This window comes from Chelatococcus reniformis (assembly GCF_014640075.1).
Classification (GTDB): domain Bacteria; phylum Pseudomonadota; class Alphaproteobacteria; order Rhizobiales; family Beijerinckiaceae; genus Camelimonas; species Camelimonas reniformis.
The window spans coordinates 1-224,425 of record NZ_BMGG01000007.1 but is presented as its reverse complement, the minus strand read 5'-3'; the positions used below and the strand labels follow the sequence as shown (position 1 = coordinate 224,425).

Here is a 224,425-nt window from a genome sequence, read left to right as displayed (position 1 = left end):
CCAGCCGGTGTCGTGGATGGCGCGAATGATCTGGGCGCCGAACTTCGGCGTGGCGTGAAAGAAGAACACCTTGGCGCCAGACGCCTTCAGACGGACGATCTGGGAATCGACCGTGGGGTCAGACGTCTCATAGGTGGCTTCGCTCACAAGCAGCCCGATCTTGTCGCCCAGTGCCGCCTTGAAACCGTCGGCGAAATCCTTGCCCGAGTCATCCTTGGCGTACATCAGGGCGATGGGCTGGCCCGGCTGCTTCTCCATGATACGGCGGGCGTAGGCAGCGGCCTCGTCGCGATAATTCGGCTGCCAGCCCATGGTCCACGGAAAACCGGCCGGATCATCGAAGATGCTGGCGCCGGTGCCCATGACGATCTGGGGCATCTTTTTCGTGTTCAGGTATTTGCGCACCGCAATCCCGGTGGGCGTGCCAAGACTGCCGAAGACAACCGCCACCTCATCCTGCTCGACGAGACGCCGGGTCTGCTCAACCGTCTTGGGCGGGCTGTAGGCGTCGTCAAGCGAGATGAAATTGATCTTGCGGCCGTTGACGCCGCCGTTGGCGTTGATCATCTCGAAATAAGCGGCGTGCGCCCGGCCTATGACGCCATAGGGCGACACCGGCCCCGAATAGGGCATGGTCTGGCCGATCTTGATTTCGGTTGCAGTGACGCCCTTTGACGGGCTCGCCAGCGCCGCACTGCACGCCAGCAGTGCGATTGCGGACAACGCTGATAACGCCTTGTGCGCCATCGGATTTCCTCCCTGTCAGTAGAATTTTTGCTGCCGTGTCCCGGCCGGCTCCGAATGGGCCCCAGCGGCGCGCGGCAACAACTAAAGCGCTATTCAATAATGTCAACGACAGTCCGGACGACAGCCGCTTCCGCTGCCGCTCTTCACGGCCGCTTCGCTGCCGAGGCGATCCAGCGGCGGAAGTTGTTCTCGGCCATGGTGCGGATGATGAGGACGACAGCGAGCGAGGCGCCCGGCTTTCATTTGCGAAGAGCTGGCTACTTCACGAGCGGGCAGGGGCTGCCTGCAAGCGGCGCGAAGGCGTCGGCCGCCGGAATGGAGCCTGTTATGTTGTAGACATCGAAGGGGTCCGAGGACTGCGATGGCTTCTTCACGGTCGTAACCAGGACATCGTAGAGGAAGCGCCCGTCCTCCCGGACCGTGCCTTTCATGGCAAAATCCGAGACCGGAACTTCCTTCATTCTTCTGACTACGGCCTTGCCATCGACCGGACCGCCGACCGCAGAAACCGCCTTCAGGTAGTGGGTGATGGCACTGTAGGCGAGAACTTGGCCGCCGGTAGGTGGCTTTTTCGTGGTTTCGCGAAATCGCCTGGCGAAGGCCCGGGTTTCATCGTTGAGATCCCAGTAGCTAGGTTCCGCGACGAGCATGCCCTGCGCCAAGTCGAGACCAAGCGACAACACGGTGTGAAAGCCGTTCGCCGGGGCCACGAGCTGCATAGATTTATCCAGACCAAACTCTCGCGCTTGCTTCAGAGATTGCGCGAGATCACCCTGACTGTTGGCGAAAGCAAGTACGTCCGCTCCACTGCTCTGAGCCCGAAGCAGAAAAGAAGAATAGTCACTTGCCGCCAGCGGATGGCGCACGGCGCCGACGACTGTCGCGCCGTTGGCTTGAACAGTCTCTGTGATCAGCGCCTGCAGGCCGTGGCCAAAGGCATAGTCCGTGACGATGAGAAACCACTTCTTTCGGCCCTTGAGAAGGACTTGCTTGGGGATGTCGTGGCCAAAGATGTAATTGTCCATCGACCACATGACGGAGTTGGGAGAGCATTGCTCGCGGTAAAGCGCCGTGGTCGCTGCCCCGGTGTTGAGCACGACCTTGTTGCGCTCTAGCGATATGTCCCGGGCGGCCAGGGCTATCGCCGATGTCGTGAGATCGACGACTGCGTCAACACCGCCGACGTCGTACCATTTGCGCAGAATGGAGATCGCGACGTCAGGCTTCAGCTGATGATCGGCAAAGACGATTTCGATCGGCTTGCCGTTTACCTTGCCGCCGAAATCCGCGACTGCCATTTTCGCCGCTTGCACTGCGCCCGGCCCAGAATAATCCGACATCTGACCACTCATGTCAGTCAGTACGCCGATCCGGACTGTATCCTTATCTGCCGACGCCGGACCGGCACCCAGGGCCATCATTGCAGCCGCTATCAAGGTATAACGCATCATCGCTCCTCCCTTTAGTTTGCGCCGGCTTTTCGTCTGGCCTCTTGGAGCCGGTCGTGATGACGGAAATCTCTTCTCTGTTTGGAATGGGCCGGCCAATCAGCGCTGGCCTCACTTGCCCAGCCAGACCGGTTGCCGCTTCTGGCTGAAGGCGCTCGCCCCCTCTTTGACATCTTGGGAGGCGAGGACCGGCGCCATGAGAGCGTCCTGCTCGCGGAACATCGAAGTGGACGGCCAGTCCTGGGAACGGGCAATGATGGCCTTGCTTGCCTCTACGGCCAGGGGAGCGTTTTCGATGATTGTCCGGGCAAGCACAGCGGCTTCTGCGAGGGCGTTGCCCGCGGGCACGACGCGGTTTATCAACCCGTACTGCAGCGATGTGGCAGCCGTCATGATGCTGCCGGTGAGCGCGAGCTCCATAGCGAGGCGGCGCGGCATTTGCCGCGGCAGGCGCAGCAGCGCCCCACCACCGGCGACGAGGCCACGTTTGACCTCGGGAATGCCAAATCGGGCATCGCTACCGGCGACGATCAAATCGCACGCGAGCGCAATTTCCAGGCCGCCGGCCAGCGCGAAACCCTCGACGGCAGCGATCAGGGGCTTACGCACGCTGGCTTCGGCAAGGCCGCCGAAGCCGAAGCCCTCGATCACCACTTCGTTCATCACATCCTCGCCGGCGGCCAGGGCCTTCAGGTCCATACCGGCGCAGAAATTTCCGCCCGCGCCGGTGATGATGGCGACGCGCAGAGCAGGGTCGGAATCGAGCCGCTGCATCGCATCGCGGATGCCGCGGGCGACTGGTCCGTTGATCGCGTTGCGGGCTTCGGGGCGGTTGATGGTGACAACAAGGAGGCCGTCGGTCGCCTCGGTCAGGACGGGATGACTGCTCATGGTTTCCTCCGGCTGAGACGTGCTGACGTCGCGACGGCCATGCTGGATCAGCGGGGCAGCGCAACGCGTGCCAGGGGGCTGCGCTTCCCTGGCACTTCGACGCGTGCGCGCCAGACACCGGCACCGTGATCGGTATCAAGTCCTTCCGAACCAGAGACTATGTAGAGGTCCTTGAGATCGGCCCCCCCGAAGCAGAGGCTCGTGACCATCGGAACGGGAATACTGACACTGGAAACTGGCCGGCCGTCGGGCGCATAGGCTCGGACGGTGCCGCTGTGTGGCTCAGCCACCCAAACATTGCCCCCAGAATCGACCGCGAGGCCATCGGGCATGGCACCGTCGAGCGTCACGAAGTTCCGCCTGTTGCGCACGTCGCCGTTCGGTTCGACGTCGTAGACGTACACGGTGCTCCTCAACGTATCGGAGTGGTAGAGGCGCGTTCCGTCGGGTGAGAAGTCGAGCCCGTTGGTCAGCATGACATCGTCGGCGACGGAACGGACGCTTCCGTCAAGATCGATCACGTGTAACCGCCCGGCCTTGCCGCCGCGATCGGCATGCATGGCGACGAAGGCGAGCGAGCCCACGTAGATGCGGCCCGCGGCATCGGTGGTGAAGTCGTTGTAGCCGATGACGTCGGCGGCAGGATCGTTGTCGAGCAGCACGACGGTCTCGTCGCGGCCTTCGCCAGCCGGCCACTTCAACGCGATATTGCGGCCGCCGATGACCACCGCGCCGTTCTCGTGCAGGGCGAGGCCGCCTATTCCGCGCCGATGCGGCACGACAACGGTTGGCGTACCAGAGCCGAGGCGCCACACCCCGCCCACGGCGGCGTCGGCGACTAGTAAGCCAAGGCGCTCGTCCCACACTGGCCCTTCTAATAATCCGTGGCCGGTCGAGATCGTCTCCACGGGTCCTACGCTCGGCATGTCGGCTCCTATTGATTAGGTCGTGATCTGTAGGGGGCGGGGGTGGCGCTCAGAGAGCCTCGCCAAACAGCCGATCGCGCAACACCCGCTTGAGGATTTTGCCGGTCGGGCCGCGCGGCAGATCGTCAACGACGATGAACTCTTGTGGCACCTTGTAGGAAGCGAGGTTCTTTTCGCAGTAAGCGCGAAGAACAGATAGGTCCAACTTTTTGCCCTCTCGGGCAGTCACGAAAGCGACAATGCGTTCCCCGAAGCGTATATCTGGACCGCCGACGATCGCCGATTCTAGAATATCTTCGCTACGCATTACAATTTCCTCTACCTCTGCCGGGTAGATCTTGGCACCGCCTCGGATAATCATGTCTTTCTTGCGGCCAGAGATGTATAGGTAGCCATCCTGGTCGCGCCAGCCGAGGTCGCCGCTATGGATCCAGCCGTCGCGCAGCGTCTCCGCCGTTTCCGCGGGCCTTTTGAGATAGCCAGTCATGTTCTTGGGGCTGAGATAGACCAACTCTCCCACCTCGTGCAGCCCGACCTCGTTGCCGGCGTTGTCGAGCACGCGCACCACGCAACCCTCTAGCGGTTTTCCGATCGATTCCGGCCGGCCCGAGCCTGACGGGTCGAAGCCCGTGACAGGCGTGCCCTCCGACATGCCCCAGCCGCTCAGGACGTGCTTGCCGAACAGAGCATGGAACCGCTCCGCCACCGCCCAGGGCAGCGGCGCGCCGGCCGAGATGCAGATCCGTAGCGAAGACAGGTCGATTAGGTTCTTTTCGGCGAATTCGCAGGCCATGACATACATGGTCGGCACCCAGAAAATGACGGTGCCGCGATAGCGCAATATCGCGGTCAGAGCATTTTGGGGATGGAAGCGCTCCTGTATGACCAGCGTCCCGCCAGCGCCCAGGTGACTGCCGGCGGCCAAGGTGGAATGGAGGATGAAGGCGAACGAGCCGGTGATCACCACCGTGTCCGCTGGCGACAGGCCCAGCCACCGCGCCGTGCTCTCATACGTGGACAAGGTCGATCGGTGTGGCATGACCGCGCCCTTCGGCCGGCCAGTCGTGCCGGAGGTGTAGTAGATAATGGAGGGGTCCTCCGGTGCCACCGCGACTGGCGCGAAATCTTGGGCGGGAGGACCGGCGTAGCGGTCCCAGTCCGACGCAGCTCTGGAATCGGACGGGAGACTGACGACCTTCGGGTGGTGGGACGCAGCAGCAAGATTTTGCCTCAACGCGTCGTCAACGAAGATCACCGCCGGTGCGCTGTCATCGACGATGTAAGCGATCTCATTGGGTGTGAGCGCCGGGTTGATCGGTACAATCACGGCGCCGACCGCAAGAATCGCGAAATAGCACGCGAGCCATTCCGGCTTGTTACCCGCGAGGATGGCCACTCGATCGCCGGGCGCCACACCGGCGTCTGCCAAGATGGCGACCCCCTTTCGGGCGAGCAAATCAAACGCCACGCGGCCCATGGGTCGGTCGCGGAAATACAACACGGGCCGATCATCATACAGGCGCGCGGAACGGCGAAGGATGTCGGCGGCATTCATGAGCTGTCTCCCCGGAACCGTAGCAATGTGTTCGTTCGGTCCGCCGTCGCGCCCAGCCGAAATTGCGAAGCTGACGCGATCAGCCGCTGTGGATGCACCCCTAGCAAAAAAAAATCGGCTTGCAAACAATTATGATTGATGGCTCATCCCTCATATTAGGTCGTTGCCGAGCGCTCTCCGACGCTTCGCCCTTGATAAGAGCTGACCAAGCGCTCGGTTCATTAGTGTCGGAGCGATTGACGTCGATGCCGACCTTAACATAGATGATTTATGAACCAGTCGTCATTTATATGGAGACAGCCTATGGCCGAACTTTCCGCCTTGCGGGGCGGGTTAACGCGCTCCGTCGATGCGCCCCGACCTCCGGATACCCTGAGCAGCCGGCCCCGGTTCACAGAGGATCAACTGGCTATTCGTGACCTGACCCGGCGTTTTGTCCGCAATGAAATTGTCCCTCACGCGGTGGCCTGGGATCAGGCGGAAGCGGCGCCAGCGCACATTTGGCGAAAACTCGGCGAACTCGGGTTACATGGCGTTTGTGCGCCTGCGGAGTTGGGCGGATCCGATATGGGAGTCGTTGCTTGGGCGTTGGTGGTCGAGGAGCTCGCCTACGGCGACTGTGCAATTGCCAACCAGATCGGAGGAGTCTCCTTTCCCTTCGTTGCCAAGCTCGTGCAGCATGGGACCGAGCGACAGAAACAAGAGTTTCTGCGGCCGGTGGTGGAGGGACGTCACTACATCGCGCTCCTGCTGAGTGAACCGGATGTAGGCTCCGACCTTTCCAACCTGAAGACGCGAGCGGTCCGCAAGGGCGACCGCTGGGTGGTCGACGGACACAAGATCTTCATTTCGGGCGGCAGCTCGGCTGGCGCGGCGATTCTTCTGGCAAGCACCGACCCATCCGCCGGCAAACGCGGCCTGACGGCATTCCTCATAAAGCCCCACATGCCAGGTTACACCGTACTTCGGCGCGAAAAAAAGCTCGGCCATCGCATTATGGACATCTGCCAAATTGCTCTGGAGGGGCTGGAGCTCACCGACGAGGACGTGCTCGGCCCCGTCGGTGACGGCTACCGCATCATCCTTGAGGGTCTCGACACCAACCGGATTGGCGTCGCGGCCCAGGCGGTGGGCGTCGCTCAAGCCGGGTACGACCAAGCGCTTGGCCACGCGCGGACGCGGAAGAGCTTCGGCAAATTTCTGATCGAGCATCAGGCGATCGGCTTCTTGCTTGCCGACATGGGCACACGCATCGAGGCGGCACGCCAACTCTATCACCACGCGGCGCGCCTGAAAGAGGAAGGGTTTAGCCGCGTTAAGGAGGCGTCGATGGCCAAACTTTTTGCCGCCGAAACCGCGGAATTCGTGTGCAGCTCGGCTCTACAGATTTTTGGCGGTGCCGGCTATCTGCAGGGCTCAGTCGTCGAGAAGCTATACCGAGACCAGCGGGTGCTGCAGATCTACGAGGGCACCAACGAGGTGCTCAAGATGATCATTCAGCGCGACCTGATCGCGAACGGTTCGGCTCTCAGCTGAATTCGTGGACGCTACAGAAGGGGCCCGCGCCTTGCAATGCGTTGCCAGCAGGTGTGTCCGCCATGGTAGAAGTGCGCTATCGGGAATCGACAGGCGAGCTTCAAATGGCGGGCGGACGTGCGGGCGTGAGGACGGGGACGAGGCCAAGGCGCCTCTCCAGGGAAGAGAAAGCTGTCCGAACCGAGCAACTGCTGATCGAAGCCGCGGCTGAGATGGTCGGCAAATACGGTTATGCCGAGGCTTCGATCTCGCGAATTACTGAGGCCGCCAACGTCGCCCAGGGCACATTCTACAACTACTTCGAAACGCGCCAAGCCATCCTCGATCTGTTGCCCCCGCGCTATGCCCAGAAAATGAACGAGTATATCGCCTCGCGCATGGAGCCGGGTCTCTGCGGGGTGGATCGAGAAGTGCGGCGGCTCGAGGCGTTTTTCGATTTTTTTCGCGAGACAAAGGAAAGCGCCCGACTGGTCAACGAGGCCACCGTGATGGCACCCGAAGGCTTCGCTCGCTTCGGGGTGATCGTGCGTAAGGGCTACATCCGCGCCCTAGAGCGCAGCATGGAGCGCGGAGAGATCGAGCGCATGGATCCCAAGGAATTGGGGGACGTGGCCGACCTCCTGATCTCGATCCGTAACGGATTGTCGCATATGATGTTGAGCGCCGAAGGCAATCGCAAGCGTGTGCCGAAGCGATTTTTTGACAGCTATCGAAAGTTCGTAGCCAAAGCCCTGTTTCGATAGCGCGGCATAGGCTGATTGCCGCCTTACTCCTCCCGTTCGTGCGCCACGTCCTACGGCCGACGCTTACGACAATGAATAGTGAGCCGTAAGTCATTTTTTGTTGACCCTCGAGACTTCCTAACTTAATGTGCGCATTAATTGTATAACTCCGGGTCTCGTGAGGTCGCAATTCGCTAAAGCGCTTCGGGACGACCCAGACAACCTCAACGATTGGAACAGTCGCGCCAATGGGCCGGCCGGGCGAGCCCGACGAGATCGCGAGGGCTGCAGCTTTCCCGGCATACGAGCCTCCAACTTCATGGCCGGACAAGTGGTAGTGATCGACGGCCGCATGACCGTGACCTGATCGGCCGTTGGACGATAACTGTTTTGGAGAGAGTCATGCGTGGATTGAAGGGGCGGGCCGCCATCGTGACGGGCGGCGGCAGCGGCATTGGCGAGGCGATCTGCCATCGCCTCGTCGATGAAGGCGTAAAGATCTCGATTCTTGATCGGAACGTCGAGGGCGCCGATCGCGTGGCTGGCGCGCTCAGGGCGGCCGGTGGCGATGCCCGTTTCGATGGCGTCGACATTTCTGACTATGCCGCCGTGCAACGCTGCGTCGCTCGGGCCGAGGCGGCCCTAGGGCCGACCGAGATCCTCATCAACTGCGCCGGCTGGGACAAGGTGGTGAACTTCGCCAGCTCGACCGTTGAGTTGCACGATCAGGTAATTGCTATCAACCTCAAAGGTCCGGTCAATGTCATGCATCAGGTCGCGCCGGGCATGGCCGAGCGGAAGTATGGCCGGGTGGTGTCCATATCGTCTGACGCCGGGCGTGTCGGTTCTTCGGGCCAAGCTGTGTATTCTGCCTGCAAAGCCGGTGTTATTGCCATGTCGAAGACTTTGGCGCGCGAGTTCGCCCGAAGCGGCGTGACCTTTAATGCCGTCGCGCCCGGCCCGACCAAGACACCTATGATGGATGCGGCGCTCGACGACGGCGACAGCGCCGAGGCGCAGACGATTCTCAACCGGATGATCGCGGCTGTCCCCCTGAAGCGCATCGGTCTGCCTGAGGACGTGGCCGGGATCGTGGCCTTCCTGGCCAGCGACGAAGCAAGCTTCATCACCGGCCAGGTCGTCAGCGTGTCCGGTGGCCTGACGATGCATGGCTGAAGCGCTTTCGAGCGAAGTGGACGCCGGTTCGCGTGAAGAAGAAAGCGCGACAAGTCAAACAGATAGAGCATTTCAGCGATTCGAAGAAACGCGGAAATGCGCTAGAGCATGATTCCGGTCTGAAGGGACACGCTCGCCAAATACGGGATCCGCTTTGCCCACAAGATTGCGCTCCATGCTTTGGATCCAGGCGCGACCTCTTATCCGCGATATGTGTCTGTCTTACGGAAACGCGGTCGAGCGCAACGAGGCAGCCTGGTCCGCAACCGAATTGGTTTGTTCATGATCCACGAGGAAGCTCATGCCATCGTCGGCAGCGAATAAAGGGGTCGTCGACGCCACGTTGAGCGGTCGCGTCTATACAGTCGTGCTCAATTGGCCCGAGAAGCGAAACGCCATGTGCCTCGACATGTGGCTGTCGCTACCGGCAATCATGGAACGCGCCCGAGCCGACCGGCGAATCGCCGCCATTGTGATTCGCGGCGCCGGCGAGCAGGCGTTTGCCGCAGGTGCGGATTTGGACGAGTTGCGGGATTGCCTCGGCGTACACGAGAGGGCGGAAGCCTTCATGGCGGCCGTCGAGGCGGCGACCGAATCGATCGCCTCTTGTGCCGTACCGACGATCTCGCGCATCCGCGGTTTTTGCATCGGGGCGGGCGTCGAGATCGCTCTGGCCTGCGACATTCGCATCGCGTCGAACGACAGCGTGTTTGCGGCCCCGCCTGCCAAGCTTGGAGCCAACTACAGCTATTCATCCACGCGCCGGCTGGTCCAGCTGGTCGGCCCGGGGCAGGCTCGAGATATGTTGTTCACCGGCCGTAGATTGATCGCCGAGGACGCCTTACGTATTGGCTTACTGGACAGGCTTGTTTCGCCAGACGATCTCGATCGAGAAGTCGAGCTATATCTAGAAACGCTACTGACGAATTCAGCATACTCCATCTGGTTGGCCAAGCAGAGCCTGCGCGCCGTTGCAGATGGCGAGATGCGCGAAAGCGAAGTCATTCGCGCACTGCGAGTGGACGGCTTTATGCATCCGGATCTGCGCGAGGGAGTGACCTCGTTCTTCCAGCGGCGACCGCCAAATTTCGCTGCGCGAAGATAGAGAAGAGCAAGACGCTGGAGGTGGATCGGCTGAAGCTGCAACAAGACATCGATCCCGTGCGCAACGCGAAGGCAGCACAGTTGCGCGCGAAGCGTTGAGATCAGCGCGGCAGGGCCGGCCCGCCGCGATAGCCGAGCATCTGATCGTAGAGATCGATGCGGCGATCCCGCAGGAGATCGTTGAGCTGGTTCCAAATGGGCGCCGTCCGCGCCTGGACGAGGTCGATGTCGGCGTAGAGGATCACGTCCTCGTCGGGCCCGGCGATCCGGCCGATCGGCCAGCCCGTCGTGTTGGCGATCAGCGAGTTGCCCATGAAGCCGGCCCCGCGCTCGATGCCAATCCGGTCAGCGGTGGCGATGAAGACGTTGTTCGAGTGGGCGGCTGCCATGGTGAGATAGGCGGCCATGCAAACGCCACTCGCATCATAGAGCGGCGGCGGGGTCCAGACCCAGCCCGTCGGGACGCAGATGATGTCGGCGCCCTGCTGCGCAACAAGACGCGCCGTCTCAGGGAACCAGATATCCCAGCACACCAGCAGGCCAATCCGTCCGATCGGGGTCTCGAACACGGGAAAGCCCAGGTCGCCAGGCGTGAAGAACAGCTTCTCCTCGTTCCAAAGATGCGTCTTGCGATACTTGCCAATGACGCCGTCCGGGCCGATGAGGATCGCCGTGTCGAACAGCCGGACGCCGTCGCGTTCGGGCAGGCAGCCCACGATATAGACGCCGCGCTCGCGGGCGAAGGCCTCCCAGCGCTCGACCGTCGGGCCAGGCAGTTCTTCGGCATGGGCGAAGGCCTCCGCGCGGTTCTTGAAGCAGTAGCCGGTGGTCGCAAGTTCCGGCAGCACGATCAGATTCGCGCCAGCGTCGGCAGCCTGGGCGAGGCGCACATCCACCGCGGCCGCATTCGCAGCGAGGTTCTTCACCCCAACCTGGGGATCGAACTGAATCACGGCGACGCGGGCGGGACTTCGGCGAACGTCGGGATCGGAGGTGGCGACAGGCTCACGGATCATTTTGCATCTCGGATTGGAACTAAGTTCGATAATCGAACCATTTGCGTCGCGGCATGTCTAGTCTTATTTTAGAACCATGAAGAGGCACCGCCTGGCATGGCGGGGCAGCACGAGAGGGAGCGATGAAGAGAACGCGCCTGGAGGAGGAGGAATGCCCGGTGGCGCGGGCGCTCGATGCCATAGGCGACTGGTGGTCGCTGCTCATCATCCGCGACGCGTTCGACGGCATGACGCGCTTTGGCCAATTCCAGAAGAGCCTCGACATCTCGCGCGGGATCCTCGCGACGCGCTTGAAGCACCTGGTGTCGGTCGGCGTGCTCGCGACGACACCGGTCGGTGGCTTCAAGGAGTACCGGCTGACCGAGAAGGGACGAAAGCTCTTCCTCGTCGTGGTGAGCCTGCGGCAATGGGGCGAGGATCACTGCTTCCGCAAGGGCGAGAAGCGGTCGGCGCTGGTCGAGACCGGGAGTGGACGGCCGATCCGGCGACTCGAGCTCCATGCCCATGACGGCGATGTTCTGGCACCGGACGCAACGACCGTGCGCAAGGTCGCAGAATAGGAGACAGAGGCCGGACGATACTTTGCCGGCGACGGTTCACGCACGGCGGTCCGTCCCGCGCGGTCGGTCCACATGGGACAAGCATCCATGCTGCCTGCCTGCCGCGCGTGACGACCGATGGGACCCGGCCGGGTTCCGCCGTGCGCCTCCAGCAAGGATTGGAACTCGACGGATCAGTGACGACCAGACCCCATCACCGCGGGCAACATTTCCCATGTGCGGATCAGCTCACCGATGGAGGTGATCTGCATTTTGCGCATGCCATTGCTGCGATGCAGCTTGACGGTTACCTCGCTGATGCCAAGCTGGAAGGCAATCTGCTTGTTGAGCTGCCCGCGCACCACTTCGTGCAGAACCTCATGCTCGCGTGGCGTCAGCTTCTCAAGGCGTTCGACATGGCGTCTGACGACCAAGGCTTGCGCCCGCCGCGCGGCATCCATCGCAAGAGCTCCCGCCACGGCGTCGAGGAGCGTCTGGTCCCGCACCGGCTTGGTGAGGAAATCCACGGCGCCGGCCTTCATCGCCTGCACCGTCATGGGGATATCACCGTGCCCGGTCAGAAAGATGATCGGCTTGGGGTTGGCGTTCTCAGCCAGATGATGCTGCAGGTCGAGACCGCTCGCTCCGGGCATGCGCACATCGAGGATCAAGCAGCCGGGGCTGTCCAACACTCCCGCGTCGAGCAGTTCCTGCGTCGAGCCGAAGCAGATCGGCTGCAGGCTTGCAGACAGGATCAGCTCCGACAGCGCCTCCCGAACCGAGGCGTCGTCATCAACAATGATGACGAGCGGCTCGTCCGTCTCTCTCCTTCGCCCATCCGCAAGCGGCGCCGGCTTCCGCAGGAACGGTCCGTCAACTCTCATGCCGCCCATCCGCGTCTCGCTCAAGCAAGGCCTCACCAATGGCTGCAAGGAGGGCCTGCGCGTCGAAGGGTTTGCGAAAAAACCCGCTGATCCCCTGCGCCCGCCCCTGATCGGCGATCTCGTGGCGGCCGGTGATCAGGAACACCGGCAGCTCCGGATGCGCTTTCCTCACAAGGTCACGCAGTTCAAAGCCGTCGGTGCCCGGCATTCCGATATCGGTGATGAGCACATCCAGGCCCGACAGCCCGCTCATGAGCAACGATTGCGCTGACGAGAAGCTGCGCGTGGCAAATCCGGCGGAATCCAGAAGATCCTCCAGCGACTCCAGGAGCCTTGGATCATCATCGACGATCGCCACCACGGGTCTGTCCCTGCTCACGTTGCACTCCCTCCCGCTCGGCGCGAGTGGGTGATTGGTATGTCCAGTCTTTCCGCGATGCGCACGAGATCGGCTAACGATGCTGCCGCCATCTTGTGCATCACGTTTCTTCTGTGGATCTGAAGCGTGACCTCGCTGATGCCCAGCTCCCCTGCGGCCTGCTTGTTGAGCAGGCCGCTCACCACCAGCGGCAGCACCTCACGTTCGCGTGGCGTCAGCTCGAGATAGCGCTGCCTCAATGCCACCCGCTCAGCCCGTTCCGACCTCCTTTCGCGATCCTGCGCGATCGCCGCGTGGATCGCGGCCATCAGGTCGGCATCACTGAACGGCTTTGTGAGGAAATCCAGGGCGCCGCGCTTGATCGCACGTACCGAGGAGGGGATATCGCCATGGCCGGTTATGAAGACGATCGGCGGATGGTCGCCGTCCGCGATCTGCTTCTGCAGATCAAGGCCGTTGATGTCCGGCAGCTCGACATCGAGGATGAGGCAAGCAGGAGTGTCCGGCCTGTCAGCGCGGATATAGTCGCCGGCCGAGCCATAGGTGGCAACGCGCGTTCCATTTGCCTCCAACAACTCGCTCAGTGCTTCGCGGATCCGTTCATCATCATCTACGATGTAGACAATGTAGCTGTCGTTGCTCATGGCGTGGCTTTCACTTCGATCGGAAGCGTGAAGATGAGCTTCGCCCCATGAGGTTCATTTTTCTCCGCCCACAACCGCCCTGCGTGGGATTCGACAATAGAACGGCAGATTGCGAGGCCCATGCCCATCCCGTTCGGCTTCGTCGTAAAGAAAGGCTCGAACATTCCTTCCGGACGTTCGATTCCTCCGCCGCGATCGCTGATCTCCATCCGGATCGCCTTCCCTAGGCTGGACGCGCACAACCCGAGAACTCTGTCGCCGGCAGTCGCGTCCATCGCCTCCATGCCGTTGCGAAGGAGGTTGATCAGAACCTGCTGGATCTGGACGCGATCGAGCGCAACCGGCGGAAGGCCGCTCTCCACCTGGACGTCCAGACGCACGCCCCTTCGCGATGCCTCCTCGGCGACGAGGTCACGCACCTCGGCGATGACGTCGTCGAGCGGCGTGCAGATCCTGGCGCCCATGGACTGCCTGAACAGGGCGCGGATGCGACTGACGACGTCCGCGGCCGCATTCGCATCGCGTGTGATGCGTTCCACCGTTTTACGGGCCCGCTGAACGTTTGGGGGGTCCGCCGCGAGCCACCGCTGACAGGCGTGCGAGTTCGCTACGACGGCCGCTAGGGGCTGGTTGACTTCGTGAGCGATCGAGGCCGAGAGCTCGGCAAGGCTGGCCGCCTGGCTCTGGCGCGCCAGATTTTCCTGAGCGAGACGCAGGTCCTCCTGCGCACGCACGCCGTCGTCGATATCGATGGAGACGTGGTACCAATGCACGATCGTTCCATCCTGATCGCGCAGAGGCTCGCACCGGCCTTCCATCCAACGATAGGCGCCATCTAGGCAACGTCGGCGATACCGCATCACGAAGGGGGCGCCCGTCTGGAGGCAGCGCGCCGCCGTGCGCTGGACCTCGGCGCCGTCTTCGGGATGAACCAGCGCTTGCACCACTCTTGTGAAATCTTCGAAGTTGACTTCGGAGAGACCGAGATGCTCCAGGTAGCGCCTGCTGACGTAGGACAGCTTGCCCTCAGGCGTCCAGCTCCAGATGTGGACCGGTAACGCGTCGATCAGCTGTTGCAGTTCTCGTTCGCTTCGTCGTACCGCCTCTTCGGCGTGTAGTTGATCGTCTATGTCGTGAAAAAGTCCGTACCAATGGACGATGCATCCGCCTTGATCCCGCATGGGTTCCGCGCTGCCCGACATCCAGCGAAAAACCCCATCGCCGCGGCGCAGCCGCAACCTCATGGCGAAGCACTCGCCGGTGACGAGGCAACGCTGGAGCGCCTCCTCCACCCTGGCTGCATCATCGGGATGAACGACGGCCTCTACGAGGGCCGCCAGCCGGCTCATGCCCGGCCTGTCCGCATCCGCTACGCCCAGGCCAAGGAAGTCGATCAGACGCTTGTTGAAGAAGTTCGGCTCGCCGTCGCGAGACAGGCGCCAGAGATAGCTCGGAACCATGTCGACGAGTTGCGAGAGTTCCTGCTCCCGCTCGGCCAGCGCCTCCTGCGCGGACACCACGTCGTCGATATCGACACTCACGCCGTACCACCGGAGGATGCCGCCACGTCCGTCGTGCAGCGGCTCCGCTCGCGTCTCCGTCCAGCGATAGGCGCCGCCGCTCCGCAGCTGGCGGTATTTCATGGTGTAAGGGACACCCGTCGCGAGGGACCGGGCAAACGCCCGCGCTGCTGCTGGCCTGTCCTCCGAATGGACGACGCTCAGGCACAGGGTCCCGTCGGGCGCGGTGATGTCCGCAAGCGTCGCGCCGATGACGTCGGTGAACCGCTTGTTGACGTACGTCGGCGTGCCCTCACGCGTCGTGCTCCAGATCAGTGCGGGCACGGCGTCGATCAGTTGCCGGAGGTCCTGTTCCCGGTTGTCCGGCCCCCCAACCCTCAGGGACAGCCGGCCCTCGGACTCAGCGGCGCTGAGCGGTGTGGGCGCGGTGGCCGCGACGACGGCTCCGATGCAAAGCGCCACCGCGGAAAGTGCTGCCCACGATACGGCAAGATCACGCGTGTCGCCCGCATAGAGGAGGGCTGCAACGATCGACCCGGCACAGGCGATCGCCAGGGTGGCACTGAGAAGCCGAACCGCACGTCCTCGGGCATGGAGGTACAAGGCAGCGACCACGGCCAGGAGACCAAACGCGGCGCCCGTCAGGCAGACCGCAGCGATGCCGGCGACCGATGCCAGGATCCCGAGGGCCAACCGGTGCCGGGGAAGCGCGGCTATCATGCTGGGATGCTCCTGGTCGGAGGAAGAAAGCTTGGAGCGCTTGCCGCCCGGGCCAGGCCACCCGGGCGGCATGCGCTCCTGACCCGCGCCTTGAAGGGCTGCTACGTGATCGGATGATCCCCTGCGATCGGGAGACGCTCCAGGCACGGTCGGCTCTCCGTTCAGCGCCTCGACATGTGAATCTGTAGTTACGGCCTATCGTTTATCCCGTCATGGGTCCGGCCGCACCCTATGGAAATCCATGCATTGCTTGCCGCCCCGCGGCAGTCCCAAGGCCTCCGACGCGATCGAGAAAACAAAAGCCCGCACGTGACGCCTCGGCGACGCGCAGGCAGCATCGCTTCGCCATCGCGACGGATATCATCCTCCGGATCGGCAGCGACAAGTACGATCGATCCCGCTCATCGAGCAGGACCTTGCTCGTCACCACGGATAACATCGTCGGATAGGATAGCTCTTCCCGATATGGCTATGAGCCCGTTCGTCGCCGCACCGGCTGCTCGTCCGTAGGGGCGGCGGCCGCATAGTCAACCGGGTTCCTGACCCCCTGCGCCTATCCGAGCCATCGGCCCACCCGCGGGACGTCGCCGGACCTCAAAAGAACGGCCGCAAGGCCATCTCGGTGCCGAGCAGCAGCAGGCAGACAAGGAACCCGCGGCGGAAAGCCGCCGGGCTGATGCGCTCGCGGACATATTGGCCGGCCCACATGCCCGCAAGCGCGGGAACCACCGCCAGGACGGATAGCACGAGGTTGTCGGCCTGGATGGCGCCGCGCCCGGCGAGGCCGGCGGCCAAGGCGATGGTGGACACGGTGAAGGACAGCCCCAGCGCCTGCACCAGGTCGTCCTTCTCGAGCCCCAGCGCCTGGAGGTAGGGCACGGCGGGAATAACGAACACGCCGGTGCCGCCGGTGACCACGCCCGTCACCGCGCCGACGAGGGGCGACAGCCATGGCTCCCACCGGGCCGGTACGGCGAGCTGGCGTGCCAGCAGCGTGTAGCCGGCATAGATGATCAGCGCGCCGCCGAGAGCGGCGGTGGTGAGACCCGTATCACCGCTCGCGAGCCAGGAGGAGCCGAGCACCGTGCCCACGACGATCGCCAGCATCATCGGGAACAGCCTGCGGATGAGCGCGCCGAAGCTCGGACCGGCGAGAAGCTGCCAGACATTGGTCACGAACGACGGGACGATCAGCAGCCCGGCTGCGGCCAGCGGCGAGATGAGCGCGCCGAGCACGCCCATGGCCACCGTCGGCAGCCCCATGCCGGTCACGCCCTTGACGATGCCGGCGCCGAAGAAGGTCACAGCGACCGCGACGATGAGTTGCAGCGAGGAACCATACATGAGCCTCTGGTACGCCCTTCGTCGCCTGGCACAATGCGGATGATCCGTAGTCAGCCTTCGCCGCGGTCGAAGGCCGATTCACGAGCCCCGGCGCAAGCCGGTCGCCATGCCCAGCGTGACGAGAGCGAGGCCGACGAGGGTGACCGAGGTCGGGACCTCGCCAAGCAGAAGAAAGCCGCCCAGCGTCGTCAGCGCCGGCACGGCTGCGGTGGACATCGCCACATCCGAAGCGCCGAGCAGCACGATCGCGCGCGTATAGACGAAAACCGACAGGGCGCCGATCAGCACGCCCTGAAAGACGGCCTGAACCAGGAGATCGCGCCACTCGGCCTGGAACAGCATCTTCCCCGGCATCACGGCGTAGAGCGGCAGGAACACGATCGCCGACAAGCCGGCGACGATGGCGGCGGCGCGGACCGCCGGAAGCGCGAGCCGCTTCACGTAGAGCCCGTAGCCGGACCAGCACGCGGACGCGAGCAGCAGGCAGAGATCGCCGGCCAGCAGCGGGATCGACGCCTGGCGCAGCCCATCCCAGACCATCACGACGATGCCGGCGGCAATAGCCGTGAGGGCCATCCTCTGCCGCCGCTCGATCCGGCCGCCGAAGACCAGCCAGAGCAGCAAGGCGGTCGTCAGCGACAGCGTGCCGTGGATGAGGATCGCGCCGTGCGCCGCCGGCGCCAGGGCGAAGCCGGCATAGGCGAACAGCGCAAAGCCCAGCCCGCCCAGGACGGCGAGAACGGCAGCTTCACGCAGTTGCAGGCCGCTCAAGCCGTGCTTCAGCAGGATCGGGCAGAGCAGCAGACCCCCTACGCTAAAGCGCAGCGCGGCAATGTCCGGCAGGGTCAGCGCACTCGACAGCCCGAGCCGCGACACGAGAACGAAGCTCGCGAACAGGGCGACGACCGCGCAGGCATAGGCGATGCCGCGCGCGGATCGCCTTGCGGGCGTTACAGAGGCCAGGATCAATGCGCGAAACCTTCCTGCGGGAGCACCGGCAGCTCGGCCGAGTTCCCTGCCCACAGCAAGGCCGGAGCCCGGTCCCCGTCGTCAGCAAGCCTCCGCCGAGCACTTGATCGAGACGCGGCACGGATCCTCCGGACGGGAAAAGCCGGGCGACGATAGGTGCCGCCGTGCGTTGCGTATATTCACTGGTCGGTATACATCGCGACGTGACCAGTACGCCCCTTCCCACGCGCGAGCGTATCCTCCAGGCCGCCGGCAAGCTCTTTCACGGCGAGGGGATCAGGGCGGTGAGCGTCGATGCGGTGGCGGCGACCGCCGGCGTGACCAAGCGGACGCTCTACTACCATTTCCGCAGCAAGGACGACCTGATCGCCGCCTACCTGGAAACGCGCGACCAGCCGAACCTCCTGCTGTTCCAGCGATGGTTCGCCGAGAGCAAAGGGGATGTGGCCGACAAGCTCCAGGGCATCTTCCACAACCTCGCCCGCTCGGCGCGTCATCCCAAATGGAAGGGTTGCGGCTTCCAGCGCACGTCGGTCGAGTTGTTCAACCTGCCCGGCCACCCCGCCATCCTCGCCGGGCGGACGCACAAGAAGCGGATCGAGGACTGGCTTTGCGCGGTCTTCGACGCGGACGGCGCCGGCAAGGACGGCCGTGAGTTGGCGCGCCAGATCATGCTGCTGCTCGAGGGCGCCTTCGCGGTCGTCCTGCTCCACCGCGACGCCGCCTATATGGACACCGCCGGAGAGGCGGCGGCGACGCTGGTGCGTGCCGCGCGCGCCCCACGAGGCTGAGCACGCAACCGTCGCGCGGGCACCCCGGGCTCGGGAACGCCGCAGCCGCCGCGGGCGCGGCTCGTCGCCGATGATCAACGCGCGAAGGCGCGCGCTCCAGCCACGCAGGCGACGACGCCGAGGGTGACCGCCAGCATCGTTCCGCTCACCGCCTCGCCCAGCAGCATTGCCGCCAGGGCGAGGCCGAGGAAGGGCTGGAGCAGTTGCAACTGCCCGACCGCGGCGATGCCGCCGAGTGCCAGCCCCCGATACCAGAACACGAAGCCGAGCAGCATGCTGAACAGCGAGACGTAGGCGAGCCCGGTCCAGGCGCCCCGCCCCACGGCGTCGAACGACGCCGGCATGGTGAGCAGGGCGAGCGGCAGCATGACCGGCAGCGACAGCACGAGCGCCCACGAGATCACCTGCCAGCCGCCGAGCCGTCGCGACAGCCGCGCGCCGTCCGCGTAACCCAGCCCGCAGACGACGACAGCGGCCAGCATCAGGAGATTGCCGCGCGGCGTGGCCGCCACCCCCTGTGCGGCGGCATAGGCGACGACGAGGGCGCTGCCGAGGACCGAGAACAGCCAGAAGGCCGGGCGCGGCCGCTCGCCGCCACGCAGCACGCCGAAGGTCGCGGTCGACAATGGCAGCAGGCCGATGAAGACCACCGAATGGGCGGCGGGGACGTGCTGGAGGGCGAGCGCCGTCAGCAGCGGAAAGCCCACCACGACACCGAACGCGACGATGGCGAGCGACACGAGATCGCCTGCCGCCGGGAGCCGCTGACGCGCGACGGCGAGCAGCGCCAGCCCGAGAAGTCCGGCGATGGCCGCCCTGGCCCCGGTGAGGAACAGCGGCTCGAAGCCCATCACGGCGGCGCGGGTCGCGGGCAGCGAGCCCGAAAAGATCGCCATGCCGATGAAGCCGTTGATCCAGCCGCCCGCCGCCTTGTCCATCACGCACCTCCGCTCGTCCTGCCTCCTCTTGCGCGCGGCGACATGGCGCCTCTAGGGACAATCCAATACAATCTGAACGAACTGTTATGGTCACGTGAGCATTACGGATGAGAGATCATATCGCCTCCGGCCGGGCTGGGAGCCGAATCGACGCGGTGATGACCGCGATCACGGCGCGGATCGCGGCGCGCGCGCTCCTGCCGGGGGCGCGTCTGCCGTCGGTGCGCGCGCAGGCCAAGGCCATGGCGGTTTCGGTGTCGACCGTCGTGGAGGCCTACGAACGTCTGGCGGCGGAGGGGGCCATCCGTTCGCGGCCCGGCTCAGGCTTCTATGTGTCGGGGGCGGCCGTGCCCCTGGCCCTCGCCGAGATCGGCCCGAAGCGCGAGCGGGAGATCGACCCTCTGTGGATCTCCCGCCAGTCGCTGGAAGCGGGCGAGGAGGTGCTCAAGCCGGGCTGCGGCTGGCTGCCTGCCTCGTGGATGCACGAGGCGGGCCTGCGCCGCGGGCTGCGGGCGCTGGCACGGGCCGAGACCGCGACGATCACGGACTATGCGACGCCGCTCGGCCTGCCGGCGCTGCGCCGGCTGCTCGCGCGGCGCATGGCGGCATGTGGCATCGAGGCCGGCCCCGGCCAGATCATGCTGACCGACTGCGGCACCCAGGCGATCGACCTGATCTGCCGCTTCCTGCTCGAGCCGGGCGACACCGTGCTGCTCGACGATCCCTGCTACTTCAACTTCCACGCCCTCCTGAAGGCGCATCGTGCCAAGGTCGTGGGCGTGCCCTACACGCCGAGCGGGCCTGACGTCGACGCCTTCGAGGCGGCCCTGGCGGCCCATTCGCCCCGCCTCTACATCACCAATTCGGCGATCCACAATCCGACCGGCGCCGTGCTCTCCCCGGCGGTGGCGCACCGGCTGCTGACGCTCGCCGAGCGCGCGGGACTGGTGGTCGTCGAGGACGACATCTTTGCCGATTTCGAGCCGGCTCCGGCACCGCGCCTCGCGGCGTTCGACGGGCTGACGCGGGTCATCCACATCGGCAGCTTCTCGAAGACCCTGTCGGCATCGGTCCGTTGCGGCTACATCGCCGCGCCGCGCGAGTGGATCGACAGCCTCGCCGATCTCAAGATCGCGACGAGCTTCGGCGGCGGGCGGCTGGCGGCCGATCTCCTGTTGGCGGCGCTGACCGACGGCGGTTACCGCAAGCACATGGAAGCAGTCCGCCGCCGGCTGGCCGCCGCGCTGGACGAGACCGTCGGCCGGCTCGGGGCCCTCGGCATCACGCCCTGGCTTCTGCCGCGGGCCGGCATGTTCCTCTGGTGCCGGCTCCCCGACGGCGTCGACGCCGCGCGCCTCGCTCGCGCCTGCCTGCAGGAGGGCGTGGTGCTGGCACCCGGCAACGCCTTCAGCCAGTCGCAGACAGCAAGCGGCTTCCTGCGCTTCAACGTCGCCCAGTCCACGGATGCCAGGATCTTCGACGTCATCGGCCGCGCCTTGCGCGGCGGCACATCCGCGCCACCCGCCGGCCGTCAGTCCGACCGCCCAGCCAGCCGGGCGATCAGCCCGCGATAGGGAGCGATCAGCCGGCCCTCGTCGAGCGCGCCGTCACCGTTCCACGTCGCGACCACGCAGTGGACCCGGCCGTCCCGGCCGACGAGCCGGCTCGACAGGTTGAGCACGCCGACGTCGGATCCGCCCTTGTAGGCGACGGCCCGCCACTCGCCGCGGTCGGCAGGGCCGCTGTTGATGCCCACGCTCGGCAGATCGGCCGTCGCCTCGAGGAGGGCGCAGACCTCCCCCGCGGTCATGACCCAGGCGACCTCCGGCGTGGGCGCCGGGCTGAGCGCCTCCGGCCGCGGCAGCGGCGCAGCCGCGATGGCCTCCAGCAGCGCGCGGCGCCCGGCCCCATCGCCGTCCCGCCACTCCCTGCGCAGCCCCGCATGCTCCCCCGCCTTCAGGATGAAGAGCTCCCGCGTCGTCGCAAAGGGCGCATTGCGGGGCGACAAAGCCTCGACCGCTTCACGTCCGACCAGGCGGATCAGCGTGTCCGTCGCGGTGTTGTCGCTGATCGAAACCATCAGATGCGCGAGCGTCGCGACGGTGAGGGGCGTGCCCTCGGGCCAATCCTGCAGCTGGCCCGTCGGCAGCGACCGCCAGCCCGGATCGAGCTTCACCACCGCGTCCCAGGCAAGCCGCGCCTGCGCGACCGCGCGCTGGACGGCCGCCAGGATGGCGAGCTTGGCGGCCGAGCCGACGGCCAGGGGCGTCGATGCCTCGTGGGTCACGAGTTCGCGCCCGTCGGTGATGACCAGCACCGACGTGCGGCCAGGCAGCGCCCTGATCGCAGCCGCGAGGCTGTCGAGATCGCCCTCCGCCTCGGCCGCGCCGAACCAGAGACCGGCGATGCGCCCGTCGGCGTCAAGGCTGATACGCGCCGGTATGCGGGCGCGCGCGAAACGCAGGGTGAAGCCGTCGGCAGCGGCCTCGACCCCGCCGAGCGACCCGTGCTCGCGCCGCAAGGCGGCGACGATCTGTGTCACCTGCCCCGCCGGCAGGCGGGCCAGAAAGCCGGGCGCGAAGGCGGCTGCATCGGCCGCGGGCGCGGCGAAGAGCGCCGCGAGCGCCTGTTCCGGCCTCACCGCCTCCGCTCGCGCGGCCTGGCCGAACAGCAGAGCGACAGCCATCGCCACTGCCGCCGCAGCCCGCAGCATCCGCCGCAACGCGCTTCCATTGCTCATCTTGCTCCCATCACCGCGCCAGGCGCCAGAGCGCAGCGCCGGCGATCGACGCCGGCACGGCGGCGACGACCAAGAGTATCGGCAGTTCGTCGCGCACCGAATAGCCCGCGCGGTTCACCCCCACCCACATATTGGCGAGCGCCATGGCGAGCCAGACCGGAATGAAGGCCCCGGCGGCGACCGCCAGGCCCACATCCCACAGCCTGCCGAACAGCAGAAACAGGCCAAGCAGCACGATGCCGCCGCCGATCACCAAGGCCATGTGCATGCCGAGCCCCTCCCCGAAGACCCCCGCGTCGGGGGTAAGTCACTTGGTGGTGTAGCCGCCGTTGACGAGGATGGTCTGGCCGGTCATCCACCAGCCGTCCGAGACCAGCATGCGGATCCAAGGCACGATGTCCTCAATGTCGGTGAGACCGGTCTTGGAGGAGCTCGACAGCGCCGCCGCCGTCTTGTGATAGGCGACCGCGTCGGCCCCTTCGGCCGGATAGAAGAAGGGCGTGTCCATCGGGCCCGGGCCGATCGCCGTCACCGAGATGCCGCGCGCGCCCAGCTCCTTGGAGGCCGCCCTGGTGAAATGCTCCACCGGCGCCTTGGTGCCGGCGTAGGACGAATAGAACGGCGTGTAAGCGCCGAGCAGCGACGTGACCAGCGTCACGATCTTGCCGTTGTCGTTGATGTGCCTGCCCGCCTCCTTGAGGAAGAAGAAGGCGGCCTTGGCGTTGACCGCGCTCATCTCGTCGTAGTCGGCCTCGGAGATCTCGGCCATCGGCTTCTTCAGCACCTTGCCGACGGTGTTGACGGCAATGTCGGGGCGGCCGAGCGTCGCGACGGCATCGGCGAACAGCCTCTCCATGGCGCCGGCACTGGTAAGGTCGGCCTGGAACATCGCCGCTTCCGCGCCGGCCGCCTTGACGGCGGCCACGGTCTGCTCTGCATCCGCCCTGGTCGCCGCGCTGTTGTAGTGGACGGCGATCGCTTTGGCGCCATGGGCGGCGAGGTCGCGGGCGATCAGCCCGCCGAGATTCTTCGCGCCGCCAGCGATGATCGCGGTCTTGCCCTTGATGCTGTGATCGGCCATGGCGTCAGCCTCCTGTCCCGTCAGGCGGGCCGCTCCATGCGACCACGCTCGCGGCATTCCATAGCGCCTGGATTTGGCTGATAAAGACGAACATTCTGACATCACCTGTCAGATTTCCCGCATAATCCCAGGCGCTCGCTTCCCTTGGACCGTATCGACCTGTTCCGCATCTTCGTCCGCGTCGTCGATTGCGCGAGCTTCACCCGCGCCGCGGACACGCTCGGCCTGCCGCGCTCCTCGGTGTCGGCGGCCGTGCGGGAGTTGGAGGGCCGGGTCGGCGCGCGGCTGCTGCACCGCACGACCCGGAAGGTCTCGTGCACCCAGGACGGCGCGGCCTTCTACGAGCGCTGCCTTCGCCTCGTGGCCGAAGTGGAGGAGGCGGAAGGCCTGTTCCGCGAGGCCGCCGCCAAGCCCTCCGGGCGGCTGCGCATCGACGTTCCCGGCCGCATCGGCCGGCTGATCATTGCGCCGGCGCTGCCCGCGTTCTTGGAACTCTATCCCGAACTCGACATCGATCTGGGCGTCACCGACCGGGCAGTCAATCTCGTCGAGGACAGTGTCGACTGCGTGTTACGCGTGGGGCCGCTGGGCGATTCCGGGCTGATCGGCAGGCCCATCGGCCAGCTCACGCTCATCAACGTAGCGAGCCCCGCCTATCTGGAGCGCCATGGGGTGCCCGAGGCTCCCGAGGACCTCGGGAGCCACTGGGCCGTCAACTATGCCTCGCCCTCGAACGGCCGCGTCGAGGACTGGGAGTGGATCGAGGACGGCGTGGTCCGCACCGTCGCGCTACGCGGCCGTGTCACCGTCAACGGCGCCGAGACCTATATCGCCTGTTGCCGGGCTCGGCCTCATCCAGATTCCGGCCTACGACGTGCGGCAGCACCTGGCGGCGGGGGAGCTGATGGAGGTGTTGCCGGGCCACCGTGCGGCGCCGATGCCGATGACCCTGCTCTATCCGCACCGCCAGCACCTGTCCCGCCGACTTCAGGTCTTTGCCGACTGGCTCGAGGGCTTGCTGGGACGGGAGCTTCTCACCGACGGCACCACGTCGCCCGATGGTCCTGGCGTCTCCCCCGCCGACCCTGGCTAACCGACCGTCCTCCGTTGCGTCACGATGAGTCTCGCGACACCGCACCGCCCGACGATCACGCCAGAACAAACAGCGTAGATTTGAACTATTCTATTTATCTTGTGGCGCCGATGACTTGAGACGATCACGAGGAAAGCGTATCTGTGCTTGCGGATCGGCCGGGCTCCACGGTCGCGGGGCGCTGCAGATGGCTGAAATTTCGAAGCGCGAGGTCGTGGCGGCCATTGGGCCGGTGGACGATCTGATCGTCCGGGAGGCGTTGCGCACCGGAGCGAGCCAGATCGAGCTGCGCGACGCGCTGGCGTTCGCCGAGGGACCGTCGAACGCCGACGCCGACGCCTATCAGGCGCTCAGCGGCCGCATGCGGCGGCTCGTCGACCTGCTCAGCGTCGCCATCCACCTGCGCGGGACGCGGGCTCCGGGCCGCGCCTGAGGCCGCGATGGCAGGCTCCGGCGACGCTCGGCGCATACTCAGACTGGCCGCCTGGTGCGCGGCGGCCCTCGCCGTCCTCGCCGGCCACGTGGCGCTAGCGCTGGTCGTCGGGGCGCCGAGCGGCTCAAGACGTCCACGGGCGAGCCGCCCGCCGCCGTGATGGTCGATCTCGCTCCGCTTCCGACGGCCACCGCGCCCGGGCTGGAAGCCGCGGCAATGGACAGTCATTCGCACAGCGCCGCCCTCGACCGCCCCGTCGAGGCTGCGGCCACGGCGGTGTCCGCCTCCCATCCGAAGCAGGAGGGGGGCGGCGAGCCGGAGGCCGTGCCGCGCTCGGGGCAGGCGCAAGCCGCGGTTGTCACCTTGCATCCCGCGCAGCGCGCCAAGCGCCGCGCCGCTCGGCCAGCGCGCGCGGCCGGCGCGCGACGGGCGGATCGCACCGCACGCAAACCGATGCCGGCACCGGTTCACGACGTGGCGAGCGCCTCCGCCGCGCCGACACGGACCGCGCCGTCCGCCACCTTCGGCGCGGGCGTCAAGGCCGCCGACATTCCGTCTACCTGGAAGAGCCGGCTGCTCGCCCATCTCGATCGGCATAAGGGCTATCCTGCCGGCGCCGCGGGGGCCGAGGGCATCTCGCAGCTGACCTTCACCATGGATCGTGCCGGCCGGCTGCTCGACTTCTTCATCGCGCGGTCCTCGGGCTCAGCGGCGCTCGACGAGGCGGCCCTGGCCATGATCCGCCGCGCCGAGCCGCTTCCGGCCGTGCCGGTCGAAGTCTCCGGCGGCGTGCTGCGGCTGACCGTGCCGGTGCGCTTCAGCCTGCGGGGCTAGACGTCTTCGAGCGAAGTGGACGCCGGTTCGCGTGAAGAAAACGCGACAAATCAAACAGATAGAGCATTTCGGCGATTCGAAGAAACGCGGAAATGCTCTAAAACGTTTAGCTGCGAGCCCTTCCCGCGACCCGATAGGCTCATCGAGGCGACGGTCCAACGTCTGGGAGGACGATCCCGGCCAAATCGGGAGGAGCCTGTCACGCACGGACAAGTTATGCTGCGTGTCGATCAAAAAAGACGAAATCCATCTAATTGACGTTTCTTTGCAAGCGGTAAAACTTAGCAGCACTGATCCGTCATTTGGACAATTCGTGTCATAGATTTGTCTACCATACGGATTTCCTATCTTCACGAATCTCCTGCCGGCGGCGCCGCGAGCAGCCTGCCGGGTGTTGCTGCCACCCGTGCCGTGGCTCCGATGTCGATCGACCCTCCCTCGATCGGCCCTGGCGCCGCGGGCGCGTGGATGCCGCCGGCAGGGGAACTCTCAGCGCGATCACGCATCCAGGCGGGCCCGCGGAACGGCGGTCGCCGGTCGTCGGCCCTGCACTGGCATACCACTTCGAGATCACCGAGGCGCCCGTCATGTTCAAACGTCCGTCGGGCCGCTTGGCCGCTGCCCTCGTCGCGGCCACCGTCGCCGGGCTGATGGTGCTCCGTCCGGCGGCCGCCGAGACCGCGGCCCTGAAGATCGGGCTCGCCGCCTCCGCCAACAACAAGGCGATCGAGGCCGTGCTGGACCGCGCCAGGGCCCAGGGCCTCGACGTCAAGCTCGTCGAGTTCACGGACTGGAACGCGCCGAATGTGGCGCTGGCCGAAGGCGCCGTGGACGTCAATTTCTATCAGCACATCCCCTTCCTGGAGGCGGCCAAAAAGGGGAATGGCTACGATTTCGTCCCCGTCGGCATCGGCTTCATCTCGGTCTCCGGCATCTATTCGAAGAGGATCAAGGATCTCGCCGAGCTGAAGGATGGCGCCACAGTCACCATATCCAACGATCCGACGAACCTCGGCCGCGCGCTTCTATTGCTGCGTGACGCCAAGCTCATCAAGCTGCGGGACGGAGCCGACTACAGGGCGACGCTGAGCGATATTGTCGGCAACCCGAAGCGGCTGAAGGTGGTGCCGCTCGAGGCCCAGCAGGTGGTGCGCTCGATCGACGATGCCGATATCGCCGTCACCTTTCCGAGCTTTCTGCGCCTGGTCGGCGTCGATCCGAACGGAGCGCTCCTCTACGAGAAGCCCCAGAAGATATGGGCCATTCGCTTCGTCACGCGGCCGCAGCAGCAGGCCGACGAGCGAATTCAACGCTTCATCCAAATCTATCAGGACGCTCCGGAAACCAAGGCCGTGCTCAAGGGCCTCTACGGTGATCTCGTGAGCTTCGGCTGGGAGCAGTGAGCGCAAGGCCGCGGCCCGGCGAGAACAGGCCGGAAAGCCCTGCGATCGACCTCCTCATCCGCAACGCCGAGTGGCTCGTCACACTCGACGAGGAGCGGCGGATCATACGCGACGGCGCCGTGGCCATCGACGGCGCCGAGATCGTCGCCGTCGGCAAGTCGGACGAGATCGCGGGATCCTATCACCCGCGCAAGATCATCGATGCGGGCGACAAGCTGGTCCTGCCGGGCCTCATCGACACCCACGTGCACAACTCCCAGCAGCTCGGGCGGGGCTTGGCCGACGGCTGCGATATTCCCATCCACCTGCTTCAGCGGCTCTACGGCTACGAGGCGCAGCTGTTGAGCGATGACGCCTATTGGGCGGCCACGAACTGCCACCTGGAGATGATCCGCGCGGGCACGACCTGCTTTCTGGATCCTGGAAACTACTTCCCTGACGAGATGGCGCGGACGCTGGGCGAAAGCGGCCTGCGCGGCGTCATCGCCCGGATCGCCTTCGACGTCCACACGACCGCCATCGGCGACTTGGCACGCCACGTGGTCAGAGAGACGGCAGACGAGGCGCTTGCCAGGGCGCAGGAGACGATCGACGCCTATCACGGGGCTCATGACGGACGCACCCGCGTCTGGATCGGCCTGCGGATACCCGCGGTCTGTTCCGACGAGTTGATCCGCAAGGCCAAGCAAACCGCGGACGCCAACGGCGTCGGCCTCGTACTGCATGCATCCGAAGCGCGTGACGAGGTGGTCGCCTCGCGCGTCAAGTTCGGGATGCCCGACGTTGAGCGGCTGGCCGAGCTCGGCGCGCTCGGACCGAACGTGCTGCTGATCCACATGGGCTGGGCCAGCCCGCGAGAGCTGGCCCTGACGCTCCGGCACGGCGCCTGTGTCTGCTGCACGCCATCCACCGGTTTCCGCGCCGGGATGGGCAGCATGGAATTCGGGCGGTTTCCGGAATTGCTCGAGCTGGGTGCGACCGTTGCGCTTGGATCCGACAGCGCCATGTCGAGCAACTATGTCGACATCGTCCGGCAGATGACGCTCGCCTCCGGAGCCGCCAAATCGCAGCGCCTGGATCCGATGGTGCTGCCGCCTGAAACGGTGATCGAGATGGCGACCCTCCACGGCGCGCGGGCGCTCCTGTGGGACGAGCAGATCGGCTCGATCGAGACGGGCAAGAAAGCCGACATCAGCCTGTTCGACACGAACAAGCCGGAGTGGCAGCCCGTGCTCAACCCCCTGGCCAATCTCGTCTACGCATCACGCGGCGGCGCCGACACGGTCGTCTGCAACGGCCAGGTGCTAATGGAGAAAGGCGTCGTCCTGAGCATCGACGAGGAGCGCGCGCTCTTCGAGGCAAAGACCCGTGGCCGGCGCATTGCCGAGCGATCCGGCCTGCTGGGGGCGATCCAGCCGCGCTGGCCGATCATCTAGAGCGTTTTCGAGCGAAGTGGACGCCGGTTCGCGTGAAGAAAACGCGACAAATCAAACAGAGGGCATTTCGGCGATTCGAAGAAACGCGGAAATGCACTAGCAGCTGGCCGCGCCGTCGTCAGCGCAAGCCGAACCCCAGCGCGATCAGCGCCTCCTTGAGCCGGTCGCGGCCGCTGAGCGACTGCGGGCCGCGCACCCGTTGCAGGGCCGCGTCGATCCAGCCGGCCGGCGGCAGGTTCTGCCCGCGCTGAAACTCCGCGAGGGTCCTGTCATAGCCGTCGATCGCGTCCGGCGGCTGGCTCGCGTCGTAGCGCTCGCGGTGCAGCACGACGCGCTGCGGCAACCGTGGCTTGACCGCGGCGGGGCGCGCCGGATCAGGGTGGCCGACGACGAGGCCGACGACGGCAACGACGTTGGGCGGCAGGTGCAGCAGCTCGGCCACCTCGACCGGCCGATTGCGGATGGCACCGAGATAGACCGTGCCGAGGCCGAGCGATTCGAGCGCAACCACCGCATTCTGCGCGGCCAGGGCCGCATCGATGAAACCGATCAACAGGGTCTCCAGAAAAGCCAGCGCATCCGTCGGGTGGTCGCGGCGGCGGCCGATCTCCTCGAGCCGCGCCAGGTCGGCGAGGAACGCAAGCACCAGCGGCGCCTCGGCCACGTGTGTCTGGCCGTTGGCGTACTCGGCGAGCTTGGCCTTGGTGGCAGGATCTTCGATGGCGACCACGCTCCACGTTTGCAGGTTGGAGGACGAGGGCGCCGACTGCGCCGCCGCGACCGCGGCCTCGACCGTCCCCTGCGGAAGCGGGCCGGGCAGGAAGGCGCGGACCGAGCGATGGGACAGGAGAGCCGCGATCGTATCGTTCCAGAGCGGCGCCAGGCCGGCGGCGGCGTCCCCATAACGTGAAGTCAGGGCGGCCTCGATGGGCGAAACCACAGGGTGCGTCATGGCTTGAACTCGGTGACCGGTGCGGAGCGGAGCGGGGTTTCAGGAATTGGTATGGGCGAAACCGCCCGACTAGGCGCTATCCAACGCGGCGCGGAGCCGGGCGAGGAGCCTGCCGAGCGGCAGGGGCCGCACATCGCCTATAGCACGAACCGAAGCTGCTGACGCCGACGGAGCTTGTCCGCGGGACCGGTACAGAAGGAACCGCCCATCCCGTGCCCTCTCGAGCTCGGCCGCGGCCATGGCGCAAGCCCCATTGGCCGGCATCCGCATTTCTCGTCATGCGCGAACGAGCGTCAGGCTGAGCGACGCCATGGCCAAGCCGATCCAGAAGGTTCCCCACCAGTAGTTCGCGGCCACGAGCGGATGCGAGCCGCGGCACAGGGCACGGGCGAGCGAACAGGCCCCGGTCTGGCCCACGAGGCAGACGGCCGCGTCGCGGGCCGGAAGATAGGCGTAGTGGATGACGTCGCGATAGGTGACCCACCACCAGAGTACCGCGAAGGCCAGGATCAGCAAGCCGAAGGACAGGAGATGGACCGCTCGCATTCGCCGTCACCTCACGTGGCGAAGCCCAGCGCGCCCAGGATGCGGCGGCGCATCGCCACCAGATCGGGGGCGTCGCGGTGACGGGGATAGGGCTTGTCGAAGCGGAACTCCGCATTGATCCGCGCTGGCCGGTCGCTGAATACGACGATGCGCGAGGCGAGCAGAAGTGCCTCCTCCACGTCGTGGGTGACCAGCAGCGCGGTGAAGCCGTTGCGCTGCCAGAGCCCCACGAGCTCGGTCTGCAACGTCAGCCGCGTCAGCGAATCCAGCTTGCCCAACGGCTCGTCGAGCAGCAGCAGCGCGGGATCGTTGACCAGCGCCCGGGCCAATGCCACTCGCTGCGCCATGCCGCCCGAGAGCTGGTGGGGATAGGCGTCGGCGAAGCCGGCCAGGCCGACCAGGGCCAGCGCCTCGCCCACGCGCCCGCGCTCCTGCTTCAGCACCCCCCGGGCCTCCAGGCCCGTCGTGACGTTCTGGCGCACGCTCGCCCACGGAAACAGGGTAGGGTCCTGAAACACGAGGATGCGCGACGGGTCCGGCCGATCGACCGGGCGGCCCCCGACGGCGATCTCGCCGGCCGTCGGCCGCTCGAGCCCGGCGATGAGGCGCAGCAACGTCGACTTCCCGCACCCGGACGGGCCGAGCAGCGCCACGAACTCGCCGGGCTCGGCGCTGAACTCGATGCCGTCGAGCACCGGCAGCCGCGCGCCGGAGAGGCGGAACTGATGGCTCACCGCACGGACGTCGACCGCCGTGCCGCCCCCCGCGAGAGAATCCGTGTCCGCCGCCAGCGGCAGCGGCGCCGCCTCGGCCATCAGATGAACCCCTCTTGCCAGCGCAGCAGGCGGTCTCGCACCACGAACAACAGCCGGACGATCCCGGCGCACAGCACCGCCATGATGATGATGGCTGCATAGACATTGGCGTATCCGGAGTAAGCCGTCTGGAACTGGATGTACCAGCCGAGCCCATACTTGGCACCGAGCATCTCGGCCACCACCAGAACTGCAAACGAATAGTACAGAGCCATGAACAGACCGACGAATACGTGCGGCATCGCCGCCGGGATCGCGACACGGCGGATCAGGTACCAGCTCCTCGCCCCCAGAATGCGGCCGACGTCGTAGTAGGCGCGGCTGACCGAGCCGACACCGGAGGCGGTGAGGATGGCGACCGGGATGCCCGAAGCGAGCGCCACGATGAAGATGCTGGCGCCGAACGTGGTCGGGAAGAAATAGAAAGTGACGGGGATCCAGGCGGTGGCCGGTACCGGCCCGATCAGCTTCAGCAACGGCATGCCCCAATAGGCGAAGGGCTTCGACCAGCCGAGCGCCACGCCCGCCCCGTAGCCGACGACGATGCCCGACAGGAAACCGAGCGACCACAAACGGAGCGTGTAGACGATGCACAGCAGCAGCCGCGGCCCGTCGGTCACGTAGACGTTGAGAATGCCGTGCGGCGGCGAGAAGAACGGCTTGGGCAGCCAGCCGAACTTGGCCGTGGCGAGCTCCCACAGGGCGAGCCAGACGCCGACGGCGACGAACCACGGGCCGTAGTGGCGAAGGACCTCGCCCGCACGCCCCAGGCGCTGCACGACGAAGGACAGGACGAGGAAGACGGCCGCCGCGCCCGCGGTGAGCCCGGCGAACAGCTTGGCGCTGCCCCACGGCACGACGTCCGGCAGGCCCACGGTGATCAGCGCGGCAGCGGCCCAGGACAGGGCGGCGAGGACGCCGCTGCGCCAAATGCCGCCGAACGTCGAGGTCGGATCGGCAATGGCCAGGTCGTCGAATGTCTGGGCCGCATCGGTCATTCTGCGGTCTCAGGCGAGCAGGTTGACCGTGACCCGCTCCGCAAACGCCTTGGGATCCGTCGTGGCCTCGAGCACCTTCACGAGCTTCAGGTCCTCGGCACTCTTCTGGATCTGGTCGACGAGCGGCTGTCCGATCGGATGGTTGTGATAGACCAACGTGCCGAGGATCTCGGTCAGCTCCGCCTGGGTGAGGTCCGCTGGCTTGAGCGTCTCGAAGTACCACCGCGCCACCTCGTCGGGATGGTTTGCCGTGTATTCGTGCAGCTCGATGTTTGCCTCGGCGAGGCGGCGCACCGCATCCTTGTTGGCCGTCAGAAACGGGCCGTTGGCGCCGAGCACGCAACAGGTGTGCCCCTCGTAGACGCCGGTCTGCGTGTCCGCGAGCTTGAGGAACCCGAACTTCTTCTCGATGGAGAATGCCCAGGGATCGAGGTGGGCCGCGACGTCCGCGTCGCCGCGGTTGACCGCCTCGCCCACCAGGTCGAACGGCACCACCTTCCACGTCACGTCGGTTTCCGGGTCGATGCCGGCCTTGGCCAGCGTGACCTGGAAGGCCACCTTCGGCGGCGACACCACGTCATAGCTTGCGATCGTCTTGCCCTTGAGGCCGGCGACGTCCTTGATGCCGGACGCCTGGGAGGCGAGCAACCGCTGGCAGCCGCCGTGCGAGCCGACGAACAGCTTGACGTCGAAGCCCTGCTCGAGCGGCTTCAGCCAGTCGCCGATGAGGCCCGCGCCCGCATCGGCCTTGCCCGTGGCCAACGCCTGGATCAGCGTCTGGCCGCTGGCGCCCTGATAGAACAGCTCGACGTCGAGGTTGTGCTTGGCGTAGATGCCCTTGGCGATGCCGAAGCCGAGAGGCGAATGGCACGCCGCCACCTCGGTCCAGGCGAGGCGGATCTTCGGCGCCGGCCCGGCAACGGCGGGAGCATAGATGTTGCCGGCCAGCACGCCGGTCGAAGCGGCCAACCCCGCGGCGCCGGCCGCCCGGAGAAGCGTGCGACGGGAGACCCCGTTGGACGGGACGGATCGCGACATCGAATACTCCTGCGTCGTCGGCGAAGCGCTGTGTGGTCGCGGCGATGTATGAGATGCAATGAGACGTGAACAACTTGCCGACCGGGCCGCTCGCGCCGGATCGTTACTCGGATCATTGGCAAAGTATGACAGTTGACGGGAAATTTGCTTCCATATTTTGCCCGCAGGCAAAGCAAATTTTATTGACGCGGCACGAAGCCCGTCATGGCCGCGCCGAGCCGGCCGTCCCCGGCGCAGGCGCTTGGGGCGCGCACGATGAACGAAGGGGCGCGTCGAGCACCACGACGATACCGGGGCCGCTCGACGATGCCTCGATCAGCCGCCACCCGGCCGCGGCCGCAGGCCATCGAAGGCAAAGCGCAGGAAGATGTCGGTCAGCTCCGCCGCCGTATAACCGAGCTCGGGCTTGTACCAGCGGGGCAGCCAGTTGAGTGATCCCATGAGAAAAAACTCGGTTATCTTGGGATCGATGGCGGAGATGCTGCCATCGTCGATGCCCTCCTGGATGAACGCCCGCACCAGTCCGTCGACGATGCGCGAGCGCTTCTTCACCTCCTCGCGCTGCTCCACGCTCAGGACGGACAAGTCGCTCAGGATCCACGCCGCGCCCTCCTTGCGGACGAGAGCATCGAACTGGTTGCGGATGTAGGTCTCGAGCTTCTCAAGGCCGGTTCCGCCATGGGCCGCGGCCGACTCGGCAAGGTGCCGCCCATTGTCGACCGCGTGCAGGTAGCAGTTGAACAAGAGGTCCGTCTTGTCAGCGAAATAATAATAGAGAGCGGCCTTGGAGACGCCGAGCTCCCTGACGATCTCGGCGATCGACGTCGCGTGAAATCCGGCCCGGTTGAAGAGGTAGACGGCGGTCTGCACCATGGCCAGGCGCCGACGCTGATACTCCTCCGAGCGGTCGAAGGCGGGATGCATGGGCTTGGCCGTCGGGGGTGCGGCTTTCGCCGCCGATTTCCGTTGCAAAATGTCACCGTGTGCTCATACGCGCTGGCGGTGTCTGCCTGCGGTTCGCCGCGCAGGCAAGCGGGGTCATGTCCGCCGTGCGGCTTCCCGTTCGCGCAGGGCCCGGCGGATCACCTTGCCGTTGGTGGTCATGGGCAGTTCGTCGACGAACTCAATGTCCCGTGGACATTCGTGCCGCGCCAGCCGCTCGCCGACGAAGGCGCGGATCTCGTCCGCGAGTCCCGGCGATGCCCGGGTGTCGGCCTTCAATACGACAAACGCCTTGATGGTCTCGGTGCGCACGGGATCGGGCACGCCGATGGCGGCGGCGATGACCACGGCCGGATGGCGCGTCATCGCGTCTTCGATCTCCGCCGGTCCGATGCGGTAGCCTGAGCTGGTGATGACGTCGTCGGCGCGGCCCTGGAACCAGACATAGCCGTCCTCGTCCATGTGGCCGAGGTCGCCGGTGATGAGCCAGTCGCCAGCGAATTTGTCCCGCGTCGCGTCCGGCTTGCGCCAGTATTCCAGCAGCATCACGGGATCGGGCCGGCGCAGCGCGATGTTGCCGACCGCGCCCGCCGGCAGCGGCGTGCCGTCGTCGTCGACGATGGCCGCCACGTGGCCCGGCACGGCGCGCCCGAGGGAACCTGGCTTGACAGGCATGACGCTGGCACAGTTGCCGAGCACCAGGTTGCATTCGGTCTGGCCGTAGGCCTCGTTCACCTGTGTGCGCAGCTCGCGCGAGGCCCAGTCCAGCAGCTCCGCGCCCACCGATTCGCCGCCGCTCAGCACGCAGCGGAGCTTCGTGCCGCTCCTGGCCACCCCGTTCGGCACCTGCCGCATGAGCTTCAGGGCCGTCGGCGTCAGCAGCGCGGTGCGCACGCCGTGGCGGCCCATCAGCGCGAAGGCCTCTTCCGGATCGAACTTCTTCTGCCGCGAGGCGACCACCGGCACGCCATGGAACCAAGCCGGCATCAGCACATCCATCAGGCCCGCGAGCCACGACCAGTCGGCCGGCGACCACATGCAGTCCCCCGGCTGCGGGAAGAAATCGAAGCCGAACTCGGCCCCCGGCATATGCCCGAGCATGGTCCGGTGGGCGTGCAGGGCGCCCTTCGGCCAGCCGGTGGTGCCGGAGGTGTAGTTGAGAAACGCGGGTTCGTCGGCCCGTGTCGTCACCGTGACGAAGTGCTCGGACGCGCGCGCCATGGCCGCTTCGATCGACGTTGCCCCCGGGACGGCGCCGTCGACCAGGAAGATCGTGCGGGGCAAGCCTGCCTGCGTGCGGGCGTCCGCGAGCTTGGGCAAATTCTCGAGGTCGGTGAGGGCGATGATCGCCCCGCTGTCGGTGAGCCGGTAGGCCACGGCGTCGACGCCGAACAGCACCGAGGTCGGCAGCGACACCAGGCCCGCCTTCCAGCACGCCACGTGGGCGACGGCGGCCAAGGGGTCCTGCCCGAGCAGGATCATCACCCGATCGCCCCGCTGCGCGCCGGCCGCCAGGAAGACATGGGCCATCCGGTTGGCCAGCCGCTGGATCTGGCCGAAGCTGAAGCGCTGCACACCGCCGGGGCCGTCGGCGATCAAGGCGGTGCCGTCCGCGCCCGCGGCGTGCCTGTCGCAGACGTCGGTGGCGATATTGTAGTATTCCGGGACGAACCAGCGAAACCGTCCGTAGATGTCGTCGTAAGAAGAAGCGGATTCAATGAGCCTCATGACGACGCCTCCACTTGCGGATGACGAGCCTGCCTTCGGCTTGTTTGACCAAGGCGCACGACACCGCCGGATCTCGGCTCGACTCAGTGGGGTCCGGCGCGTTGCCCCGTCTAGAGCGCGCCGGACGCCGTCAGCGGGTCGACGCCGAACACCCCGCCTTGGATCGTCTCGGCGTTCCGCATCGCGTCCCGCGCCAGAACGTGACGATGGACCTCGGACGGGCCGTCGTAGATGCGGAAGCAGCGGATGTCGCGATAGGTCCGCTCGACGACGGTGTCGGCCGTGATGCCCAGTCCGCCGAGCACCTGCATCGAGCGGTCGACGACGCGCCCGAGCGCTTCCGAGCAGAAGACCTTGCAGCGGCTGGTCTCGGTCCGCGCCCGCTCGCCCTGATCCAGCATCCAGGCGCAATGCAGGATCGCCAGGCGGGCGAGGTGCAGGTCGATGTCGTTGTCGGCGAGCTGGAAGCCGACGCCCTGGTGCTCGCCGATCGGCCGGCCGAAGGAGCGCCGCCGGCCGGCGTAGGCCGCCGCGATGTCGTGGCAGCGCCGCGCCTGCCCGAGCCAGCGCATGCAATGGGTCAGCCGGGCGGGGCCGAGGCGCACCTGGGCATGGCGAAAGCCGTGGCCGACCTCGCCCAGCACATCCTCGCGGCCAACCCGAAGCCCCTCCAGCGCCATCACCGCGTGGCCCCCCGGCGAATTGCTGTCGATCGAATCGAGCATGCGCACCATGCGGATGCCCGGCGTGCCCGTCGGCACCAGGAACATGGTGGCGCCGAGGTCGGCACCGTCCTCGTCCAGCGCCCGCGCCAGGATGATGGTGAGCGCCGAGTCGGGGTAGCCGGTGATCAGCCACTTCAGGCCGTCGATGACGAAATGATCGCCGTGCCGCCGCGCCACCGTCGACAGCAGCGACGGGTCGGAGCCGGCGCCGTTGTTCGGCTCGGTCATCATGAAGACGGTGCGGATCTCGCCGGCCACCAGGGGGCCGAGCCACCTCTTCTTCTGGGCGGGCGTGGCCACCACGTTGAGGAGATTGACGTTGCCCTCGTCGGGCGCCTGGATGTTGAGCGCGAGGGGGCCGAGCGGCGAATAGCCGGCCTGCTCGAAGGCGATGGCGATGCCGACGTGATCGAGGCCCAGCCCGCCCCACTCCGCAGGTCCGTGCGGCGAAAGAAGTCCGGCCCGGCGCGACCGGCCAACCAGCTCCCGCCGCAACTCCTCGCTCGGGCCGTGCGGGCCCTGCCGCGGATCGGCCTCGAACGGGATCACCTCGTCCCGAATGAAGGCGGCGATGCGCTCGCCGACGGATGCCAGTTCAGGTGGTACCGAGAAGTCGATCATCGCCGCTGCCCCTCCTCTCGAGCATTTCCGCGTTTCTCCGAATCGCGGAATGCTCTACTTGCCTGTTTTGTCGCATTTTTTTCACGCGAACCGGCGTCCACTTCGCTCGAAAATGCTCTATCCGGCGTCCGCCGCCGCGAGTTCCAGGCCCCGTTCGAACAACACGTCGATGCTGGAGACGAAGCGCTCCCAGAGTTCGTCGACGCGCCGTCCGGTCCGGTGCAGCCGCACGTTGAGGCAGGCGATCGACCCCAGGCGGTAGCAGGCGAGCGCCTGGAACCAGCCGAGGTGGCTCACCTCGAAGCCGCCCGCCGCCGCATACGCCTGCGCCACGTCCTCGCGCCCGAAGGTCGACACCGGCTGCCAGTCGGCGTGCCAGCAGGCACGATCGGCCATCATGGCAAGCCAGCCGAGGTCGAGCATCTGGGCGCCGATGCTGGCCAGTTCCCAGTCGATCACTCCGGTCAAACGGCCGTCGCGATAGAGCACGTTGCCGGGCTGGTAGTCGCCGTGGACGATACCGATCGGTCCCGGCGGCGGCACCGTGCGCGCCAGCAGAGCGCCTAGCCGCCGCCCTTTGGCCCGCCACGTCTCCTCCTGTGCCTTCTCCAGGATGGGCGCCCAGTAGCCGACCTCGTCCGCCAGGGGACGGGGCGCCTCCCAGGCCGCGAGCGCGGTGCGCCAGTCGAAGGCGTGCAGGCCGGCCAGGGCCGCGACCGCCGAGCGCCAGACGCGGTCGACCTCGGCGGGCTCGCGGGAAAAGCTGGCGTGCGGCTCCCAGACCACGAAGCTGCGCCCGGGCAGCCGCTCCATGACGATATACGGCGTGCCGAGTTCGTCCTCCTCGGCCGAGGCGAAGGGCACATCCGGAACGGGCAGGCCCGCGCGGTGCAACGCGCGCAGCAGCGGCGCCTGGCGATAGACGTCGGTGTTGCCGCGACGGGTCACGCCGATGGGGGCGATCTTCAGGACGTAGTGGCGTTCGCCGCCCGGGCCGGCGACGCCGAACTCGAAGGTCAGCCCGGCGTGCCCGTCGGCGAGCACGCCGAAATAGGCGAGCGCGTCGGCGCCGCCGCTGTCGCGGCCGACCTTGTTCCTCAACCGTCCTTCGATCGCCGCCCCAGACATCAAGTCCTCCCCTTGGCTTGCCAGGATGCGGGGACCTGAACCTCATGTCAATCAACTGAACTTATTTTCAGTTCAGTATGCTTGACATGGGTCCGGCGAAGCGAACATGCTGGTGCAAAGCCGGCTCAAGCCGTCGTTGTCCCCACTCACCGGGGGCACGGTGGAGCAGATGGACCGGCGCGGTATCCCGCGAGGGCCAGCCGCAGACGATCGCCGCGCGACGGCGACAGGGAGGCGACGTGGATGCAGGTGTCATTCGCCCACGCCCGAGGTGCCGCGCCGCCCGCTGCGGTGAGCGCTCGCCCCATGCCGCGTCAGCGACTCCTATGACCGATCCGCGATCCGTTCGGCCGACGAGGTGCGCGACGCGATGATGAAGATCCGGCTCTCCCAACAGGTCATCGTCTTCATCCTGTTCGTTGTCCTGTTCGTCGGATTTTCTGCGTTTCTCCCGGGCTTCTTCAGATCCAACAATCTGCTGACGCTGCTCCAGAACGTCGCCATTCTCGGCATCCTGGGCCTGGCCATGTCGATCGTGGTCATCGGCCGCGGCGTCGATCTGTCCCTGGTCGCCTCGCTCTCGGTCCCGGCGGGCCTGGTGCTCCAGATGGTGCAGTACGGCCATTCGGTCCCGGCCGCGCTCGCCGCCGGCCTCGCGCTGGCTCTGGCGTTCGGGCTGGTCAATGGCTGGCTGATCGCCTACGCGGACGTGCCGTCGCTGTTCACCACGCTCGCTTCCGGGCTCTTCCTGGCGGGCCTCGGCCAGGTCGCCTTCTTCAAGATCGACGTGGTGCAGTGGAGCGCGGCACTCGACGGCCTGGCGGTAATCGGCCGTGGCACGCTCTTCGGCATCCCGACGCCGGTGATCATGTTCGGGCTGGCGAGCCTGGCGGTCGCGCTGTTCCTCAAGTCGACACGCCTCGGCGCCTACATCTATGCCATGGGCGACAACCCCAATGCGGCCCGGGTCGGCGGCGTGCCGGTGCGCCCGCTCATCGTGCTGCAATACGTGCTCGCCGCCCTGATCGGCGCATTTGCCGGCCTGGTGCTCGCGGCCTCCATCAACAGCATGCCGACGCGCATCTTCAACTCCACCCTGATCTACGACGTGATCCTGGTGGTCGTGCTGGGCGGCATCGGCCTGTCCGGCGGCCGCGGCGGGGTGCTCAACACGATCGTCGGCACGCTGTTGATCGGCACCATGCTCAACGCCATGACCATCCTCAACCTGTCCTATTCGGCACAGAACCTGGTGAAGGGGCTTGTGCTCCTCGTCGCCATCCTCGCCGACTCCTTCGTCAATCCACGCAACGAGGAGACAGCCCAGCAAGGCGACATCTGAACACCCGCGCCTCGTGCCGGTCGCACCGGGTGAAAAACCAACGAATACGGGAGGACGACATGGGTCTGAAGCTGTTGTTGCCGCGCCTGGCGAACGCCGTGGCCGGATTGGTTTTCGCCGGCGTGGTGGCCGGACCGGCCCTGGCGCAGAAGGGGCTCGACGAGCCGTTCCAGGGCCCGTTCCGGCAGGCGCTCCAAGGCAAGGTGGTGGCGATCGTCCCCGTCGCCATGAACTTCGACCTGGCCCAGGGCTGGGTCGCCGGCATCAAGAAGGAGCTCGAGCCCTGGGGCGTGAAGGTGGAGGTGCGCGACCCCAACTGGAGCACGACGGCGGGGGCCCAGGCCGTCACCACGCTGCTGTCGGAGAAGCCCGCGGCGATCATCGTCCATAATCCCGATGTGCAGACCTATGCCAAGCTTTTGCAGCGGGCCGAGAACAGCGGCACCTACGTCATCCAGATCAACATGGGATCGGCCTACCGCACCACCGGCTTCGTCGGCGCCAACTGGGTGGAGATCGGCGAGCGCGGGGCCCAGGCGGTCGTCGATGCCTGCAAGGGCAAGTCCAACAAGATCGCCATCGTCCAGGGCGCGCTGTCGGCCGCCGCCAGCGCCTATACGCTGAAGGGCGTCGAGAACGTTCTCGCCAAGCATCCCGAGATCAAGGTGGTGTCGAGCCAGGCGGCGGACTGGGACGCGACCAAGGCCAAGGCCATCACCCAGACGGTGCTCCAGCAAAATCCCGACCTGTGCGGCATCGTCGGCTTCTGGGACGGCATGGACATCGGCACGGCGGCCGCCGTGAGGGAGGCCGGGCTCACCGGCAAGGTGTTTGTCGCCACCTCCGGCGGCGGCGAACAGAAGGGCGCCTGCGACCAGGTGAAGGCCGGCGCCTTCGACCTCGATCTCAGCTACGACGTGCCCACCCAGGCCTCCAACATGGCCAGCATGATCAAGTGGCTGCTCGCCAGCGACCTGAAGGCGGGCCAGGCCAAGAGCTCCGTCTATTCGACGCTGATCCCGATCACCAAGGCGAACGCCGCGATCGACGGCACCTGCTGGAGCCTCGACAAGCTCACCAGCTCCCATTGAGCCCATCGCGCGGCGGGCCGGCGGCCCGCCGCTCCCTCGGCGCCTGGCGCACGGACCATGGCCCGCAGCCGGGCGGTCGTGCTTCCAGGCACGCCCCCTGCCCTTTTCGCCGGATGGCCGATGAGCGACACCCTCCTCAAGCTGCGCTACCGCTACTGGCCCGATCACCTGCTGGGCGAGATCCTCTCCAAGCGCTGGACCGAGACGGCAATTCCGGTCTTCGTTCTCATCGTGGTCGCCCTCGTGTTCAGCCGGGCCATCCCCGGCTTCCTGGCGCCCGCCAGCCTCGGCGATACGGCGCGCCAGTTCGGCGAAATCGGCTTCGTCACCTTCGGCATGGCGCTCGTCATCCTGGTCGGCGGCATCGACCTCTCGGTCGGCTCGATGTTCGCACTGACCAACTTCTGCGCGCTGTTCTGCCTCAACATCCTCAACTGGCCCGTGCCGCTGGTGATCGTCGCGACGCTCGTTGCGGGGGCCCTGCTCGGCGCCGTCAACGGCATCCTGATCGGCTATCTGCGGCTGCGCGCCTTCATCACCACGCTGATCACGCTGATCATCTACCGGGCGCTCTACGACATCCTCATCCTGGAGCATTCCAACCAGATCGCAGCGGCCTTTCCCGACACGCCGCTGTGGAACTTCATGGGCGGCGGCGACGTCTTCGGCGTCCCGAGCGATGCCCTGCTCTATGCCGCCCTCGCCATCTTCGGCCACATCTTCCTGACGCGGCTGCGGCCGGGCTGGCACATCAGCGCCATCGGCGGCTCGCGCCGCTCGGCCTACAACTCGGGCATCCCGGTGCGCTCGGTGATCGCCCGCTGCTACGTGGCGAGTGGCGTGCTGACCGCCATCGGCGCCCTCTTCTTCGCCGCCCGGCTCGGCACCGTCGGCGGCGACATCGGCACCGGCCTGGAGGTCACGGTGCTGACCGCCGCCATCCTCGGCGGCATCAGCCTGGGCGGCGGCAAGGGCTCGGTGGTCAAGGCCATGGTCGGCACGCTGATCGTGCTGCTGATCACCAACGGGCTCACCACGCTCTCGGCACCCGGCGGCGTCACCCGCATGGTGCTCGCCACGATCCTCGTCCTCGCCGCGGTGATCGACATCCGCTGGCTCAAGAACCGCCATCGCATCATCAGCAAGGTCTACGTCAGCCCGACCTACCACGGCATGCCGGCGCTGCCGTCGACGGCGGCCGACAGCGGCACGCCGTTCGCCCAGAACGACAGGCTGCGCCGGGCGACGGCCATCGGTGTCGGCCGCATCGAAGCGCCCGAGGACGTCATCCTCGACCGCAACGACTACCTCTATGCCGGCTCGCGGCAGGGCGACATCATCCGCTTCTTCCCGCCCGATTACGAGCGCATGGAGGTCTACGCCCACATCGGCGGCAGCCCGCTCGGCATGGCCTTCGACCGCAAGGACAATCTCTACGTCTGCGTCGGCGGCATGGGGCTTTACCGGATCACCCCGGACCGGCACGTCGAGAAGGCGACCGACGAGACCAACCGCAGCCTGACCTCGGTCACCGACGACAGCCGGCTCAGGCTCGCCGACGATCTCGACATCGCCGACGACGGGCGCATCTTCTTCTCAGAGGCGACCGTGCGCTACGAGATGCACGAGTGGCCGGTGGACGGCCTCGAGGCGCGCGGCAACGGGCGCATCATCTGCTACGACCCCGCCACCAAGACCACGCATACGGCCCTGAAGGGGCTGAAATTTCCCAACGGCATCTGCATTGCGAAGAACGGCCAGTCGCTGTTCTTCGCCGAGACGTGGGGCTGCACCGTCAAGCGCTACTGGTTCGCCGGCCCCAAGAAGGGGCAAGTGGAGACGGTGCTCGACAACCTGCCGGGCTATCCCGACAACATCAATTTGGCCTCCGACGGCAACTACTGGCTGGCCATGGTGGGCATGCGCTGCCCGGCCCTGGACCTTGCCTGGCGCATGCCCGGCTTCCGCCGCCGCATGGCCAAGCGGCTCCCCGTCGACGAATGGCTGTTCCCCAACATCAACACCGGCTGCGTCATCAAGTTCGACGACGAGGGGCGCGTGCTGGACTCGCTGTGGGATCTCGGCGGCGTCAACCACCCGATGATCACGTCGATGCGTGAGCATCGCGGCCATCTCTACCTGGGCGGCATCCTGAACAACCGCATCGGCCGTTACGCCTTGCCCGATGCCGATCCGACATTCGTGCAATACGACGTGCGCTGGGGGAAGCAGCATTGACCGGAATGCTCGCCCGGATCACCGATCGCCTGCTCGGGCGCGGCGAGGCGGCGGTCACCGTGCCGCCCTTCGACGGCGCACTGAAGCCCAACCAGCACCTGGAGGACGCGGCCGTCTTCGCCGAGCTGCCGGATCTGGAGGATCTCGCCAGCGACGGCCGCGAGCTGTTCGCCGCGCAGCGGACGCAGATCCTGCGATTGACGGGCGGCCCGCCCACGATGCATGCGCGCTTCGATCAGCCCATCACGGCCTTTTGCCTCCTCGCGGACGGTGGCATGGCGGTCGCGCTCGGCGGCCGCCGAGTCGAGATCGTCGGCGGCGCGGGGGACGGCTACGTGTGCGAGGCGGCCAACGGCGTCCCCTTCAACGCCATCAATGCCCTCGCGGCGACGGCTGCGGGCACGGTGCTCGCCACCGACGGGTCGCGCACGCAGCCGTATGCAAACTGGTGCCACGACCTGATGCTGCGGGGCCGAAGCGGTCGCGTGATCGCGCTCGACCCGGGCCGCGGCCAGCCGCGCGAACTCGCCAGGGGGCTCGCCTACGCCTTCGGCGCCTGTCAAAGCGCCGAAGGCGACATCTGGGTCTGCGAGAGCTGGCGTCACCGGCTCGTCACCGTCGAGCGCGAGGCGGCCGGCAAGGCGGTGCTCGACGCCCTGCCGGTGTATCCCTCTCGGCTCGCGCCCGCGACCGGGGGCGGCTTCTGGTTGACCGCCTTCACCGCGCGCACCCAGCTCGTCGAGTTCGTGCTGCGCGAAACCGCCTACCGGCGTCGCATGATGAAGGAGATCGAACCGCAATACTGGATCGCCCCCAAGTTGAGCTCCGGCCACACCTTCCTGGAGCCGATGCAGGGCGCGCACATCAAGACCATGGGCATCCTCAAGCCCTGGGCACCCCCCGTCTCCTACGGCCTGGTGATCCGGCTCGCGGCGGACGGCAGCCCCCTCTACTCGCTGCACAGCCGCACCGGCGGCCGCAATCACGGTGTCGTCGCGGCGGTCGAATGCGCCGGTCACCTCTACGTCCTCACCAAGGGCAACGAGCGCATCCTGCGGCTGCCCATTGCCGAGATCGAAGCGGAGCTCAACCAGTGACCGGACCCGTGCTCGAGCTGCGCCAGGCGACCAAGGCCTACGGCGGCGTCCCGGCCATCGACGGCGTCGACTTCGCCCTCGAGCGCGGCGAGATTCACGCCCTCGTCGGCGAGAACGGCGCCGGCAAGTCCACCCTCACCAAAGTCATGGCCGGCGTCGTCTCGCTGACGTCGGGGCAGATGCTGGTCGACGGCCGCGAAATCCAGCCGCGCACGCCGCTGGAGGCACGCCATCTCGGCGTCGCAATGGTGTTCCAGGAGAACAGCCTGGTGCCGTCGATGACCGTCGCCCAGAACCTCTTTCTCGGCCAGGAGAAATACTTCAACCGCCTGCGCGGGATCTACATCGCTGCACAGCAATTCCTGCAATCGCTCAATTTCGATGTGTCGCCGACGGCGACGGTCAGCCTGCTCGGCGCGGCCAAGAAGCAGATGGTCGAGATCGCCCGCGCTGTCCTGCACAACGCCCAGGTCATCATCTTCGACGAACCGACCGCCAGCCTGACGCCGGAGGAGAAGAAATATTTCTTCGACCTCGTGCTGGAGCTCAAGCGCCGCGGCGTCTCGGTGATCTTCATCTCGCACGCGCTGGAGGAGGCGCTGCTGATCTCCGACCGCATCACCGTGCTGCGCGACGGCAAGCATGTGGTGACCGATATGACGGCCAACTTCGACCGCGCCCGCATCGTGCAGGCGATGGTGGGCCGCGACCTGTCGCAGACCGTCTACGGCCGCCACAAGGAGACGGTTCGGCCCCGCGGCCCGCGCGTGCTCTCGGTGCAGAATCTGCGCATGGCGCCGATGGTCAAGAACAACTCGTTCTCGATCTTCGCCGGGCAGATCACCGGCGTCTTCGGGCTCGTCGGCGCCGGCCGCACCGAGACGTTCAAGGTGGTCTCGGGCGTGCTGAAGCGGGATTTCTTCCACGGCGGCGAGATCGTCCTCAACGGGCGGCCGGTGCGGTTCGCCGTGCCCGCGGCGGCCGTGCGCTCCGGCGTCGCCTACGTCACGGAGGACCGCAAGGTCGAAGGCTTTTTCGAGACCATGTCGATCGCCCGCAACGTCTACATGGGCTTTCTCGCCAAGATGGGAGGCAAGCGGCCCTTCATGCTGCGCCGCGAGGCCGCCAGCATCGGCGAGAGCTGGATCAAGAACCTCAACGTCCGTGCCATCAGCAAGGACGTGAAGGTCATCGAGCTCTCCGGTGGCAACCAGCAGAAGGTGGTCGTCGCCAAGTCGCTGGTGCAGGAGCCGGAGCTGATCATCTTCGACGAGCCGACGCGGGGCGTCGACGTCGGCGCCATCGCCGAGATCCACCAGCTGCTGAACCGCCTCGCCGACGAGGGCCGGGCCGTGGTGATGATCTCCTCCTACCTGCCGGAGATCCTGGCGCTGTCCGACCGCGTCCTGGTGTGCCGGCAGGGCAAGGTGGTCGAGGAGTTCTCGGCGCTCGAGGCGACCGAGGAAAAGATCATGTATGCGGCGATCCATTAAAACAGGGCTAGAGAGCGTTTTCGAGCGAAGTGGACGCCGGTTCGCGTGAAGAAAACACGACAGATCAATCAGATAGAGCATTTCGGCGATTCGAAGAAACGCGGAAATGCACTAGTGGTGCCGCGCGCCTGCGAGCCCAGTCACCCGGGTTCGTGCGCAGTCCCGTTCACGTGGAGCGCGAAGCCGGTGGTGCCGGGCGCGTCCAGCCCCGGGCGCAGGTGCAGGCTCGGAATCAGATAATCGCCGCCATTCTGACGCCGATAGGGAATGGGCGGGGTCGTCGCCAGCGTCCGCATCCTCGCCCGCAGGCGCTCGGCAACGTGCGCGAAGCCCCCGTCGTCGAGGCGGTCGGCCCGATAGGCCACGAACGCAGGCAGCACCTCGTAGCCGGGATAGTAGAGGATGCCGTGGTTGATCGGGAACAACAGGTCGTCGATCGGCCCGTTGACGCCGCGGGGGGCGTAGTGCTCGCCCCAGCCGCCAGCGGTCACGATCAGCATGGCGCGCTTGCCTGCCAGCGTGCCCTCGCCGAAGCGGTCGCCCCAGTGGCGTTCGCTGTGCTCGCCCACGCCATAGGCGAAACCGTAGGCGAACACCCGGTCGACCCAGCCCTTGAGGATCGCCGGCATGGTGTACCACCACAGCGGAAACTGCAGGATCAGGACGTCGGCCCAGAGCAGCTTGGCCTGCTCGGCCTTGACGTCCTCGGTCAGCCCGCCCCCGGCGAACGCCTGGCCCGACGCCGGCGCCGGCATGAGCCGCGCCCCGGGTGCCAGGGCCGGGAAGTCGGCCCGGTCGACAACGGATTTCCAGCCTTGAGCGTAGAGATCGGAGACGCGCACCGCGTGGCCCTGGCCGGCGAGCTCGGCGACGGCGACATCGCGAAGCGCACCGTTGAGCGAGCGTGGCTCGGGGTGGGCAAAGACGAGCAGAATATTCATGGACCGGCTCCGTCAAGGGGGCGACGCCCCCCAGGTAGCCACAGGCCGAAATTGCCGCTAGCTTGCGTTGATGCATATGATTATGCCGATATATGGATAAGTCTGACGTCACGCTCGAACGCATGCGTACCTTCGTCCGCGTCGCCGAGCGCGGCAGCCTGTCGGCAGTGGCGCGCGAGCTGGGCGTGGGGCAGTCCACGGTGACGCGGCAGCTGCGCGAGCTGGAGGAAGCGGTCGGCGTGCCGCTGATCAGCCGCACCACCCGGCGCGTGACGCCGACCGAAGAAGGGGCCCGCTACTACACCGACAGCGTCCAGATCCTGCGCCTCGTCGAGCAGGCCGGTGACGAGGCGCGGGTCACACGCGGTGCGCCCGCCGGCACCATCCGCATCTCCTGCACGGCGGCGATCGGCGTCCTGCACGTGAGCCGGCTCATCTTCGCCTTTCAAGACCGCTATCCCGGCATCGCGATCGACCTGAGCCTGACGGACGAGCGCATCGATCTGGTGCGCGAAGGCGTCGACATCGCCCTGCGTCTTGGCCCGCTGAGCGACAGCTCCATGCGGCTCAGGGCGCTCGGCCACTCGCGCCGTCTCATGGTGGCGGCGCCGGACTACCTGGCGCGGCGAGGACGGCCCGTGGCGCCGCAAGACCTCTCGGGTCACGACGGCATCCGCATGTCGAATGTGGCGGGCAGCGACACGCTGGCTCTGCTGGGGCCGGACGGCGCCCGCCATGCGGTGCCCTTCGGCGGGCGGCTGCGTGTCGACCACGGGCTTGCCGCGCGCGAGGCGCTCGTCGCCGGCCGCGGCATCGCGCCGGCCCATCGTTGGCTTGTCGACGATCTGCTGCGTACCGACCGGCTGGAGGCGATCTTGCCGGCTTACGCCCTTCCCTCCGTCCCCCTGAGCCTGCTCATCGTGCCGGAGCGGGCGGGGATCGCGCGGGTGCGACTGCTGGTCGACTTCCTCGCCGCGGAGATCGGCGCCATCCCCGGGGTGGCGCCGCTGTGACGGAGCGCCTACTCGTCCGCCCCCGACGCTTTGCTGCAATAGATCTGTGCGAAGCCCGGCCCGAAGTCGGACTCGTTGTCCCAGACGATCTCCTTGCCGGCGTATCGGCTCCGCCACCGGGCGATCAGCGTGTCGCTGGACGAAGTCACCACGCCGAAGACATCGGCCGGCCCGGTGCCGCGGCTGCGCACGAACGGAAATTGGCCGCTGTCGTCAAAACCGAAGACGCCGACGACCCGAAGGCCTTCGACCATCAGCGGCCGCTTGAGCTTGAAGTAGTTGAGACGATTGGTGACCCACACCGGTTTGGCGTCAATGAGGTTGGCGCGCTTGAGATCGAGCAGCGCGGCCCCCGGCGGCGAGGGCGCGCGACAGGCGACCTGGCGGGCGATCAGTTCCTCCATCTTCGGCTCGCCCGCCGTCGCCACGCCCCCCAACGTCAGGGCCCCGACCACGGCGAGGATTGCGCGCCTCATGATTCGCCCCCCGCCAAAGGCGCCGGCTGAAGACTGTCGTCGTGGTGAGAGCAGGTCGTCGCTGTCATGGTCGTCCGCAAGCACTGTCGATCGGGCGCCACGTCATAGCCCATGCACGAGTCTTTGAAACCAGCCGGAGGTCGTGGCGACCGCACGGCATGACGCGCGGCGCCCGCCCACGGGACCGTCACCGATCGAGATGCGGGCCGACGGGGCTGAGCTCGGCTCGTCCTGCTCACGAGCGCTAGAGTATCCGCTTTCGAGCGATGTGGACGCCGGTTCGCGTGAAGAAAACGCGACAAAACAAACAGATAGAGCATTTCCGCGATTCGAAGAAACGCGGAAATGCTCTAACGGGCTGCGCTGCCCTGCGCCGCCCGATAAGCTCGGCGAGGCTCCGAGCCGAAACAGGAGCCGTCAGGAACGAGGCGCGGGGAACCGCTCGGCAGCGGCCGGGTCGAGGCCGGCCACGACGACGGAGCGGGAGGGGTCATGGTCGGTCGAGCGATCGGTGAGCGCAGGCACGGCAGCGAGGCGGGAGCCCCTGGAGCCGCGGCGAGCGCCTGTGCCATCGTGGGCGCCGGTCCCGCCGGGTTGATGCTGGGCCTGCTGCTCGCGCGCGCCGGCGTGGAGGTCACCGTCGTCGAGAAGCACGCCGATTTCCTCCGCGATTTCCGGGGCGACACCATCCATCCCTCGACGCTCGAGGTGATGTACGAGCTCGGCCTCCTGGAGGGGCTGCTGGCGTTGCCACATACCCAGGCTCCACGGCTCAACGCCGAGATCGGCGGGGCCGACGTCACCATCGCCGATTTCTCGCGCCTGCCGACCCGCTGCCGCTTCATTGCCTTCATGCCGCAATGGGACTTTCTCGACTACATCGCGCGGCAAGCCGGACGGTACCCGAACTTCCGCATGCTCCTCGAGGCCGAGGTGACCAGCCTGGCCGAGGAAGCCGGCCGCGTGGTCGGGCTCAAGGCCCGCACGCGCGACAGCGAACTGGCGCTGCGCGCCGCCCTCGTGGTCGGCGCCGACGGCCGCAACTCCGTCGTCCGCGCCCAGGCGGGCCTCGCCGTCGAGAGCTTCGGTAGCCCGAGCGACGTGCTGTGGATGAAGCTCTCCCACCAGCCGGCCGATCCCCCCTACACCATGGGCCACGGCGGCCCGCGCCAAGGCTTCGTCATGATCGACCGCGGCGCCAGCTGGCAATGCGGCTACGTGGTCCGCAGGGGCAGCTTCGCCGACGTGAAGAGCCAAGGTATCGAGGCGTTCCGCGCTGCCGTCGCGGCCGTCTCGCCGCTGCCCGCCGAGCGCCTCGAGGAGGTGCGCTCCTGGGACGACGTGCACCTGCTCAGCGTGCGCATCGACCGGCTGACGCGCTGGTGGAAGCCCGGCCTGATCTGCATCGGCGATGCCGCGCACGCCATGTCGCCGATCGGCGGGGTCGGCGTGAACCTGGCGATCCAGGATGCGGTGGCGGCCGCCAACATCCTCGCCCGGCCGCTGAAAGACGGTACGCTGGTCGACCGGCACCTCGCCGCCGTCCAGGCCCGGCGGGCCTTTCCGACCAAAGCGACGCAGAGACTGCAACTGATGATGCGGCGCGACCGGCGCCAGCGCGAGGCGGACGGCGCCAAGCGCACCGGGCCCCCCGCCTTCATGCGCGCCATCGCGCGACAACCCTGGCTCGCTCATCTCGCCGGCCGGCTGATCGGCCTCGGCTTCCGGCCGGAGCACGTCCGCCCGCTGTAGCCGGACCGAAGCCGCGCCGCTCGGCCGTCAGCGCCAGGGCTCGACCATGATCTTGGCATGCGCCTCGGGATTGGCGAGGTCCTGGAAGGCCTGCTTCACGCCCTCGACGCCGACCTTGCCGGTGACCAGCGGCGCGCCGTCGATCTTGCCTTCGGCCAGGTGGTGCAGCGCCAGCGCGAACTCCTGCGGCGTGTAGCCCAGCACGAACTGGAGGTCGATTTCCTTGGTGATGCCGAAGAACGGCTCGATGGTGTCGCTCTCCATGTTGACGCCCACCACCACGACGCGGGTGTTGCGCATGGCGCCCTCGAAGATCTGCTGGATGATGCCGGGAACGCCGACACATTCGAAGACGACGCCCGGCCGCCGCTGCGGCCCGACGCCCAGCCGGGCGAGGGGATTTTCGGGATCGAAGCCCTCCGGCGTCGCCTCGTCCTGCCAGCGCGTGTAGGGGGAATGCTCGGCCGGATCGAGGACGATGTCGGCGCCCATGGTCTCGGCCAGCCGCCGCCGCGCCGGCGAGAAATCGGCCGCCAGGATGGGATGCACGCCCTTGATCCGGAGTCCGGCGATGACGGCCAGCCCGACAGGGCCGCAGCCGATGACGAGGGGCACGTCGTTCGGCGTCAGACGCGCGCGCTCGACCGCGTGCCAGCCCACCGCCATCGGCTCGGTCAGCGCCGCCTGCTCGTCGGACAAGCCGTTCGGCACCTCGATCATCAGCCCTTCGCTCAGCACCATGCGCTCGGCGTAGCCGCCCGGCGCGATGTTCGAATAGCCGACCGTCGCAGACCCGGCCGCCGTGAAGGTCACCGGCACCGAGCAGACGCGCGTGCCGACCTTGTGGCGCTTGTCGGTGCCGGGGCCGTGCTCGATCACCTCGGCGCAGAACTCGTGGCCGAACACGATGTCCTGCGCGAGGTCCATGCCCGGCCGTCCGCTCACGCGGCGGGAGGCTTCGACCATGCGCGGCGCATAGTGCAGCGCGTGCAGGTCCGAGCCACAAATCCCGCAGGCCAACGTCTTGACCAGCACCTGGCCTTTGCCGGGAACAGGCTCCGCCACATCGTCGACGACCAGCTCGCCGCCGCGGAAAACCGCTGCACGCATCGTTTCCTCCCGGCGCCCTCTGCCTGGAGCGCCTCTTGCCGATTCAACCGGCGGGGATGATGGCGTGAACGGCTTGGCCGCGTCGAGCCCAAGCCGGCGCAAATCTGCGCCGGCCTGGGCGCAACGCGTCAGCGCCCCTGGAAGTTGGCCGCGCGACGCTCGACGAAGGAGCGGATGCCCTCCGCCGCATCGGCGCTCTGCATCACCCGGTCGCGGATCGTGGGGATGGCGGCGATGGCCGCCTGCTCGCCTGCCGCGATGAACGTGCGGCCGGCCTCCTTGGTGACCTGGATACCGAGCGGCGCATTGGCGTTGATGAGCCGCGCGATCTCCATCGCCCGCTCCACCTGGCGGCCCGCAGGCACCACCTCCTGCACCAGCCCGATGCGGTAGGCCTCGGCGGCGCCGAACTCGTCGCAGAGCATCAGGTGATACATGGCGTTGCCCCAGCCGGCACGGGTGAGGAAGCGGAAGTGCGCGCCGCCCAACGGGGCAATGCCGCGCTTGGCCTCCATCTGGCAGAAGCGGCAATCGTCGGCGGCCACGACGATGTCGCCGGCCAGCATGATCTCGATGCCGACGGTGAAGCAGATGCCCTGCACCGCCGTCACGATCGGCTTGCGGCACTGGTTGCGCAGGCCGAAGGGATCGATGTTGGTGGGCGGGCTCTCAATCCGCTTCGCCGTCGGGCCGAAGAACTTCGGCATGTCGAGCCCGGCGGTGAAGTTGTCGCCGGCGGCGCAGAGCACGCCGATCCACAGTTCGTCGTCGGTGTCGAGCAGGGTCAGCGCGTCCGACAGCTCGGCCATCATCTCCGGCTGGAAGGAGTTCTTCTTGGCCGGATTGTCGATGATGATCTTCAGGATGTGGTCGTGGCGCTCGTGACGCACGCGGCCGGGGGTGCTCGTCTCGGACATGGTCGTTCCCTCTCCCGCTTCTGGTGCGCCGGCGGCCCGATGGCGACTCGTCACCGTGCGGCCCGGGGCGGCGTAGCCCATCTGCATGATATTCGTCATTCAGAACGATGATGGATATAATGCTGATGGTCAAGGGACCGAACTGGAGGGGACAAGGACATGGGTCATTCGCAGGCCGAGAAGGCACAGAACCGCGAGCGCATCCTGGCCGCCGCCGCCGAGCAGATCCGCGCGGACGGCCTGGAATCGGTCAGCGTCGGCAAGCTGATGCAGGCCGTGAACCTCACCCATGGCGGCTTCTACGGGCATTTCGAGTCGCGCTCCGACCTGTTGGCGCAGGCACTTGAGCGAGCGCTGGCGGAGGGCCAGCACAACGCCCGGGCCGCGGTGCCGGCGGGCCGCCCCGGCCGTCTCGCGGGCTTCGTGCGCAGCTATCTCAGCCGCGCACACCGCGATGCGCGCCAGTCCGGATGCGCAATCGGGGCGCTGGCCTCCGACGTGGGCCGCGCCGACCGGCGCTCGCGTGTGATCATGACCGATTACATCGAGCGCTACATCACCAGCGTCGCCGACGATCTCGGCGGCGACGACGCCAAGGCCATCGCCGCGGTCAGCGCCATGGTGGGCGCCCTGGCGATCGCGCGCGTGATCACCGATCCCGCCCGCTCCGACGCCATCCTGAAGGCGGTCAAGGACCACGTCACCGCCATGCAGCCCGACGGGCCGGCTTAGCGGTGCAGCGCAAGTCTCAGCGGCGCTGCCGCAACCGAGACCAGCGCAGGACCGTCAAAACGTCTCCGCCCAGGGTCGCAAGTCGAGCTCGAGGGTCCAGGCACTGCGATGCTGGTGGTGCAGCGTCCAATAGGCCTCGGCGATGGCGGCGATGTTCAGCAGGCCGTCGGGGCCCTGCTGGTCCTTGAGCCCCGGCCGGAGCGACAGCAGCCGGTCGCCTTCGATGCCGCCGTCGACGACCACGTGCCCGACATGCACGCCCTGCGGCCCGAACTCGCGGGCGATGCTCTGGGCGGTGGCCCGCAGCGCCGCCTTGGCGGCGGCGAAGGGCGCGTAGTGGGCCTTGCCGCGCAGGCTGCCGCTGGCGCCGGTGAAGATCAGGCTGCCGCCGCCGCGCGTCACCAGCACGGGCAGCACGGCCTGGGCCACATGGAAACCGCCGAGCGCGTGCTCGCGCCAATGACCCTCGAAACGTTGCTCGCTGACCTCCAGGAACGGCGCCGGGCGGTTGCTGCCGGCGTTGTGGACGGCAATGGCGAGCGGCGCCAATTCCTGGGCCGCCGCCACAAAGCGCCGGGCATCGTCGGCCGTCGACGCATCGCCGACGACGCTGACCACGCTGGCGCCCGCTTCGCGCAGCTCGGCGGCCGTCGCCTCGAGCTTGGGCGCGTTGCGCCCGGCGACGGCGACGGGATAGCCGCCGGCGGCGAAGCGCCGCGCGATGGCGGCGCCGAGGCCATGGGAGGCGCCGACGCCGACGACGAGCAGGCTGCCGCGAGGCGCGGGCGGATCGAGTGGCGGAAGGGTCAACGACGAGGTCATGGGAGGGCTCCGAAGGAGGGCGATGGAAGCGGGCGGCGATCAGGCCGGCGCCGGCGCCGAACGCTGCTCGAGCTTATCGAGGTAGGCCGCCATGTCCGGCGCGAAGGCTGGATGACGGCGCAGGCGCGAAAAATGCGCGAAGGCGCGGGGATGGGCCGCCTCCACCGCGCCGTCCCAGGCCTGCGCCAGGCCCTCGCGCGCGAGGACGTCCTGCTGGATCCGCTCGTTGGCGAACAGCGCCAGCTCGGTCGCGAAGCAGATGTCGGCGAGCGTCAGCGTGTCGCCGACGATCGCCTCGCGCGCTGGTGCCAGTGCCCGCTCGATGCCGGCGAGGTAGATCTGGAAGGCGTCGCGTGCCCGCGCATGCGTCTCCGCCGACACCGCTTGGCCACGCAGCGCCAGCAGATAGTGCTGGCCGTCGCGGGCGAAGACGAGGCCGGCGTCGAGGAAGCTGTCGATGCGCGAGGCCTCGTAGGGATCGCGCCCGTAGAGCGTGCTTTGCGGACCGCCGAGCCGCGCCACGGCGCGCATGATGCTGTTCGACTCGAAGATGCCGACATCGCCGTCGGGCCCGAAGGCGGCCGGCACCGTGCCGAAGGGATGGGCGTCGAGAAAGGCCTCCGTCTTCAGGATCGACGTGCCGCGGAAGCCGACCCGCCCGACGCGCGCCAGATCGCCGCGCTCCACGCGCTCCGCCTCGGAGAGCGGCCGGGCCTCGAAATCCCAGAGCCACTGCGCCAGCTCCGCCGACTTTGCGCCGCGGACCTCGACCTCGACGCCAACGAGGCGGGCCGCGATGGTGGCCTTCCAGATCCGCGGGTTGGGCAGATAGGAGAAGATCCTGAGCACGGCCATCATCGCCTCCCGCTCCCACCGCGACCGTCCATGACGATGCCCTACGCACCGGCCCCGGTCGTCGGATATCTACATGATAATCATCATCCAGATCGCCGACGTCAAGCCGAACCGGAGTGGGAGCCACGCGAGCTCCCCGCATCCCCGGCCTGCGGCGATCGCAACCACACCGCGGACCCGACCCCCAGGATGGATGGCTAGAGGAAGAAACGGAGCGGGCTGCTACGTTCCGGCAGGTGGCCGGGCGGCCATTCCAGAGGTGAACAGCCTGGTGAACGTCTCGATGATCTCGTCCGGCGACCGGGCCCCCGTCGGCCGGTACCAGACGGACATCCAGTTCACGGCGCCGAAGGCAAAGAAAGTGGCCAATGTGGGATCGCAATCGACGATGCTGCCGTCGGCGATGCCCGCATCGATGAACTCCTGCACCGCTCGGGTCACACCGTCCCGGCGGCGCACGATCTCGTCCACGTGTTCGCCGGACAGCGAATAGACGTCGAGCAGAACCGCACAGCTGCCGAGGTCGTCGAAATAACCGCGCAGATAGCGGCGCACATAGGTCAGAAACTTGGCCAAGCCGGACCCGCTCGTCGCCTGGGCCTCGACGACGCCCGCCTCGCCGTGCTCGACCGCGAGCAGATGGCACTGGTAGAGTATTTCCTGCTTGCTTTTGAAATACTGATAAAGCGACGGCTTCGAGATGCCGAGCGTCGCGGCGACCTCATCCATCGATGTATTGGCGAAGCCGCGCCGGTTGAACGCCGTCGCCGCCGCCTTGAGCACCGCCGCCTTCTTGCGGAGACGCTGCTGCGCGCGATCGAACGGGTCGGTGCCGGCCGCTCGCATGTCCTCGGTCAGGCTCATCCCGTCTCCATACACGATCCCCCGTCAGCCCCTTGCATGCGACCGCGGAGGCGGATACGTTACTTGAAAATCAATCTACCCTACTCATGAGTAAAGGTCTAGGGATGAATCTCGCATCTTTGCTGTTCGCGGTGGCCCGGACGCTGCCCGACCGGCCGGCGGTCACCGACGGGCGCGGCACCCTCTCCTACGGCCAGTGGATCGATCGCGTCGCCCGCATCGCCTTCACCATGGCGGCACGCGGCGCCCGGCCGGGCGACCGGGTCGCGCTCTACATGGAGAATTGCGGCGAGTTCCTGGAGGTGCTGGCCGCGGCGTGGACGGCAGGGCTGGTCGCCGTGCCCATCAATGCCAAGCTGCACGTGCGCGAGGTCGCCTTCATCATCGAGAATTGCGCGGCCAGGCTGCTGTTCACGACGCCCGGGTTGCTCGACGATCCGACCCCGCTCGCCGGCAGCGTCGCAGACCTGCGCGTCATTCAGACGGGCACCGACGACTACCGGGCGCTGCTCGGCGCAGACCGCCTGACACCCCGCGAGCGCGCCGGCGACGACCCTGCCTGGATCTTCTACACCAGCGGTACGACGGGCCGGCCCAAGGGCGCCGTGCTCACCCACCGCAACCTCATCTTCATGAGCAACGTTTATTACGCCGACATCGACCAGATCGACGCGCGCGATACCAAGCTGCACGCGGCGCCCATGTCGCACGGCTCGGGGCTCTACGGCCTGCCCCACCTGCTCAAGGGCAGCCATCAGGTGATTCAGGCGGGGTTCGACGTCGAGCGGATCTTCGAGGCCCTGGAACAACATCGGAACCTGACGTTCTTCGCCGCTCCGACCATGCTGACGCGGCTCATCAATCACGCCGACATCGGCCGCGCCAAGATCCAGAACCTGAAGACGATCTACTACGGCGGAGGCCCTACCTACAGGGCAGATCTGCGCAAGGCGGTCGAGATCTTCGGCCCACGGCTGTTTCAACTGTTCGGTCAAGGCGAATCGCCGATGACCATCACCGGCCTCGCCAAGACCCTGCACGGCGATGACGAGCTGCTCGCCACGTGCGGCGTCGCGCGATCCGGCGTCGAGGTGCGCGTTGCGGACGACGACGGGAACGAACTGCCGGTTGGCGAAGTTGGCGAGGTGCTGACCCGCAGCGACTGCGTGATGAAGGAATACCTCGGCAATGCCGAGGCCACCGCATCGGCATTGCAGCGGGGCTGGCTGCACACCGGCGATCTCGGCTCGCTCGACGAGCGCGGCTTCCTCACCCTGCGCGACCGCTCGAAGGACATGATCATCTCCGGCGGCACCAACATCTATCCCCGCGAGGTGGAGGAGGTTCTGCTGCTCCACCCGGCGGTCCTGGAGGTCTCGGTGATCGGCCGGCCGCACGCCGACTGGGGCGAGGAGGTGGTCGCCGTCATCGCCTGCGTGCCCGGACAGTCGGCGACCGAGGGCGAACTCGATGCGCTGTGCCTGGCGCACATCGCCCGGTTCAAGCGGCCCAAACTCTACCGCTTCGTCGCGCAGCTGCCGAAGAACAACTACGGCAAGATCCTCAAGACCGAGCTCAGGCAGCAGCTTCTCGGGGAGGAGGCGATCCCATGAGACGCGTCCTTGTCGCCGGCATCGGGTCCACCCCGTTCGGTCGCCACGGCGATGCCACCATCACCTCCCTCGCCCTGCACGCGGCCGGCGCCGCCATCGCCGAGTCCGGGCTCGATCGCGCGCGCATCGGCTCCCTCTACCTCGGCAACTTCATCGCCGGGCCGCTGACCGGGCAGGAGGTGCTCGCGGGTCTGGTCGCCGACGGGCTCGGCCTGGCGCAGATCCCATGCACCAAGGTGGAAGGCGCCTGCGCCTCCGGCGGCATCGCCTTCCGCCATGCCTATCTCGCGATCGCGACGGGGCTCTGCGACGTCGCCATCGCGGTCGGTGCTGAGAAGATGTCCCACGCCGACACGGCGAGCGTCACGGCCGCCTTGAACTGTGCCATGGACAACGCGGCCGACGGCGTGAGCGGCCTCACCTTTCCGGGCCTGTTCGGTCTCGCCGCGCGCCTCTACGGCGAACGCTACGGCGTCGGCCGCGCCGAGCTGTCGGCCGTCGTGCGCAAGAACAAAGGTAACGGTCTCCGCAATCCGCTGGCGCAGATGGGGGCCACGCTCCGGGATGAGGAGATCGAGGCCTCGCCGCAGATCTGCGATCCCCTGCGGCTCTATGATTGCTGTCCGGTCAGCGACGGCGCCGCGGCGGTGGTGCTCGCCGCCGCGGACTTGCACGCCGAGCTCACGGCCCAGCCGGTGGAGGTCGCCGCATCGGTGCAGACGCGCGGCAGTCCGCGCATTGGGGGTCACCGCGACCTTTGCAGCTTCGACGCGACGGTGAGCGCCGCCCGCCAGGCCTTCGCCACGGCGGGGATCGAGCCGCGGATGGTCGATCTGGTCGAGCTGCACGACTGCTTCTCCATCGCCGAGATCATCGATGCGGAGGACCTCGGCCTCATCCCGCGCGGCGAGAGCGCGGCCTGGGCGCGCGAAGGGCGCACGGGCGTCGGCGGCGACCGGCCGATCAACCCGAGTGGCGGGCTGCTGGCCAAGGGCCACCCGGTCGGCGCCACCGGCATCGGACAGATCTACGAGACGGTGCTGCAGCTGCGCGGCGCGCATCCCAACCAGGTGCGCGACGCAGCCTTCGGCCTGACCCACAACCTGGGCGGCACCGGCGTCGCCTGCACCGTCAACATCCTGAAGCGCCTGGACGCCTGAGCCGATGGCAGCGCTCAGCATCCTGACGTGCAGTGCCTGCGGGCGCCTCGACGCGGGCCCGCGGGACATGTGCCCGGCCTGTGCCGGCGCGCTCACATCGATGCCGGTGGAGGGCGCCGGCACGCTGGTCTCCTGGACGGTCATCCGGCGCCCGCCCAAGAGCTTCCGCGAGCACGGCGCCTATTGCATCGCCATCGTCGATCTGGACGCGGGCGTGCGCATCACCGGCCGGCTGCGGAACACGCCCGCCCACGCTGCGCTGGGCGAGCGCGTGAGCCTGGTCGGGTGCCAGGACCGGATCCCGGTCTTCGCGCTCGACCGGTGATCGAAACCGGCCGCCAGAGTGTTTTCGCGCGAAGGGGACGCCGGTTCGCGTGAAGGAAAACACGACAAGTCAAGCGATAGAGCATTTCGGCGATTCGAAGAAACGCGGAAATTCTCTAGCGCAACAGCGCTGAATGAACAGTCACCACAAGCATAAACGAAACGGGAGGCAGACCATGAGCAAGCATAGATGGCAGCGGTTCGGGATGGCCGCGGCGGCACTGGGCCTGGCGCTACTGCACGGGGGCGGGACCGCCGTGGCCGGTCCCGACGGCATCACGATCGGCGTCCTCAACGACCAGTCGGGCCCCTACGCGGACATCACGGGGCAGGGCTCGGTGATCGCCGCCCGCATGGCGGTCGAGGATTTCGGCGGTCGGGTCCTGGGCAAGCCGGTCAAGCTCATTTTCGCCGACCACCAGCAGAAGCCCGACGTGGCCAACACCATCGCCCGCAAGTGGCTCGATGCGGACAAGGTCGACCTCATCGTCGATGTGCCGAACTCGGGCATTCTGCTCGCCGTGCAGGAGATCGTGCGCAACACGTCCGGCATCCTCATCGCCGCCGGCGGCGGCACCTCCCGCTTCACCTCGGAGGCGTGCTCGCCCTACGGCTTCATGTGGGTCTACGACAGCTATGCGCTCGCGAACAGCATGGGCCGGGCCGTCACGGCGCAGGGCGGCAAAAGCTGGTTCTTCCTGCCCGTCGACTACGCCTGGGGCGAAGCCCTGTCCGCCGACCTCTCTGCCGCGGTCCAGGCGAGCGGTGGCACGGTCACGGGTTCCGTCAAGACGCCGCTGAATACCGCCGACTACTCGTCGTTCCTGCTGCGAGCGCAAGCCTCGAAAGCCGACGTGGTGGCGCTGCTGAACGCGGGCGCCGACACCATCAACTCGGTCAAGCAGGCCAACGAATTCGGCATCGTCAGCGGCGGCCAGCGGCTGGCGACCGGGCTGTTCTACCTGAACGACGCCCGTTCCGTCGGCCTCGACACGGCGCAGGGCCTGCTCGTCGCGGACGGCTACTACTGGGATCAGACGTCCGAAACGCGCGCCTGGGCCGAGCGCTTCCAGAAGCGCCACAACGGTCGCATGCCGAGCTCGATCCAGATGGGCGTCTACTCCGCCGTGCTGCACTACCTGAAGAGCGTCGCCGCCGCGGGCTCGGACAACCGCGACGACATCGCCAGGAAGATCCGCGAGCTGCCGGTGCGTGACGCCATCGTGCCGGACGGGCGCGTGCGCGAGGACGGCATCATGCTGCACGACATCCTGCTGCTGCAGGTCAAGACGCCCGCGGAATCCACGGGCGAATGGGACCTGTTCAAGATCGTCAAGACGACGCCGGGATCGCAGGCCTTTCGTCCGCTCGAGCAAAGCAAATGCCCGATGATCAAGAGGCCGTGAGCCGGCCGATGCACCTGTCGACAGCAGAGGGTTGCACATGAGTTCCGATATTCAATACGACAAGCATGACGCGGTTCGGTTGATCACGATCAACCGGCCCGACAAGATGAACTCCCTCGACTTCGCTGCCAACGATGCCCTGGTCGAGGCATTCCGCACGTTTGCCGAGGACCCCGATGCACGGGTCGCGGTGGTGACGGGGTCGGGAAGCAAGAGCTTCTGTGCCGGCGCCGACCTGAAGACCTATACGATGGACTTCGCCAACCGTCCGGCACCGGAATTCCGGCGCCGCTACACCGATGGGCCCGGCTTCGGCGGCGTGACCCGCAACATGGACATCCTGAAGCCCATCGTCGCGGCCGTGAACGGCTACGCCATCTCGGGCGGCTTCGAGCTGGCGCTCGCCTGCGACATCCGCTTCTGCTCGCCCGATGCGGAGTTTGCCTTGCAGGACGTGCGATGGGGCTTCCACGCCTGCGACGGCGGGCTGATCCGGCTGCCCCAGATCGTCGGCCTCGGCCACGCCATGGAGATCGTCCTGTCGGGGGAGCGGGTCGGCGCCGAGCACGCCCTGCGCATCGGGCTGGTCAACCGCATCTATGCGCAGGCCGAGCTGCTCGAGCAAACGCTCGCTTATGCTCAGATGCTGGCCAAGCGTTCTCCGTTGGCTCAGGGCCTCGCCAAGGATGTGATGAAGCGCGCGGTCGGACTGCCGCTGGACGAGGCGCTCCGCCTCGAATCCCGCTCGTTCTACGATCTGGGCCGCACCGACGATCTGAAGGAGGGCACCGCCGCCTTCCGGGAGAAGCGCGAGGCGCGCTTCGTCGGACGGTAGCGACCAACTTCTGTTGATCAGATGTCGGTTTGGGGCACCTTTTCGGGATCTTTCGGCCGGTTGACGGCTGCGTCCTGGCGTCGAAATCGAATACACCTTCGTCATGGCTGGCCTTGCCCCGGCCAGTCATCCCATTCAAACGGCCGCGTTTGCTGCGCATGGCAAAAAATTTCTCAAGATGAACAGATGAGATGATCCAGAATATCTATGACGATCCGGTCTTCTTCATGGGTTACAGCCAGCTGCCTCGCTCGCTGGACGGATTGGCTGCCGCGCCCGAATGGCCCATGCTACGGGCGCTCCTGCCAAGCATGGCAGGCCTGCGGGTGGTCGACCTCGGCTGCGGCTTCGGCTGGTTCTGCCGCTGGGCTCGCCAGGCGGGGGCAGCCCACGTGCTCGGCCTCGACGTGTCCGAGAACATGCTGGCGCGCGCTCGGGCCGAACCGCAAGACGAGGCGCTAATCTACCGCCGGGCGGATCTGGAGCAGCTCGACCTGCCGCCCGCCGCGTTCGACCTCGCCTACAGCTCGCTCGCCCTGCACTACATCGACGATCTGGAGCGGCTGTTGGCGACCGTGCGCCGCGCGCTGGCGCCCGGCGCCAGCTTTGTCTTCTCGATCGAGCATCCCATCTTCATGGCGCCGCGCCAGCCCGCCTGGATCACCGACGCGCAAGGCCGCCGGAGTTGGCCCGTGGACAGCTATCAGGCGGAGGGACCGCGCCGGACCTCCTGGCTCACCGATGGGGTGCTCAAGTATCACCGGACCTTGGGCACGACGCTGAACCTCCTCATCCGTCAGGGCTTCATCATTCGGCATGTGGAGGAATTCGGCCCGAGCGAAGCGCAGATCGCACAGCAGCCGGAGCTCGGTCAGGAGCGCGAGCGTCCCATGTTCCTGCTGGTCGCGGCGGAGCCGACTTGAGGCGCCGGGCCCGCCGGCTATCCGTCCGCCACCGCGACCTCGACCTCCGCCTCGATCGGCCCGCCGCGGCGCAGCGTGTTGTAGATCGGACAGGTGCCGGTGAAGTGGCCGACGAGCTCGCGAGCGGTCGCCAATTCGACGCCGCCCAGGACGAAGCGAAGGCGGATGTAGGCATACGCGTGGGGTCGCCCGCGTCGCGCTTGAACGAGACTGAGACGCCGGACGAGCTGAGGGCGACGCCCAGCACCCTCGCGTGCTTGTGAACCAGCGCCAGGCCGCACGAGGCGAGCGCCCCGAGCAGCAGTTCGCCGGCCTGGAGCGCCTCGCCCGGACCGCCGGCCGAGACGCGCGCATCCGACACGAAATGGTTGTGCCCGGCGCTGATGAGGAAGCGGCCGGCAAGGCCGATGGAGCGGCCGGTGACGGTGACGAGATCCTCGCTCGCCGGGGGCGCCGTGGCGATGGGGCCCGATGTCATGCGCGCTTCCTCTGCTCGCGCCGGGTGATGCGGGCACGCCAGGCGCCGGCCGGGGGCCGTTCGAGCCCGAGGTTCTCCCGCAGCGTCGGGCCCGCATAGGCGGTGTGAGACGTCGGTCAGATAAATCTGGGCGATTGATCTCGAAGAGATGGATCGATCGGTTGGACGATTACCATATTCATGCGCGCCGGGTACGCGTCGCCGCAAGCGAATATTGTTCCGAAGGCGATGCAGCGAAGGGACGAACATCCTATGGCCCGGGCGGAGGCCGCCGCGCCCGGCGTTGACGCGCTCCGGGGACGCCGTCCTATATTCTCCGATACCAACTGCGCCCGGCCCGGATCCATGCCCACCTTCAGCTCATCGGCCGTCACGCGAGCCGAATACGACCCCGAGACCCGCGTCCTCCGGATCTGGTTCACCGGGTCGGAGGGGCGCTACGACTATGCCGACGTGCCGCCACAGGTCTTCGAGGAGCTGTGCCGGGCGCCGTCGAAGGGACGCTATGTCAACGAGGAGATCCGGGATCTGTACGCCACGGAACGACACGCGAGTGCGCCTGCGCGAACGGACGAGGCCAGCCGCGGCCCGGCGTCGCCGTCGCTGCTCGATCAGCTGCGCGGCTCGATCACCGTGCCCGTGCCGCGGCAGCGCAGCGGATCGCGCAAGCCGCCGGATTCCCGCCGACCGCGGCGCCCACGAAGATGATATGGCGACAGGACGGGCCGGGTGGTGGAGATCCCCGGCCGGAGCGCGGGCGGCCTCGCCCCGAGGAACGATGAGCCGATGACAACGACGAGCAACGGCGTAGCTTCCATGCTGATCGTGCAACTCTCCGACCTGCATCTCTGCGACGAGGGCGCGCTCTACAACGGCGTGGTGTCGACGAACGACATGGCCCGCCGCGCCGTCGCCCAGGTCAACGCCCTGGCGCCGGCCCCCGATCTGGTGCTGCTCACGGGCGACGTGACAGAGCACGGCACGCCGTCGCAATACGCGGTCGCCCACCGCATCCTGGGCGAGTTGCGAGCCCCGCTCTACGTCATGCCCGGCAATCACGACGATCGCGACGCGCTGCGGACGGCCTTCGCCGCGCATCGCTACATGCCGGCCGAGGGGCCGATCAACTTCGCCGTCGAGGGCACCCCGGTGCGCATCGTCGCCATCGATGTCACCGTCCCCGGCGCCCACCACGGCCACGCGGACGACGCGACCCTGGCCTGGCTGTCGGCGACGTTGGCGAAAGCCCCGGTGGCGCCCACGATCATCGCCATGCACCAGCCGCCGTTCGCCTGCGGCATCCCCTATCTCGATCCGTACCGATGCATGAACCCGGACGCCCTGGCCGCGGTGATCCAGCGCCACGGACATATCGAGCGCGTGGTCTGCGGACACGTACATCGTTCCATGCAGCGACGCTGGGCCGGCACGCTCGCGCTCACCGCCCCGAGCACCGCGACGCAGATCGCCCTGGACCTCGGCGCCGGGGCCAAGCCAGCGTCCTATCTGGAGCCTCCCGGATACCTGCTGCATCGCTGGTCGGCAGAGACCGGCCTGATGACGCATCTGGTGCCGATCGGCGAATTCGCCGGGCCCTTTCCCTTCGCCTGAGGCGGTCGCCTGCGCCGGCGCCCCCGGCTCAGGAGATCAGATGGCCGCCCTTGCCGTCGCTCGCGCGCGGCGCCGGCGCCTCGCCGTCCCCCTTGCTCGCCGTCCCCTTGGCGGCACGGGCGACGCTGCGCTCGCGCTCGTGCTTCTCCACCATCAGCTTGGCGGCCTCGCTGCGCAGCTCCGAGAAGGTCTGGGTGTTGCGGGTGACCCAGGCGTAGGAATCGCGGCGGGCCTGGTTGCTGCGGTTGAAGTGCGGGACGACGTAACGCCGGTAGAGCTCGAAGGATTTCTTCAGCGGCTCGAAGTCGACGATGTTGGACACCATGGTGAGCATCACGCCGAAATCGCCCTGCTGCGCCTTAAGCTTCTCGATCAGCGCGATGGCATCGTCGGGCGTGCCGGCGACGCCCATGTTGGTCTCGATCCACCAGTCCACCACGTCCTTGCCCGGCGGCACGTGCAGGCGCGGCATGTTGTTGTTCACGTAGTCGACATATTTCTGCAGCCCCCAGCGCACGTCCTTGCGCGCCTGCTCGCGCGTTTCGGCGATGTGGATGGGGGCCACCAGGCGCAGGCGCTGCGGATCCATGGTGCGGCCGTGCTCGGCGGCGATCTCGCAGGCCGCCTCCCAGTTGCTCCTGAGCACCTTGAAGCCCGGCCCTTCGGCCGCCGCCACGCACAGCATGCCCAGATCGTAGCGGCCCGCGAGCCGGCCGCCCGACGGCGTCACCGCGCTCGCCACCACCACTTCGGGGTAGGGCTCGGTGAAGGGCAGCAGATGGGCCCGCGCCTCCTTGAGCGAATACCAATCGGTCTTCTCGGTGATCACCTCGCCCTTGAACAGGCGCAGGATCACGTCGAGGCTCTGCTCCATGCGGTCGCGCTGCACGCGCGGATCGATGTCGAGCATGATCGCGTCGGAGGCGAGCAGGCCGGGCCCGGCACCGAACATGATGCGGCCGCGGGTCTGGTGGTCGAGCTGGATGATGCGGTTCGCGACCATCAGCGGGTTGTGGTAGGGCAGCGAGATCACCCCGGTGCCGAAGCGGATGTGCTTGGTGCGCTCCGCCGCGGTGGCGATGAACAGCTCGGGCGAGGCAATCGTCTCGTAGCCGGCGGAGTGATGCTCGCCGATCCAGGCCTCCTCGAAGCCGAGCTTGTCGAGGAACTCCATCAGTGCGAAGTCGCGGTCGAGTGCCGCCGCGGGGTTCTCCTCCACCGCGTGGAACGGCGGCAAAAAGATCCCGTGCCTCATCGAGCGCGCCATCGCCATCCTCCCCGTGCATTGCCCGCGCTACCGGTCCACGCAAGGCTTTCCAAGCCGGGTAGGCCATTCCGCGAAATGGGACAAGGCGTCCGGCCGCAAGCGGGGCCTGCCGCGGCAGCATGCGTTGGCCATCCGCCGCCCGGCCAACGCCATCGCGATCATTGACGCGTGCCTGCCGGGCGGACGACAAAGGTCATCACCGCCGGGCAGGCCGTACCGGCGCGAAGGGGAGGTGAGCCATGAGGCCCGAAGTGCTCGAGCGTTGGCATGCCTACGTCGCCGATCCGGCTCCGGACAAGCTGGAGGCGCTGTTGGCGGACGACGCGGTCTTCCAGTCGCCCGCCGTCCATACGCCCCAGGCGGGCAAGGCGCTGGTGGCCAAATACCTCGGCGCGGCAATGGTCGTGCTCAACAACCCCAGCTTCACCTATGTCGGGGAATGGCTGGGCGAGCGCTCCGCCGTGCTGGAGTTCGAGTTGACGCTCGACGACCTCCACGTCAACGGCGTCGACCTCATCCACTGGAACGACGACGGCCGCATAACTCTCTTCAAGGTGATGCTGCGACCGCTGAAGGCCCTGAACACGGTGATCCCGCTGATGGGAAAGGAGCTCGCCGGCGGGTAGCCGGTCCAAACGGGCGGCCGCCTCCGAGCCGGCGAGATTGACGTTCGCCCTCGGCTCCCGCCGCCGCTCTGCTGCCGACGGCATGGGCTCGCGCGCAATGGTCGATGCGTCCGGCGCACCACGGCCGGCGACGATGGCTCCGGCAACGACCATTTTGGTAAGCTGCGGGATGGTGCTTGATGACAGTTGCGGGGGGTGAATTGTAGTCTGGTGCATGGCGACCGAGATCGAACGAAAATTCCTGCTGGCAAACGATGAGTGGCGAGCGCTCCAGGCGGACAGGCTCGGCATTCGCGACGGCCTGATTGCTGTGGAGAATGGCCGCAAGGTACGCGTGCGCATCACGGACCACCACGCGACCATTGCCGTCAAGGGTGCCCGCGACGGGCTGCGCAGGGCGGAATTCGAATACGGCATACCGCTCGCCGACGCGAATGAACTCCTCGCCAATCACTGCCATGGCAGGGTTGTCGAGAAGACGCGCTACTTCGTCTCGTATGCCGGCTTCGCCTGGGAGGTCGATGAGTATGGCGGCCAGCTTGCGGGGATAGTGATTGCCGAATTGGAGCTGCCGACAAGCGAGACCGAATTCCCGCGCCCGCCGTGGCTTGGCGTCGAGGTCACACATGATGAGCGCTATCGAAAGAGCAATCTTTTCAGGGGCAGAATGCCTTGAGGAACGGTGCACGTCGATCGGAGGGTGACGGTGGCCGGGTCGACACGACCTTCCCCGAGAGCCGGTGTCCATTTTCCGGGATCACGCGCCACGAGAACAACGCGTCGATGCGAACCTCATCGCGTGAAGTCGTTTGATGCGATGGATGGCCGGGTCAAGCCCGGCCATGACGACTGAGGTCACGTCGCAAAATTGGTTTAGGCGCCGTCGCCCGCCTCAGCGGCGCAGCGCCGCCAACCGGTCAATCTCGCGCCAGAAGCCGGCCACGGTGTCCTCGACGATGTCGCGGACCGACTTGATCTCGTGGATCAGGCCGGCGCTCTCGCCGGCCGCCCCGGAGGTGTTGTCGACGTCGCCGCCCACATAGAGCTTTTCGAGGATGGCCATGGGGGGCAGAGGCTCGCGTTCGCCCCCGCTCACGCCCTCCGCGTAGGGGGTGCGCAGGCCCCGCGCCCGGGCGCGGGGCGGATTGTCGAGCATGAGCGTGCCGGTAATCGGCGCCGCCACGATGGCGTTCTTGTAGTTGAGGTGCACCGGGCTCTCGGTGGACGCAACGAAGCGCGTGCCCATGGTGACGCCCTCGGCCCCGAGCGCGAAGGCTGCGGCCATGCCGCGGCCGTCGACGATGCCGCCGGCGGCGACGAGCGGCACCGTCGTCTTCTCGCGCACCGCTTGCAGCAAAGCGAAGCTGTGCACCTCGTCGGGATTGCGGACGCCCGCGCTCTCCGCTCCCTCGACGATCAGGCCGTCGACGCCGACGTCGACGGCCTTCTGCGCCCCGTAGAGGGTGGCGGTGGCGTGGTAGACGGTGACGCCCGCGTCCTTCAGCGTGCGCACGTAGCGGCCGGGATCGCCCGCCGACGTGGTGACGAAGTGGATGTTCTGGGCGAGCAGCCAGTCGATGATCGCCTTCTCCTCCTTGGGATCATCCTTGAGGTAGCGCACCGGCAGGTTGACGCCGAAGGGCTGGTTGGTGGCGGCGCGGATGGCATTGAACTCGCGCGTCGTCATGGCGAGGTCGCGGGAGGTGCTCTCGAGCAGGCCGAACGCCCCCGCGGCCGACACGGCCGACACCAGCGGTGCCCGGGCGATCCAGGTCATCGGTGACTGGAAGATCGGATAGCGGGCGCGCGTATGCGCCACGACGCGATTGCCTTCGAACATGTCGGTTTCCACCCTTGTAGTCTCGCTTGCCGCTGCCTCCCACATTCCGCGAGGCGAGGCCAGAGGCTTTCGCGCCCGGGCACGGGCCTCGGCGCGCCCGCATTCGCCGCGCCCCGCGGGCAGCAGCGATCGCCTGCTTGACCGCGCGCAGATCACGAGGCTAAATAACGGTGTTATTAACACAAGAGGACAGCGCAATGCCTAAGCTGCTGATCGAGCGCCGAGGAAACGTCACGCTGTTCACGTTGAACCGGGTAGAGGTTCACAACAACGTGGACGACGAGCTGGCCATGGAGCTGGCCGATGCCATCATCGCCTTCGGCGCGGACGAGGCGTCCAACGTGCTGGTGATCACGGGGGCCGGCGACAAGACGTTCTGCGCCGGTGCCAACCTCAAGGGCATGCGCGAGCTCTTCGAGCACCGTCACACCCACACGGCGGGGCCCATGGGCTTCGCCCGGCTCGACCCCGGCAAGCCGGTGATCGCCGCCATCAACGGCAATTGCTACGCGGGCGGCGTCGAGCTGGCGGTGTGGTGCGATTTCCGGATCGTCGACGAGCGGGCCAAGTTCGGTCTGCTCAACAAGCGTTGGGGGTTGTCGCTGGCGGACGGCGGCACCCAGCGCCTGCCCCGCGTCGTCGGCATCGGCAATGCACTCTACATGATCGAGACGGGCATGGAGATCGACGCGCAGCATGCTTTGCGCATGGGTCTCGCCCAGGAGGTCGTGCCTGCCGGCACGGCGCTGGAGCGGTCGTTGCAGCTCGCGCAGCATATCGCCGACTACTCGCAGGGCGGCATTCGCGCCGACCGGCAAGCGGCGCTGGCGACCATCGGCCTGTCGCTCGAGCAGGGGCTCGATCTGGAGGCGGAGCTCTGCCACTCCCCGGCACTGAGCGAGGAGGCCATGGCCGGCATGCGGCGCTTCGCCGACGGCAGCCGCCCGGCGCCGCCGCGCCCGGGCGCGGCAAACCGCCAAAGCTGAAGCCATCGCCCCGGCCGCGGGGCCCTTCGCCGGAGCGTTGCCCCGCGGGATGTGTTCATCCACGCGCGGGACCGCTCCAAGCTCGTCGATCTGGAACGCCTCGCGATAACCGGGTGATCCCGCCCACCGCGATGCGCCGGGACGGAAAGGAGGCGGCAGTGGCACCCATCGAGGCGATGTCCGAGCCGTCACGGGCGAGCAAGATCAAGCTCGACCTGGATGAGGCGCCACGCTGGCGCAGCCTGGCGCTGCCCGACCTGTTCGAGCGCGGCGGCCATGAGCCGAACGCGCCCGCCGTCGTCTTCAAGGGGAGCCGGCGGACCTACCGTGACATGCGCCGCCAAATGCGGCGCGTCGGCAATGGCCTGATCCGGCTCGGCATCGAGCCCGCCGATCGCGTCGCCGTACTGTCGACCAACCGGCTCGAATATCTGGAGATCGAGGCCGGGATCGCCGCCACCTGCGCCATCATGGTGCCGATCAACTGGCGGCTCAGGCCGCCCGAGATCGGCACCATCCTGAAGCGCTCGGGCGCCCGCGCCATCTTCGTCGAGGCCAAGACGGCGGCAGCGGTGGTGGAACTGCGCCAGCAGGGTGCCCTTCCCGACCTCGAGGTCATCGTCGATCTCGACGACGTGGTCGGCGACGTCGGCTACGCAAACCTGATCACCGCCTCCGACGGGCCCGTTCCGCGGGAACCACGCTTCGACGATCCTCACGAGATCATCTTCACGTCGGGCACGACCGGCCGGCCGAAGGGCGTGGTGTGGACCAACGGCGGACTGCTGTTCAACTCACTCCAGCAGGTGGTCGACTATCGCATAGGGCCGGAGAGCTCGACCTATGCGATGATCGACCTGCACTACATCGGTGGCCGCCACGACTTCACTTGGCCGGTGCTGCACGCCGGCGGCACGGTCCATATCAAGGAGTCCAGCGGCTTCGATGCGGAGGCTGCGGTGCGCTACGTCTGCGACCACGCCATCAGCCATGTCCTGTGGGTGCCGACGATGGTCTACGAGATCCTCCGCATCGACGACATGGCGCCCTTCGATTCCAGCGCGCTCCGCATGATCATGTGCGGCGGCCAGCCGCTGTCGGCCAGCACCGTCGACGCCATGCAGGCACGCTTTCCGCAAAGCGCCTTCATTCAGGTCTACGGCCTCACGGAGGGCGGCGGCAGCGTGACGTGCATGCCGCCCCATATGTCGTCGCGCAAGCCGGCCTCGGCCGGACGCCCCTCGCTGCACGTCGCGATCCGCATCGTCGACGACCTCGGCGGCGACCTGCCCTCCGGCAGCGACGGCGAGATCTGGGTCCGCGCCCCGTCGATGAGCGCCGGCTATTGGGACGAACCCGAGTTGACGCGCGAGGTCCTGGGGGGCGACTGGCTGCGCACCGGCGACGTCGGCCATCTCGACGACGACGGCTATCTGTTCGTCACCGGGCGCAAGAAGGACATGATCATCAGCGGCGGCATGAACATCTATCCCTCCGAGATCGAGGACGTCCTGCGGCGGCACCCCGGCGTCGCCGACGTCTCTGTCATCGGCGTCCCGCATGAGAAATGGGGCGAGCAGGTGTGCGCCGTGGTCGAGGCGCTGGTCGACCGACAGGTCACGGCGGTCGAGCTCATCGCCTTCTGCGCGGATCATCTAGCCGGCTTCAAGAAACCGGCCATCGTCCATTTCGTCGACGCCATGCCGCGTACATCGAGCGGCAAGCCGCAGAAGTTCGTGCTGCGCGAACGCTTTGGCGGCGCCCATGTACCCGGCCGAGCGAGCTGAGGCGGCGAGCGGCACCGCTCTCGGCGTGCACGCGCTGCCGTCCGCCGTAGCGGTGCCGCTTGGGCGGGATCCGAAGCCGGCGCTGCCATCCGCGATCCGCGGCGGCGCGGGGCAGATCGCTGCCCCGCGCCGCGCTACCCCTCAGTTCGCGACCAGCGGACAGGCACCCTCGCTCTCGGGCCGGTAGACGTCCGCGCCGGGCAGCGTCTGGCGAATGGTGAGCAGATCGTAGGGGCCTTTCGACTCCTGCGGTGACTTCGCCTGCCACAGCATCATGTTCTGCAGCACGCGCCCGTCCGCGCGGATGCGGACATCCTTGTCGTAGAAGTCGTTGACCGGCATCTGGCGCATCGTCTTGCCGACGATCGCCGCATCGTCGGACCCTGCCGTCGTGACGGCCTTGAGGTAATGATTGATCGCCGCATAGGCACCCGCGTGGGTCATGTTCGGAATGTTGCCGCCCGGGAAGCGCTCCATATAGCGCTTGGTCCAGGCACGGGTCGCATCGTTCAGGTCGTGGTAGAAGGACGCTACTCCGAGGATACCGTCAGCGGTCGGCAAGCCGAGGGCCTGGATGTCATTGACGTAGAGCAGGAGGCCGACCAGCCGCTGTCCGCCCTGCCCGATGCCGAATTCGCGGGCCTGCTTGATCGAGTTCACCATGTCGCCGCCGGCGTTGGCGAAGCCGACGACCTGGGCGCCCGACGCCTTCGCCTGGAGCAGGTAGGAGGCGAAATCCGGCGAGTTCAGGGGATGCTTGGCGTCGCCCAGCAGCTTGCCGCCGCCCGCTTGGATGAAGCGGGCCGTGTCTCGCTCGAGCGCCAGACCGAAGGAATAGTCGGCCGTCACGAAGAACCAGGACTTGCCGCCCTGTGCGACGACTGCCTTGCCCACGCTGGCGGCAAGCCCGTAGGTATCGAACACCCAGTGCGTCACGTTGGGCGCACACAATTTGCCCGTGATGTCCGATGATCCCGCACCGGCGACGAGGATCGTCTTGTTCTTTTCCTTGGCGACGGTGATGGCGGCCACGGTCGTCGCGCTGCCGCCGCCCGCCAGGATGACGTTGACGCCGTCGACATCCATCCATTTGCGCACGATCGCCGCGGCAATGTCGGGCTTGTTCTGGTCGTCGCCGACGAGGACTTCGATGCGCTTGCCCAGGACCTTGCCACCCGCGTCTTCGACGGCGAGACGCGTGGCTTCGACGCTGCCGCGCCCGGTCACATAGGAATAGACGCCGCTCTGATCGTTGATGACCCCGATCTTGAAGACGCCGTCTGAGCCCTGCGCCACGACGCAGGAACTCCAGACGACACAGGCTGCGGCCATCGTGGCAAGCAGTCGCATGCGAACCTCCCGTGATATTATTTGAGAGGTCGATTGTGCAACAATAACGATGTTATGTACATAGCCTTATCGCGCAAAACCATCGAACGCTCGCCGCAACGCAGCAAGTTGCTCCATGCGCGCCCGGCCAGCGGCCCGCGGCGTTTCCCGGTCGGAGAAGAGCGATCCAGACTTGGAGCGATGGGATCAATTGCGCCGGGCCCGACCGGTGGTTCGCACAATGCTCCGACGTCTCGCAACCGGATCGGGCGATCACGTGCGAGCAGGAAAGGCCCACGGTAGGCGCCGGCGGCGTCCGGTACGTCAGAAGCCGTATGGCCTGTAGGCACCAAATACGTGCTGCTCGAAGTGCACCATGCCGGTCTCGCCATCCGGGCCGGTCATGACACAAGGAAACTCGGTGGGGCCCAGCCGCTTCGACTCGGGCAACGACAGCAGCCCCGTCTTGCCCAGGTGCGCCGCCGATGGGTAGCGGTCCGTCTCGACGACGGGCCCGGCGCCGCGATAGACGCCGGCGCTGCCGCCGTCGCGCCAGCCGCCGTAATAGCCGAGGCCCTGGACATCCGCCGGGGTGCCGGCCGCCTCGATGCGATAGGCGCGCCAGCGGCCGTGTTCGTCGCAGAGCTCGAATGTGCCGCCCACCACGTTCTTGGTCCCCGGCGCATAGTCGAGCTTGTGGCGCAGTCCGGTGAGCCTGAGGCGGCTGCCGTCCGGCATGTCGAGGCAGCCCTCGAAGTCGAGCGGCCTGCCGTCCTCATCCTCATGCGTATTGAAGAAACCGGTGTAGCGGTCGAGCGAGAACGGGGCCCAGACGCGGAAGCGCCGGCGGTCGATCTCCTCCTCCTCCCGCTCGATGCCGCCATGGGAGGTCACCGGCCCCATGCCCGCGCGCACGCCCCAGGAGTGATCGCGGATTGCGTGCCACTGCTGGGGCGCGACGGTCTCGTCGCCGCGGCGGACGGTGCCCGTCGCGCTGCAGATCTGTGTGTAGCGAACGAGATCGTGAATGAGGTGGCCGTATTTGCGGAACTGATAGGGCGCCTCGAGGAACGGCGACGCCTTGGCCTCGAAGGTCAGATCGAAAGCGAAATCCGCCTCGTTGTCGGCCAGCGAGATCGTCACCTTGCGCATCGGCTCCCTGATGTCGATGCGCAAGGGTCCCACGGCCAGCTCGGCCGCGTTCGGCCGCAGCACACGGGACGCGCGCAGCACGCGCTGCTCGCCCCGGCGCGCGATGCCGGCAAAGCCGTCGATCACGTTCATGTTCGGGTGCAGGCGCACGCCCGCCACGACGTACCAATCGTCGGCGAAGGCGGCGCAGAAGTAGCCGTCGTTGAAGTGAACGTCTGAAGTAGCCGGGATGTGGAACGGCGTCGGATGCTGGTGGAACGGGAATTCGTCGTATGCCGTCAGCCTCACAGCCGTCTCCATTCCGGGCGGGGGACGCGGCAGCCCAGGATCAGCGCCGTCGTCCTGCAGAACGTTTCTTTACCGTCCGTAACACTGTTATAACTGAATATCCATTGTCAAGAGCCGGCCGTCAGACGTTCGACGGAGCGGCGGATGTGCAGCTTCAATAGGGCGCGCGGATCGATCTTGAAGACGCGAGTCCGCTTCGTGTGCAGCAGGGTCAGCAGGCCGAAGAGCATCGAGAAATGGAGGCCCACTTCGATCTCCGCATCCCGCGCGCTGCAATTCACCATGGAGCGCAGGCAATCCTTGAAGATGGTCAAGATCGAGATCAGCTGCTCGTTGAGCCGAGCATCGAGCTCCCTCGTCAAGCCTTGCGGCTTCAAGCCATTGAACAGGTACAGGGCGAGCGACATGTCGCTCGGCCGCGTCTCGTAGAACCTGAAGTGCGACCACAGCGCCGCCTCGAAGCGCGCTTCCGGGGTCTTTGCGGCGTCGACATCGGCCACGAGGCGCGCCTTGTAGTCGTCGAGCGACAGCGACAGCACCTCGGCGTAGATCTCCTCCTTGCCCTTGAAGTAGGGATAGATGGAACCTGTGGTGCAGCCGGCCTCCTTGGCGATGAGCCTGATCGAGGCTCCATCGAGGCCTCTCATCTCGAACACCTTTCGCGCCGCCGCCAGCACGGCCTCCCGTCGCAACTGGCGGGAAGCGCCGTCGCCTGCAAACGGAACCCCAGTGTCCATGGGCATGACCTCGCTCGTCGATGCTGGCCCGTTGGGAGCCCGCGGGCCGGCAAGCGACCGACGGCCTGATGCAACGGGCCGATCGACGATAGTTAGGCCATAAAACGCGCCTTCGCCAGCCGGGCGCGGCCGGGCTCCGGCGCGGACGGCAGGAGCCTATCTGGCGGCGCGCCGCGACGGCGGCACGACGACATGGGCCGGGTTGGGCTTGGAGCCCTGGCTGTAGTCGCCGAACGGGCGATCGCGCTCCGCCACCGCGGCCTGCACGCTTTCCCGCTTGGCCTTGTCGATGAATTGCAGCGCCTCGGGCGTGTTGCGCATCATGCTGTCCATCACCGAGCCGAGCAGCTGCGTCGTTCCCAGCCCCATGTTGTCGTAGGCCTGGTTGACGACGAGCTTCATCGACGCGAGCTGCGAGGAGGGGATGGTGGCGAGCTGGTCGGCCAGCGACCGCACCTCCGCTTCCAGCTGGTCGAACGGCACCGCCTTGTTGATGAGACCGATCTGCTCGGCCTCCCGTCCCGACACCGCGCGCCCGGTCAGCGCCAGTTCCTTGGCCTTCGCCAATCCCAGACGGTAGACCCACATGCCGGCGTGGTGGCACCCCCACATGCGCGCGTACGGCGTGCCGATCTGCGCATCCTCGGAGGCGATGACGATGTCGGCGCACAGGGCCATCTCGCTGCCGCCGCCCACGCACCAGCCATGGACCTGCGCAATGACCGGCTTGGGGCTGCGCCACAGCGACATGAAGCGAGGCACCCAGCCGAGCTCCTGCGACGTCACCATCATCAGGTCGCGCCCGGCATCCCATTGGCCGTCCGTGGCGATCTTGTCGTCCCACTGGCTGAAGCCGCCCGAGAAATTGAACCCGGCGCAGAACGACCGCCCGGCGCCCTGCAGGATGATGACCTTTACGGCCCGGTCGCGGATGGCCCGGCCGACCGCGCTCTCCAGCTCGTCGAGCATGGGCGGAACGATCGTGTTCAGATCGTCGGGCCGGTTGAGCGTAATGAAGCACGACGCGCCGTCCACGTGATAGTCAATCGCTTCATAATTCATAGTTGAGGGCCTCCTCCCTCGAGCATGCGGCGACCGCGCCGCAGCATTCGGCCGCTGCGATGAGCTGCTTGCGTATCTGCCTCGAATTGGCGCGTCAGCGGACGGGAACGGCAGTGCGCCCCGCGCCGACGCGGCCGATGCGGTCCATCAGCAGCGCCGAGGCGCGTGCGACCATGAAGGGAAACGAATCCGCAAAGACGTCCCACGCCGGGTTGGGGCGCTTGCCGCTGCGATGCAGCTCGACGTAGTAAGCCGTCAGACAGGCCAGTCGGTAGGCGGCAAGAGCCCGGTAGAACGGCAGATCGCCGAGGTTGGCGCTGGACAGCCCCGCGTAGACCTCGATGAACTGCTCGGGCCCCGGCTGCCAATGCATGCTGGCGCGCCGCACCGGTCCCCAGCCGTGGGGATCGTACATCATGCAGACCCAGCCAAGGTCGAGGAGCACCGGGCCCACCGAGGTCCCTTCCCAATCGACTATGCCGGCCAGATGACCGCTGTCGAACAACCAGTTGTTCGAGTAGAAGTCACCATGCACGAGCCCGATGGAGCACGCCTCCGGCGCCGCGCGATGGAGCAGCTCGCGCAGCGCCATGCCCTGCGCGATCCAGGCGGCGTTGCTCGATTTGTGCAGGACAGCCACCCAATACTCGATCTCCGCCGGCGGCAGCCGAGGAGCGCTCCAATCTCCGAGTTCGCCCAAGGCGTCGATGGCGTGGATCTTGACCAGCGCCTCGATTGCCTCGCGGAACAGCTGCTCGGGCTGATCGACACCCCGACCAGCCTCCTCGGGCCGAAACAGATCCGGCGGCGAGGCGCCGCTGAGACGCGACATCATCAGATAAGGCCCACCGAGAAGGCTCTCATCGTCGGACGACCAGCGAACCGCCGGCGCGGGCACGCCATGCTCCTCCAAGACGCGCAGCAGCGGCACCTGCCGCAGCACGTCGTAGCTGCCTTTGCGGCTGACGCCGGCCGGGGGCATCTTGAGGACGAGGCGGTCGATCGGTTGCCCCGCTTCCAGCACATCGAAGCCGATGGTGACGCCGGAGTGGCCGCCGAGGGAACGGACGTGGTCGACATGCACGCCGCCGCCGTAGTGGGACCGGGCCCAGGTCAGCAGGCGGGGGGCGAGTTCGTCGGCTGTCACGGGGCTGCATTCTCCTGATCACCCATCGAAATAACAGTGTTACGCCGCGTTGTCAAAGAACGGCGTCCATCCTCTCGAAGGGATCTGCGCGGCGGAGAAGAGCCCGTGCCGAACGGGCGGTGGCGTCCGGCCGGGCGCGGCCATTCGCCGTGACAGTCCGCCATCGCCGGGGCGCCGGACGGACTGGGGGACGGCCGCGCGCGGCATAGCACCGGCTCGCTGCACGCCGCGGCCTCCTGTGCCGTCGGCGAGTCACGCCATCACATATATGATTTGTCGCCACGACGACTTCCGCCCGGTCGCCGGCTCGGCTTAGATCATGCCAAGCAGAATGCAGGAGGAACGGGCCCGCATGGCGGATCAGTGGCACCATTACATTGATGGACACAGCCAAGCGCCGTCGTCCGGCGAATATCTACGCTCGTTTGATCCGTGCGCAGGTCAGGCCGCCGCTCGCGTTGCTTCGGGAAATGCGGGCGACGTCGAGCGCGCGGTCGCGGCGGCGGCTACGGCCGCGCCGGCCTGGCGCAGCCGGCGACCGATCGAGCGCGGCCGCATCCTGCTCGCCATCGCGCGCGCCATCCGCGACAAGGCGGCCGAGCTCGCGGACCTCGAACGCCTGGAGACGGGCAAGCCACAATGGCAGGCGCCCTTCGAGATCGAGATCGCGGCGCAATACTTCGAGTTCTACGGCGGCCTAACGAACGTCTTTCAAGGCGAGACGATCAATCTCGGCGCCGGCTACCACTCCTACACGGTGCGCGAGCCCTACGGCGTCGTCGGCGTCATCACCCCCTGGAACGCGCCGCTGAACCAGGCGGCGCGCGCCATCGCGCCGGCGCTCGCAGCCGGCAACACGGTGGTGGCCAAGCCCTCGGAGTTCACCTCCGGCACCACCGTGGCCCTGGCGCAGATGGCGTGCGAGGCCTGCGGCCTGCCGCCGGGCGTGCTCAATGTCGTGCTCGGCGCAGGGGACGTCGCCGGCGCGGCCCTCGTCTCGCAGCCGCTGGTCCGCAAGGTGGCCTTCACCGGCAGCGTCCGCGCCGGCCGCGAGATCGGTCGCATCGCGGCGGAGCGGATCATTCCGCTGACGCTGGAGCTGGGCGGCAAGTCGCCGAACATCATCTTCGACGACGCCGACCTGACGCAGGCCATTCCCGGTGCGGTGCGTGCCTTCACCGCCAACGCCGGCCAGGTCTGCCTGGCCGGCAGCCGCCTGCTGGTGCAAGCGTCGATCCATGATCAGGTCGTGGCCGGCCTCACTCAGGCGGTCGGCGCGCTGCGGGTGGGGCCCGCGGCCGACGCCACGGTCGGGCCCCTCACCACCGAGGCGCAGTACCGGCGCGTCCGGAGCTACTTCGACGTCGCCCGGCAGGAGGGCGCGCGGGCGATCGTGGGCGGTGAGCTCGCGCCGGACGAGGCCTGGCGTGAGGGCTGGTTCGTGCCGCCGACCATCTATGTCGGCGTGCGCAACGACATGCGCATCGCCCGCGAGGAGATCTTCGGGCCGGTGCTCGTGGTCATCCCCTTCGCAGACGAGGCCGAAGCGATCCGCATCGCCAACGATACGAGCTACGGCCTGGCCGCCGGCATCTGGACGCGCGACGTGTCGCGCGTCCACCGGGTGGCGGCTGCCGTCGAGGCCGGCCAGATCTACGTCAACGAGTATCAGGCCGGCGGGGTCGAGACGCCGCTCGGCGGCTACAAGAACAGCGGCTACGGCCGTGAGAAGGGCATCGAGGCGCTGCATCACTACACGCAGCTCAAATGCATCACGATCAAACTGTAACAATATATAATATTATTACTAAAAGACACATGATCACACTTAATGTGATCTTGCATAACAGCAGATCGATTTGACGTCATGCCGACGTCGGCTGCCGCCGGGCGTGAGCGGGACAATGCGCGAGACGCAACCGCATCGCCGGCGCCCGCAGCGCAAGCAGAGGGAGGACGCAATGCCATCAATCGACAATCTCACGTCCGCGGCGCTGTCGTCCGTCTGCGGCGACGACGGCGAATTCGCCCTGGCCGCGCGCCACTGGACGGGCGGGCTGCGGCTGGAGGCGCCCGGGCGCACGGCAGGCCTGACGGTGACCGCGGGCCGGATCGGGCCAGGCGAGCCAGCTAAGGACGCGCCCGGGGTGATCACGCTGGCGGCGGCGGAGCCGGTGTGGGAGAAGCTGATCGCCGGCACGCCGCCGCGCTTCTACAACGACATCTTCGGCATCATGGCCCTCGGCGAGATGACGCTCGAAGCCGATCCGGTCCAGTTCGCCCAATACTACCCCGCCGTCATGCGGGCGATCGAGCTGCTGCGACCGGCCCTGGCGGCAGCCGCCGCGGCCCCCGCCGCCGTCCGGACCGGCACGTTCGACAGCCCAGTCGGCCGCTACATTCATCTGGACGTCGAGAGCCAGAGCTACCGCGTCTATTTCGAGGAGGCAGGTGCCGGCATTCCGCTGCTCCTGCAGCACACCGCGGGCTGCCATGGCTCCCAGTGGCGCCACCTGTTCGAGTGCAAGGCGATCACCGACCACTTCCGGCTGATCGCCTACGACATGCCCTTCCACGGCAAGTCGCTGCCGCCGGTGGGGCCGAAGTGGTGGGCGAACGAGTACCGCCTGACCGCGAGCTTTGCGCGCGCCCTGCCCGTCGCGCTCGCGGGCGCGCTGGCCCTCGACCGCCCGGTGTTCATGGGCTGCTCGGTAGGCGGCCTCCTCGCCCTGGACCTCGCCCGCCACCATGCCGAGACGTTCGGCGCGGTGATCTCGCTGGAGGGCGCACTCAAGATCGAGACCGACATCAACGAGCTCGACGCGCTCTGGCATCCCCAGGTGAGCAACGAATACAAAGCGCGACTGATGAACGCCTTGATGAGCCCGACCTCGCCGGAGGCCTATCGCAAGGAGACGAGCCAGGTCTACGCCGCCGGATGGCCGCCAGCTTTTCTCGGCGACCTCTACTATTATCTGGTCGATTACGATCTGCGCCAGGCGGCGGGCCGCATCGATACATCGAAGGTCCCGGTCCACATCCTGTCGGGCGAATACGATGCCAGCGGCACGATGGAGCATGGCCAGGCTGCCCACGCGGCGATCCCCGGATCGACCTGGACCGCGATGAACGACATCGGTCACTTCCCCATGTCGGAGAACCCGGACGTCTTCGTCGAATATCTGTTGCCGGTCCTGAAACAGATCCGCGCCCAGCGCGGCGCATAGGCACGAGCCGCGCGGTGGGAGCGGTGCCCGCGGGGCCGTGATCATCGCCGCGCCGGGGGCGGTAGCCGCCCGCCCGGGCAGCGAACAATCATCTCCAAGCAGAAGAGCCCGCGCCGATGGTGGCCGAGACATTCGATTTCATCGTCATAGGGGCGGGCTCCGCCGGGTGCGTGCTGGCCAACCGGCTGTCGGCGGACCCGCGCCACCGGGTGCTGTTGCTGGAGGCGGGGCCGCGCGACACCAGCATGTGGATCCACATCCCGGCGGGCATGCAACGCGTCTTCCTCGACACCCGCATCAACTGGGCCTATTCCACCGAACCGGAGCCCAACCTCAACGGCCGCACCGTCTATTGGCCGCGCGGCAAGACGCTGGGCGGCTCGAGCGCCATCAACGGCATGGCCTATGTGCGAGGCCAGCCGGAAGACTACGATCAGTGGGCGCAGTCGGGCGCCAAGGGCTGGTCCTGGGACGACGTGCTGCCGTATTTCAGGAGGAGCGAGAGCTACTGGGGCGGCGCCAGCCGGCTCCACGGCAGCGACGGCAACGTGCGCGTCACCAGCACCGCCCATCGCCAGCCGCCCGGATCCTCTATCCACCGGGCGACCCGGGCCTTCATCGACGCGGGCCTCGCCGCCGGGCTGCCGCTGAACACCGACTTCAACGGCGCGAAGCAGGACGGGATCGGCTGGATCGATCACACCATCGACAACCGGGGGCGCCGGCACACGACGGCGACCGCCTATCTGCGCTCCATCGATGCGCGGCCCAACCTGTCCATCTGGACCGAGGCGATGGTCGAACGGATCGTCACCGAGAGCGGACGGGCGATTGCCGTCGACGTCGCCCGCGATGGCCAGACGAAGCGCGTCGGTTGCACCGGCGAAATCATCCTGTCGGCCGGCGCCGTCAATTCACCGCAGATCCTGATGCTGTCCGGCATCGGACCGGGCGAGCATCTCAAGGAATGGGGCATCGAGGTCGCCCGTCACAGCCCGCGCGTCGGCCAGAACCTGCAGGACCACATGTATGTGCACTGGGTGCACGAGGTGAAGCCGGGGTTCAGCTTCAATGCCGAGACGCGCGGCGTGCGGCTGCTGCCCCATATCCTGCGCTATTACGCGCGCGGCAGCGGCCTGCTCACCACCGGTTCCAGCAGCGCCTATATCTTCTGCCGGTCGCTCCCCGGCGCCGACACGCCCGACACGCAGATCGGCTTTCGCGCCTACAGCACCGAGGCGATGGTCTCGGGCACGCCGGGAGACCACACGTTTCCTGGCTGGTCGGCATCGGTGTCGTATCTGCGGCCCAAGTCGCGCGGCCAGATCCGGCTCAAGGCGGCGGCGCCGGCCGCGGCCCCCGCCATCCACGCCAACTACCTGTCGCATCACAGCGATCTCGCCGCGCTGATGAGCGCCCTGCGGCTGGTCGACACCATCTATGCCTCGCCCCAGATCCGCGAGGTCCTCGTCAAGCGACTCGCGCCGGCGGAGGGCATCGACGTCGGCGACGACGGGGAACTGGAGGCCTATATCCGCGGCTGCGCCAACACGATGTACCACCCGGTGGGGACGTGCGCCATGGGCGCAGGCGAGGATGCGGTGGTCGACGAGCGTCTGCGCGTGCGCGGCGTCGGTGGCCTGCGCGTCGCCGACGCGTCGATCATGCCGACCATCGTCTCGGGCAACACCAATGCTCCGGCCATCATGATCGGCGAGAAAGCCGCCGATATGGTGCTGCAGGATATGCGTCGATAGAACAACCGAAGATCAGGCGGCTCTGCCCGAGTGGGATCTCGAGCAAATATTGATCTCGCGCAGACTCTGCGGACGATCTGCCGATCCTAACTACAGAGCTGCCACGACTGCTCAGTGACAGATCTAACCCTGCACTCGACACGCTTTCGCGCTGCATCGGGGCAGCGTCACGCGCTCGGGCCGTGGCCCGGCCGCAAGCGCCGAAGCCGCCGCCGGCAAATCGCTCCGGCCACTACACGCCTCCGCGCTCGTGGCGGACGCATAAACCTGGGTGGGAACCATGATAGCTCGTGCTTTACTTGGGCTCGTCGGCTCGCTTGCCGTCAGCGCCGCTTCTGCGGCGGGCGGGACGGCGATGGACGCGGCCTACGACCCCGGTGCCAGCAATACCGAGATCCGGATCGGCCAGACCATGCCCTACAGCGGCCCGCAGTCGGTGCTGGCGCTCCAGGGCACGGTGATGACGGCCTACTTCAACGATCTGAACAGCCGCGGCGGCATCAACGGACGGATGGTCAACCTGATCTCGCTCGACGATGGCTACAGTCCACCCAAGACGGTGGAGCAGACGCGCAAGCTCGTCGAGGGCGAGGAGGTGCTGTTCATCGCCGGCTCACTGGGCACGCCCACCAACGCCGCCATCCAGGCCTATCTGAACGCCAAGCGCATTCCCCACCTCTTGATCGGCAGCGGCAGCTCGAAGTGGCACAACCCGGACAAGTTCCGCTGGAGCATGACCTTCTATCCCTCGTACCGGCGCGAGGCGCAGGCCTATGCCAGTTACATCAAGGCGACCAATCCGGGCGCCAACATCGCCGTGCTCTACCAGAACGACGATTCCGGGCGCGACTTCCTGGCCGACCTGAAGAAGAGCCTGGGGGACGACTTCAAGGGTCGCATCGTCTCCCAGATCGGGTTCGAGGTCGCAGACCCCACGGTCGACTCGCCACTGCTGAACATGAAGGCGGCCGGCAGCGACGTCCTCGTCTTCGCCGGGCCGCCGAAATTCGCCGTCCAGGCGATCCGCCGCGCCCATGAGATCGGCTGGGAGCCGCTGCGCCTCTTCTGGAGCCCGGCCACCTCGATCGCCGGCGTGTTCCAGCCGGCGGGACTCGCGCTGGCGAAGGGCATCGTCTCGGCGCTGGCGTTCAAGGCGCCGCTCGATCCCGTCTGGGCGGAGACACCCGACGTCAAGGACTACCTGGCCTTCATGCGCAGGGTGGGGCTCGATGGCCGCGCCGACGACGCGAGCGCGGCCTACGGCTACGCCTCGGCGGCGATGCTGCGGCGAATCCTAGAGGCCGCCGGCAACCGGCTGACGCGCGAGCACATCCTCGAGATCGCGACGAGCCTCGACGCGGTGGATTTTCCGATGGTGCTGCCCGGCATCGCGCTGCGCAGCACGCCGCAGGACTACGACACCTTCAAGTCGCTGAAGATCCAGCGGTTCAACGGCAAGAGCTGGGAGGTGCCGGCCCCCTAGATGTCGCGCGCCACAACCGAACCTCCCGGCGTCCGCTGCGTTGTCGCCAGGACGCGTGTTGAGCAGGACGCGCGCTGGGCGCGACGCGATGCGGCGACGGAGGACCCGATGCTGAGCGGAGGCTGCTACTGCGGGCAGGTGCGCTACGACGCCGAGGCACCGCCCTTCCACGCAACGCTATGCCATTGCGCCGACTGCCGCCGGATCGCCGGGGCCGCTTCGGTCGCCTGGTTCAGCGTGCCCCGCGCCAGCTTCCACTTCACCGCCACGGCGCCGGCGAGCTTCCGCTCCAGCCCGCGGGTGACACGGCGTTTCTGCGGAAGCTGCGGCACGGCGCTGACCTATGAGCACGACGGCCTGCCGGACGAGATCGACGTGACCACGGCGAGCCTCGACGATCCCGAGGCCGCGGCGCCCAGGGACCACACATGGACGGCCGAGAAGCTGCGCTGGGAGCCACTGTGCGACAGCCTGCCGGTCTTCCCCGGTCCGTGGGACGGAATTTAGGCCACGCGGGACGCCGCTGCCGGGACTGTTTCGCCCGCACGGCCCTCTCGCTCCGGCGCCAGCGCGACACCAACGGGCCACGGAACGACATCGTCGCGCAGCCAGCCCAGAGTCGCCGGCCAGAAGCCGTCGCGGTGGCGGGCGTGGAACAGGCTGAAGTGGCCGATCGCGTCGTAGCCGAGGTCGCGCGGGGTCAGCATCACCTGCCGGCGCTCGCTGCCGCGGTAGTAGGCGAGCGTGCGAGCAATGGCCTGCGGCGTGCCGAACTCGTCGTCGCTGACGCCGATCGCGAGAATCGGTGCCGTCACCGCGGCGAAGCGGCCCAGGATTGGCTCGCGCTCGCGGACCGGGTAGCTCCATTCGAAGCGGGCGCGGCGCCGGCACCATTCGAAGGCGACGCCCGCCGGCAGATCCTCCAGCCAGCCCAGCCGCTTGCCCGGAAGAAAGCCGAGGGTGGCCGTGATCGCCGGCATCGCCAGGTGCCACTTGAGCAGCAGCCGGGCGCGGGCGGCGGCGGCATAGTCGCGCCAATAGGCGTATTGCGCGCCCATGGTGAGCAGGCGGTCGACGTGGACGGCGGCGGGCGCGAAGCCCACCAGCATGCCGCCGATGCTGTGGCCCACGACCCAGAGGCGGCCATGCGGATCACGCTGCTTGGCCCAAACCGCCGCCGCATCGAAGTCCAGCTCGCCCCAGTCGCGCCAGCGGATGGCGCTGCCGCGCAGCCGCGGCGGCCGCGAGGCGCCGATGCCGCGGTAGTCATAGGTGACGACCGCGAAGCCCTGCTCGGCGAGCCAGCGGGCGTAAGCGTGGTAGTAGCGCGCAAGCACGCCGGTGGCGGGATTGACGATGACGGTGGCCGCCGCGCGCTCCGACTCGCTGGCCCAAAGGTGACCGCCGAGGCGATAGCCGTCGCGGCAGGTGATGGTGATGGGCTGCGGATCCATGGGCGTCAGGCGCTCGCGGGCATGGCTTGAGGGGGCGCTGGCTGGGACGAGCCGTCGCCCGGCCGGTCCTTGATGGCGAAATGAAGCAGCGCGGCCACGAGTCCCGCCGCCGCCGTCGCCGCCCAGATGAAGGTGTAGGAGCCTGTGGCGTCGAAGACGGCGCCCCCCAGCCAGGCGCCGAGGAAGGAGCCGACCTGGTGGCTGAGGAAGCAGACGCCGAACAGGGTGCCCAGGTGACGCAGGCCGAAGAACTTGGCCACCAGCCCGCTGGTCAGCGGCACGGTGCCGAGCCAGGTCAGCCCCATCACCGCGGCGAAGATCACCACGGAGGCAGTGGAGGGGGGCAGCGCCAGGAAGACGGCGATGGCGGCGCCGCGGATCAGGTAGAGCCAGCCGAGCACATACTGCTGCCGGAAGCGGCCGCCGAGCCAGCCGCAGGCCCAGCTGCCGGCCATGTTGAACAGCCCGATCAGCGCCAGCGCGGTGGCCCCCAGCGACGGCGGCATGTGGCAGAGGGTCAGATAGCCCGGCAGATAGGTGGCGATGAAGGCGAGCTGGAAGCCGCACGTGAAGAAGCCGAGGGTCAACAGCTGGAAGCCCCGATGCCGGGCCGCCTCGGTCAGCGCCTCGCCGAGCGGCACGGCGGCGGGCCCCGCCGCCGGAGCCGTGGCGTCACGGCGATCGAGGAGCAGGCCGAGCGGCGCCGCGAGCAGCACGATGGCGGCGAGGACGAGCAATGAATTGGTGAGCCCGGCCAGCTCGGTCGCGGTCTGCGCCACGGGCACCATCAGCACCTGCCCGAGCGAGCCGCCGGCGCTGGCGATCCCCATGGCCATGCTGCGCCTTTCCGCCGAAACGGCACGTCCGACCGCCGCCAGCACCACGCCGAAGCTGGTGCAGCTGATGCCGATGCCGACGAGCAGACCGATGCCCGCGATCAGCATCCCGCCCGACCCGGCGAACGCCGCGAGAGCGAGGCCGGCGGCGAGGGCGACGACACCGAAGCCGGCGACCGGCGCGGCGCCGTAGCGGTCGGCGGCGGCCCCGGCAAAAGGTTGCGCCACCCCCCAGACCAGATTGTGCAGAGCGATGGCGAGCGCGAACTGGGTGACGGGAATGGCCCGCTCGAGCGCGAAGGGAGCGAGATAGAGCCCGAACGTCTGGCGGACGCCCATGGCGGCGCTGAGGATCAGGGCGCCGGCGACCATGACGAGGGTCGCGTTGCTCACCATGGGTGCGGAGCGTCTGGTCGCGGATGCCAAGGCCATGGGGCCCTCCTTGGCCCGTGAACATGGCAGAGCCGTCCCCGTCCCGGCAAAGGAGAAGGTTTCGACGATGGATGAAGGATCTTCATCCGAGCGGGCGGGAGGGCCACTCATGGTCCCGCCGCGGCGGTGACGGCGTCCGCGTCCGAGGCCTGCGCCTCCTTCAGCAGCCAGGCCTTGAAGGCACGCAGATCGGAGCGCTGGTCGGCACCGTCGGCGCTCACCAGCCAATAGGCCGTGTCACCGCTGATCGGCTGCGCCGCCACTTCGACCAAGGCTCCGCTGGCGAGCTCGCGATCGACCAGTGGCCGGCGGCCGAGCGCAACGCCGAGGCCGGCGGCGGCGGCTTCGAAGGCGAGGTGGAACTCGTCGAAGCGCAGGCCGCCTGCGATCTCGACCTCCCCTAATTCGTGTACGTCGAACCAGGCCTGCCAGTCCTCGCTCGCGGTCATGACGTGGATCAGCGAGGCGCGGCCGAGATCCACATGCCCCGCCCCATCGCCCAGCCGGGCGCGATAGGCCGGACTGCACACGGGGATCAGCCGCTGGCCGAAGAGCCGGGTCCAGCGGGCGCCGACGGCCGGCGCCCGGCTCAGGCGGATGGCGAAATCGAAACCGTCGACAGGAAAGCCCACCTGCCGGTGCGATGTGTCGACGGTCACGCCGACCTGCGGCCAGCGGCTCTGGAATCGCTGCAGCCGCGGCAACAGCCAGCGCGCGGCGAGCGTCGGCGCGCAGCTCACGGCAAGCGCACGGGCTCCGCGCCCGGCCGGCAGGCGCTGGGTGCCGATCGCGATCAGCGACAGAGCCTCCGCGACATAGGGCAGATAGTCGGCGCCCGCCGCCGTCAGCGACAGCGTGCGCCCGTTGCGCGCAAAGAGCGTGACGCCGAGCGCCTGTTCCAGGCCGACGATGCCGTGGCTCACGGCACTGGGCGTCACGTTGAGCTCGGCGGCGGCGAGCTTGAAGCTCTTGTGGCGCCCCGCCGCTTCGAAGAAGCGCAGGGCCGGCAGCGGGGGGAGACGAAGCGCCATCACATACCCGTCCGGAGATGCACACCACAGACAACGAGACGGAGCATTCCTAGAGCCTTTCCGCGTTTCTTCGAATCGCCGAAATGCTCTATCTGCTTGACTTGTCGCGTTTTCATCACGCGAACCGGCGTCCACTTCGCTCGAAAAGCTCTAGACGATCCGGCAACGATATCCGCCGAGGATGGTCGTGTCTCATCCCCAGGTCAGCGGGTCCAGTCGAAGATAGAAATCCAGCCGGTCGTTGTCCGGCGTCGAGATCTGGTGGATGTCGAACAAGCGCGCCCGAGCGAGTTGGGCGTCGGCGGGAGAAGACCAGCTTTCGCTCGCATTGGCGAGGAGCAGGGCAAGATCGGCGTAGCGGTCCGCCAGGCCCAACCGGCCAAGATCGATCATCCCCGTACAGCGCAGCGTCTCGGGATCGACCAGAAGGTTTGGCAGGCAGGCGTCGCCGTGACAGACGACGAGGTCGCCGGGCTCCTGCGCCAGCCGCGCCGGCAGGTCGGCCTTCACGTTCGCCAGCAGGATAGCGGGCGGCGTGCCCTTGTCGGCCGGGAGCAGAAAGTCCGCATTGACGGCGGCCCGCGCCACCACGTCGACGGCCCGCCCGAACATGGTGGCAAGGGTCCGCTCGAAAGGGCAGTCCGCGACCGGCACATCGTGCAACGACTTGAGCTGGCGGCAGATCGATGGCCACGCGGCGCTCAGCGCGGCGCCGGAGAGTTCAGCGGCCGACACGCCGGGCACGGCGGCCGTGACGAGGCACGCGCCAAGCTCGCAATGAAGCCAGTCGATCACCGCCGGCGACCCAAGACCCATGCCGGCGAGCCATTCCGTCCGGCGCCGCTCATCCTCGAGGCGCGCCGCACCACGGCGGTCCGACAGCTTGGCATAGGCCGACCCGTCGCTGCGCCGAAAAACCTGGTCTGTGGATTCGCCCGTCTCGACCCGCGCCCAGCGGTGTCCCGGCGGGGCGTTCGGAAGCAGCCGTTCGAGGGGTGTCGTGGCCATGGGATCGCGTTTACAGAGAGAGTTCAGTCCGCGCCAGCGCGTGGACGCCGGGCGCGCCGGCCGGCCTGGGGCCTGCGGGGCTCACCGAGCTCGATCCAGGCCGGCGCGTGATCGCTCGCCTTCTCCCAGCCGCGCACGTCGCGGTCGACCCCCGCCGCGGCCAGGCGATCGGCAAGCGACGGACTGAGCAGCAGATGGTCCAGCCGCAGCCCGGCATTTCGGCCCCAAGCGTTCCGAAAATAGTCCCAGAAGGTATAGATGCGCTCGCCCGGATGCAGGCTGCGCACCGCATCGGTCCACCCCTGCGCCAGCAGGCGCTGATAGGCGTCGCGCACCTCGGGCCGAAACAGCGCGTCGCCCTCCCAGCGCTCGGGTTTGTAGACGTCGAGGTCCGTGGGCATGACATTGAAATCGCCGGCGAGGACGACCGGCGCGGTGCTCCCCAGCAGGTCGGCGGCGTGGGCGATGAGGCGCTCGAACCAGGCGAGCTTGTAGGCGAACTTCGGCCCCGGCGCCGGATTGCCGTTCGGCAGATAGAGACAAGCGACGAGCACGCCGCGCACCGCCGCCTCGATGTAACGGCTATGGCTGTCGTCACTGTCGCCGGGCAGCGCGCGGCGCGTCTCCAGCGGCTCTGCGCCGCGGGCAAGGATCGCGACGCCGTTCCAGCTCTTCTGTCCGTGCCAGACCGCCCCGTAGCCGGCCGCCTCCAGGGCGCGGCGCGGGAACTTCTCGTCGGGCGCCTTCAGCTCCTGCAGGCAGACCACATCCGGCTCCGCCTCGGCGAGCCAGCCCAACAGCACCGGCAGGCGTCCATTGATGCCGTTGACGTTGAAGGTGGCAATTTTCATGGGAGGAAGCGCGGCGGGTCTGGCGGTCGAGGGGCGCGTCGAGCCCAACAATCGCCCGGGCAAGGTCGTTCTTGCAATAGTGTATATACACTATTATATCGCTGGCGGGTGGCGCGCCGGCCTCGGCCTGCAAGGCATCACGCCCCGCAACAGGAGACGTCACGCCGATGAGCCAAGCCGTCATCGCGGGCTATGCCCGCACCCCGTTCCATTTCGCCCGCAAGGGCGCGCTGACCGGCGTGCGGCCGGACGACCTGGCCGCCGTGGCCATCAAGGGCCTGGTGGAGCGTACCGGCCTCGATCCCGCCGGCATCGACGACGTCATCCTGGGCTGCGCCTATCCGGAGGCCGAGCAGGGCAGCAACATCGCCCGCATCGCGCTGCTGCTGGCCGGGCTGCCGATCGAGGTGCCCGGCATGACCCTCAACCGCTTCTGCGGCTCGTCCATGTCGGCGATCCACGTGGCCGCCGGGCAGATCGCCATCGGCGCGGGCGAGGCCTTCATCTGCGGCGGCGTGGAGTCCATGACGCGGGTGCCACAGGGCGGCTTCAACGCTTCGCCCAACCCCCGCTTTGCGGGGCCGGACCCGGTGATCGACGCCTATATCGCCATGGGCGAGACGGCCGAGAACGTGGCCGAACGCTACGGCATCACCCGCGCCGACCAGGAAGAGTTGGCTTACGCCTCACAGCAGAAGGCGGCCGAGGCCCAGGCGAGCGGACGCCTCATCGACGAGATCGTGCCGGTCACCACGGCCGAGGGCGTGATCGAGGCCGACGGCTGCCTGCGCCCGCAGACCACGCGGGAGGGGCTCGCCGGGCTCAAGCCCGCCTTCCGCCCCAACGGCAGCGTCACCGCCGGCACGGCTTCCCCCCTCACCGACGGCGCCTCGGCGGTGCTGGTGTGCAGCGAGGACTATGCCCGCGCCCACGGCCTCGCCATCTTGGCCCGCATCCGCGCCGTCGCCGCGGCGGGCTGCCCGCCGGAGGTCATGGGCATGGGGCCGGTGCCGGCCACCCTGAAGGCGCTGGCGCGGGCTGGGCTCACCATCGACGACATCGATGTGGTCGAGATCAACGAAGCGTTCGGCAGCCAGGCCGTCGCCTGCCTGCGCGAGCTCGACATCCCCGAGGACAAGGTCAACCTCGACGGCGGCGGCATCGCCATCGGCCACCCGCTCGGCGCCACTGGCGCCCGCATCACGGCCAAGGCGGCCCAGCTCATGAAGCGCCGGGGCGCGCGACTCGCGCTCTCCACCCAATGCGTCGGCGGCGGCCAGGGGGTGGCGACCATCCTGGAGGCGGTGTGACGTCCGTCGCGCCGGCGCTCGCACGCGTCAACGCCCGGCTTGACCTGGCTTGACCCGACCGTTCAGGCCCGCTGCCGAACGTCAATGCACCGCCTCGGGGAGGTGGCGCAGCTTGTCCGGGTTGCGCATGACGTAGACGGCCTTGATCCTGCCGTCCTCGATCTCGAGGGCCGTTGTCTGCAACGTGTCACCCTCGAGCGTGATGAAGCCCGGCAGGCCGTTGATGGTGGCGTAGCGCACCATGCGCGACATTGTCTCGGCGAAGGCCTGGGCCAGCGAGCCGTGAAACGCCATGACGGCGTCGACACCCTCGATCGGCCGGCCGACCGCCGGCTTCTTGCCGCCACCGTCGGCCTGGACCACCACGTCGGCGGCCAGCAGGCGCCGCAGGCCATCCATGTCGCCGCTGCGCGAGGCCGCGAAGAAGGCGGCGGCGATCTCCAGCCCGCGCTGCCTGGGCACCTCGGAGCGGGGACGGGCGCCGCGCACATGGGTGCGGGCGCGGCTGGCCAGCTGCCGGCAGGCGGCCGCCTCCCGCCCGATGGTCTCGGCGATCTCGTCGAAGCCCAGACCGAAGACATCGTGCAGCAGGAAGGCCGCCCGCTCCAGCGGGGTCAGCCGCTCCAGTGCCAGCATCAAGGGCAGGGTCACGTCCTCGTCGACCTCCTCCTCCGCCGGCTCCACCACCGGCTCCGGCAGCCACGGGCCGACATAGGTCTCGCGCCGATGCCGCGCCGACTTCAGCTGATCGAGGCAGAGGCGCGTCACCACCCGCCGCAGGAACGCCTCCGGCTCGTGCACTGCGCCGCGGTCGGCGGCGAACCAGCGGATGAACGCCTCCTGCACCACGTCCTCCGCGTCCGCGACCGAGCCCAGCATGCGATAGGCGATGCGGATGAGCTTCGGCCGCAGCGGGTCGAAGCTTGCGGCGGCGTTCGCCTGCGGGCTGGAGGGCTGGGTAGGTGCTGGCATAGCTTGGTCCTTCTGGCCTGATCTCGTCTCCTCAAGACGAGGCGGCGGCAGCGAATGTGACATGCGGCCGCCTCAGCGCGGCTTGATCCACGGCGGGCTAGCGAAGGTCTCGGTGTTGTAGGGCTCGGGCGCGATCAGCGCGAGGTCGCGGCGCACGTCGCGCACCTGGTAGAACAGGTGCGGCATGCCGAGCGAGGGATCGTGGGCCAAGTCCGGATAGGGCACCGCCGCCTGCCAGTCGGCGTGATAGCGGATGATGCCGACCACGCCGCGGTAGATGGTGTTGCGCAGGGCGTGGGCCACCTTGCGGTTCTGGGCGACATCCCCCGGGGCGCCGGAGCCGCCGGCGATGGAGGCGGCGATGGCGTAGTGGTGCATGGCGCTGTAGGGCTGGCAGCCGACCTGGGGCGTGGAGCCATCGCCGAAGCGGGCGAAGTAGCGGCGGGCGAAGCGCTGGCCCATCTCGTCTCGCAGCAGCCCGATGACGGTGCTGACGATGACGCCGACGCCCTTGTCCTGGGCGATGTCGATGAACGACTGATGCATGGCGCCATACTGGAGGTAGACGATGGCGTCGATCGGCTTCTCCATGAACTGCAACTGGAAGTGAGCGAGATCGCCGGCGTAGAAGTGGGTGTTGACCACCACCGCGGGATCGACGGCCCGCACCTCACCCAGCACCTCGCGCCAGTCGGTGGTGGGAGTCTCGACGATGCGCGGCCCCAGCGCCACGCGCCAGCCGAACTGGGAGGCGACGCTCGCCATCGCGTTGGCGATGACGATGCTGTAGGGCTTGGAGCCCGACACGATGGCCATGCGGTCTGACGAGGGCCGCCACTGGCCGCTGTCTCTGAGCCACGAGATGAACTTGATGAAGCCCTGGCCGTACCAATAGTCGGCCGGATCGCCCATGAAGCAGCCGAAATACCGCTCGGGGTCGCTCGTCACCGTGTCGTGATGCTGCAAGAGCGTATTGTGGTGGATGTAGATGATGCCGGCATCGGCGATCGGCTCGTACTCGGAGTTCTGCGGCCCGATGTTGTAGCCGTTGATGACGGCGTGGACCCCGTGGGTCTCGATGAGCCGGCGCGTCGCCGCCACCACCTCCTCCGCCGACTGGCTGCCAGTGTCGGCGAACACCGGCTTGAGCGGTCGCCCGAGCAGGCCGCCGCGGGCGTTGATCTCCTCGACGGCAAGCACGATGCCCTTGCGGAACTCGGCGCCATCGGCCGCCGACGGGCCCGTGAGCGGCACCATGCTGCCGATCGGAATGGGGGATGCGCCCTCGGACATGGTCGGGCCCCTTGCGGTCTAGAGCGGCGGGTTCGCCGGCGGCGCCGCCGCCAGCCTCGGCTCGAACAGCAGGTTGTGCATCAGCACGCGCAGGCGCGGCGGGCTCACCGGCTTGATCAGGATGGGCAGGCCGGCCTCGCGCACATGGGCGACGACGCGCGGCTCGGTGTCTGCCGTCACCACGATCGCTGGAATGGCGATCCCTGCCGCGCGGCGGATGGCGGCGACGATGGCGACGCCGGTGCGCTGCTTCAAGGTGTAGTCCGCGATGATGAGCCGGGGCGGCGGCCGGCCCGCACCCACCTCGCGTAGCGCTGCCGCTTCGTCGGCGGCCGCCAGCACCTCGATACCCCAGCGCTCCAGCAGCTGCTTCATGGTCTGGCGCAGGACGTCGTCGTCCTCGATCAGCAACACCCGGATGCCGACGAACTCGCCGCCGATGGTCTCGCTGATCTCCGGCTCGCCCATGTCGCTCAACCAGACATTGCCCACCGGCACGGTCACCGCGAAAACCGAGCCTCGGCCGGGCACCGAGCGCAGCGTGACGGGGTGGCCGAGCAGGTCGCCGAGGCGCCGCACGATATTGAGGCCGAGGCCGAGGCCGGTCTTCTGGCGGCGCGCGTTGTCGGGGATGCGGTAGAACTCGTCGAAGATGCGCTCCTGGTGCTCGCTTGCGATGCCGCGGCCGGTGTCGGTCACCTCGATGCGCAGCGCCCGACCGGCACGGCGGCAGCCCACCACGATGCCGCCGAGCTCGGTGTATCGGATAGCGTTGGCCAGCAGGTTGCTGAGGATGCGCTCGAGCAGCGCCCGGTCGGTGGTCACAGTGCTGCGGGAAGACACGAAGCGCAGCGTGAGCCCCTTCTCCTGGGCCTGATGGCGGAACTGGATGGCCAGCCGCTCGAACACCTGGGCCAGTTGGAAGGTGGTCACCCGCGGCTGGATGCGGCCGGCGTCGAGCTGGCCGATCTGCAAAAGCGCGCCGAGCAGGTCCTCCATGACGGAGGCGGCGATGTCCATGGCGTGCAGCATGTCGGCCCGGTGCTCCGGGTCCTGCTCGGACATGCAGCCGTAGATAAGGATCTTCAGGGTGGCCAGGGGCTGTCGCAGGTCGTGGTTGGCGGCACGCAGGAAGCGAGACTTGGCTTCGTCGGTCGCCTCCGCCGCCTCCTTCGCGCGGCGTAGCGCGCCTTCGCTGCGCTTCACCGCGGTGACGTCGTTCACCGTGGTGACCATGCCGCCGGCGGCGATGGCACGCTGGACGACTTCGACCGTGCGGCCGTCGGCGAGCCCGATCTCGTGGCTCTTGTCGACACCGAAGTCGCCCTCCTCCGCGGCGACCCATTCGTCGGCGCCACCGGGCAGGATCCACTCGTTGGACCGGCCGACGAGGCGCAGGAAATCCAAGAAGGCCATGCCATCGTGGATGGCGCCGGGGGCGGGGTTGAGCGCCTCGCGGAAAGCCCGGTTGCAATAGGCGAGCCGCCGTTCGCCGCTCCACACCGCGACGCCCGCCGGAATGGCATCGAGGCCGGTGCGGATCGTGCCGAGCAGGTCGTCTGCGCCGCGATCCGTCACCGGGCCGATCCTTCAGGTTCTGCCGGCCGGCCCGGTCTCGTTGGCCAGGCTGATCGCATAGTGGATGGCGGCCGAGCGGTCGCGCAGGCCGAGCCGCTTCATCAGGTTGCTCAGGTGCACCCGGACGGTCTGGCTGCTCAGGTCGAGGTCCTCGGCGATGCGCTTCACCGAATAGCCGCGCCCGAGCAACGACAGCACGTCGCGCTCCCGGTTGGTGAGGCTGTCGTAGGCACTGGGCGGCGGCGTCGGCGGCTCGGCCGGTGCACGCGGGTTGCCGGCGCCGGCCGAGCGCTCGATGACGCGCCGCGGAAACGACACCTCGCCTGCCAGCACGCGCTCCAGGGCACGCTCGATCTCCGGCCCGTCGGCCGACTTGGGGATGTAGCCGATGACGCCGTGCTCGACCGAGCGCAGCACGTGCTCCAGGTCCTCATGCACCGACACCACCACCACCGGCACGTTGGGAAACTGCTCGCGCATGCGCTGGAGCCCTGCGAACGCGTCGAAGCCGGGCATGACCAGGTCGACCAGCACGAGGTCGATGTCGGGATGGGCGAGCAAGGTCGCGATCGCCTCGTCGAAGGTTTCCGCCTCGAGGGCGTCGAGCGTCTGCCGAAGCCGCCGCATCACCTGCTTGAGCGACTCGCGCACCATCCAGTGATCGTCGGCGATCAATACTTTCATCGCGTTTCGCTCGAATGGCGCCTGACGCCGGCGGCCTTCCGCCTCGGGCGCGTCTTTTCGCTTGCCGCCGCCCGCGACGCAACCCGCGTCCCTCGGCTCGCTGCGCCGCGGCAGCGATCTTGCGATTCATCTAGACATATCACCTATATATCAGGGTGAACGCCGCGCACAGCCTTACTTTGAGGCGACACTCTGATACTACCGCATCATTGTAGTGCAGCGTTGTGCATTGCAAATATCCAGCTCATCGCCCAAAATAGTCTCGTCACGCCCTCTAAACGGCCTTGACCGCTGCCGCCACCCAGTCTTAGCGTATTGGCAATACAGCTAGATAAAATATCTAGCCACAGCGATCAGGCGGCGTGCCCGAATCGTGGGACGCGCCACGCCACCAAAACGTCGCCCAAGGGGATTTGGATCATGAAGATCAGTCGCCGCTCGCTCGTGAAAGTTGCCGCCGCCGGCGGTGCCGCCGCCGCACTCCCAAGCCCATTCTTGATGCGGTCCGCCTGGGCGGCCGACCCCATCGTGCTCGGCGTGCCGACCAGCCAGACCGCCGCCGCCGGCGTCGCCGACGACCTCGATCACCTGAACGGCACGACGCTCGCCATGGAGGAGATCAACGCCGCCGGCGGCATCAACGGCCGCCCGCTCAAGCTGTTCGTCACCGACGTCGACAAGCTTTCGCCGGAGAGCTGCCAGCAGGCCATCGCCGCCTGCGTCGACGCCAAGGTGCACGCCATCTCCAACGCATTCCTGTTCGTGCCGATCCCGGCCATGGACGCGTCGGCCAAGTACAAATGCCCCTACGTGCAGGGCAATACCCAGCGCGCCGCCACCGAAGCCTTCAAGAAGGATCCGCAGAAGTACAGCCACATCTTCCAGACCGACCCCTCGGAAGTGCACTACGGCTATACGTACCCGATCTGGCTCAAGGCGATGGAGGACAGCGGCAACTGGAAGCCCAAGAACCGCAAGGTCCATATCGTCCAGGAGCAGGTCGCCTATTGCCAGACGATCTCGCGCGCCGCCCAGGAGGCCCTGAAGAAGAGCAGCTTCGAGGTCGCCAAGGTGACCGACATCCAGTTCCCGGTGCAGGACTGGGGGCCGGTGATCCAGGAGCTCAAGGCGGTCGACGCCGGCGCCATCATGATCGACCACTGGGTCGCCGCCGAATACGCCGCGTTCTGCAAGCAGTTCCAGGCCGATCCGGTGCCGAACTCGCTGGTTTATCTCCAGTACGGGCCCTCGCAGCCGGAGTTCCTGACGCTCGCCGGCTCGGCCGCCAACGGCTTCTGCTGGAGCACGGTGCTCGGCGTCTACGCCGACGAGAAGGGCAACGCCTTCCGCAAGAAATACAAGGCGCGCTTCCCCGGCATCATGGGCCTCGTCTACACCGGCAACGGCTATGACATCGCCTACTACCTGAAGGCCGCCTGGGAGGCGACGGGCGATCCCAGCAACTTCAAGGCCGCATGCGACTGGATCCGCACCCATCCGTTCCGCGGCGTGTGCGGCTACATGGACATGAACAACGAATATCAGGAGGCCGCCCACTTCCCCGACAACGGCTTTGCCGTCACAGCGACCGAGCTCGAGAAGGGCATGAGCCAGCTCTACGTCCAGGTGCAGGATGGCGAGCACAAGATCATCTACCCCTACGAGATCAAGGAAGCGACGCTCAAGCCGGCGCCGTGGTGGAGCTGATGCCCGCGGCTCCTGCGGCATCCTCCGCCCCGGGGGCCCCGCTGTTCGGCTGCGAGGACATCAGGCTCGACCTCGGTGGTCGTGCCATCCTGCACGGCATCAGCCTCGAGGTGCGCCGCGGCGAGGTGCTCGGCATCATCGGCCCCAACGGGGCCGGCAAGACCAGCCTGTTCGAGGTGCTCTCTGGCCGCCTCAGGCCCAAGAGCGGTCGCGTCCTGTTCGAGGGCCGCGACGTGACGGGCCTGCCGCTGCACGCCCGGGCCCGGCTCGGCATCGGCCGCACCTACCAGACGCCGGTGGTGCCGGACGAACTCACCGTCGGCGAGACCTTCAAGGCCACGCGCCAGGCCTACCGGCCCTACCTCACCCGCTTCGACGCCGAATACGGCGCCGAGCTCGTCGGCCTCCACGCGCGCGACGAGGAGCCGACGGCGCGGCTGGAGACCATGAACCGGCGCAAGCTGCTGCTCGCCTGCCTGCTCATGCGGCGGCCGCCGCTGCTGCTCATGGACGAGCCGGCGGCCGGCCTGATCAACTCCGAAGTCGACGAGATCGACCACCTCATCCGCATGCTCTCCAAGGAGATGAACGTGGCGATCATCATCGTCGAGCATCGCATCGAGCTCTTGGAACAGATTGCCGACCGGGTCATGGTCATGGATGCGGGCGAAGCCATCGCCCACGGCTCGCTCAAGGAGATCCTGGCCGATCCCAAGGTGCATGCGGCCTATTTCGAGATGGCGGACGAGGAGGCCTGAGCGATGGACGCCGCGGCCATCGCCGCCCCAGGGGGCGCCCCTGCCAAGCACGAGATCCTCAATGTGAAGGGCCTCTCCGCCGGCTACGGGCCGATGCGGGTGATCCACGCCCTCGATTTCATCGTCTATTCCGGCGAGCGGGTCGGGCTGGTCGGCCTCAACGGCCACGGCAAGTCGACCCTGTTCTATGCCATCGCCGGTCTCACCGGCTGGCAGCGCGGCTCGATCCGCCTGAATGGCGTGGAGGTCGGCCGCACCCGCAGCCAGGGCCCCGGCCGCTTCACGCATCTGGTGGTGCGCCAGGGCCTGGCGCTGATCCCCCAGGGCGACGAGATCTTCCACGGCCTGACCGTGGGGGAGCACCTGGATTCCGGCGCCTTCACGCCGCGCGCCTGGCGTGAGCGCAAGCAGCGCAAGGAACGGGTGCTGGCGATCTTCCCGCCGCTCGTCAAGTTGATGGACACGCCCGTCGGGCGCCTGTCCGGCGGCGAGCGGCGCATGGTCTCCATCGGCCGCGGGCTGATGGCGGAGGCCTCCCTGTTCCTGGTCGACGAACCGTCGCTGGGTTTGGCCCCTAAGGCCGGCAAGAGCGTCATGGCGGCGCTCATGAGCGTCGAGCTCGGGAGCTCGGCCATGGTCATCGCCGAGCAGAACGTGGCCCTGCTCGAGGGCAAGGTCGACCGCATCATCGGCATGCATGTGGGCAAGCTCAAGGGCGAAGCGTCGGCCGCGCTCGCCTTCCAGACCCGGCGGGAGCTGTAAGCGATGGATCTGGGCTTCATTATCACCAATGCCGTCGTGCTCGCCTGCATCTACGGCACGCTGGCCATCGGCCTGTCGATCACCTGGTCGAGCGTCGGCCTGATCAACCTGGCCTACGGCTTCATCTTCGCACTCTCCGGCTACGGCGCCTGGCTCGGCGCCCAGCACATCTCCACCAACGGTGTCGTCGTGGTCGCCTGCGGCGTGCTCACCGGGGCGCTGGGCGGCCTGCTGGTCTGCGCTCTGGCCTTCATCCCCATCCACGACAAGCCAAACTTCACCGTGCGCGGCCTGATCGCCACGCTCGCCATCAGCCTCATCGGTGGCCAGGCACTGCTCGCCATCTTCGGCCCCCGGGCCAAGAACCTGCCCGAGATCTTCGGCAGCTGGAAGATCAGCCTCGCCGGCGTGGTGCTCACCGCAGACAAGGTGGGCAACGTCGTCGTCTCCATCGCCGTGGTCACGGCCGTGCTCATGTGGATGCGTTCCAGCCGCCGGGGGCTCGAGATCCGCGCCATGATGATGAATCCGCACGCCGCGGCCATCGTCGGCATCGGCGTGCGCCGCACCGGCTTTTACGTCATGGCCATCACCGGGGGGCTGGCGGGCCTTGCCGCCGTGCTGCTGTCGCAGACCTACTACATCTCGCCGTTCGGCGGCCTGGCGCCGATGATCAAGGGCGTCAGCATCGCGCTCTGCGGCGGCCTGGGCAGCGTGCGCGGCGCCGTCATCGCCGCGGTGCTGCTCGGCCTCAACGAGGCGCTCACGGCGCGCCTGATGGGCGGCCAGTACGTGCTCATCACCCAATTCCTGCTGATCATCCTGATCCTGCTGATGCGCCCCCGCGGCATCGCTGGCATCCTCGACCGCGCCCGGGAGGCCTGAGCCATGGTTGACGTGGAGCAGCGCCTTCGGCCCGGCACCGCAACCGCCGACGTACCGGACACGCCGGCGAGCACCTGGCGCAATCCGCTCCACCCCTGGGGCGCCGAGGGCGCCGAGGAGGAAATCCCGTCCAACCCGCACCGCGACCCGCGCGAGGTCTGGGTGCGGACGCGGGAATCGAAGGCGCCGCTGCTGCCGGTGGGGCGGCTGCGCTACTACCACAAATGGCCCGGTCACGGCGGGCGCCTGTGGCAGCGGATGCGTTACTGGCCAACCCGGCGGCGCGTTCTCCACATTCGCGGCGAGTACAATCCCAAGACGCTGAGGCGCGAGAAGACCATCGTCGACAAGCGCCCGATCTGGTGGGTGCTCGGGCTGGTCGCCCTGCTGCTCGCGCCCGCCGTCATGCCCGCGGATTTCCAGAACACGCTGATGACTGCAGGCGCCACCTTCGGCATCTACGCGGCGATCAACCTGTGCTGGATGCTGATCATCGGCACCGCGGGCATCTACTCGCTGGCGAGCTACGCCGTGGTCGGCGCCGCCGCCTTCGGCACCGCCTGGCTGTCGATCCACATGGGCCTGCCGTGGTGGACGCTGCCCTTGGTTGGGTCGGCGATCGGGCTCGTGTTCGGGCTGATCATCGCCATCCCGGCGATCCGCCTGGACGGCTTCTACTACGCGCTCCTGACCATCGGCCTTAACGAGCTCTGCCGCGTCTACACGCTGCAATCCAAGCAGTTCGGCTCGTCGACCGGCGGCCTCTACGGGGCCGACACCTACATTCCTCAGAGCTGGAGCCAGGAAAGCCAGTCGTTGCTGGCCTATTACGCCTGCTTTGCCCTGATGGTCGCAGCGCTGATCCTGTACCGGTTCGTCGACGGGCGCCGGCTCGGCCGCATCCTCAAGATGGCGCCGGAGAAGCGCGAGGCCTTCGCCGAGGCGACCGGCGTCAACTTTCGCCGGGCCCGCATCTGGGTGTTCATCATCTCGTCGATCGGGCTCGGCTTCATCGGCGGCTTCTACACCGCCCACTATCGCGGCGTGTCCTTCTCCATCTTCAGCTTCGACACGGTGCTGCTCGGCCTCGCCATGCTGGTCATCGGCGGCATCGGCCGCGCCGAGGGCGCGGTGGTCGGCACCGCCATCGTCATCTTCCTCGACAAGGTGCTGATCGCCACCGGCCCGATCCGGCTCATCCTGATCGGTCTCATCATGCTCGGCGTGGTGCTGTTCCTGAAGGGCGGCCTGTTCGGCATCAAGGCGCAGTTCGGCGCCTGGCGCGACAAGAAGAAGAGCGAGCGGCGGTCCAGGCGCGCCGAGAAAGGAGGCGAGATGCTGCCCGAAGAAGCCACCGAGACCAAGGACAAGGATCTCATCTACTGGCGCCGCTACGACAAGATGCAGCGAGATTACCTCAAGAGCCTGATCTCGCCGGAGATCATCGAGGAGCACCGCAAGAGCCCGTTGGGCCAGCACAGCGAGCCCCTGGAGCGCCTGCTGCTCTACTTCCGACGCGCCCCCCTCGCCGACAAATACGCCATCACCGTGGTGAAGCCGTTCCAGGCCTACCGCATCGTCGCCCTGTCCGGCCAGCGCGGCGTCGCGCCTCGCATCGTCGAGGACAAGGTCTACCCGACCCAGGACGAGGCCTATCACGGGGTGTTCCTGCGCCGGGTCCAGGACCTGTTGGAGACATGAGCGCTAAGGGCGCTTTCGAGGGACGTGGACCGATCCGCGTGAAGACGACGCGTCAACACAAGAGCCCGAAGCACGTCGCCGGCTGCGGGATCGGTGAAACGGCCAGGACCGCCGGAGTACGCAATGGCAGAGGTTAAGATCTTCGGCTACACCGACAAGATCTCGGTGAAGCCGGGCCAGTCGATCGACGTCTTCGTCTCGGCTGACGGCGTCAGCGAAGCCGAGGCCAAGCTCGTGCGCCTGATCCATGGCGACGAGCATCCGGACGGGCCCGGCTTCCTGGAGGAGGAGGTCGCCTGCGAGGCCGACGGCCCCTGGCCGGTGCGCAAGCAGTATACCCAGGTGGGCTCCTTCCTCGAGGTCGCCGACCCCGAGGCCGTGCTGGCGCTCGAGGGGCCGCTCACGCTCCATGCCTTCATCTATCCGGGCCTGCCGGAGGCCGGGCAGCGCCAGGGCCTTCTCGGCCGCTGGGACAACGACAGGAACATGGGCTATGCCCTCGGCATCAACCGAAAGGGGCATCTGGAGTTCTGGGTCGGCCGCGGCGACGAGGTCGACTACGTCGAGGCCGAGGTGCCGCTGATCGCCAAGACCTGGTATTTCGTCGCCGCCACCTTCGACCCGGCGAGCGGCCGCGCCACGGTGCACCAGGAGAGCGTCGCCAACCGCTACAACGGCCTGCTCGGCCGCGTCGCCCCAATCGACTTCCGCTCCCACGTGGCGGAGACCTTCCGCTTCCGCCCCAAGCACCTGCCCGACACGCCCTTCCTCATCGCCGGCACACGGGATTTTCACGAGGCCCGCGGCCATTTCGTCTCGCAGACCTATTGCGGCAAGATCGACCGGCCCGGCGTGCACGGCCGCGTGCTCGGCGAGGCGGAGTTCGACGCCATCAAAGGCGGCGCGCTGCCGCCGCCCGACGGCATGGTGGCCTATTGGGACACCACCGCCGGCTACACCGATCGCGGCATCGGCGACGTGGTCATCGACGCCGGCCCCCACAAGCTCGACGCCAGGGGCTACAATCGGCCGGTGCGCGCGCAGACCGGCTGGAACTGGAACGGCCGCAACGACTGCTTCCGCCTGGCCCCCGAGGAATACGGAGGCGTCGAGTTCCACTACGACGCGATGATCGACTGCAACTGGGCGCTGACGCGCACTGTGCGCCTGCCGGAGACGCTGAAGAGCGGCGTCTACGCCTTTCGCCTGCGGGCCGGGGACGGCGTTGGCCTCGGCGAGGAACGGGTCGTCTTCTTCGTGCGGCCCACGATCCCCGCCGGCAAGGTGGCGCTGCTGTTCCCGACGGCGAGCTATCTCGCCTACGCCAACGAGCACCTGAGCTTCGATGCGCAGATCATCCAGCCGATGACCGGCCAGCCGCCGATCGTCTCGGAAGTCGACATCGAGATGTACAAGAACTGGGAGTTCGGCCTCTCCACCTATGACGCCTGGGCCGACGGCAACGGCGTCTGCTACTCGTCCTACCGCCGGCCGATCCTCAACATGCGCCCGAAATATCGCATCTCGAGCATGGGCGTGACCTGGGGCTTCGCGGCCGATCTCTCCATCCTGGCCTGGCTGGAGCACAAGGGCTACGCCTACGACGTGCTCACCGACGAGGACCTGCACGTGGAGGGCCTCGACGCCATCGCGAGCTACGCCTGCGTCCTCTCCGGCACCCACCCCGAATACTATTCGGAGCGGATGCTCGATGCCACCGAAGACTATATCGCCGGCGGCGGCCGCTACATCTACATGGGCGGCAACGGCTACTACTGGAATGTGGCCTTCCGCGACGACGAGCCGTGGATCATGGAGGTGCGCAAGCTCGATTCCGGCATGCGCGCCTGGGCGGCCCGGCCCGGCGAGCATTACCTCGCCACGACCGGGCAGAAGAGCGGCCTGTGGAAGAACCTCGGCCGGCCGCCGCAGAAGCTCGTCGGCGTCGGCTTCATCGCCGAGGGCTTCGAGACCAGCCGACCCTACCGGCGCATGCCCGACAGCTACCACCGCACCGTGTCGTGGATGATGAAGGGAATCGAGGGCGAGATGCTGGGCGAAACGGGCCTCGCCTACGGTGGCGCCGCGGGCCTGGAGCTCGACCGCTACGACCTGAACTACGGCACGCCGCCGCACGCGCGCATCGTCGCCTCGTCCGGCGGCCACAGCGACAACTACATGCTGTCCATCGAGGAGATCCTCTACCCCTATCCCGGGCTCGCCGGCTCGCAGGACTACCGCATTCGCTCCGACATGGTCTATTTCACCGCGCCCAACGACGGCGCGGTGTTCAGCACCGGCTCGATCGCCTTCGGCCAGGCCCTGCCGGCCAACGGCTTCGCCAACAATATCTCCACCCTGCTCGGCAACCTCGTGGATGCCTTCATCGCCCCGGGGCGGCTGCCCGGCGCGCTGTGGGTGAACGACGAGAAGCAATGGAAGTAGGGAGAATTGGCCTGCCCCCGGCGGATTGATCGGGCTCCGCCGCAACGCATCTTAAGGGGGATGGCCGCTTGCCCAGGCCATCACCACCCACAGCCGATGTGCGGGCTTGACCCGTTCGGCCATCGCGGCAATCAACGTGACATCAACTGTGCTGGCCGAGAGGCGCGTTTCTCAGCAGATGGATGACCGGGTGGCCCGGCCCACGACGCGGAGGGAGGCGGAGGCGACCTGACCAGCTTCCCGCGGCGCCGGAGCTCTTTCGCCATGTCCTCCCTGCTGATCCGCGACGCGCACCTCGCCGATGCGCGCGCCATTCTGTTGATCTACAACTACGGCGTGCTGGAGACGACGGCGGTGTGGACCGAGGAGCCGTCCACGCTCGCCGGACGGGAGGCGTGGCTCAGGGAGCGGCAGGGGCGCGGCTATCCGGTGCTCGTCGCCGAGATCGAGGACACGGTGGTGGGCTTTGCCACCTTCGGCGACTTCCGCGTCTGGCCCGGCTACCGCCACACCGTCGAGGATTCCATCTACGTGGCGGCGGGCCAGCACCGGCGCGGCATCGGCCGGGGCCTGATGGCCTCACTGATCGCCCGTGCGCGGCAGGCCCGCAAGCATGTGATGGTCGCCGGCATCGAGGCCGGCAACACCGCCTCGATCGCGCTCCACGCCGACGTGGGCTTCCGCCAGGTCGCCTATATGCCGCAGGTGGGCACCAAGTTCGGCCGCTGGCTCGACCTGGTGCTGATGCAGATCGTGCTCGATCAGGCTCCGCCCGGCCCCCTGCCCGGCCACGGGTGATCGCCGGCCCGGCGAGGATCCGGCGGCGAAGCCGCAGCGCTCCCCCCGCCATCTCGGCCCCGCGGGGACGTGCCCCGAGTGGCTTGCCGCACCATGGCGAAACCGGTAGCCAGCCTTGCCGCCCATGCATTATCGTGCGCTTGAACTCTCGACCGTGTATCCACACAATGAGTCCAGGGGCCGCCCGCCGCGGCGGCCGCAGCGAGGAGCAGACCATGACCGCAGCGATCGTAGGATGGGCCCACACGCCCTTCGGCAAGTTCGACACCGAGACCGTCGAAAGCCTGGTCGTGCGGGTGGCGAACGAGGCCATGGAGCACGCCGGCATCGGCCCCAAGGAGGTCGACGAGATCGTGCTCGGCCACTTCAACGCCGGCTTCTCGGCCCAGGACTTCACCGCGTCGCTGGTGCTGCAGGCGGATGACCGGCTCCGCTTCAAGCCGGCGCTGCGCGTCGAGAACGCCTGCGCCACCGGCTCCGCCGCCGTGCACCAGGCCATCCGCACCATCGAGGCCAAGGCCGGCCGCATCGTCCTCGTCGTCGGCGTCGAGCAGATGACCACCACGCCCGGCCCGCAGATCGGCCAGAACCTGCTGCGCGCCTCCTACCTCAAGGAGGATAGCGAGATCCAAGGCGGCTTCGCCGGCGTCTTCGGCAAGATCGCCGACGCCTACTTCCAGCGCCACGGCGACCAGTCCGACGCCCTCGCGATGATCGCTGCCAAGAACCACAAGAACGGCGTCGACAACCCCTATGCGCAGATGCGCAAGGACTTCGGCTACGACTTCTGCCGCCAGGAGAGCGACAAGAACCCCTTCGTCGCCGGCCCCTTGAAGCGCACCGACTGCTCGTTGGTGTCGGACGGCGCCGCCGCGGTGGTGATCGCCGACGTCGACACGGCGCTCAAGATGCCGCGCGCCGTCGTCTTCCGGGGCACCGGCCATGCCCAGGACTTCCTGCCCATGTCGAAGCGCGACATCCTGAAGTTCGAAGGCTGCACCGAGGCCTGGCAGCAGGCGCTGGCCAAGGCCGGCGTGGCGCTCAGCGACCTCTCCTTCGTCGAGACGCACGACTGCTTCACCATCGCCGAGCTCATCGAATACGAGGCCATGGGCCTCACGCCGGAGGGCCAGGGCGCCCGCGCCGTCGCCGAGGGCTGGACGCAGAAGGACGGCAAGCTGCCGGTCAACCCCTCAGGCGGGCTCAAGGCCAAGGGCCATCCCATCGGCGCCACCGGCGTCTCCATGCACGCGCTGAGCGCCATGCAGCTGACGGGCGAGGCCGGCGGCATCCAGATCCCCAATGCCAAGCTGGCCGGCATCTTCAACATGGGTGGCGCCGCCGTCGCCAACTACGTGAGCGTGCTCGAGCGCCTGCGGTAAGCACCTTGCGCCGATCGGGGCGGGGCGCAGAGCCCCGCCCCGATCGACCTTGGCCATTTTTCCTCTTGGCAGGCGAGCCTGACGACGGCGATCGGGGCTCGCCTAGAGCGTTTTTGAGCGAAGTGGACGCCGGTTCGCGTGAAGAAAACGCGGCAAATCAAACAGATAGAGCATTCCGGCGATTCGAAGAAAACGCGGAAATGCACTACGGCCCGGTGACGGCCATCGGGTTGCAGCGGCCGTCCGCGATCTTGAAGCTGATCGGATCACACGGCGTGGTGTCCCGCGGGCAGATGCGCGGACAGATCTCGCCGCCGGCTCGCGCCTGCCGGTGGGCAGCGGCGGCGTCGGGCTGGCGCTGACGGCCGGGGGCCGGCTCCGCGGCGGCGACCTGGGCCGCAAGCGCGAGCGTTGCCGCGGCGGCGATGACTTTGATGCCCATGGCGGTTCTCCCTACCGCCGGGATATATGGGGCGATCGCTCCACCCGCCACGCGATCGCCGCCTTGCCCGCAGCGATCAGCCGCGCGAGGAGCGCCGGCTGCCCGCGGCTGCGTGCGATGTCGTCGGATAGGAAGGCGTCCGCCAGGGCGCGCGCCGGCGCGGCGCCCGTCGGCTGCGGCATCCCGGACGAGCGGCGGGCCACCGTGAAGATGAAAGGCCCGATCCAGAGGAGGACGGCGGCCGCGATCACGATGGCGCGCCTGGTGACCAGAGCGAGCCCCCTCCCCGTCGTCGCCATCCGCGATCCCCGGCCTGGTTGTCTTCGCTTCCTCCTGTCACTGGTGGGGCGGGCCGGCGGGTGGCGCTCGTGTGCAAACGCATGACGAATTATTTCCGAATGCAAACAGCGGCGCTGGGGGCCGGCGGCCGCGGACGATCTGCCGGCGGGGGCCCGTCCCGGCCTCGCCTCGCGACGCCCGGACCGACGTCTACCGGAACGGCGGCTCGTCGAAGCTTCTGAGCTTGCGCGAATGCATCTGGTCGAGCCGGCTGCGCAGCAGGTTGAGCGCGGCGAGCCCGATGGTCATGTGCTCCTCCACCGCCCGCTCGTAGAAGGCGCTGGCGGCACCGGGCAGCTTGATCTCGCCGTGCAGCGGCTTGTCGGAGACGCAGAGCAGCGTGCCGTAAGGCACGCGGAGCCGATAGCCTTGAGCTGCGATGGTGCCGCTCTCCATGTCGACGGCGATGGCGCGCGACAGGTTGATGCGCCGCCGCTCCTGGCTCCAGCGCAGCTCCCAATTGCGGTCGTCGTAGGTGAGCACGGTGCCGGTTCGCAGCCGCCGCTTCAGGGAGACGCCGGCCTCCCCTGTGACCTCGGCCGCCGCCTCCTGCAAGGCTACCTGCACTTCGGCCAGGGCCGGAATGGGAATGTCGGTCGGCACGGCGCTGTCGAGCACGCCGTCGCGGCGGAGGTAGGCGTGGGCGAGCACGTAGTCGCCGATGGTCTGCGACTGCCGCAGGCCCCCACAATGGCCGATCATCAGCCAGCAGTGTGGCCGCAGCACCGCCAGGTGGTCGGTGATGTTCTTGGCGTTGGCGGGGCCGACGCCGATGTTGACCAGGGTGACGCCGTGGCCGTCCTCCGCCCTGAGGTGATAGGCGGGCATCTGGAAGCGGTGCCAGGCGACGCCGGCGATGCGCTGCATGCCTTCGGCCTCCGACATGGAGCGGTCGATCACCGTGTTGCCGGGCAGCACGAGGCTGGTGAACCGCCCGCCCTTTTGCAGCTCGGCCAGCCCGTGGCGCACGAACTGGTCGACGTAGCGGTGGTAGTTGGTGAGCATGATCCACGGCTGCACGAAGCGCCAGTCGCTGCCGGTGTAATGGACCAGGCGCTTGAGCGAGAAGTCGACGCGCACGGCATCGAACAGGGCCAGCGGCAAGGGCCGGCCGGGGATGATGTCCCAGGAGCCGTCGGCGATCTCATCGCCCACCTCCGCCAGGAGCGGCGTCGGGAAATAGCGGGCGAGCTCGGCCGCCGTCACCCCCGAGCCGCCGAACTCGTCGCCGCGCTCGACCACGTAGGGATAGGGAATGTCCTGCCGCGACAGCCCGACCTCCACGGTGGCACCGTAGTCGCCCATGAGCAGGGTCAGCTGCTGCTCCAGATAGTTGCGGAAGGTCTGCGGGTGAGTGACGGTCGTCACATAGACGCCCGGCCCCTGGAACTTGGCGTAGGAGCGCGGCGACGTCGGCATCAGCCCCTGGGGATGATAGGTGACGCGCAGCGCCGGATAGCGAAACAGGGCCTGCTCCTGCGGGCTCGGCAGGCGGCGGGATGAGAGGTAGCCATCGAGCGCCTGGCGCAGCGTGCCGGTCGCCTGCGTGTAGAGCGCCGCCAGCCGCTCCACCGCCTCCCGTGCCGTGGCCGCCGCGGCGAAGTCCGTGTCGTGTGTCATGCTCTCATATCATGAGGATGAGGCCGCTCGCCGCCAAGGCGGTGATCCAGAGATAGTCGAGATTGATCCAGCCACGCCGCAGGAAGGCGAGCCCGATCCACTCGTAGACGGCGGTCGCCACCACCGCGATGGTCACCAGCATCGCCGCCGTATGCACGCCCACGGCCGCCAGCGCCAGCGGCAGCGAGCCTTGCGCGGTCAGCTCCTGCGCCGGCGCTGCGGCCAGGCACAGGGGGATGACCACCGGGATCAGCATCAGGCCCGCGCCGTGGCCGGTCGCCATCAGGAAGGACCAGAGGCCGAGCCCGGCGAGCCCGGTCTGCATGCCCACGCGCACGCGGTGGCGGTGGCCGCCGAACGCCTGCCAGGTGGCCCAGCCGATGAGCAGCAACCCGGCCGCCCGGTTCAGCCAGTGAAGCTCGACGACGAAGCCGAGCGCCACCACCGCGGCGACGACGACGGCCACGGACGCCGCATGCCCCAGCGCGATCGGCATCAGCGACAGCCATAGGGCGCGCCGGCTGCCGCGGTGCAGGCCGAGGGCCACGGCGAACAGCCAGCCCATGGCCGGGTTGAGCCCGTGGAAGACGCCGAGGCCGGCGAGCACCAGCCAGGGCGACATGTCAGGCTGCCGCGATCGGGCGCGTGCGGTCGGGCGGCGCGCGCATCAGGGATAGCAGTAGGAATCGGACGAGCAGTCGCCTCCCTCTAGCCGCACCTGATGCGGGCGATGGCCTTTCGGCCAGTCGACGAAGAACTTGTCGTCGAAGGCGATGCCGCCGTTCTCGCCCACGTCGAGCTTGACCATCCAGCCGTCGATGCCCTCGGGGTAGAATTGCGGGTCGATGGCGCCGTAGAGCGAGTTGGTGAAGTAGACCCGGCGGCCGTCGCGGCTGATCTCGACCATCTGTGGGCCGCCATTGAGCGCGGCCGCCTTGGCGCCGGGATGGCCGGCCCGCGAGACGATGCCGCCGATGCGCACCCGCCCGGTCTCCTTGGGTGCGAACGGATCCGACACGTCGTATTGGATCATGTCGCCGGTGCCCCAGCAGGAGACGTAGAGGAAGCGATCGTCCATCGACAGGTCGATGTCGGTGACCAGCGGCGCGACCGCCTTGAAGCCTTGCAGCACCGGCGGCAGCAGGCTCGGATCGGCCGGCTCGGCCGGGATCTCGATCACCTTCTTGACGGCCCACTTGTCGCCGTCCCGGTACCAGGTCCAGATCGAGGCCGACAGGTCCTTCAGGCTGATGACGCAGCCGACGAAACCGTAGGCCTTGGTGGGATCGTGCGCCGGCCGCAGTTCGAACACCAGCTGGTGCTCCTCGCCGAAGTCGATCTCCTGGATGTGCTTGCGCTTGTGCAGGTCCCAGAAGTGGAGGCGCCGGCCGTACTTGCTGCCGAGCAGCACCTCCGGCACCAGCCCGTTCTCGAAGGTGTCGGGCGTGCCCCACTCGCTGGTGATCATCGTGTCGTGGCCCAGATGCCACCAGAAGTCATAGGCCAGCTGCTGTGGGCCCCGATCCATCTCCCACTGGCCGAGCACGTCGAAGCTCTCGGGATCGAGCAGGAAGATGCCGCCGGGCGCCTTGCCCTCGGCGTTGCCGAGGGCGTTGACGTAGATGCCCTCAGGGCCGCAATGGGTGGTGTGGAGGCGCGTGTAGCCGGCTTTCTCGGCCACCTCCTCCGGCTCGATCACCCTCACGATGCTGGGCTTGCGGGGATCGGGCTTGGTGTCGACGATGTGCAGGCGCGATGAGCGCAGGCCCGGCACGACGAGATAGCGCCGCTCCATATGGGGATGCGGCGCGTTCGGGCACAGGCACGACGAGCAGGCGTTCCAGCCGAAGTGATGCAGCTCGTCGCCGGTATTCGGCATATCGACTTGGCCGACGATCTGAGAGTAGGTGGCAGACGCCGGATCCACGTCGACCACGGCGATGGCGTCGGGTTTGCTGCGGTCGGGATCGAAGGCCGCCACGTAGGCCAGGCTCTCGGGCTTCGCCTTGGCCGCCATACGCGGCGAAGGATAAAATGAAGGGTCGGGTCTCCAGCTTGCCATGAGGATCCTCCCGGGGCGGCACGAGCGTTGTCGGCCAGCAGCCCACTGTACCGCCCCGGATCTCGGATGTCCTCGTCGCGCGACGAACAAACAATCGCCGTGTTCGCCTATCGGGACGAACGGCGGGGCGGCAAGCTGATACCAGTAGAAGAAGGGAATAGCCGAACCACTCGGGCCGCGAACGTATAGAAGGAACCCAGACGGCCCCGATCAAGGATGCGCCGAGCAGCCCGGCTGCCTTTGGGCCCGAGCAGTGCAATGATCTTCTCCCGCCCTGTCGCGCCAACGCGGACGAACGCTAGCGACGTGGGCCGGGCCTGCCAGGCGGCTGCCTATGTCTAAGACGCGCCGGGCCGCCGGGCGGCATCCCTGGGCCGCGGCCTCGCACCCGGCTCCCGCCGGGCAACGAATTCCCGGCCTGCCGCGGCGGACCGAGGCGCGGGCTTAAGTCTTCGATCCGTCGAGTTCGTCGCGCTGCCGCGTCAGCGCTTCGAGCTGCTCCTCCTGGTCGGCGATGCGCCGCGACATCAGGTCCTCGTCCGCCGCGCCCGAGAACGCCGCCGCCTGCTCGATCAGTGCGCGGAGGTTTTCCCTTACGACCCTGATGCGCTGGTCGAGCTCCTCGATCGTCAGGGAACTATTGGGCATGTGAACCTCCTGGGCAAAGCGTGCAGCCGCCGGGGCATGCCTCTATAGATAGTGCACTTTTGGCGATCGTGCGGGGTCCCCCCTCAAAGGCGCGGCATGGCCGGGGGCGGTCGCGGGCGACGGAGGCAGCCGAAGGCGAGGGTCCCCGCCTCCGGCGCCGTGCCGGCGTCCCAGGCTTGCGTGTGTCAGGCCGCGACCGCCGCGGCCGGCACACGGCCCAAGATCATGTCGGCCGCCTTTTCGGCGATCATGATCGTCGGCGCGTTCGTGTTGCCGCTCACCAGGCGCGGCATTACCGAAGCGTCGACCACGCGCAAGCCCTCGACCCCTCCGACACGCAGCTCCGCGTCCACCACGGCCATCGGATCCTCGCCCATCTTGCAGGTCCCCACCGGGTGGTAGATCGTCGTGCCCGCCGCCTGGGCGAACGCAAGCAGAGCTTCGGGCCCGGCCGCTGGTTCGCCCGGGAGGAGCTCGTGATCGATGTAGGGAGCAAGCGCTGCCTGGCCGGCGATGCGCCGCCCCCACTCCAGCGATGCGACGGCGACCTCCTGATCGAGCGGATCGGACAGGTAGTTGGCGAAGATCGACGGATGGACCGTCGGATCGGCAGATTTGATGCGGATCCAGCCGCGGCTTTCCGGCCTGAGCTGGCATGGGGCAATCGTCAATCCCGGCTTCTGCTCCAGCGTCATCTTGCCCTGGGCGAGCTTGTCCGTATCGATGCTGGCCGGGAGAATGTGAAACTGGATGTCGGGGCCGGCCAGGTCCGGGCGGGACTTGACGAAGGCGGCGATGTGGGCCGCCGAGAGCGTCAGCAATCCTTTGCGGTAGACCAGATACTTGATCGTCTCGCCGACAAGGCGCGCACCGCGCGACAGCTCGTTCACGCTGACGACATGGGGCTTCAGCCGGTACAGCATCGGGATGACATAGTGGTCCTGCAGGTTCTCCCCCACGCCCGGCCGGTCGGCGATCACCGCGATTCCGTGCTGCTGCAGGAGCGCCGCGGGGCCGATGCCCGAGAGCTGCAGCAGCTGGGGCGAGTTGACCGCGCCGCCCGACAGGATCACCTCGCGCCGCGCCCGCACCACGTGCCGCGCGCCGTTCTGCACGAACTCGACGCCGACCGCCCGCCGCCCTTCGAACACGACCCGGCTCGCCAGCGCCCGCGTCTCGAGGCGGAGATTCGGGCGAGCCATGGCCGGGTGCAGGTAGGCGACCGCCGCCGAGCACCGCCGGCCGTTCTTGACCGTGAGCTGGTAGTAGCAGACGCCCTCCTGCTCACCGGCGTTGACGTCCCGGTGCGAGAGCCCGGCCTGTTCGCAGGCGGCCAGGGCCGCGTCCGAGACCTCGTGGGTGGTGGTTGCGTCCGAGACGTTGAGCGGGCCGCCGATCGCGTGGTGCTCGCAGGCGCCTCGCTCCTGATGTTGGGCGCGTCTGAAGTAAGGACGCACGTCGTCCCATCCCCAGCCTGTGCAGCCGAGCTGACGCCAGCCGTCGTAGTCGGCGTGCTGGCCACGGATGTAGATGAGCCCGTTGATGGACGAGGAGCCGCCCAGCACCTTGCCGCGCGGCCATACGTGGGCGCGTCCGCCGGTGCCCGGGTCGGGCTCGGTGGTGTAGAGCCAGTTCACCTTGGGATCCTTGAGGGTTTGCGCATAGCCGACCGGCACGTGGATCATCAGGTTCGACCAGAACTGGCTGGGCTCCTTGGTGGGACGGTCATCGCCGCCCGCTTCGAGCAGCACCACCTTCGTCGTCCCGTCGGCAGACAGTCGGTTGGCCAGCACGCAGCCGGCCGAGCCGGCGCCCACGATGACATAGTCGGCTTCGGATGCGCCCTGCATGGTGTCTCCCTCCCTGTTCGTTGATCTGGTGGTCCGCAGCTGGCCCGGCCGGCGGTCAGGCCTCTTGCCAGGCGGGGCGGCCACGGATCACCCGAGCGGCGTCCGCGATAGCTGCGGCGACATCATCGAGAAGTACTCGGACAAAGGGATCGAGATCCTGCGCGCCTGCTAGAGGGGCCATGTTTCCTCCGTCATGCGCCGCCCCTCTTGAGGTCTATGCGCTGTTACGTTCGTTCGCTTGCGGCTCCGTCCCAGGCGCCGGCTCCGAGATCCATCGCTCATCGCAGCGGTTCGGTGATACTTGCGGTGCCAGGCGCTGCTGGAGGCGCTGGCAGGCGCAGACGCGATCGTCGGGGCGGGCACTACGAGTGCCGGTGAAGCTGACGACAGCGCGCAGAGCGGCACCGTGGGGGACCAAGCTCCCTCCAGGAGTCGATGGACGCGGCCAAATGATTGGCCGCGTTATGACCTACCTGTCAAGCGCTCGATTGGCTAGGACATACGCAAGTTATGTCAACGTGTTGGCTCAATTCGTCGGACTTGGCGGGTTGTCGCAACCGCCCCCCGCGCGGCTATGCTCGGCCTTGACGCGCATCTACTCAGCGCCGGGGGAAGCGACTGCTGCCCAACACACAGCGCCGGTTGTCAGGATGGACCATATCGTTGTCTCAGGGTCTTCGAATGCTGATGGCCGCCATGCCCACTGACAAGGAGCATGGGACCGCCGTCCAGCTTCTGCTCGATATGTCGCCTGACGGCGTGGACCTCGGCCAGCTTCTACCGCTTGGGCCGCGCCGCGCGCCGGCGCGTGACACGGGGCCATCGCATCCGTTGCAGGCGCCGCGCGGCGGCGCGGGGATGCACCCGCGAACTGGGGCCGGATGCAGACGCGACCCGGCGGCCGGTCCGGTGCTAAACAGGACGGGAGCGGCCGCTCCGACGCCCTCTCGGGCCGACGCTCGAGCCGGTTCTCACCCGCAGCAAGCAACGTCAGGACGCATCATGAAACTCTGCCGCGTCGGCCCCTCCGGCCAGGAAAAGCCCGCCCTCGTCGGTTCCGACGGCCGGCCCAGGGATCTGTCGTCGGTGGTGGCCGACATCGACGGGGCGACGCTGGCGCCGGCCCGCCTGGCGGAGCTCGCCGCGCTCGATGTCGCGCGCCTGCCGCTGCTCGACGGCGCCCTCCGCTACGGCGCGCCGGTCGCCCGCATCTCCAAGCTCGTCTGCATCGGGCTGAACTATTCCGAACATGCGGCCGAATCCAACATGCCGGCCCCCAGCGAGCCGATCATCTTCCTCAAGGCGCCGTCCGCCATCTGCGGACCGAACGACGATACCATCGTGCCGCTGGGCTCCAGCCGGCTGGACTGGGAGGTCGAGCTTGGCGTCGTCATCGGTGCGGTCGGCCGCAATGTCGCGGAAGACCGGGCCCTTGACGTCGTCGCCGGCTATTGCGTGGTGAACGACGTCTCCGAGCGGGCCTTCCAGATGCAGAGCTCGCAATGGGACAAGGGCAAGGGCTGCGACACCTTCGGCCCGACCGGGCCGTGGCTGGTGACCAAGGACGAGGTGCCCGATCCGCAGGCGCTCGCCATGAAGCTCACGGTGAACGGCAAGACCATGCAGGACGGCAACACGAGCACGATGATCTTCGGGGTGCGTCAGCTCGTCTCCTACGTCAGCCGCTACATGACGCTGATGCCGGGTGACGTCATCGCCACCGGCACGCCCTCGGGCGTCGGCATGGGGCAGAAGCCCGACCCGGTCTGGCTCAAGCCGGGCGACGTGGTCGAGCTTGAGATCGCCGGCCTCGGCCGGCAGCGGCAGACGGTGGTGGAATACCGCTGATCGGCGAAAGATAGCCCCTCGCCGTCCGTCCGATCGGAACGGTCGGGCGCCGGGGGGCGGAAGGGGCGGGCCCTGAGCCCCGTCGAGGCGACGCCGCCCGGTCGAAGCACGCGCCCCATGCACTGTGCGGCGCGACAGCGGCCGGCACCCATGCTACTCGGACCTAACGCCCACGCTCAGCCAAGCCATGCCCCGCCTCCATTTCGAAGACTTCACCCCCGGCACCACGACGACCTACGGCCCGCGCACCTTCGGCCAGGACGAGATCATCGCGTTTGCCCGCGAGTTCGACCCGCAGCCCATGCATGTGGACGCGGCGGGCGCCGGCCGCTCCTTCTACGGCACGCTGATCGCGTCGGGCTGGCATCTGTGTGCGGCATCCATGCGCATGCTCTACGATGGCTACATCGGCGTCTCCGCCTCCATGGGCTCGCCGGGCATCGACGAGACGCGTTGGCAGAAGCCGGTGAAGCCGGGCGACACCATGGTGCTGCGCCAGCACGTGCTGGAGCGGCGGGAATCGAAGTCGCGGCCCGACATGGGGCTCGTCCTGTCGCGCTCCGAGCTGGTCAACCAGCACGGCGAGATCTGCATGACGCAGACGAGCTGGGGCATGATGGGCCGCCGCGATGTCGCGCCGGGCGCCGGTGCCGCGGCGCCGCGCAAGCGCAAGCCGGCGACGGCCGCCCCCGGCGGCAGCCTGGCGGAACGCCCCGTCGGGGACGGGCCGGGGCGGCGCGCACCGTTGCTCGACGAGCTGGCGATCGGCCGCGTGATGAGCATCGGCGCCTTCACCTTCACGCCCGAGGCGATCAAGCGCTTTGCCCGCGACTGGGATCCGCAGCCCTTCCACATGGACGAAGAGGCGGCGAAGCAAAGCGCCTTCGGCGGCCTCTGCGCGTCTGGCTGGCATACCGCCTCGGTCTGGATGAAGCTGATGATCGCCCACCGCCAGCGCCAGATGGAGGCCGCGGCGGCGGACGGCGAACACATGGCCAAGCTCGGTCCGTCGCCGGGCTTCCGCAACCTGCGTTGGCTGAAGCCGGTCTACGCCGGCGACACGATCAGCTACTATTCGGTCCTTGCCGACAAGCGGCCCTCGGCATCGCGCCCGCAATGGGGCCTCGTGTTCAGCCAGAACGTCGGCGAGAACCAGAACGGCGAACGCGTGTTCGAGTTCATGGGTTCGGTGCTGTGGGCGCGGCAAGCAGGCGCCTGACGCCCACGGCAGGCGCTCACCGGACCACGGAATGACCCGGCTCGTCGCGGACGGGATCGGACGCGACCTGTGGACCATAGCGCAGATAGTCGCCGGCGAGCAGACCGACGACGAGCAGATAGAGCGCGATGGAGAACGCCACCTGGGCGGCGTTGCCGCGCCCCTTTCGTGCGCCCCGCGGCAACAGGATTCGAGCCGGCAGGAGCAATATGAACCACACCAGCGTGCCGAGGGCCGCGCCGGCGATGGCGAAGATCCGCGAGACGAACGCGCTGTACCCCATGGTCGCTCCAAGAGTTGACGTAGCTGCCACCGACCTCGCTGAAGGCCGGCTTCTGGCCGCCTGACATCGACGCATGGCAAGAATATGCCTTCGGCGGCCAGGATTGAAGAGCGTCCGGAGCGGCCGGCGGGCTGCTCCGGCGAAGCTACCGCTCCATCATCCCGTTCCTGCGCAGGATTCGTCCAAACACCGAGGTCTGCCGTCGGGCTCGCCATGGCGGCCGCGGAAGACGAGCGGGCGCTTCGTAGCGCTCACGGCGGCCACCGCGCGCCCGACGCACTGCCTTGACAAGGCAGGAGAACCTGCCAGATTGAAGGTATGTGTAAGATCTGCGCCGTGGTTTTCCGGCTTCATCCGATCGCGGAAACGTAGCCCCGGGCTCGGCCTATGCGCCCCGAGCTCCGGGGACAGAGCCGGGCTGTCGGCAGCAGCACCGTCCATTCAGGCGCTTCCACACAACATCAAGGCGAACAGGGTGCCGATCGGCGCCGATAGCGTTCGCACGCCGTCCAAGGACCGCCGGTCATCATGACAGACCTTGCGAATACCAGCACAAAGCCGACAATCGTCGTCAGCGATATCGACTACAGGCGCCTGACCGATCTGGCAGCCGCGGCACACGACCGGTTCCGCGACGTCGCCGAGGAACTGCTGGCCGAGATGGAGCGGGCCCGCGTGGTCGCCGCCGCCGCGGTGCCGGCCGACGTCGTGCGCATGGGCTCCGCCGTCGAGTTCCGCTCCGACACCGGGCAGCAGCGCCGGGTGACGCTGGTGTTCCCCGGCGAGGCCGATATCACGGCAAACAAGATTTCGGTCCTCACGCCGATCGGCGCGGCGCTCATCGGCCTGTCGACCGGGCAGTCCATTACCTGGATCGCGCGCGACGGCCGCCAGCACGAGTTGACCGTCCTCAGCGTCGGATAGAGCATTGCTCTCGGGCCAACGCCTCGTTTGCCCGGCCACGCTGAAATCGTGGGAATCCCTCGCGGGAAATCTCAAGACTGAGCCGCGCCCCATCCGATCCCAGGCGGGGCGGTGGCGCGACCGCGGCACAACGGGCATAAGAGGGCGACCGAAGAAGCCCGTTGGGCCTGACAAGGGGGCGCGGCCACCGTGTCGCTCCGAACCGTACAGTGGGCGTTGGCGGCGAGCCTGCTCGCCGGAGTAGGCGGTTGCGCGCGCCCCGAGGGAGCGCTCGCGCCCGTGCTCGCGGCACCGGGCGCCGGCGCCAAGGTCGAGATGCTGGCCGCGACGACGCGGGCGCCGTCCGACCGGCCGGGCGTCGTCTTCGGCGGCGAACGCGGCGACGGCTTGGCGTTTGCCGACATCGTCGTCTCGGTCCCACCCAACCGGCAGGTCGGTTCGATCCAGTGGCCCCGTCGCGGGCCCGCCGATCCGGCGAGGACCTTTGCCGTCACGAGCCTTTCGGACGTACCCCGAGCCGGGGTGCGCTCCTGGCTGAAGAAGGAAGCGCGCGGCCGGCGCCGCGCACTGATCTTCGTCCACGGCTTCAACACGCGGTTCGACGCCGCGGTGTTTCGCTTCGCTCAGCTGATCCACGACAGCAACGCCGGGCTGGTGCCGATCCTATTCTCCTGGCCCTCCCGCGGCCGTGTGCTCGACTATGTCTACGACCGGGAGAGCACCAATTTCTCCCGCTCGGACCTCGTCGAGCTGATGAACACGGTCGCCGCCAGCCCCGAGGTGGACGAGGTGGTGATCATGGCTCATTCGATGGGGGCCTGGCTCACCGTCGAGGCGCTGCGCCAGGAGGCGCTGCGGCGGGGACGGATTCCCGCCAAGATCACCGACGTGATTCTCGCCTCGCCCGATCTCGATGTCGACGTGTTCGAGCGGCAGGTGGCGGAGATGGGCCCCAAGCGGCCGCACATCACCATCTTCGTCTCGCGCAACGACCGCGCGCTTGGCTTGGCGCGCCTGATCGCCGGCCGGGTGACGCGCGTCGGCGCGGTCGACCTCACCGACGCGGCCTACCGCGACCGGCTGGACGCGGCGGCAGGCGTCGTCGTCGTCGACCTCACGGGCCTGTCGAGTGGCGATCCACTCAATCACAGCAAGTTCGCCACCAGCCCGGCCGTGGTGCAAGTGCTCGGCGAGCAGCTGCTGAGGCGGCAGCCCGGCGATGATTCCAGCAACCGCGCCGCCGACGTCGCCCAGACTCTCGGCGCGGCCCTGGGGAGCGCGGTTGCCGCTCCGATCCTGGTGTTCAGCGGCGGCCAGAACTGACGGGCGGACGCCTCGCCGCCGCCCCTACGAATGCAGGCCCAGCATCAGGTCGTTGAAGCTCGCGTCCAGCGGCTCGCCCTCGCGCGCGAGCCGGGCCGGGAGCGAGTGCCCGCCCAGAGCCGCCCGCCGCGTGTCGCTCGGGCTGTAACCGAATTCGGCATAATAGGCGCGGCTGAAGCTCGAGGCGTCCTCGAAGCCGCAGTTCTCCGCGATCAGGCGGATGTGGCGCGTGTTGCGGAAGTCGGACAGTGCAGCGTGCGCCTGGAGCAACCGCTGCCGCCGGATATAGTTCGAGACGCCGCCGAGTGGCTCGAACAGCCGGTACAGCCGCGAGCGGGAGACGCCCATGAGCCGGCACAATTCGTCGGGCCCGAGCTCCTGCGAGCGCAGATTGTGCCGGATGATCTTGCGGGCCCGCTCGAGCAGCGTGCCCGACGCGGCGCCCACCCGTTCCAAAGCCGGAAGGCCGCGGTTGGCGACAAGGCACGCGGAGACCACGGCGCGCGTCGCCTCCACCAGCTTGGGCAGATCGTGCTCGTCGGTGGCCGGCAGATTGCGGTCGAGGCTCATCATGAATTCGGCGAGCAGGGCGCCGAGACCGCGGTCGGGTATCTGCTCGGGCACCGCGTCGAGCGCCGGCGCCACGTCGGCGAACTGGTCGCGTGGAATGAACAGGCTCAGCACGTAGGAGCCGACCGCGGTGCCCTGACACGGGCGCCCCAGGCAGCGGAACGCGATCCGCCGGCGGGCGGGGCACTCGTGGGGAGCCGTCGCCGCCGGCACGCCGCCCTCCACAGTGAGTTCGAGGCACCAATGGTCCATGACGGGCCTGTCGCGGTGCCGCCAGAACCGCGGAACGTCCGGGCTCGGCAGCACCATGCGTGCGAACAGCAGGCCGCAGAGGTCCCAGGCGAAGAGATCGGCAGGAAAGGCCGAGGCCTCCCCGGCCGCCGGGCTGAGCTCGATGGACGACGACATGAACGCCCGCCACGCCTCAAACTGCGCGTGCTCCGGCAGTTCCCTGGTCGTGAAGTGATGGGGCTTCAGCAAATTCATCGGCCGGATCCGTCGCCTGCACGCTGCAACTTTAACCGGGGGTAAGCGCTCCGGCTCGACGCGAATACCGCAGCACTAAGTCTATTTCCCCTCATGCCGGTGATCAGCAGCATAATATTATGATAACCAATATATCACACTTGAAACTGCGATAAATGACATGCTTCCAAGCTATCTTAGCAGCGCTGTATTCATCTTATTCTTATCAACTCTTCCATCGATTCCATTCAAATATGACGTTTGGTCGATCAGCGCGGGCCCTTCGATCACAGCTGCATTCTAGTCTTCTGGCACGCTGACGCGGTTATGGCATTTCATCACGGCCATATGATTTCTCCGCATGGTACGCTTGTTGCGGGGCGCATCGGACATAAGGGGCTGGGGGACGACTCGAAATGGACGTGACAGGCCAGGACTCGCTGCCCGCCACGCGGGAGGGCGGAGGGCGCATGCGGGCCGGCATCGGCACTATGCTCGGAGGCACCCTGGAGTGGTACGACTTCACCATCTACGGCATCCTGATCCTCTACATCGCTGAAACGATCTTTCCGCCGGACGAGGCGGACGCGGCGCTGTTGGCGGCCTTCCTGCTGTTCGGCGTCAGCTTCCTCTCACGCCCTTTCGGCGGCCTGATCCTCGGCGGCTACAGCGACCGGCGCGGACGAAAACCGGCGCTGCTGGCGGCGGTCGCGATGATGGCGATGGCCACGCTCGCCATCGCCTTCATCCCGCCCTACGCCGCAATCGGCATCGCCGCCCCCATTCTGCTGCTGATGACGCGGCTGCTGCAGGGCCTGTCGGCCGGCGGCGAGTTCGGAACCGCCAATGCGTTCCTCGTCGAATGGTCGACGCCCGACCGGCGCGGGCTGTGGGGCAGCCTGCTGTCGATGACGGTCGCGGTGGGCAACCTGCTGGCCAATGCCATCGCCACCATCGTCATCACCACCCTGTCGCGCGAGCAGATGACGTCGTGGGGCTGGCGCATCCCGTTTGTTGTCGGCGGCGCGCTCGGGCTGATCGTCCTGTGGATGCGGGTCGGACTCGTGGAGACCCCGGTGTTCCGGGATGCAAGGCCGATCCGGGCCAAGTCTCCCCAACCGGAGTGGGGCCGCAAGTTCGGGCGAGGCGCGATCGTCTTCGGGCTCAGCGTCTACTGGACCGTGTGCTTCTACATCTTCATGATCTATATGCCGACCTACACGCGAATCCATGCGGAGCTGACGGCCACCCAGGCCGCCGTGTCAAACACGGTCGCGTCCCTGGTGATCGCCGTGCTGATCCCGCTGTTCGGCGGGCTTTCCGATCGCTACGGCCGACGACCCTTCCTGCTCGCTTCCTGCATCGCCGTCATGGTACTGACTCTGCCGGCTTTCTGGCTGATCGCCGCGGTCAAGAGCTTTGCGCTGGTCGTGATCATCCAGGCCTGCTTCGGCATCGCCATCGCGCTCTACTCGGGCCCCTGCCCCGCCCTGTTCGCCGAGCTGTTTCCGACCCAGAGTCGCTCGAGCTGGCCGGCCGTCGCCTATGCCCTGGCCGTCGCCGTCTTCGGCGGCTTCGCCCCGTCCTTCGCCGTCTGGCTCACGCAGGCATTCGACACCCCCGTCGCGCCGGCGGCCTACGTCCTTGCCGCCGCCGGCGTCAGTCTCGCCGTGCTCCTGTCCATCGGCGAGACGGCGCATCGGCCGATCGTCGAGCGCTGGGGCAAAGGCTAAAGCCATTGGATGGGGGCATCCAATGGCAGAGAGATGCTCATAGTCTTTTGAATCTGGAGGGCTTCGCGATCGGGTGATTTCCACCCAATCGCGAAGCGCTCTAGGGCTCGGCGTCGCCTGATCGCGCCATGCGGGCCAGATTGGGCAGATTGCTCGCCGGCGGACGGTCAAAGTAGGCCAGGAAGGCACGCGAGAAGCTCGAGTAACCTTCATAGCCGACGCGGCGCGCTACCTCGCTGATGGAGAGGGTGCCACTGCGCAGCAGCGCCTGCGCATGCTCCATGCGGATCATATGACCATAAGCCCGGGGCGTGCTGCCGAATAACACTCGAAAGCCGCTGGTGAGCTCGTTGCGGTTGAGGCCGACCCGTCCGGCGAGTTGATCGATGGAGGGGGGCTTGTCGATCTCCCGCCGGTAGATCGCGGCCGCGATCTCGATCGCCTGCTCCCGGTGCCGGGCCGGCGGAACGCCGGTCGACCGCGCGCCCAGCGTATTGATCCGCGTGGCCAGCTCGCAGATGATCTCCATGGCCTTCGCCCGCGCGTGGATCGTCCGCAACGGCTCCGGATAGGGGCAGGCGAGCAGTTGGTCCGTGGCCGTCGCCAGCGACGGCGTCAGAGGCAGCCGCATCGGCTCGACGGAGCCCAGCTGCGAGGCGAAGATCGGCCGATACGCCTGCGGCAGACTGCGCACGTCGAGCTTGAACGTATCGATGAAATGCTGGCGCTCGCAGACGATCAGGAGCCCGCGCAGCTTGGCCCCGAGCTTGGCGTCGGACGTCGAGCGCGGCAGGTTCGATATTTCAACGGCCGTCGAGTCGACCACGTCGATCCTGTCCACCGCCCGGCGCATATACGATCCCCGCATCACGATCTGGATGCAGATCAGATCGGGGCGGACCAGCGCGAGGCTGTAGGGGCGCAGCGCCTCGAAATTCAGCACATGCAGGAACGAATGATCGTCGATACGTCGGTATCCATGTTCCTTCGTCCTGAACACCTGGCTGGCCACGGACAGCAGCTCGCTGCTGTGGATGAAGTCCCTCTTCAGGAGCTCGCTCTGGATCGTCCTGAAATCGAGATTCAACAACGTCTGCATGGCTGCCCCGACGCCTGAAAAGCCGGCTCGCACGGCTCGCCCCCGGCTAACTAGCACTTACGCCACCGGTAAGGAAGAATATAGAATAGTCATCCCATGCACGCTTGCGCCTCTCGCCATGCCGTCGGCGATCCACCGCCGCTCTCTTCTGCCTGGGCTTGAAGACTGAGAAAGTGCATGCATTGACTTGATTTATATCTTCTCAGTGGATGATTTTCACCTGCGGTCACCACGTTCGGCGCGAAGAGGCTTTGCCGCCAGGCGGCATGCCCGATCGCCGAAGCCTCCGCATCCACCGATCCGTGTCGCCGCCCGAGCGATCACGGCTGTTCAGTTGGCAACGCGTTCCTGCTACTGGCGGTGGGAAGGAGAAGCGATGCTCACCCGTGGTCTGAAGCTTGTGAAGTATGCGGCCGTGGTCGCCACTTTGGCACTGGTCGTGCTCGTCGGCGTCCGCGTCTATTTCTCGCAGAGCGGCGCGCCGCTGGAGCCTTGGCATACCTACGTTCCGACCGAGCTCGATGTCGACGCGCTGGACCGAGCCGACTGGGCGCAATACCTCGCCGCGGAGGCGCGCCTCGTCGCCGACGTCCGCCGCGAGGTGGTGCAGACGCTCGACGAGGAGGAGCGCGTCCCCTCCAACCGCTATTTCTCCGGCAGCATCGTCTATCCCCCGTCCCTGAGCCAGGACTGGAATCGCTCCTACGAGCTGCTGCCGGCCGGAGCGCCGGCCGGCGCCGTCGTCCTGCTGCATGGCCTGACCGATTCCCCCTACAGCCTCCGCCATGTCGGCCGCCTCTACGCGGACGCCGGGTATGTCGTCGTGGCCATACGGCTGCCCGGCCACGGGACGGTGCCGGCCGGGCTCACCGAAGTCGAGTGGGACGACTGGATGGCGGCGACGCGCCTTGCGGTGCGGGAGGCACGCCTGCGGGCCGCCGACAAGCCGCTGCACATCGTCGGCTTCTCGAACGGCGGCGCGCTCGCCCTCAAATACGCGCTCGACGCGCTGGACGACCCCAAGCTGCCGGGGGCCGATCGGCTGGTCTTGATCTCGCCGATGATCGGCATCACGCAGTTTGCCCGCTTCGCCGGGCTGGCATCCCTGCCCGCCGTCCTCCCGGCCTTCGCCAAGGCCGCCTGGCTCAGCGTGCTGCCGGAGTTCAACCCGTTCAAATATAATTCCTTTCCGGTGAACGGCGCGGTCCAGTCACACCGGCTGACGCGGTCGCTCCAGCAGAGCCTCACCCGCCATGCGCAGGCAGGCACGCTCGGCCGGCTGCCGCCCACCCTGACGTTTCAGTCGGTGATGGATTTCACCGTTTCGACGCGCGCGGTGATCACCGCCTTTTACGACCTGCTCCCCGCCAACGGCAGCGAGCTCGTGCTGTTCGACATCAACCACAACACCAAGCTCGGGCCGCTGCTGCGGCGGACCTCGCTCTCGGCCGTGGAGCGCGTGCTGCCGCCGGCCCCGCGGCGGTACCGCACCGCTGTCGTCACCAACGAGCGTATCGGCAGCGACGAGGCTGCCGAGCGCAGCGTCGCGCCGGGGGACACCGCCGAGCAAGTGCGGCCATTGGGCGTCGCCTTCCCGAGGGATGTCTATTCGCTGTCGCACGTCGCCCTGCCGTTTCCGCCGAGCGACGGCCTTTACGGCTCCGACCCGGATCCAAACGAGGATTTCGGGCTGCAGCTGGGCGCCGTGGCTATCCGCGGCGAGCGCGGCGCCTTGATCATCGGCCTCGACGCGCTGGTGCGAATGTCGTCGAACCCGTTCTTCACGGAGATGGTCGACCGCATCAGGGCCGGCATCGCCGAGCCGATCACGCCGGCGGGGCCGGCCGCGGCGCGCTGAAGACGCCATCCCAGAGGGACAGACGCGCACGCTCCCCGCCTAGAGCGTTTTCGAGCGAAGTGGACGCCGGTTCGCGTGAAGAAAACGCGGCAAATCAAACAGATAGAGCATTTCGGCGATTCGAAGAAACGCCGAAATGCTCTAGGCACCGATCAGGGAACATGGCCTCCGGCGCGATGCTACAGCAGCTCGTAGACGCAGACGCCGACGATGGCGAGCAACACTGCCATCGCGATGAGCGCGAACATCAGCTTGCCGGTCACCGCCATCCACGACCGCCCCGGTCTCTCGTAATCGTCGAAGACCTTCATGGGCCGCTCCAGCAGGTCGGCGTGCGTCGCCGCTTAACGGATCCAGCCGCCGGGGACGAACAGCCATTGTCCGTCACGCTCGATCCAGCGCGGCTGCCGGTAGCGGAAGCCGCGCCGGGCGGGGACCCAGCGCCCCGCCATCCATATATGCCTATGCTGGCGCGAGCTCCAGACCCAGTGCCCGGCAACCCAGACGTGCCAGCGCCTGGCCGGCGGCCGCACCTCCGCCTTCGGTGGCGGCGGCTTGAGGTTCGGCCGGCCCGGTGGGACCAGGCCGGGATGACGCGGGGTGCGCGCCTCGGCGTCGCGCCCCATGAGCACCGCGAGCGGGGCTGCCGTCGCAATCGCCAACAGTCCATTCAACAGGGAACGCCGGGAATACATCAGTGCCGCCCCTCCGCCGGGCTATTCAACAGGACACGAACGTCAGGGACATTACGCGCGCAGCCATGGACCGTGATCAGCACAGCGTTCCAAGCCTGTGCCGAGCGGCCCAAATCGAGCCCAGCGGACGGCTCCAGCGTTCCGCACCGGCCTGCTTGGGCCGGCGTGACGGCGCGTCCGCCTCCGGCGTTTTGGGACCGACTGCACAGTGCCGGGACTTTCAGCTCATCTCAAGCGGCGTCCCGCACGGTAGGTTTGCCGTCCGCCGGCAAGGCACAATGCCATCGGCCGACGGCACCTCGCCTCACCGCCCGGGACATTTGGAGTGCGGATCACAGGACTGGGGCGGCGGCTGGCTTCGTCCAAGCCGCGGACCAGCCCTGCCTCATGCGCTTGCCTTCGTCGCCCGCCACATTCTGACCGAGGACCGCACAATGTCGTTCTGGCGCAAACTCGCCCTTGCCGCGGTGGCGGCCTTTGCCCTGCCGCTCGCCGCCCCGGCCCAGTCCGCCATGGCGCAGGGCATCTCGATACGCGGCCTCGGGCCGGCCGTCGTGCAGACGGATCGCGTCCGGATCGTCTCGGTGGACCGAGCCACGCGCAATGTCGTGGTCGAGAGAGGCGGCCGGCAGTGGCGGATCACCGTGCCGGCGGCCTTCGGCAGCCTTGCCGCCGTGCGCCGGCGCGACCGGCTGGAGATCAGCCGCGTGGAGGGGGCTCTCATCTCGGTCGCGCCCGCCCGGGCCAACGCGCGGCCGGATATCTCATTCGCCGAGACGCGGGATGACGGCACCTTCAACAATCTGCCCGCGCGCTGGGTGACGCGCAGCGTCACCATCACGGCCCGCTTCACCAGCTTCAATGCGGCGCGCGGCATCGCGAGCTTCGTCGGGCCGGACGGCCCCCGCACCATCCGCGCGACCGACCCCGCGGTCGTCAACATGCTGCGGGGCCTTCGTCAGGGCGATATGATCAACGTCGTCTTCGCCGAGGCGACGCAGATCCTCCTGACGCCGCGCCGCTTCTGACGCTCATTGGTCACGACAACGCCCCGACCGTGGGGTCTAATGGCCTGGGCTGGACCCAAGGAGGATTGAAATGGCCTTTTTGCGTGGAACGACACTCGCGCTCGCCCTGATTGGCGGCGCTCTGTGGGCAGGCACAGCCGCGGCGGCGCCGATCGCGCCCACCGGCTTTACCGCCCCGGGCGCCGGCCTCACGGCGCCGGGCGAAGCCATCCAATTCGCGCGGTGGCACCGCCGCTGCTGGTGGGAGACGCGGCGCTTTCGCCATCGCGGCCGCTGGGTGAGCCGCCGCGTTCAGGTCTGCCGGCGCTAGAACGCCTCGCGATCGGGTGGAATCACACGATCGCTCGGAGCGCTCCAGATTCAAAAGGTATGAGCATCTCTGCGCCATTGGATGACCCATCCGGTGGGCGAATGCTCAAGAGCATGCCCCGGGCAGGTGGGCTCATCTGGCCGGAGAGAAGTCATCTAAGTTATTGAATATGTATAAGTTTTCTCCGATCGGATGATTCCATCCGATCGGAGTGCGACCCAGGACTGATGGCCCCGCCCGCCCCAGGCGGGCGGGGCCATGCTGTTGAAGGCAAGGAGAACGACGTGCTGTTCGAGGGCGGCTTCACATTCACCAATTTCCTGGTCGACGTCTTGGCCATCTTTGTCTTCATCATGTGGTTCTGGCTGCTGATGACGGTCATCGGCGACCTGTTCCGGCGCAGCGACGTGTCGGGGCTCGGGAAGATCGTCTGGATCGTCGTCCTGATCCTGCTCCCCTACATCGGCATCTTCGCCTACCTGCTGCTGCAAGGGCGCAGCATGGCGGAGCGGGCTGAAGCGCGCGCGCAGCACGCGCGGGACGAACTGCGCCAGATCGTCGGCTTCAGCGTGGCCGATGAGATTGGCAAGCTCGAGACGCTGAAGTCCCAAGGCTCGATCTCCGCCGACGAATTTCAGCGCCTGCGGGCCAAGCTGGTCTAGGCGCGCGCCGAAGGAGTTTCCCCCGCTCGATGCTAAACGCTCTGAGATTCAAAGACTTGTAGACCTTCCATTCGATCGGAGGAGGATCTCTGAGGGGGGCGAGGTTCGGCTGCGGGCCAGCCGCACAAGACTTCGCCACGCCAACGGACGTGATACCGTCGGCTCATCTATCGGTTCGGATCTGCCCAAGGGAGCGGCCATGTTTTCCTGCACTGCCGGTGACCCAACGGAAACGGCGAGCGGCGGCTGCCTCTGCCACAGACCCGAGATCCACGCCCTGACCCGCCGCATCGGCGCCGGTCCATCGCGGCGCAGCTTCGTCGCCGGCGCGGCTGCCACCATCGGCGCGCTGGGCTTGGCCAAGGGCGCCCGCGCGCAGGGCATGCAGCCGCCGCGGGCCGTCCTCTTCATCAACGCGCGGTTATTCGACGGCTCCCCGATACTGCGGGACGGCGTCCATCTGCTCGTCGAGGGCAGCACCATCAAGGCCCTCGCAGCCGGTACTCCGGCGACGCCGGAGGGGGCGCAGGTGATCGATTGCGGTGGCCGCGTGCTGATGCCAGGCCTCATCGACGCGCACTGGCACGCGATCTTCGCCGCACTCCCGATCCCCGTTCTGATGGCGGCCGATGTGGGCTACATTCACCTGGCTGCGGCGGCGGAAGCCGAGCGCACGTTGATGCGCGGCTTCACCACGGTCCGCGATCTCGGGGGTCCGGCGTTCGCGCTGAAGCAGTCCATCGACGAGGGACTGCTGCCGGGCCCGCGCATCTTTCCGTCAGGGGCCATGATCACCGCCGCCGGCGGCCATGGCGATCTGCGCCCCGTGTCCGATCTGCCGGCCGGCGCCGGCCAGCCGCGTGCGTCGGAGCAGACGGGCGGCGCCATCACGGCCAACAGCCCTGCCGAGGTGCGCATGCGCGTACGCGAGCAGCTGATGCAGGGAGCCTCGCAGCTCAAGATCGTGGCAGGCGGGGGCGTCTCATCGCCACGCAGCCCGCTCGACGCGACGACCTTCTCGGAAGCTGAGATGCGCGCCGCCGTGGAAGCTGCCGCGGATTGGGGCACCTACGCCACAGCGCACGCCTATGCTCCGGAGACCGTCCAGCGCGCCCTTGCCGCAGGCGTCGCCTGCATCGAGCATGGCCACCTGATGGACGAGACGACCGCGCGCATGATCGCCGACAAGGGCGTCTGGCTCAGCATTCAGCCGTTCCTCGGCGCCGAGGATTCTGTCCCTTTGACCGGCCCGGGCTTCTTCAAGCTGCAACAGGTCATCGCCGGAACGGACAAGGCCTACAACCTGGCCAAGACACACGGCATCAAGACCGCCTTCGGCTCGGACATGCTGTTCTCCCCGGCGCTGACCCGGCGCCAGGGCACGATGCTGACCCATCTCACCCGCTGGTACACGCCGGCGCAGCTACTGAAGATGGCGACGGCGACCAACGGCGAGCTGATGGCGCTCTCCACGCGGCGCAATCCCTATCCCGGTAAGCTTGGCGTGCTCGAGGCGGGAGCGCTGGCGGATCTGCTGCTGGTCGACGGCAATCCGCTGGACGACGCCAGCCTCATCGCCAACCCCGACAAGAATTTCCTCGTCATCATGAAGGACGGGAAGATCTACAAGAACACACTCACCTGACCGCCGCCGTCAGAACGAACCGACGCTGCTGCCGATAGCGATGACCGCGACGAGCGCGACGAGTGCGCCGACCACCGCGACCATGACGATGTCGAGGTAGCTTTTCGCGTGCGTCGAGCCGCACACCGCGAGCAGGGTCACCACCGCTCCGTTGTGGGGCAGGCTGTCGAGCGTGCCCGCGCCGATCACTGCCACGCGGTGCATCAGGCCGGGGTCGAGCCCGGTCTCGGCCGCGAGCTTCATATAGGCGGGCCCGAGCGCGTCGAGGGCGATGGTGAGACCGCCCGAGGCGGACCCGGTGAGTGCCGCGAGAATGTTGGTGGCGACGGCGAGCGACACCAGCGGGCCGCCGCCGAGACCCAGCACCCACTCGCGGACCGCCTCGAACGCCGGCAGGGCAGCCACCACCGCGCCGAAGCCGACGAGGCTGGCGACGCTCATGGCGGGCAGGACGGCCGCGTTGGCGCCGGCGTCCATGGTGGCCTTCAGGGCCGGCAGCCGCCGGGCGTTGAGCGCGATGAGGACGACGATGGCAGCCGCCAGCGCCGTCGCCACCGCCCACACGCCGCCGACCGCGGCGAGGCTCGTCGAGCCCCAGCGGGCCTCGGCCAGGAAGCTCGCGTCGATGCGCGGCAGCACCAGGGCGGACATGAGGAGATTGACCAGCACGACGACGACGAGCGGCAGCGCGGCGACCCAGAGCTGCGGCCGGTCCGTGCTGTGGCCGCCGTGGATGAGCTCCGCCGTGTCGAATTCATGGGAGGAGACGGCGCGCTCACGGATGAACTGATCGTCTGCTACCACCTGGATCGGCGGCGTGTCGCCGGCGCCGAAGCCCTCGCCCGCCGCGCGCGCGCCGGCTTCAGCGCGCGCCAGCCACCACAGGCCGAAGCCGAGCATGATGGCGGAGGCGATGATGCCGAGTCCCGGCGCGGCGAACGGCGTGGTGCCGAAGAACGGCATGGGAATGGCGTTCTGGATCGCCGGCGTGCCCGGCATCGCCGACATGGTGAAGGTCGAGGTGCCCAGCGCGATCGCCGCCGGCATCAGCCGGCGCGGCACGCCGGCTGAGCGGAACAGCGCCGTTGCCATCGGCGCGAGCACGAAGAAGGCGACGAACAGGCTGACGCCGCCGTAGGTGACGATGGCACCGGCCAGCACCACCGCGAGGATGGCGCGCCGCTCGCCCAGCCGGCGTGTCATCTCGTCAGCGATCACCGTCACCGAGCCGCTGTCGTCCATCAGTTTGCCGAACAGCGCCCCGAGCAGGAACAGGGGAAAAAACTGGGCGACGAAGGTCGCCGCATTGGGCATGAAGGTCTGCGTCCAGTGGGCCAGCAGCGGCTCGCTGGCGAAGGCGGCGGCGACAAGGGCCGCGGCGGGCGCCAGCAGCAGGATGCTCCAGCCGCGGTAGGCGAGGAAGAGAAGCAGCCCGAGTGCAACGAGGATGCCGAGAAAGCCCATGACTCACACGTCCTCGAGCAGGACGCTGATGTCGAGCGTCGAACGGACGCCCAGCTCGCGCCCCTCCGTCGCCAGGAAGGCATCGGCGGCGCGGCGCCCCTCGTCGCGGAGCATGGTGAGGAAGGCCCACTCGGCGTTCAGCTTGGAGGAATAGCCGAGCTCGAGCATGAGATCGCTCTTGATGCGATGCATCCGCATCCGGGCCCAATGGGCGCCTTCCGCATGGCCCGGATCGGCCACCTGCTTGAGCAGGGCGCACATGCGCAGCTCCTTCAGTGTGGCGGAATTGAACGAGATCTCGTTCAGCCGGTCGAGAATGTCGCGCGCCGAGCGGGGTGCCTTGTCGCGCGCGACGGGATTGATCTGCACCAGGATAGTGTCGTCCGACTGGCACTCCCGCACGAGCGGTGTGATCGTGGGGTTGCCCATGTAGCCGCCATCCCAGTAGGCCTGCCCGTCGATCTCCACGGCCTGGAACAGGAAGGGCAGGCAGGCGCTGGCGAGCAGCACGTCGGGGGCGATCTCGGCGTTGCGGAAGACGCGGACGCGGCCGCTCAGCACGTTCGTCGCGCTGACGAACAGCTTGATGCGGCTCTTCGACAGGCGCTCGAAGTCGATCGTCTCGTCGAGGATCTTGGCCAGCGGATTGCCGCCGTGCGGATTGACGTCGTAGGGCGAGAAGATGCGCGCCATCAGATCCATGGTCACGAAGGCGGGCGAGTAGTCCAGGCTCCAGCGTCCGAACAGAATGTCGAGCGGGCCGCGCTGGAAGGGGCTCAGGAGGGCCGCCTTCGAAACGGCGCTCCAGAAGCGCTCGAGCGCCGCCCGGGCGCCATCGCGGCCGCCCGCCTCGAAGCCGTCGATGAGGACGGCGGCATTCATGGCGCCGGCCGAGGTGCCGGAAATGCCGTCGATCTGGAGCCAGGGCTCCTCCAGCAGCCGGTCGAGCACCCCCCAGGTGAAGGCGCCATGCGCGCCGCCGCCCTGTAAGGCAAAGTCCACGAGAAGGGGCGCGCGATCGCGCGCGGGAGCTCCGGCCGGCATGTCATCGTCCTCTGCACGTTCGTTTCATCGCCGTGACCTGGGACGTCTCTCCGATCGGGGGCACCCGATGGGGAAGCGCTCTAGATCTAGGCCGTCCCGGCCTTCGCGGTCACATCGGGGTCGGGCTCGACCGCCGAGGGACCGTGCGCGCCTTCGGGCGGCGCATCGGGCCCGAACCAGGTGACGTAGAGGGCCGGCAGGAAGATCAGCGTCAGCAGCGTTCCGACCAGGAGGCCGCCCATGATGGCGAAGGCCATCGGGCCCCAGAACACCGTCGGCGCGATCGGGATCATGCCGAGCACCGTGGAGACGGCGGTCAGCATGATCGGCCGGAAGCGGCCGGAGGATGCCGCGATGACGGCATCCATCACCGTCTTGCCCGCCGACCGGTCCGCCTCGATCTGGCTGATCAGGATCACCGCGTTCTTGGTGATCATGCCGATGAGCGCGAGCACGCCGAGGATGGCGACGAAGCCGAGGGGCCGGCCCGACAGCAGCAGGGCACCCACCACGCCGATCAGGCCGAGCGGCGCCACCGACAGCACGATCACGAGCCGCTGGAAGCTTTTCAGCTCGAACATCAAGACCGTGAGCATGATCAGCAGCATCACCGGCACCACGGCGATGACCGATGCCTGGGAGCTGGCGCTCTCCTCGACGGTACCGCCCACGGCAACCTGGTAGCCGCCCGGCAGCGTCTTGCGGAACGCCTCGATCTTGGGGGCAAGGCTGCTCACCACGCTCTCAGGCAACGCGGTGCCGGCCACGTCGGCCTGCACCGTGAGCGTGGGGATGCGATCGCGCCGCCAGACCACCGGATAGTCCTGGCCGGGCCCGAAGGTGGCGAACTGGCTGAGCGGCACGGTGCGCCCGCCCGGCAGCGGCACCTGCAACGTCGGCAGGGTGCGCAGCGAGACGCGCTCCTCGTCGGTTGCGCGGGCCACCACGTCGACCAGATAGATGTCGTCGCGCACCTGGGTAACGGGTGTTCCGGACAGCACGGTGTTGAGGACGCCCGCGAGCGTCTGGGTCGACAGCCCGAGCAGGCGTGCCTGGTCCTGGTCGACTTTGATGCGCACCTGGCGGGTCGGCTCGATCCAGTCGTAGTTCACCTTCTCCGCCAGCGGGCTGCTGGCGACGACGGCGGCGAGATCCAGCGCGATGGCCCGCACCTTCTCGATGTCCGGCCCGGAGACCCGGTACTGGATCGGCCAGCCGACGGGAGGCCCGAGCTCCAGCGGATAGACGCGCGAGATCAGCTGGGGGAAGTGGTTCGCCAACAGCGTTTCGAGCTTTGCCCGCAGCCGTTCGCGCGCCGGCACATCCTTGGCGACGATCACCGCCTGGGCGAAGAAATCGTTCGGGAGCTGCACGTTGAGGGGCAGGTAGAAGCGAATGGCGCCCCGTCCGACATAGGTGCTCCAGCGCGCAACGTCCGGATCGCCCTTGAGCGCCGCGTCGAATTGTTCGGCTACGGTCGCGCTGGCATAGATCGACGCGTTCTGCGGCGAGGCGAGATCCACCATCAGCTCGGGCCGATCCGACGATGGGAAGAACTGCGAGGGGATGAGCGGCAGCGCCAGCACCGACAGGACGAACAGGGCGAGCGTCGCGGCGAGCGTGACCCAGCGCAGCTTCAGGGCGAGGACCAGGAACCGGCGGTAGAGGCCAAGCACGCCGCCCGGCCGGTCGGGATCGACCCCCTCCTTGCGCTGCGGCGCCTTTAGGATGAGCACCTGAAGCAGCGGCGCGAACAGCACGGCTATGAACCAGGACACGATGAGGGCGATCGACACCACCGCGAACAGGGTGAAGGTGTATTCGCCGGCGCCGCTGGCGGCGAAGCCGACGGGCACGAAGCCGGCCACCGTCACCAACGTGCCGGCCAGCATCGCCGGCGCGTAGGCCTTGAAGGCGTAAGCCGCGGCCGTCGCCTTGTCGTCGCCGGCGGCCAGGCGGTTGAGCGTCGCGTCGGTGGTGGTCATGGCGTCGTCCACCATGAGCGCCAGGGCGATGATGAGCGCGCCGAGCGAGATGCGCTGCATGTCGATGTGCAGCAGCTGCATGATCGCGAACACCACGGCGAGCGTCAGCGGGATGGCGAGCGCGACGATGGCGCCGGCCCGCATGCCCAGGCTGATGAACGACACCACCAGGATGATGCCGACCGCCTGCCACAGGGATTCCATGAATTCGGCGATGGCGTTGTCCACCGTCACGGCCTGGTCGGCGACGAGGTGAGGCTCGATGCCGATCGGCAGCGAAGCCGTGATCTGCGCCATGACGCGCTTGATCGCGGCCCCCATGGCGAGGATGTCGCCGCCGTCGCGCATGGCGATGGCAAGGCCGATGGCGGGCTGGCCGTTGACGCGGAACATCGGCTGCGGCGGATCGGCCAGGCCGCGGCGCACGGTGGCGATGTCGGCCAGGCGCAGCAAACGGCCGTCGACCACGAAGTTGATGTTGGCGATGTCCTGCTCGGAGCCGAAGGAGCCGGAAACGCGCACGGACAGGTTCTCGTCCGCCGTCTGGATCTCGCCCGCCGGGCGCACGATGTTCTGGCTTTGCAGCGCGGTGAGCACGGCGGCGCGGTCGATGCCGAGACGGGCCAGCTCCTGCATCGAGAATTCGAGAAAGATGCGCTCGTCCTGGGCGCCGAGGATCTCGATCTTCGAGACGTCCTTCACGCCGAGCAGCTTGGAGCGGACCGCCTCGACCTCGTCGCGCAGTTCCCGGTGCGTGAAGCCGTCGGCGGTGAAGCCGTAGATGATGCCGAAGGTGTCGCCGAATTCGTCGTTGAAGCCGGGACCGACCACGCCCTGGGGCAGGGTGTGGCGCATGTCGCCGACACTCTTGCGGACGTGATACCAGATGTCCGGCACCTCCCGGGCGGTGGCGCTGCCCTGGAGGTGGACGAAGATCGTCGCGACCCCCGCCTTGGTGTAGCTCTCCAGGCGATCGAGCTGCGGCGTTTCCTGGAGCGTGCGCTCGAGCCGCTCCGTGACCTGCTTGAACGTGTCCTCGACGGTGGCGCCTGGCCAGGCCGCCTGCACCACCATGGTCTTGATGACGAAAACGGGGTCCTCGGCGCGGCCCAGCCGCTGGAAGGCGAAGACCCCGGCGGCCACCGCCACCGCCATGAGATAGATGATGACGGAGCGGTGCTTCAGCGCCCATTCCGACAGGTTGAAGCCGCTCACGGCTGGGCCCCCAGGAGGCGGACCTGCTGGCCGGGGTGAAGTGCCTGGACGCCGGCGGTCACCACGATTTCCGCCGGCTTGAGGCCGCTGGACACGGCCACAGCGGCGGGCGTGAAGCGGTCCACCGTCACCTGCCGCAGCGCCACCGTGTTCTTGTCGGGATCGACGACCCACACCGCCGGCTGGCCGTCGATTCGGGTCAGGGCGCTCGCCGGGATCTCGATGACCGGGCCGGTTTCGACCATGACCCGACCGACGACGGTAGAGCCGAGGCGCATCGCCTCGGGCGGGTTGTCGATACCGACACGCACCGCGAAGGTGCGGGTCACGGCATCGGCCTGCGGCGCGATCTCCCGCACCCGTCCGATGGCCGTAACCGACGGATCGTTGGTCAGGCTGATGCGGATCTCCGGGTCCCCCGGCGCCGTCTGCAGCATCTGGGCGGGGACGTCGAAGACGGCGTCGCGGCCATTCTGCCGCGCGACGATGACGATCGGCTGGCCGGGCTGCACGACCTCGCCAGGCTCGGCCCGGCGCTGCGTCACCGTGCCGGCCGCATCGGCCTTGAGCTCGGTGAAGCCGAGGCGATCCTGCGCAATGCGCACCTGCGCCTCGGCGTCCTCCACCTGGGAGCGGGCGGTCAGGTTGGCCTGCTCGGCCTGCTCGTACTGTGCGCGCGTGGTGAAGCCGCGGGAGAGGAGCTGGCGCTGGCGGTCGTAGGCATTGCTCGCCTGGTTGAGCTGGGCGCGCGCCGCCGCGAGGGCAGCCTGGGCGGAGCGTAGCGCGTTCTGCTCGTTCTGTGGATCGAGGCGGGCCAGGACCTGGCCCTGGCGCACTCGGTCGCCCACGTTGACCAGTCGTTCGACGATGCGGCCGCCAATCCGGAAGCCATAGGAAGCCTCATTCTGGGCCTCGACATGGCCGGTGAGGACGATGTCGTCGCCGGCGATGCGGTTTTCGGTCGTCACCGCGCGCACCGGCCGGCTCTCGGCCTTCACGGCCTCGGGCTCGGCGTTGCAGCTCGCGAGGGCAAACGACACGGCGGCCGGCAGAACCACCGCCAGGAGGCGCCGCGGCTTCCCCGCGGGCCGCAATGTGATCCCATGGGGACGATCAGAGGATAGATCTTGGGGAGCGGGCAATGGCGGATCCCTCTGCTGTCGCGGCCATGGCGCGTCGGCTGGGTCTATGCCCCGAAGAGGCTCTCGCCCGTGACGCCCCCGTGTAGGGCTCAGCCCGGCGGGCTACCCCCTTGCCGGCGTCCTCATCCGGCCGAGATGGCCGAGGCCGTCCCGTCTCACCTAGAGCATAGCAGGGTCGGGCTGGAGAAAAAGCGCCGATTGTCCCGCGCCTGTTCGCAGCATCCCAGATTGTGCGCTGCACCCGTGCGCGAGCTTGGCCAGGGGCTTTTAGGCGAGGAGCGACGATTCGACTCGACCACCCTGTGCTCCAGCTTCCCGTGGCACGTCGCAGCATGCTCGCTGAATTGGGGCTTCATGTCCCCGATGATGTCGACGTTCGGGTCGATCCCGGCCGCCGCGGCCTTGAAGCTGACGTCGGCATCCAAAGCGGTGGTCCCGGCCACCGGGCCGCGCCGGTCGCGAATTGTCAAGATCAGGGTCGCCATAGACGCGCCGCGGCGATGAGGGGCGAAGCAGGGAGGACAGCGATCCACCCGGGCCAAACCGGGCAAGCGCGAAATCGGCGACCGGGGCAAATGGGCGCGATCGCTATCACGGATTTTCAACTGGCAAACAACAGTAAACGGCGCCTCGCCAAGTCTCCGTAAGTTTGAGGCGCGGCGCATAGACTTGGGACTCCTTGACAATTCCCCCATGGGCGCGGCGATGTAAAGCTGCTGTGGTCCGGGTGCCGTCCTGATGGGGCCAGGCATCGAACCGTGCGAAAGCGGCAGACAGGAGGTTGCGCCATGGCCAGGCAGGAGATCCTCGACCGCATTCAGAAATATACGCAGCCGTTTCGCGTTGCCGATGGCCGCGACTTCCGGCTCGATGCCTTCGATCCAGGCGACACCTGCGGCCTCAAGATGGACAAGGGCGACGCGGCCGAACTTTTGCAGCGCGGCACGGAATGGCTGGCCGAGGAGCAGGAGATGCTCTACGCCCAGGATCGCTGGTCGCTGCTGCTCGTCTTCCAGGCCATGGACGCGGCCGGCAAGGACGGCACCATCAAGCACGTGATGTCCGGCATCAATCCGCAGGGCTGCCAGGTCTTTTCGTTCAAGCAGCCCTCGCGCGAAGACCTCGATCACGACTTCCTCTGGCGCTACGTCAAGTGCCTGCCCGAGCGCGGGCGGATCGGCATCTTCAACCGCTCCTACTACGAGGAGGTCCTCGTGGTGCGCGTGCACGAGGAGATCCTGAAGGCGCAGAACCTGCCGCCGCAGCTCGTCGGCAAGCGCATCTGGGACGAGCGCCTGGACGACATCGCCCATTTCGAGGACTACCTGACCCGGCAGGGCGTCGTCATCCTCAAGTTCTTTCTGAACCTGTCGCCGGACGAGCAGAAGAAGCGCTTCCTGAAGCGCCTCGACCGGCCCGAGAAGAACTGGAAATTCTCAGCATCTGATGTGAAAGAGCGGCAATTCTGGCCGAACTACCAGCATGCCTTCCAGGAGGTCATTCGCGCCACGGCAACCAAGCACGCGCCCTGGTACGTCGTGCCGGCCGACCACAAGTGGTTCACCAGGCTGGTGGTGGCCGCCGCCATCGTGGAGGCCGTCGAGCAGCTCGATCTCACCTACCCGAAAGTCGACGCCGCCAAGAAGAAAGAGTTCGCGGCCATCCGTGCCGATCTCGTCGGTGAAAAATAGCCTGTCGCATGGGGTGCGAGCATCCGATTGCGGAACCGCGCCCCGGCTCCCTTCACCTGAAGCACGTCGCGCGCATCGGATGAGTCCACCCCGTCGCGAAGCGCGCCAGGACATCGCCGTCGCACGCAGCGCACGGTGGCTGAGAAGCGATCCGGGCTCGACGCGCCGGAGCCACGGCCGACGCCCGGGAGAGCATTGATGGATACGGCGATCTCGGTTCTCGGCGGCGTCGGCCTGTTCCTGCTCGGCATGACGGTCATGACCAGCGGGCTCAAGGCGCTGGCCGGCTCGTCCCTGCGCGCCGTACTCGGCAAGGCGGCGGCGAACCCCGTGTCCGGGGCGTTCTGGGGTGCCGTCGTCACGCTCATCGTGCAGTCGTCGAGCGCCACCACGATGACGACGATCGGCCTGGTCAGCGCCGGCCTGCTCACCTTCCCCCAGGGCCTTGGACTGGTCTTCGGCGCCAATATCGGCACCACCGGAACCGGCTGGCTGGTGGCGCTCATCGGCGTACGCGTCTCGCTCACGGCCGCCGCGCTGCCGATGATCTTCGTCGGCGCGCTGATCAAGCTCCTGGGTCGTGGCCGCGTCGCGGCGGCGGGCGGCGCGCTGGCGGGGTTCGCCCTCGTGCTCTACGGGCTGACGACGCTGCAACAGGGCATGGGCGGGTTGGCCGAGCAGCTGCAGCCCGCCGATCTGCCCGCTGTCCTCGGAGCCGAGGGGGTCAGTTGGTGGGCGGGCCTGATCGGCCTGCTGACGCTGGTCGTCGTGGGGCTGGTGATGACCGCGGTCATGCAATCGTCGACAGCGGCCATCGCGGTCACCTTGTCGGCGCACTATGCCGGCGCCATCGGCCTCGACCAGGCCTGCGCGCTGATCATCGGGCAGAACATCGGCACCGCCACCAGTTCCGCCCTGGCCGCCATCGGCGCCAGCAGCACCGCCAAGCGGCTGGCGCTGGCCTACATCCTGTTCAAGCTCATCGCCGCGGTGATCGCGCTCGTGCTGTTTCCACTCACCATCCCCCTGCTCGCACGCGCCGCCAGCAGCATCGATGGGGTGACCCTGCTCGCCGCCTATCACACTGCCTACAACGTCGTCGGCGTCCTGGTGCTGCTGCCGCTGATCAACCGCTTCACGGCCTTCGTCGAGCGGCTGCTGCCCGAGCGCGCCTCGCCGCTGACGCGTTGCCTCGATCCGGCGGCGCTGGAGACGCCGGTCGCCGCAGTCGAGGCGGTGCGGCGGACGGTGGCGCGGGCCCTGGCCGCCACCTGCCGTGCGGTCGACGGGGCGCTGGCCGCCGCCGGCGCTGGCAGCGGCGTTCCCGCCGCCTCGGCAGCATCTTGGGCCGCGGCCGGGGATGCCCTGCGCCAGGCGCAGGCGTTCATGTCCGAAGTCAAGGGGCCGCCAGGATCGAAGGGCGAGCAGCACCGGCTGACCAGTACGTTGCATGCGCTCGACCACGCGTCGCGGCTGACCGAGATCGCGGCCGAAGGCGTCACCCTTGGCCCGGCGCCCGGGCTGGACGAGGAACGCGCGATGCAGCTTGCCGCCGAAGCGATGCGGGCGGCGGCCGCGCTCGCCGACGACGTCGCCGCGGTGCCGGGTGAAGCGGTCGCGGTCGCCGCCCACGGACCGGGGCCACTGGCCGAGTTGACCGCGGCCGCGGCCGCACTGCGCGAATTGCGACGGACCCACCGCGAGACGACGCTGCGCTCCGTCGCCCAGGGCGCCACCACCGCGGGCGAAGCCATCACCGATGTCGACGCGGTCCGGCGCCTGGAGGCGCTCGCCCATCACGCCTGGCGTTCCGCCGGCCACCTGACCGATCAGCCGGCTGCGGCACGACTGCGACGGGATGATGGGGCCGAGCCTTCCGACCGGGTTTCCATCGAAGCGGACAGGCGGCTGGGCTGAGCCCACCACCACAGCCCGCATGGGTGGCTGGACGCCGGACCCTGCATTGGGGCAGGCTCGTAGGTGCATCCCGGCAGACGCGGTCACCGGCTCGATCGGCCGGGGGGTTGTCACGGCCCGACGCGTTGTCCATACGCGTTACGGTGCCAAGCGGAAGAGCCTTGGGCCCTTGGGAGTGACGTCAGGTCACCGGCTGCGTGTCACCTGCACCAGCCGGCCGACCGCTGACCGATAGCATCTGGAGTCGCCATGTCTTGGGAGCAAGAGGTCGCCGAACTGAACAGCCGCAGAGAGCTGGCCAGGCGAATGGGTGGCGAGGAGGGCATCGCCAGGCAGCGCGCGCGTGGAAAGCTCACGGCGCGGGAGCGGATCGACGCCTTCGGCGACAAGGACACGTTCCGGGAGTTCATGGGGCTGGTCGGCTCGGCGCAGTACGAGGGCGACAAGGTCGCCAGTTTCACCCCGAAGCCCCAAGTGGAAGGTACGATCAAAGTCGACGGGCGCAAGGTCGTCTTGAAGGTCAGTGACTTCACGGTGAAGGGGGGCGCCGGCGGTTCCGTTACCGGGCTGCTCGGGCAAGAGCTCTCGGCCAGTGAGCGCGCCGTGGAATGGCGCTTGCCCATGGTTCGTCTGCTTGACGCGGCGGGCGGCAGCGTTCGCGGCTTTGAGGAACTGGGGCGCACTTATCTGCCCGACGGCAATTCCTTCACGGCGCCCGACGTCCGCCTGCTTTCGCTGGTGCCGGTTGTCTCCGCGGTGCTCGGCTCCGTCGCCGGCCTCCCCGCGGTGCTGGGACCGCTGTCGCACTTTAGCGTGATGGTCAAAGGTATCAGCCAGATCTTCCCCGGCGGGCCGCCCGTCGTGAAGGCGGCCCTCGGCTACGACATCACCAAGGAAGAGCTTGGCGGCGACGCCATCCACGTGAACGTCAGCGGCTGCATCGACAACCTCGCGGAAACCGAAGAGGACGCCTTCTCGCAGATCGGCAAGTTCCTCAGCTATCTGCCGTCCAGCGTCCACGAGATGGCGCCGCGCGGGGCGACCGAGGACCCGGTCGACCGGGCGGACGAGGTGCTGCTGGAGTTTGTGCCCAGAAACAGGCGCCGGCCGTTCGACGGGCGCAAGCTGATCCAGCTCGTCGTCGACAATGGCTCGTTCTTCGAGATCGGACCGCGGTACGGCCGGTCCCGAGTCACGGGACTGGCGCGGTTCAACGGCTACCCCGTCGGCATCATGGCCAACAACCCGATGGTCGGCGGTGGTGCGACGGACGTGGCGGCGGGCGCCAAGGCCATGCGCCTCATACAGCTTTGCAATACGTTTCATGTTCCGTTGATCTCCCTGGCCGACGAACCAGGCTTTCAAGTTGGCCTGGAGTCGGAGAAGCAGGGCATCGAGCGCGCGGGCGCGCGCCTCGTGTCGACGGTCTGCCTGAGCGAAATGCCATGGTGCACGGTGGTCGTCGGCAGGCTGTTCGGTGTCGCCGGGCAATGTCAGCACAGGCCATCCGGCATGTTTCGCCGGTTCTGCTGGCCTTCGGCGAGCTGGGGATCGATGCATATCGCCGGCGGTGCGTCCGCCGCCTACCGCCGCGAGATCGAGTCCGCGCCGGACCCGCAGGCCAAGCGCCTGGAGATCGAGGCTCGCCTGAACGCCATCGCCTCGCCGTTCAGGACCGCTGAAGTCACCGGACAGGACATCGTCGATCCGCGGCAGACGAGAGCGTTGCTGTGCGAGTTCGTCGAGGATGCGCAGCGCATCGTTGCGACACAGATCGGCACTCCATCGATGCCGTATCTGCCGTGAATTGCGACGCTTCCGACTAGAGCTGATGGGTTCCCTTCAATATTCATCCAATGCTTGGTCTTACCTGAGCATGGTCTAGAGCGTTTTCGAGCGCCGGTTCGCGTGAAGAAACCGCGACAAATCAAACAGATAAAGTATTTCGGCGATTCGAAGAAACGCGGAAATGCTCAAGACTGGCCGGGTGAAGCCCAGTTGAGCCGCTGAGCTCATCCTGCCGGTCGGTCGACGGCGCGCTGCCCGCCGCAGCGCCCGACGGTGCCGCGGTGCCCGGTGAGGCAGCCCCGCCGGCCACCGCAGACGGCGCGGAGGCGCTGACCCGGATGGCGGGCGCGGCGGAAGCGCTCGTCGAGCTGCGGCGGATCCACCGGGAGACGGACGCTGAGATCGGTGGCGCAGGGCTCAACGACGGCCGGCGAAGCGATCACCGACGTCCGTGCCGTGCGGCGCCCGGAGGCGCCGGCCCATCGTGCCTGGCGCGCGGCGGCGCATCTCACCGGTCGGCCGGCCGGCGACCTGGGGCTTGAGCATCTCGCCCGGCCGGACGGCCGTCATCCCACTGGGCCATGCGCCGGCCCTCGGACGCCGGCCTCGACCGCAGTCACGGCCTGGCGTAGCGCCGGGGACGAGCGGATGACGAGCTTTTCCGCCTCGACGACGAGGAAGAACACCAGCCCACCGGCGAGCAGCCAGGGCCACACCCAGAGCGGAACCGCCTCGTTGCCGAACACGGCCTGGAGCGGCGGCGCGTAGGTGAAGGCGAGCTGGAGGACGACCACGGCGGCGATGCCGAGCGGCAGGTATTTGTTGCCCAGATGCGCCGCGGGGGAGAGCGAGGAGTCGATGAGATAGCGGCTGTTCAGGAGGTAGAAGACCTGGCCGATGGTGATGGCGTTGACCGCCACCGTGCGCGCCAGCCCGTCCGACGCGCCGTTGGACTTCATCCAGAAGAAGGCCACGAGGGTGTAGGCAAGCAGCGTCAGCCCGACGAGGACAATGCGCCAGATGCCGAAGCCGGTTACGATCGCCCGGTCTACGGCGCGCGGCGGCCGGCTCATCACGTCGATCTCATGCGGCTCGAAGGAGATCACCAGGCCCAGCGCCACGGAGGTCACCATGTTGACCCAGAGCACCTGCGGCGCCGTGAGCGGCATGGTGAAGCCCAGAAAGATGGCGACCGCGATGACCAGCGCCTGGGCCACATTGGTCGGCAGCAGGAACAGCATGGCCTTCTCGATATTGTTGTAGACCGTGCGCCCTTCCCTCACCGCCGCGGTGATGGAGGCGAAGTTGTCGTCGGCCAGGATCATACCCGCCGCCTCCTTGGTGACCTCCGTGCCCTTGATGCCCATTGCGACGCCGATGTCGGCCTTCTTGAGCGAAGGCGCGTCGTTGACGCCGTCGCCGGTCATCGCCACCACCTGCCCATTGGCCTGGATCGCCTTGACCAGGCGGAGCTTGTGCTCGGGGCTGGCCCTGGCGAACACGTCGACGCTGCGCACGCGCTCCTGGAGCGCGGCCGTGTCCAACGTCTCGATCTCGGCCCCCGTCAGCGCCGTCCGGCCGTCCCCGATGCTCAGCATCTTGGCGATGGCCGCCGCGGTGATCTTGTGGTCACCGGTGATCATGGTGACGCGGATGCCGCCGGCGTGGCATTCCCTGACGGCCTCGATCGCCTCCTTGCGTGGCGGATCGAGCAGGCCGATCAGGCCCACCAGGACGAGGGTCCTGGGCAGGTCGGCCGGGCTGAGGCCGCCCGCCGGCACCCGCGGGTTTGCGAGCCAGGCGAGGCCGAGCACCCGCTCGCCCTGGGCCGCGAGTTGGTCGGAGGCCCGCATGAAGTGCTCGCGATCCAGCGGCGCGACCGCGCCGTCCGCGGACTGCTGACGGTCGCAGTGATCGAGGATCACCTCCGGCGCACCCTTGACCAGCAGCATGGTGCCGCCGTCCGCCGAGCGCTGCAGGGTGGCCATGAACTTGTGCTCGGATTCGAAGGGGATGGCGTCGATGCGTGGCGCTGCCGCCTGCTCGGCACCGCGCTCCATGCCGAGCTTGGCGGCGAAGGGATAGAGCGCGCCCTCGGTCGGGTCACCCTCCACCCGCCACGCCCCGTCCTTCTGAAACAGCTCCGCGTCGTTGCAGAGCAGCGAGATGCGCCCCATGAGCGCCAGTACCGGCGCCGCGCCAACGGGCGCCCCGTTCCGGGTGACCTCGCCTTCCGGCGCGTAGCCGTCGCCGGAGACCTGATAGGCGTCCTCCGCGGTGACCGCGGAGACCACCATCATCTCCATGAGGGTCAGCGTGCCCGTCTTGTCCGAGCAGATGCGCGACACCGAGCCCAAGGTCTCGACCGCCGGCAGGCGGCGGATGATGGCGTTGCGCTGGGCCATGCGCTGCACGCCGATGGCCAGGGTGATGGTGATGAGCGCCGGCAGGCCTTCCGGAATCAGCGAGACGGCGATGCCGGTGACCGCCTGGAACAGCTCGACGAACTCCATGCCCTTCACCCACCGGCCAAAGGCGAAGATGAGCACGCTGAGCACGCCGATGACCGCGGTGATGGCGTAACCGAAGCGCTTGATCTGGCGCAGCAGGGGCGTCTCCAGCGCACTCACGCCCGCGAGCAGCTGGTTGATGCGGCCGAGCTCGGTGTCGCTTCCGGTCGCGACGACCGCCCCAGTCGCGCGGCCCGACACCACCATGGTGCCGGAGAAGGCCATGCCGTGGCGATCGCCTACGGTCGCGCCCGCAGCGACCGGGTCGACGGATTTCTCCGCCGGTATGGATTCGCCGGTGAGCGCAGCCTCCTCGGTGCGCAGGTTCTTCGCCTCGACCAGCCGCAGGTCGGCGGGGATCTTGTCGCCGGACTCCAGTTGCACGATGTCCCCGGGCACCAGCGTGTCGGCGGCGAGCATGCGCGTCTCGCCGCCACGGACGGCCCGCGCCTCGGCGGAGAGCATGTTGCGGATCGAATCCAGCGCCTTCTCGGCCCTACCCTCCTGGACGAAGCCGAGCAGCGCGTTGAGAACGACGACGGCCAGGATGATGGCCGCATCCACCCACAGGCCCAACATCAGCTTGACGAAGCCGGCGCCGAGCAGCACGAGCACCAGCACGTTATTGAACTGGGTCAGGAAGCGCGCCAGCGGCCCGCGCTTGCGGCTTTCGGGCAGCCGGTTCGGCCCGTAGGTCTCGAGCCGGGCCTGCGCCTCGGTGGCGCCCAGACCCGTCTCCCGGTTGGTGGCGAGACGCGCGAGCGCCTCATCCGGCAACATCGCATGCCAGGCATCGCGCACCACGGCCGCCTCTGCTCCCGCGCCCATGCCCATCCTCCATGTCCTCCCGGCCCGCCGGTCTTGCCGCCGTGCATGGCCCAACACTGCAACGGCCGTGCGCCGGCAGCGTGCCGGAGCGTGGGCTTGCCCCAGGTGGCGCAGTTCCGGTCACACGCGAACCGACGGGGCGCCGAGGTTGGGACGGCCAGCGTATCCACACGCACGACCGTCAACAACCGAGCCTAACTGAATTCGGGACGCTCCGACGAAACGCGGGACGAATCGCCAACACATCGAGGTGTCGTCTGCCGTCCTCAGACTCCTCCCTTGGACAGGCGCCCCTGTGTGTCACCGCATCGGAGTCGAGGGCGCAGCGGCCGCCAATGAGCCTGGAACACCTTGCACAGAGACGGGACGTTGTGCCGATGATCTGCATGTCGACCTTGCGTAGAATGAACGCATTCGCAGAATCACTTCGCTTTACTGGTTCTGCGAGCCGTTCAACTTTTGGGTCGGCGGCGTGCCGCCGTCGCAGCGGCGTGCTGGCTGGCGCCGGCGCGGCGCGCGCCACCCGCCCGCTCCCTCGCAGGGCGACGATCCGGAGGAGGATCTTCCCATGAAGCGTGTCCTGGCGCTCGGGCTGCTGACCGCCGCGTTGGCGGCCTGCGACCCCTACAACCGCACCGACCGTACCGTCGGCGGCGCCGCCATCGGCGCGGGCACGGGAGCGATCATCGGCGGCCTGGCGAGCGGGCGGGCCGGCGGCGCACTGGCGGGAGCCGCCATCGGCGGCGTCGGCGGCGCGATCGTCGGCAACGCCACGACGCCGGGCGGCCGCTGATCCGGGGCGCCCGGGCGCAGCCTGACCACATGACCTCGATCCGATGGGGCGTGCCCGGCCCTGCACGGGAGCCCGGAGCGTTGCGCGCCCCGCCGGCGCGACCGGCATCGGCCAATGTGATCGGCGTGGAATCCCGCATCTACTCAAAACGTCTCATTCTTGCGGGGGCGCCACAATTGTCGTTGTTCAGCGATGTACTTCGTTTATTCTTGTCATGTCGTCCGCGTCCCCTTCAGATGGGGAGGAGTGTAGCCATGAGAGTCGCACGTATTTTGACCTTGAGCCTTGGCTTGGGAATCGCCGCCCTGGCCGTGCCGATCGACAGCGCCGAGGCCGCCTCGCGCAGCAGCGCGATGAAAGCCTGCAACGCCCGTGCGACGCATGCGTATCCGCGCGCCCACGCCTACGGCGCGAGCCGCAACCGGGCCCACGTCTATACCGCCTGCATGCGGCGGAAGGGCTTTCGGGCCTGACCTTCGAGCACCGGCCGACGGCCGGCTGCGCGGCATGACGAGCGGGCCTCGCACGGCGGGGCCCTGTCGGCGTGGCTTGACGGCACCGCCGCGCCGCTGATCTAGTGCCGGCGGCGAGACCCCCACCCGCTCGCGCACGGCTTCGGGCCGGTAACAGCGAGGCGTGATGGACGGGCGCGAGATCCGCATCTTGCTCGGGATATGCACGGCCATCCTGGCCGCCGCGGCGCTGCATCTGGCGCGCTCGGTCACAATCCCGGTGACCTTCGCCCTGTTCGTCATCGCGCTGGTCTGGCCCTTGCAGGCGCTGCTCCAGGCACGCGTGGCCAAGCTGCCGGCCATGGTGATCACACTCGTGGTGACGATCGCCACGGTCGGCGCCCTCGGCTACCTGATCCTCTGGGGGTTCAGCCAGGCCGGCCACTGGCTGGTCGCCAACGGCGGGCGCTTCCAGGCGCTCTACAGCGAGGCGGCCGCCTGGCTTGAAGGCCATGGCCTCTATGCCGCAGGCACGCTGGCCGAAAGCTTCAACGTCAGCTGGCTGCTGCGCATCTTCCAGGGTGTGGCGACCCGGCTGAACGGCATCGTCGCCTTTGCCGTGCTGACCCTGATCTTCGTCATGCTCGGCCTGCTGGAGGTCGACATCCTGCAGCGCAAGCTGACCCGCGCCGCGCCCGGAACGGCCGGCGAGCGCCTGCTTGCGGCCAGCACCAGCATCGCCCGCAAGCTGCGCACCTACATGGTGGTGCGCACCGTCATGAGCGTGCTGACGGGCCTCGCCGTCTGGGGGCTGACCGCGATCCTGGGGCTCGAACTGGCACTCGCCTGGGGCGTGATGGCGTTTGCGCTGAACTACATCCCCTTCGTCGGCCCGCTGGCGGCGACCCTGCTGCCCACCGTCTTCGCCCTCGCCCAATTCGGCTCGTGGCAACTGGCGACCACCGTATTCGTGGGCATGAACGTCATCCAGTTCTTCAGCGGCAGCTACATCGAGCCGCGAGTCGCCGGCAACGCGCTCGCCATCTCGCCCTTTATCGTCCTCTTGGCGGTGTTCTTCTGGAGCTTCATGTGGGGCATCCCCGGCGCCTTCATCGGCATTCCGGTGACCATCGCCCTGCTCACGGTCTGCGAGCAGATCCCGTCGAGCCGCTGGGCCGCGGATCTCCTCTCCGGTCGGGCAGACCCGGCTTGAGTGATTCGGGGACGTGGCGACCGACGGCGAGCCGCATCCGCTAGCCGGCACCGGCAGCTGCCATGGCCAGGCAGCCGCGGCAGCGTCCTGTCCCGCTACAGCAGGAAGATGGCCAGCAGCACCAGCGCCAGTGCGTGCAGCGCGATGACGGTTCTCAGAAGCCGCAGGAAGCCGCGATACGCCTGTTCGTGGGCGGCATAGTCCCCGTCCGCCACTGCGCTCGCTGACGTGGCGGACGGGCTCGAGCCGTAGGAGTGTTCGGTGATGGCAGCCATCGGTCGGCGCTCCCATCGTTGGATGATCATCCAATAACGGCGGCGACCCCAAAGCGTTCCTGCCGATGGACCGTGCGGCGCAGAAAGCTGAGCGCCGATCTACATTGCGAATGACCGTTCCGTGCCTGCGGTGGCAGACGCCGCGAGCATGTCGCGATCACACTTGATCGGTTCGAAAACGCTCCACGTGTTTGAATCTGAGGACGCTTTTCACTGAACGTGTGGCCACCCGCTCGGGGGGAAGCGCTTTAGCCCCCGCTTGTGGACACACCGGTCCATCGGCGGAAAGCTCGATGAAGGCTGCTGTGCTCGGCAAATCCGGCACGGCAGCAACCCCCTCGTCGAGTTCCGACGATCAGCCAGGAGATAGATGGCCAGGTCCCGCCGCGCTTCGTCCTTCAGCAGTTGAAAGGTAATGCCTTCCGCAGTCGCTTCGATAGTTATGCTGAGTATGAGGCCTTGTATGGCCCCGACACCGCTCACACCGGCGAGTTGGATCTGCCCCGTGTGAAGAGCTTCCGGCAGTTGCCGCTCGCGGGTCCGGGCTCGCATCGAGAGGGCTGACGCATCGGTCGCCAAACAGGCCGCTTAATCTCTTCGCCTTAACGGAAAGACCCCGTTCGCAAAAGCGGACGGGGTCATCGCGCCAACGCTATGCGGCGGCTTGGCTCAAGAAGCCAAGTGCCGCGGCCTCGGCACTCAAACGCTCGCACATGGCCCGCGGCATCTGACGGGCCGACTTGATGCGCGGCAGTTCGAGTTCAGGGATGCAAGCCTCACCGTCGCCGAACAGGGCCTCGTATTCCGAGTAGTTGTCGAAGCGCCGACGGGTAACGTTGTCGACGAAGGTCTCTGCCGGCGCGCCCTCGGCGAGAATCAGCGCGTGATCATCGAGCTCGATGTGGAAGTAGGTGAAGCGAGCGTCCGGCCGCTCGACTCGAGCGATGCTGCTGCCGTTCACCAGCGCTCCGGCCTGCACCAGCACCCCGTCGACGAGCAGCGCATGGTCCGGCGATAGCAAGAGATCGCGGACCGGCAGCCCGCCGCCGAGTGCGCCGGCAACGATCCGCACCGGGTAGGCCTGCACCGGATCGGCGAACATGGCGACGACCTGCCGACGGCCGATCCAGCGCACCGGGCGCGAGCGGCCATCGGCGCCGAGCACCAGATCGCCGATGCGGAGTTCCTCGACCGCCACTTCGCCGTCGGGCGTCGCGATCATGGTGCCGGCGAGGAAGCAGGCATAGCTGACTGTGCCAAGGGCCGGATCGAAGACGAAATGGGTGGGGTCAAAATTGCCCGACAGCGTGACCGAGGACAGGATGTGCGTGTACCAAACGCTCTGGACGTCCACCGCCTGAATGGTCATCGTGCCGTCGCCGTTGCCAATGGTCCTGAACTCGGTGATGTGGGCGTCGCCGAACAGCAACAGATCGCCCGAGCCGAAACCTTGGACGGTGAGGCCGGATTGATTGGGATTCGCGTAGTCGAGCACACCGCCCGGAAGTTTCACGGTCCCGTGGCCAACCCCGCTGAAGATGACCGTCTCGCCGACGATCCCGCCGCCGCCGGCAGTCGCGCCCGAGAAATCCAGCGTCGATGCGCCCTCGACCTCATAGGTCGCGCCCGATCCTCCGGTCCACCCCGTATTGACCAAGGTGCCCCCGTTGGCGACCTTGATCACGGAATTGGTTCCGGTATCGAGATATGCCGTCGACACGGAGGCGCCATCGACAACGAGTGTCGACCCCGTTCCGAAAAAAATGCTTTGGTAGGATGTGCTCGTGCCCAGCGACGTTGTCGCTCCACTCGCGACATTCAAGTCAACCATTGGTCCAGCCTGCCATCAGATGTGTATGATGATTTTGCGTATTACTTGCGTAACGCGCAGCCGAAATCCGCCGCACGCGATAACGCGCCGGCCGTAGAAGCAAAATCTCCCTTTGAATCAGTACGAGCGCGCTCTTTTATCAGCGTCTTGTTCATCGACTGTAAAAAGGCCGACGAATCTTTACTACCCGCGCATTATGCACAATTCAGCAAAACTTGCGCATGCCTAATACGTGATAGGTCGGCCGTACCCAGCAAGCGATATCGACATACCTAGAAAGTGGTAGTCGGACGCGAGGACTGGCCACGCCACGGGCTACAACTCGCACTTGCTTTGACCGCAGGGAGCCCAGCCGCAACAGGTCGTGTCCCGTTGATTGGTGTAGCTCCGCGGTAGCGGAGGCGGTCGCCCGCGCTCTCGTTGAGAAGGGCTGTAGCGGGCGATCGCCGGCGCGGCGGTCATCGGCGGTTCGCCGATAAGGTCGGGTTGCGACAGCCAACCTGAACCGAGGACCACCGATGACCGACGAGATGATGAGCCTGAAAGAGCTGCTGGAGAAGACCCCCTGATGCCGATCTGCTGCGGGAGATGATCGGCTTTGCCGCGCAGCGGCTGATGGAACTGGAGGTCGGCGGCCTGACTGGTGCGGGCGATGGCGAGAGGAGCGTGGAGCGGCTGGCACAGCGCAATGGCTACCGCGTGCGGGATTGGAAGACCCGGGCCGGCACGGTCGAGTTGCGGATTCCAAAGCTGCGCAAGGGCTCTTACTTTCCCGGCTTCCTGGAGCCGCGCCGGCTGGCCGAGAAGGCGCTCACCGCGGTGGTCCAGGAGGCCTACATCCAGGGCGTCTCGACCCGCGTGGTGGACGATCTGGTGAAGGCCATGGGCGGCTCCGGCGTTTCCACCGCCTTGAGCGATGATCCATCGTCAACTTGCCCTTACGGCAGCCTGATACCCGGCCAAGCCGAACAGCGTCGTAGCCGCAATCAGCTACACCACGCCTGGGGACACGATCGATGCAACAGGAGCGAATGAACGGTGACGGTCGACCGGACCGGTGTCGGTTTACGCTCCGGCAGGGGTCCCGGCCTACGGAACGCAGACGGGCCGAATGAGCTCGGCCGCGGCCGCTTCGAGCTCCATTCGGTCGTTGCCACGATCCCGGATGAGCTTAAGGACCTGCTGCCGCGTCAGGCGATGCCTTCGGGCAAAGCTATCCACTTCGTACTCGCCGACCTTCGACTTGTGGCTTGCCATCAGAGGCTCTCCTGGTAATCCTGCTGCTGCGACAACGGCTGAGAGGGGCTCTGGTTTCCGCGAGCGTCGACGACCAGGAACTTATTTTCGAACCAATGTTCGATCCCGACGTTAACCCTTCCATCCTGAGATGTATTCGGCATGATTACTTCACTTCATGGCTCGCAATCTGCTTCCCATCCTACTCGGTATCGTCGCTCCGCTGCTGAGCACCTGCTGGCTGGTGTTCGTTCACGGCTGACAGCGAGCCTGGGGAGGTTGCCCGCGCGTCCCGAAGCTAGGCCCGGAAACGCGGGGGCCCGGCGCTTTAGTTTGCGCGCTCTAAAGCCAATCCAGCGAGTCACAGGGCAGAGTCGATGGAAATTCATGCCGCGCGATCCCGCGTGCTCCGGTCGCGGCCGATAGCCGTTCGTGGAATCGAAGCGCCACACCGTGACATAGGCGGATCAGCCTGGGCCATCGGTGCGCTTCTCAGAGCGTTCCTCGACCAGGCTGATCCAATGCGAGCTCAGAGCATTTGAATATCAGGCTTCTCTACGCTAGCGACGCGCTCGAAACGATCGGCCAGGCCCTAATCCCTGTCGGGCTTCTCGGAGAGGATCGCGCCCGTGCGCGCATCCGCGTGGAATTCCAGGCGCTGACCTGCCTTCAGCCCTTCGCCCTCCCACCGGCCGTCATCCGCCTCCAGTTCGTAGATATCGGAGTAGCCTGCTGCGGCGAGCTTCTGCTTCACCTGCTCGGCCGGCATCCAATCCGCCCCGGGAACATCGGCCCACGCCGCCCCGGCGGTTCCGACGAACATTGCCACCACTGACGCCAACAGAATTCTCATGGCCTCGCTCCTGTACACATCCGCGGGAGGAAACCCGATCGGCAAGGCCCGGGTTCCCGAAAGACCGATAGCTGCATATCGCGCCGGCGCGAGCCGGAGCGGCGGCCTTACGGGATCAGGAACTCGAGATGGTGCCACTGCAATCCCGGCCAGCGAAAGATCCAAGCCAGCAGCGAGTACCCCCCGCCCACCACGAGGAGGGCGGCGAAAGATGCGGCACCGGCCCCTTCTAGGCCACCGAGCAGAGCCCCGCCAAACGCTGCCAGCAGCACGATGCCGCCGACGCAGAGGGTAGGGACGCTGCTCTCGTTCGGCCTACTCGCGCTCATCTCTCTGGGCCCGCTCGCGCTCATGGCCCCAAGCTGGGGCGCGGCAGGCCGGGTCGCAAGGCGCGGACCACTCGACGCCTGGTTGGCGAGGCCGCCGTCGGTGGCGCGTGCAGCGCGCGCAGCCGTCGCGCCGCGGAACATTCAACCGCGCTCTCCATTTTCCTTGTCCAAACCAAGGGGAACGACATGAAGCTGTTGATATTGAGTGCGTGCGCGCTCGGTCTAGCGACGAGCGCGATGGCGCAGACTGCGCCCGCTGCAAATCCCGGCGCACCGGCCAACCCAGCTGTATCGACGAAGGACGGCAACAATCCCGGCGCTCCCGCGGGCGGCGCCAACAGTTTTACCGAGGCGCAGGCCAAGAGCCGGATCGAATCGAGGGGCTATTCCGAGGTGACCGCGCTGAAGAAGGATCAGGACGGGATCTGGCGGGGCAAGGCCGCCAAGGCGGGACGCACCCACGACGTGGCCGTCGACTACCAAGGCAATGTCGTCACGAAGTAACGAACCCGAGGAGATCGAGATGACTCAAACGGTCACTGGCCTATTCGATAGCTATGAGGCTGCAAGAGCAGCGGTGGAACAGCTGGAGGCTGAAGGCGTCCCGCGCAGCGACATCAGCTTGGTGGCCAACAACGGTGACGGACGCATCCGTGACGATGGCGATAGCGATGCGGGCGAAGCTGCCGCCACGGGCGCCGGGATCGGCGCGGTCATCGGCGGTGCCGGTGGCTTGCTCGCCGGCCTGGGCATGCTGGCAATTCCCGGCGTCGGGCCTGTCGTCGCCGTCGGTTGGCTCGCGGCCACAGCGGCAGGAGCCGTTACGGGCGGCGCCGTCGGTGGCGCAGCCGGTGGTCTGGTCGGCGCGATGACCGACAATGGCGTTCCGGAGGAGCAGGCACACGTCTACGCCGAAGGGGTTCGTCGCGGCGGCACCCTGGTGTCGGCCCGTGTGGCCGATGGCGATGTGGATGCGGCACGCGCCATTCTTGAGCGGCATAAGGTCGTCGATGCGCGTCAACGCGGCGAGAGCTATCGCCAGGCCGGATGGCACAGCTTCGATGCCAGCGGGCGGCCCTATACCGCCGACGATCTGGAACGCGAGCGCGCCAGATACTGAGCCTGCGGTGTGATCGAGAAACTGAACATCAGTTTGAGGGCAAGATCATGCTCAAACAATGAGTTAGAGCGGGATGATGACTCGACGAGAAGTCGTTCCGCTCAATACAGATGCGCGGCGGCCCGCCTCGAACGCGCCCCCCTGGCAGACGGGAGCGGGGGCTTCTCTTCTGGGCGGCACCGTCACCGTGCCGCTTTGCCGGGTGCCGCTGAGCCGTGCTTATCGTGGCCGTGAACGTGAAAGACGTGCTGACGGGGTTGAGCACCGCCGGATCGTTCGACCGCGCGACCAGCTCGAGCCTCTGCTTCGTCCGCCGCTGCGTGTCGTCGCGGCGGGCTATCCTGGCTCGCGGCGGCGCCAGTCGTCGCGATAAACACGCGCCGTCGCTAACCAAAGGCTACACCGACAAGGAGCGGAAGAATGTTGAACCGAGCCGTGCTGGCGTGCGTCCTATGGGCCTCCACATCGATGTGGCCGCTCGCCGCTCGTGAATGCAGCCCCGAACAGGTGCAGATCGCGACGACACCTGCGCCTCCCCCCAACCCCCTCCGTGAGGCAAGATATCAACGCACGCTTTCGAACTTATCTTCGATAGTCGATGCGGTAGCGATCGGCGATTCGTTGATTCAGCACTGGCCGACAAAAACCGCCGCAGACAGTCTTTCCAGCCAAAACTTGTTAAATTTAGGTGTCGGCGGCGACGAAACACAGCACGTTATCTGGCGCATGCAAGCGGACGGGCTCAAGGAAATCTCGCCCAGGAATATTGTGATTCTGGCGGGTACAAACAATTTATCGATGGGTGCCAGCGCTTGCGCTATTTCAGCTGGCCTCCGCCGGATCCTGCGTCTCGCGCAAACGACATGGCCTGCCGGCCACCTCTTCGTCGTAGAGCTTCTCCCACGAGGGCGAGATTTTTCCTTCAGAGATGCCGATCGGCAGCAAATAAACGCGCAGCTACGAAAGGACGCCGCTCAGGTAGGTGCTTCGACCCTCAACATCGACGATGCGATCACATGTGGAGGGCAGCAGCCGTGCCCGAATTTTGAAGGCGACCGGCTGCACCTCTCGCCGGCAGGCTACGATATCCTGAGCCGGCGCCTTCACGATCTCGCATTGGCAACCGTGAAGCAGCGCACCTAGGCGTCGAGCTGCTGTTGTTTGCGCGCGTCGACGAAAAATGCGCTTCAGCTCGGATTTCGGCGAATAATCTTCAGCGCCAACAGCCCCGCACCAATCACCAACGCCAGTATGCCGAGCCACGTTAGCGAGCCTGAATCATACTCGTAACCAAGCGTAAGGCCTAAAAGCCCCAAGATAACGAGGGCGAGTCCTGCGAACTTCTTGACGAGAAGCGTTGGACCTTCGGCAACATCAGCCATAGAGCATCCTTCCGCAACCCTCGATAGATAGCTCGAGCTCAAGCGAGGTTCGCACACTGCACCCTCGGCGTCCACCCTGCCGGCGCGAGCCGGCGGACCACGCAGCCGGACGACGAGGTGGAAAAATGTCTGGAACGACCGTCTCGATCACGCCGCCGTTTCGGCCGCAGGCCGCTCCCGCCTGCCCCACGTCAGCTGCCGTCCCGACTTCATCCGCGGCAGCTCCACGTCGCGGGTCGCGGCGCTTTCACGAAGATCCACAGATCGACGGCATCAGGCGGGACGCACTGGGCGCGGAGGCTCGCGCCGTTGACCTTTCCGCGCTGCGCTTAAGGCCGCTGGCATCGCGTTCATTGAGGAAAGCGCTGGTGAGCCGGTGAAAGGCTGAGGCGGTCGTCGTCGACGGATGGTAGTTGATCGAGGGACCGCGCTCGCATGTCTGGAGGACGAGCCAATCGGGGGAGCTCAATGTACAAGCGCGTGGCAGACGGACTTCGTTTTCCTGAAGGTCCGATCGCCCTGGCTGATGGGTCGGTTGTGTTGGTCCAGATTGCCAGCGGCGATTTGAGCCGCGTCCATTCGGACGGGCGCATCGAGCGTATCGCCCATTTGGGCGGCGGCCCCAACGGCGCGGCCATCGGTCCCGGCGGGCTTTGCTACATCTGCAACAATGGCGGGTTCGCCTGGCACGACGTTCCGGGCGAATATCTGCGCCCGGTCGGCTTGCCCTCCGACTATGCCGGCGGACGAATCGAGCGCGTGGAGCTGACCACCGGCCGGTCGGAAATCCTCTACACGCATTGCAACGGCGTTGCACTGCGCGGACCCAACGACATCGTCTTCGACAGCGAAGGTGGCTTCTGGTTCACGGATCTGGGCAAGATCTCCGGCCGAAGCATGGACCGCGGCAGCGTGTTCTATGCACGCGCCGACGGCTCGCTGATCAGGGAAGTCATCTTCCCGATGACCACTCCCAACGGCATTGGCCTGTCGCCCGACGGCCACACGCTTTATGTTTCTGAGACGGATACGAGCCGGCTCTGGGCCTTCACGATCACCGGCGAGGGCGAGATCGCGCAGGCGCCATGGCCTTCGCCGCATGGCGGACGAATCGTCTTTGGCGCTGGCGGCTATGATCGCTTCGATTCCCTAGCGATCGAGGCGGGCGGCAACGTCTGCGTCGCGTCCATCGTTCGCGGCGGGGTCGCCGTGATCTCGCCCGCTGGCGAACTGGTCGAATTTGTCGAAACGCCGGTGCCATACTGCACCAACATCGCGTTTGGCGGCCCGGACCTTTCGACCGCTTACCTTACGTTGTCCGGCACCGGCGAGCTTCTGGCCGTTGCCTGGCCGCGGCCAGGACTGAGGCTGTCGCACCAGCATTCGCAACGATAGGGCGGGGCGGGTTGCCATGGATTTCAGGCGGGTCCGGTACTTCGTCCACGTCGCAGACCTGCGCAACATGACCAGGGCGGCCGCCGTTCTGGGCATATCGCAACCGGCGCTCAGTCGCCAGATGCAGCTCCTGGAGGCCGAACTGGGCACCAAGCTGTTCCATCGCCACGGCCACGGCGTCGTCCTCACCGCCAACGGAGCCCTGTTTCTCGACCGTTGCGCTCACCTGCTCAACCAGTTCGAGGACGTGCGCAGCCTGTTTCAGAACCGGCCGGGTCGGTCGCAGATCACCGGCGCCGTCGGCATCGGCATGCCGGTCCCGGTCATCCGCATGTTCGCCGATCCGTTCGTTGCCCGCTTCAGCGAGGCCTACCCGGGGATTTCCCTCCGCATGGCCGAGGGCTTCAGTGCCTTGCTGCACGAATGGCTCCTCAGCGGCAGCATGGATCTCGCCATGCTCTACGGGGTCCGTCCCAGCAAGGTCCTGATTCAGGAGAAGTTGCTGGCTGAGGACCTGTTCCTGATGTCGGCCCCGGACGAGCCCTTCGCCAGGCCCCATGGCCGCACCTATCTCCGGGAAATCGGCGAGACGCCGATGATCCTGCCGCACCGGCCGCATGTCCTGCGGGATCTCGTCGACCAGTGTGGAATGGAGCCCAGCTCGGTCATCGAGGTGGATGCGCTGACCCTCATGGTGGAGCTGGCCAGCGCGGGCAAGGGCGTCACCCTGCTGCCAATCCACGCCGTCGACCATCTCGCGCGTGGGAAGATCGCCGCCACTCCCTTGGCGGACAAAGGCATGAGCTGGGACGTGACGCTCTGCTACTCGTCGCTGCGGCCGCTGAGCGAAGCCGCGCAGGAGACGTACCGCGCCGTGCGCGCCGAGGTCCACCGTCTCGTGGAGGACGGCCGTTGGATCGCTCGGCTCGCCGCAGCCGGCTCGACGATATAAGTTCGCCCTCCTCCCCGGCATAACCAAATCCTATTTCTGTTAAGTCGTCATTATATTGGCGTTGGCACCGACCTTCCTCCCTAATAGCGACAACAGCGTCGGCCGAGCGTCGCACAGGGAGGAAAGCCTTATGGATTTTGGTATTCTGTTCACGTCCCATCCAAATATAGACGTCGAACTTTACCCGCATCGAGATGTACATCATAGGGTCACGCAACAAATCCTGGCCGCCGATCGGCTAGGATACGACTATGCTTGGATTGCGGAACATCATTTCAGCAACAAGTACGGCATCATGCCGGACATCTACGTGTACGCCGCCTATATCGCGGCCCTCACCAAGCGCATCAAACTAGGGGCCGCGGTGGTCGCACTGCCGCTCGCCAACCCGGTCCGGGTTGTCGAAAATGCTGCTTTCCTCGACGTGCTTTCCAACGGGCGCTTCGTGCTGGGTTTCGGATCCGGCTACAGACCCTACGAGTTTGAAGGCTTCGGCGTTCCGTTCGACGAACGCAGAGATATTCAGGAAGAAGCACTGCCGCTGATCTACCAGATGTTTGCCGAAAAAAAGGTCAAGCATAAAGGTAAGTATTTCAATATAGACATCGACGGCGACTATGAAATATTCCCGCATTCCATCCAGCAACCCTATCCACCGCTCTATCTCGCCGGGGCCACCGAACGCTCGATCGGCGTTGCCGGGCGGATGGGTTTCGGCCTGATGCTCTCGTCGCTGACGCCGACAGATGGTCTGGCCAATGACGTCAAGGCCTACCGGGCGGCGCTCGAGGAGACGCCGGCGCGGCTGCGCTCCAATCCGGCGCGCGGCGAAATCGACGTGGCGAGGTGGGTCTATGTGGCCGAGACCGACGCCCAGGCCAAAGCCGACAGCGAAGCGGGCCTCCTGCGCCATTTCAGCCATTTCGACGGCAAGCAGACGGTGGGCTACCTCGGTGTCGTGTCGCAGGGCAAGCGAAGCGACGATCAGGGATCAAAATACGATGATCTGCTGACGCACACGATCATTCACGGCTCGCCGTCAACGGTCCGGGAGAAGATCGAGCAACTGCACGCGCGCACCGGTTTCACGTCTCTCATGCTGCACTATCCGCCATATTATGGGGCGGACAAGACGTTGGCCTCCCTCACCATGTTCGCCGAGGAGGTCATGCCGAAGCTCAAGGGCCGCTCGAAGAAAGCGGCCTGAGCGCCAGCGCCAAAGCGCGACGCAACGCGAACATCAAAATCACGGCACGGCCCGTCGCGTCCAACCGTGCCACAGGGGAGGAAATGACATGACCTATCTGCGGACATGGGCCGTCCGGGCGCTCGTATGCGCCTTGACGGGTGCTGGTGCAGCATCCGTTTCGGCCGCCGAGCCATTCCGGATCGGCGTCCTCGACGACATGACCAGTTCCCTGGCCGATCAGCAGGGGCCGGGCGACGTCGTCGGCGTCAAAATGGCGGTTGCCGACTTCGGCGGCAAGGTACTGGGCCGTCCTATTGAAGTGCTGGCGGCCGACCATCAGAACAAGCCCGATATCGGCTCGCTGATCGCCCGCCAGTGGTACGAGAAGGACGATGTGCAGGCCATTGTCGGTCTCGGTCATTCCGGCGTCGCGCTGGCGGTGCAGCAACTGACCCGTGAGAAGAACCGCGTCCAGATCAACACCGCCGCCGGGTCGTCGGATCTGACCGGCAAGGCCTGTTCGCCCAATTCGGTGCACTGGGTCTTCGACAGTTATTCCTTTGCGAATTCGACCGCCAAGGCGGTCATGAAGTCCGGCCACGCGGACACCTGGTTCTTCATCACACTCGACTACGCGTATGGGCACGCCTTGGAGCGCGATGCCTCCAACGTCGTCAAGGCCAACGGCGGCAAGGTGATCGGCTCCGTCCGTCACCCCCTCAACAGCTCCGACATGGCCTCCTACCTGCTGCAGGCCCAGAACGCCAAAGCCAATGTGATCGCCCTCGCCAATTCGGGAGGCGACACCATCAACGGCATCAAGCAAGCCAAGGAATTCGGAGTGTCGACGGCCGGACAACAGGTCGTTGCCTTGACCGCGTTTCTCACCAACATTCATGCAATCGGTCTGGAGACCGCAAAGGGTACCCTCTTCGCCGATGCCTTCTACTGGGATCAAAGCGACGAAGCACGTGCCTTCAGCAAGCGCTTCCAGGCGATCCACGGCCGGCCGCCAACCAGCCTGCAGGCCGGTGCCTATGGCGCAACCCTGCACTATCTCAAGGCCGTCGAGGATGCCGGGTCGGCCGATCCAGCCGCCGTCATGGCGAAGATGCGTGCCATGCCGATCAACGATGTCATGACCAAGAACGGCAGGATCAGACCCGACGGTCGCGTCATCCGCGATATCTACATCTTCGAGGTGAAGAACCCCGCGGAGTCCAAGGGCGAGTGGGATCTCCTCAAGCTCAAGGCCACGATCCCGGGCGACGAGGCGTTCCGGCCGCTCAATGCCGGCGACTGCCCGTTGGTGCAGAACTGATGGCCGCCGTCATCGACCGCGTTCCGCCCGCAGCTTCGGCGAAGGTGCGGCGGATCGGCTTCATCGGGCTCGGCAACATGGGTGCGCGCATGGCGCAACGGCTGCTCGCAGCCGGGCAGCCCATGGTCGTTTGTGACATCGTCCCCGACATACTCGCGGCCTTCGCTGCCGAGGGATCCGCTGTCGCCGAACAGCCCGCGGAGGTGTCAGCGGCGGCCGAGATCGTCTTCCTGAGCCTTCCTACGCCGCAATCGGTCCGCGCGGTATGCCTTGGACCGTCCGGAGTGATCGAGGGGAACGCGACGAAGATCGTCGTGGATCTGTCGACGACCGGTCCGCGGGTCGCCAAAGAACTGGCCCGGCACTTCGCCGACAAAGGTATCACCTTCATCGACGCGCCCGTCAGCGGCGGCGTAGTGGGCGCGGAGGCCGGGACGCTCTCGGTCATGGCGGCAGGGGACCGCCAGGCGTTCGAGAGCATCGAGAGCCTATTGAGGCTGCTCGGGCGCAATGTATTCTACATCGGTTCCGTGCCGGGCCTCGGCCAATCGATGAAGCTGGTCAACAATATGCTCGCCGCCACCAATGCGCTGGCTGCGTTCGAAACGCTGGTCATGGGAGCCAAGGCCGGCCTCGATCCACAGGTCATGCTCGACGTCATCAACGTCTCCAGCGGCCGCAACTCAGCGACTCTCGACAAGGTCCCCCAATGCGTGTTGTCGAGGACTTTCCCGCTGCGTTTCGCCACTGAGCTTCTCTACAAGGACGTTCGGCTTTGTACCGAGGAGGCCGAGGAGGCAGGTTCGCTCCTGTGGCTCGGACAAACCGTCAAGCAGATTCTCGCCTTTGCCGTGGCCCAAGGCGACGGCGGCAAGGACTACGCAACGATCATTCAACACTTCGAGCGGTGGGCCGGCGCGACCGTCGGCGCCGAAAGCGCCCACCCGGGAACCAGCCGATGAAGGTCATTGAGCCAGCCGATGCAACAGCCAAGGGGCCGGCCTCGCGTCGCGAGCAAGGCCGGGACATCCTCAAGAGCGTCATCGGGGATGCCTACTTCGCCAAGCGCGAGGCGAGTACGAATCGCTTCAACGCGGACCTCCGACGTCTTTCCGAAGAATACTGCTTCGGAGAAATCTGGGCCCGATCCGGCCTCGAGCCCAAGACGCGCAGCCTTCTGTGCATCGCAATTCTGGTCGCACTTAATCGCGGTGCCGAACTGCGCCTGCACGTCAACGGCGCCATCAACAACGGGGCGACCGTTGACGAGGTCAAAGAAGCCCTGCTGCAGGCGGTCATCTATTGCGGACTTCCGGCGGGCGTCGAGGGCTTTCGCATCGCCGAGGAGACTCTGCGGGAGCGCGGGATCGATCTAGGGCCCGCCGAAGGCCGCGCGCCGGACTGATCGCGCCTTCGCGGGACGCCGAGCAGGCGCTGGCAGAGAGCGCCTGCCGAGCCCCGCCGCGCCAGGACATCCATCGAGCCGGATGCCGAGCACGCCGGCGTCTTGGGCGCGCCACGCCTCAACGAACTCGGCAGCCATCTCGCTCACGGCCGTCTCTCCTCTCAACCCTGATCGAACCGCCTCGCCCCTGCGCCCCATCGGAGAGACATGGGACGGTCAGGATCTATTTCGGCCCCCTCTATTGGCGCAGGGCGCCAGCGCTCGAGCAACGGCCCGGCTGAAAGCCAGGCCGCGGCCGATGCGCGGCCAAGATCGGCACTGCGTTGGAGCTCCGTCCTGGGCCAACGGAGGTTGTCATGTCGATTTATCGCGCCCGGCGAAGGCCATCCCGTCCGGGTCCGGCCGAATGGTTCACTGGCCCGTGCGCATCGACGCCCTGTCCAACAGCGTCGCTCCGAACCGGGTGCAGGGCGCGCATGTCACCTTCGAGTCGGGCGCGCGGGGCGGATGGCCGGCGACGCGAAGGGTGGCGGCCGAGCCAAAGCATCGGTAACGTCCGGAGGATTCCGCACCACGCGATCATGGAGGAAAGATGAGAACCGCTATCGAATCGCGCCGCGCGCACCGCCCGGCACGTGCGGCCCCGGCCTGCGCTCTCGTCTTGTCTCTGGCGCTCGCCGGCTGCGGCGGTGGTGAGGGTCTGCTGCCCTCGACGAGTGTCGGGTCTAGGGCGCCGGCCCCGACCGGGATCTCGCGTGATGTCCTGATCGGGCGCTGGGGCGTCGCTTCCTTCCACACGGAGAAGGACCGCAAGCGCACCGAGGCGGAAGCGCGCGCGCAATGCAAGCAGCCCTACACCATCGCGAAGGGCCCGGGCGATGGCGTGATGATGCACGTCGCCGACGATCCCAAGCTGTACGAGCTGCGGCTGAAGGCCGGGCCGGGGGGCAAGACCTATCTGGGCTTCGAGGCCCCGGCCGGCGATCCGCAGGATCGCGAGGTGCTGTCGGCGACGCCGAAGGAACTCGTGATGCGCTTCGTCGATCCCGACGTGAATGCCCGCTACGGCACCTTCATCTTCATCCGCTGCGGCTGACCGGGAGAGACCACATGAGCTACATTCCCCGCTACGCCCTGCGCCGCCTTCTGCTGTCCGGCCTCGCCCTGGCTCCCCTCCTCGCCTGGTCGGGAGCCGCGAGCGCCCAGCAGCGCCCGCCCGCGGCGATGCACGAGACCATGGACATCGGCGACGAGCCGGGCCGCATCTCGACCGCGGAAGTCAGCATCGCCCAGGGGCCTTATGCCCGTCAGATGGTGCTGTTCCGCTCCAACGAGGCGCCGGGCACGGTGGTCATCCACTCGGCCGACCGCTTCCTCTACGTGGTGCAGGACAATGGCCACGCCCTGCGCTACGGCATCGGCGTCGGCCGCGAGGGCTTCACCTGGTCCGGCCAGGTCAAGGTCAGCCGCAAGGCCGAGTGGCCGGACTGGCGCCCGCCGCCGGAGATGCTGCAGCGCCAGCCCTACCTGCCGCGCTTCATGGCCGGCGGTCCCGGCAACCCGATGGGCGCGCGCGCCCTCTATCTCGGCTCGACCGTCTTCCGCATCCACGGCACCAACCAGCCGGAGACGATCGGTCAGGCGATCTCGTCGGGCTGCTTCCGGCTCGCCAACGGCGATATCGTCGACCTCTACGAGCGTGTGCCGGTCGGCACCAAGGTCATCATCCGCCACAAGGCGACGCTGTGACCGCCCTCGCCGCTTCCGCCGATCTGCGAAAGGAACAGTCAGTCATGTCGAAGGCCTCTTGGGTTATGCGCCGCTGCGGTCTCGGCCTCGCCGCCGTCGTCGGCTTCGCCCTTCCGGCCGGCGCCGGCACGCTCGACACCGTGAAGCAGCGCGGCACGCTGCAATGCGGCGTCAGCGAAGGCGTGGTCGGCTTCTCGGAGAAGGACGAGCAGGGCAACTGGCGCGGCTTCGATGTCGATTTCTGCCGTGCCGTGGCTGCCGCCGTGCTCGGCGACGCGGGTAAGGTCGCCTTCACGCCGCTCTCCGCGAGCCAGCGCTTCGAGGCGCTGAAGGCTGGCAAGGTCGATCTGTTGGCGCGCAACTCGTCGTGGACGCTCGGCCGCGAAGCCGAGCTCGGGCTCGCCTTTGCCGGTATCACCTACCATGACGGCCAGGGCTTCCTGGCGAAGCGCTCGTTCAAGGCCGATACGGCGCTGGCGCTCGACAAGGCGAAGGTCTGCGTCGAGGCCGGCACCACGACGCAGCTCAACCTGGCCGACTTCTTCAAGCTCAACTCCATGACCTATGAAGAGAAGGTCTATCCGAACGCGGCGGACGCCCTGGCAGCTTTCGAGGCCGGGCAATGCGACGTGCTGACCCGCGACCAAGCCGCACTGCATGGCGAGCGGCTCAGGCTCGCCAACCCGGCCGAGACGATCGTGCTGCCGGACGTGATCTCGAAGGAGCCGCTGGGACCGGTCGTGCGCGGCGACGACTTCCCCTGGTTCACCGTCGTGAAATGGGTGAACTTCGCGCTGGTCAATGCCGAGGAGCTCGGCATCTCCAGCACGAACATCGACGAGGCCCTGAAATCCCAGAAGCCGGACGTCCGGCGGTTCACGGGCGCGGAGGGTGGCTTCGGCAAGGCTCTCGGCCTCGACGCGGATTGGGCGATCCGTACCGTCAAGGCGACCGGGAACTATGCCGAGATCTATGAACGCTCCCTTGGCACCGGCTCCAAGCTCGGCATCCCGCGCGGACTTAACCAGCTCTGGAGCATGGGCGGCGTTCTCTACGCCCCGCCGCTGCGATAGAACGGCGGCCGCCGTGGCCAGCGCGAAGCGGTTCGCGTTGGCGAGCCGCGTCGCGTCGTCGCAGGTGCGATGACGGCTTGGCGAACGATGGGTGTGCGGGCTGCGACGGCACCGGGAGCTCGCACGCATATCGGCCACAGCACGGAAGCGCCTTGATCATCTGCTCTCCTTTGGAGCTTTCTACACTTCGAGCGCGATTTCAACGGATCGCCCTTCGAGCGGCTGATTGACAGCCGCCGCTCGCTGGGATTGCGTTCGAAGATGGCGATACCGTTGCACAACGTGGTTGAGAAGCGATCTCTCGGGACCTCATTCACCGTGCGGTCGCGGTACGTCGAATTCGCCTTGAACTTGCCGGAAGCGAAGGGCGCGACGGTCTGTACGTGGTGGGGCGCTACAGGGTGGTCGCGACGGCTCAGGCTGTTCCCGGATGGCTGCATCGACCTTGTTTGGGATAGCGTAAAACTCGTCGTCGTCGGCCACGCGGATGTGGCGTTCACCGGTCATCTGCCAGCCCAGGGGACCAACGTCGGTATCCGACTGCAGCCCGGCGCCGCCCGTGCGGTTCTCGGCATTCCGGCATCATCGCTTCGAGGGCGCACCGTCCGACTTTGCGACATATTGCCTTCAGCGGGCGCTGTGGAAGCCCGACTGGGCAAGGCCCGGACGAGCGCAGAGCAGCGACTCGCGCTCGAGTGGCTGGTTGCGGACCGGCTAGAGGTCGGCGCCGCTCCAGTCGACGTCGTCCTCGAAGCTGTGGGCCAACTGAGGGACGGCGCGACACGGGTGCAGGAGATCGCGGCAAGCCTATCGGTCGGCGAGCGCAACCTTCGACGGATGTTCGCAGAGGAGGTTGGACTGTCACCAAAGGCGCTGCAGCGCATCTTCCGGTTCCGCAGATTGCTCGCGCGACTGAATGAGTTGGCCGAGCGGCGTGCGGGCGCCGCGGACCTTGCGGTCGATCTCGGCTATGCCGATCAGGCCCATATGACTCGCGAGTGCAAGCGCATCTCTGGCACGTCTCCGGTGGCCCTCGCGATGTACGGGCGGGGCTAGGCGCCGATTTGTTCAATACGCTTCCGAGCGCGGCGGGCGAAATGCCCTCGTCGCCCGGAGAGTCCGATGTCCGAAACCGACACTAATCGCGTCTATCTCGCACCCAGCGAATACGTGGACAGCAATCATCCTTTGGTCCTTCGAACGGCGCGCGCGCTGGCCGGAGGAGCTATGGATACCGCCGAGATCTTGAGGCGCATCTTCTATCGCGTCCGCGACATTCGGTATGATGCGCCTGAGTTCGATCGGTTAGACTCGTTCAAGGCGAGCGATCTACTGGCCGAAGGCCGCGGATACTGTGTGCCAAAGGCGGCGGCGTTCGCCGCCCTGGCGCGGGCCGCGGGCGTCCCGGCGCGACTTGGCTTCGCGGATGTGACCAATCATCTCGCAACCGGGAAGACGCTCGAGCGCATGGGCGGTCTTGTGTTCGCATGGCACGGCTACGCTGAAGTCTGGACCGGCGAGCGTTGGCTTAAGGTGAGTCCGACCTTCGATGCCCCGCTCTGCGAGAAGATGTGCGTGGCCAGGCTCGAATTCGACGGCCGTTCGGACGCACACCTGCAGCCTTTCGACAGCACCGGCCGGAGTTTCATGAGCTATGACAAGCTGCATGGGACCTTCCACGACGTACCGGCCCGCTTTTTGGCGGCCGAGATGGTGCGTCTCTATCCCAGAGCCTGCGCCGCTATCCGCGCCGGCGAGTTTGCCCGTCTCTGACACGCACCGCACCTATCGAGGAGGAATCTCAATGCCGCTCTGGAAGGTCTATCATCCGGTCGGAAGCTTCTCCTTACAGGACAAGCACGACATCGCCCAGAGGATCACATCGCTCTATCGGTTGTTGCCGAAGTTCTATGTCGGCGTCGTCAGCCAGGAGGTGGCGCGAGACTGCTTCTATGTCGGCGGCGAGCCGGCGGGCGACTTCGTTCGAATCTGGATCGACCACATTGCCCGAACCTTCACCGACGAGGAGATGACGGGCCGGTTCTTGGAAGCCTGCCGGAACGTGTTGGCTCCATTCCTAGTCGAGCGCGGCCTCATATCAGATGGGAGATGCACGTGGACGAGACGCCGTTCATGGCGTCAAGCTGGTCATCTCCGACGCCCACGAGGGCCGCAAGGCCGCCACCGCCAAGGTGCTCAATACCACCTGGCAACGCTGCCGCGTGCACTTCATGAGATGCCCCAGAACAGCGTCAGCACCATCGTCAGGTGCGACGCGCCGCAGAGGAAGATGAAGGCGCCGAAGAGGCGGATGAGCGCTGACGAGCCGCGGTCGATGAAGTGGACGGTGCGGAAGAGCAGCGTCAGGCCGATGGCGAAATAGGCCAGCCAGGTCGTCAGATCCGACGCCACATAGAGCGTGAGGATCGCCGGATCTCCCGTCAAACTCAGGGCATGCTACTGCTACCGGTCGACGCCGCAGGCGTTGAGGATGTCCTGCCAAGTGATCATGGCGCCACCTCGAAATCAAAGACCGCCAGCCGGTCGTAACGGGTCCCGCGTCGGGCAGCGCGACGTGACGCTCGACTCGTAGTGCCAGCGGCCCGGCGTCACCGCCTCCGGCAGGGCCGCCGATGGTCATGGCGATGCCGACATACGGCGCCAGCTGATCGACCCAGGCGCCCCATGCGGTCGCATCCATGATGCCGAGGGCGACGATGAGCGGCCCCAGGCCGACAAGGGCCTGCCGGATCGGCAGGGTGAGGTTGGTGTTCATGATCAAGCCTTCGTGAGCGCGCCGGCCGCGAGCAGCGAGCCGTACGCGTTGAGGATGGCGGCCCCGGCCGACTGCACGTCGACGATCCGGCCGGCCTGAAGCGCTGAGCAGGTGGTGATGACCACGGGCGCGACCTGGGCGGCGGCGCTCCGGATCTTGGCGTTGCCTGTGGTGGCGCGATCGCCGTGCCGGCCAGCACGTAGGGGCAGGCCGCAGCGGCCTTGCTGGCCGTGCTCGACACCGAGGCGTCGAGCTTGGGTTGCACGCGACGAGCGCGAGCGCGCACGCGGCGGCGGCCGCGAGGGCAAAGAGCTTCATGGGAGGTCTCCGGGAGTGGTGCGGCTCAGCCCGGCCGCCAGGACGTCAATAGTTGTGGAGGGTGAGCAGCGGCGACGGTAAGGTAGGGAGCGCCTTTCCGATGGAGTAAGCGGCCTGAGGCAGCGCCTCATCCGACTTTAGGAGCCCGCTGTGAGCCAAACTGGTAGCGTCAGCGCGCGGCGGAGCGACAGGTTCTTGTCATGGCCGCTCCTCGTCGGCTGCGCGGCGGCGATAGGTGGGATAGTTTACGGCCTGCATTCGGGCCTGAACGGAGCCTTTCTGGCGGCAATCGCGCTTGGTATTGTAGCTTTAATCGCATCTCTTGTTGCCAGCGGACTATCGCTTCTCTTTGGTCGATGGAGAAAAATCTCTTTCGTTCTTGCTCGGATTCATCGCGCCGGTAGTCATTCTTCTGGGCGTCGGCCCATCAGTTGGGCCGAACCTTCGCATCCTGAGAGAGAAGGACGCCCAAAAGCTTATTGATGAAATCAAAACTCTGGCCGATCAATCAGCTATCGGTGTGCAACCGCGATTTATATGTATGGTACCTCAATATAAATCCGTTCTACAAGAGCTTCGTCGCGAGCAGCCGAACGTCGACCTAAATTATATTCGCTATGCTGGCACGCTATATGATCCGATTGTTGACGAGAATCACTCCGCGATACTCTTTGCGTATCAATCGGAAGCTGTTGTGGTTGTCGTTCCCTTGGCAGCGCCATCCGAGCGAGAAGGTTACAGCTGCAAGGCAGCTCCAGCTAGCGTCTCACTGGTTGGCAGAGCGTCAGGACGCGGCATCGTGGTCGGCCTCGAATGAAAAAATTGCCTTGAGGCCGACGGCGTAAAGGCCGCTGCGGCAGCGGCCGGCGCAAATCGACGACGAGGCCATAGCCGAGGCGGTTGAGCTCGGTCTGGAGCCGCTCGACGGCGAGGCCCTTGTCGCCCTCGGCGCACGGTGCCAGGGATGACGTCGCTGACCGGCGGGGGCAGTGAGGCGTGCGATCCTGCTCGCGTCGAGATTGACGGCGACGATGTCGGTCATGGTTCCGGCCTCGCCCTATCAGCAGCGGCTGCCTTGCGGTCGCAACAGGCGACGCGGAAACTCGGACCAGCCATGCAACCGATTCGATCAGACATCGCTGTCGCCGAGCAGCAGATTGAGGCCATCCGGTCCTGGGCAAGGTCCAAGAGTCGGGTCGAGCAGGTCAGGCTGTTCGGCAGCCGCCGCAAGGGAACGCACCGTCCCGACAGCGACCTGGATATCGCCGTGACCGTCAGCGAGAGGCGGAGCTATACCCGATCAACCATATGGTTCTTTGACGCGAAGGATTGGGGCACCGCCCTGTCCGCTCGCATCGGCATCAGGCCGATATCAGAATCACCGACGTTGGAGAGCCCTGCCAAATCGACTATACTGCGCGGAGGTCGGCGACATCTTGATCTTCGACGCGGCAGAAGACCGGCACCAGTGATTGCGGATGTGACTTCAAGCCTGACTGCAGACCATCTCCCGCTTCAGCTCAGTGCCGCCGGGCAAGCTGTACACGAACATGGATCTGTATCCACCGCCCACTACTCGACGGTACGATTCAAGCTTGCATAGTCCAGCTGTAAACTGTTCATGAATAGACAGCACATCCTTAGCCGAGTCGCGTCCGGTTTCTTGCTTAAGCCTATATCGTGTGAATATCTGCCTTCGATCACAGTTAAATTAAGCGTCCGTGAAAATAATAATCTTTAGGACACCCTTTCTATCCAGATAGCTAGTATTCGTCTCGTAGAGTCGAGGTAGCGTGCAAAGCTTTTCGTCTCTCTCATTTTGGCTGTGCGCGAGCGAGCAACATATTGCAAGCCCCATAGCGGCAACTGAAACGATAAAAAGGCTTTGGAACATGACATTGCTCTCGAAGCGGCATCACCTCCATCAGGGTTAGCACACTCCCGGCGAGGGCCGTCACCAGCTGTCCACGGTATGGCGGGTTCTGCTCGGACGCGTCAGCCCCTATTCCGTTGGAGGAACTTCCGGCCGGCTTCAGTCCATCGGCCCATAATGCGGTGGCTGCCTACAAGCTCGACCAAGCCATGCTCCGCGAGCACCTCGAGAGCGTGCTCGCCGGCAGACATTGCAAGACTGTCGAGCTCAGCCTCGTCCTCGTTCTGCCGCAGGTACTGATTGGCCATGAGCGCCAAGGCAAATAGGACCGTCTTCTCGCTGTCGTTCAATCCACCATCCTCCGTTCGCGTGACCGTGCCAATCGTATCACGGTGCAGGGGAGGAGTAGCTGTGGGCTTGCGATCGGCTTCGACGCGGGCCGGGCTCGTGCGCTTGCCTCCAGGGCTTGCCGCTTGAGTTTGCCGGCCCAGCGTCGAACTCTGTTTTTTTGTAGCTACATTTTTGTTGACGCCATGAATTTATGGCGTTCCAAAAATCTTCGTGAAGATCACCTTCGATCCCGCCAAAGCTCCAAGCCACCCTCGATCCGAGGGGGCTCGACATGGCACGGTGTGGCGAGGTGTTCGACGGTGCGACCATCACCATCGTCGACGATCGGCCCGACTACGGCGAGGTCCGCAACATCTCCATCGGTCATCTCGACGGGCGCATGGTCGTCGTCGTGTGGACCCCGCGCGGCGCGGCCCGCCGCATCATCTCCATGAGGAAGGCCAATGACCGCGAGCAAGCGTTCTACTCGCCGCGATTTCGTTGATCCGGACGATGCACCGGACCTGTCCGCGCCGGAGTGGCAGGCGAAGGTCGCGGCCGCGCCGGTGAAGCGCGGCCGGCCCATCGCCGAAAACCCCAAGCGGCAGGTGACGCTGCGACTCGATGCCGACGTCCTCGACGGCCTGCGCGCTACCGGTGCTGGCTGGCAGACCCGCGTCAATACCGCGATCCGCGAGTGGCTGGAGCGGCAACGGTGACGTCATCCTAGATGAAGGCGTCCGGCGACCCCGGCCGCCAAATAGGAACGACGCGCAGCGCGAAGGAAATCGCGGAGGAGATCTCTGAACACTCCGACGTCCTCGCGAGAGCAACTCAGCAAGCCGCGAAGGCGTTGGGATTGTTCGAAGGAGCGAACGCCGCCATGAAAGCTGCGAGAAAATTGGATGTCCCGTTTGATCATCCCGTGAGGGACTATGCGGATGAGGCGTTATGGATGGAGGCATAGCGCATGACGGCGGGGCGCCAATCGTCATCAACCCGGACCGGGGCGAGGTGCTTCGCTGCGTGCTGAACGACCACAAGGCGCGCGCCGCGGCCTACCGCTCCAATCCGGAACGGAAGCAAACGCCGACGTCGTTGCGGAGGGCCTCGCCGCTGCATGGATCCCGAGCAGCAGCTCTCCGGCATGGAGAAGCCGCCGAAGGTCGTCTCGCTGCACCCGCGGGCCGTGGACGAGTATCTCGCCAACGTCGCCCGGCTTTGATGAAGCAATCCGCGACGGCCTTCCCGTCGGCGCCGAATCGACGCAAGCGCTGCGCGACATGATCCAGACCGTGACGGTGATGCCGCCGGCCAAGGGTGCGGTTCAGATCGAAGGGAAGCTGGCGGCGCTGCTGGCCGACCGTACCATGTTTCCCGAACGCTCAAGTTCGGGGGGGGCGATGGTAGCGAGGGACCGCTACCGCCGCTCCCCACACCCTGGCACACTCATTCTTTTCAAGCTCGCGGCGTAGGGACGGACCTCGGTTTATCCTCAAATCGAATTTTGTGATGCCAGTTCGGGGCGAGCGCGTCGAGGTCTAGATCTGGCAGGTGCTGCGTCACCGCGACTTCGGCGTCTTCCGCTCGAGTCCCGTCCTGCAAGCCGTCGTGGCGAAGGCGGCCTATCCCGCCGCATGGCTCCATGTCGGAGAACGATGTCGCGGATGCGTTTTGGGGTCCTTGCCTTCAGAGTCTCCATCGCCTCGGTCACCGAGCTGATTTCGCCGCTCGAGCCGAACGAGGCCGCCGGTGCCGACGTCGCGCGCTTCTCGCCGGTGCTCCCCTTGCCGCTATTCAGCTTCGGGCTCGGGTGCGAGTACAAGCGCCATCTTCCGCGGCCGGGCCGCCTCCAGCGGCGCAGAGATGCGCTCCGAAGGCAATGGTCACACGTTCGAATCGTGTGGGGAGCGCCATTTTCTCCTGCTAACTCCAATTGATAGCCAGTGTGAACCCGCCGCTCCAGGCGAGGACTCGCTCTGTTGCAACCACATTGCTTACCAAATGAAGGCGCGCCGCGGCGCGCCATAGAGGGTGTCTGGCGACGCGAAGGCGGGGCGGCACGAGTTGACGGACTTTGAATGGTCGATCGTCGAACCGCAGTTGCCTAACAAGCCACGCGGCGTCGCGCGCGTGGCTGATCGGAGGGCCTGAACGCCATTACTTGCGGCTGCGGGCGGGCTCGCCATGGGCCATACCCCTGAGTGCTACGGACCCGCGACGACCTGCTACAACCGCTTTGTCCGGTGGCGAAGGCTTGGCATCTGGTATCGGGCTTTCGAGGCGATCTCCAAGGCTTGCGTCGGCAATCTGCAGATGGTCACCTCGTCCTTGGTGTGCGCCCATAAGCATGCCGGAACGCCAGAAGAGGGTCCGCTCCCCGCGAGGGCGCGACGCTCCAACCCCATGCAGGGGGCGCTCGCGCGGTGGACAAGCGACCAAGATCCATGCCCTGGTCGACGGCAACTGCCCGCCCATCGCACTCAAACTAACAGAGACCCAAGCGCACGATGGGCGCCGCGTCGCTGACATGCGCGGCAATCTCGTCCTAGGGGAATGTTATGCCGAACGCGGCCGGATCGGGCTTCTCGTCCTTTCGGGGAACCAACAAGCGCTCCAGCCCACCCGGCACATAGGTTGCCAGCAGCGTTGTCTCGTCGCCCACCACCTTGATTGTATGTGGTACACCACGTGGAAGAGCGGCGTAAGCACCGGGCCCCACCTCGGCGGTGGTATCGCCGACCGTCGCTATTAACTTTCCCTGCACCACATAGACGAGCTCGTCCTCGCGCGAGTGGGTGTGCATCGGGGGCTCCTCGCCGGCTCGTACCGTCCACAGCACAGCACTGTAGTCGCCTCCAGACTGGCTGCTTTCCACCTTGATCTCGATGCGCGACCCGCCGCCATGGGTCACTGTCTCGCCACTCTGTGACGGTGTCAGAACTGGTTTTCTGACTGCCATTTGTCGTCTCCTGATTATGCACACTGCTTGGGTGTCCTAGCGGCGACAATCGATTGTCGCTCACCCCGATCAACATGGGATCCCACTCAGCAAATGAGAAATGACGTCACGCCATGGAATTGATAGCCAGGCGTTATCATGGTCGAGTGAGAATCGCCTGGACTTAAGGTTCAGCTTGCCGATTCCAATCGAGGAATTCCTAATTAATTCAATGTCTTTCCTCCAAAAATATTGTTATGTGACTCGGTGTCCAGCGGCGCCTCTCGAGAAGGTGGCCCGCGTGAGCGCTACGCTGGATGAAAGCCGGTGCGAGGCCGCGATCGGCAAGCTCGCTGAAGTCCTTCTGCCGGACGAGCTCGCAGACGCGCGCCGAGCCTTGGCCTCGGACAATCTCGAACTGGGCGGCCGGCTCACTGCCGACGTTCGCCAGTTCACCAGCGCCGAGGTGGAGCCCAGGCGGGGTTGAAGACCAGGAATCCCTACGCCACTGCGGCTCGCTGGAAAAAGACCGGCGATATCTAACTCCCTCGGAGAATGCAAAGAGCTCGCCGGAAGCGAGCCGAACCACTGTCATGCGCGTCGAGAAGCGAAACTTCGGCCATGGCCAGCCAAATCGGATCACCGGGCCGTCGACGCTCCGCACGCCTTCAGCGACATGCTTCAATGTGTTGATTCGAGCGTAGGTGATCGACGCATCATTGCGCATGGAGGATCTGAAGAGTGCTGGAGAGCGACCGATGGGCCTCCCGAAACCAAACATCAAATCTTTGATCGCTGTCTCATCGCGTCGCGAGGCGTGGCCACCGGGAGAGCCGGCCCCGCCTCGCATCCTCGCTCGGCCGGCCGAATCTATTTCGGCGGCAGCAGCGCCTTGAAGACGATTTCGATGAGCTGCTCTGGAAAAGCCAGCCTCGAGACGCCAATCAGATTGCTGGCGCACTGCGGCCGTTCTGTAGCGTAGGCTTCTTTGCGCACCTTGCTTGCCACCGCAAACGCAGCATCGACGTCGAGGACATAGAGCGTCTCTTCCACAACGTGGTCGAGGGGGGGCCCCGAACTTCGCCAGGATCTTCGCGGTGTTGGCATAGGTCACCCGCATCTGCTCTTCCATCATCGAAAAATCGACGGGCTTGCCGGATGCATCGAGCGTGGCCGGGGCCACCATCTTTCCCTTGTCGTCGTGGCTGAGCTGGCCGGACACATGGATCGCGTTCTCGATCCTGATCGCCTGTGCGTAGCCGTAAATGTCTTCTGCCGGCACTCGGTGATAGGCTGCCTCTTTGCCATTCGTTGTGGTCGTATCGGTCAAAGTCATCTTCTCCGTTGCGCAGGGCGGGTCAAATTCGGCCGCGGTCGCGGCGCCGCCGCGCCGCGGCGACGCGTCAGCTTGGTTATTTGAAGGAGGCACCGCCACCGCGACATGTCGTGATCACGATAGCTGTTGATGGCAATCGCACCGCTCAAAAAAAGGCATGGAGCGCGGCGCCTTTTTCAGTTGCCGGCCCGCGCCCGGTCAAACCCCTTTCGAGCAGGACAACGGTCCCCTTTCCGCCATCTGCGCAGACGCCGACGATAGCGAGTGATCCTTCGGGCAGCGACCAGAGCTCCTTTACCGTCTGGCTCAAGCCTCTCGCTGCTGCGAAGGGGTGGCCAATCGCCACGGAGCCGCCATTGGGATTGACCCGATCCCACGGGAAGTTACCAAAATCTGCGTCAACCCCGGCCTTGGAGCGGATCCAATCGTTACGCTCGATCGCGGCAACGTTGGCCAGCGGCGAAGGCTTCGTGGAGTTTCCAGAGATCTATGTCATAGAACGCATACCGTGCCGCGCGAGCAGGCGAGGAACCGCATAGGAGGGCGCCCATCAGCAGCCCTTCGATATTATGGTCGACCGCAGCAATCTCGTAATCGACCAGCCGCAGATAGGGGTACTCGGCTTCGTCAAAGCCGTCGCAGGCGTGCTCTCGCTCTTCTTCATGTCATGTCGTTCCTCAGCCCACGGTGGTCACTAACTCTGGAGTATTGTGGTTCAGGTCGGCCGAATGCAGATGTTTTCATCTGATGATCTGAATGTATCTTATAAGCGGCGCGACTTGCTCCAACTGCCACTTCCGGTTGCTCGTTACGCATCGGCAATCAGTGATGCGATGTCCTGAAGCGAACGTCGGCTGAAGTCCTTCGCGACCTCACCTATGATCTTTCCTCTGAGGTCGCGGTGAAAGTGCTTGCGCATTTCTCCCAAGGTCCTGGGATCTGAAACTACCACCAGGTGTTGTATGGTTCCGTCGAGGCTAAGCTTGTTCAACAACGCCGCCATCGCCGCGGCGAAATCGTCCTCGACCAGGCGCCTGCTGTCCGGGTTGGCCGAGCCGGTGTGATGGCGAACACCAGACCCTGAATGCGCCGGTGCAGGCGGAACCTCCGTGATTTCGACAAGATGCACGCCGGGTTTGACGCCTGTGTTATGGAACAGGCGCATGATCTGCCCGTCAGCGACGGCGACCGTCGTACCGGTAGGTAGAATCATCAAAAGATCTCCTGCTCACGATTACCAACAAACGCCGGTGGGATATGACACTTAGCCGCGCTCTCCGAGGGGTCTTCGACGAGCTCCTGACGCGAAGCTCCCCAGAGCAGGGCAGCCCCAGTAACAGCCGAGAGAATCGATGAGGCAAAGACGGCAATCTTGGCGGCCGAGAAGGCGCTGGGATCCGGAAATGCCTGGCCGGCGATGAAGAGGGACATCGTGAAACCGATGCCAGCAATGGCTCCCGCCCCGGCCAACTGCCGCCAGGTGTAATTCACCGGCTTGACGGCGATCCCGGCGCGCACTGCCGCCGCCGACGCGAGGATGATGCCGAGCGGCTTTCCTATGGCGAGGCCGACGATGATCGCGGCCATGAGCCAACCATGACTGGCGAAGACGTCCGGATTGATCGCGACGCCTGCATTCGCCAAGGCGAAGATCGGGAGGACAAGGTAGCTCGATCGCGCGCCGGCGTGCCGGAGCAGTCGGTCGGCAGGCGATTCAATCCGGTCATGGATTGCGTCAAGCGCGTGCATCGTCGGGGCGGAGGGGCCATGCCTGAGAACCTCGCCTTCGTGGCGAGCCTCGGAAGCGATGATGGTGCTGGCCTGCATCATCAGAGCATCGAGGTCAGCAGGCGGGCGTGTCGGAATGAACATCGCGAGCACCACGGCGGCCAGCGTCGCATGGACCCCGCTCGCGTGGACAAATACCCACAAGGTGAGACCCAACAGGATGTATGGCGATAGAACGTAGACTTTCGAGCGGCTCAGCAGCGCCATCACGACAACCGCTGCGGCTGCCGCGGCCAGGTAGCCTGGTTGGAGTTCGCCTGAATAGAACGCGGCGACGACGACGATTGAACCGATGTCGTCAACGATAGCGGCGGCGGTCAGGAAGATGCGCAGCTCGACGGGGACGCGTTTGCCCATCAGGACGATCAACGCGATCGCGAACGCAGTGTCGGTCGCCATCGGAACGCCCCAGCCGTGTGACCAAGGCCCACTCGGGACGACCAGCACATACAGAAGCGCTGGCACGACCATGCCGCCGATCGCGGCGGCGATCGGAAGCGCCGCGGCGCGGCGACTTGCGAGGTGGCCGACCGTCATCTCGCGCTTCACTTCCAAGCCCACGACGAGAAAGAAGGTCGTGAGAAGCGCGTCATTGACCCAATGGAGGAGCGACATCCGGAAGTGTGCATCACCCAAGGTCACGCCAAGTTCCTGATGCCAGAATGCCTCGACAGCCGGCCCGATCGGCGAGTTCGTCGAGATGATCGCCGCAACGGTCGCAACGATCAGCAAGATGCCGGCGGACGGCCCCCAGCTCGCGAAGTCGAGGGCTGCAGTTCGGACGCGGTGACCGAGCGTTCCCAGCATCGCATCGACGAAGGAGCTCTCGTCCCAAGGCCCGTCGTAACGCCGACGGTTGATGTAGAAGGTCGGCGTGAACCTCACGCCGCTCGCGAGTGAGCTTGCGACATCGGCGTCCACCCTTGCTTTCGCATGCTGCACAGCGTCGCTGTCGCCGAGGGCAGCGTTCACGCCGAGGTCGGCTGCCACCGCGACGAGATCATCGTCTGTCAGCTCCATCGATCGCGTCATCAACGTGATGTGTGCGGTCCAGAACGCCTCGGGCGTCTGCGCAAGCTCGACGAGCTGCGCGGCTCGAAACGCAAGGCCGTTGCCCGCGAGCGGCCTGTGACGGAACGCGCAGCACACTCGGTCGCCGAGTTGGTCGCGCGCTTGTGCGATGCGCTCGTTGGCGGCTCTGCAGTGCGGGCACGCATAGCTGCCGTACTCGACGAGCGTGACTTCGGCATTCGCCGAGCCGAGCACATGCTCCGTCTCGTGGTCAACCGGACGGTCGAGGCGCCCGTTCGGGATCATGAGCTCCATCGGTTAAACGGTCTCCAGGTGTTAGCGCCGGCTATGACGTCGGCGCCGTTGTCACGGAGTTGATGAGGTGGAACGCGCCGCCCTCGGGCGACGGCGAATAAGTGATCTCGCCAGCGAAGAGCGAGCGCCCGGCTGCTTCCGCACGCGGGAGAAAGAGCCGCACCAGTGTGCCGATGCCAGGTTTGCTTTCGATACGGATCGCGCCGTCTCGCGCATCGGCAAAGCGCTGGACCTCGGTGAGCCCGAGCCCGCTGCGGTTTCCCCGCGGTCTTGTCGTGAAGTGCGGAATGAGGGCTTGCGAGAGAACCTCTTCCGACATGCCCTCTCCGTCGTCGATGACGACGATCTCGACGAAGCGTCGCATCGCGGCCGAGGATTGTTCGACGTTCCGCGCTGCGACGGTAATCACGCCTCCGTCCGGCATCGCATCGGCCGAGTTGCGGCAGAGGTTCGACAGGGCAAAGGAGAGCTCTTCCACGTCCGCGTTGACGGCCCATAAGCCAGGGGCGACCTCAGTGCGGACTCTGATATCCGCACGCAACCATAGCTCAAGCTTTCCTGCAATCGCCTCGAGGTGACTTCCTGACACACATCCGTTGCTCGACGTGCGGCGCGGTTGCGCAGCGTCGAGGAGCTGCCCACTGAGCGACGAGCCCCGCGAGATCGCCTCCTCCATTCTGCCGACGATAGCCCTTCGATCCTCTGCATTGCTCTCGCACTCGAGTTGCCGCAGCCCAGTACCAATCAGCGTGAAGAGGCTGCTTATGTCGTGGGCGACCGACGGCGTCGCGTCCGTTGGCATGCTCACCTTCACCCGGCCGGCGACGGGGATGGGGACACCCGCGCTGGAGCCTCGCCTGTCGTGGCACAGGATCCCGGAGACTTCGCCGTTTGACCCGACGATCGGGATCTCAACCCACCTAGCCGCAACGACGGCGTCGCGTGCACGGCGCACTCTCGCGCTGAATCCCGGCTGCCCGCCGATCGCGAGGCCCGCGGCCTCCACAAGCACGACAGCATCCTCTATCGGAGAACTTTCAATAGAACCGGAGAGTAGACCGGCGATTGTCGCTTTGATTTGCACGTCCGACCTCCTAGCCCGCGACCCCTCGACGAAACGTCGACCTCGGCCCACACGCTTGGGTGAGCAACGATCGATTGAACAGTGTCTCAATGATTGTCGGAAAGGAAAATGAACTCTCGCCATAGAGTCGATAGCCGAACGTTATTGGAATGACAGACGCGTCTGGAACGGGCGCGGACAATATGCGCCGCACCCGTGTACGACGATTTGTGCAATCGATCTCTCGATGACCGGCAAAACATCTTCATGTTGTGATCCGCGAACCCGCGGCATTACCGTTGGTTATCGAGACCATAGCTTTACCAGCATATTCAACGTCGATACGAGTGGCGGAGCACGCCCGGTCGCGAAGCGGACGCGGCGGCGTGCCTCGTCGGTTGGCTTCGGAATTGCGAGAACAGCTATGGCGCGGTCCATCGCCGGACAGTCTGCTCCCGAACTCGAGGTCTCCTACTGGATCGATGCCGCGGGAAACGAGCGTCAGCCCGTCACTCTGAAGGAGCTCGGCGCACGGCACAGGCTTCTTTTTTTCTATCAGCATTGGTGCTCCGGCTGTCACTCGCACGGTTTTCCGACGCTCCAGGCGCTCGTTAAGGAACCGCGTACCAAGTGCGTCGCCTACGCCGCAATCCAAACGGTGTTCGAGGGTTCGTCGGTTAATACGCCCGGCACGCTACCTTTGGACCAGGAACGCTACGGCCTCAAGATTCCCTTCGGCCATGAGGACCGTTCGTCACTAGGCCTCTATCCCACCACGATGGAAAACTATCGCACCGGTGGCACACCATGGTTCGTCGCCATCGACCCTGCCGGGATTGTCCGTCAGGATGGGTTCGCTATCGACGTCCATCGATTTATCCGAGCAATTGCTGAAAACTCGCCAACGGTGCAGTGATATGTGCGATGCAGCCTTCTCCAATATCAATGGAAGAGAGCACCTAGCGTCGCTGTTGCGCGGCGGCGCGTTGTCCGGGGTGGCAATCCCAGACGATCGGTAGGAGCATCGCATGTCGCGCTTATTGGACATAGGAACGACGAAGCTGGCGCTCGATGCATCATCCAACGATAGACTGGCACCAAGCCACCCGGGGACGAAGGTTATCTCGAATGCCCGCTGACACGACACTCCCTCCGCCTCATGATCTTCGCCTGCTCTCATTGGCACTCGTCGCCGCACCGGGCTGCGCGCTCGCCGTTGCCAAAGCCATTCCACTCACGATGGATGCTGCGTCAACGGTGCTCATGCCGCTGTGCAGCACCGCAAGTTCTCCGGGATCGTCGGTCGAGGTCGTCGCATCCTATCCCTTAGCCGACATCGCCGGAAAGCGCGTCACGGTGGTCCGCGTGGTCTACGGGCCGGGCGCCTTTACCCCGCCGCATCGACACCCCGGCACGGTAACAGCATATATCACCAAGGGCGAAATTCGTTCGCAGCTCGGCGGTGGTCCGCTTGAGACGTTTACGGTCGGTCAATCGTTTTTCGAGCCACCAGGCGCGACGCATGTTGTCTCTGCGAATGCCAGTACGACGGAGCCCGCTGAGTTGATAGGGATCTTCGTGGCCGACGAAGGCGCGCAATTGACCACTTACCTGGACTGACGTGGCATGTCTTGTCGGCGTATCACGCCGATATCCTCAACCTGTGAAAGAGGCACCACCCAGTCGGTGGGGTGGATGGTATGGCCGCCAACTGTCAAGGGTGGCTGTTCAGCTCCCGTGGCGCAAGCACTGACGCTGACGCAAGAGATTTCCGCTGCGACCGTCCGCGGCGCGGGCGCGGCCGGTGAGGTAGCCGCCATAGGCACAAGCGACGCCATCGCGCAGCCGGCAACACCGATAATGCTGTGAAAGGAGCGCGCCGGAGGCGCTTCGCCTCGATGGCGGCGCCACCCGGGCGACTATCAGCGTCTTGCAGAATGTACGAGAGCCGCGCTTTGAAGACGATTTAGGTCGACACCTGTACCGCTCGAATAAGCTAACGGAGACGGCGGCGCAGCTTCCACCGTCCCTCTTCCCGAGCGACCACCTCCGACGGAGGCCATACTCGTCCTTACTCGGACAGCCACCATTACCCGCGCGAGGCTTATCGGTCTAATCGCCGAACTTTTTCGCGATGTCATCCAGCATTGGATAGAACTGAGTCCAGACGTCGTCCTTCTTTGCACTCGCCATGTGGCAATAGGCGCATTCGGCCTTCGGCTGCAGCGACGCAGTCATCGCCTTCGGCTCGTGATGATTGAAGTTGTAATAGCCCCAGCCGCCGGTCTCGGGGTACCGCTTCGAGTCCTTGACCGTGACGTCGGCGCCGTTGAAGGGCCCTGGGAAATAGCCTCTGCCAGACGCCTCGGTTCGCGAGCCGTCCGGATTCTCTTTTGCAAGCGTCAGCTGCAGCTCTTTGAAGAAAATTGTTCCTTCCGGGAATTCCCCGGTCTTCTCATAAATTGCCAATGAGCCCGGCTCGATATACACGTTATGGAATTCGGGAAAGTTAGCCTTGCCATCGTTCAGCGCGTTTGGCGTTAGCGGCGATCCCACGAAGACCCAGTGGCGCCAGTTCTTTGGGAGAATGAGGTCTCCGCTCGTCGTGTACTCGGGCAAATAGCGTGATGCGCCACGTTCCTCGGAAGCGGCCTGCTGGGCATCGCCCGCCGCCGAAAATATCAACATGCCGCTCAACACGGTCGTGCCGGCCAGCAAGGATAACAAAAGTGCCGATTTCCGGTTCATAGCTCCCCTTGAACTCGGCTCACGCACGAGCACACGATAGTGCGCCCTTCGTTGCAACGGCCGCGCCGTAAGTTTATGGAATCGCGCTGCTCCGGAGGTCCGAAATGTGTGTCTAGGGGTCCAAATGTTCGCGCACCGGCGAAGGCGAGGCCACCTCCTGCAAGGTATCGCGCCACCACGGTTCCGCACGCCGGCTGTCGACAGCAGCGTTCTTGCGCGCTCGAACGAGACGCTCTCATTTTTCGAGAGCCAATGTCTCGAATGCACGCAATTATATTGAAAGTCGATAGGCACTATCTTCACTGCCGGTGGAGGCCATGGAGCCGCCGCGGAGACCGACAAATGGATGGTAAGCCACTTTCGAAATCGGCGTCGACTTTGTTTGGCTCGCACGCACGCGGGAGTGGCTCCCGATCGCCGCCGTCATCGCGGTTGGCGCTGCCCTCGGTTCGGTCACAAGAGCATCCGTCGCCATGTAGCTCACTGCAAACGCGCTAAACGATGAACGATCGGCTCTCAGCACTCAGACTGTTTGTTCGCGCCGCGCGCGTGGGCAACTTCTCGCGTGCTGGACGCGAACTCGGCCTCTCGCAGCCATCCGCATCCAGACTGATCGCCGCGCTCGAGGAAGAGATCGGGGCGACACTCTTCAACCGAACCACGCGAGCGGTGACGCTGACCGAGGCCGGCGCGACATACCTGATGCGTGTCGAGGCGATCCTGGCGTTGATCGACGACGCCGATCATGAAGCTCGTGGCACGGGAGAGTTGCGCGGCTCGCTGCGCGTCGGTACGCCCATCAGCTTCGGCCTCAGGGAGATCGTCCCGCGGCTTCCCGCGTTCATGAAGCAGCACCCGGCTCTGAAGATTGAGCTCAGATTGACTGACCGGTACCCCGACCTGGTGACTGAGGGCCTCGACGTCTCGTTCCAATTTGGCCCCCTCCCCGACTCAAGTGCGACAGCGCGCAAGATCCTACACCAGGCAAGGATACTATCGGCTTCTCCGCGCTACCTGCGGGAACGCGGAACGCCAACGATGCCGTCGGACCTCGCGCACCACGTGGTGATTATCAGTCCGGCGCATCCCTCACCGACTTTCTCCTTCCGAAAGGACGGCCGCGTCACCTCAGTGCGCGTTGATAGCCCGCTCTCGATCACAACCAACGAAGTTGCCACGGCGAGCGCCGTTGCGGGGTTGGGGATCGCCGCGTCGAGTGAAAGCAGCGCACAGACGGAGCTCGAGGCGGGGCAACTCGTTCGAGTGCTGCCCGACTGGGATTTTGGTTCGATGGAGCTGAACGCGCTTTTCGTCAGCGGGAAGACCATAAAACCTGCAGCTCGCGCTTTTACCGACTTCCTATTGAAGGAGCTCCGTGCGCCTTATTAGTTCATACTTGGCAGAGAACCATACTATATGTGGGTCATTCCCGCCAGTTATCGATACGATACCTTTATCCCACACGGCGTCGACTTCTATATGCCGAACGCACTGGCCGACGCGAATGCAACGGCGAGCTTATCGCAAAGCTGAGGATTTACGTCCCGCTCCCGACAACCTGCTCGCTGGTCCAAGTGGGTCGAGGACAAGACCGCGAGGGTTAGGGTCGAATCGAGCCCAAGATGACTGTCTGTCGCCGCAGTTGTCGAGAGCCAGGATTCGATCTGACCGTGGTCATCGCAGGAGGATGAACACGATGACGATGCCCTGGCCAGAAATAACCTTCAAAGCTTGGCATGAGACGTGTGCTGCGCTGCATCTCTGCACTCAGGTCGTCAGAAAATATAGACTACCTCGCTCTTCCTGGATCAACCATTCCTGGCACGCCACGCTGTATGTCAACGCCCGAGAATTTACGACCTCGACTGTTCCGGATGGACCAGGTGGCATCGAGATCGAGTTCGATCTGCTCGACCACAAGGTCATTGGCAGCGCGAGCGGCGGCCGGCCCACCAGCTTCGAATTGGCCGAGATGTCCGTCGCCGACGTCTATTCCCGCCTCGTGGATCTGGTCGCGCGGATCGGCGGCACGCCCGAAATTCATGGGCAACCAAATGAGATTGCCAGTGCGCTTCCGTTTCGCGAGGATCACCAGAATCGACCCTACCATGCCGACGCCGTGACACGCTACTTCCAGGCCGGCGTGCAGGTAGATCGCGTGTTTAAGCAGTTTCGAACCGGCTATTTGGACAATGTCAGTCCGTTGCATTTGTTCTGGGTCAGTTTCGATCTCGCGGTGATCCGCCCTTCCGGCCGCCTGGCTCCGCGACATCCTGGCGGCGTCCCCGCTTTTCCTGACGAAGTGTCATGCGAAGCCTATTCACACGAGGTCTCATCCGCCGGTTTCTGGCCGGGTGGTGGCGGCGTCGATTTCCCGTCATTCTATTCATACGCCTATCCAGCGCCGGAAGGTTTCACCGATGCGTTGAACGCACCACAGGCGGCCTATTTCGACACCGCTCCGAGCTTTTCAGATGCGTCAATTGTCCCGCAGTCAGCCGATTTCGATACCGCTCCGGGTGAGTTCATCTTACCCTACGATGCCGTGCGCTCGGCCGAGTATCCTGACGCAACTCTAATGCAATTTCTCGAGACGACCTATGATCGGCAGCGCGCTTGGGCCACAGGCACGCGCTTCGGCGGGATGTGGTCGCAAATGGCGACCCTCCTCGACCAGGCCAGCGGGCTTTGGGCAAAGCGCGCCCTCCATGGCAAGGTCGGCGGCGCGTTCGCTTCGTCGGCGACGCAGCAAGGCGGCCAGGAGACAACACTCTTCACAATCATCGCGAACCTGCTTCATTTCGGGATGAGGTTGGTCGGGCTGAACTACGGATTCGCGGGCCAGATGAAGGTTGTCGAGGCCACGGGGCGCGCGCCGTACGTTGCGACGACGATCGCTGGGACCGACGGTTTGCGATGCCGAGCGCGAACGAGCTTGCAGGCGCCGGGTGCCAGGGGCGCACCGTTGCGGAAACCGCCGCGAAACTTCACGGCTGAACCATGCGACGGGAAAGCAATGGTGTGTTGGTCTCTTCGCGCTCGATGGGGTGGCACGGAGCTGACAGCGTGAATGCGGATGCGGACGAGCAAGACCGGATGGAGCAGATTGAGCGCGACCTGCTCGTTGATCTGAGGCGAGCGCGTCGATCACTTCGTCTTCGCGAGATGGATGAAGCTCCGGAGATCCCGCGGGTAACATGGGGGCAGAGGATAGCGGACGCGGTCGCCAGTGTGATGGGATCGTGGAGCTTCATCATCATCCAAAGCGCGATCCTGTTCCTCTGGATAACGGCCAATCTGATAGGTGCTATCAAGGGGTGGGATCCCTACCCGTTCATTCTTCTCAATCTCGCGTTGTCCTTCCAGGCGGCCTACGCCGCGCCGGTGATCATGATGAGTCAGAACCGGCAGCAGGACATCGACCGCAAGGCAGCGGAGAACGACTACCGGATCAATGTAAAAGCGGAGCTTGAGATAGAGTTGTTGCACGAGAAGATCGACCAATTGCGCGAACGCGAGGTCCTCGAACTAACCGAAGCTGTCAAGATGCTAACAGAGCTGCTCGTGCGCTCATCGTCGCCCACGCCCAAGGCAGAATCGGAGGCCGGACGGGCATCATAACGTCAGGCTATGGACTTCATGGCGTGACGGCATTTTCCATTCGCCGCGCGAAATCACATGCTTCGCGGGCTTCATGCTGATTGGACGCGCTGGACGACGCTCCTTTCTCTCACCGACGGAGGACATTCGCCATGGTTACTCGCGGGTTCACTGGCCGCCCTTCAGGTTCGGAACTATCGGAGCGGATCCCTCCGGGGCAACACCTCGTCGAGAATTTCCCTGTGCTTACGGCCGGCCCCACGCCGCGGATCGAGCCCGCCGACTGGACTTTCACACTGAAGGTGGGGCCCCGTCCGGTCAAAATTTGGAACTGGTCGGAGTTTAACGCGCTTCCGCGAACCAGGATGACGCGAGACATACACTGCGTGACCTCGTGGTCGAAGCTTAACACGGCCTGGGAGGGTGTCACCATCGACGACATTCTTGCGGACGCTGGCATGAGCGCGCCCACCCCGTTTGCGCTCGCGCATTGCTATGACGGCTACTCCACCAACGTGCCACTCGCGGATCTAGCGGCGGGGAAGGCAATGGTCGCGCTGAACTACGAAGGTCAGCCGCTGCCCCGCGATCATGGGGGGCCCGCGCGCCTGCTTGTGCCGCACCTCTATTTCTGGAAGTCGGCGAAGTGGGTGAACGGGCTTCAATTCACGGAACGCGACGAGGCCGGTTTCTGGGAGCTGCGCGGCTACCACATCTATGGCGATCCCTGGCGTGAACAACGATACAGGAATGACTGACGTGTCCGCTACGACATCGGGCTGGCAGAGCTGCGCGATTGTCGAGATCGCGTCGAGAACGCCGGCCATTAAGAGCTTTTTCCTCCGTCTGACCGAGCCGTTCGATTACAAGGCAGGGCAGCACGTCGATGTCCGTTTGACTGGGCCTGACGGCTACACAGCCACGCGCAGCTATTCCATCGCATCTGCGCCGAGCGGATCGGACTTGATCGAACTGGCGATCGAGCGCCTTGCGGACGGTGAGGTCTCGCCGTTTTTTCACGACGTCGCCCAGGTAGGCGACATGATCGAGCTTCGTGGCCCTCTCGGAGGCCACTTTCTCTGGCCGGGACGAACCGAGAACCCCGTGCTGCTGATCGGGGCAGGTTCCGGCGTCGTCCCGCTGATGGCCATGATCCGATACAGACAGGCGAGCGCGGAGCCCGTACCTGTCGCGCTGCTGCTCTCTTCCAGAACCTCGTTCGACGTGCTCTTCAGGGACGAACTCCTCGAGCTTGAGAGGTCGCTCCCCGATTTCGCACTTGCCCTGGCGCTGACACGCGAGCCGGCGACGCGTCGCACCGACTTCAGCAGGCGTATCGACCCGCCGATGGTCGCCGACGTTGCGGCACGGTTGCCCGCGGCCCCCCGCTCGGTCCTCGTTTGCGGATCGAATCCGTTCGTCGAGGCTGCCACAGACGCCGCGCTCGCCTTGGGGGTGGAAGCGGGCGCGATCAAGACCGAACGATATGGCATTTGAGAGACGCTCTCTCTTGCGCTGCGGGAACCGCGACATGGGAAAGCAGGAATTTCCGCCTACCTTGTCGGTGTCGTATCGCCACGGCGCGGATGTCCGAGGCAGCGTAGGGAGATAACGTATGCGAGGTGCGGTTCTGCTTGGTCTGGTGGCCTTTGTCGTATCCGGCTGCTCTGACGCCAAGGCCGCCAACAAGAACAACTTCAAGGCCGCGTTCAACGCCCTGGCGTGGAGAGCTTGCCAAGATCGACCGCCAGCGACTTGCGCAGCCGGGACGCAGCGAACTCCACGAAGCGCCGCAGCTTGAGAGGCGGAAGCGCCTGTGCCGCGTGTACCAGGTGCACGGGGATTGGGTCGGGCTCATAGTCCTGCAGGATAAGCCTGAGCTTACCCGCGGCCACTGCGCGTGCAACCTGATAGGACAACACGTTCGTCACACCGACGCCGGCAATCGCCGCGTCGATCGCCGACTCGGCGGTATTGATCTTTAGGCGGCACTGCGGACGAACGCTCCTGGTCGCCTTGCCACGCGGGTTGAAGATCCAGGTCATCCCGGATGCCAAGGCCGTGTACGTCACGCACATGTGTTCCGCCAGGTCCTCAGGCGTTTTAGGGACACCGTGAGATGCGAAATAGTCGGGGCTGCCGCATACCACACGCCGGATGTCGCCGACTTTCGTCGCGACGAACGTGCTGTCGGACAGCGCGCCGATCCGAACGGCCAGGTCGACGTGTTCGTCGATAATGTCGATCGTAGAGTCGGTCAGCGTCAGCTGAACACCGATCTGCGCGAACCGCGCGAGGAATTCGCTTACGACGGGTACAACGTGGAGACGTCCGAAGACGATCGGCGCTGCCATCATGAGCGTGCCACGTGGGACTGTGTACTCCCCGGAGGCCTGAGATTCAGCCTCTTCGACCTGTTCCAGGATGCGTTTGCAGGCGGCAACGTAGGCGAGCCCCGCTTCGGTCAGAGACAGCTTCCGCGTCGATCGGACCAGAAGCTGAATGTTTAGGTGCGCCTCCAGCTCGGCGACCTTCCGACTGATAGTTGGTAGGGGGACGCTGAGCTGTCGCCCCGCCGCGGAGAAACTCCCGGCCTCGGCCGCCGCTACCAAGATCGACATTGCTTCAAGCCGGTCCATCGTCTCTCACTTTTCGAGAGGTTATTTCTCATGAATAGCGGATTATGCTGCTGCGCGGTAGGGGTTAGGAGAGGCTCAGCAACTGCGCCCGTGAGAGTACAGCGGAGGAAGAATGTCCCGTATCACAATCCCAGGGCGGGACGATGCGCCCGCCGAATCCCAGGCGATCCTGGACAACGTGAAGAAGACGCTCGGTTTCGTACCGAACCACTATCGCCTGATGTCCATCAGCCCGAAAGCACTCGGTGGCTGGGCAGGACTCATGGGTCCGCTGGCGAGGAGCCTCGACCTCAAGACCCGGGAGGGCATTGCTCTCGCGGTCTCAGAGGCTAACGGCTGCGACTATTGCCTCGCCGCCCACACCCACGTCGCGACGAACCTAGCGAAAATCTCTCCTGAGGAAATCGAGCTGAATCGGCGGGGCCGCTCGATCGATCTTAAGCGCCAGGCGGCGCTCATCTTCGCGAAAGCGCTTATCGAGACGCGCGGCAAAGTCTCTGATGCTCAGTTTGCGGCGGTCAGGGATGCGGGTTGGGCGGACGCCAACATTGTGGAAATGATTGCACTGACAGCTCAGTTCTTGTTGACTAATTTCATGAACAATGCCGTGAAAACCCCAATCGATTTTCCGGAGATTAGTTCAGCAAAGGAAGGCTAAGGGGAGGCGATCTCGCGGGGAGCTTCAACGTTTGCGAAGCGAGCCGGTCTAGCAGTGCATGGACCGGCAGACAGCCACCGTCATCCGCGTAGGCCGCACGTGCGTCGAAGGGAACGGACACCAAGTGGTCCACATCGTTGATCTGAGCCCTTAAAACTGGATCGCTTTGGGTTAGAGTTTACCGTGTCGTTTCCCCTGGCCTGGGAGGAGCGGAAGACGATGAAGGACTCGAAGTTCTCGGACGCCCAGAAGGCGTTCATCCTGAAGCAAGGCGCGGACGGATTCCCGTGGCGGTCTGCCGGCGGGCCGGGATCAGCCAGGCGACCTATCTCAACTGGAAGAAGAAGTACGAGGGGCTTCTGCCGGCCGAGATGCGCCGGCTGAAGCAGCTCGAGGACGAGAACGCGAAGCTGCGCAAGCTCGTCGCCGACCTCGCGCTGGACCGGGAGATGCTGCAGGGCATGATCCGCCGAAAAATGTAAGGCCTGGTCGCAAGCGCGAGCTGGTCGGTAAGATGTGTGGCGAATGGCGGGTGTCGATCCGGCGGGCCTGGAGTTCGACACCTCGAGCTACCACTACAGATCCTGCCGGCCCGACCAGGCCCCCTTGGCAGCCCGGATCAAGGCTATCTGCGAGACCCGCGTCCGCTATGGCTATCGCCGCGTCGACGTGCTGCTGCAGCGCGAGGGCTGGCACGTCAATCAGAAGCGGATTCGAAGGATCTACAATGAGTTAGGCTTGAGGTTCAGGAACAAGACGCCCAAGCAACGGGTCAAAGCGAAGCTGCGCGAGGATCGCGCGCGGGCGACGCGGCCGAACGATGTCTGGGCGATGGATTTCGTCCATGACCAGCTCGCCACTGGGCGTAGGATTCGGGTTCTGACCGTGGTCACACCATCTCGCGCTTCTCGCCGGCCATCGATCCGCGCTTCAGCTACCGGGCCGAGGACGTCGTTGCCACGCTGGAAAGGGTCTGCGCGAAGCTCGGCTATCCGAAGACGATCCGGGTCGATCAGGGTTCTGAGTTCGTCAGCCGCGACCTCGACCTGTGGGCCTTCGCCAAGGGCGTCACGCTCGACTTCTCGCGCCCAGGCAAGCCGACCGACAACGCCTTCATCGAGGCGTTCAACGGGCGCTTCCGCAGCGAATGCCTGAACACGCATTGGTTCCTGACCCTTGCGGATGCGGCCGAAAAGGCTCAGATACTACAATGAGGATCGGCCGCACGGAGCCATCGGCAACAAGCCACCCATCCTGCTGCAGAATCCGGGCGGAGCACCCAGCCCACCGCCGTCATCGAAGGCCGGAAACTCAAGCCTCCGGCGCTCCAGCCAATGGTCTCGGATCAAGCAATCCAGGACTCTCGTGCGACTGGATGAGAAGCGGGGGTCAGGTCATGGTCAATGGGATTTAGGCTCAAAACATCACTCGTCATCATCGCTTGAACGCTTGTTCATGCACCCATTGTTCGCTCGTCTCGACCATCGCTGGATGTGTCGCCCAGGCCGGCAAGTCCGCGAGATGGTATGAAATAGGCCACCTCGCTCGCGGACGCTCACTCATGCATGACAAAAATAACTCAAACTTGCGAGCGAGGGCTACCCGAGCACCGGTGTACGGACGATTATCTCATAGGGTCGTGGACAATCCGCGACGAGCGGACAGATGTCACTCCAAGACAAACTTGACGCCGTAAGAGCCGAGGATCTGGCAAAAAGCCCGCCAAACGCCACGCTCGCTCGGCGACGCGCGGTGGATGGGCTTGTCACATCCGGTTTGGCCGAGCGCGCTGTGCAGGCCGGGGATGAAGCCCCCGCCTTTCGTCTGCGTGACGGCAATGGCAAGGCGTTCTCATCCCGCGATGCAATATGTCGCGGGCCGGTTGTGCTCGCCTTCTACCGGGGTAGGTGGTGCCCATATTGCACGGTCGACCTTCGCGCGATCCAATTGGCCTCTCACGACATACGCAGGCTGGGTGCATCGTTGGTCGTCGTCTCCCAGCAGACGCCGGATAACAGTTTGGAAACGCAAAGACGCAACGGTCTCTCATTCGAGAGCCTGGTCGACCCGGGAGGCAGGGTCGCGAACGCATTCGGCCTGCGGTGGAAGGCGCCCGACGAGCTGCGCGCGGTCGAGCTGGAAAGCGGGCTCGATCTTGCGGCCTTCAATGGCGATGCGAGCTGGACCCTGACCATGCCGGCTCGATACGTCGTGGCGCCCACCGGGGCGGTTGAATACGCCGACATCAGCTCCGACTACACAAAGCGCGGTGATCCGTCGGAGGTGTTCCCGGTGCTGGCCCACCTCGCCGCGCACTAGCTCTCTTTCAGAGGCTCCAGAAAGCGTGTCCGCGCGTCCAAACCGAGACGGCTAGCCATTCCAACACGCGGCTGTAAGTGGCATCCATGGCCCATGATAACGGCGTGCTTGTTCACGCCGTCGAGTGCAAAGCCTTGTCAGTATTGTCAGGGGCAACTTGACGGAGAATGCCCGATGGAGCTTCATCAAGTTCGCTATTTCCTCGCTGTCGCGTCCACGCTCAACTTCACCCGCGCGGCCGAACAGTGCAACGTCACGCAACCCGCTTTGACCAAGGGGGTGCAGAAGCTTGAGCAGGAGCTCGGCGGCCAGCTGATTTACCGCGAGCGTCAGTTGACGCAGCTCACCGACCTTGGAAAAGAAGTGCTGCCGATGCTCGAACGCACGTTGGCCTCCGCGGAAGCGGTGCGCCGGAAGGCACGGGAGTTCCAACGCAAGGAAGTCGCGCCGCTGAAGATCGGTCTAGCGCCGTCCATCTCGGCGTCACTGGTCCTTGATCCGATCGCTGAGATCGCGAAATTCGTCCCCGGGCTTCACGTCGAATTGCGCGAGAATTCCGCCGAGAACCTCGTCAATCTTCTGCTTGAGGGCGAGATCAATGCCGCGGTGGTCGGAGATGTGCAGGACATGCCCGACCGCATAGACGGCTGGTCACTGTTCGAGGAACGCTACGTCGCACTTCTTGCGCCGACCCACCAGCTGGCAAACCGATCCTCTATCGGTATCGACGACCTACATGAGACCATCCTGCTCGATCGCGACGGATGCGACGTCTTTCCAAAGATCAAGCAGTCTTTTTTCTCTGAGAAATCGGCTCAGCTCGGGCACTGCAGCGGTCATGACTTGCACCTTCAGCATATGGCGGCGGCCGGCTTCGGCGTGATCCTTGCGCCCGAGCATATGCCCTGTCTTCCAACCCTCAAGATCATACCACTCAAAGGCGACCAGGTTTCGCGGGAGGTGCGGCTACTGGCTGTGCAGGGGCGTCGCTACTCACCGGCGCTCGACGCTTTCGTCAAGGTCGCCCGGCTTCGCGACTGGTCGATCGACGTTGCGCAGCGCAGCATACCGCAAGCGCTCGCCCCCCAAGTGGCGGGCGCGTCGGCATGACCACAACTCGTATGCCGCGAGGTACCTGCGTCCAGCCAATTGATCTGCAGTCTGACACTTCCTCGATGCCAAACCGGACCGACAAGACACTCGCCGAGACCCGCTCTGAGCTGTTGACGACGTTCACCGACGCCGACTGGCAGTCGTATAACCACCTCGTCAAATGGCTCCGCGACTCGAACGTGCCGGCGCGCGCGTTGAAGGTCGGAGACACCGCACCGGACTTCCTGCTGCCGGACGCGGACGGGCGACTGCACTCCTCCGATCAGCTTCGCCGCAACGGCCCGCTCGTCCTGAGTTTCTTTCGTGGCGGCTGGTGTCCGTTCTGCACCGCTGAGCTGTGCGCCCTCCAGGGCGCCAAGGATGATTTCGAGAACGTCGGCGCTACTCTCGCGGTTATTACACCCGAAACGAGGCATTTTCCACGGGAACTCAAGCAGAGCTTGGGGCTTGATCTAATGGTGCTCGCCGACGTCGATTACGGGGTTGCGGAATCATACGGCGTCCTGTTCCGGGTACCCGATGAAACCAAAGCTCACTATTCCGGTCTGGGCTTCGATTTCGGTGCACGCCACGGATCGCTGGAATGGAAGCTGCCCATTCCGGCAACTTACGTGATCGACAGGGACGGTCAAATCCGCAGCGCTTTTGTCGAGCCCGACTTCACGATACGGGAGGAACCGGCGCAAATTCTGACCTCACTGCGGCAGGCGATGTCCATGTCCTAGCCGAGAAGAAGCGGTCCCATGCGCCGATACCTCGACGTCATCGACCGCACGACGTTACGTATCGGCGCCGCAAGTGGGACCGGGGCTCGTGGGCTTCCCGACGTAGCCATAGGGACGGTCGGCGCCTCGACCGGCGCGTCGTTCGCCGGGCCACCCAAAACGCCAGGTAAACCGAGCCTCGGGCCATTTAGCCGTCGGTGAAACTGAGGCAGCGGGAGGCAGCGCAGCCTCGCTCACGTCTTTGGAGGATCGGGGACATACCCCAGAACAAATGCAATAACCTTCTCGGCCCGCATTTCACATGGTCGCGACGAGCTCTCTCCCGACCTGAGGCGGTAAAAGTTGAAGCTGACCAGATCGCCACCGGTGAGCGGGCGTGCGAACAGGCTGGTGCGCTTTCCGTCACGGGACCGCCGCACCGTGACGTCATATCGCGCATCCTTGTGTACGCCTTCGCCGTACCACTCGGTATCGCGGCGAGCGCTGCTTCAAAGGTCGGTCCCAACAATGTCAACCCTTCTGGGTAAGGCAACGGAATTGGCTTCGGCGGATTGAACCACCTCCAGCCGCCATCCTCAGGGTATCGTTTCGATAGCCGCAGGTGATTGGACGCTCACCGAACCGATACCTATCTTAAGACGAGACTAAAGGGAACTCAGCAAATGGCGGCCTATAGGAAAAGCCCCGAGGCGGTGTCGAAGCTGACGCCCGAGCAGTATCGCGTGACACAGACTGACGGAACCGAGCGCCCCTTTTCAAACGAATATTGGAACAGAAAGGAGCCTGGCCTCTACGTCGACGTGGTTTCCGGCGAACCGCTCTTCGCGTCGTTCGACAAGTTCGACAGCGGCACCGGCTGGCCCAGTTTCGCGCGGCCGCTCGAGGCCGCCAACTTCGTCGAGAAGGTCGACCGCACGCACGGCATGACACGGACAGAGGTGCGATCCAAGCACGGCGATAGCCACCTAGGACACCTCTTTCCCGATGGCCCGCGCGACAAGGGCGGGTTGAGATATTGCATGAACTCGGCGTCCCTTCGTTTCATCCCCCGCGATCGGTTTGAAAGCGAAGGGTATGGCGAGTACGCGAAGCTCTTTGACAAGCAGGAGGCCTGACGATGGCAGCGACCACAGAACGCGCGATCCTGGCCGGCGGTTGCTTCTGGGGAATGCAGCAGCTGGTACGGCGCTTGCCCGGCGTCGTCTCGACGCGTGTGGGCTACTCGGGTGGCGACGTGAAGAACGCCACGTACCGCAACCATGGCACGCATGCAGAAGCGCTCGAGATCATCTTCGATCCGAGCAAAACAAGCTTTCGCAATCTGTTGGAATTTTTCTTCCAGATCCACGACCCGACCACGCCCAACCGCCAGGGCAACGACCGTGGCACGAGCTATAGGTCGGCGATCTTCTACGCCGACGAGAAACAACTGCGCATCGCGCAAGACACGATCGCTGACGTCGAGGCTTCAACGCTGTGGCCTGGTAAGGTCGTGACCGAGTTGTCTCCCGCCGGCGATTTCTGGGAGGCCGAGCCTGAACACCGGGATTACCTGGAACGCTATCCGGGCGGCTACACCTGCCACTTCGTCCGGCCCGATTGGAAGTTGCCGCGGAGGAACGCCGCCTGACAGCGGTGGACGGCAACTTCCTGGATGTCGATAGCCTTAGGCCAAAACCGACGTCCCCCCGAAAAGCCGGGCTGCAGCAGATGTTCGGGGACCCCATTCTCGCCCTATCCGCGCCTCCGCGCGGTCGGCGAGTATAATGGGAAGTTCATGTCGGGGCAGTTCGTTTTGCGAGGCGACTCTTGCGTAACGCCACCGAGGCACCTCCGCGCAACCTATCGCAATTTCTTCCCGGTGCACATGTGGTGGCCGTTTGCGGGGACGACGTATAGCTCCAACGAAATCAATCAGATCACAAGGAGAGACGAAATGGCCAACGACAAGAACGCGCGGAACATGGAGGTCATCGGCGCGGACGGCGTCCATGTCGGCACCGTCGAGGGCGTTGCCAACGGTCGCATCAAGCTCGCTAAGCGCGACAGCGGCGAGGGCCGGCACAAGGACCACGCGCATTTCATCGACCTTGGACTCGTCGCCGATGTCGAGGGTCAGAAGGTCCGTCTTTCCGCGAATGCGGCCGTTGCGGTGACATTCGAGGAAGAGCGGTCGGGAAGACCCGTCTGAGCAGACATTGCTCAACGGCTCGGGCTCGCGTCCGACAGAGAAGCCCGCATCCGCGCTGGCAGATCGCGTTCGCGCAAAAGCTCGCGCCGAAATCGAAAGGAGAAAGCTTTGGCGTCGAAACTGGATCAACTCCGCGCAATGACGACGGTCGTCGCCGACACCGGCGATCTCAGCGCGGTGTGGCGCCTCAAACCGGTGGACTGCACGACGAATCCGACCATCATCCTGAAGGCGGTCGACTCTCCCGAGTACAAGGATGTCGTCGACGAGGCGTTGGAGTGGGGACGAAACCAGTGCGGCAACGCCGGGCGCGTAGCCGCCGCGACAGCCGATCGGATAGCGGTCGCCATCGGCGTCGAGCTATTACGGCTCGTGCCGGGCTACGTCTCAACCGAAGTTGACGCCAACCTGTCGTTCAACATCGGAGCGTCCGTCGCGAGGGCCCGTCAGATCGTCGACGCCTACAAACAGAGAGGCGTCGCTCGCGAGCGCGTGCTCATCAAACTTGCGTCGACTTGGGAGGGGATACGCGCCGCGCAGATCCTCCAAGCCGAGGGTGTGAAGTGCAACATGACCTTGCTGCTGAACCGAGCTCAGGCGATCGCCAGCGCCGAGGCCGGCGCTTTCCTCATCTCGCCGTTCGTGGGTCGCATCTACGATTGGCACAAGAAGTTTGATGGAAGGGACTTCGCAGCCGGCGAAGATCCAGGCGTCCAGTCCGTGCGAGACATTTACGGGTACTACAAGTCGAACGGCATCCAGACAATCGTGATGGGTGCGTCGTTTCGCAACACCAGCCAGATCAAGGCGCTTGCCGGATGCGACCGGCTCACGATCGCGCCACGCCTGATGGATGCGCTTGCGTCCGAGGACGGCGAGCTGAAACGCGTCCTGGCGCCCACCGCCGTGGAGCCACGTTCGCTGCGAACTGCGGAAGACAGGATCTGTCATTGGTTCGTCAGCGAAGACGCGGTCGACATAAAGCATCCGGATCCCGAAGGCCCGATGGACGAGACAACCTTCCGGTGGATCATGAACGAAGACGCGATGGCGACTGAGAAGCTCGCCGAAGGCATACGCTCATTCGCGCACGACCTGAAGACACTCCGCCGCACGATCGCCGAACGCCTGCAACAAATCCCGTGACGTCGTCGCAAGCGACATCGAACGCGAAGGCAAAATGATTTCGCGGCGCGGCCGCGCGCTTCCATACGAACGGCGTTCGCACCATCGACCGGCGCCTTGCCCCCCCACCGGGGGCTATCGGCATCTCCGGAGCCGACATTCGACGGAGCTTTGGTCGGAAAGTTGGCTGGGTGACGGACCGTGTGCGGAATCTACACCGCCAAGCCCAGAGGGTCCGCCTTCCCGCGCGTCCGTCGGATTTCAGCGCAGTCCTGCTACAGCGGCTGGGCTATCGCTAGCGACGGGCGGCGTTACGCCGCGTCAGATTCTTCAATCGCGTCTTCGGTCGGCGTCGCTCGATCCGATGACGCGCGCTGCGCCTTGGCACGGTATTCTGAGGGATCGCTGTCGTAATACCTGCGGAAGGTGCGCGTAAAGCTGCTCCGGCTCTGGTAGCCAGCGTTCAAGGCGACCTGATCGATTGACAGAGCGTTTGCCGCGAGCAGGTCCGCCGCGTGGCGCATTCGCACGCAGCGGAGCAACGACATCGGCGATTCTCCGAACGCCGCGGAAAATCGTGCCATAAATGCCGAGCGGCTGAGACCGACGGCGTGCGCCAGGCTATGGACCGTGTGTGGGGTCGCCGGGCGGGAGGTCATGGCGGCGAAAGCTCGCGCGATCGGCGGATCGCTCAATATCGAGAAACGCTCCACCCAACGGTTCGTCGAGACTAGGCAGCGCCGGAGCAACGCGAGCAGAACAAGTTTCAGGAGCGCCGCCGACATCGCCCCTTCGCCAACGTTCTGGGCCGTGAGCTCCGCCATGGCATAGGTCATCACCTGGTCGAGTTGGTCATGGACGTCGAACTTCTCGACGACGGGCGTCGCCAGGGAGGCGAACAAGTCGAGCGCCGGACCGTAGTTGGCTTGGAAGGGCCCGCAGGCGAGCACCAGCGAAGGCGCTCCATGTCCGACGGTGTGCCGCTGTAGCGACCCCAGCGTGAAGTCATAATGATTGTGTTTGTCGACGCTCCGCAGTGTGGCCAGATGGGGCGTTGCCGCGATTGTCATCACCCGCCCAGGCGGGATGATCACCAACGTGTGTGGTGCCAGGCGTATCGGTGCGTCATCGTCAAGGAGGATGAACCCGGTTCCGCGAAAACAGTAGTGAATGGTGGGCGTCCCTGTGCGGCCGACGGCCAGGTGGGCATCCGCCGCAAGCGCGCACTCCGACAGCCGGACGGAGGTGACGTCCAAAGTCGTCATCAACTCGTCCAGGTCTTGTCGGGAAATACGCCAGATCGCCTCGCCTACCACGTACAAGAAGCCTTTATGGTGCTCTGGCCCACATCAGCTCGGCTTCGAGGCAGCGGGATGATGCCACCTCATACAGACGGCCTACGCGGCTGGCTGAAGGGCCTTCCGCGCTCCAACCTGATCTGGGTTTTTGATCGGTCCAATCTTCGTTGACTTCAACTGAAGACGCAGAACTATCACGCAATTTTGGGTTAGCGAGTAGTGACCGCGGCCGAATTAGATATATGCAGGCGAAACATGAATATCCTATCGCACGTTGTGGCGCAGGCGCACGTCTATGAATTCAGTCCAACTCCCCGTAACCTGGGGGCATAGACCGACGACACGTCGTGTCGCTCCTGACCGACCCGCCACAAAGTGTTGTCGAACGCCTCGGTCGCGGCATCATCGCGCTTGCCGCGCGGCGACCGCGGACTGGTCGGTCCGGACACCTGACACAGGAGCGACCGGAGTTGCGTGCTCCTCCAATGCGGCGGCGATCGCGCCGTCGACACGGTCAAGCCACACGAACTCGAGCTTGTCGCGGGCGCCGGCAGGGACATCGTCGTAGTCACGGCGGTTAGGGGCGGGCAGCAGAACCCGCGATAAGCCAGCGGCCGCGGGGGCGGCGACCTTCTCCTTGATCCCCCCTACGGGCAGCACAAGACCCCGCAGCGAGATCTCCCCGGTCATCGCCGTGTCGCTGCGGACATTGCGACCTGTGACGAGGGACGCAAGGGCTGTGAACATCGCCACGCCGGCACTCGGTCCGTCCTTTGGCGTCGCACCGGCGGGCACGTGCTGGGCAGCCGCGACAGACGACGGCGAAACTCAGTGGTATCGGCGCGACCATGCCGGGGAACAGGACAGTATTGCGGGCGGAATGATCGGCACTGCGTCTTGCGGGATTGAGACCGAGGCCCGCGCGCCGTCTTGGTCGGCCGAAGTTGCTTCGAAGTCTGGCATAGTCTCCCCTTCAGGCCGACTTGTTGGGACGGAGACCGACGCACCCATGGCCGGAGAACCGGGCTATTGCGTACAGCCTAGGCGGCAGCACGAGGCGTCGCTCGAAACAACCCTGTGGGAGCTCCAAGCGGTGGATCCGCGGATCTCGCAGTTCCGCCGGCGGCACGCGGTCGTACGACGAGGGCGTCCCCATCGATTACCGCCTCGACATCATCGGGCGCGACGCCTGGAAGCGCGATGAGGATCAGGATCTCCGTCTCCGTCTCGAGCACATCGACGGGTGGTTCCCAACATGGCTCCCGCGCGCCCTCGCGAGGCAGCAGCTTCAAAAAGTGCTGCTGCATTCTCTCTGCGCGCGCGACCGTCAGGAGGGCGGCAGAGAGCATCCAGTTAACGTGGTCCGTGCGCTGCATCGACCCTCTCCCGACTGATGGTGTTTGCGACGACCCCGCGAGGTGTCATGTCGGCGTGGAGGTTTGTGACGCGCGGCGAGAGCGCGAACACACAAAACAGCCGCTCGTCGTCCTCCCAGGCCTGCGATACCCGCCAGCCCGCACGCATCGCGAGCGCAGCGAACCCCTCGCGATCGTATTTCCTCGAACTCTCCGTGTGGATGGTCTCGCCACTCCGGAAGTGGAACCGGCGTTGACCGATGGAGACCCACTGCTCCGCGAGGCTCAGCAAGTGCATCTCAACCGCCTTTTCGGCGTCGTTCCACCTCGCGACATGCCGGAAGCGATCGAGGTGGAAGTCTCCCGCGAGTTCCTTGTTGATGCGGGCGAGCAGGTTGAGGTTGAACAGTGCCGTTACGCCCTCGCTGTCGTCGTAGGCCCGTAGCAGCCTCTCGACCGGCTTTACGAGGTCAACACCAACGAACGCGGCGCCATCGGGTCCCACGTGGCGCGCCATCTGCGAGAGGAACGCTTCGGCGTCGTCGGCGTCGAGGTTTCCGATCGTCGAGCCGGGAAAGAATCCGACGCGTCGGCCTGCGGGCATGCCCGCGGGCATCTCGAAAGCGCTCAGGAAGTCGCGTTCGACAGGCCGAACCCACAAAGAAATAGCGCGGCTTTCCATCCTGCGTGCCGTTTGCAGCAGGTACTCGCGCGCGACGTCGATAGGGACATAGCCCCGTGGCGATTCGAGCGCCTCCAGCACGAGCTCCGTTTTCACGCCGGCGCCCGCGCCGTACTCGATCAGAATTGGCCCCGGCCCAGCGTATTCGCGGAGCGCGCGTTGGCGCGTTCGCAGGATCTCTGTCTCCGTGCGCGTCGGGTAGTAGTCGTCAAGCCGAGTGATCTCTTCGAACAGGTCGGAACCCCGCTCGTCGTACAGCCAGCGGCACGGGATTGCTTTTTGAATGTGGCTCAACCCCTCGACGACGTCGGCGCGAAAGAGGTCGTGGTCGCTATGCGACAGTGACGCAGAAAGATCGTGCATGGACGGGTTTTTTCCTTGAATGGCCCGAACGGGAGTGCCGCGGGACGAACGCCGCCGGGGCGGCGAAAATAGGTCGACAGCCCGCACCGCGAATCCACAATCCGTCGCCGTTCGTCCAGACCCACAGGCCGCCTTCGCTTGCCACCGTAATCTCTGAGGCGACCCGGAATCGCGATCCGGAGTGGCGCACGGACGGTGCTCAGGATCCATGGCCGATGATACCCCGTGCCTATCGAAAGCATGTCCAAAGGGAATTTCTAATTTCACACCTCGTGATCGATCTTCAACCCTTGTGATGCGCGTGGGCAGCAAGGGGTTGCCGATGACACTACGGGTTACGTCTCGCCCGGCGGGTGGGCCCTGCAACCCCAATGACCGATGGTCGGGATGGCAAGTCCTTCCATCCGAGCTTTCGTGTCTTACCAAAGCTTGAAAAAGGATATTCTCGATGAAAACTGAAGGCACACTCGTTGCATTTGTCGCCACGATCGCGCTTGCTGGCGTAATCACAACTCCGGGGCATGCCCAGGACGCCGGGCATGGAAAGACCGTCTTCAAAGCCTGTTCGGCATGCCATGCGCCAGACCAGGCCAATCGCGTCGGACCGGGCCTGGGCGGCGTCGTCGGCAGAAAAGCGGGCTCGGCTGCGGGCTTTCGCTACAGCAACGCGATGAAGAACGCCGAGATCGTCTGGGATGCAACCACCCTCGATGCCTATCTTGAATCACCACAGAAGGCGATTCCCGGAAACAAAATGCCCTACGCTGGATTGAAAAATCCGACGGACCGGATGGATCTCGTTGCCTATCTTGCGACGTTGAAGTAGCGCCTTGATGAACGAGGCGCCGGAAACGCCCCGTCCATCGGCCGCGCCGAATGACGGCCGGGGATATGCGGTCGCTTCATCCTTTCGATATACCCTTTCAGTCTCGGAGGGCGCATTCTCATCGAGAACCTGCAGGCTGCCGCCGTCAAGTGAGCGACAATCTCGTCGCAGCGGCCATCGACGCCGACAGCCCCACGACTTCACCTACTCACGTTCAACCGGTCCAGTGGGTCGCCAAGATCCCTTATCCCCACCCTCATCGACCGTAGGGCCCGAGGAGGTTTCCGTGCTCGACAGCAGCGGTGAAGCAGGTATGTCAGGCGGCCCGTCGCACCGCCGTGCCTTGATTGTTGTCGATAATGTATCGCCAAAACCCATCCGCGCCGCGACGCACGATGTCGCAAGCAGTGCCGTGCAAGTGCACGTCCTTGCCGTCGTGACCCTTCCCCGCAATTGACCAAGCCAAAACGATCTGCGCGGTATCGCCGGCGACGAACATATGTCGCACGTTAGTCGCCAGCGGCAAGCCGAGCTTAATATCGCGTCCGATTATGGCAGTGATCTCACCGCGATCAGTGACGACCCGTCCATCGTTCGCGACGAACACGGCTTCGGGTGCGTACATGGCCATCTGATTTGTTACGTCGCCGGAGTTAAATCGCTCGACGAGCGACGGGATAGCGTCTTCGGGTTTGCTGGGGAGGAGAAATTTCTCAGACATCAGGGGGCTCCTGTTCACGCCGCTAGACTTTGATGCGGAAAGACGGGCATTGCTGCGGCTATTAATCCTGGCGCCCGACGCACTTTCCAATAGCCGATGCTTATCGCTTTGATAGCGATGCGGAATAGCGAGCTGCCTGACCTTCAACTTAGTCGAGTAGCAAGGAACCGGGCGCTCAGTGGCACTCTCTGACCGTGCTTCGTCCACTGCCTAGGATCCCCCGCAAATGTTGCGCATTCGCGGGGGACGAGAAGCAAGGTTAACTGGCGTTTTATCGACGTTCAACGTCCCGGCGAAAGTGGCCGCCTGCGCGGTCGGGCCCCGGCTTCGCGTCGCACTTCAAAGCGCAGCAGCCGACGGAGCGGCTAAGCAACTTGAGCAACTAGCGCCAAACCTCTGGATCACCCAAGCCCGGGGGTGTATCGGCCGTCGAACGTTGCCGCTCGTTTGGGGTCTGAGAACCTGACCCCAATTGCTTCCCCGTTCGCACCGGCGATCCAGGAGAGGTCGTAGGTGCTGTATACCGACGGAGGCCAGAACGACTGGAACCGCCCGTCGTCGTCCACTTTCCACTCTCCGGCTGAAGGGGTCCCCTTCTCCGTATAGACGGTGCGGCCGTCAGGGGTGAACACCTGCGTCGCGCCGTCGGCGTAAGTGAAAGATGCTCGCGTCAACGCGCCGACGATGTCGGCCGAGCTGATCCGGTCGCCATCTTTAACCACTGAACCTTCCGTCGAGGGCATGTATTGCTCCGTTCGTGGCATGTGTTTCGCCTGGTTATCGCCCCATACCCTCACGAACCTATCCCTCGATGTCGAGGCTGTCGCGGTAATCGTTCCGATGCCCGTCAGTTATGCGGCCCATGCAGGCATAGGATCCAAGCGCTATAGCTTTCGTCGTGATGTAGAATAGCATGACGAACGTCCTTGTCGCATTCGCGCGCCGAGTAAACTTCGATGGCCCGGTATCGCGCGTCAGACGGTCTCCCATAACGATCAGCTATCGACTCTATGTCTAGAGGTCATTTCCCTCACGTCCGATCCAAAGTCATTTTCGCAAGCCGGTCAGCCGTCATTGACAACCGCCACCGTGACGGTGCCGCAGGTGATGTCGTTCGTTTGACGATGCAAACAGCGCGGAAGAGACAGACACCGATGTCCGAGGAATCCTACGACGTTGTGATAGTTGGCGCGGGCGCGGCCGGTTGCGTCGTTGCAAGTTATCTCGCCGAACATACCGATGCTTCGATCGCTTTGGTCGAAGCAGGCGACACGGATCGCGATCCATTCATCCACATTCCAGCCGGCTTTGCCCTGATGCTGGCCAACGACCGCCATGTCTGGACGTACGAGACCGTTCCCCAGCACGGCAACAAGAAAGCCTATCGTTCTGGCAAAGTGTTAGGCGGGGGTTCCTCGGTCAACGCCATGGCCTACGTCCGTGGTCAGGAGCGCGACTTCGCGGCGTGGCAAGACGCGGTCGGCGACACTGGGAAATGGTCGTATGAAGACCTTCTTCCCATCTTCATGGCGCAGGAAGACAACGACACCTTCCACGACGAGTATCATGGCATCAATGGCGGTCTGGCGGTTTCGTGGCCCAAGGGCATCAACAAGTTGAACCAGTACTGCCTGAAGGCCTTCCAGGAATACGGGCTCCCGTTCAATCCTGACTATAACGGCAAGAGCCAGATCGGCGTTTCCCCCGTCCAGTCGACGGTCGGGAATCACCGCCGCTGCAATGCGGCCGACGCCTATTTGCGCCCGCACCTTAGGTCTGGTCGGGTAATCCTTCTCACCGGGAAGACCGTCACGCGTGTTCTTATCGAAAACAATCGCGCGGTCGGCGTCGAGCTGAGCGACAACGGACTCCAGACAATCTTGGCTGGCGAGGTCGTGCTGTCCGCCGGCGCCGTCCATAGTCCCAAGATTCTCATGCATTCGGGTGTCGGGCCGGCCATCCAGCTCCGCGAGCACGGCATTGCCGTGATCGTCGATTCACCCGAAGTAGGCGAAAATCTCCATGACCACCCGATGGTGCCTGTCCGCGCTTATGTGAAGGGCGATCTCGGCTATCAGGCCGCCGCGCATGGTCTCGGCACCGTGAAGGCAGGCCTGCGCTATCTCGTCACCAAGGATGGCCCGGCCGCGGGTACTGGCATCGAGACGGTGTCCCACTGGAACCCGTCCGACTTCAGTGCGGATCCAACAATCCAGTGCTATCACGCTCCCGTTATCGCGAACCAGGACCTCAAGGCCACAGGAGACCGCTCCGGCATCACTTTCGAGCTGGTTGTACTTCAACCCAAGAGCCGAGGCTGGGTGCGCCTCGCCGACAGCGATCCAACGTCGATGCCCCTCATCAACCCGAATTTCATCGGCGAGGAAGAAGACCTGAAGGCCGTGGTGCAATCGGTGCACGCGATCCGCAAGGTCATGGCGCAGGAGTCGTTGTCGCCGGTGATCGAGGAAGAGATGGAGCCCGGGCCGGGCATCCGCTCGGACGCCGAGATCGCCGAATGGGCGAAGCGCGCTGTGACGACGATGTGGCATCCGGTCGGCACCTGCCGGATGGGTCAGGACGAAAGGTCGGTTGTCGACGCAAGGCTCAGGGTCCGCGGCGTTGATGGACTGCGCGTGATCGATGCCTCAATCATGCCGACCATCACCAGCGGCAATACCAATGCTCCGACCCAGGCGCTCGCACGACATGCATCGGCGATGCTCGTCGAAGACTTGAAGATGACCCGGAGGCCGCCGGTGCGACGCGAAGAAGGCAGCGGTGTCTCGTGCATCGACCTTGCTAGTTCAGCCTTAGCTTTCTAAGCCCTCCGGGAATCGAAGTTGATGCAACTGAAGCCAAGGAGCATCACACACGCCCGGCGGGTAATTGACTTCCACGGCGATCAGCGACTTCCCCGGAACAATCGGGAATAATCGAGCTCAACTCGCGGAGATCGTCCAGCGGTTTCGGGACGGGCGTCTGCGGACGAATATCGGGACAATCTCGAGCCTCGACGATGCCGGCGCAGCTCTGAACCTGACCGAGCGGTGCAAGGGCAAGACGATTATCCGCTCGCAGGGGTGACTGACTGATCGCCATGCTTGCGCCGTCCTGCGATCAAACAGACACGAACAGAGGAGCGATGGGCATGAAGGCAATTATCGTGAAGGATCAGGCCGCAGGAACGACCGGGATGAAGCTGGCTGAGAGGCCAGAGCCGCAGGCGGCGATCAACGATGTCGTCGTTCAGGTTCACGCTGCGGGGTTCGTCAACACCGAGCTGGGTTGGCCCTCCACCTGGGCCGATCGCCGCGACCAGGACCGGACCCCCTCCATCCCGGGGCACGAACTTGCGGGCGTCGTCACCGCCCTCGGCTATGGAACGACGGGGCTGTCGGTTGGACAGCGGGTGTTCGGCCTTGCGGATTGGCACCGCGACGGCACGCTGGCGGAGTATGTCGCGATGGAGGCCCGCAACCTGGCCCCATTGCCGGGCGATGTCGATTTCACGGTGGGCGCGAGCCTGCCGATCTCGGGCCTGACCGCGTGGCAGGGCTTGTTGCTGCACGGCCGCCTTCAGGCAGGACAGAGCGTTCTCGCGCACGGAGCCGGCGGCGCGGTCGGTTCGATGGTGACGCAGCTCGCACGAGAAGTCGGAGCCTATGTCATCGGCACCGGACGCGCCGCCGACCGTCAGAAGGCGCTGGATTTCGGCGCAAACGAGTTCATCGACCTGGACAATGACGCTCTGGAAGACGTCGGCAGCGTCGATCTGGTGTTCGATGTCATCGGCGGCGACATCCAGAAGCGCTCCGCGGCCCTGATCCACGTCGGAGGAACGCTGGTGACCATCGTCGGACCGGCCGAGGCGCGGCCCGTCGATGGCTTGGCGGTCGACTTCGTTGTCGAGTCCGATCGTGCCCAATTGAGCGAGATTGTCCAGCGGGTCCGGGACGGGCGACTGCGGACGAATATCGGCGCTGTCGCGTCACTCGATGACGCCGTCGCCGCCTTCAACTCGACCACGCGTCGCGCGGGCAAAACGATCATCCGCGTTCGCCCGTAAGCGAGAAGCGCAATTTGTCGCATGCAGGACGCTCGGCAGGGATCGCGGCCGGCGGCCTTCAGCCCGCGGCATTGAGAGGAACCTATGGCATTCACGTTGAAGATCAACGGCAGCCCCCATAAGGTCGATGTCGACGGCGACATCCCGCTGCTGTGGGTCATCCGGGACGTGCTCGGCATGACCGGGACCAAGTTCGGCTGTGGTCAGGCTCTCTGCGGCGCTTGCACCGTGCACGTCGACGGCGCGCCGACGCGGTCGTGCGTCACCCCCGTCGAGAGCATCGGCGACAGTGCTATCACTACCATCGAGGCGATCGGCCGAGAGCCGCAAGGCGCGGCCATCCAGAAAGCGTGGTTGGACCTGGAGGTGGTGCAATGCGGCTACTGCCAGTCGGGCCAGATCATGTCGGCGGCGGCGTTGCTGAAGGACACGCCAAAGCCGACGGATGCCGATATTGATGCCGCTATGTCGGGTAATGTCTGCCGATGTGGCACCTATCAGCGGATCCGCGCCGCGATCAAACACGCTGCGGGAGTGTGAGATCATGAGCGGACTAAATCCGGAAACGCAGATTTCCGATAACACAGCAGTGTCGCGACGCGCCTTTTTGCAAGGCACAGGTCTCCTGCTCGGCTTCGCGTTGACCGCTGCGAGCACGGAGCCCGTTTTCGCTGCACCGGTGCTCGAAAACGAGGTCACGGGCATCTTCGCTCCAAATGGCTTCATCCGGATCAATCCAACCGGCGCCATAACGCTCGTCATGCCGATGATCGAGATGGGACAGGGAATTTACACGTCGCTCTCGATGCTCCTCGCTGAAGAGCTGGAAGTGCCGATCGACCAGATTCAGCTTCAACATGCTCCGCCAAATCATGCCCTTTACGCTAACTCGATCATCGGTATTCAAAATACCGGCGGTTCCGCGTCCGTCCGGGCTTTTTGGACGCCGTTGCGCCAGGCCGGCGCCGTGGGTCGCAATCTGCTGATCGCAGCTGCCGCCACGCGCTGGGGTGTCGATCCGATGACCTGCCGCGCCAAGGACGGCGCCGTATTCGATGCGTCGGGCTCGATGCGTTTGAGCTATGGCGAACTTGCGGAGGCAGCGGCGAAACTGCCGGTGCCCCCCGCAGCAAACGTCAAATTGAAGGAGCCGAAGGATTTCACCTTGATCGGTTCGCGTACGAAACGCGTGGACTCGTCGATCAAGGTCAATGGCCGAGCGCTCTACGGCATCGACAAGCGCCTACCTGGCATGAAGATTGCCGCGGTTGCGATTACGCCCGTGCTCGGCGGCAAAGCCAAGACAGTGAACGAGAAAGCCGCGCTGGCCGTGAAGGGCGTACGGCAGGTGGTCGATATCGGTGAGGCCGTCGCCGTAGTGGCCGATCACAACGGTGCGGCGAAGAAGGGGCTCGAGGCTGCCGCAATCATCTGGGACGACGGGCCGAACGGCAACGTCAGCAACGCGGATATCGTCAGGCAATTGGAGCAAGAATCCAAAAAGCCGGGCGCGATCGCTCGTAACGACGGCAACACGGAGAAGGCTCTCGCTGCTGCAGCGCAACGGGTTGACGCGATCTATCAGGTTCCGTTCCTGGCGCATGCTGCGATGGAGCCCATGAACTGCACCGCCCAACTGCGCAAGGATCGTTGCGACATCTGGGTGGGGACGCAGGCGCCTACGATCACGCAGTCCCAGGTGGCCGAGCTCACCGGCCTGCCAATCGACGCGATCAAGATCCACAACCATCTGATCGGCGGCGGGTTCGGCCGAAGGCTGGAACCCGATGGCACGATCCTCGCCGTTAAGATCGCCAGGCACGTCGATGGCCCGGTGAAGGTGATCTGGAGTCGCGAGGAAGACATCCAGCACGATATGTACCGGCCGTACTATTTCGACCGGCTATCGGCCGGCCTCGATGAAGCCGGCAAGCCCGTCGCTTGGGCGCATCGGATCGCCGGCTCCTCTGTCATGGCCCGCTATTATCCTCCTTACGTCAAGGATGGATTGGATCCCGATGCCGTGGAAGCGGCGGCCGAGCCACCCTATGCGCTGCCCAATATCCACGTAGACTATGTCCAGGTTGAACCACCCGGCGTGCGGACGTCGTGGTGGCGCGGTGTCGGGCCGACGCACAACGTATTTGTGGTCGAAAGCTTCATCGACGAGCTCGCGCATGCCGCGAAGCAGGATCCGGTCGCTTATCGCAAGGGATTGCTCGGTCATAATCCACGAGCGCTCGCAGTCCTATCGCTTGCGGCGGAAAAGGCCGGATGGGGATTACCACTTCCCGCGCGGCATGGCCGCGGGATCTCGGTACAATTTGCCTATGGAAGTTACGCATCGCAGGTCGCCGAAGTTGAAGTGGCGGCGGATGGCTCAATCAAGGTTACGCGGATCGTCTGCGCGATCGATTGTGGTATGTACGTCAACCCCGATACGATCGAAGCGCAAGTCCAGGGTGGTACCCTTTTCGGCCTGACCGCCGCGCTCCATGGGTTAATCACCTTCAAGGATGGGCGCGTCGAACAGAGCAATTTCCACGACTATCTGCCGATGCGAATCGATGAGGTGCCAGTCGTTGAAACGCACCTGATCACGAACGCGGAAGCTCCAGGTGGCATTGGAGAAGCTCCAACAGCCATTGTCAGCGCTGCGGTGAACAACGCGATCTTTGCCGCCACCGGCAAGCGTCTGCGTTCCCTGCCGTTCGATACGAACTCGCTGAAGTCCTCGTCTTAGTCCCACCCCATCGTCCCATGCCCGTCGAAGTGAGCACGGGACGACGGTGTTGGCCGGACTAGACCGACCGGGTCGAACCGGTGGCATGTCATTAGAAAACTAGCTGTCGGATAGTCGAGTCAATGCGACGCTCTCCAGTTGTGCGAAGAGCCCTATCTTATACCGGCATCGACACGCTGACGCCAGCCGTCGGTAACATGCACGGACTGCTTCCCAGCATGGTGTGCGGGCAAGTGAAGAAGCACCTCGACATCGAGAGGATATCGAGGATTAAGCGCGAGACAGGGGCATTGCTGACGCTGCATGGCGGGTCAGGGACCGACGACAACAGCCTGCGCCAAGCCGTCTCCGCAGGCATCAACATCGTCCACATCAATACCGAGTTGCGCGTTGCGTGGAGGTGCGGCCTCGAGGCCGGCCTCGCAAACAAGCCAAGCGTCCTCGTCCACACCGAGGTGCCGCAGGAACTATCCGGATTGGGATACGGATCGCGCTTGGCCCATGGCGTTTTCGAAGTATTGCGCCGGGATGGGAAGAGAGTGATCGCGAAATGCTCTTTCATGTCGTCCTACGCCGGCCGCCACCCCGAGTACGGGGTGCTCCTCGATGGTTGATCAGGACATCGAGCGGAACACACATGCGCGCGACGCTGTTTGGCGACGATATCTCATGCCTATCGAATGCATGTTCAAAGGGAATTTCTAATATCGCCCCCTGTGCGCCATCGTCGGGCATGCAGGAACGGGCCGGAAGCGTACGGCCACCACGACATTGATTGAAGGCATTGCACCGAGCCTCCGAGCCGTGCGTGGTCAGCAAAGGAGACACCCATGAAATTCTGGAGGCCTGTCGGCCTGGCTGTGGCCATCTCGTTGGTCGTCGGCACTGTCGTGGCGCTTGCACAGATGAAAGCAGCAGCTCCGGCCAACCCGGCTACGGGCGTGGTGGACGTCCGTGGACAGATGCGTGTGCCAGAAGACTATCGAACCCTATATCAAGCGCTTGGGAATTGGGCGATCGCCGGCGAGAACGGGCAAGGCTCGAGGGAGATGCACGCCGTCTACGCCTCCCCGGGGGCGATCGACGCCTACCGCAAAACGGGGCGCTTCCCAGACGGTGCCGTTCTCGTGAAAGAGGTCTTCGCGACTTCGACGAACGAGATGACCACTGGCACAGTAAGCCATGAGGACGAGCTCAAGGGCTGGTTTGTCATGGTGAAAGACAGCAAGGGAGCGCATCCCGGGAACCCGTTGTGGGGTGACGGCTGGGGATGGTCGTGGTTCGATGCGGACAAGCCGCTCAAGACTACGTCTACCGACTACAAAACTGATTGCCAGGCGTGCCATGTGCCGGCTCAGGCCACGGACTGGATTTATGTGAAGGGATATCCCGTCCTGCGTCACTAGGTCGGCGGATGTATCGATGCTTTCTTCTCATCCCTTTTGCGGGGCCTACTGTCGGGTCGGCTGCGCGGCGTGAGAAAGCGTGGCATGCATGAAATCATCGTGACTTTTCGTTTCGGTTATCAACTCGTCGGGTCCGACCGGATTTCGGACAACAAACAAGCGCGCGGAGGTCAGCGTGTCCTTCTCAGTCTATGACATCACCGTTCCTGTCATGGTACATGGGCTGAACGTGATGGACGACTATCTTGACGACGCGCAAGCGCTTGAGCGGACCAAGAAATTTCAACCCGGGAGGATTCTTGGTGAGCGGCTGGCGCCGGACATGCTGACGTTTGGAGAGCAGTTCTCCGTAAGCTGTAACAAGGTCGAAGCCCACATAGCGAAGCTGTTGCAGCGCGACCATCCCGCGCCCCGCAACATCCCGATGATGTATCCGGCATTGAAGGGACGACTTCTGGAGACGCGCGGCTTCCTGCAAAACGTGCAGCCTGAGGAAATCGCCGGTGCGCAGTCCCATACATTCGAGCTGACGCCGCCAATCGTGCGGGGGTGGTACGGCGGCGATGACTACATCCGGCACTTGGTTTTGCCTGATTTCTTCTTCCATATCTCGATTGTCCACGCGATTCTCCGGCACTTGGGAGCACCGATCGGCAAGCGCGACTACCTCGGCAATCTCACGCAACAAAGCGGCGGTGACTATTCCTAAGACGCAGGATCGGTTCAGACCGCAAGAGTACTGGGTCAATCCTGGTGCTCTTCGGCGCCTTCCGATTTTCGGAATGACCACACGGAGCGCAGTCGCTAGTTTGCCCGGATAAAGTGGCAGCTGAAGCTGCCCGGGTGCCGCTGCAGGTAGTTTTGGTGCTCGGGCCCGGCCTCCCAGAATCGCTCGTCGGGATTGATTTCCGTCAGCGCCGGACCAGGCCACAAGCCCGAGGCTTCGATGTCGGCGATCGTCGCGAGCGCCGTCTCCTTCTGCCGTTCGTCGGTGTAGAAGATTGCGGAGAGGTAGCTTGATCCAAAGTCGCTCCCTTGCTGCTCATAGGTTGTCGGATCGTGAACCTGGAAGAAGTGCTCGAGGATGGTGCAGTAGCTTACCAGCGCGGGATCGAAGGTGATCTCGATGGCCTCGGCATGCCCTTGATGATTGCCGTAACTCGGGTCGGGGAGATCGCCGCCGATGTAGCCGGCTCGTGACGAAACCACAACACGCAGTTGCCGGAACATTCCTGCGTGCCCAAAAGCAGCCGCCGGCCAGCACCGCCTTCTCGATCGTCATGTCAAAATCCTCCAGTCGACCAAGCGCGAAGGTAGCCGGCGCCAACGTGGCGAGATCATAGAAAGTGGGCATCCCATCGATAGCCGGGCGGGACGGGATCGTCGCCATCAGTCGTGGTACCCAGTCTTCCCGACCCCGCCATAAGGATCTGATCTGGCATGCAGCAAGGCGACGAATACGCACCCGACGCGGCCCATGTGTCGGCCCTTACGTCAGTTGTACAGACGTTGCTCGCGCACGTTCTGGCACTTGAGCCGACGCAAGAGGCGGCCGATGGCCTCGTGGCGCGCCTGCGTAGGGCATCGCGTCACGCTCCGCGGTTTGTGCCGGACGACGATCAACATGCAAGTCCGGTCTCACCCTACCAAGAGGCGATCGAGGCCTGCATCGGGCGGATCGTCGACAAAGCGGTCAGCCAGCACACATACGCGCATCGCACGATACTCCGTGCGAGAGACGAGCGGTTCTGAAACGTTCACGAGACCCGAGGGGACGAATGGCGACGTACACGATACAGATTCCAGGTGGCCAGCTTTCCGATAAGCGCAAGGCCGCACTTCCGGAGGCGGTCAAGGACGCGCACGCCACGACGACCGGAGCACCTCGCGAGCTCACCCAAGCAACCGTGCTGGAGATCGCCTCGGCATGCTTCTGGCTTCATGGCACACCGCTGGAGTGCCATCAGATCTTCGTTCATGGCTTCGTCGCTAGCGACGCGGAGCATTCCCACGGGCCGGTGCTCCGCGAAGCCGTAGCCTCCGCCGTGGCGAACGCCGCGGATTACGAACGTGGAAGCGTCGTGGTGACAATTTCCGAGGTATCACCCGACAAAATGAGGCCGGGATCGCCGAACCGATGAGCGAACACTCCGCAGTGCAGAATGCTCCGCAACTTGTCTCATTTGCTGGCACCGTCGAGGTGTGCGAGCGGTGGCTTTCCCCAGGCTCTCGCGCAAGAAGACTGTTCGATTGAAGGCCAGCCTTTCTGGATGCGATTCGTCATTGCGAGCGAAGTGACCTAGGCGTTCAAACTGTAATGCCTGACCATGGACATCGGGGGCGCTCGCTCGGCAGCCGCTTAGCGTTTGCATGGATAGCGGGTCGAGGCCGCCGCGAGATCCGTCAGACCCGGACTCGCTGCCGAGAAGAGCCCGCCGCCGATCATAGTCGGTCGGTATGCCGTATGGTTTTCGCCGCCTACGGCCTTTTTCCGGAGACACCAACCGGCGCAACGGGCCCGATCGAATTGAACGCGTCAAATGTGCGTATGATGCGATCACGTGTCGCCTTGTCGGGAGCCACTTCCGACATGGCGAACAGGCTTGCCCTGGCGCCTGCCACATCGCCCGATGCTAATTGCTGACGCGCAAGGTTTTGCCAGGCTTCAAGCGCGCCAGGCGCGATCTGGGTAATGCGCCGATACACTTCGGAGACTCGATGAGGATCGCTCCCATTCTCCGCTCGAACGACATGGTTGTTTAAAAGCCGGACCAGCACGTCACGGTTGTTCATCCGAAAGACGCTGAGTCTGGAGGCGTCGCCTTCCTTGCCAAGATAAGTTCGGCAAATCTCGGCGATCTTCGGTTCCGGCACCAGGCTACCGCCCGCGAAGGGATCGATCACCACGGGGCTCCTCTCGCCGATCTGGACGAGGACATGGCCGGGCAGATTGAGTACATAGGCGTTCCATCCCGCCCGACGAGCCATCGCGACATAGAGGATTGACAGTGAAATCGGCAGGCCGCGCTTACGATCGAGCATCCCGATAAAATCTGCATTGATCGGCGCGTCATAGCTTTCGTTGTCGCCGATAAATCCGAGCTCACCATGGAGCACGTGTGACAGCACTGCGGCACGTTCTCTCGTAACAACCGCGATATGCCCTTCATGACACACGCGGTCCTCGATCTCTTCGAGCTTTTTTAGATAGGGGGCGATATCCGTACTCTCGTGATCGAGATGGCTCAGCGCCAGCGATGCCAAGTCGAGAAGGATATCCTCATCCTCAATGAGGCCGATGGAGGCGACATCCACGGTTAATTCTCCCTCTCGATAATGCCAAGCTGCGACACCAGCTTCGGCCAGCTCTGGCGAATGTCCCGGCGATAGGCGTCTTCCCCGCTCGACCGCTTCAGGTTCGTATCGCCAAGCCATGCGGATTGCTGCGGGCTGAGCAGGTCCGCGACCGAACTGCGATAAGGAACGGCGAGGTTGATCCGTGTACGCTGAGCCGGCGTCAGAGGCAGGCGACGGGCCACATTCTTACGTAGGTAGAACTGCGGTTCACGGTCAAGCTCGAAACCGCGGCTTTCGATCGGGTTGAAGCCTTCGGCACTGGCATAGGCATCCAGAACAGGGCGCGAGGCCTCGCGGGGATCGAAATACACTTGCACCACTTCCTCGCCATCCACCCAGCCGGCATCGGTCGTGATGACCGCCGGATGCGTGGCGAGGCTTGTTTCGCCCGACCAAAAGCATGGGGTCGTGTAGGTCATGCATTTGCTAAGACCATATTCGACCAGCAAGTCGCGCCCCAACAAGCGGAAATAGCCGGGCACCTCATCGTCGAGCATCGCGAGAACGGCGGCCATCTTATCATGCAGTCCCAGCGCGTCGTAGCGATCCGCCAGCTTGGGTACGAGCTCGGCTCCGTCAGGCCTAAGGAACCGCACCACGGAGTTATTCCACGACGGCTCGTCGGAGCGGTGCAGGATCTCGGTGTCGGCACCAGGATGGTTATTGAAGATCGCCACCGGCACGAACCTGTCGGTGATGAACTCCACCATCAGCGGATGGGTCAGAACGTCCTGCCCGAAACGCACGCAGGTCGAGCACCCGGGCACTTCCTGGAACAGTAGCAGAACAGGCTTGCCCTGTTCTGCCGCGAGCTTCAGGCCGCGATCGTAATCACGCAGCCACGCGACTTCGCCGAGTTCACGATGCTCGCGAAAGGAAATTGCGCTTATTTGCATGCCCATAATATGGTGAGGCCGGTTCGCCATACAATCAGGATGACGGCAGAATGACCTGTAAGGAGGGTTTGGCGTTCGAATTTGGATGCCGCATGCCGCGATTTCCGTAACAGGAGAAATCCGTCGATGCGAACTCGCCCTCGCTTGAACCAAGCCAGTTGAAGCGCAGCAGCGCGATGCCCGCTGAAGGGACCCACTATCACCAGTACACCGAGCCCGACCTGCTCTTCCGGGACGTGTCGCTGTACGGCGAGCTTGCTGGAGGGGTACACTGACGCCGCGGAAAAGAGGGCGTGGTTCCTGCGCGAGCCCGCGCTGACCGTCGCGCAATGGGCCGTGCCGAAAGTCCAAAACAGGAAGCCGGGAGTCCGAAGTCGCCTCGCCTGCGCTAGGATCCGCATCGGTTCGAATCCAGAGTGAGGCAAAGCTCTGTGCTAACGCAAGACGCGATCGGCACGAGCATCTCAACAGCCTGCGCACCATGGATTGGATGCCCGACTTGAGCGACGCAAACGTACTGCAAGGCACCCCGGCCAAGACGCCGGCGGAGGCCGACGCGCCAGCGCTTTCGCGCGAAGCAGATTTCGACGTCGACCTCTTTGTGATCGGAGGCGGGTCGGGGGGCGTCCGCGCAGCGCGCGTTGCGTCGGGACACGGCGCAAAAGTGATGCTCGCCGAGGAATACCGGCTGGGTGGCACGTGTGTCATCCGCGGTTGTGTGCCGAAGAAGCTGTTCGTTTATTCAAGGAGGAGTTCAACGGCGATCCTGGGCGGTTCGTTCTGCGCATCGGATTTCCCGACTTCCCGCACTGTCCGTTCGGGCAGGCTTTCTCCATGCTTGGATTTGACACGGCTGAGCAATCCTACGTCTGGCTGGTCACTAGCATTGTGCGAGACTCCAGGCTTGAGAGAGTCCCCTACCAGGGGCGGGATATTCCCGGCAACGAATGAGCCATCGATGGCGAGGTCGCTGGTGGCCCGCCACCGGCTCGGCCCAAGGGGTGCCCCTTTTCAAAGGACGTGAGATGAACAAACAGATCATGAAGCAAACAATGCTGTCGCTTGAGGCATGCGACCTCGAGAGCGCAAGAGAAAAATATTTGGAATATGTCCAGAGTGCCCGACTCGATAGAAGTGAGCCAATCGAGAACGACGAGCAAGCGCGGGCGGAGTTCGCGAGCGACTTGTCGGAAGCATTCGACGACACGATTCATTCGCACTCCGACAAAATCGAGAAACTCTCCGCGATCGACTTTGGACCGAAAAGCACGGTCGAAGAGGGCGCAATGGTGAAACTAGGCGGCCGGTTTTTTGTTATTTCCGTGTCGACAGGCACGTTTCTGTGCGACGGCAACGAGATCATGGGGATCTCAACACAAGCTCCGATCTATGCCGAGCTGGAAGGCAAGCGTGCCGGTGACGCGGTCTCGTTCAACGGACGGGAGCTCGTTATCGAGGAGGTTGTCTGATAACAATACCCGAGGTCCAGGCAGCTCATTGGATTGACGCGGCCCCGCGATGTTTGAATGGGGCTATCGTGTCGGCGTCATTCCGATCTTTGCGGTCCCAAAAGGGTTTGCTGCAGGGCGACCATTCGCGGACGTGGATCATGACGCGTGGGATCATGATAACGCGTGCGGAGTCGGTGTTACTGCAGCTATGATAGCGCCAGCGATCGAGGTTATCGCCGCTATCGCGAGACCGATCTCATATCCCGCCTCGAAAGAGGCGACTCCGGCGGCCAATGCCACGCCCGCGAGCTGTGCGACGCGGCTCGCCGCATTGTTGATTCCGGAGGCGAGCCCTTCGTCTGTCTGGTCGACGCTCGACAGGACCGACGCAGTGAGCGGCGCTACGAGCAAGGCGAAGGACAGCCCAAGCAGCGTCATTGGTACGATCACGCCGACCATCAAAGATTCCTCCTGCCCCAGCGCCATCCACACATAGGCGAACGTGGCACCCATCGGACCCGCAACGAGCATGACCCGGGCACCGACCTTGTCTGCGAGTCCGCCGAAAATGCCTGACAGAAGACCGATGCTTAGCGCGAAAGGCAGGAACGCCATGCCAGCTGCGGTCGGCGAGAGCGCGCGGCGCTCGACGAGATCGAACGGAAGCAAGAAAAACATGATCGAGAGCCCCGCATAGATCATCAGGGTCGCGATATTCAGACCGAGGAAAGCGCGGTTCTCCGCAAGTCGGGGCGGCGTCATGGGGTGTTTGCTTCTGTGCTCCCAGAACCCGTAAGCAGCCAGCCCGACAATAGCGAGCCCGACGACGAGAGCTGCCATTGGGCCCGATGGCGCCGGCGCGTGCCCAGCGACTTGAGCTTCAGCAGCACCGACCCGGCTGAGCGCGCAGGCGAGCGCCGCAAGCGCAGAGGCAAGGATCACGGCGCCGATCACGTCAAATCTGCGCCGGATGAGGCTATCTTTGGGAGCGAAGACTAACAGAATTCCGACCACGACAATCGCCACCGGCGGGTTGATCCAGAACACCGACGGCCAGCCGAACTTCTCGGTCAGCCAGCCGCCCAGGACCGGACCGCCAGCCGTGGTCAGAGCCGATGCCGCCGCCCATACGCCGATCGCCCGGTTCCGTTCCGTGCGTGGATAGGTGGCGCCGATCAGAGCCAAACTAGCGGGCGTAACGATCGCTGCGGCTGTTCCCTGTATCGCGCGCGCGGCGATCAGCCAGGCCGGCGACGGCGCCAGCGCACAAGCAGCCGACGCCAATCCGAACAGGAGGCCCCCAACTGCGAGCATCCGCGCCTTGCCGTAGACATCCGCGAGCGCCCCGCCGATCAAGGTCAGCGAGGCAAGCGCCAGCATGTACCCGTTGAGAACCCATTGAACAGAATCGAGATCTGCGCCGAAATCAGCGCGCAATCTTGGCAATGCGACAGGGAGCGCTGTCGCGTCGATGAAGGCCATCGATGACGCGAGCACGCAGGCCGTGAGCACCATGTGCCGGCGTACGGGCAGCACTTTTCGTCCCTGCTCTTCCGGGCACGGTTCCGAATCGATGATGCCGCGGCCGCACGGCTCCACAAACGTCTGCGTCATTCATCGATCTCCTCAGCCTTCTGCTGCTGATCGTCCATCAAGGCGGCAGCAGCATCCGTTCATGCGGCAATAGGGCTTGCGATCCGCGCACCGCCGTTCGGCCCAGGCGACAACAGCGTCCGGCACTATTCTGACGTTCAGAGGAGAGCTTGGGCTGTTTCGAGGCCGGAGATTCGCCATCGCACGGCTGGACACCCGGAATGCACTGACGCTGGAAATCGGCCGTTTGCGCGGGCAACGACACCTTCACGCGCGGCGCTTTCGACGGCACCGCGCAAGGGGACACTGAGCGGCAATTTGATTTGCATATTCCCCCCTTGCACGGCCGTATTCAACGCGCCGGCATAGATCGGAACACGAGGGACAGCGACGTCGGAGTGAGGCTAGGGTATGATACTGAGTAGGAGAATTACCTTTGGCCATGGTGTCGATAGCCGCCCGTTATCGGTTGAGTTGAAAAGACACCGGGCTCGAGACGAGGGGAAAATAAGTCGCTAGGATCACGCTCGCTCGTGCGAAACATCGCGGTCGCACCGCAATTTGCGTCCACCCACCATCATAGCGCAGGGCTATCGACTCGATAGCGTGACGTGATTTCCCATTCGCGGTGCAGAATCACATTGTGCACGGGTAGTATACTCATGTGATGAGAATCGTGGGCTTATGACCTGAGGGCGGCGGGAGTATCCGCGGCAGCCGGACATCAGGATCCCCGTGACCGGAGTTCGACGCCGACCTTAGCGGATCGGGCGAGCGATTATTACTATCTGGCCGCAGCGGTTCATTTAGAAAGTAAATTTCCCATGACGGGATCGACGGCAGCGAAACACTCGGGAACACTGGTCGAAGTTGCCGCGCCGGTCGTCGATAATAGCGATGCACGTCCGCCGCAGCGCTTCTTCGCGTACCCCGGCGCCAGTGCCGTGTCGGCGGCGAAGCTGATCCGCATCAATCGCTTATTGGCGTCGGAAGTCGGGCTCAATGCCGACTGGCTGGAGAGTTCCGACGGAATCGCCATGCTGGCGGATAAGAGCTTCCCGGTCGGGGCCGAGCCGATCGCGCTGGCCTATGCCGGCCATCAGTTCGGCAATTTCGTACCCCAGCTTGGCGATGGCCGGGGCGTTGCTGGTCGGTGAGATCGTCGAGACGAAGAGCAGACGACGCGACCTGCATCTCAAGGGCTCGGGACGGACCCTGTGCTCGCGCGGCGGCGACGGGGGCGCCGCCGTCGGCCCGGTGCTGCGCGCCACCGCCACGTCCAATTCGGCCCGTTCCGGGGGCTGTCACAACATGAGTCGCCGCCAACAGGGCGGCGTATTTTGGAAGGGGAACGCGTTGAGCGACTATGATTCGGCGCGGGCCACGGTGGCGCAGGACGAGACCGCCACTTTGATCGCTGCAAGTAAGGTCGAGGGTACGAGTGTCTACGCCGCAGACGGCGAAAGCATGGGGTCGATACGACGTCATCTTGGATAAAGTTTCTGGCGATGTGGCTTATGCGGTGCTGTCGGTGGGCGGATTCCTCGGAATGGGCGCAGACTATCACCCCCTCCCGTGGAAATTGCTGTCATATGATACGACGCTTGGTGGTTACCGCGTCTCGGAAGGTTCCGACGGCTGAGGGGAGGTCCGACCGTCCCAAGCAACTACGCAAGCGATCGCGGCTGGAGCCGACGGGTCGATGACTACTATGGTGAGTCGATCTGATCAGATCAGGAAGGGTCCAGCCGGAGCCGTCTGACTCGGGCAAGACGCTGGTCCTGAGTGTCAAAACACGGCAAGCCGTCAGCGCCAGATATGAGCTTGCGGCCCGCTGTGGCTGCGGCACCAGTCAACGGGACGCGCGGCTTCACCATTGCCTTTAAGCGGCGATGACCAAGTCTTTGAGACAGTCGTTGGAGCGAGAGGGTCAACAGAGGGGTTGAGGGATGGGCGATGAAGGCGCCACCGGCGGGTCTCGTGTCTCTGCGGGCATTCTGTTCCACCTCGGCCTTGGCGGGGTCTTCGACGGAATCGTACTGCACCAAGTGCTTCGGTGGCATCATATGCTAAGCAGCTGGTATCCCATCGACAGCATTGAGAATGTTAAGCTAAACACTTTGTGGGGACGGCATCTTTCACGGCGTCACTTACGTGTTCGTGGTCATTGGGCTGTTCATTCTTTGGCGCTTTGCACATCGGCAACATCTCGTATGGTCCACCAAGCTCTTGATCGGCTCGGTTCTTCTCGGGTTCGGGACCTTCAACACAGTCGAAGGCATAGTCGATCATCAGATTCTTGGCGTGCATCACGTAAACGAGCAGGTCAGCGAGGCTGCCCGCTTCGCTTGGGACATGGCATTTCTGGCGTGGGGCGCCGTAATGATCGCGGACGGGTGGCTGATCATGCAACGGGGTAAGCGCGACATGGCCTCGATGGCATCGTGAGGCTCGCCGCGCCCTGGGCAGCGCTCGCGCTGGGACTTGCCGTTGCGACAGCCCCGGCGTGGGGGATTTTTCTGTTCGGGTTCAATCCGACGCTTGACGAACTACTCGCGGCGGTCTGCCGCTCACAGCCATAGCCGCCTGCCCAGGGCGCGGGGGGACCTAATCGGCTCGCCCCGCGTCTCTCCCTGCATGACGCAGTCGTATAACAGCCAAGTTCCGATCCTGCTGGTGGTGAGAAGCCTAAGGGGCTTCACTTACGAAATTCGGCGGTGGGGTTTTGCAGCGCCCCTTCTGACGGGCTCGGATTACCAAACCGAAGGCGCAGCGCGGGAGGCGGGGCGCTTCGCGTTGGCCGAGTTCAAGTTGCGTCTCCGAAAGGATCAACCTTCAGGGGAATTGGATCAACAATGAACCGGAACACAGGCCCGCCTTCCGACTTTCTTCAACCGCAAGGAGCGCTGCATGAGCACCGATAAAGAAAAGCGGGTCCGCGAGCTGGCTTACAAACTGTGGGAAGCGGACGGCTTTCCGGAGGGGCGGGAGCTGGATCACTGGAACAAGGCCCGCGATCAGATTGAACGAGAGGAGTTCGACGGGCAAGCGGCCACCGAGCCGAGCGGGGGCGGCCGGACGCAGCCTGATCCCCCGAAGGAAGATAGCAGCCGTTAACGCGCCTAGGCCTATGCTCGAGGCATGGGCCGCCCACCACGCAAGCCGCCGCAGCAGCGCGCCACCCCGGCCGGCATCACCGCCAAGAGCCGGACGGTCGCGCCGCGACGGCGTCGGGCGGATGAGCCGAAGCTATTCGATCAGCCCCCGCCGGGCTGGATACGCCGGCCCTCGCCAAGCTGGTCTACAAGATCCCGACCGGCGCCGGCTGGTCGCACGAGATGAAGCTCGACGGCTACCGCCTGTGCTGCCAGGCGGTCGACGGCGCGGTGACGATCTGGACTCGCAACGGCCACGACTGGACGGCACGGTTCCCCGGCATCGTCGCCAGCCTCGCCAAGCTGCCCGTGCACAGTGCCGTGATCGACGGTGAGGCCGTCGTGCTGGACGAGTGCGGCGTGCCGAGCTTCGGCGCCTTGCAGGTCGCCCTCGGCCGCGGTTCGTGGAAGGCCGCGACGGATGCCATCCTGTACGCCTTCGATCTGCTGCACCTGGACGGGATGGACCTGCGGCCGTGGAAGCTGAGCGAGCGGCGCGACGCGCTATTCAACATCGTGCCGGCGACGCTGCTGCACATCCGCATCAGCGAGGATATCGAAGGGGACCCGCGCCGAATATTTGAGGCTGCCTGCGAGCACGGGCTGGAAGGCATCATCAGCAAGCGGCAGGCCGCGCCCTACAGGTCGGGCAGGACCGGGGATTGGGTGAAGACGAAGTGCATCTCCTCCGACACATTCATCGTCATCGGCTATGAGCCCGCCTCGTCAGGCGTGGGCGTCGGCGGCCTGCGCCTTGCCGAGCGTGGCGACGACGGCCGGCTCGTATCGGTCGGCGGTGTCGGCACCGGATTCACCCGCAGCGTGGCAGCGTCCCTCGGGCGAAAGCTCGACGCGATCCGCCAGCCCAAGCCGGCGGTGCCGGGTCTGCGTTCGAAGACAGTCGTGTGGGTGCGGCCGGAGTTGCTGGCCGAGGTGGAATACCGGGCCAAGACGAACGACGGCGACTTGCGGCACGCCAGCTTCAAGGGGCTGCGGGATCCGTCGGACCAATAGGCTGCCTCGGAGCGGCAACCTGGGAACTTAGTCGCTGCCATTCGCGTCTTTCTCCTGCCAAGTTGCAGGAGGGCGGCACGTGGACCAGGTAAGGCAGATCAACAGCACGCGCGCAGTCTCGCTCGTATTGAGGGCCGGGCGGGGGCTTTTCGGTACGAGATTCGCCGTACGGCTACGCTGGCTCGCTTGAGGTTGGGTCGGTGCTCCCGAGTGAGCAGGAGGCTCGAACAGCGGGCGCCACGGCACTGGCCCTATTCAATGCGGATCCGACCAAGCTCGCCCAGTGCGCGCGAACAGTCTGAGACCAACTCGGGACTGATGCCGGCCCGAGCTGCCGCGGACTTCACGGCGCGGTGCACGACGAGACGCGCGACCGCAGCTTGCGGGCCCCATGTTCAAAGACCTGCGCTCAGACGGTGAATATGTATCAGGGCCCCGGTCCGGCAGACTTTAGTTCATGCGCTGCCGCCTCGAGCTTGGTCCGATCATTGCCATGTTGATGGATGAGCTCCCGCACCTGCTCGCGCGAGAGCCCGAACTTTTGGGCAAAGTCGTCGATCTCGTAGTCCTGACCGGCCCCGACCCGGGCACGGTCTAGAGCGCCCACCTTCGACTTATCATCTGACATGTGCGTTCCTCCATCACGGAAACGCAACGCCCAAGGTCCGGATCGGTTTCAAACTAGGCTGGGCACCGCCAGCGGCGGATCTTCCTTCTCACCGCGGGCCACAATCCGGAGCGCCCCGTCCGGCAACGGCCGCTGGAGCTCAAGCGCGATTGGTGCTGGTGCCATCAGCCAGGTTTCACAATCGTCGCGGGTCGTCAGGATGACGGGCATGGCCTTCGGATGGAGCGCGCCGACTTCTGAATTCGGGTTGCAGGTCAGGAACGCGTATAGGTCGTTCGTCGTCTCGCCTTCCTTCATCTTCCGCACCGACGTCCAGCCGGGCACGTGGATGCCGGCGAAGAAGGCTAGCGGCCGGCTCTCGTCCAGTGCGAACCACGCGGGCGGCCGGCGGCCGTCCGGCAGCGGCTCCGGTTCCGAGAATGACGTGAAGGGCACCAGGCAGCGGCTCTCCGTGCCGAGCCAGCGGCGCCAGTGCGGGCTGGCAGCGTTGCGGACGTTGGTGACGCCCAGGTCGGGCTCGCGCCTGATCATATCGGCCATGTCGACCTCGGCGCCCTTGGCCCGCAGCTTGGCGGCGCGCTTCTCGGCCGCCTCCTCAACGACCTTCCGCGGCGACGGCATCCCCCATCGCGCCATCACCAGCTCGCGCACGCCGTCGACGGCGGCGCGCACGATGGGCGCCGAATAGTCCGGGTATATCCCGGGCTGCGGCGGCAGATTACCCACCAGGAAGCGGCCGATGTCCCGAACGAACTCACCGATCGCCTGCGGGCCCTTGGTGTGGCTGTAGAGGTTGCACATGGGCGCTGACCCTAGCCAGCAGCGCCCTTGCGCTCAACCTCGAAATGAGAACATTTGCGGAACGAGCCGCCTTTGGAGTTCCGCCCATGCACCTCGATGCGCCGTGCTGGCCGTTGCACATCGTTGAATATCCCGAGAGCTTCAAGGTTCAGGACGGCGCAGGCTTCACGGTCGCCTACTTCCATTTCGATCCGTCGCCGCAGGTAGGGATCTGCCCCCTCAATCGGTTCGGGAGAGCGCGCGCACGACGGTTCGCCGAGATGCTGGTGGAGGCCTGCGAGCGTGAGCAGAACCAGCAGACATCGGCCGCTCATCCGCCGAGGTAGCGCTTCCGCCGGATCGCCTCTTCGATCTCGCGCGCCAGCATAGACGGCACGTAGGGCTCAACCGTCGGGTCAAGGCCATCAATTCGAGCGCCGCACTTCCATCCGTACTTTCGAGGCTTCCGCCGCTCGTCATAGGGGTTGTGCGGACATCGGCGCATGAACCGATAGAGCAACTCCACTAGCCTGACGTTCGGCCCGAACTTCGCGGCGCACGCCGCGACCCGAGTGGGGCCGCCTCGCGTGCAAAGCGCGCAGCTGAAGCAAATCTCCGCATGCGGAAACTCCATCAGGGTCGTGTCCAGGGTGGGTAGTTGGTCCAGCGGCTTGTCCATGAGCGGGTCTTGACGCCGGGTGCGGCGATGCGAGAACAAAAATAGAACATCGCCGTTGGAACGCCAGCCACCGGAGGTCGCAATTTTGCCTCAGCTTCGCCTACGCCGCACCTGGGCCGATGGCCGCGACAAGGAAGACTGGCTCGTGATCGACGAGCATGGCGAGCCGATCGGCCGCATCTACTGTCATCGCGAGGCGCCGCCCGGGGTGCCGGCGTGGTCGTGGCAGGTCGGGCTATGGGGGCGCGCCCACCGAGTAGACCGGGCGGGATCCCTCGACGACGCCAAAGTGGCCGCGCGAGCGGCGTGGGACGGGATGCGCCCGAGCATCGCGCCGCCCGAGTACGAGGCCGCCCGCGACGATCGGCGGCGTCACGCCGAGCTCGGGCGCTTCCAGTCGCGACGGCACCCAATCCTCTACGTCTTCGGCTGGGACTCTCACGCCGCCGCTGACGCACGGATCGAGGAGCTCCATGGCTGCCTGGAGGACTCTGCCGAGGCGATGGAACTGGATCAACTAACGCGGCTTGTGGATGATTGGCTGGCCTACGTCCGACGATAAGCCGTAGCCGGCGAGGGAGGCCGACATGCATCCGTGGCAGCCGATCGAGACCGCCCCGCGAGACGGTTCAACCAAGGTCGACCTCCTGTTCCCGTATCCCAATGGCCGGAAGGTGGACTGCGTTTGGGGTTGGAGCCCTCTCGAAGAGGACTACTCCTGGCAATGGCTGGAACCACGGTACGAAGAGGACATCCTCCTACCTGAGGAGCGATGGGCGACCTGCTTGGTCTACGGCATGCAGCCGACCCACTGGATGCCGTCGCCGGAGCTGCCCGAGGAATATCGCCATCCTCTCCAGTAGCGCCGCGCGAGGGGAGCCTACCACGCACCGCGCCGCAGCAGGCTTCCGCTTGACTGATGAAGGTCCGAGGAATATGTTAAAGTATATCGAGTTTGCATGTCGAGCTACCGGCGTCGATGACGCTGCGACCGATCTTCCTGACAAAATCGATCCGCTGTCAGTCCGCGTGTCCAACGCGGATAGGCGAATTCTTGTGTCGATTTAAGGGATAATCGCCATGAACGTTGGTACCGTCAAATTCTTCAATGCCATTAAGGGTTTTGGCTTCATTCAACCCGACAACGGCGGCGCGGACGTCTTTGTTCATGTTTCCGCAGTTGAACGCTCTGGGCTGCACGCGATCAGCGAGGGCCAAAAGCTCAGCTTCGACGTTGAGAAGGACCAGCGCAGCGGAAAGTTTGCCGCGGCCAATCTTCGAGCAGTCTAATATGCTATAGTGCTGACCACGGGTGTATTGTCAGCACTGGGGGGCAGAAGAAGGTCGGGCTTTGGCCCGGCCTTTTTTTACTTCTTATCACGCTTTTGAAGCGAAGGAGGGGTGTTTTGAGCCACTTGCCCCCCATGGGAGCAGCCGAGCCGGTTTCAGCCGAGGAATTCAACGAGAGGTTGGCACGGCTATCGGCCAAGATTGGAAGCATCTCGGCCGGATCACCTCGACGCCCGTCGTCTCCTCGCTTCCGCCTCAATAGGGAGCGGGCCTTGGTCCCGAACGATCCCGCAGCTAGCCAAGACACTGAATAGGCCTAACCAAAGCCGTCAAAGCCCCGGAGACGGCCAGTGAAAAATCGTGGGCCGCCTGAAACTCAGGCTGGCAGTTGGCGTTCTCATGCCATGTCGCGTAACAAAGCTCTTATCATCGACGATGAAGTGTTGATCCGGATGATGGAGGCCGACACGGTTCAAGAGGTCGGCCTCGATGTCATCGAATGCGGGGATGCAGAGGCCGCTCTCGACTACCTTTCCAAACCTGCCGCTGCGAACGAGGTCTGCCTGGTGGTGACAGACGTTCAAATGCCGGGGATGAAAGGTGTCGAGCTCGCGCAGCATATCGCCGAGCATTTCCCTTGGATCCACCTCATCATCACGTCAGGTTGGCATGCCAGTCTAGGGCAGCGGCCGCCCAAGGCAGAGTTCCTGCCCAAGCCGTGGCCGATCGCCAGGCTGGCCCAGATTGTGAAGAAAGCGCAGGCTGAGTGCTAGGTCTGTCGAAGGAACCTGGCGTTGGCCGATGATACACAAGCTTACGGCTCAGCAGCACCAGCTCCTAGAACCCTGACGGGAATGGACAGACGGATCACCAAGCCGTCGCGCCGCCATTCCCGCAGGACCGTCGCGCCAAGCGCGCCCTTGATGGAGTGCTCGAGCCGGCTTCCAAAGCCGGTGATCCCGTCCGGTGGCGTGATCGGCGGTCCGCCCCTCTCGGCCCAGGTCAGGTGCAACGTGTCGTCGACGAGCAGCGTGCGGATGGCGATTCCGCCCTCGGGGACACTGAGCGCTCCGTACTTGGCAGCGTTGGTCACGAACTCGTGGAACAACAGCGCCAGGTTGACAAGGTTGCGCGCCCCGACCTCCGCGTCATGCCCGGCCATGACCGCGCGCGCGTTGTCGGCATCCCGATATGGCGCAACGAGGCCCTCGAGCAGCCTGAACAGCGTTGTGCTCGGCTCGGTCAACGAGTGGCCGGCATGAAGACTCGGCAGAGTCATCTCATGGGCGCGCGCCAGCGCGATGAGCCGCTCCTTCACCGAGCGGGCGAGTGCCGCCGGCGTGTCGGCGGTGCGGGCAGCTAGGGTAACGAGGCCGCCGGCGAGCGCGAACAGGTTCTTGATGCGGTGATGCATCTCGCGCATCAGCAGAGCCTGGCGCTCGGCCGCCCGCCTCCGCTCGGTGATGTCACGGGCCACTTTCGAAGCGCCGACGATCCGTCCGTCGTGGCCGCGCACCGGCGAGATGGTGAGCGAGATGTCGAGCAGCGTGCCGTCCTTGCGCCGCCGGATCGTCTCGAAATGGTCGACGCGCTCGCCGGCGTGAATCCGAGCGAGGATGGCCGGTTCTTCATCGAGGCGGTCTTCAGGGATGAGGATGGTGACGGACTTGCCGATGACCTCCTCGCCCGTATAGCCGAAGAGTCGCTGGGCGCCCCCGTTCCAGCTGGTGATGATGCCTCGCAGGTTCTTGCTGAGGATCGCATCCTCCGAGAATTCCACGATGGCCGCAAGAAGGGCTGCGGGGTCGTGCAGCCCGGGGTGGCCGTCCGCCGCCTCCGGCACCGTTTGCGTCTGCGACTTCCGTCCCTCCGCTGCGTCGGCAGGCGGGAGACTGTCACTCTCGTTCGGCGGGACGTGCCGTGGTTCTACCATTCGATGGATGCTCGTTGTGGAGCGCGTCCCTCGCGCGTTTTACAAGAGCGCATCGGACGGGCGCCCTGTGCAAAGGCGGCGGTTTGCATCGCCGAGGGGCCGCACGTCGGCTACGAAGCATGGTTCAACGCCGCCCGCCGTCGCTCCAAGCCGGTCCGGGAACCTTTGCGCCCCCCAAGGGGCGAGCCCATCAGGTAAATCACATCTCGACCTGACGGCTCAACTTGACCGGCGGCGAAAGGACTCAGCCGATCATCTCAATGACGAGCTTACGCAGCTCCTCGCGGGTCAATCCATTCGCGGGCGGCATCGGAGCCGGATAGAGTGACTGCGTGGAATAAATGGGCTGCGGCAACGGGGAAGGCGGCACGACGAACCCTGCGAGGGCGTCGGATCTCATAGCGTGCAAAGGATGTCCTTGGAAGCCGCGTTTGGCGGGACAATGAGCTCATGGCTGGGCCGTGAGCGGACGGCAGAATTGCCACAGCTCAACCCCCGTGCGACTGGTTCATCCAGTACATTCTGAAAGGGCGGGAGCCAGTTCCTCTGTGTATAGGAAAGTGGCGCACACAGCAAGGACTAAGCCCCCCGCCGGTCCGCTGCCAGGCCCTTGCCTCGAGAACCAATGAAGTGCAAAATTACCTCGCTGGTGTGAGCCGAGGGGCGTGTGCCAAAGCTGCTGCGGACGCAGCGGCGTGCGAAAATCAATCAGCTTCTAGCTGGCGGCGACGGAGATGACATCACCTTCGCCGACCGCCTGCGCCACTCATGGCCGAGCCACCCATGCTGACGATCTCTCGACGGCGCTCGGGCGTCAGGCGGCAAATCCACGCGGCTTGATCGACATCTGACGTCTTCCAACCGGCCACACGCAAGGCGAAGGGCCGGCGCAGAGGCCGCACCGGCCATTCGGGCCCTCCCGCCGAATGGATTGGGGGGTGACGCGCGAGCCGGGGCCTATTGGAGCGCGGCAGGGCGGGGTTGGCAAGGTAGGCGCATCGGCTGCGGCGGCGAGATGCGGCCGACTACCTCATCATGCGTAGAGGTCCTCTCCTATGAGCCGTGTTGGACGCGGCTCGGCGCGGCCTAAGCTCGCCCCAGCCGGCGGTTCGACCCCCAAATGAACCGACGGTTAGAGCCGGGCCATCGAACCCCCTTCGGTGCCCGGCTCGCTCAGCCACGCCCTATTCGAGGCCGCGCTCCGGTCGACGCCCTACCCGGCGCCAGGCAGGCGCCCTATGCCGACATCATCGATCGCCGACCGCCTGAGCGTGCCGCACGATCTGGCGGTTGGCGGGCGGCGGCGCGGCGGCGGTCTGATCAACGCTCGATCGTACCGTCCCGGCGGATCTTCTTCTGGAGAAGAAGCATGCCGTAGAGGAGAGCCTCCGCCGTAGGTGGGCATCCGGGAACATAGATGTCGACCGGCACGACTCGGTCGCAGCCTCGAACGACCGAGTAGGAGTAATGATAATATCCGCCGCCGTTGGCGCAAGAACCCATCGAGATCACGAATCTAGGCTCCGGCATCTGATCGTATACCTTGCGTAGCGCGGGAGCCATCTTATTGCATAAGGTACCGGCCACAATCATGAGATCCGACTGGCGTGGACTTCCGCGCGGCGCAAAGCCAAAGCGCTCCCCGTCGTAACGCGGCATCGACATATGCATCATCTCGATTGCGCAGCACGCCAAGCCGAAGGTCATCCACATCAGCGATCCGGAGCGAGCCCATTGGATTGCGTCATCGGTCGAAGTAACGAGGAAGCCCTTGTCGGCCAGCTCGGCGTTAACGTCCGTGAAGAACGGCTCCGCCACGCCGATCGGCCCGCCCGAATTCGGCCCAACGATGCCCTGGCGATGGCGCACGATAGGGTCGGGTAGCACCAAGCGATCCTCCTATTCTCATATCGTGGCTCCCGAAACAAAGCCTGGACGCCCCACCGCGCCCAGGCGCATCTGCGCAGTGCAGCCCTTCAGCTCAGCGAGTAAGCGTCGCCGCCAAGGTGCAGTCGGGAAATTGGGGGCATAGTTAGCTTAGTCGACAGGTTCAGATTTGATTCCTCGTCCTAGTTCCTGCCGTCGAGCATCATCGATCTGCGCTTTGGTGTTGGGGGTACCTGCTGCCTCGTCGTCGGTGCCCAGAGGCGCAGCCGCGGGATCGCTGCCGGGCACCTTGTCCCCTGTCCTCCCAGCATCGATGTCGCCCCGCAACATCTCGACCGTTGCGGGCGAGGCCTCATCTTCCTGATCAATCAGCTCTTGAGCTTTCCGCCAGTGTTCAAGCTCTCGGCCCTGCGGAAACCCGTCCTCCTCCCAGAAGCGGTAGGCGAGAGCTCGAACTCGGCCTTCCTTGCTTATAGCCATCTGATGATCCTCCCTGGTCAGCATGCGATGGAGGGCCCCAGCCTCGCGTATCGAACGCACTTTGGCGGACGAAATGTATCCTCCCTGCTCCTTCGATGGCACCGGTCAACCCGCGGGCACCCGGCCTTAAGATTGCTCAAGCTGG

211 protein-coding genes and 12 pseudogenes (1 of these 223 cut by a window edge) are annotated in these 224,425 nt (G+C 65.8%); 124 read left to right on the top strand and 99 right to left on the bottom strand.

Annotated elements, in window-relative coordinates; translation table 11 throughout:
* The 5 genes from IEW34_RS19830 to IEW34_RS19810 all read right to left on the bottom strand — a co-directional run.
* On the bottom strand, positions 1–747 hold the 5' portion of the coding sequence (locus IEW34_RS19830) for an ABC transporter substrate-binding protein (RefSeq protein ID WP_188610952.1). The gene continues 432 nt to the left of window position 1, outside the view; the window shows 747 of its 1,179 coding nt (coding positions 1–747); its start codon is at positions 745–747; its stop codon lies beyond the left edge, outside the window.
* Positions 748–1,004: 257 nt separating this feature from the next.
* Positions 1,005–2,198 carry an ABC transporter substrate-binding protein gene (locus tag IEW34_RS19825; protein WP_188610951.1) on the bottom strand — a complete coding sequence of 398 codons (1,194 nt, stop codon included), beginning with the start codon at positions 2,196–2,198 and terminating at the stop codon, positions 1,005–1,007.
* A gap of 108 nt (positions 2,199–2,306) precedes the next feature.
* Positions 2,307–3,086, bottom strand: coding sequence for a crotonase/enoyl-CoA hydratase family protein (locus IEW34_RS19820; protein WP_188610950.1), 780 nt, complete (start codon positions 3,084–3,086; stop codon positions 2,307–2,309).
* A gap of 47 nt (positions 3,087–3,133) precedes the next feature.
* Positions 3,134–3,994, bottom strand: coding sequence for an SMP-30/gluconolactonase/LRE family protein (locus tag IEW34_RS19815; protein WP_188610949.1), 861 nt, complete (start codon positions 3,992–3,994; stop codon positions 3,134–3,136).
* 67 nt (positions 3,995–4,061) lie between these two features.
* Positions 4,062–5,567, bottom strand: coding sequence for a class I adenylate-forming enzyme family protein (locus tag IEW34_RS19810; RefSeq protein ID WP_188610948.1), 1,506 nt, complete (start codon positions 5,565–5,567; stop codon positions 4,062–4,064).
* A gap of 303 nt (positions 5,568–5,870) precedes the next feature.
* Here IEW34_RS19810 and IEW34_RS19805 point away from each other — a divergent pair, with 303 nt between their 5' ends.
* The 4 genes from IEW34_RS19805 (at position 5,871) to IEW34_RS19790 (ending at position 10,106) form a co-directional block, all read left to right on the top strand.
* A complete protein-coding gene (locus IEW34_RS19805) occupies positions 5,871–7,103 on the top strand; it encodes an acyl-CoA dehydrogenase family protein (RefSeq protein WP_188610947.1) in 1,233 nt (410 codons plus the stop codon).
* Positions 7,104–7,165: 62 nt separating this feature from the next.
* Positions 7,166–7,846 (top strand): TetR/AcrR family transcriptional regulator, encoded by a 681-nt coding sequence (locus tag IEW34_RS19800; RefSeq protein ID WP_188610946.1) that lies wholly within the window; start codon positions 7,166–7,168, stop codon positions 7,844–7,846.
* Positions 7,847–8,227: 381 nt separating this feature from the next.
* Positions 8,228–9,001, top strand: coding sequence for an SDR family NAD(P)-dependent oxidoreductase (locus tag IEW34_RS19795; protein WP_188610945.1), 774 nt, complete (start codon positions 8,228–8,230; stop codon positions 8,999–9,001).
* A 301-nt stretch (positions 9,002–9,302) separates the two neighbouring features.
* Positions 9,303–10,106, top strand: a complete 804-nt coding sequence (locus IEW34_RS19790; RefSeq protein WP_188610944.1) for an enoyl-CoA hydratase-related protein — start codon at positions 9,303–9,305, stop codon at positions 10,104–10,106.
* A gap of 100 nt (positions 10,107–10,206) precedes the next feature.
* Here IEW34_RS19790 and IEW34_RS19785 read toward each other — a convergent pair whose 3' ends face one another.
* Positions 10,207–11,121, bottom strand: coding sequence for a nitrilase family protein (locus IEW34_RS19785; protein WP_188610943.1), 915 nt, complete (start codon positions 11,119–11,121; stop codon positions 10,207–10,209).
* Between the two features lie 122 nt (positions 11,122–11,243).
* Here IEW34_RS19785 and IEW34_RS19780 point away from each other — a divergent pair, with 122 nt between their 5' ends.
* Positions 11,244–11,681: a winged helix-turn-helix transcriptional regulator gene (locus tag IEW34_RS19780; protein WP_188610942.1), complete on the top strand. Its 438-nt coding sequence runs from the start codon at positions 11,244–11,246 to the stop codon at positions 11,679–11,681.
* Between the two features lie 173 nt (positions 11,682–11,854).
* On the opposite strand, the gene IEW34_RS19775 is transcribed toward IEW34_RS19780, so the two are convergent.
* The 6 genes and pseudogenes from IEW34_RS19775 to IEW34_RS19750 form a co-directional block, all read right to left on the bottom strand.
* A complete protein-coding gene (locus tag IEW34_RS19775; RefSeq protein ID WP_188611163.1) occupies positions 11,855–12,544 on the bottom strand; it encodes a response regulator transcription factor in 690 nt (229 codons plus the stop codon).
* Complete coding sequence (locus IEW34_RS19770) at positions 12,534–12,923, bottom strand: response regulator (protein WP_188610941.1); 390 nt, start codon at positions 12,921–12,923, stop codon at positions 12,534–12,536. The genes IEW34_RS19775 and IEW34_RS19770 overlap by 11 nt, the downstream gene beginning before the upstream one ends.
* Positions 12,920–13,567, bottom strand: coding sequence for a response regulator transcription factor (locus tag IEW34_RS19765; RefSeq protein WP_188610940.1), 648 nt, complete (start codon positions 13,565–13,567; stop codon positions 12,920–12,922). Before IEW34_RS19765 ends, IEW34_RS19770 begins: the two co-directional genes overlap by 4 nt.
* A pseudogene (locus IEW34_RS19760) lies at positions 13,564–15,447 on the bottom strand (PAS domain-containing protein); the annotation flags it as partial. The gene IEW34_RS19765 and the pseudogene IEW34_RS19760, both read right to left, overlap by 4 nt.
* Before the next feature lie 954 nt (positions 15,448–16,401).
* Positions 16,402–17,151, bottom strand: coding sequence for a sulfite exporter TauE/SafE family protein (locus tag IEW34_RS19755; RefSeq protein ID WP_188610938.1), 750 nt, complete (start codon positions 17,149–17,151; stop codon positions 16,402–16,404).
* 78 nt (positions 17,152–17,229) lie between these two features.
* Positions 17,230–18,120, bottom strand: coding sequence for an EamA family transporter (locus tag IEW34_RS19750; protein ID WP_188610937.1), 891 nt, complete (start codon positions 18,118–18,120; stop codon positions 17,230–17,232).
* Between the two features lie 203 nt (positions 18,121–18,323).
* Between IEW34_RS19750 and IEW34_RS19745 the strand changes: the two genes are divergently transcribed.
* Positions 18,324–18,911 carry a TetR/AcrR family transcriptional regulator gene (locus tag IEW34_RS19745; protein ID WP_188610936.1) on the top strand — a complete coding sequence of 196 codons (588 nt, stop codon included), beginning with the start codon at positions 18,324–18,326 and terminating at the stop codon, positions 18,909–18,911.
* Between the two features lie 74 nt (positions 18,912–18,985).
* Here IEW34_RS19745 and IEW34_RS19740 read toward each other — a convergent pair whose 3' ends face one another.
* Positions 18,986–19,849, bottom strand: a complete 864-nt coding sequence (locus IEW34_RS19740) for a DMT family transporter (RefSeq protein ID WP_188610935.1) — start codon at positions 19,847–19,849, stop codon at positions 18,986–18,988.
* A gap of 107 nt (positions 19,850–19,956) precedes the next feature.
* Between IEW34_RS19740 and IEW34_RS19735 the strand changes: the two genes are divergently transcribed.
* Positions 19,957–21,423: an aminotransferase-like domain-containing protein gene (locus IEW34_RS19735; protein ID WP_188610934.1), complete on the top strand. Its 1,467-nt coding sequence runs from the start codon at positions 19,957–19,959 to the stop codon at positions 21,421–21,423.
* On the opposite strand, the gene IEW34_RS19730 is transcribed toward IEW34_RS19735, so the two are convergent.
* From IEW34_RS19730 to IEW34_RS19720, 3 genes are read right to left on the bottom strand one after another with little or no spacing between them, the layout of a single operon-like run.
* On the bottom strand, positions 21,381–22,589 hold the full coding sequence (locus tag IEW34_RS19730) for a serine hydrolase (protein WP_188610933.1): 1,209 nt from the start codon (positions 22,587–22,589) through the stop codon (positions 21,381–21,383). The genes IEW34_RS19735 and IEW34_RS19730 overlap by 43 nt on opposite strands.
* Positions 22,590–22,599: 10 nt before the next feature.
* Entirely contained in the window at positions 22,600–22,857 is a 258-nt protein-coding gene (locus tag IEW34_RS19725) for a hypothetical protein (RefSeq protein ID WP_188610932.1), read from the bottom strand.
* A 39-nt stretch (positions 22,858–22,896) separates the two neighbouring features.
* The gene (locus IEW34_RS19720; RefSeq protein WP_188610931.1) at positions 22,897–23,670 is read right to left on the bottom strand and encodes an SDR family oxidoreductase; all 774 of its coding nucleotides are present in this window, start codon (positions 23,668–23,670) and stop codon (positions 22,897–22,899) included.
* A 144-nt stretch (positions 23,671–23,814) separates the two neighbouring features.
* Here IEW34_RS19720 and IEW34_RS19715 point away from each other — a divergent pair.
* The 5 genes and pseudogenes from IEW34_RS19715 to IEW34_RS19695 all read left to right on the top strand — a co-directional run bounded on the left by IEW34_RS19715 (position 23,815) and on the right by IEW34_RS19695 (position 28,869).
* Positions 23,815–24,763: pseudogene (locus IEW34_RS19715) on the top strand (LysR family transcriptional regulator).
* A gap of 187 nt (positions 24,764–24,950) precedes the next feature.
* Complete coding sequence (locus tag IEW34_RS19710) at positions 24,951–25,196, top strand: hypothetical protein (protein ID WP_188610930.1); 246 nt, start codon at positions 24,951–24,953, stop codon at positions 25,194–25,196.
* A 216-nt stretch (positions 25,197–25,412) separates the two neighbouring features.
* The gene (locus IEW34_RS19705) at positions 25,413–26,030 is read left to right on the top strand and encodes an energy transducer TonB family protein (RefSeq protein ID WP_188610929.1); all 618 of its coding nucleotides are present in this window, start codon (positions 25,413–25,415) and stop codon (positions 26,028–26,030) included.
* A 587-nt stretch (positions 26,031–26,617) separates the two neighbouring features.
* Positions 26,618–27,433 (top strand): MetQ/NlpA family ABC transporter substrate-binding protein, encoded by an 816-nt coding sequence (locus tag IEW34_RS19700; protein ID WP_188610928.1) that lies wholly within the window; start codon positions 26,618–26,620, stop codon positions 27,431–27,433.
* Entirely contained in the window at positions 27,430–28,869 is a 1,440-nt protein-coding gene (locus IEW34_RS19695; RefSeq protein ID WP_188610927.1) for an amidohydrolase family protein, read from the top strand. The genes IEW34_RS19700 and IEW34_RS19695 overlap by 4 nt, the downstream gene beginning before the upstream one ends.
* Before the next feature lie 118 nt (positions 28,870–28,987).
* Here IEW34_RS19695 and IEW34_RS19690 read toward each other — a convergent pair whose 3' ends face one another.
* The 9 genes from IEW34_RS19690 to IEW34_RS19650 form a co-directional block, all read right to left on the bottom strand.
* Positions 28,988–29,821 carry a nitroreductase family protein gene (locus IEW34_RS19690; RefSeq protein ID WP_188610926.1) on the bottom strand — a complete coding sequence of 278 codons (834 nt, stop codon included), beginning with the start codon at positions 29,819–29,821 and terminating at the stop codon, positions 28,988–28,990.
* Positions 29,822–30,097: 276 nt separating this feature from the next.
* Positions 30,098–30,367, bottom strand: a complete 270-nt coding sequence (locus tag IEW34_RS19685) for a hypothetical protein (protein ID WP_188610925.1) — start codon at positions 30,365–30,367, stop codon at positions 30,098–30,100.
* An 11-nt stretch (positions 30,368–30,378) separates the two neighbouring features.
* Positions 30,379–31,182 carry an ABC transporter ATP-binding protein gene (locus IEW34_RS19680; protein WP_188610924.1) on the bottom strand — a complete coding sequence of 268 codons (804 nt, stop codon included), beginning with the start codon at positions 31,180–31,182 and terminating at the stop codon, positions 30,379–30,381.
* Positions 31,182–32,180: an ABC transporter permease gene (locus IEW34_RS19675; protein ID WP_188610923.1), complete on the bottom strand. Its 999-nt coding sequence runs from the start codon at positions 32,178–32,180 to the stop codon at positions 31,182–31,184. Before IEW34_RS19675 ends, IEW34_RS19680 begins: the two co-directional genes overlap by 1 nt.
* A gap of 9 nt (positions 32,181–32,189) precedes the next feature.
* Positions 32,190–33,218 carry an ABC transporter substrate-binding protein gene (locus IEW34_RS19670; RefSeq protein WP_188610922.1) on the bottom strand — a complete coding sequence of 343 codons (1,029 nt, stop codon included), beginning with the start codon at positions 33,216–33,218 and terminating at the stop codon, positions 32,190–32,192.
* Positions 33,219–33,533: 315 nt separating this feature from the next.
* A complete protein-coding gene (locus tag IEW34_RS19665) occupies positions 33,534–34,142 on the bottom strand; it encodes a TetR/AcrR family transcriptional regulator (protein WP_188610921.1) in 609 nt (202 codons plus the stop codon).
* 114 nt (positions 34,143–34,256) lie between these two features.
* Positions 34,257–35,888, bottom strand: coding sequence for an AMP-binding protein (locus tag IEW34_RS19660; protein ID WP_188610920.1), 1,632 nt, complete (start codon positions 35,886–35,888; stop codon positions 34,257–34,259).
* 110 nt (positions 35,889–35,998) lie between these two features.
* Positions 35,999–37,234 carry an acyl-CoA dehydrogenase family protein gene (locus tag IEW34_RS19655; RefSeq protein WP_210324540.1) on the bottom strand — a complete coding sequence of 412 codons (1,236 nt, stop codon included), beginning with the start codon at positions 37,232–37,234 and terminating at the stop codon, positions 35,999–36,001.
* 117 nt (positions 37,235–37,351) lie between these two features.
* Positions 37,352–38,362: a phosphotransferase family protein gene (locus tag IEW34_RS19650; RefSeq protein ID WP_188610919.1), complete on the bottom strand. Its 1,011-nt coding sequence runs from the start codon at positions 38,360–38,362 to the stop codon at positions 37,352–37,354.
* A 370-nt stretch (positions 38,363–38,732) separates the two neighbouring features.
* On the opposite strand from IEW34_RS19650, the gene IEW34_RS19645 reads away from it, so the two are divergent.
* The 5 genes from IEW34_RS19645 (at position 38,733) to IEW34_RS19625 (ending at position 45,623) form a co-directional block, all read left to right on the top strand.
* On the top strand, positions 38,733–39,704 hold the full coding sequence (locus IEW34_RS19645; protein WP_188610918.1) for an ABC transporter permease: 972 nt from the start codon (positions 38,733–38,735) through the stop codon (positions 39,702–39,704).
* A gap of 59 nt (positions 39,705–39,763) precedes the next feature.
* Positions 39,764–40,795, top strand: a complete 1,032-nt coding sequence (locus IEW34_RS19640) for a sugar ABC transporter substrate-binding protein (protein WP_188610917.1) — start codon at positions 39,764–39,766, stop codon at positions 40,793–40,795.
* 120 nt (positions 40,796–40,915) lie between these two features.
* Positions 40,916–43,033, top strand: coding sequence for an ABC transporter permease (locus tag IEW34_RS19635; protein WP_188610916.1), 2,118 nt, complete (start codon positions 40,916–40,918; stop codon positions 43,031–43,033).
* 5 nt (positions 43,034–43,038) lie between these two features.
* Positions 43,039–44,130 (top strand): SMP-30/gluconolactonase/LRE family protein, encoded by a 1,092-nt coding sequence (locus tag IEW34_RS19630; RefSeq protein ID WP_188611161.1) that lies wholly within the window; start codon positions 43,039–43,041, stop codon positions 44,128–44,130.
* Complete coding sequence (locus IEW34_RS19625) at positions 44,127–45,623, top strand: sugar ABC transporter ATP-binding protein (RefSeq protein ID WP_188610915.1); 1,497 nt, start codon at positions 44,127–44,129, stop codon at positions 45,621–45,623. The genes IEW34_RS19630 and IEW34_RS19625 overlap by 4 nt, the downstream gene beginning before the upstream one ends.
* Positions 45,624–45,763: 140 nt before the next feature.
* Here IEW34_RS19625 and IEW34_RS19620 read toward each other — a convergent pair whose 3' ends face one another.
* Complete coding sequence (locus tag IEW34_RS19620) at positions 45,764–46,564, bottom strand: NAD(P)H-dependent oxidoreductase (protein WP_188610914.1); 801 nt, start codon at positions 46,562–46,564, stop codon at positions 45,764–45,766.
* 92 nt (positions 46,565–46,656) lie between these two features.
* Here IEW34_RS19620 and IEW34_RS19615 point away from each other — a divergent pair, with 92 nt between their 5' ends.
* Positions 46,657–47,577: a LysR family transcriptional regulator gene (locus IEW34_RS19615; protein ID WP_188610913.1), complete on the top strand. Its 921-nt coding sequence runs from the start codon at positions 46,657–46,659 to the stop codon at positions 47,575–47,577.
* A gap of 8 nt (positions 47,578–47,585) precedes the next feature.
* Here the strand turns inward: IEW34_RS19615 and IEW34_RS19610 are convergent, their stop codons facing one another.
* Positions 47,586–48,053, bottom strand: coding sequence for a hypothetical protein (locus tag IEW34_RS19610; RefSeq protein ID WP_188610912.1), 468 nt, complete (start codon positions 48,051–48,053; stop codon positions 47,586–47,588).
* 597 nt (positions 48,054–48,650) lie between these two features.
* Between IEW34_RS19610 and IEW34_RS19605 the strand changes: the two genes are divergently transcribed.
* Positions 48,651–49,805 carry an FAD-dependent oxidoreductase gene (locus IEW34_RS19605; RefSeq protein WP_244642113.1) on the top strand — a complete coding sequence of 385 codons (1,155 nt, stop codon included), beginning with the start codon at positions 48,651–48,653 and terminating at the stop codon, positions 49,803–49,805.
* A gap of 27 nt (positions 49,806–49,832) precedes the next feature.
* On the opposite strand, the gene IEW34_RS19600 is transcribed toward IEW34_RS19605, so the two are convergent.
* Positions 49,833–50,915 (bottom strand): zinc-binding dehydrogenase, encoded by a 1,083-nt coding sequence (locus IEW34_RS19600; protein WP_188610910.1) that lies wholly within the window; start codon positions 50,913–50,915, stop codon positions 49,833–49,835.
* A gap of 128 nt (positions 50,916–51,043) precedes the next feature.
* Positions 51,044–51,832 (bottom strand): crotonase/enoyl-CoA hydratase family protein, encoded by a 789-nt coding sequence (locus IEW34_RS19595; RefSeq protein WP_188610909.1) that lies wholly within the window; start codon positions 51,830–51,832, stop codon positions 51,044–51,046.
* Positions 51,833–51,991: 159 nt separating this feature from the next.
* Between IEW34_RS19595 and IEW34_RS19590 the strand changes: the two genes are divergently transcribed.
* Entirely contained in the window at positions 51,992–52,564 is a 573-nt protein-coding gene (locus tag IEW34_RS19590) for a TetR/AcrR family transcriptional regulator (protein WP_188610908.1), read from the top strand.
* Positions 52,565–52,618: 54 nt separating this feature from the next.
* Here the strand turns inward: IEW34_RS19590 and IEW34_RS19585 are convergent, their stop codons facing one another.
* The 3 genes from IEW34_RS19585 to IEW34_RS19575 all read right to left on the bottom strand — a co-directional run bounded on the left by IEW34_RS19585 (position 52,619) and on the right by IEW34_RS19575 (position 55,105).
* A complete protein-coding gene (locus tag IEW34_RS19585) occupies positions 52,619–53,386 on the bottom strand; it encodes an SDR family NAD(P)-dependent oxidoreductase (protein ID WP_188610907.1) in 768 nt (255 codons plus the stop codon).
* A gap of 39 nt (positions 53,387–53,425) precedes the next feature.
* The gene (locus IEW34_RS19580) at positions 53,426–54,241 is read right to left on the bottom strand and encodes a glutathione S-transferase family protein (protein ID WP_188610906.1); all 816 of its coding nucleotides are present in this window, start codon (positions 54,239–54,241) and stop codon (positions 53,426–53,428) included.
* A 222-nt stretch (positions 54,242–54,463) separates the two neighbouring features.
* Positions 54,464–55,105 (bottom strand): TetR/AcrR family transcriptional regulator, encoded by a 642-nt coding sequence (locus IEW34_RS19575; RefSeq protein WP_188610905.1) that lies wholly within the window; start codon positions 55,103–55,105, stop codon positions 54,464–54,466.
* Positions 55,106–55,209: 104 nt separating this feature from the next.
* Between IEW34_RS19575 and IEW34_RS19570 the strand changes: the two genes are divergently transcribed.
* The 8 genes from IEW34_RS19570 to IEW34_RS19530 all read left to right on the top strand — a co-directional run bounded on the left by IEW34_RS19570 (position 55,210) and on the right by IEW34_RS19530 (position 63,455).
* Entirely contained in the window at positions 55,210–56,718 is a 1,509-nt protein-coding gene (locus tag IEW34_RS19570; RefSeq protein ID WP_188610904.1) for an AMP-binding protein, read from the top strand.
* A complete protein-coding gene (locus IEW34_RS19565; protein WP_188610903.1) occupies positions 56,715–57,878 on the top strand; it encodes a thiolase C-terminal domain-containing protein in 1,164 nt (387 codons plus the stop codon). The genes IEW34_RS19570 and IEW34_RS19565 overlap by 4 nt, the downstream gene beginning before the upstream one ends.
* A 4-nt stretch (positions 57,879–57,882) precedes the next feature.
* Positions 57,883–58,203 (top strand): Zn-ribbon domain-containing OB-fold protein, encoded by a 321-nt coding sequence (locus tag IEW34_RS19560; protein ID WP_188610902.1) that lies wholly within the window; start codon positions 57,883–57,885, stop codon positions 58,201–58,203.
* A gap of 175 nt (positions 58,204–58,378) precedes the next feature.
* Positions 58,379–59,608, top strand: coding sequence for an ABC transporter substrate-binding protein (locus tag IEW34_RS19555; RefSeq protein ID WP_188610901.1), 1,230 nt, complete (start codon positions 58,379–58,381; stop codon positions 59,606–59,608).
* Between the two features lie 37 nt (positions 59,609–59,645).
* Positions 59,646–60,443, top strand: a complete 798-nt coding sequence (locus IEW34_RS19550) for an enoyl-CoA hydratase/isomerase family protein (RefSeq protein ID WP_188610900.1) — start codon at positions 59,646–59,648, stop codon at positions 60,441–60,443.
* Between the two features lie 191 nt (positions 60,444–60,634).
* On the top strand, positions 60,635–61,366 hold the full coding sequence (locus tag IEW34_RS19545) for a class I SAM-dependent methyltransferase (RefSeq protein ID WP_188610899.1): 732 nt from the start codon (positions 60,635–60,637) through the stop codon (positions 61,364–61,366).
* A gap of 658 nt (positions 61,367–62,024) precedes the next feature.
* Complete coding sequence (locus IEW34_RS19535; protein WP_244642099.1) at positions 62,025–62,552, top strand: KTSC domain-containing protein; 528 nt, start codon at positions 62,025–62,027, stop codon at positions 62,550–62,552.
* A gap of 78 nt (positions 62,553–62,630) precedes the next feature.
* Positions 62,631–63,455, top strand: a complete 825-nt coding sequence (locus tag IEW34_RS19530) for a phosphodiesterase (protein WP_210324539.1) — start codon at positions 62,631–62,633, stop codon at positions 63,453–63,455.
* Between the two features lie 28 nt (positions 63,456–63,483).
* Here IEW34_RS19530 and IEW34_RS19525 read toward each other — a convergent pair whose 3' ends face one another.
* Entirely contained in the window at positions 63,484–64,710 is a 1,227-nt protein-coding gene (locus tag IEW34_RS19525; RefSeq protein WP_244642098.1) for an LLM class flavin-dependent oxidoreductase, read from the bottom strand.
* Between the two features lie 251 nt (positions 64,711–64,961).
* Between IEW34_RS19525 and IEW34_RS19520 the strand changes: the two genes are divergently transcribed.
* Positions 64,962–65,348, top strand: a complete 387-nt coding sequence (locus IEW34_RS19520) for a nuclear transport factor 2 family protein (RefSeq protein WP_188610897.1) — start codon at positions 64,962–64,964, stop codon at positions 65,346–65,348.
* Positions 65,349–65,562: 214 nt separating this feature from the next.
* Positions 65,563–66,024 (top strand): CYTH domain-containing protein, encoded by a 462-nt coding sequence (locus IEW34_RS19515; protein WP_188610896.1) that lies wholly within the window; start codon positions 65,563–65,565, stop codon positions 66,022–66,024.
* Positions 66,025–66,240: 216 nt separating this feature from the next.
* Here the strand turns inward: IEW34_RS19515 and IEW34_RS19510 are convergent, their stop codons facing one another.
* A complete protein-coding gene (locus IEW34_RS19510; RefSeq protein WP_188610895.1) occupies positions 66,241–67,188 on the bottom strand; it encodes an NAD(P)H-dependent flavin oxidoreductase in 948 nt (315 codons plus the stop codon).
* 197 nt (positions 67,189–67,385) lie between these two features.
* Here IEW34_RS19510 and IEW34_RS19505 point away from each other — a divergent pair, with 197 nt between their 5' ends.
* Together IEW34_RS19505 and IEW34_RS19500 are read left to right on the top strand one after the other, a co-directional pair.
* Positions 67,386–68,174, top strand: a complete 789-nt coding sequence (locus IEW34_RS19505) for an enoyl-CoA hydratase-related protein (protein WP_188610894.1) — start codon at positions 67,386–67,388, stop codon at positions 68,172–68,174.
* A 158-nt stretch (positions 68,175–68,332) separates the two neighbouring features.
* On the top strand, positions 68,333–69,961 hold the full coding sequence (locus IEW34_RS19500) for a class I adenylate-forming enzyme family protein (protein ID WP_188610893.1): 1,629 nt from the start codon (positions 68,333–68,335) through the stop codon (positions 69,959–69,961).
* Positions 69,962–70,102: 141 nt separating this feature from the next.
* On the opposite strand, the gene IEW34_RS19495 is transcribed toward IEW34_RS19500, so the two are convergent.
* The 5 genes from IEW34_RS19495 to IEW34_RS19475 all read right to left on the bottom strand — a co-directional run bounded on the left by IEW34_RS19495 (position 70,103) and on the right by IEW34_RS19475 (position 75,676).
* Positions 70,103–71,311 (bottom strand): ABC transporter substrate-binding protein, encoded by a 1,209-nt coding sequence (locus tag IEW34_RS19495; RefSeq protein WP_188610892.1) that lies wholly within the window; start codon positions 71,309–71,311, stop codon positions 70,103–70,105.
* A gap of 303 nt (positions 71,312–71,614) precedes the next feature.
* Complete coding sequence (locus IEW34_RS19490; RefSeq protein WP_188610891.1) at positions 71,615–72,730, bottom strand: Rv3169 family protein; 1,116 nt, start codon at positions 72,728–72,730, stop codon at positions 71,615–71,617.
* A 107-nt stretch (positions 72,731–72,837) separates the two neighbouring features.
* Positions 72,838–73,473, bottom strand: a complete 636-nt coding sequence (locus IEW34_RS19485) for a TetR/AcrR family transcriptional regulator (protein ID WP_188610890.1) — start codon at positions 73,471–73,473, stop codon at positions 72,838–72,840.
* Positions 73,474–73,623: 150 nt separating this feature from the next.
* Positions 73,624–74,529 (bottom strand): crotonase/enoyl-CoA hydratase family protein, encoded by a 906-nt coding sequence (locus IEW34_RS19480; protein WP_188610889.1) that lies wholly within the window; start codon positions 74,527–74,529, stop codon positions 73,624–73,626.
* A 94-nt stretch (positions 74,530–74,623) separates the two neighbouring features.
* Entirely contained in the window at positions 74,624–75,676 is a 1,053-nt protein-coding gene (locus IEW34_RS19475; protein WP_188610888.1) for a phosphotransferase family protein, read from the bottom strand.
* 352 nt (positions 75,677–76,028) lie between these two features.
* Between IEW34_RS19475 and IEW34_RS19470 the strand changes: the two genes are divergently transcribed.
* The 5 genes from IEW34_RS19470 (at position 76,029) to IEW34_RS19450 (ending at position 82,650) form a co-directional block, all read left to right on the top strand.
* The gene (locus IEW34_RS19470) at positions 76,029–77,465 is read left to right on the top strand and encodes an aldehyde dehydrogenase family protein (RefSeq protein ID WP_188610887.1); all 1,437 of its coding nucleotides are present in this window, start codon (positions 76,029–76,031) and stop codon (positions 77,463–77,465) included.
* Between the two features lie 172 nt (positions 77,466–77,637).
* The gene (locus IEW34_RS19465; protein WP_210324538.1) at positions 77,638–78,903 is read left to right on the top strand and encodes an alpha/beta fold hydrolase; all 1,266 of its coding nucleotides are present in this window, start codon (positions 77,638–77,640) and stop codon (positions 78,901–78,903) included.
* A 116-nt stretch (positions 78,904–79,019) separates the two neighbouring features.
* Positions 79,020–80,660 (top strand): GMC family oxidoreductase, encoded by a 1,641-nt coding sequence (locus IEW34_RS19460; RefSeq protein WP_188610886.1) that lies wholly within the window; start codon positions 79,020–79,022, stop codon positions 80,658–80,660.
* 280 nt (positions 80,661–80,940) lie between these two features.
* The gene (locus IEW34_RS19455; RefSeq protein WP_188610885.1) at positions 80,941–82,143 is read left to right on the top strand and encodes an ABC transporter substrate-binding protein; all 1,203 of its coding nucleotides are present in this window, start codon (positions 80,941–80,943) and stop codon (positions 82,141–82,143) included.
* 108 nt (positions 82,144–82,251) lie between these two features.
* Positions 82,252–82,650: a GFA family protein gene (locus IEW34_RS19450; protein ID WP_188610884.1), complete on the top strand. Its 399-nt coding sequence runs from the start codon at positions 82,252–82,254 to the stop codon at positions 82,648–82,650.
* On the opposite strand, the gene IEW34_RS19445 is transcribed toward IEW34_RS19450, so the two are convergent.
* The 5 genes from IEW34_RS19445 to xth form a co-directional block, all read right to left on the bottom strand.
* Positions 82,647–83,597 (bottom strand): alpha/beta hydrolase family protein, encoded by a 951-nt coding sequence (locus IEW34_RS19445; protein ID WP_188610883.1) that lies wholly within the window; start codon positions 83,595–83,597, stop codon positions 82,647–82,649. The genes IEW34_RS19450 and IEW34_RS19445 overlap by 4 nt on opposite strands.
* A 5-nt stretch (positions 83,598–83,602) precedes the next feature.
* Positions 83,603–84,865, bottom strand: a complete 1,263-nt coding sequence (locus IEW34_RS19440; protein ID WP_188610882.1) for an MFS transporter — start codon at positions 84,863–84,865, stop codon at positions 83,603–83,605.
* A gap of 107 nt (positions 84,866–84,972) precedes the next feature.
* Positions 84,973–85,896: a LysR substrate-binding domain-containing protein gene (locus IEW34_RS19435; protein WP_188610881.1), complete on the bottom strand. Its 924-nt coding sequence runs from the start codon at positions 85,894–85,896 to the stop codon at positions 84,973–84,975.
* A gap of 192 nt (positions 85,897–86,088) precedes the next feature.
* Entirely contained in the window at positions 86,089–86,904 is an 816-nt protein-coding gene (locus tag IEW34_RS19430; RefSeq protein WP_188610880.1) for an APH(3'') family aminoglycoside O-phosphotransferase, read from the bottom strand.
* Positions 86,905–86,927: 23 nt separating this feature from the next.
* Entirely contained in the window at positions 86,928–87,755 is an 828-nt protein-coding gene (gene xth, locus IEW34_RS19425) for an exodeoxyribonuclease III (protein ID WP_188610879.1), read from the bottom strand.
* Between the two features lie 167 nt (positions 87,756–87,922).
* Here xth and IEW34_RS19420 point away from each other — a divergent pair, with 167 nt between their 5' ends.
* A complete protein-coding gene (locus tag IEW34_RS19420) occupies positions 87,923–89,065 on the top strand; it encodes a thiolase family protein (RefSeq protein WP_188610878.1) in 1,143 nt (380 codons plus the stop codon).
* Between the two features lie 81 nt (positions 89,066–89,146).
* Here the strand turns inward: IEW34_RS19420 and IEW34_RS19415 are convergent, their stop codons facing one another.
* The 4 genes from IEW34_RS19415 to IEW34_RS19400 all read right to left on the bottom strand — a co-directional run bounded on the left by IEW34_RS19415 (position 89,147) and on the right by IEW34_RS19400 (position 93,592).
* Entirely contained in the window at positions 89,147–90,037 is an 891-nt protein-coding gene (locus IEW34_RS19415; RefSeq protein WP_188610877.1) for a sigma-70 family RNA polymerase sigma factor, read from the bottom strand.
* A 72-nt stretch (positions 90,038–90,109) separates the two neighbouring features.
* Entirely contained in the window at positions 90,110–91,330 is a 1,221-nt protein-coding gene (locus IEW34_RS19410) for an ABC transporter substrate-binding protein (protein ID WP_188610876.1), read from the bottom strand.
* 18 nt (positions 91,331–91,348) lie between these two features.
* Entirely contained in the window at positions 91,349–92,908 is a 1,560-nt protein-coding gene (locus tag IEW34_RS19405) for a hybrid sensor histidine kinase/response regulator (protein WP_188610875.1), read from the bottom strand.
* Between the two features lie 12 nt (positions 92,909–92,920).
* Positions 92,921–93,592: a response regulator gene (locus IEW34_RS19400; RefSeq protein ID WP_188610874.1), complete on the bottom strand. Its 672-nt coding sequence runs from the start codon at positions 93,590–93,592 to the stop codon at positions 92,921–92,923.
* 420 nt (positions 93,593–94,012) lie between these two features.
* On the opposite strand from IEW34_RS19400, the gene IEW34_RS19395 reads away from it, so the two are divergent.
* The 8 genes from IEW34_RS19395 to IEW34_RS19360 all read left to right on the top strand — a co-directional run bounded on the left by IEW34_RS19395 (position 94,013) and on the right by IEW34_RS19360 (position 104,030).
* On the top strand, positions 94,013–95,299 hold the full coding sequence (locus IEW34_RS19395; protein ID WP_188610873.1) for an ABC transporter substrate-binding protein: 1,287 nt from the start codon (positions 94,013–94,015) through the stop codon (positions 95,297–95,299).
* The gene (locus IEW34_RS19390; RefSeq protein WP_188610872.1) at positions 95,299–96,057 is read left to right on the top strand and encodes an ABC transporter ATP-binding protein; all 759 of its coding nucleotides are present in this window, start codon (positions 95,299–95,301) and stop codon (positions 96,055–96,057) included. The genes IEW34_RS19395 and IEW34_RS19390 overlap by 1 nt, the downstream gene beginning before the upstream one ends.
* Positions 96,058–96,060: 3 nt before the next feature.
* Entirely contained in the window at positions 96,061–96,819 is a 759-nt protein-coding gene (locus IEW34_RS19385) for an ABC transporter ATP-binding protein (protein WP_188610871.1), read from the top strand.
* Between the two features lie 3 nt (positions 96,820–96,822).
* Positions 96,823–97,704, top strand: coding sequence for a branched-chain amino acid ABC transporter permease (locus tag IEW34_RS19380; RefSeq protein WP_188610870.1), 882 nt, complete (start codon positions 96,823–96,825; stop codon positions 97,702–97,704).
* Positions 97,705–97,707: 3 nt separating this feature from the next.
* The gene (locus IEW34_RS19375; protein ID WP_188610869.1) at positions 97,708–99,405 is read left to right on the top strand and encodes a branched-chain amino acid ABC transporter permease; all 1,698 of its coding nucleotides are present in this window, start codon (positions 97,708–97,710) and stop codon (positions 99,403–99,405) included.
* Between the two features lie 123 nt (positions 99,406–99,528).
* Positions 99,529–101,850: a N,N-dimethylformamidase beta subunit family domain-containing protein gene (locus tag IEW34_RS19370; protein WP_188610868.1), complete on the top strand. Its 2,322-nt coding sequence runs from the start codon at positions 99,529–99,531 to the stop codon at positions 101,848–101,850.
* 264 nt (positions 101,851–102,114) lie between these two features.
* On the top strand, positions 102,115–102,648 hold the full coding sequence (locus IEW34_RS19365) for a GNAT family N-acetyltransferase (protein WP_188610867.1): 534 nt from the start codon (positions 102,115–102,117) through the stop codon (positions 102,646–102,648).
* Positions 102,649–102,863: 215 nt separating this feature from the next.
* Entirely contained in the window at positions 102,864–104,030 is a 1,167-nt protein-coding gene (locus tag IEW34_RS19360; protein ID WP_188610866.1) for an acetyl-CoA acetyltransferase, read from the top strand.
* A gap of 205 nt (positions 104,031–104,235) precedes the next feature.
* On the opposite strand, the gene IEW34_RS19355 is transcribed toward IEW34_RS19360, so the two are convergent.
* From IEW34_RS19355 to IEW34_RS19325, 7 genes are all read right to left on the bottom strand, one after another.
* Positions 104,236–104,472 carry a hypothetical protein gene (locus tag IEW34_RS19355; protein ID WP_188610865.1) on the bottom strand — a complete coding sequence of 79 codons (237 nt, stop codon included), beginning with the start codon at positions 104,470–104,472 and terminating at the stop codon, positions 104,236–104,238.
* 11 nt (positions 104,473–104,483) lie between these two features.
* Positions 104,484–104,771: a hypothetical protein gene (locus IEW34_RS19350; protein ID WP_188610864.1), complete on the bottom strand. Its 288-nt coding sequence runs from the start codon at positions 104,769–104,771 to the stop codon at positions 104,484–104,486.
* Positions 104,772–104,961: 190 nt separating this feature from the next.
* Positions 104,962–106,431: an AMP nucleosidase gene (locus IEW34_RS19345; protein ID WP_188610863.1), complete on the bottom strand. Its 1,470-nt coding sequence runs from the start codon at positions 106,429–106,431 to the stop codon at positions 104,962–104,964.
* Between the two features lie 4 nt (positions 106,432–106,435).
* Complete coding sequence (locus IEW34_RS19340; RefSeq protein ID WP_188610862.1) at positions 106,436–107,053, bottom strand: hypothetical protein; 618 nt, start codon at positions 107,051–107,053, stop codon at positions 106,436–106,438.
* 45 nt (positions 107,054–107,098) lie between these two features.
* Positions 107,099–108,493 (bottom strand): selenium-binding family protein, encoded by a 1,395-nt coding sequence (locus IEW34_RS19335; RefSeq protein ID WP_188610861.1) that lies wholly within the window; start codon positions 108,491–108,493, stop codon positions 107,099–107,101.
* A gap of 444 nt (positions 108,494–108,937) precedes the next feature.
* Positions 108,938–109,141: a hypothetical protein gene (locus IEW34_RS19330; protein WP_188610860.1), complete on the bottom strand. Its 204-nt coding sequence runs from the start codon at positions 109,139–109,141 to the stop codon at positions 108,938–108,940.
* 185 nt (positions 109,142–109,326) lie between these two features.
* The gene (locus IEW34_RS19325; protein WP_188610859.1) at positions 109,327–110,991 is read right to left on the bottom strand and encodes a GMC family oxidoreductase; all 1,665 of its coding nucleotides are present in this window, start codon (positions 110,989–110,991) and stop codon (positions 109,327–109,329) included.
* Between the two features lie 1,002 nt (positions 110,992–111,993).
* On the opposite strand from IEW34_RS19325, the gene IEW34_RS19315 reads away from it, so the two are divergent.
* Together IEW34_RS19315 and IEW34_RS19310 are read left to right on the top strand one after the other, a co-directional pair.
* Positions 111,994–112,839, top strand: a complete 846-nt coding sequence (locus IEW34_RS19315) for a fumarylacetoacetate hydrolase family protein (RefSeq protein WP_188610857.1) — start codon at positions 111,994–111,996, stop codon at positions 112,837–112,839.
* A gap of 187 nt (positions 112,840–113,026) precedes the next feature.
* Positions 113,027–114,058 (top strand): MaoC family dehydratase, encoded by a 1,032-nt coding sequence (locus IEW34_RS19310; protein WP_188610856.1) that lies wholly within the window; start codon positions 113,027–113,029, stop codon positions 114,056–114,058.
* Between the two features lie 16 nt (positions 114,059–114,074).
* On the opposite strand, the gene IEW34_RS19305 is transcribed toward IEW34_RS19310, so the two are convergent.
* Positions 114,075–114,341: a hypothetical protein gene (locus IEW34_RS19305; RefSeq protein ID WP_188610855.1), complete on the bottom strand. Its 267-nt coding sequence runs from the start codon at positions 114,339–114,341 to the stop codon at positions 114,075–114,077.
* Between the two features lie 528 nt (positions 114,342–114,869).
* On the opposite strand from IEW34_RS19305, the gene rnk reads away from it, so the two are divergent.
* Positions 114,870–115,265, top strand: coding sequence for a nucleoside diphosphate kinase regulator (rnk, locus tag IEW34_RS19300; RefSeq protein WP_188610854.1), 396 nt, complete (start codon positions 114,870–114,872; stop codon positions 115,263–115,265).
* Positions 115,266–115,454: 189 nt separating this feature from the next.
* Positions 115,455–116,588, top strand: coding sequence for an alpha/beta hydrolase (locus tag IEW34_RS19295; RefSeq protein ID WP_188610853.1), 1,134 nt, complete (start codon positions 115,455–115,457; stop codon positions 116,586–116,588).
* A gap of 24 nt (positions 116,589–116,612) precedes the next feature.
* Here IEW34_RS19295 and IEW34_RS19290 read toward each other — a convergent pair whose 3' ends face one another.
* Entirely contained in the window at positions 116,613–117,644 is a 1,032-nt protein-coding gene (locus IEW34_RS19290; RefSeq protein WP_188610852.1) for a helix-turn-helix domain-containing protein, read from the bottom strand.
* A gap of 395 nt (positions 117,645–118,039) precedes the next feature.
* Between IEW34_RS19290 and IEW34_RS19285 the strand changes: the two genes are divergently transcribed.
* Entirely contained in the window at positions 118,040–119,356 is a 1,317-nt protein-coding gene (locus tag IEW34_RS19285) for an MFS transporter (protein ID WP_244642097.1), read from the top strand.
* Positions 119,357–119,456: 100 nt separating this feature from the next.
* On the opposite strand, the gene IEW34_RS19280 is transcribed toward IEW34_RS19285, so the two are convergent.
* A complete protein-coding gene (locus IEW34_RS19280) occupies positions 119,457–120,455 on the bottom strand; it encodes a helix-turn-helix transcriptional regulator (RefSeq protein WP_188610851.1) in 999 nt (332 codons plus the stop codon).
* Positions 120,456–120,831: 376 nt separating this feature from the next.
* Between IEW34_RS19280 and IEW34_RS19275 the strand changes: the two genes are divergently transcribed.
* Positions 120,832–122,313 carry an alpha/beta hydrolase gene (locus IEW34_RS19275; protein ID WP_188610850.1) on the top strand — a complete coding sequence of 494 codons (1,482 nt, stop codon included), beginning with the start codon at positions 120,832–120,834 and terminating at the stop codon, positions 122,311–122,313.
* Positions 122,314–122,492: 179 nt separating this feature from the next.
* Here the strand turns inward: IEW34_RS19275 and IEW34_RS30935 are convergent, their stop codons facing one another.
* Together IEW34_RS30935 and IEW34_RS19270 are read right to left on the bottom strand one after the other, a co-directional pair.
* Positions 122,493–122,624, bottom strand: a complete 132-nt coding sequence (locus tag IEW34_RS30935) for a hypothetical protein (protein ID WP_280516312.1) — start codon at positions 122,622–122,624, stop codon at positions 122,493–122,495.
* Between the two features lie 33 nt (positions 122,625–122,657).
* Positions 122,658–122,975: a hypothetical protein gene (locus tag IEW34_RS19270; RefSeq protein WP_244642096.1), complete on the bottom strand. Its 318-nt coding sequence runs from the start codon at positions 122,973–122,975 to the stop codon at positions 122,658–122,660.
* 467 nt (positions 122,976–123,442) lie between these two features.
* Here IEW34_RS19270 and IEW34_RS19265 point away from each other — a divergent pair, with 467 nt between their 5' ends.
* The 4 genes from IEW34_RS19265 to IEW34_RS19250 all read left to right on the top strand — a co-directional run bounded on the left by IEW34_RS19265 (position 123,443) and on the right by IEW34_RS19250 (position 126,653).
* On the top strand, positions 123,443–124,036 hold the full coding sequence (locus IEW34_RS19265) for a hypothetical protein (RefSeq protein WP_188610848.1): 594 nt from the start codon (positions 123,443–123,445) through the stop codon (positions 124,034–124,036).
* A gap of 70 nt (positions 124,037–124,106) precedes the next feature.
* Positions 124,107–124,346 carry a hypothetical protein gene (locus IEW34_RS19260; protein ID WP_188610847.1) on the top strand — a complete coding sequence of 80 codons (240 nt, stop codon included), beginning with the start codon at positions 124,107–124,109 and terminating at the stop codon, positions 124,344–124,346.
* 284 nt (positions 124,347–124,630) lie between these two features.
* Positions 124,631–125,008 carry a PLDc N-terminal domain-containing protein gene (locus tag IEW34_RS19255; protein WP_210324536.1) on the top strand — a complete coding sequence of 126 codons (378 nt, stop codon included), beginning with the start codon at positions 124,631–124,633 and terminating at the stop codon, positions 125,006–125,008.
* A gap of 199 nt (positions 125,009–125,207) precedes the next feature.
* Positions 125,208–126,653, top strand: coding sequence for a metal-dependent hydrolase family protein (locus tag IEW34_RS19250; RefSeq protein ID WP_188610845.1), 1,446 nt, complete (start codon positions 125,208–125,210; stop codon positions 126,651–126,653).
* A 9-nt stretch (positions 126,654–126,662) separates the two neighbouring features.
* Here the strand turns inward: IEW34_RS19250 and IEW34_RS19245 are convergent, their stop codons facing one another.
* The 5 genes from IEW34_RS19245 to IEW34_RS19225 all read right to left on the bottom strand — a co-directional run bounded on the left by IEW34_RS19245 (position 126,663) and on the right by IEW34_RS19225 (position 133,988).
* Positions 126,663–128,117 carry a GntP family permease gene (locus IEW34_RS19245; RefSeq protein ID WP_188610844.1) on the bottom strand — a complete coding sequence of 485 codons (1,455 nt, stop codon included), beginning with the start codon at positions 128,115–128,117 and terminating at the stop codon, positions 126,663–126,665.
* A gap of 3 nt (positions 128,118–128,120) precedes the next feature.
* A complete protein-coding gene (locus IEW34_RS19240; protein ID WP_188610843.1) occupies positions 128,121–129,161 on the bottom strand; it encodes a patatin-like phospholipase family protein in 1,041 nt (346 codons plus the stop codon).
* Positions 129,162–129,247: 86 nt separating this feature from the next.
* Positions 129,248–132,361, bottom strand: a complete 3,114-nt coding sequence (locus IEW34_RS19235; protein ID WP_188610842.1) for an efflux RND transporter permease subunit — start codon at positions 132,359–132,361, stop codon at positions 129,248–129,250.
* Entirely contained in the window at positions 132,358–133,401 is a 1,044-nt protein-coding gene (locus IEW34_RS19230) for an efflux RND transporter periplasmic adaptor subunit (RefSeq protein WP_244642095.1), read from the bottom strand. The genes IEW34_RS19235 and IEW34_RS19230 overlap by 4 nt, the downstream gene beginning before the upstream one ends.
* 257 nt (positions 133,402–133,658) lie before the next feature.
* The gene (locus IEW34_RS19225; RefSeq protein ID WP_188610841.1) at positions 133,659–133,988 is read right to left on the bottom strand and encodes a hypothetical protein; all 330 of its coding nucleotides are present in this window, start codon (positions 133,986–133,988) and stop codon (positions 133,659–133,661) included.
* 303 nt (positions 133,989–134,291) lie between these two features.
* Here IEW34_RS19225 and IEW34_RS19220 point away from each other — a divergent pair, with 303 nt between their 5' ends.
* The 3 genes from IEW34_RS19220 to IEW34_RS19210 all read left to right on the top strand — a co-directional run bounded on the left by IEW34_RS19220 (position 134,292) and on the right by IEW34_RS19210 (position 138,917).
* Complete coding sequence (locus IEW34_RS19220) at positions 134,292–135,194, top strand: polyphosphate kinase 2 family protein (protein WP_188610840.1); 903 nt, start codon at positions 134,292–134,294, stop codon at positions 135,192–135,194.
* Positions 135,195–135,392: 198 nt separating this feature from the next.
* The gene (locus tag IEW34_RS19215; RefSeq protein ID WP_188610839.1) at positions 135,393–137,111 is read left to right on the top strand and encodes a Na/Pi cotransporter family protein; all 1,719 of its coding nucleotides are present in this window, start codon (positions 135,393–135,395) and stop codon (positions 137,109–137,111) included.
* A 249-nt stretch (positions 137,112–137,360) separates the two neighbouring features.
* Positions 137,361–138,917, top strand: coding sequence for an acyl-CoA carboxylase subunit beta (locus tag IEW34_RS19210; protein ID WP_188610838.1), 1,557 nt, complete (start codon positions 137,361–137,363; stop codon positions 138,915–138,917).
* A gap of 548 nt (positions 138,918–139,465) precedes the next feature.
* Here the strand turns inward: IEW34_RS19210 and IEW34_RS19205 are convergent.
* The gene (locus IEW34_RS19205) at positions 139,466–142,237 is read right to left on the bottom strand and encodes an HAD-IC family P-type ATPase (protein WP_188610837.1); all 2,772 of its coding nucleotides are present in this window, start codon (positions 142,235–142,237) and stop codon (positions 139,466–139,468) included.
* A 568-nt stretch (positions 142,238–142,805) separates the two neighbouring features.
* On the opposite strand from IEW34_RS19205, the gene IEW34_RS19200 reads away from it, so the two are divergent.
* The 3 genes from IEW34_RS19200 to IEW34_RS19190 all read left to right on the top strand — a co-directional run bounded on the left by IEW34_RS19200 (position 142,806) and on the right by IEW34_RS19190 (position 144,695).
* Positions 142,806–143,030, top strand: coding sequence for a YMGG-like glycine zipper-containing protein (locus tag IEW34_RS19200; protein WP_188610836.1), 225 nt, complete (start codon positions 142,806–142,808; stop codon positions 143,028–143,030).
* Positions 143,031–143,284: 254 nt separating this feature from the next.
* Positions 143,285–143,503 (top strand): hypothetical protein, encoded by a 219-nt coding sequence (locus IEW34_RS19195; protein WP_188610835.1) that lies wholly within the window; start codon positions 143,285–143,287, stop codon positions 143,501–143,503.
* A 166-nt stretch (positions 143,504–143,669) separates the two neighbouring features.
* Positions 143,670–144,695, top strand: coding sequence for an AI-2E family transporter (locus IEW34_RS19190; RefSeq protein WP_188610834.1), 1,026 nt, complete (start codon positions 143,670–143,672; stop codon positions 144,693–144,695).
* A gap of 95 nt (positions 144,696–144,790) precedes the next feature.
* Here the strand turns inward: IEW34_RS19190 and IEW34_RS19185 are convergent, their stop codons facing one another.
* On the bottom strand, positions 144,791–144,970 hold the full coding sequence (locus IEW34_RS19185; RefSeq protein ID WP_188610833.1) for an aa3-type cytochrome c oxidase subunit IV: 180 nt from the start codon (positions 144,968–144,970) through the stop codon (positions 144,791–144,793).
* A 652-nt stretch (positions 144,971–145,622) separates the two neighbouring features.
* On the bottom strand, positions 145,623–146,690 hold the full coding sequence (locus IEW34_RS19180; protein WP_188610832.1) for a Hint domain-containing protein: 1,068 nt from the start codon (positions 146,688–146,690) through the stop codon (positions 145,623–145,625).
* A 629-nt stretch (positions 146,691–147,319) separates the two neighbouring features.
* On the opposite strand from IEW34_RS19180, the pseudogene IEW34_RS19175 reads away from it, so the two are divergent.
* Positions 147,320–147,704 (top strand): annotated as a pseudogene (locus tag IEW34_RS19175) (transposase); the annotation flags it as partial.
* Between the two features lie 186 nt (positions 147,705–147,890).
* Here the strand turns inward: IEW34_RS19175 and IEW34_RS19170 are convergent.
* The 3 genes from IEW34_RS19170 to IEW34_RS19160 form a co-directional block, all read right to left on the bottom strand.
* Positions 147,891–148,058 (bottom strand): DUF3606 domain-containing protein, encoded by a 168-nt coding sequence (locus IEW34_RS19170; protein ID WP_188610831.1) that lies wholly within the window; start codon positions 148,056–148,058, stop codon positions 147,891–147,893.
* A 571-nt stretch (positions 148,059–148,629) separates the two neighbouring features.
* A complete protein-coding gene (locus tag IEW34_RS19165) occupies positions 148,630–148,890 on the bottom strand; it encodes a PepSY domain-containing protein (protein ID WP_188610830.1) in 261 nt (86 codons plus the stop codon).
* A 107-nt stretch (positions 148,891–148,997) separates the two neighbouring features.
* Positions 148,998–149,219 (bottom strand): hypothetical protein, encoded by a 222-nt coding sequence (locus IEW34_RS19160; RefSeq protein ID WP_188610829.1) that lies wholly within the window; start codon positions 149,217–149,219, stop codon positions 148,998–149,000.
* 186 nt (positions 149,220–149,405) lie between these two features.
* On the opposite strand from IEW34_RS19160, the gene IEW34_RS19155 reads away from it, so the two are divergent.
* The 3 genes from IEW34_RS19155 (at position 149,406) to IEW34_RS19145 (ending at position 151,482) form a co-directional block, all read left to right on the top strand.
* Positions 149,406–149,723, top strand: coding sequence for a PepSY domain-containing protein (locus IEW34_RS19155; protein ID WP_188610828.1), 318 nt, complete (start codon positions 149,406–149,408; stop codon positions 149,721–149,723).
* A gap of 19 nt (positions 149,724–149,742) precedes the next feature.
* A complete protein-coding gene (locus IEW34_RS19150; protein WP_188610827.1) occupies positions 149,743–150,339 on the top strand; it encodes a general stress protein in 597 nt (198 codons plus the stop codon).
* Positions 150,340–150,759: 420 nt separating this feature from the next.
* Positions 150,760–151,482: a GDSL-type esterase/lipase family protein gene (locus IEW34_RS19145; RefSeq protein WP_188610826.1), complete on the top strand. Its 723-nt coding sequence runs from the start codon at positions 150,760–150,762 to the stop codon at positions 151,480–151,482.
* A 44-nt stretch (positions 151,483–151,526) separates the two neighbouring features.
* Here IEW34_RS19145 and IEW34_RS19140 read toward each other — a convergent pair whose 3' ends face one another.
* Positions 151,527–151,721, bottom strand: coding sequence for a hypothetical protein (locus IEW34_RS19140; protein WP_188610825.1), 195 nt, complete (start codon positions 151,719–151,721; stop codon positions 151,527–151,529).
* 468 nt (positions 151,722–152,189) lie between these two features.
* Here IEW34_RS19140 and IEW34_RS19135 point away from each other — a divergent pair, with 468 nt between their 5' ends.
* From IEW34_RS19135 to IEW34_RS30320, 13 genes and pseudogenes are all read left to right on the top strand, one after another.
* Entirely contained in the window at positions 152,190–153,116 is a 927-nt protein-coding gene (locus tag IEW34_RS19135; protein WP_188610824.1) for an SMP-30/gluconolactonase/LRE family protein, read from the top strand.
* Positions 153,117–153,132: 16 nt separating this feature from the next.
* Positions 153,133–154,068: a LysR family transcriptional regulator gene (locus tag IEW34_RS19130; protein WP_188610823.1), complete on the top strand. Its 936-nt coding sequence runs from the start codon at positions 153,133–153,135 to the stop codon at positions 154,066–154,068.
* Between the two features lie 130 nt (positions 154,069–154,198).
* Positions 154,199–155,275: an LLM class flavin-dependent oxidoreductase gene (locus IEW34_RS19125; protein WP_188610822.1), complete on the top strand. Its 1,077-nt coding sequence runs from the start codon at positions 154,199–154,201 to the stop codon at positions 155,273–155,275.
* A gap of 88 nt (positions 155,276–155,363) precedes the next feature.
* Positions 155,364–156,578, top strand: a complete 1,215-nt coding sequence (locus tag IEW34_RS19120) for an ABC transporter substrate-binding protein (protein WP_188610821.1) — start codon at positions 155,364–155,366, stop codon at positions 156,576–156,578.
* Positions 156,578–157,540 carry an NAD(P)-dependent oxidoreductase gene (locus IEW34_RS19115; RefSeq protein WP_188610820.1) on the top strand — a complete coding sequence of 321 codons (963 nt, stop codon included), beginning with the start codon at positions 156,578–156,580 and terminating at the stop codon, positions 157,538–157,540. Before IEW34_RS19120 ends, IEW34_RS19115 begins: the two co-directional genes overlap by 1 nt.
* Complete coding sequence (locus tag IEW34_RS19110; protein WP_188610819.1) at positions 157,537–157,983, top strand: carboxymuconolactone decarboxylase family protein; 447 nt, start codon at positions 157,537–157,539, stop codon at positions 157,981–157,983. Before IEW34_RS19115 ends, IEW34_RS19110 begins: the two co-directional genes overlap by 4 nt.
* Positions 157,984–158,575: 592 nt before the next feature.
* Positions 158,576–159,079, top strand: a complete 504-nt coding sequence (locus IEW34_RS19105) for a hypothetical protein (RefSeq protein WP_188610818.1) — start codon at positions 158,576–158,578, stop codon at positions 159,077–159,079.
* A gap of 14 nt (positions 159,080–159,093) precedes the next feature.
* Positions 159,094–159,732 carry a L,D-transpeptidase gene (locus IEW34_RS19100; RefSeq protein WP_188610817.1) on the top strand — a complete coding sequence of 213 codons (639 nt, stop codon included), beginning with the start codon at positions 159,094–159,096 and terminating at the stop codon, positions 159,730–159,732.
* Positions 159,733–159,797: 65 nt separating this feature from the next.
* Entirely contained in the window at positions 159,798–160,805 is a 1,008-nt protein-coding gene (locus IEW34_RS19095; protein ID WP_188611155.1) for an amino acid ABC transporter substrate-binding protein, read from the top strand.
* Between the two features lie 261 nt (positions 160,806–161,066).
* Positions 161,067–161,861, top strand: a complete 795-nt coding sequence (locus IEW34_RS19090; RefSeq protein ID WP_188610816.1) for a helix-turn-helix domain-containing protein — start codon at positions 161,067–161,069, stop codon at positions 161,859–161,861.
* Positions 161,862–161,927: 66 nt separating this feature from the next.
* Positions 161,928–162,578, top strand: a complete 651-nt coding sequence (locus tag IEW34_RS19085; RefSeq protein WP_188610815.1) for a transglutaminase-like domain-containing protein — start codon at positions 161,928–161,930, stop codon at positions 162,576–162,578.
* Positions 162,460–162,900, top strand: a pseudogene (locus IEW34_RS31130) (tautomerase family protein); the annotation flags it as partial. The gene IEW34_RS19085 and the pseudogene IEW34_RS31130, both read left to right, overlap by 119 nt.
* A gap of 25 nt (positions 162,901–162,925) precedes the next feature.
* Positions 162,926–163,042 (top strand): annotated as a pseudogene (locus IEW34_RS30320) (transposase); the annotation flags it as partial.
* Here IEW34_RS30320 and IEW34_RS19075 read toward each other — a convergent pair.
* Both IEW34_RS19075 and IEW34_RS30930 read right to left on the bottom strand, forming a co-directional pair.
* On the bottom strand, positions 163,035–163,217 hold the full coding sequence (locus IEW34_RS19075) for a hypothetical protein (RefSeq protein ID WP_444542164.1): 183 nt from the start codon (positions 163,215–163,217) through the stop codon (positions 163,035–163,037). The pseudogene IEW34_RS30320 and the gene IEW34_RS19075 overlap by 8 nt on opposite strands.
* Positions 163,218–163,583: 366 nt before the next feature.
* Positions 163,584–163,706 (bottom strand): hypothetical protein, encoded by a 123-nt coding sequence (locus IEW34_RS30930; RefSeq protein ID WP_280516311.1) that lies wholly within the window; start codon positions 163,704–163,706, stop codon positions 163,584–163,586.
* Positions 163,707–164,224: 518 nt separating this feature from the next.
* Between IEW34_RS30930 and IEW34_RS19070 the strand changes: the two genes are divergently transcribed.
* Entirely contained in the window at positions 164,225–164,716 is a 492-nt protein-coding gene (locus tag IEW34_RS19070; protein ID WP_188610813.1) for a hypothetical protein, read from the top strand.
* Positions 164,717–164,863: 147 nt separating this feature from the next.
* Positions 164,864–165,502, top strand: coding sequence for a nucleotidyltransferase domain-containing protein (locus IEW34_RS19065; RefSeq protein ID WP_188610812.1), 639 nt, complete (start codon positions 164,864–164,866; stop codon positions 165,500–165,502).
* A 392-nt stretch (positions 165,503–165,894) separates the two neighbouring features.
* On the opposite strand, the gene IEW34_RS19060 is transcribed toward IEW34_RS19065, so the two are convergent.
* The gene (locus IEW34_RS19060) at positions 165,895–166,122 is read right to left on the bottom strand and encodes a hypothetical protein (protein ID WP_188610811.1); all 228 of its coding nucleotides are present in this window, start codon (positions 166,120–166,122) and stop codon (positions 165,895–165,897) included.
* 272 nt (positions 166,123–166,394) lie between these two features.
* On the opposite strand from IEW34_RS19060, the gene IEW34_RS19055 reads away from it, so the two are divergent.
* From IEW34_RS19055 to IEW34_RS19040, 4 genes are all read left to right on the top strand, one after another.
* The gene (locus IEW34_RS19055) at positions 166,395–166,607 is read left to right on the top strand and encodes a BrnT family toxin (RefSeq protein WP_188610810.1); all 213 of its coding nucleotides are present in this window, start codon (positions 166,395–166,397) and stop codon (positions 166,605–166,607) included.
* Positions 166,567–166,821 carry a BrnA antitoxin family protein gene (locus IEW34_RS19050; protein ID WP_188610809.1) on the top strand — a complete coding sequence of 85 codons (255 nt, stop codon included), beginning with the start codon at positions 166,567–166,569 and terminating at the stop codon, positions 166,819–166,821. Before IEW34_RS19055 ends, IEW34_RS19050 begins: the two co-directional genes overlap by 41 nt.
* Positions 166,822–166,832: 11 nt before the next feature.
* Positions 166,833–167,069 carry a hypothetical protein gene (locus IEW34_RS19045; protein ID WP_188610808.1) on the top strand — a complete coding sequence of 79 codons (237 nt, stop codon included), beginning with the start codon at positions 166,833–166,835 and terminating at the stop codon, positions 167,067–167,069.
* A 316-nt stretch (positions 167,070–167,385) separates the two neighbouring features.
* Positions 167,386–167,577 (top strand): hypothetical protein, encoded by a 192-nt coding sequence (locus IEW34_RS19040; protein ID WP_188610807.1) that lies wholly within the window; start codon positions 167,386–167,388, stop codon positions 167,575–167,577.
* A gap of 1,073 nt (positions 167,578–168,650) precedes the next feature.
* Here IEW34_RS19040 and IEW34_RS19035 read toward each other — a convergent pair.
* Positions 168,651–169,064: a cupin domain-containing protein gene (locus IEW34_RS19035; protein WP_188610806.1), complete on the bottom strand. Its 414-nt coding sequence runs from the start codon at positions 169,062–169,064 to the stop codon at positions 168,651–168,653.
* Positions 169,065–169,344: 280 nt separating this feature from the next.
* On the opposite strand from IEW34_RS19035, the gene IEW34_RS19030 reads away from it, so the two are divergent.
* Positions 169,345–169,530 carry a hypothetical protein gene (locus tag IEW34_RS19030; protein ID WP_188610805.1) on the top strand — a complete coding sequence of 62 codons (186 nt, stop codon included), beginning with the start codon at positions 169,345–169,347 and terminating at the stop codon, positions 169,528–169,530.
* Positions 169,531–169,913: 383 nt separating this feature from the next.
* Here IEW34_RS19030 and IEW34_RS31125 read toward each other — a convergent pair whose 3' ends face one another.
* From IEW34_RS31125 to IEW34_RS19005, 5 genes are all read right to left on the bottom strand, one after another.
* Positions 169,914–170,096 (bottom strand): RidA family protein, encoded by a 183-nt coding sequence (locus IEW34_RS31125; protein ID WP_373288273.1) that lies wholly within the window; start codon positions 170,094–170,096, stop codon positions 169,914–169,916.
* 428 nt (positions 170,097–170,524) lie between these two features.
* The gene (locus IEW34_RS30640) at positions 170,525–170,725 is read right to left on the bottom strand and encodes a hypothetical protein (protein ID WP_244642094.1); all 201 of its coding nucleotides are present in this window, start codon (positions 170,723–170,725) and stop codon (positions 170,525–170,527) included.
* A gap of 462 nt (positions 170,726–171,187) precedes the next feature.
* Entirely contained in the window at positions 171,188–171,592 is a 405-nt protein-coding gene (locus IEW34_RS19015; RefSeq protein WP_188610804.1) for a host attachment family protein, read from the bottom strand.
* On the bottom strand, positions 171,592–173,493 hold the full coding sequence (gene nhaA, locus IEW34_RS19010; RefSeq protein WP_188610803.1) for a Na+/H+ antiporter NhaA: 1,902 nt from the start codon (positions 173,491–173,493) through the stop codon (positions 171,592–171,594). The genes IEW34_RS19015 and nhaA overlap by 1 nt, the downstream gene beginning before the upstream one ends.
* Before the next feature lie 31 nt (positions 173,494–173,524).
* Positions 173,525–174,577 (bottom strand): ATP-binding protein, encoded by a 1,053-nt coding sequence (locus tag IEW34_RS19005; protein ID WP_244642093.1) that lies wholly within the window; start codon positions 174,575–174,577, stop codon positions 173,525–173,527.
* Positions 174,578–174,803: 226 nt separating this feature from the next.
* Here IEW34_RS19005 and IEW34_RS19000 point away from each other — a divergent pair, with 226 nt between their 5' ends.
* Together IEW34_RS19000 and IEW34_RS18995 are read left to right on the top strand one after the other, a co-directional pair.
* Positions 174,804–175,472, top strand: coding sequence for a TlpA family protein disulfide reductase (locus IEW34_RS19000; RefSeq protein ID WP_244642092.1), 669 nt, complete (start codon positions 174,804–174,806; stop codon positions 175,470–175,472).
* Positions 175,473–175,684: 212 nt separating this feature from the next.
* Positions 175,685–176,176 carry a cupin domain-containing protein gene (locus tag IEW34_RS18995; RefSeq protein ID WP_188610800.1) on the top strand — a complete coding sequence of 164 codons (492 nt, stop codon included), beginning with the start codon at positions 175,685–175,687 and terminating at the stop codon, positions 176,174–176,176.
* A 492-nt stretch (positions 176,177–176,668) separates the two neighbouring features.
* Here IEW34_RS18995 and IEW34_RS18990 read toward each other — a convergent pair whose 3' ends face one another.
* Positions 176,669–177,304 carry a cytochrome P460 family protein gene (locus tag IEW34_RS18990; RefSeq protein ID WP_244642091.1) on the bottom strand — a complete coding sequence of 212 codons (636 nt, stop codon included), beginning with the start codon at positions 177,302–177,304 and terminating at the stop codon, positions 176,669–176,671.
* A 501-nt stretch (positions 177,305–177,805) separates the two neighbouring features.
* Between IEW34_RS18990 and IEW34_RS18985 the strand changes: the two genes are divergently transcribed.
* The 5 genes and pseudogenes from IEW34_RS18985 (at position 177,806) to IEW34_RS18965 (ending at position 182,401) form a co-directional block, all read left to right on the top strand.
* Positions 177,806–178,693 carry a LysR family transcriptional regulator gene (locus IEW34_RS18985; RefSeq protein ID WP_188610799.1) on the top strand — a complete coding sequence of 296 codons (888 nt, stop codon included), beginning with the start codon at positions 177,806–177,808 and terminating at the stop codon, positions 178,691–178,693.
* Between the two features lie 115 nt (positions 178,694–178,808).
* Positions 178,809–180,301 (top strand): annotated as a pseudogene (gene wrbA / locus IEW34_RS30635) (NAD(P)H:quinone oxidoreductase).
* 69 nt (positions 180,302–180,370) lie between these two features.
* Positions 180,371–180,925 carry a DUF1003 domain-containing protein gene (locus tag IEW34_RS18975; protein WP_244642090.1) on the top strand — a complete coding sequence of 185 codons (555 nt, stop codon included), beginning with the start codon at positions 180,371–180,373 and terminating at the stop codon, positions 180,923–180,925.
* Between the two features lie 131 nt (positions 180,926–181,056).
* Positions 181,057–181,662: a sulfite oxidase-like oxidoreductase gene (locus IEW34_RS18970; RefSeq protein ID WP_188610798.1), complete on the top strand. Its 606-nt coding sequence runs from the start codon at positions 181,057–181,059 to the stop codon at positions 181,660–181,662.
* A complete protein-coding gene (locus tag IEW34_RS18965; RefSeq protein WP_188610797.1) occupies positions 181,655–182,401 on the top strand; it encodes a ferredoxin reductase in 747 nt (248 codons plus the stop codon). Before IEW34_RS18970 ends, IEW34_RS18965 begins: the two co-directional genes overlap by 8 nt.
* 212 nt (positions 182,402–182,613) lie before the next feature.
* Here IEW34_RS18965 and IEW34_RS18960 read toward each other — a convergent pair whose 3' ends face one another.
* Positions 182,614–183,543 carry a LysR family transcriptional regulator gene (locus IEW34_RS18960; protein WP_188610796.1) on the bottom strand — a complete coding sequence of 310 codons (930 nt, stop codon included), beginning with the start codon at positions 183,541–183,543 and terminating at the stop codon, positions 182,614–182,616.
* Between the two features lie 112 nt (positions 183,544–183,655).
* Here IEW34_RS18960 and IEW34_RS18955 point away from each other — a divergent pair, with 112 nt between their 5' ends.
* The 9 genes and pseudogenes from IEW34_RS18955 (at position 183,656) to tal (ending at position 191,695) form a co-directional block, all read left to right on the top strand.
* On the top strand, positions 183,656–184,201 hold the full coding sequence (locus IEW34_RS18955; RefSeq protein WP_188610795.1) for a carboxymuconolactone decarboxylase family protein: 546 nt from the start codon (positions 183,656–183,658) through the stop codon (positions 184,199–184,201).
* A gap of 219 nt (positions 184,202–184,420) precedes the next feature.
* Positions 184,421–185,494 (top strand): annotated as a pseudogene (locus tag IEW34_RS18950) (IS3 family transposase); the annotation flags it as partial.
* Between the two features lie 372 nt (positions 185,495–185,866).
* Positions 185,867–186,520 (top strand): peroxiredoxin-like family protein, encoded by a 654-nt coding sequence (locus IEW34_RS18945; RefSeq protein ID WP_188610794.1) that lies wholly within the window; start codon positions 185,867–185,869, stop codon positions 186,518–186,520.
* Between the two features lie 174 nt (positions 186,521–186,694).
* Positions 186,695–187,630 (top strand): LysR family transcriptional regulator, encoded by a 936-nt coding sequence (locus IEW34_RS18940; RefSeq protein ID WP_188610793.1) that lies wholly within the window; start codon positions 186,695–186,697, stop codon positions 187,628–187,630.
* Entirely contained in the window at positions 187,627–188,358 is a 732-nt protein-coding gene (locus tag IEW34_RS18935; protein ID WP_244642089.1) for a peroxiredoxin-like family protein, read from the top strand. The genes IEW34_RS18940 and IEW34_RS18935 overlap by 4 nt, the downstream gene beginning before the upstream one ends.
* Positions 188,359–189,020: 662 nt before the next feature.
* On the top strand, positions 189,021–189,473 hold the full coding sequence (msrB, locus tag IEW34_RS18930) for a peptide-methionine (R)-S-oxide reductase MsrB (protein WP_188610791.1): 453 nt from the start codon (positions 189,021–189,023) through the stop codon (positions 189,471–189,473).
* 2 nt (positions 189,474–189,475) lie between these two features.
* A complete protein-coding gene (gene msrA, locus IEW34_RS18925) occupies positions 189,476–189,988 on the top strand; it encodes a peptide-methionine (S)-S-oxide reductase MsrA (protein WP_188610790.1) in 513 nt (170 codons plus the stop codon).
* Between the two features lie 306 nt (positions 189,989–190,294).
* Complete coding sequence (locus tag IEW34_RS18920) at positions 190,295–190,549, top strand: DUF2171 domain-containing protein (RefSeq protein WP_188610789.1); 255 nt, start codon at positions 190,295–190,297, stop codon at positions 190,547–190,549.
* Between the two features lie 108 nt (positions 190,550–190,657).
* Positions 190,658–191,695, top strand: coding sequence for a transaldolase (gene tal, locus IEW34_RS18915; protein WP_188610788.1), 1,038 nt, complete (start codon positions 190,658–190,660; stop codon positions 191,693–191,695).
* Positions 191,696–191,985: 290 nt separating this feature from the next.
* On the opposite strand, the gene IEW34_RS18910 is transcribed toward tal, so the two are convergent.
* The 4 genes and pseudogenes from IEW34_RS18910 to egtD form a co-directional block, all read right to left on the bottom strand.
* The gene (locus IEW34_RS18910) at positions 191,986–192,990 is read right to left on the bottom strand and encodes a helix-turn-helix transcriptional regulator (RefSeq protein ID WP_210324534.1); all 1,005 of its coding nucleotides are present in this window, start codon (positions 192,988–192,990) and stop codon (positions 191,986–191,988) included.
* Positions 192,991–193,374: 384 nt separating this feature from the next.
* A pseudogene (locus IEW34_RS18905) lies at positions 193,375–193,770 on the bottom strand (S16 family serine protease); the annotation flags it as partial.
* A 175-nt stretch (positions 193,771–193,945) separates the two neighbouring features.
* A pseudogene (locus tag IEW34_RS30630) lies at positions 193,946–194,348 on the bottom strand (Hsp20/alpha crystallin family protein).
* The gene (egtD, locus tag IEW34_RS18900) at positions 194,326–195,372 is read right to left on the bottom strand and encodes an L-histidine N(alpha)-methyltransferase (RefSeq protein ID WP_188610786.1); all 1,047 of its coding nucleotides are present in this window, start codon (positions 195,370–195,372) and stop codon (positions 194,326–194,328) included. The pseudogene IEW34_RS30630 and the gene egtD overlap by 23 nt, the downstream one beginning before the upstream one ends.
* Positions 195,373–195,820: 448 nt before the next feature.
* On the opposite strand from egtD, the gene IEW34_RS18895 reads away from it, so the two are divergent.
* Positions 195,821–196,198 (top strand): c-type cytochrome, encoded by a 378-nt coding sequence (locus IEW34_RS18895; RefSeq protein WP_188610785.1) that lies wholly within the window; start codon positions 195,821–195,823, stop codon positions 196,196–196,198.
* 316 nt (positions 196,199–196,514) lie between these two features.
* Here the strand turns inward: IEW34_RS18895 and IEW34_RS18890 are convergent, their stop codons facing one another.
* Together IEW34_RS18890 and IEW34_RS18885 are read right to left on the bottom strand one after the other, a co-directional pair.
* On the bottom strand, positions 196,515–196,919 hold the full coding sequence (locus tag IEW34_RS18890) for a YybH family protein (RefSeq protein WP_188610784.1): 405 nt from the start codon (positions 196,917–196,919) through the stop codon (positions 196,515–196,517).
* Between the two features lie 401 nt (positions 196,920–197,320).
* Positions 197,321–197,662 carry a hypothetical protein gene (locus tag IEW34_RS18885; protein ID WP_210324533.1) on the bottom strand — a complete coding sequence of 114 codons (342 nt, stop codon included), beginning with the start codon at positions 197,660–197,662 and terminating at the stop codon, positions 197,321–197,323.
* 411 nt (positions 197,663–198,073) lie between these two features.
* Between IEW34_RS18885 and IEW34_RS18880 the strand changes: the two genes are divergently transcribed.
* From IEW34_RS18880 to IEW34_RS18850, 7 genes are all read left to right on the top strand, one after another.
* Complete coding sequence (locus tag IEW34_RS18880; RefSeq protein WP_188610783.1) at positions 198,074–199,744, top strand: GMC family oxidoreductase; 1,671 nt, start codon at positions 198,074–198,076, stop codon at positions 199,742–199,744.
* 326 nt (positions 199,745–200,070) lie between these two features.
* Positions 200,071–200,988: an NADP-dependent oxidoreductase gene (locus IEW34_RS18875; RefSeq protein WP_188611151.1), complete on the top strand. Its 918-nt coding sequence runs from the start codon at positions 200,071–200,073 to the stop codon at positions 200,986–200,988.
* A gap of 84 nt (positions 200,989–201,072) precedes the next feature.
* On the top strand, positions 201,073–201,528 hold the full coding sequence (locus tag IEW34_RS18870) for a (2Fe-2S)-binding protein (protein ID WP_188610782.1): 456 nt from the start codon (positions 201,073–201,075) through the stop codon (positions 201,526–201,528).
* 4 nt (positions 201,529–201,532) lie between these two features.
* Positions 201,533–203,731: a xanthine dehydrogenase family protein molybdopterin-binding subunit gene (locus tag IEW34_RS18865; protein WP_188610781.1), complete on the top strand. Its 2,199-nt coding sequence runs from the start codon at positions 201,533–201,535 to the stop codon at positions 203,729–203,731.
* A 122-nt stretch (positions 203,732–203,853) separates the two neighbouring features.
* Positions 203,854–204,345, top strand: a complete 492-nt coding sequence (locus tag IEW34_RS30315; protein WP_210324532.1) for a class II fructose-bisphosphate aldolase — start codon at positions 203,854–203,856, stop codon at positions 204,343–204,345.
* 216 nt (positions 204,346–204,561) lie between these two features.
* Positions 204,562–205,137, top strand: a complete 576-nt coding sequence (locus IEW34_RS18855; RefSeq protein ID WP_188610780.1) for a cytochrome P460 family protein — start codon at positions 204,562–204,564, stop codon at positions 205,135–205,137.
* Between the two features lie 175 nt (positions 205,138–205,312).
* On the top strand, positions 205,313–205,846 hold the full coding sequence (locus tag IEW34_RS18850) for a DUF1993 domain-containing protein (RefSeq protein ID WP_188610779.1): 534 nt from the start codon (positions 205,313–205,315) through the stop codon (positions 205,844–205,846).
* 95 nt (positions 205,847–205,941) lie between these two features.
* Here IEW34_RS18850 and msrA (IEW34_RS18845) read toward each other — a convergent pair.
* Positions 205,942–206,419, bottom strand: a pseudogene (gene msrA, locus IEW34_RS18845) (peptide-methionine (S)-S-oxide reductase MsrA).
* Positions 206,420–206,577: 158 nt separating this feature from the next.
* Between msrA (IEW34_RS18845) and IEW34_RS18840 the strand changes: the two are divergent.
* A complete protein-coding gene (locus tag IEW34_RS18840; RefSeq protein ID WP_188610777.1) occupies positions 206,578–206,889 on the top strand; it encodes a hypothetical protein in 312 nt (103 codons plus the stop codon).
* A 26-nt stretch (positions 206,890–206,915) separates the two neighbouring features.
* Positions 206,916–207,278, top strand: coding sequence for a tautomerase family protein (locus IEW34_RS18835; RefSeq protein ID WP_188610776.1), 363 nt, complete (start codon positions 206,916–206,918; stop codon positions 207,276–207,278).
* Positions 207,279–207,615: 337 nt separating this feature from the next.
* Here IEW34_RS18835 and IEW34_RS18830 read toward each other — a convergent pair whose 3' ends face one another.
* Positions 207,616–208,452 (bottom strand): transglutaminase family protein, encoded by an 837-nt coding sequence (locus IEW34_RS18830; RefSeq protein ID WP_188610775.1) that lies wholly within the window; start codon positions 208,450–208,452, stop codon positions 207,616–207,618.
* A gap of 2 nt (positions 208,453–208,454) precedes the next feature.
* A complete protein-coding gene (locus tag IEW34_RS18825; protein ID WP_188610774.1) occupies positions 208,455–209,390 on the bottom strand; it encodes a VPGUxxT family thioredoxin-like (seleno)protein, type 2 in 936 nt (311 codons plus the stop codon).
* A 601-nt stretch (positions 209,391–209,991) separates the two neighbouring features.
* Between IEW34_RS18825 and IEW34_RS18820 the strand changes: the two are divergent.
* Positions 209,992–210,141 (top strand): annotated as a pseudogene (locus IEW34_RS18820) (FAD-dependent oxidoreductase); the annotation flags it as partial.
* Positions 210,142–210,415: 274 nt separating this feature from the next.
* Positions 210,416–210,859 carry a hypothetical protein gene (locus tag IEW34_RS18815; RefSeq protein WP_188610773.1) on the top strand — a complete coding sequence of 148 codons (444 nt, stop codon included), beginning with the start codon at positions 210,416–210,418 and terminating at the stop codon, positions 210,857–210,859.
* A gap of 153 nt (positions 210,860–211,012) precedes the next feature.
* Here the strand turns inward: IEW34_RS18815 and IEW34_RS18810 are convergent, their stop codons facing one another.
* Positions 211,013–212,455, bottom strand: a complete 1,443-nt coding sequence (locus IEW34_RS18810; RefSeq protein ID WP_244642087.1) for an MFS transporter — start codon at positions 212,453–212,455, stop codon at positions 211,013–211,015.
* Positions 212,456–213,258: 803 nt separating this feature from the next.
* Between IEW34_RS18810 and IEW34_RS18805 the strand changes: the two genes are divergently transcribed.
* The 5 genes and pseudogenes from IEW34_RS18805 (at position 213,259) to ligD (ending at position 216,603) form a co-directional block, all read left to right on the top strand.
* Positions 213,259–213,591, top strand: coding sequence for a protein adenylyltransferase SelO family protein (locus tag IEW34_RS18805; RefSeq protein ID WP_373288272.1), 333 nt, complete (start codon positions 213,259–213,261; stop codon positions 213,589–213,591).
* A 284-nt stretch (positions 213,592–213,875) separates the two neighbouring features.
* Entirely contained in the window at positions 213,876–214,076 is a 201-nt protein-coding gene (locus IEW34_RS31060; RefSeq protein ID WP_308424384.1) for a PRC-barrel domain-containing protein, read from the top strand.
* A 307-nt stretch (positions 214,077–214,383) separates the two neighbouring features.
* A pseudogene (locus IEW34_RS18795) lies at positions 214,384–214,882 on the top strand (DUF2243 domain-containing protein).
* Between the two features lie 462 nt (positions 214,883–215,344).
* Complete coding sequence (locus IEW34_RS18790; RefSeq protein WP_188610772.1) at positions 215,345–215,551, top strand: DUF2934 domain-containing protein; 207 nt, start codon at positions 215,345–215,347, stop codon at positions 215,549–215,551.
* A 221-nt stretch (positions 215,552–215,772) separates the two neighbouring features.
* Positions 215,773–216,603 (top strand): non-homologous end-joining DNA ligase, encoded by an 831-nt coding sequence (gene ligD / locus IEW34_RS18785; RefSeq protein WP_244642086.1) that lies wholly within the window; start codon positions 215,773–215,775, stop codon positions 216,601–216,603.
* A gap of 427 nt (positions 216,604–217,030) precedes the next feature.
* Here the strand turns inward: ligD and IEW34_RS18780 are convergent, their stop codons facing one another.
* Positions 217,031–217,231: a DUF3606 domain-containing protein gene (locus IEW34_RS18780; RefSeq protein ID WP_188610771.1), complete on the bottom strand. Its 201-nt coding sequence runs from the start codon at positions 217,229–217,231 to the stop codon at positions 217,031–217,033.
* 48 nt (positions 217,232–217,279) lie between these two features.
* Positions 217,280–218,032 (bottom strand): SOS response-associated peptidase, encoded by a 753-nt coding sequence (locus tag IEW34_RS18775; protein ID WP_188610770.1) that lies wholly within the window; start codon positions 218,030–218,032, stop codon positions 217,280–217,282.
* 86 nt (positions 218,033–218,118) lie between these two features.
* Between IEW34_RS18775 and IEW34_RS18770 the strand changes: the two genes are divergently transcribed.
* Positions 218,119–218,358, top strand: coding sequence for a hypothetical protein (locus tag IEW34_RS18770; RefSeq protein ID WP_188610769.1), 240 nt, complete (start codon positions 218,119–218,121; stop codon positions 218,356–218,358).
* Here the strand turns inward: IEW34_RS18770 and IEW34_RS18765 are convergent.
* Entirely contained in the window at positions 218,343–218,690 is a 348-nt protein-coding gene (locus IEW34_RS18765; RefSeq protein ID WP_188610768.1) for a hypothetical protein, read from the bottom strand. The genes IEW34_RS18770 and IEW34_RS18765 overlap by 16 nt on opposite strands.
* A gap of 55 nt (positions 218,691–218,745) precedes the next feature.
* On the opposite strand from IEW34_RS18765, the gene IEW34_RS18760 reads away from it, so the two are divergent.
* The 4 genes from IEW34_RS18760 to IEW34_RS18745 all read left to right on the top strand — a co-directional run bounded on the left by IEW34_RS18760 (position 218,746) and on the right by IEW34_RS18745 (position 220,753).
* Positions 218,746–219,252, top strand: coding sequence for a hypothetical protein (locus IEW34_RS18760; RefSeq protein WP_188610767.1), 507 nt, complete (start codon positions 218,746–218,748; stop codon positions 219,250–219,252).
* 25 nt (positions 219,253–219,277) lie between these two features.
* Positions 219,278–219,553 carry a hypothetical protein gene (locus IEW34_RS18755; protein ID WP_188610766.1) on the top strand — a complete coding sequence of 92 codons (276 nt, stop codon included), beginning with the start codon at positions 219,278–219,280 and terminating at the stop codon, positions 219,551–219,553.
* A 217-nt stretch (positions 219,554–219,770) separates the two neighbouring features.
* The gene (locus IEW34_RS18750; RefSeq protein WP_188610765.1) at positions 219,771–219,980 is read left to right on the top strand and encodes a cold-shock protein; all 210 of its coding nucleotides are present in this window, start codon (positions 219,771–219,773) and stop codon (positions 219,978–219,980) included.
* Positions 219,981–220,384: 404 nt separating this feature from the next.
* Entirely contained in the window at positions 220,385–220,753 is a 369-nt protein-coding gene (locus IEW34_RS18745; RefSeq protein ID WP_210324531.1) for a response regulator, read from the top strand.
* 41 nt (positions 220,754–220,794) lie between these two features.
* On the opposite strand, the gene IEW34_RS18740 is transcribed toward IEW34_RS18745, so the two are convergent.
* The 3 genes from IEW34_RS18740 to IEW34_RS31120 all read right to left on the bottom strand — a co-directional run bounded on the left by IEW34_RS18740 (position 220,795) and on the right by IEW34_RS31120 (position 224,280).
* Positions 220,795–221,913 carry a PAS domain S-box protein gene (locus tag IEW34_RS18740; RefSeq protein ID WP_188610763.1) on the bottom strand — a complete coding sequence of 373 codons (1,119 nt, stop codon included), beginning with the start codon at positions 221,911–221,913 and terminating at the stop codon, positions 220,795–220,797.
* 1,320 nt (positions 221,914–223,233) lie between these two features.
* Entirely contained in the window at positions 223,234–223,803 is a 570-nt protein-coding gene (locus tag IEW34_RS18735) for a NuoB/complex I 20 kDa subunit family protein (protein WP_373288271.1), read from the bottom strand.
* Positions 223,804–223,950: 147 nt separating this feature from the next.
* A complete protein-coding gene (locus tag IEW34_RS31120) occupies positions 223,951–224,280 on the bottom strand; it encodes a DUF2934 domain-containing protein (protein ID WP_188610762.1) in 330 nt (109 codons plus the stop codon).
* Between the last annotated feature and the right edge of the window lie 145 nt (positions 224,281–224,425).

Excerpts from the sequence above, each read along its gene's own strand:
- IEW34_RS19780 (WP_188610942.1), top strand. The coding sequence starts at position 11,244 with ATGAAGAGAACGCGCCTGGAGGAGGAGGAATGCCCGGTGGCGCGGGCG.
- msrA (WP_188610790.1), top strand. The coding sequence starts at position 189,476 with ATGGCAGCGACCACAGAACGCGCGATCCTGGCCGGCGGTTGCTTCTGG.
- IEW34_RS19550 (WP_188610900.1), top strand. The coding sequence starts at position 59,646 with ATGAGTTCCGATATTCAATACGACAAGCATGACGCGGTTCGGTTGATC.
- IEW34_RS18805 (WP_373288272.1), top strand. The coding sequence starts at position 213,259 with ATGACGGGATCGACGGCAGCGAAACACTCGGGAACACTGGTCGAAGTT.
- IEW34_RS19280 (WP_188610851.1), bottom strand. The coding sequence starts at position 120,455 with ATGCAGACGTTGTTGAATCTCGATTTCAGGACGATCCAGAGCGAGCTC.
- IEW34_RS19535 (WP_244642099.1), top strand. The coding sequence starts at position 62,025 with ATGCGCGCCGGGTACGCGTCGCCGCAAGCGAATATTGTTCCGAAGGCG.
- IEW34_RS19810 (WP_188610948.1), bottom strand. The coding sequence starts at position 5,567 with ATGAATGCCGCCGACATCCTTCGCCGTTCCGCGCGCCTGTATGATGAT.
- IEW34_RS19200 (WP_188610836.1), top strand. The coding sequence starts at position 142,806 with ATGAAGCGTGTCCTGGCGCTCGGGCTGCTGACCGCCGCGTTGGCGGCC.
- IEW34_RS18870 (WP_188610782.1), top strand. The coding sequence starts at position 201,073 with ATGGCATTCACGTTGAAGATCAACGGCAGCCCCCATAAGGTCGATGTC.
- IEW34_RS19615 (WP_188610913.1), top strand. The coding sequence starts at position 46,657 with ATGGATAAGTCTGACGTCACGCTCGAACGCATGCGTACCTTCGTCCGC.
- IEW34_RS19725 (WP_188610932.1), bottom strand. The coding sequence starts at position 22,857 with ATGCACATGGCCTTGGTGATCGGCGGCGGCATCGTGCTGCTTGGCCTG.
- IEW34_RS18765 (WP_188610768.1), bottom strand. The coding sequence starts at position 218,690 with ATGGACAAGCCGCTGGACCAACTACCCACCCTGGACACGACCCTGATG.
- IEW34_RS18810 (WP_244642087.1), bottom strand. The coding sequence starts at position 212,455 with ATGACGCAGACGTTTGTGGAGCCGTGCGGCCGCGGCATCATCGATTCG.
- IEW34_RS19245 (WP_188610844.1), bottom strand. The coding sequence starts at position 128,117 with ATGGGCTTTCTCGGCATCCTCGTTGCACTCGGGCTGCTTCTCTTCCTC.
- IEW34_RS19335 (WP_188610861.1), bottom strand. The coding sequence starts at position 108,493 with ATGGCAAGCTGGAGACCCGACCCTTCATTTTATCCTTCGCCGCGTATG.
- IEW34_RS19575 (WP_188610905.1), bottom strand. The coding sequence starts at position 55,105 with ATGAGCCTGACCGAGGACATGCGAGCGGCCGGCACCGACCCGTTCGAT.
- IEW34_RS19515 (WP_188610896.1), top strand. The coding sequence starts at position 65,563 with ATGGCGACCGAGATCGAACGAAAATTCCTGCTGGCAAACGATGAGTGG.
- IEW34_RS18970 (WP_188610798.1), top strand. The coding sequence starts at position 181,057 with ATGGTTACTCGCGGGTTCACTGGCCGCCCTTCAGGTTCGGAACTATCG.
- IEW34_RS19340 (WP_188610862.1), bottom strand. The coding sequence starts at position 107,053 with ATGTCGCCCTGGCTGGTGCTCGCCGGCCTCGGCGTCTTCCACGGGCTC.
- IEW34_RS19365 (WP_188610867.1), top strand. The coding sequence starts at position 102,115 with ATGTCCTCCCTGCTGATCCGCGACGCGCACCTCGCCGATGCGCGCGCC.
- IEW34_RS19440 (WP_188610882.1), bottom strand. The coding sequence starts at position 84,865 with ATGGCCTTGGCATCCGCGACCAGACGCTCCGCACCCATGGTGAGCAAC.
- IEW34_RS18895 (WP_188610785.1), top strand. The coding sequence starts at position 195,821 with ATGAAAACTGAAGGCACACTCGTTGCATTTGTCGCCACGATCGCGCTT.
- IEW34_RS19225 (WP_188610841.1), bottom strand. The coding sequence starts at position 133,988 with ATGGCGACCCTGATCTTGACAATTCGCGACCGGCGCGGCCCGGTGGCC.
- IEW34_RS19710 (WP_188610930.1), top strand. The coding sequence starts at position 24,951 with ATGGCTGAAATTTCGAAGCGCGAGGTCGTGGCGGCCATTGGGCCGGTG.
- IEW34_RS19580 (WP_188610906.1), bottom strand. The coding sequence starts at position 54,241 with ATGGCCGTGCTCAGGATCTTCTCCTATCTGCCCAACCCGCGGATCTGG.
- IEW34_RS18775 (WP_188610770.1), bottom strand. The coding sequence starts at position 218,032 with ATGTGCAACCTCTACAGCCACACCAAGGGCCCGCAGGCGATCGGTGAG.
- IEW34_RS19410 (WP_188610876.1), bottom strand. The coding sequence starts at position 91,330 with ATGTCCGAGGGCGCATCCCCCATTCCGATCGGCAGCATGGTGCCGCTC.
- IEW34_RS19610 (WP_188610912.1), bottom strand. The coding sequence starts at position 48,053 with ATGAGGCGCGCAATCCTCGCCGTGGTCGGGGCCCTGACGTTGGGGGGC.
- IEW34_RS19120 (WP_188610821.1), top strand. The coding sequence starts at position 155,364 with ATGACCTATCTGCGGACATGGGCCGTCCGGGCGCTCGTATGCGCCTTG.
- IEW34_RS19115 (WP_188610820.1), top strand. The coding sequence starts at position 156,578 with ATGGCCGCCGTCATCGACCGCGTTCCGCCCGCAGCTTCGGCGAAGGTG.
- IEW34_RS19275 (WP_188610850.1), top strand. The coding sequence starts at position 120,832 with ATGCTCACCCGTGGTCTGAAGCTTGTGAAGTATGCGGCCGTGGTCGCC.
- IEW34_RS18865 (WP_188610781.1), top strand. The coding sequence starts at position 201,533 with ATGAGCGGACTAAATCCGGAAACGCAGATTTCCGATAACACAGCAGTG.
- IEW34_RS18875 (WP_188611151.1), top strand. The coding sequence starts at position 200,071 with ATGAAGGCAATTATCGTGAAGGATCAGGCCGCAGGAACGACCGGGATG.
- IEW34_RS19195 (WP_188610835.1), top strand. The coding sequence starts at position 143,285 with ATGAGAGTCGCACGTATTTTGACCTTGAGCCTTGGCTTGGGAATCGCC.
- IEW34_RS19415 (WP_188610877.1), bottom strand. The coding sequence starts at position 90,037 with ATGCCAGCACCTACCCAGCCCTCCAGCCCGCAGGCGAACGCCGCCGCA.
- IEW34_RS19395 (WP_188610873.1), top strand. The coding sequence starts at position 94,013 with ATGAAGATCAGTCGCCGCTCGCTCGTGAAAGTTGCCGCCGCCGGCGGT.
- IEW34_RS18940 (WP_188610793.1), top strand. The coding sequence starts at position 186,695 with ATGGAGCTTCATCAAGTTCGCTATTTCCTCGCTGTCGCGTCCACGCTC.
- IEW34_RS19125 (WP_188610822.1), top strand. The coding sequence starts at position 154,199 with ATGGATTTTGGTATTCTGTTCACGTCCCATCCAAATATAGACGTCGAA.
- IEW34_RS19090 (WP_188610816.1), top strand. The coding sequence starts at position 161,067 with ATGGCGATACCGTTGCACAACGTGGTTGAGAAGCGATCTCTCGGGACC.
- IEW34_RS18960 (WP_188610796.1), bottom strand. The coding sequence starts at position 183,543 with ATGGACCGGCTTGAAGCAATGTCGATCTTGGTAGCGGCGGCCGAGGCC.
- IEW34_RS19530 (WP_210324539.1), top strand. The coding sequence starts at position 62,631 with ATGACAACGACGAGCAACGGCGTAGCTTCCATGCTGATCGTGCAACTC.
- IEW34_RS19785 (WP_188610943.1), bottom strand. The coding sequence starts at position 11,121 with ATGATCCGTGAGCCTGTCGCCACCTCCGATCCCGACGTTCGCCGAAGT.
- IEW34_RS19445 (WP_188610883.1), bottom strand. The coding sequence starts at position 83,597 with ATGGATCCGCAGCCCATCACCATCACCTGCCGCGACGGCTATCGCCTC.
- IEW34_RS19015 (WP_188610804.1), bottom strand. The coding sequence starts at position 171,592 with ATGATTCTACCTACCGGTACGACGGTCGCCGTCGCTGACGGGCAGATC.
- ligD (WP_244642086.1), top strand. The coding sequence starts at position 215,773 with ATGAAGCTCGACGGCTACCGCCTGTGCTGCCAGGCGGTCGACGGCGCG.
- IEW34_RS18985 (WP_188610799.1), top strand. The coding sequence starts at position 177,806 with ATGAACGATCGGCTCTCAGCACTCAGACTGTTTGTTCGCGCCGCGCGC.
- IEW34_RS19510 (WP_188610895.1), bottom strand. The coding sequence starts at position 67,188 with ATGTTCGAAGGCAATCGCGTCGTGGCGCATACGCGCGCCCGCTATCCG.
- IEW34_RS19755 (WP_188610938.1), bottom strand. The coding sequence starts at position 17,151 with ATGTATGGTTCCTCGCTGCAACTCATCGTCGCGGTCGCTGTGACCTTC.
- IEW34_RS18790 (WP_188610772.1), top strand. The coding sequence starts at position 215,345 with ATGAGCACCGATAAAGAAAAGCGGGTCCGCGAGCTGGCTTACAAACTG.
- IEW34_RS19635 (WP_188610916.1), top strand. The coding sequence starts at position 40,916 with ATGAGCGACACCCTCCTCAAGCTGCGCTACCGCTACTGGCCCGATCAC.
- IEW34_RS18965 (WP_188610797.1), top strand. The coding sequence starts at position 181,655 with ATGACTGACGTGTCCGCTACGACATCGGGCTGGCAGAGCTGCGCGATT.
- IEW34_RS19310 (WP_188610856.1), top strand. The coding sequence starts at position 113,027 with ATGCCCCGCCTCCATTTCGAAGACTTCACCCCCGGCACCACGACGACC.
- IEW34_RS19775 (WP_188611163.1), bottom strand. The coding sequence starts at position 12,544 with ATGAGAGTTGACGGACCGTTCCTGCGGAAGCCGGCGCCGCTTGCGGAT.
- IEW34_RS19680 (WP_188610924.1), bottom strand. The coding sequence starts at position 31,182 with ATGGCCGAGGCGGCGCCGCTGCCGCTGGCGGCGGACACGGATTCTCTC.
- IEW34_RS18890 (WP_188610784.1), bottom strand. The coding sequence starts at position 196,919 with ATGTCTGAGAAATTTCTCCTCCCCAGCAAACCCGAAGACGCTATCCCG.
- IEW34_RS19790 (WP_188610944.1), top strand. The coding sequence starts at position 9,303 with ATGCCATCGTCGGCAGCGAATAAAGGGGTCGTCGACGCCACGTTGAGC.
- IEW34_RS19145 (WP_188610826.1), top strand. The coding sequence starts at position 150,760 with ATGTTGAACCGAGCCGTGCTGGCGTGCGTCCTATGGGCCTCCACATCG.
- IEW34_RS19095 (WP_188611155.1), top strand. The coding sequence starts at position 159,798 with ATGCGCCGCTGCGGTCTCGGCCTCGCCGCCGTCGTCGGCTTCGCCCTT.
- IEW34_RS19795 (WP_188610945.1), top strand. The coding sequence starts at position 8,228 with ATGCGTGGATTGAAGGGGCGGGCCGCCATCGTGACGGGCGGCGGCAGC.
- IEW34_RS18740 (WP_188610763.1), bottom strand. The coding sequence starts at position 221,913 with ATGGTAGAACCACGGCACGTCCCGCCGAACGAGAGTGACAGTCTCCCG.
- IEW34_RS19205 (WP_188610837.1), bottom strand. The coding sequence starts at position 142,237 with ATGGGCGCGGGAGCAGAGGCGGCCGTGGTGCGCGATGCCTGGCATGCG.
- IEW34_RS19690 (WP_188610926.1), bottom strand. The coding sequence starts at position 29,821 with ATGACGCACCCTGTGGTTTCGCCCATCGAGGCCGCCCTGACTTCACGT.
- IEW34_RS19430 (WP_188610880.1), bottom strand. The coding sequence starts at position 86,904 with ATGGCCACGACACCCCTCGAACGGCTGCTTCCGAACGCCCCGCCGGGA.
- IEW34_RS18840 (WP_188610777.1), top strand. The coding sequence starts at position 206,578 with ATGCAGCAAGGCGACGAATACGCACCCGACGCGGCCCATGTGTCGGCC.
- IEW34_RS19435 (WP_188610881.1), bottom strand. The coding sequence starts at position 85,896 with ATGGCGCTTCGTCTCCCCCCGCTGCCGGCCCTGCGCTTCTTCGAAGCG.
- IEW34_RS19130 (WP_188610823.1), top strand. The coding sequence starts at position 153,133 with ATGGATTTCAGGCGGGTCCGGTACTTCGTCCACGTCGCAGACCTGCGC.
- IEW34_RS19675 (WP_188610923.1), bottom strand. The coding sequence starts at position 32,180 with ATGACCGATGCGGCCCAGACATTCGACGACCTGGCCATTGCCGATCCG.
- IEW34_RS31120 (WP_188610762.1), bottom strand. The coding sequence starts at position 224,280 with ATGGCTATAAGCAAGGAAGGCCGAGTTCGAGCTCTCGCCTACCGCTTC.
- IEW34_RS19160 (WP_188610829.1), bottom strand. The coding sequence starts at position 149,219 with ATGAGCGCGAGTAGGCCGAACGAGAGCAGCGTCCCTACCCTCTGCGTC.
- IEW34_RS19805 (WP_188610947.1), top strand. The coding sequence starts at position 5,871 with ATGGCCGAACTTTCCGCCTTGCGGGGCGGGTTAACGCGCTCCGTCGAT.
- IEW34_RS19605 (WP_244642113.1), top strand. The coding sequence starts at position 48,651 with ATGCTGGGCCTGCTGCTCGCGCGCGCCGGCGTGGAGGTCACCGTCGTC.
- IEW34_RS19055 (WP_188610810.1), top strand. The coding sequence starts at position 166,395 with ATGGCACGGTGTGGCGAGGTGTTCGACGGTGCGACCATCACCATCGTC.
- IEW34_RS19215 (WP_188610839.1), top strand. The coding sequence starts at position 135,393 with ATGGATACGGCGATCTCGGTTCTCGGCGGCGTCGGCCTGTTCCTGCTC.
- IEW34_RS18945 (WP_188610794.1), top strand. The coding sequence starts at position 185,867 with ATGTCACTCCAAGACAAACTTGACGCCGTAAGAGCCGAGGATCTGGCA.
- IEW34_RS19485 (WP_188610890.1), bottom strand. The coding sequence starts at position 73,473 with ATGCCCATGGACACTGGGGTTCCGTTTGCAGGCGACGGCGCTTCCCGC.
- IEW34_RS19730 (WP_188610933.1), bottom strand. The coding sequence starts at position 22,589 with ATGAGCAATGGAAGCGCGTTGCGGCGGATGCTGCGGGCTGCGGCGGCA.
- IEW34_RS19655 (WP_210324540.1), bottom strand. The coding sequence starts at position 37,234 with ATGATCGACTTCTCGGTACCACCTGAACTGGCATCCGTCGGCGAGCGC.
- IEW34_RS19545 (WP_188610899.1), top strand. The coding sequence starts at position 60,635 with ATGATCCAGAATATCTATGACGATCCGGTCTTCTTCATGGGTTACAGC.
- IEW34_RS19420 (WP_188610878.1), top strand. The coding sequence starts at position 87,923 with ATGAGCCAAGCCGTCATCGCGGGCTATGCCCGCACCCCGTTCCATTTC.
- IEW34_RS19305 (WP_188610855.1), bottom strand. The coding sequence starts at position 114,341 with ATGGGGTACAGCGCGTTCGTCTCGCGGATCTTCGCCATCGCCGGCGCG.
- IEW34_RS19045 (WP_188610808.1), top strand. The coding sequence starts at position 166,833 with ATGAAGGCGTCCGGCGACCCCGGCCGCCAAATAGGAACGACGCGCAGC.
- IEW34_RS18770 (WP_188610769.1), top strand. The coding sequence starts at position 218,119 with ATGCACCTCGATGCGCCGTGCTGGCCGTTGCACATCGTTGAATATCCC.
- IEW34_RS19040 (WP_188610807.1), top strand. The coding sequence starts at position 167,386 with ATGATCCAGACCGTGACGGTGATGCCGCCGGCCAAGGGTGCGGTTCAG.
- IEW34_RS19375 (WP_188610869.1), top strand. The coding sequence starts at position 97,708 with ATGGTTGACGTGGAGCAGCGCCTTCGGCCCGGCACCGCAACCGCCGAC.
- IEW34_RS19050 (WP_188610809.1), top strand. The coding sequence starts at position 166,567 with ATGACCGCGAGCAAGCGTTCTACTCGCCGCGATTTCGTTGATCCGGAC.
- IEW34_RS19450 (WP_188610884.1), top strand. The coding sequence starts at position 82,252 with ATGCTGAGCGGAGGCTGCTACTGCGGGCAGGTGCGCTACGACGCCGAG.
- egtD (WP_188610786.1), bottom strand. The coding sequence starts at position 195,372 with ATGCACGATCTTTCTGCGTCACTGTCGCATAGCGACCACGACCTCTTT.
- IEW34_RS19065 (WP_188610812.1), top strand. The coding sequence starts at position 164,864 with ATGACGTCGCTGACCGGCGGGGGCAGTGAGGCGTGCGATCCTGCTCGC.
- IEW34_RS19600 (WP_188610910.1), bottom strand. The coding sequence starts at position 50,915 with ATGCGTGCAGCGGTTTTCCGCGGCGGCGAGCTGGTCGTCGACGATGTG.
- IEW34_RS19820 (WP_188610950.1), bottom strand. The coding sequence starts at position 3,086 with ATGAGCAGTCATCCCGTCCTGACCGAGGCGACCGACGGCCTCCTTGTT.
- IEW34_RS19140 (WP_188610825.1), bottom strand. The coding sequence starts at position 151,721 with ATGGCTGATGTTGCCGAAGGTCCAACGCTTCTCGTCAAGAAGTTCGCA.
- IEW34_RS19135 (WP_188610824.1), top strand. The coding sequence starts at position 152,190 with ATGTACAAGCGCGTGGCAGACGGACTTCGTTTTCCTGAAGGTCCGATC.
- IEW34_RS19630 (WP_188611161.1), top strand. The coding sequence starts at position 43,039 with ATGCTCGCCCGGATCACCGATCGCCTGCTCGGGCGCGGCGAGGCGGCG.
- IEW34_RS19210 (WP_188610838.1), top strand. The coding sequence starts at position 137,361 with ATGTCTTGGGAGCAAGAGGTCGCCGAACTGAACAGCCGCAGAGAGCTG.
- IEW34_RS19250 (WP_188610845.1), top strand. The coding sequence starts at position 125,208 with ATGTTTTCCTGCACTGCCGGTGACCCAACGGAAACGGCGAGCGGCGGC.
- IEW34_RS19620 (WP_188610914.1), bottom strand. The coding sequence starts at position 46,564 with ATGAATATTCTGCTCGTCTTTGCCCACCCCGAGCCACGCTCGCTCAAC.
- IEW34_RS19670 (WP_188610922.1), bottom strand. The coding sequence starts at position 33,218 with ATGTCGCGATCCGTCCCGTCCAACGGGGTCTCCCGTCGCACGCTTCTC.
- IEW34_RS19105 (WP_188610818.1), top strand. The coding sequence starts at position 158,576 with ATGAGAACCGCTATCGAATCGCGCCGCGCGCACCGCCCGGCACGTGCG.
- IEW34_RS19825 (WP_188610951.1), bottom strand. The coding sequence starts at position 2,198 with ATGATGCGTTATACCTTGATAGCGGCTGCAATGATGGCCCTGGGTGCC.
- IEW34_RS19650 (WP_188610919.1), bottom strand. The coding sequence starts at position 38,362 with ATGTCTGGGGCGGCGATCGAAGGACGGTTGAGGAACAAGGTCGGCCGC.
- IEW34_RS19380 (WP_188610870.1), top strand. The coding sequence starts at position 96,823 with ATGGATCTGGGCTTCATTATCACCAATGCCGTCGTGCTCGCCTGCATC.
- IEW34_RS19570 (WP_188610904.1), top strand. The coding sequence starts at position 55,210 with ATGAATCTCGCATCTTTGCTGTTCGCGGTGGCCCGGACGCTGCCCGAC.
- IEW34_RS19360 (WP_188610866.1), top strand. The coding sequence starts at position 102,864 with ATGACCGCAGCGATCGTAGGATGGGCCCACACGCCCTTCGGCAAGTTC.
- IEW34_RS19325 (WP_188610859.1), bottom strand. The coding sequence starts at position 110,991 with ATGCAGGGCGCATCCGAAGCCGACTATGTCATCGTGGGCGCCGGCTCG.
- IEW34_RS19355 (WP_188610865.1), bottom strand. The coding sequence starts at position 104,472 with ATGGGCATCAAAGTCATCGCCGCCGCGGCAACGCTCGCGCTTGCGGCC.
- IEW34_RS19370 (WP_188610868.1), top strand. The coding sequence starts at position 99,529 with ATGGCAGAGGTTAAGATCTTCGGCTACACCGACAAGATCTCGGTGAAG.
- IEW34_RS19265 (WP_188610848.1), top strand. The coding sequence starts at position 123,443 with ATGTCGTTCTGGCGCAAACTCGCCCTTGCCGCGGTGGCGGCCTTTGCC.
- IEW34_RS30935 (WP_280516312.1), bottom strand. The coding sequence starts at position 122,624 with ATGAAGGTCTTCGACGATTACGAGAGACCGGGGCGGTCGTGGATGGCG.
- IEW34_RS19735 (WP_188610934.1), top strand. The coding sequence starts at position 19,957 with ATGAGAGATCATATCGCCTCCGGCCGGGCTGGGAGCCGAATCGACGCG.
- IEW34_RS18920 (WP_188610789.1), top strand. The coding sequence starts at position 190,295 with ATGGCCAACGACAAGAACGCGCGGAACATGGAGGTCATCGGCGCGGAC.
- IEW34_RS18995 (WP_188610800.1), top strand. The coding sequence starts at position 175,685 with ATGCCCGCTGACACGACACTCCCTCCGCCTCATGATCTTCGCCTGCTC.
- IEW34_RS18815 (WP_188610773.1), top strand. The coding sequence starts at position 210,416 with ATGAACAAACAGATCATGAAGCAAACAATGCTGTCGCTTGAGGCATGC.
- IEW34_RS19285 (WP_244642097.1), top strand. The coding sequence starts at position 118,040 with ATGGACGTGACAGGCCAGGACTCGCTGCCCGCCACGCGGGAGGGCGGA.
- IEW34_RS19240 (WP_188610843.1), bottom strand. The coding sequence starts at position 129,161 with ATGCCGGCCGGAGCTCCCGCGCGCGATCGCGCGCCCCTTCTCGTGGAC.
- IEW34_RS19685 (WP_188610925.1), bottom strand. The coding sequence starts at position 30,367 with ATGCGAGCGGTCCATCTCCTGTCCTTCGGCTTGCTGATCCTGGCCTTC.
- IEW34_RS19585 (WP_188610907.1), bottom strand. The coding sequence starts at position 53,386 with ATGACCTCGTCGTTGACCCTTCCGCCACTCGATCCGCCCGCGCCTCGC.
- IEW34_RS18935 (WP_244642089.1), top strand. The coding sequence starts at position 187,627 with ATGACCACAACTCGTATGCCGCGAGGTACCTGCGTCCAGCCAATTGAT.
- IEW34_RS19260 (WP_188610847.1), top strand. The coding sequence starts at position 124,107 with ATGGCCTTTTTGCGTGGAACGACACTCGCGCTCGCCCTGATTGGCGGC.
- IEW34_RS19800 (WP_188610946.1), top strand. The coding sequence starts at position 7,166 with ATGGTAGAAGTGCGCTATCGGGAATCGACAGGCGAGCTTCAAATGGCG.
- IEW34_RS19330 (WP_188610860.1), bottom strand. The coding sequence starts at position 109,141 with ATGCCCAATAGTTCCCTGACGATCGAGGAGCTCGACCAGCGCATCAGG.
- xth (WP_188610879.1), bottom strand. The coding sequence starts at position 87,755 with ATGAAAATTGCCACCTTCAACGTCAACGGCATCAATGGACGCCTGCCG.
- IEW34_RS18885 (WP_210324533.1), bottom strand. The coding sequence starts at position 197,662 with ATGCCCTCGACGGAAGGTTCAGTGGTTAAAGATGGCGACCGGATCAGC.
- IEW34_RS19555 (WP_188610901.1), top strand. The coding sequence starts at position 58,379 with ATGAGCAAGCATAGATGGCAGCGGTTCGGGATGGCCGCGGCGGCACTG.
- IEW34_RS18855 (WP_188610780.1), top strand. The coding sequence starts at position 204,562 with ATGAAATTCTGGAGGCCTGTCGGCCTGGCTGTGGCCATCTCGTTGGTC.
- IEW34_RS19170 (WP_188610831.1), bottom strand. The coding sequence starts at position 148,058 with ATGGCAAGCCACAAGTCGAAGGTCGGCGAGTACGAAGTGGATAGCTTT.
- IEW34_RS18990 (WP_244642091.1), bottom strand. The coding sequence starts at position 177,304 with ATGAACCGGAAATCGGCACTTTTGTTATCCTTGCTGGCCGGCACGACC.
- IEW34_RS19185 (WP_188610833.1), bottom strand. The coding sequence starts at position 144,970 with ATGGCTGCCATCACCGAACACTCCTACGGCTCGAGCCCGTCCGCCACG.
- IEW34_RS19720 (WP_188610931.1), bottom strand. The coding sequence starts at position 23,670 with ATGGCCGATCACAGCATCAAGGGCAAGACCGCGATCATCGCTGGCGGC.
- IEW34_RS19085 (WP_188610815.1), top strand. The coding sequence starts at position 161,928 with ATGTCCGAAACCGACACTAATCGCGTCTATCTCGCACCCAGCGAATAC.
- IEW34_RS19150 (WP_188610827.1), top strand. The coding sequence starts at position 149,743 with ATGACTCAAACGGTCACTGGCCTATTCGATAGCTATGAGGCTGCAAGA.
- IEW34_RS19385 (WP_188610871.1), top strand. The coding sequence starts at position 96,061 with ATGGACGCCGCGGCCATCGCCGCCCCAGGGGGCGCCCCTGCCAAGCAC.
- IEW34_RS18835 (WP_188610776.1), top strand. The coding sequence starts at position 206,916 with ATGGCGACGTACACGATACAGATTCCAGGTGGCCAGCTTTCCGATAAG.
- IEW34_RS18880 (WP_188610783.1), top strand. The coding sequence starts at position 198,074 with ATGTCCGAGGAATCCTACGACGTTGTGATAGTTGGCGCGGGCGCGGCC.
- IEW34_RS18955 (WP_188610795.1), top strand. The coding sequence starts at position 183,656 with ATGTCCCGTATCACAATCCCAGGGCGGGACGATGCGCCCGCCGAATCC.
- IEW34_RS19660 (WP_188610920.1), bottom strand. The coding sequence starts at position 35,888 with ATGAGGCTCATTGAATCCGCTTCTTCTTACGACGACATCTACGGACGG.
- IEW34_RS19035 (WP_188610806.1), bottom strand. The coding sequence starts at position 169,064 with ATGGCAGTCAGAAAACCAGTTCTGACACCGTCACAGAGTGGCGAGACA.
- IEW34_RS19480 (WP_188610889.1), bottom strand. The coding sequence starts at position 74,529 with ATGAATTATGAAGCGATTGACTATCACGTGGACGGCGCGTCGTGCTTC.
- IEW34_RS30315 (WP_210324532.1), top strand. The coding sequence starts at position 203,854 with ATGCGACGCTCTCCAGTTGTGCGAAGAGCCCTATCTTATACCGGCATC.
- IEW34_RS18780 (WP_188610771.1), bottom strand. The coding sequence starts at position 217,231 with ATGTCAGATGATAAGTCGAAGGTGGGCGCTCTAGACCGTGCCCGGGTC.
- IEW34_RS19290 (WP_188610852.1), bottom strand. The coding sequence starts at position 117,644 with ATGAATTTGCTGAAGCCCCATCACTTCACGACCAGGGAACTGCCGGAG.
- IEW34_RS18745 (WP_210324531.1), top strand. The coding sequence starts at position 220,385 with ATGTCGCGTAACAAAGCTCTTATCATCGACGATGAAGTGTTGATCCGG.
- IEW34_RS19705 (WP_188610929.1), top strand. The coding sequence starts at position 25,413 with ATGGACAGTCATTCGCACAGCGCCGCCCTCGACCGCCCCGTCGAGGCT.
- IEW34_RS19505 (WP_188610894.1), top strand. The coding sequence starts at position 67,386 with ATGCCTAAGCTGCTGATCGAGCGCCGAGGAAACGTCACGCTGTTCACG.
- IEW34_RS19590 (WP_188610908.1), top strand. The coding sequence starts at position 51,992 with ATGGGTCATTCGCAGGCCGAGAAGGCACAGAACCGCGAGCGCATCCTG.
- IEW34_RS19665 (WP_188610921.1), bottom strand. The coding sequence starts at position 34,142 with ATGCATCCCGCCTTCGACCGCTCGGAGGAGTATCAGCGTCGGCGCCTG.
- IEW34_RS19315 (WP_188610857.1), top strand. The coding sequence starts at position 111,994 with ATGAAACTCTGCCGCGTCGGCCCCTCCGGCCAGGAAAAGCCCGCCCTC.
- IEW34_RS19765 (WP_188610940.1), bottom strand. The coding sequence starts at position 13,567 with ATGAGCAACGACAGCTACATTGTCTACATCGTAGATGATGATGAACGG.
- IEW34_RS19700 (WP_188610928.1), top strand. The coding sequence starts at position 26,618 with ATGTTCAAACGTCCGTCGGGCCGCTTGGCCGCTGCCCTCGTCGCGGCC.
- IEW34_RS19400 (WP_188610874.1), bottom strand. The coding sequence starts at position 93,592 with ATGAAAGTATTGATCGCCGACGATCACTGGATGGTGCGCGAGTCGCTC.
- IEW34_RS19455 (WP_188610885.1), top strand. The coding sequence starts at position 80,941 with ATGATAGCTCGTGCTTTACTTGGGCTCGTCGGCTCGCTTGCCGTCAGC.
- IEW34_RS19350 (WP_188610864.1), bottom strand. The coding sequence starts at position 104,771 with ATGGCGACGACGGGGAGGGGGCTCGCTCTGGTCACCAGGCGCGCCATC.
- IEW34_RS19190 (WP_188610834.1), top strand. The coding sequence starts at position 143,670 with ATGGACGGGCGCGAGATCCGCATCTTGCTCGGGATATGCACGGCCATC.
- IEW34_RS19000 (WP_244642092.1), top strand. The coding sequence starts at position 174,804 with ATGACCGGCAAAACATCTTCATGTTGTGATCCGCGAACCCGCGGCATT.
- IEW34_RS18750 (WP_188610765.1), top strand. The coding sequence starts at position 219,771 with ATGAACGTTGGTACCGTCAAATTCTTCAATGCCATTAAGGGTTTTGGC.
- IEW34_RS19565 (WP_188610903.1), top strand. The coding sequence starts at position 56,715 with ATGAGACGCGTCCTTGTCGCCGGCATCGGGTCCACCCCGTTCGGTCGC.
- IEW34_RS19465 (WP_210324538.1), top strand. The coding sequence starts at position 77,638 with ATGCCATCAATCGACAATCTCACGTCCGCGGCGCTGTCGTCCGTCTGC.
- IEW34_RS19155 (WP_188610828.1), top strand. The coding sequence starts at position 149,406 with ATGAAGCTGTTGATATTGAGTGCGTGCGCGCTCGGTCTAGCGACGAGC.
- IEW34_RS19460 (WP_188610886.1), top strand. The coding sequence starts at position 79,020 with ATGGTGGCCGAGACATTCGATTTCATCGTCATAGGGGCGGGCTCCGCC.
- IEW34_RS19165 (WP_188610830.1), bottom strand. The coding sequence starts at position 148,890 with ATGAGAATTCTGTTGGCGTCAGTGGTGGCAATGTTCGTCGGAACCGCC.
- IEW34_RS19560 (WP_188610902.1), top strand. The coding sequence starts at position 57,883 with ATGGCAGCGCTCAGCATCCTGACGTGCAGTGCCTGCGGGCGCCTCGAC.
- rnk (WP_188610854.1), top strand. The coding sequence starts at position 114,870 with ATGACAGACCTTGCGAATACCAGCACAAAGCCGACAATCGTCGTCAGC.
- IEW34_RS18755 (WP_188610766.1), top strand. The coding sequence starts at position 219,278 with ATGCATCCGTGGCAGCCGATCGAGACCGCCCCGCGAGACGGTTCAACC.
- IEW34_RS19220 (WP_188610840.1), top strand. The coding sequence starts at position 134,292 with ATGGCCAGGCAGGAGATCCTCGACCGCATTCAGAAATATACGCAGCCG.
- IEW34_RS19495 (WP_188610892.1), bottom strand. The coding sequence starts at position 71,311 with ATGCGACTGCTTGCCACGATGGCCGCAGCCTGTGTCGTCTGGAGTTCC.
- IEW34_RS19100 (WP_188610817.1), top strand. The coding sequence starts at position 159,094 with ATGAGCTACATTCCCCGCTACGCCCTGCGCCGCCTTCTGCTGTCCGGC.
- IEW34_RS19645 (WP_188610918.1), top strand. The coding sequence starts at position 38,733 with ATGATGAAGATCCGGCTCTCCCAACAGGTCATCGTCTTCATCCTGTTC.
- msrB (WP_188610791.1), top strand. The coding sequence starts at position 189,021 with ATGGCGGCCTATAGGAAAAGCCCCGAGGCGGTGTCGAAGCTGACGCCC.
- IEW34_RS19525 (WP_244642098.1), bottom strand. The coding sequence starts at position 64,710 with ATGAGGCACGGGATCTTTTTGCCGCCGTTCCACGCGGTGGAGGAGAAC.
- IEW34_RS19345 (WP_188610863.1), bottom strand. The coding sequence starts at position 106,431 with ATGACACACGACACGGACTTCGCCGCGGCGGCCACGGCACGGGAGGCG.
- IEW34_RS19740 (WP_188610935.1), bottom strand. The coding sequence starts at position 19,849 with ATGGACAAGGCGGCGGGCGGCTGGATCAACGGCTTCATCGGCATGGCG.
- IEW34_RS19110 (WP_188610819.1), top strand. The coding sequence starts at position 157,537 with ATGAAGGTCATTGAGCCAGCCGATGCAACAGCCAAGGGGCCGGCCTCG.
- IEW34_RS19470 (WP_188610887.1), top strand. The coding sequence starts at position 76,029 with ATGGCGGATCAGTGGCACCATTACATTGATGGACACAGCCAAGCGCCG.
- nhaA (WP_188610803.1), bottom strand. The coding sequence starts at position 173,493 with ATGGAGCTCATGATCCCGAACGGGCGCCTCGACCGTCCGGTTGACCAC.
- IEW34_RS19390 (WP_188610872.1), top strand. The coding sequence starts at position 95,299 with ATGCCCGCGGCTCCTGCGGCATCCTCCGCCCCGGGGGCCCCGCTGTTC.
- IEW34_RS18825 (WP_188610774.1), bottom strand. The coding sequence starts at position 209,390 with ATGCAAATAAGCGCAATTTCCTTTCGCGAGCATCGTGAACTCGGCGAA.
- IEW34_RS19595 (WP_188610909.1), bottom strand. The coding sequence starts at position 51,832 with ATGTCCGAGACGAGCACCCCCGGCCGCGTGCGTCACGAGCGCCACGAC.
- IEW34_RS19640 (WP_188610917.1), top strand. The coding sequence starts at position 39,764 with ATGGGTCTGAAGCTGTTGTTGCCGCGCCTGGCGAACGCCGTGGCCGGA.
- IEW34_RS19520 (WP_188610897.1), top strand. The coding sequence starts at position 64,962 with ATGAGGCCCGAAGTGCTCGAGCGTTGGCATGCCTACGTCGCCGATCCG.